The sequence below is a fragment of the Luteimonas vadosa genome (assembly GCF_039543545.1).
Lineage (GTDB): Bacteria > Pseudomonadota > Gammaproteobacteria > Xanthomonadales > Xanthomonadaceae > Luteimonas > Luteimonas vadosa.
On sequence record NZ_BAABJY010000001.1, the window covers coordinates 567,005 to 791,903 of the forward strand.

The window sequence follows — 224,899 nt, forward strand, 5'->3', positions numbered from 1 at the left end:
CCCTCCCCCGGGGTGGGCGCTCCCCCGGGCGCTCCGGCCAGTCGCTGCGGGGCATGCCTGCAGCGACCGTCGCCCCTGGCCGCGGCCCATGCCGCGTTCGTCTACGGCTTTCCGCTCGACCGCCTGTTGCCGCGCCTCAAGTTCCATGGCGACCTGGCCGCCGGGCGCCTGCTGTCGCAGCTGATGGCCGACGCCCTCGTCGACGTGCCGCGACCCGACGCCTTGCTGCCCGTGCCGCTGCATGGCGCGCGCTTGCGTCGTCGCGGCTACGACCAAGCCCTGGAACTGGCGCGGCCGCTGGGCCGCGCGCTCGGCATCCCGGTGATCGACCGCATCCTGCGACGGCAGCGCGCGACCCGCCAGCAGTCGCGGCTGGATGCAGGACAACGGCAGCGAAACCTGCGCGGCGCATTCGCGCTGGCAGACCCGGCGGCCTTGCCGGCACATGTCGCGCTGGTCGACGACGTGATGACCACGGGCGCCACCCTGCACGCCGCCGCCGCCGTCCTGCGCCGTGCCGGCGTGGCACGCGTGGACGCCTGGGTCTGCGCACGGGCGCCATGACGGCAGGCGGCCCCCGTTCCCGGCCCGGCCGTCGACCCGGTCGTGCCCGGGGTCAGCCGGCAAGCGGCGCGGGCATCTCCAGCGCGAGCGCGATCCCCGCGAACACCACCGCGCCGATCCAGTGGTTGTGCCTGAAGGCACGGAAGCAGCCGTCCCCGTCGCGCCGCCGGGCCAACACGAACTCGTAGGCGACGAGTAGCACGGCCAGCCCCAGCGCGGTCCAGTAAGGCAGGCCGAGGCCCGCCTGCCGGCCGACCAGGGCAAGCCCGCCCAGGAACAGCGCATACAGGACGCCCACCGCGACCAGGTCCAGGTCCCCGAACAGGATCGCGGTCGACTTGGCGCCCATGCGGATGTCGTCGTCGCGGTCGACCATGGCGTACCAGGTGTCGTAGGCGGTCGCCCAGAAGATGTTGGCCACGTACAGCACCCACGCCAACGGCGGCACCGTCCCCTGCACCGCGGCGAAGGCCATCGGGATGCCCCATCCGAATGCCAGGCCCAGGTAGGCCTGGGGCAGGTAGGTGTAGCGCTTGAGGTAGGGGTAGCTGGCGGCGAGGAACACGCCGACGACGCTGAGCCAGACCGTCAAACTGTTCAGGGTCAGCACCAGGGCGAACGCCACCAGCATCAGCGCCGCGAACAGCAGCAGCGCCTCGCGTCCCGAGACCGCGCCGGTGGCCAGTGGCCGATCGCGGGTCCGCGCCACCTGCGGGTCCAGCCAGCGGTCGGCGTAGTCGTTGATCACGCAGCCCGCCGAGCGGGTCAGCCACACGCCCGCGGTGAAGACCAGCAGGGTCCATGCCGGGGGCACGCCCCCGGCGCCCAGCCAAAGCCCCCACCAGGTCGGCCACAGCAGCAACAGCCAGCCCACCGGCCGGTCGCCGCGCACCAGCTGCCAGTACAGCGACAGGCGCCGGCGAAAGGCCGACGGCGGCGAATTGACCGGAGATTCGAATCGTTCGTAACTCACCGGCACAGCGTATCAAGGCCCGCGCGCGCGGATGGCGCCGGAACTCGCGCACGGCGCGCGGATGATGGACAATGCGCGGCCACGCGCCTGTAGCTCAGCCGGATAGAGTAGTGGCTTCCGAAGCCATTGGTCGGGGGTTCGAATCCCTCCAGGCGCGCCAGCGTTCGACGTCGGCGCGCGGTCCCGTCGCTTCGGCCGGACGGCCCGCCGTCCTGGCAGGGGGGCGGGGAGCCCGTGTCCTATAATTTCCAGCCCGCGGTCGGCATGCCGCGCGCGCCCTTGCCGTCGCCACTGGCGCAGGCGGGGGTCCCGGAAGCGGCCCCGCCAGCGGGGCGGCGAACATTTCAAGGTGATCCGTGCGCAACTACGATCTCGACTTCCTGAAGAAATTTTCCCTGGTGATCGGCTTGCTGATGCTGGTCACGCTGGGCCTGATCATCGGCGCGGCCTACCTGCACAAGGTCATCCCGCCCGAAATCGACCCGGCGGCGGTGAAGCGGGTCGAGGACCGCATCGCCCCGGCCGGCGCGGTGTACGCCGGGGCCACCGGTGCGGCCGCGCAAGCCGCGGCCACGGCCGCTGCCGCGGCGCAGGCTGCGTCGCAAGTCGCCTACGGCGGCACCCTGGACGGCTCGGTGATCTACCAGAACCTCTGCGCGGGCTGCCACACCTCCGGTGCCGGTGGCGCGCCGAAGCTGGAACAGGCGGCCTGGACCGCGCGCCTGGCCCAGGGCAGCGAGACGCTCAACCGGCATGCCATCGAGGGCTACACCGGCGCGGCCGGCGTGATGCCCGCCAAGGGCGGCAACCCGGCGTTGACCGACGAACAGGTGGTCGCCACCGTCGAGTGGATGGTCGACAACCTCCAGTAAGCTGGCCGCCACGCGCGACCAGGGACGCCGCCCGCGGGCGGCGTCGTCGTTTCCGACTCTCCGGCCTGTCCGCCGCGCGTGCATGCCTCCGGAGCCTGCCGATGACACCGAAGTTGCCGCGCCTCCTGCTTGCCTGCCTGCTGGCCTCGCTGGGACTGGCCGGATGCGGGACCACGCCTGCGCCCGACCATCCCGCCACCGGCGCGCCGGACGCCCCGCTGGCCGTCCTCACCGCGCCACCCCCGGACTGGCGCAGCCTGGATGGCCGCCGGGTCCGCATCGATGCCCCGCTCACGATCACCGGCAACCATCGCCTGGCGCGGCACGGCGAGGTCGTCGCCAGCTTCCATGGCCGGTTGTTCGCGCCGACCGAGCGAGCCCTGCCCGGGCCACCGGCGAATGCCGTGGCGACCCGGAACCAGGCGCGCCAGCTGGTCCTGGCCCTGGAGCGTCCGACGCCGGGCTCCAATGACACGAGCGGGGCGACGTGGCGGAGCGGCACGGTGCTGGAGCGGGTCGAAGGCGTGGTGCGCGCCGATCGCGGCCCTCCGCTGCTGCTCGTGGACGGGCCGGCGCACGTCGTCCATGCGCCCCGCCCGCCGGTGCCACGAATCGGCGGCGACCTCCGGCTGGCCAGCCTCAACCTGCAGAACCTGTTCAATGGCGACGGCCGGGGCGGCGGCTTCCCCGCCGCGCGCGGCGCCCGCACCCACGCCGCCTACCTGCAGCAGCGTGCCCGGCTGGTCGCGACCCTGCGCGCGCTCGACGCCGACATCGTCGCCCTGATGGAGTTGGAAAACGACGGCGAGGGAGCGGACTCGAGCCTGGCACAGCTGGTCGATGCGCTCAATGCCGACGGCCACGGCGCGGCCGGGGATCGCTGGCGTTACGTGCGCAACTGCGCCTTGCCCTGCACCGACCCCAGTGCCGGGTTCGGCGACCAGCCAATCCGCGTCGGCCTGGTGTATCGCGCCGATCGCGTCTCGCCGGTCGGCGCGGCGGCGACCCTGTCGGGCGGTCCGTTCCAGGATCGCAGCCGGATCCCGCTCGCCCAGGCGTTCCGTGCCGGCAACGGTCCCGTGTTCACCGTGGTCGCCGTGCACCTGAAGTCGAAGGGCTGTACCGAAGCCGGCGCGCTCGACCGCGACCAGCAGGACGGCCAAGCCTGCTGGAACGCGACGCGGCTGGACTCCGCACGTCGGCTGGACGCGTGGCTGGAGGCGGATCCGACGCGATCGGGTAGCGATCTCGTCGCCATCGTCGGCGATTTGAACGCTTACGCGATGGAAAACCCTTTGCAATTCCTGCGCGACTCCGGCTGGCACGATGCGCTGCGGCGGGCGGACGGCCTGTACGGCTATGTCTACGACGGCCAGGCCGGGCGGCTCGATCACGTCCTGTTGAGCCCGGCGCTGGACAAGCGCCTGGTCGGCGCGGCGGTCTGGCATGCCAATGCCGACGAACCCGCCGATCCGGACGACGCGTCCGCGGCAGGCGCCGCTGCCCCTTGGCGGAGTTCGGACCACGACCCCCTGCTCGTCGGGCTGCGCCTGCGCGCGCCGTGACGCCCGCCGGCCTATCATCCGAGGCGATGAGCCCCCGAGACACCGCCGCTGCCGCCACGCCCCAGACCCTGCCCGGTCCGGTTGGCGCGCTGGAGTACGCCATCGACGCGCCCGATCCCGAGGTGCCGGCCCGACCGCTGGTGGCGATCGTCTGCCATCCGCTGCCCACCGAAGGCGGCAGCATGCACAACAAGGTGGTGACCATGACGGCGCGCGCATTGCGCGAGCTGGGTGCGACCACCGTGCGCTTCAATTTCCGCGGCACCGGTGCCTCGGAAGGCAGCTTCGACGACGGCAACGGTGAAGTCGACGACCTGAAGGCCGTCGCCGCCTGGACCCGCGATCGGTATCCCGATGCGGCCCTGTGCCTGGCCGGCTTCAGCTTCGGTGCCTACGTGTCGTTGCGCGCGGCCGCATCGCTCAAGCCCGCCATCCTGGTCTCGATCGCACCGCCGGTCGGCCGCTGGGACGGGTTCGACGACATCCCGCTGCCGACCATGCCCTGGCTGGTGGTGCAGGGCGAGTCCGACGACGTGGTCGACCCGCAGGCGGTGTTCGACTGGCTTGCGCGGACCAAGGCACAGGCCGAGCTGGTGCGCATGCCCGACACCGGGCACTTCTTCCATCGCAAGCTCATCGACCTGCGTGGCGCGATCAAGAACGGTGTGCGCCCGTACCTGCCGGCCGCGCATGGCTGAGGTGGACGCGGCGGCGGTGCCGTCCGAGCGCTACCAACAGGGCGTCGAGCGAGGCGACTGGACGCAGGACCCGGCGCAGGCCGAGGCGCTGCGCGAGCTGGACCGCATCCACCGCGTGCTGTCCCGGGGCGCTGCGCGCGCAGGCGTGCTGGACCGGTTGTTCGGGACGTCACGGCCCGATCCGGTCGATGGCCTGTACCTCTGGGGCGGCGTCGGCCGCGGCAAGACCTTCCTGATCGACCTGTTCCACGACGGCCTGCCGGCCGTGGGCAAGCGCCGCACCCATTTCCACCGCTTCATGCGCGAGGTCCACCAGCAACTGCGCGCGCATGCGGGCGAACGCGACCCGCTGGCGGCGATCGCGCGGCAGTGGCGCAAGTCGCTGCGGGTGCTGGTGCTGGACGAGTTCTTCGTCGACGACATCGGCGACGCGATGCTGCTCGGCCGTCTGCTCGAGCGCCTGTTCGCCGAGGGCGTGGTGCTGGTCACCAGCTCCAACGCCGCGCCCGGCGACCTGTACAAGGACGGCTTGCAGCGCGCGCGCTTCCTGCCCGCGATCGCCTTGATCGAGCGCCATTGCCACGTGGTGCACCTCGACAGCCCGACCGACTACCGCTTGCGCGCGCTCACGCGCTCGCCGGTGTACCGGGCACCGCTGGACGAGGGCAGCGACGACTGGCTGGCGTCCCGCTGGCATGAACTCGGTGGCGACGACGCGCACCGCGACCGCAGCATCGAACTGGAAGGCCGCAAGCTGCCGGTGCGCGCGCGCAGCCCGGGCATGGCCTGGTTCGATTTCGACGCGCTGTGCGAAGGCCCGCGCGCCGCGGCCGACTACATCGAGATCGCGCACGAATTCCATACCGTGCTGCTGGGCGGCGTGCCCATGCTCGATGCGGCGCGCGACGACGCCGCGCGCCGGTTCGTCACCCTGGTCGACGAACTCTACGACCGCCACGTCAACCTGGTCTGCACCGCCGATGCCGCGCCGCACGCCCTGTACGCGGGCGAGCGGCTCGCGGGCGCCTTCGAGCGCACCGCCTCGCGACTGGTCGAGATGCAGTCGGCCGATTACCTCGCGCTGGAGCACCGCGGCTGAGGGCTCGCGGGCCGTCCCCGCCCGGAGGGCACGACCCCCGGGGTAGGATGCCGTTTTGACGGGGGAGACCACCGATGCGCGACCTGACCCGAGCGACCCTGCTGCCGGCCTGCGTGTTCGCCATGCTCTTGGCCACGGCCGGACCCGTGCGCGCGCAGCAGGTGGCCGCCCCGCAACGCCCCGAGGTCGCCGCCGCCGCGGACCGGCTGGACGACAAGATCGTGGCCTGGCGCCGCGACATCCACGCCCATCCCGAACTTGGCAACCGCGAGACCCGCACCGCCGCGCTGGTCGCCGACCACCTGCGCAAGCTGGGCCTGGAGGACGTCCGCACCGGCATCGCCACCACCGGCGTCACCGCCGTGCTGCGCGGCGGCAAACCGGGGCCGAAGATCGCGCTGCGCGCCGACATGGACGCGCTGCCGGTGACCGAGCAGACCGGGCTTCCGTTCGCGTCCAAAGTCACGACCACATTCCGCGGCGAAACCACCGGCGTGATGCACGCCTGCGGCCACGACGCGCACGTGTCCACGCTGATGGGCGTGGCCGAGGCCCTGGCCGCGATGAAGGCCCACCTGCCCGGCGAGGTGCTCTTCATCTTCCAGCCGGCGGAGGAAGGCCCGCCCGACGGCGAGGAAGGCGGCGCCGAGGAGATGCTCGCGCAAGGCATCTTCAAGGACTTCAAGCCCGAGGCGGTGTTCGGCCTGCACGTCTTCAGCACGCTCAACGCGGGCCAGCTCGGCTATCGCAGCGGCCCGGCGATGGCGGCCTCCGACCGCTTCAACATCGTGGTCACGGGCCGCCAGACCCATGGCTCGCGGCCTTGGGGCGGCGTGGACCCGATCGTCGCCGCGGCGGACATCATCGGCACCGCGCAGACCGTCGTCAGCCGCCGCCAGAACATCTCCAGGTTGCCGGTGGTCGTGAGCTTCGGCGCGATCAAGGGCGGCATCCGCTACAACATCATCCCCGACTCGGTGGAGCTGGTCGGCACCATCCGCACCTTCGACGAGGGCATGCGCCAGGCCGTGTTCGCCGACCTCAAGAATGTCGCCGAGAAGGTCGCCGAAGCACACGGCGCGACCGCGGTCGCGCAGGTGCCCGACACCAAGGGCAACCCGGTCACCGTCAACGATCCGCAACTCACCGCGCGCATGGTGCCCAGCCTGGAACGCGTGGCCGGCAAGGACAACGTGGTGGCGATGGACCTGACCATGGGGGCCGAGGATTTCTCCTTCTTCGCCCGCGAGGTCCCGGGCTTCTACTTCTTCGTTGGCGCCACGCCCAAGGGCAAGGACCCGATGAAGGCGCCGAGCAACCATTCGCCGGAATTTTTCCTCGACGAATCCGCGCTCGACCTGGGCTTCCGGGCGATGCTGCAGGTGGCGCTGGACTACCTGCACGGGGCCCCGGGCGGGAGTTGACGCGCCGCTAGAATGGGGCGATGACGGACACGACCCGCCACGCCACGCCCCAGGACTCCGCGCTCGGCCGCGAGGTCGCGTATCCGCGTCGCTACGACGCGAGCTTGCTGTTCCCGATCCCGCGCGCACAGGGGCGCGATGCGCTGGGGATCGCCGGAACCGGATTGCCGTTCACCGGCCATGACCGCTGGCACGCCTACGAGCTGGGCTGGCTGGATGCGCGCGGCAAGCCGGTCGTCGCCACCGCCACCCTGGTGGTGCCGGCGGCTTCGCCCAACCTGGTCGAATCCAAGTCGCTCAAGCTCTACCTCAACTCGCTCAACGGCGAACGATTTCCGGATTTCGCCGCGGTGCGCGCACGCCTCGCGGAGGACCTGTCGGTCGCGGCGGGCGCCGCGGTCGGCGTCGAATTCGGCCTGCCGCCCGTCGAACCCGGACCGCAGGCCGAATCGATCGATGCCTGCGAAACGGATATCACGGACTACGCGCCACCCGACCCGGGGCACCTGCTCGCAGACCCGGCGACGCCCGTGGCCGAAAAACTGTGCTCCGACCTGCTGAAGTCCAATTGCCCGGTCACGGGACAACCGGACTGGGCCAGCCTGCGCATCGCCTACCGCGGTCCGCGGATCGACCGCCCCGGCTTGCTGCGCTACCTGGCGTCGTTCCGCGAGCACGCCGAATTCCACGAGCAATGCGTGGAGCGCATCTTCGTCGACGTGCTGGCCCGCTGCCGGCCGGCGTCGCTGTCGGTGGAGGCGCGCTACACCCGCCGCGGCGGACTGGACATCAATCCATGGCGCGCAACGCCTGGCGCGTTGCCGCCGCGCCCCGGTCGCGACCCGCGACAGTGATCCCGGCCGTGCGAACGCGCGCGATATTTCCTTAACGCCGCGCGTGTGAGGCTTGCCGCGTCACCCACGGCAGGAGCCTGGCCGATGAGCCCATCCCGCAAGCCCCCGGCGCCGCTCGATCCCGGCTCGCTTTCGCTGCCGGCCGGCAAGCACGAGTCCGCGGACTTCTCCAAGGTGCGCAGCGGCGTCTCCGGCACCGCGCGGCCTCCGCGCGACCCCGGCTTCGCCAATGTCCGCTCGTCGACGAGTTCGACCGCCGAAACGGTCGGCCACCGCATGCATACCGTCGCCAAGGGCGACACGCTGTCGCACATCGCGCAGGCGCACTACGGCAAGGCCAGCGCCTGGCCGCGCATCTTCGAAGCCAACCGCGACCAGCTCGACGACCCCGATCGCATCTTTCCCGGCCAGGTGCTGCGGATTCCGCGCATCGAACCCTGAGCCGCCCCACGCCATCCGCGCACAACATTCCGCGCACCAGGAGACCCCGTGCCCATGACCCGTATCCCCACCCGACTCGTCGCCGTCGCCCTGGCCGGCGCCTTCGCGCTCGCCGCCTGCAAGAAGGACGCCCCCGCCGAAGCGCCTGTGCCCGAATCGACGCCACCCACGGCATCGTCCGGTGCGGGGGCACCGATGGCGGGCGGTTCCACCGCGCCGGCGCCTGCGGTGGTGGTGACCACCGTCGACCTCGGCAACGCGATGGGCGCCGACAAGCGCGTCGAAGTCCCCATGACCGCGTTCGGCCGCAACGACACCATCTACGCCTCCGTCGGCACCCAGGTCGCCGAAGGCACGCCGCCCACGACGAGCCGGCTCGGCGCGCGCTGGACCTACCAGGACGGCCAGGTGGTCGACGAGCTGAGCCAGGACTACAGCTTCAGCGGAAGCGACAACACCGTGTTCCAGATCAGCAATCCCGACGGCTGGCCCGCCGGCACCTACAAGGTCGAGATCCTGCTCGACGGCAACGTGGTGCAGACCCGCCAGTTCGACGTGCGCTGAGCGTCACGGCACCCGCGCGAGCCGCGTCCCGGTGCCGGCCAGATCCTTTCCCAGACACAGGACTGCATCCATGGCCAAGAAGGAAGTGACCTCCAAGTCTGCTGCGCGAAGCGCGTCGAAGACGCTCAGCAGCCCGGCGACCGCCAAGGCCTCGAAGTCGGCCGCGGCCAGCGCCCTGTCCCAACGCAAGGCGCCGGCCAGGACGACGTCCGCCACCGCCGCCAAGGCGGCGTCGAAGACCTTGCGCGACGGCCGGACGGCGAAGGATTCCAAGTCGGCGGCAGGCAGCGCGCTGGCGCAGAAGTCGAAAACCGCGAAGAAGTAGCGCAGGCCGCGCGGCCGTCGCGAACCCCGGGGGCGTGTCTACGGCGTCGCCGGATCCGCCGTTGCTCGCTTGCGATAGCGCCCCTGGAAGGCTGTCTTCCAGGTGGCGCCGGCATCGTCGGACGTTTCCCAGAGCTGGGTCACGCTGCCGTCGTCGTTGGGCGTCCAGGTGATGCGCTGCGCCTGCTCGCCTTCGCCACCGGGCCCGGGGAGCACGCCCTCGAGCACCATCCGACCCTCCCGCAGCCCGCCTTCGAGCCGCAGCACCATGCCGCCGCCGCCACTCCAGTACTGGCGCCAGACGCCGTAGGCCTTGTCCCATGAGTTGAGGCTGGTGCCGCTGGGGCCGGTGGTGCCGGTCCAGTGTTCCTGCAACCAGCAGCCGTTGTCGCTGCGTTCGATGCGATTGTGGCCAAGTAGCCGGCTGCCGTCGGGACCCCCGAACACCTCCCAGTCGCCGATCCAGAAGTCGAACTGGCGGTAGTCGGCGTCGGTGCAAGCCGGGGGTGGCGAAGGCGCCGGGGTCGCATCCTGCGCCATGAGCGGGACGGACAGGGCCGACAGCAGGCCCATCACCAAGGTGGTCGTGCGCGCTCGCATGGCCGCTGCTCCGCTTCCGGGGACGACCCACACTCTACGCCCTCGACCGGGATCCACCCCGGCCAAAGGTCACGGGCGCTTTGCCGGGACCGGCGCGAACCGCGACAATGCGCGTTCGCTTCGCCCGCCACTGTCGCGACGCAACGCGCCGACGCGCGTTTCCGCCGGGCGGACTCCTTCCCCACCTGCTTCCTCCGAGCACCCCGCCCATGTCCGAACGCCCGACCCTCCTGTACACCCTCACCGACGAAGCTCCGCTGCTGGCGACCGCATCGCTGCTGCCGATCGTGCGCGCCTTCGCCGCCAGCGCGGGCATCGCCGTCGACACGCGCGACATCTCGCTGGCCGGCCGCATCCTGGCGCAGTTCCCGGAAGCGCTCGGCGACGCGCAGAAGATCCCCGACGACCTCGCCGAACTCGGCCGGCTGGTCAAGCGCCCCGAGACCAACATCATCAAGCTGCCCAACATCAGCGCCTCGGTGCCGCAGCTCAAGGCGGCGATCGCCGAACTGCAATCGCAGGGTTTCGCGATCCCGGACTACCCGGAGGAACCCTCCGGCGACGCCGAACGCGAGGCCCGCCGCCGCTACGACGCGGTCAAGGGCAGCGCGGTCAATCCGGTGCTGCGCGAAGGCAACTCCGATCGCCGCGCCCCGGCCTCGGTCAAGCAGTACGCGCGCAAGCACCCGCACCGCATGGGCCGCTGGAGCGCCGATTCCAGGGCGCACGTCGCGCACATGGACGATGGCGACTTCTTCGGCAGCGAGCGCTCGCTGACCGTGGACGCCGCGACCGACGTGCGCATCGAGCTGGCGGGCCACGACGGGACCACCACCGTGCTCAAGGACAAGGTCGCGCTGCAGGCGGGCGAGATCATCGACGCGGCGGTGATGGACACCCGCAAGCTGGCGGATTTCATCGATGCGCAGATCGACGACGCCAAGGCGCTGGGCGTGCTGTTCTCCCTGCACCTGAAGGCGACGATGATGAAGGTCTCCGACCCGGTGATCTTCGGGGTGGCGGTCAACCGCTTCTACGCGCCGGTGCTGGGCGAGTACGACAAGGAGCTGCTGGAGGCCGGATTCGATCCGGAGAACGGCATCGGCGACCTGTACGCACAGCTGCCGGAATTGCCCGACGCGATGCAGCAGGCCATCAAGGCCGACATCGACGCGCTGTACGCGCAACGCCCGTCGCTGGCGATGGTCGACTCCGGAAAGGGCATCACCAACCTGCACGTGCCTTCGGACGTGATCGTCGACGCCTCCATGCCGGCGATGATCCGCGACGGCGGCAAGATGTGGAACCCGGCGGGCGAGCTGCAGGACGCCAAGGCCGTCATCCCGGACCGCTGCTACGCCGGCATCTACCAGGCGGTGATCGACGACTGCAAGGCGCACGGCGCGTTCGATCCGACCACGATGGGCAGCGTGCCCAACGTCGGCCTGATGGCGCAGAAGGCCGAGGAATACGGCTCGCACGACAAGACCTTCCGCGCCCCCGGCGACGGCACCGTGCGCGTGGTCGACGGCGACGGGAAGGTGCTGCTCGAGCACGCGGTGCGCGCCGGCGACCTTTGGCGCATGTGCCAGACCAAGGACGCCCCCGTGCGCGACTGGGTCAGGCTGGCGGTGTCGCGCGCGCGGCTGAGCGGCACGCCGGCGGTGTTCTGGCTCGACAAGCAGCGCGCCCACGACGCACAGGTGGTCGCCAAGGTCGAGCGCGAACTGGCCGCGCTCGACACCAACGGCCTCGACATCCGCATCCTGCCGCCGGTCGAGGCGATGCGCCTGTCGCTGCAACGCATCCGCGACGGCCAGGACACGATCTCGGTGACCGGCAACGTGCTGCGCGACTACCTCACCGACCTGTTCCCGATCCTGGAGCTGGGCACCAGCGCCAAGATGCTCTCGGTCGTGCCGTTGATGGCCGGCGGCGGCCTGTTCGAAACCGGTGCCGGCGGCTCCGCGCCCAAGCACGTGCAGCAGTTCGTCGCCGAGAACCACCTGCGCTGGGATTCGCTGGGCGAGTTCCTCGCGCTCGCCGCATCCTTCGAACACCTCGCCGAGACCACCGGAAACGCCCGCGCGAAAGTGCTGGCCGACGCGCTCGATGCCGCCAATGCTCGTTTCCTCGAGGAGAACAAGTCGCCGTCGCGCAAGGCGGGCGAACTCGACACGCGCGGCAGCCACTACTACCTGGCGATGTACTGGGCGCGGGCGCTTGCCGACCAGGACGACGACGCGGCGCTCAAGGCGGAATTCGCGCCGGTGGCCGACGCCCTGGAGTCGCGGGAGGCCAGCATCGTCGCCGAGCTGGCCGCGGTGCAGGGCGCCCCGGCCGGGATCGGCGGCTACTACCGCCCGGATCCGGCGCGGCTGGCGACGCTGATGCGTCCCAGCGCCACGCTCAACGCCATCCTGGCCCCGCTGGCGGGCTGAGGGGTCCGCCCGGGCCGGCCCGGGGAACAACGCCCCGCAAGCCGGTCCGCGCCGGCGGTGTCATGCCAGGCAGGTCCTGCAGGACGCCGGGGCGGTCTTCGGGCGGGTCGACCCGTACGCCGGGAAACGCCGCCGCCAGGCCCGCTCGTTGCCGTAGGTCGGTTCGAAGGGGCGGTCGCCGACGCCCAGCCCCGGCGTTGCCGCGGGCGCATGGTCCAGCGGCATCAGCGCGTCGAACAGGCGCATCGGGTAGCGCCACGAACGCGGCCGGTAAGAGGGGGCCGTCTCGGTCTCGGTCGCGGCCAGGGGAACCCCCTCGACCGCGCGGTCGCCGGATGCCTTCGACGATGCGGCCTGCGCTTTCCGTGGCGCGGGGGCCGCGGTCTCAAGCGAGTGGGCCAGGTCGATGTCGCCGACATGACCGCCGAGGAACAACAGATCGGAATAGATGCTCATGGCGCTCTCCAATGGTTGAAGTTCATTGAAGATAGACGCATGCTTTTCCACGTAAAAGCGACCGAATTGCAACAACATGTTGAATTTGATTCAAGACGGCCGATGATCTTCGTTCGATGAGCCGCCTGCCCCTGCACGCCCTGCCCGGGTTCATCGCCGCGGCCCGCCACGGCAACCTTTCGCGGGCCGCCGAGTCGCTGCACCTCACCGTGAGCGCGCTCAGCCACCAGATGCGGGCTTTGGAGGAACGCCTCGGCAGGCAGCTCCTGCACCGCAGCCAGCGCGGTGTGTCGCTCACGGCGGAAGGGCAAACCCTGCTGGACCGGATCGCTCCCCACATGGACGCCCTGGCGCAGGCCCTGCAACCGTTCTCAGCCCGGCGCGAGAACGTGCTGGGCGTGAGCGTGACCCCGACCATGGCCTCGGCCTGGCTGGTCCCGCGGCTGGGCGATTTCCTCGCGGCGTACCCGCAGATCGAGATCAACTTGCGCTCGAGCGCCAACCTGGTCGACTTCGCCCGAGACACGGACATCGACGCGGCGCTGCGCATCGGGCGAGGCCTTTGGCCAGGCGTCCACGCCGAGCACCTGTTCGACGAATGGCTGGCACCGGTGGCGAGCCCCGGGCTGGTCGAACGCATGGGCCCGCCCGGAACCCGGCCCCTGGAGGCATGGCCGCTGCTGGGCGATCCCGATCCGGACAACCAGTGGCGCCACTGGTTCCAGCGCCATGGCGGGCGGGAGCCCGCCCGCTACGTGGCGACGTTCGACGATTCGGAAACGCTGCATCGCGCGGCCGTCGAAGGCGTCGGCGTCGCGCTCGGCCGGCTCACACGCCTGCGCCTGCTGCTCGATTCCGGCCAGCTGGTCACGCTCAGCCAGGAGCGGCTCAAGGCCAATTACGCCCATTACCTGGTCTACCCACCCAGGTCGTCGGAGCACGCCGGCGTCCTGGCGTTCCGCGACTGGCTGCGAACGCAGGTCGGGAAGCAGGCGGGCGATGCAGGGCGCGGACCATCCGATGCACCGGCGGAAGGTGGCGTGCAGTAACCGGGTTCCGCGCGGCTGGCAATGCGTGCACGCGTCGCCCAGAATCGGGCTTTCCCCGCAACGGAGTCCGCCATGCAGCGCACCGCCGCACTCGCATCGATCCTCACGCTCGTCCTCGCCGGCTGCGCCGGCTCGCCGCCGGCGTCCAGCGAACCCTCGGCCCCCTTGGTGTCCAACGCGATGGGTGCGGCGCTGGACGAGGCGATCGCCAATCCCGCCCGTTCCCCGGACAACGTCGCGCGCGACGCCTGGCGCCATCCGAAGGAGACCTTGAGCTTCTTCATGGTGCGTCCAGGCCAGACGGTGATCGAGATCACGCCGGGCGGCGGCTGGTATGCCGAGATCCTGGCGCCTTACCTGCGCGACCAGGGCCGCTACGTCGCGGCGGTGCCCGATCCGTCGGCCTTCGAGGCCGGGCGCCAGCGTGACTACTACGCCAACAGCAAGGCCGAACTGGAGGCCAAGTTCGCCGCCGCCCCCGCGCAGTTCGATCGCGCCACCCTGGTCGCGTACGACCCGAAGGCCCCGCGCTTCGGCGCGCCGGGTTCGGCCGACGTCGTGCTGACCTTCCGCAACGTGCACAACTGGCGCATGGCGGGGCAGGCCGCGGGCATGTTCCAGGGTTTCTTCGACGTCCTCAGGCCCGGCGGCGTCCTCGGCGTGGTCGAGCATCGGGCCAATGGCGACGTGCCCGACGACGACAAGTCCGGTTACGTGGGCCAGGCGCAGGTGATCGCGTTGGCCGAGGCGGCCGGCTTCCGCCTCGACGGGCAGAGCGAGGTCAACGCCAATCCCCGCGACACCAAGGACCACCCCAATGGCGTGTGGATGCTGCCGCCGGTCAAGCGGCACGACCCGGAGGATGCGCAGAAATACATGTCGATCGGCGAAAGCGATCGCATGACCCTGCGGTTCGTGAAGCCCGCCCAAGAGTGACCCGCCCAAGAGTGACCTGACGCGCGCCGCGGACGAAGCCGCGCGCGCGGCTGGCGAAACCCCACGCTGCGGGGTTTAACGCGTGGCCGGTTCCCGGTGCAAGACTGGCGCCAGCCAGCGCACCCGCGATGCTCCCGCCTGGAAGCGAGAGAGGCGCCAAACGCAAAAACGCCGACCCGCAAGGGTCGGCGTCTTCGTTTGCAGAGCCACTACGCGGCTAGCGCGCAAGGATCAGGCGACCCGAGGCATCAGTGCTTGGCCTCCATCGCCCACTTGCGGTCGCGCATCAGGTCGTGGTGTTCCTTGACCTTCGGCAGGTAGCTGGTCACCGCGTTCTTGACCGGTGCCGGTACCTCGTTGTCGCCGAGCACGTTGTTCCAGGCGCCCAGCAGGCGATCCTCGGTTTCCTCGAGCTCGCTGACGTAGGCGAACTCCTTGTCGTCGCCGAACTTCGCCCGGGCGTCCCCGTAGATCTGGTGGAGCACGCCGCGGAAGGTGCCGGCTTCGGCCGGGCGGGCGCCGCTTTCCTTGACGTCGCGGGACATCGCGCCGACCAGTCCGTTCTTGGACTCGGCCATGCCGTTGAACAACGAGCGCAGCTGCGGGTTGTCGACCTTAGTGGCGGCGTCGCTGTAGAACTCGGCGCTGTCGCGGGTGATGGCGATCAGTTCGTTGAGGGTCTCGATCTTCTGCTCGCGGATGTTCGTGGTGTTCATCATTACAGTGTTTCTCCTTGACGGGACGGATCCGCGCCGACGGTGTGGGCCGGCGTTCGCTCCCGATTCGAGTGTGATCCTTGTGTTCTCTCGAACGCCGCCATTCTCCCACAAGGCGTGTTATGTCCATGTGCATGTCATTGATTTGTAAGTATTTTATGTTCCACGGTGGCGTGGAACACCGATCCGGGCGCCACGACTTCCGATGCTGATCGCCTTCAACAAGCCCCATGGGGTGCTGTGCCAGTTCACCGACCGCAGCCTGCCGCCGCGACCGACCCTGGCCGGGTTCGGACTGCCCGCCGGCGTGTATCCCGCAGGACGGCTGGACCACGACAGCGAAGGCTTGCTGCTGTTGACCGACGATGGCCCGTTGGCCCATCGCATCACCGACCCGCGCCACAAGCTCCCCAAGACCTACCTGGTCCAGGTCGAAGGGGTCCCGGGCGAGGCACAGCTGGCCGAACTGCGCGATGGACTGGACCTCAAGGAAGGCCGCACCCGCCCCGCGCAAGCGCGGTTGCTAACTGCCCCGCCGCAACTCTGGCCCCGCGAGCCACCGGTGCGATTCCGCAAGACCGTGCCGGACGCATGGCTGGAAATGGGCATTTCAGAGGGCCGCAACCGCCAGGTGCGGCGGATGACGGCGGCCGTCGGGCTGCCGACGCTGCGCCTGGTCCGGGTCGCCATCGGGCCCTGGACGATCGGGGACCTGGCGCCCGGGAAGTGGCGCGAGGTACGCCCCTAGGCGCCTGGCCGGACTGAAGCCTTCAGCTTGGTGCTGTTCGCGGTACGCTGCGCCGATCAACGGCCACGCCCAGGCGTGACGATTCTGTTAACGTGGTCGGCCCGCTGCGTATTCAGATTCGGGTGACGGTCTGTGCCGGCACCCCGGCCAAGGGAAGGACGCCAGACACCGATGAGCGCCAACAGCACGGCCCCGGGACGGATCCTGGTCGTCGACGACCAATCCGCGAACCTGCGCGTGGTCAGCGCCTTGCTGGCGCGCCACGGGCACGACGTCGTCACCGCGACCAGCGGTGAGGAAGCGTTGGCGATGGCGTCGGAAATGCTGCCGGACCTGATGCTGCTCGACATGATGATGCCGGGCATGGATGGATTCGCCTTGCTGGCCGAGATCAAGCAGCGTGCCGAGTTGTTGCGGCTGCCGGTCGTGTTCCTGACCGCCGCGCAGGACCGCGAATTGCTGCTGCGAGCCTTCGATGCCGGCGCGGTGGACTACGTCACCAAGCCCTTCATGCCGGAGGAGCTGCTGGCGCGCGTCAATGCGCACCTCGGCCTCAAGCTGACGCGGGACCGCCTGGAGCGCGTCGCACGCGAACGGCAGGAGCTGGTGAACCTGGTCGCGCACGACCTCAAGAACCCGCTCACCAGCGTGCTGTTCGCCAGCGAGGTCCTGCGCAACGACGGCATCAAGCCCGAGCGCGTGCCCCGCTACCTCCAGGTCATCCATGAAAGCGCGCAGGACGCGCTCGGCTACATCAAGAGCTACCTGGAAGGACAGGCCGCGAAGTCCCGCGAGGCCCTCGGCGACGACGAGCCGCGGCCCAGCACCGCGCTGCGCGACGTGGTGACCTGGATCCTGGGCCGTTACGAGCTCCAGCTGGAGGAGCGCAACCGCCAGCTGCGGGTGACGGGCGCGGACTGCCCAGGCGTCGTGGCGATGGACGGCCAGGTCCTGCGGCAGGTGTCGGAAAACCTCATCACCAACGCACTCAAGTACGCGCCCGGAAGCGACGTGGACCTGACCGCACGCGGCAGTTCCCCCGGCTACTGGCAGCTGGTGGTGGAGGACAACGGCCCGGGCATCCCCGCCAATCGACAGCGGGAACTGTTCAAACCCTTCGTTCGCCTCACCGAGCACGACCCCACAGAAAGCGGGACGTCGAGCGGCCTGGGCCTGTCGCTGGCCAAGCAGATCGTGGTCAACGCCGGCGGCCAGCTGTGGTACGAGGACCGGGAAGGGGGTGGGGCCCGCTTCATCGTGGAGCTGCCCGAAGGCCAGGACGGCGCTGGCTGAGACCTTTGCCTACCGGCCGGCGCGTGGGGCCAGGGCCTGTCGGTCTCGAACAGCAAGACGCCGGCGAATTGCCGGCGTCTTGCGTTTCGTCGGGTGATCAAGTCTGCGCGTGAGCGCGGGATCAGCTGTCGGAGTTGCTGCTCTTGCGCGTGCGCTTGGCGGCGGCCCGTTTCCGCGTGGGCTTGGTCGCGCGCTTGGCCTCGATCCGCGTGGCCTTGCCTTCGATGGCGCCGTTCTGCGCCTTCTTCTGTTGCCGGCGCGCCATGTACCAGAGCAGGCCTGCGCCGGCCGCGGCGGCCACCGCCAACGTCGGGTTGCGGCGCACTAACTTGCCCGCGACCCGGGTTCCGGTCTTGGCCATGCTCAGCGCCGCACCGGTCTGCAGCCACTTGCCGGCACCGGCGGGCACCACGTGCTTCAGGCTGTCGCCGACCTGTCCGGCCAGCTCCATCGCCTTGTCGGAAAACGTATCGAGCCTCGTCATGGAAACATCCTCTTCTGCGGTCGATGCCGCACTGGTTGGAATGAGCGTGTCCGGCGGGCCACGGCCGAGCCGGAAGGGCCCCCAGTCTGTCGGGTGCGGCGTTGTGGCCACGTGATACCACCGTCGTGTTGCCCGCTGTCGGCTGAATGCACGATCATGCCAAGGCCGCCGGAGGAATCCTCGCCATGATCCGCATCCTGTCGAACGTGCTCGACGCCACGCAGTTGCGGGAGATCGACGCGTTGCTGCCCCAGGTGGCGTTCGCCGACGGCCGGATGACCAACCGCGAGTCGACCATCAAGCAGAACCTGCAGGCACCGCAGGACGATCCGGCCAACGAACGGATCGCGATGATCGCCCGCGAGGCGTTGTTCCGGCACCCGGAGTTGCGCACCTTCGCGCAACCGCGTTCGCTGGCCCGCACCACCGTCGCCCGCTACGAACCCGGGATGGCCTACGGCTGGCACGTCGACGAAGCACTGTTCCCGTCGACGCCGCCGTTGCGCAGCGACCTGTCCTGCACCCTCTTCCTCAACCCGCCCGGCGACTACGACGGCGGTGAACTGGTGATGCAGCTCGGCGCCCAGGAGCTGGCCTACAAACTCGAGCCCGGGCAGGCGCTCCTGTATCCGTCGACCACCATCCACCAGGTCGCGCCGGTCACGCGCGGCACCCGGATCGCCGCGATCACCTGGCTGCAGAGCTGGATCGCCGACGCGCACCGGCGCGAACTGCTGGTCCAACTGGAGGAAGCCCGTGCCCGAGCGGGGACGTCGGACCCCCGGTTGACGGTGCTGCTGGCCTCGCTGCGCACCAACCTGTTCCGGATGTGGGCCGATACCTGAGCCCGCGAGTCCCGCGGCCGACGCCCGCCGAACCTAGGGCTTCCGCGCCTTCGCGCGATGCGTGGGGACGGCGTTCCATGGATCCTCGGGCCAGGGGTGCTTGGGATACCGGCCTTTCATCTCCTTCCTGACCTCGGGGTAGGTGCGCTCCCAGAAGCTGCGCAGGTCGGTCGTCACCTGCAGTGGCCGGCCCGCCGGCGACAGCAGGTGCAAGGTAAGCGCCACGCGACCGTCGGCGATGCGCGGCGTCTCGGCCAGTCCGAAGAGCTCTTGCAGCTTGACCGCCAGCACCGGCGGTGCGGGCCCATCGGCCTCGTCGAGGGCATAGGCGACCGGCCTCGCCTGCCCGGAGGGCACCTGGATGCGCGGTGGCGCGAAGCGATCCAGGCTCCGCGCGTCTTCCCAGTCCAGGGCGGATTTCAATGCAGCGGAGAATTCGCCCGTCGACAACGCATCCAGCCGCGTCTTGCCGGCGAAAGCCGGCCGCAGCCAGGCATCCAGCGTCGACAGCAGCGCCGGATCCGAGAGGTCGGGCAGCGCCAGCTCCGGCATCCAGGCCCGCAGCGACTGCACGCGCGCGCGCCACTGCCGCAGCTCCTCCGTCCACGGCAATGCCGACAGCCCGAACTGGCGCACGGCATCGGCGAGCGCGGCCGCGGCGTCCCCGGGGTGGGGCCGCCCCGCCGGGCGCACGTCGAGGACGATGCCGTCGAAACGGCGGATGCGTTCTCGCAGCAGCGCGTGCCGGTCGTCGTCCCAGCGCGTCTCGTCGCGTTCGACGAAGCGATGCGGAAAGGCATTGCGCAATGCGCTTTCGTCGAGCGGAACGCCGGTGACCACGAGTGCATCCCGGGATTCGTGGCGCAGCTCGGGCACGACCAGCCAAGGTTCGCCGACCAGCGTGCTGTCATCCGCGAGCCGCGCCATGCGTCCGTTCGACAACTGATAGCGATGGCGGTCCTGCGCATGGCGATGGGCGATGCGATCCGGGAACGCGTGCTCGAGCAAGTCGCCCAGCGCATGCGCCGGGACGTCCGCGGGCGCCGCGCCCTCGACACGCAACCGGCGTCGCCACTGCCTTGCCGCGGCGTCGATCACGGCGAGCGCGCCACGGCCCGCATCGGCGGGCAGGCGGCCGGACCGCGATGCGGCCAGGGCGCGCCAGCGTTCGGCCAGTGCATCGGAGCGCGAGCGCAATGGATCGCGGGCGTCCAACAGCGCGACCAGGTCGCAGGCCAGCGCCAGCGAACCCGAGGCCCGCGCCGCGCAGAGCATCGCGGCCAGGCGGGGATGCGCGCCCGTGGCCTGCATCTGCCGACCCAATGGCGTGAGCGCGTGTCCCGCGTCGGTGGCGCCGAGCTGGCGCAGCAGGTCCCGTGCCGCGGACAAGGCGCCCGGTGGTGGTGGATCGACGAAGCGCAGGTCGGCGCTTCCCCACGCGGCCAGCTCCAGCGCCAGCCCGGAGAGCTCGACCTGCGCGATCTCGGCACGCCGCTGCGGTTCCAACCGCAACGATTGCGGCCACAACCGGTAGGCCCAACCTTCGGCGACGCGGCCGGCCCGGCCGGCGCGCTGGTCGGCCGACGCCTGCGCCACCCGCACCGTCTCCAGCCGCGGGAATCCGCTGTTGGGATCGAACCGCGGCTCGCGCGCCAGTCCGCTGTCGACGACCACGCGCACGCCGGGCAGGGTCACGCTGGACTCGGCGACGTTGGTCGCCAGCACCACGCGGCGGCGGCCGTCGGCGCCCGGCTGCAGCACCTCGGCCTGGCGTTCGACCGGCAGTTCGCCGTGCAGCGCGAGCACCGCCACGTTCTGCGCGTAAGCCAGGGGGCCCAGCGCACGCTGCGCGCGCGCGATCTCGCGCTGGCCCGGCAGGAACACCAGCACGTCGCCCGGATGCGATTGCAGCGCATGCTCGACGGCGCGCCGTACCTGCGACTCCAGCGCCTCGGCGCGCTGCCCGGGGAAGTGGGCGACGGTGACCGCGTGGCTGCGCCCCGCGCTCGACAGCCGCGGCGCGTCCAGCCACCGCGCCAGCGCCTCGCCGTCGAGGGTGGCCGACATCACCACGATGCGCAGGTCCGGGCGCAGCGCGGCCTGCGCATCCAGTGCCAGCGCCAGGCCGAGGTCGCCGGCCAGGTGGCGCTCGTGGAACTCGTCGAAGAGCAACGCCCCCACGCCTTCGAGGGTCGGGTCGTCCTGCAGCATGCGGGTGACGATGCCCTCGGTGACCACTTCGATCCGCGTCCGCGCGGAGATCTTGTTGTCGAAGCGGATGCGGTAGCCGACGGTGTCGCCGACGCGCTCGCCCAGTTGGCGCGCCATGAATCCGGCCGCTGCGCGCGCCGCCACGCGACGTGGTTCCAGCATCACGATCCGGCGTCCCTGCAACCAGCCTTCGTCCAGCAGCGCCGGTGGTACGCGCGTGGTCTTGCCCGCGCCCGGCGGCGCCTCGAGCACCAGCCGCGGATGCGCCGCGAGACTCTCGCGGATCCCGGGCAGGAGCGTGTCGATGGGGAAGTCCGGGGACCGCATCGGCCAAGCATACGCATCGCTCGCGGGCGCGGCGGCACCACCCGGCGTTGCTAGACTCCTGCCATGCAATTGATCGACATCGGCGCCAACCTCAGCCACGACAGCTTCGACCACGACCGCGACGCGGTGCTGCAGCGCGCGCGCGACGCGGGTGTGGTGCAGATCGTGGTCACCGGCGCCAGCCGCGAGCATTCGCCCAAGGCGCTGGCGTTGGCGCAGGCGCACCCGGGCGAGCTGTTCGCCACCGCGGGCGTGCATCCGCACCACGCGACCGAGTACACCGACGAATGCGACGCCGAGATGCGCGCCCTGCTCGCGCACGACGCGGTGGTGGCGGTGGGCGAATGCGGTCTGGATTACTTCCGCGACTTCTCACCCCGCCCGGCGCAGCGCAAGGCCTTCGAGCGCCAGCTGCAGGTCGCGGTCGACACCGGCAAGCCCTTGTTCCTGCACCAGCGCGATGCGCACTCCGACTTCATGGCGATCATGCGCGAGTTCCAGGGGCGGCTAGGGCCGGCGGTGGTCCACTGCTTCACCGGCTCGCGCGCGGAACTGTTCGACTACCTCGACCAGGACTGGCACGTCGGCATCACCGGCTGGCTGTGCGACGAACGCCGCGGCACCCACCTGCGCGAGCTGGTGCCGTCGATCCCCGCCGATCGGCTGATGATCGAGACCGACGCGCCCTACCTGCTGCCGCGCACGGTCAAGCCCGCGCCATCGCACCGTCGCAACGAGCCGATGTACCTGGCGCACATCGTCGAGGAGTTGGCCCGCGATCGTGGCGAGGAGGTCCAGACGACCGCGGCTGCGACGGTACGGACCACGCGCGATTTCTTCCGCCTGCCGCCCTGGGACGAGGCCTGCCCGCCGCCGGAACGACACGGGGATCGTGGTGGCGGTGCAGCGCACCCCGGATAGCCGGGCGCGCGCGCACCGCCTGCCCCGCCCTGCGTGCGTCAGCAGGACCGCCCTGAGCGCGCCTTCCCGGCTGCGGCAATGGCTGCCTGCGGAGTCCGCCCCGCTCCTGTCGGAAGATCCTGCAACGTCGCCGAGGGACGGCCGAGTCCATTCGTGCGGATGCTCCCGTAATAGAGGAAGTTGTTCGCCCCGGAACCAGCGGCGAACTGGCCAGTGACGGGGTCGCCGGTCACGCCGGTGACCACGTCGAACAGCTTGAAGACGCCCTTGGCGTTGGCGAATGCGCCTGTCCCGCCACCGATGCGGTGGATGCAGCTCCCGCTCAGCTGGAGGGTGTAGTCGAGGGAAGTGCAGAAGCCCTTGGCGTACGCGGCATCGACGGTGTAGTCGGTGGTGAAGCTGCCAGCCTTGCCGCGCCACGTGCCGACGAAGGTCTCGCGGCCGTACTCCCGGTAGTGGTCGAACTCGCCCAGCTCGTTGCAGGTGTAGTCCTGGATGAAGACGCTCAGGCAGCCCGTCAGGTCGCCCGTCATCAGCAGCGCCAGGTCGGCCCCGGCCCCGCCGCAGTCCGAGAACGTGCTGTTGCCGGAGACGGCGATGCTCCTTTCGCCGGCTGCCGACGCGGCGTTGCCTTGCGCCATCATTGCCGTTGCGAGCGCGCACGCGGCCAGAAGCCGCGCACCGCGCCACCCCTCCTTGTAGCTACTTCCCAACTCCATCGCATTCATGGTGGTGCCCTCGTTTGGCCGGTCCATCCCGGCACCGCCAGCGTCCCCCCGTTCCGCAGGCAGGTCATGACGGAACGTCGAAGTTTCTTCGTGGCCGATTCAAGGCTTTTTCAGGGTTTATGAGGGTGTGAGCGGCCCCATCCCCGAGGCGTATGCTATGGCCCATTCTGGGAGTTCAGGCATGCCTGCGCCGGCCCGGCTCGCGTTCGATGACGTGGTGGTCGATTTCACCGGGCAACGCTTGTTGCGCGGCGGTGTCGAACAGGCCCTGGAACCCAAGGCCTTCGCCGTCCTCGCGTTGCTGGCCGGTTCGCCTGGCCGGGTTTTCGGCCGGGACGAACTCCTCGACGCAGTGTGGGGTCACCAGCATGTCAGCCCGGGCGTGCTGAGCCGCAGCATCAACCTGCTGCGGCAGGCACTGGGGGAGGACGCCCACCACCCCCGCCTGCTGCACACCGTGCACGGCGTCGGATACCGGTTCGACCCGCCCCCCCTGGCAATGGCCGGAGCGGAAACGACGACGGTCGATGGCTCCGGGCCGGGCAGGCAACCAGTCGCGTCGCCCGCGGTCTCGACGGACCGGCAGCCAGACCGCGGACGCTGGTTATGGCCTGCCACGGCCGGCGCTGCACTGCTGGTCGCGATCGCCATCGCCTGGCCACGCCAGGGTGAGATTGAAGCCGTGCAGGCGATAACGGCGGCCTCCGTCGAGGCAAGGCCCTCGGTGGCCGTGCTGCCGTTCGCCGACCTGTCCCGCACACGTGACCAGGAGTACCTGGCCGACGGCCTGACCGAGGAAATCATCAACCAGCTCGCCCAGCTGCCCGCGCTGCGCGTCGTCGGGCGGACTTCCAGTTTTTCCTTCAAGGGCGAAAGCGATGACCTGCGGGAGATCGGCCACGCCCTGGGAGTGGCCCACCTGCTGAAAGGCAGCGTGCGCCGCGATGGCGACCAGTTGCGCATCACGGCGCAGCTTGTCCGCGCCGACGATGGCTCGCATGTGTGGTCGAGGACCTACGCGCGTGAGTTGCGCGATGTCTTCGCCATCCAGGACGAGATCGCTAGCGGCGTGGCGACCGCATTGAGCGTGAAGCTGGACGTCGTGGCGTTCAACCGCGGACAGGGCGGTACCACCCACGTCGGTGCCTACGAGCGCCTGCTGCGCTGGCGCAGCACCGTGATGCGCGAGCACTTCGACTTCCAGCACGACCGCGAGCGCCTGCAGCTGGCGCGCGAAATGGTCGCGCTGGACCCGCAGTGCGTGCTGTGCTGGGACGCGCTGGCCAGGTCGCTGGATGCCATGGCTGGCGAAATCGGCGGATCCCAGCAGGCCAAACTGCGCTCCGAGGCAACCCATGCGCGCGAGCACATCGCCCGGATCGCCCCGGACAGCTGGGTCGCCAAGCGTTACCGCTCTCGTGGCTTGTGGCAGAACGGCAAGTGGGCCCAGGCCATGGCGCTGGCGAAACAGACCGCGGATTCGGGCCCGCCGACCATGGAGCGAACCTGGGACTACTCCTACATGATCTTCGCGGTGGGCTACCTGGACGAAAACGTGGCGCTGGTCGAGCGGGTCCGGGCAAGCGAGCCGCTCGCGCTGTACCTGTCGCGCGACCTGCAGTTCGACTACATCGCGGCACGACGCTTCGCGGATGCCGAAGCGGAGTACCTGCGAGGCAGGAGCCTGGAAGGGAGCCAGCTGGTGCCTGACTACATCGCCTTCTACCGGCAGTTGGCGGGCAAGCGACCCGGCGGCCTGTCGGAGCTTCGGGAACTGCACCGGCGCCTGTTGCGGGGGGACGCCCGTTACGACACGCCTGCGTTCCGCGACTTGGGAAAGGTGCTGGATGATCGTCGCGCGATGCTCGATGTCACGCGCAAGGCGCTCGCCGACCACGCCTATCGCCACGGCGACGAAACGGTCGGCATCTGGGCCGCGGCGGCCGACGCCCTGGGCGACGCCGACCTGGCGGCGCTCGGATTGCGCAAGGAACTGGAACACATGCCGGGTTTCCGGGAAGGAACCTTGACCCACTTCGACTACAACGTTTTCTGGATCCTTCCCTATTCCGACGTTCGTTCCCACCCCGAGTTCAAGAGGCTGCTGGTCGAGACCGGCGTCGTCGGTTACTGGCGGGAAACGGGCCAATGGGGCGATGGTTGCGGACCGCTCGGGACCGCCGACTTCCATTGCGAGTAAGCTGGCTCCAAGGGGCCTCCGCCTGCCCAGGCACAGGCGATCACCCGCTTGGCGAGCAGTTCCTCAACCTGGAGCGGCTTGGCCACGCGCAACGTCCCCGGCATGCCGGCCAGCGCACACGCCGACGCCATCCTCCCGGTGCGAACTCCGATCCTCGGTCACGACCACCGGCATATGTATCGCCAAACTGGCAATCCACGGCCGCGCGCGGGCCACTCCCCATGGCGGCTGCTGGCGCTTTGTCCGGTTAGCCGGGAACGCTGTCCGAAACAGGCCAGGGCCGCGAGCGTCAGGCGGGCGGATCCTCGACGGCTTCCAGGTGGGTGCGGATCTTGATCTCCCCGGTGAGGGTGCGATGCACCGGGCAGCGGTCGGCGATCTCAAGCAGCTTGTCGCGCTGCGCGGCGTCCAGGTCGCCGTCCAGCACCAGCGTGCGGCTGACCTGGTCGATTCGGCCCTCGACGGTTTCGCAGTCGGCGCAGTCCTCGGCATGCACGCGGTCGTGCCGCAGGCTCACGCTGGCGCGGCGCAGCGGCCACTGCTTGCGTTCGGCGTACATCCGCAAGGTCATCGTGGTGCACGCGCCCAGTCCGGCGAGCAGCAGGTCGTAGGGGGTCATGCCGGCATCGTCGCCGCCGACGCTGCGCGGCTCGTCCGCGAGTATCGCGTGGCGGCCGGCGCGGATCACCTGGATGAACTTGCCGTCGCCGGTTTCGGCGACCTCGACCAGGCCCGCATCCAGCGCCGCGGCCGGCATTGCCGCCTCCGCCACGGGGCCATCGTCAGCGGTCAACGCCCCACCCTCGAGGTAGCGGCCCGCCCAGGCGGACAACACGGCGGCGACGTAGTCGGCATCTTCGCGATCGGTCAGGAGGTGGTCGGCGTGGTCGAGCGACACGAAGCTCTTGGGGTGCCGGGCGAGCGAGAAGATCCGGCTGGCGCTGTCGATGCCGACGATGGCGTCGAGCGGCGAGTGCATCACCAGCAACGCCCGGTCCAGCCCGGCGATGCAGGCATCGATCTTGCTGTCGCGCACGTCATCCAGGAACTGGCGCCGGACCCGGAACGGGCGCCCGGCCAGCTCGACCGCGACCTCATCCTCCGATCCAAGCGTGTCGGCAACGGCGCCGAATTGACGCGCGACGTGCGCGGGTTCGGACGGTGCACCGATCGTCGCCACCGCCACCGCCTCGGTGATCTCGCGTGCAGCGGCCAGCATCGCGGTACCGCCGAGGCTGTGTCCGACCAGCAACGCCGGCGCGGCGTGCGTGTCCCGCAGGTAGTCCGCCGCGCGCACCAGGTCGGCGACGTTGGAGCTGAAGTTGGTGTTGGCGAATTCGCCCTCGCTCGCGCCCAGGCCGGTGAAGTCGAAGCGCAGCACGGCGATGCCGTGGGCGGTCAACGCGCGGCTGACCCGTGCCGCGGCGAGGTTGTCCTTGCCGCAGGTGAAGCAGTGCGCGAACAGCGCGTAGGCGCGCGGCGTGCCTGCCGGCATGTCCAGCAGCGCGGCCAGCTCGCTGCCGTCGTGGCCGGGGAAGGTCAACTTGCGGTTTGCCATTGCCGGACTCCTCGATTCGCGCGGGCAATCGTGGCCCTGCATGGCGAAACGAAGCGTGAAACGACGCTGTCCTTGCGCGTCCGCGCGCGCGGACGCTGCTCCTCAACTGCGCAAGCCGACGCCCCGGTTCAACAACCACAAGCCCAGCCCGCCAAGCACCACCACGAAGCCCAGCATCAGCACGTAGGCGATCCACAGCGGCACGTCCGATACGCCAAGCAGGCCGTAGCGGAAGGCATTGACCATGTAGAAGATCGGGTTGGCGTGGGTGGCCGCTTCGGCCCACGGAGGCAGCAGCTTGACCGAATAGAACACGCCGCCCAGGTAGGTGAGCGGGGTGAGGATAAAGGTCGGCACGATGGCGATGTCGTCGAACTTGCGCGCGAACACCGCGTTGAGGAAGCCGGCGAGCGAGAAGATCACCGCGCCCAGCAGCACCGTGGACAGCGTCACCAGCGGGTGCGGGATGCGCACCGTGGTGAACAGCATGGCGATGCACAGCACGATGATCCCGACCAGCAGGCCGCGCAGCACGGCGCCGCTGACGTACCCGCCCAGGATCACCCAGCTCGGCATCGGGCTGACCAGCAGCTCCTCGACGTGGCGTCCGAACTTGGCGCCGAAGAAGCTGGAGGAGATGTTGCCGTAGCTGTTCTGGATCACCGCCATCATCACCAGGCCCGGGACGATGAAGTCCATGTAGCGGATGCCGTCCATCTGCCCGACGCGCGAGCCGATCAGGCCGCCGAAGATCAAGAAGTACAGGGTCATGGTGATCGCCGGCGGCACCAGGGTCTGGCCCCAGATCCGCAGGATGCGGACGACCTCGCGGCGGGCGATGGTGCGCAGGGCGATCCAGTTGCGGCGCGCGTCGCTGGTGCCGGCGTCGACGTCCGTGCCTCCGGGTTGCGCGCTCATGCCGCGGCCTCCGTGGTGGCCGTCTCGTTCCCGGCCTGTGGCCCGGTCATGCGGACGAACAGTTCCTCGAGCCGGTTGGTCTTGGGCCGCATCGACCGCACGCGGATGCCGGCGGCGTCGAGCGAGGCGAAGACGCGGTTGAGGTCCATCGCCCTGGGCATGTCGATGGCCACGGTGTGCGCGTCGCGCTTCACCAGCTTCGCGCCCGGGATGTCCGGCAACGCCTCCGGCAGCGTGTCCGCGACGTCGAGCACGAAGCCTTCGACGTCGAGCCTCGCCAGCAGCGCGCGCATCGGGCCCTGCTCCACGATCCTGCCGTGGTCGATGATCGCCAGGTTGCGGCACAGGCTCTCGGCTTCCTCCAGGTAGTGCGTGGTCAGGATGATGGTGGTGCCGGCGGCGTTGATCTCGCGCAGCGTCTCCCACATGCCGCGGCGGATCTCGATGTCGACGCCGGCGGTGGGCTCGTCGAGGATCAGCAGCCGCGGCCGGGTCATCATCGCGCGGGCGATCATCAGCCGCCGCTTCATGCCGCCCGACAGCGTGCGCGACATGGTGCGCGCCTTGCCCCAGAGCTGCGCGCGCTTGAGTTCCTCTTCCGCGCGCACCAGTGCCTCCGCGCGCGGGATGCCGTAGAAGCCGGCGTAGTTGGTCAGGATGTCGAGCGGCTTCTCGAACATGTTGAAGTTGATTTCCTGCGGCACCAGGCCGATCAGGCGCATCGCCGCGTCGCGGTCGGTGGCGATGTCCACGCCGAACAGGCGGACCTGCCCGGACGTCTTGTTGACCAGCGAGGAGACGATGCCGATCAGCGTGCTCTTGCCGGCGCCGTTGGGCCCGAGCAGGGCGTAGAAGTCGCCGGGCCGCACTTCCAGCGACACGCCCTTGAGCGCCTGCACGCCGCCGTCGTAGGTCTTGTGCAGGTCCTGCACGGACAGCGCCGGGACGCGCTCGGCGTCGGGGGAAGCGGGGGTGGCGTGGGCCGCGGGCGTGCCGGCGACCGCGCTCGGCGGTGTGTGGTCGGTCATGGGGCGTCCTCGCCGCGGTCGCTGCGGCGGTAACCGGTATTATAGGTGCCTTGTGGACGCCACCGGCCTCGCCCAGCGGGCGCCGGCGCGACCCACGCCCCGCCGAACCTGCAGACCTCCGTGCCCGTCCATTTTCCCCTCAAACTCGTCGGGCGCCGCATGCTCGCGCCCACCGTCGCCCACCTGAGCTTCGTCCGCGACGACGGCCAGCCGCTGGACTTCGTGCCCGGCCAGTTCGTGCAGGTGCATTTCACCTACGCCGACGGCACCGCGACCCGCCGCAGCTATTCGCTGGCGACCATCCACGACCACGCCATCGGCCCGGGCGAGGCGGTCGAGATCGCGGTGAGCTACGTGCCCGGCGGCGCCGCGACCGCCATGTTCGAAGGCCTGGACCAGGGCGACTGCATCGATGCCAGCGGCCCCTACGGCCGTTTCTGCCTGATGCCGACCGACGCCAACCGCCGCTACCTGCTGATCGGCACGGGCACCGGCGTGACCCCCTATCGTTCGATGCTGCCGTTGCTGGAGAAGGCAATGGCCGAACGGGGGGTCGAGGTGGTGCTGCTATTCGGCGCGCGCACCCCGGAGGAGCTGCTGTACGGGGACGAGTTCCGCGCGTTCGCCGAGGCCCACCCGAATTTCCGCTTCCTGCCCTGCTTCTCGCGGGAAATGCCGGCGCCCGGCTCCGCCCAGGACCACGCGGACGTGCGCCACGGCTACGTGCAGAACTTCCTGGAGGAGTTCGCGCCGTCGGCCGACACCGACATCGCCTACCTCTGCGGCAACCCGAACATGGTCGACGCCTGTTTCGAGGTGCTGAAGGAGCGCGGGCTCCCGGTCCCGCAGATCCGCCGCGAGAAATACGTCAGCAGCAAGTAGCGCAGGCGGCGGATCCCGTCCACGCGCAGGGCGCTTTCGGTGGCGTGAGCCCGCGCACCGCGGCTCCGTTACCAGGTCCAGCCGGAATCCCGCAGCGGCCTGTCGATGCAGGAGGGAACGACCCTGTCAAGCTCGCTTGACAGGTCGATCCGGCGCCGCTATGGTCCTTGTCAAGTTTACTTGACAGAGCCGAGTGATGTCCCCTTCGCCCAAGCTGCTGCTGTCCATCGCAGGCCTGCTGCTCGCGGCCGCGCTCCTGCTGCCCCGCCTGCTGCCGGGCGTGAACGCCATGGTGCCCGGCATCCTGTATGGGCTGGCCTTCGGCGCCTTGTTCGGCGCGGTGCTGCGCGCCTGGCTGCCCGCGCCCTGCGCGACCGGCACGCCGAAGTTGCGCCGGCGCTACCAGCGCGAGCTCCTGCCGGCCTCGGTGGGCTATGTCGCCCTCCTGTTCCTGTCGGTCTGGCTGCTCAAGCGCGTCGACACCGACTGGTTGCGCATCCTGGTGGCGCTGCTGCCGGTGCCGCCGATCGCCCTGATGCTCCGCGCGATCGTGCGCTACATCCGCGACGCCGACGAACTGCAGCAGAAGATCGAGCTGGCCGCCGTGAGCATCGCCACCGCGTCGATCTCGCTGCTGTACATGACCGGCGGCTTCCTGCAGCTGGCCAAGGTGATCGACGTGCCCTCGGGCGTGGCGATGATCTGGGTGTTCCCGCTGGTCTGCTTCGGCTACGGCCTGGCCAAGATGGTCGTGTCGAGGCGCTATTCGTGATGGCGCCCTTCGTCCGCTACTGGCAAGGTCTGAGCCCCGCGCTGCAGCGTTACTACCGCGCGGGAGTGGTTCCGAGCCTGGCCTTCGCAGGCCTGGCCATCGTCCATGAAATCGCGACGCGCCAACCGGGCCTGGGGACGGCATTGCGCACCGGCTTCGCACTGGCGCCGGTGCTGGCGCTGGGGTGGACCTTCATCGTCTACCTGCGCTTCCTGGGCGAATGCGACGAACTCGAACGCCGCATCGAGCTGGGCGCGCTGGCCTGGGCTGCAGGGATCGCCCTGCAGGCGGCGATGGCGGCGCTGTTCCTGCTCGACGCGCGCCTGGTCGACTGGCCCGCGCGGACGGTCGCCGCCGGGATCGGGCTGTTCCTGCTCTCCAGCTATGCCCTGATTCGCGGCTGGCTGCATCGCAGGTACGCATGAACAACCGCCTGCGCGAACTTCGTGACGCCCGGGGCTGGTCGCAGGGCGTGCTCGCCGAACACCTGGACGTCTCGCGGCAGACCGTCAACGCGCTGGAAAACGGCAAGTACGATCCCAGCCTGCCCCTGGCCTTCGCCATCGCCCGCCTGTTCGCCATGCGCATCGAAGACATCTTCCTTCCCGATGCGTGACCACGGCTGCCACCTGCCGCGTGACCCGCGGACTTGCCATTTGCGCCCTTGACGAGAGAGATCCCATGCCGAAACGTTTCCGCCTCCTGTTCCTGTCCTCCGCCCTGCTCGCGCTGTCGGCCTGCGGTGGCGACGGCGATGCCACGGGTCCGCGCGCCACGCCCGACGGCAACCTGCGATACGGCGACATCGCCTTCAAGCCCTGCTCGCTGAGCACGGCCGGCGTCGATGCGGTCGAGGCGCAATGCGCCACGCTGCGAGTCCCGGAAAACCACGACGCGCCGGACGGGCGGCAGATCGACCTGGCCGTCGCGCTGATCCCCGCCGACGGGCAGGCCGAGCCGGATCCGCTGGTGATGATCGCCGGCGGGCCCGGCCAGTCCGCGCTGGAATCCTATCCGCAGCTGCACGACGCCTTCGGCGACGCACGCCGCAACCGCAGCGTGTTGCTGGTCGATGCGCGCGGCACCGGCGGTTCGCATCCGCTGGATTGCGAGACCGAACAGGCGCGCTACGAGGCGATGGCCCCGGCCGACCTGACGCCCGAGGCCGCCGCCGAATACGCCGAGTCGTGCCGCAAGGAGCTCGAGGCCGACGCCGACCTGCGCTTCTACACCACCACCGACCACATCCGCGACCTCGACCTGCTCCGCCGGAAGCTGGGCGTGGAGCGGCTGAACCTGGTCGGCGTCTCCTACGGCACCCGCGTCGCGCAGCAGTTCGCCAGCCGTTATCCCCAGCACACCCGCACCCTGACCCTGGATTCGGTGGTGCCCAATTCGCTGGTGCTGGGGCAGGAGCATGCGCGGAACCTGGAGGCCGCCCTGGAACAGCAATTCGAACGCTGCGCCGCCGACGCCGCCTGCAAAACCCAGCTCGGCGACACCCGGCAGCAACTGGCGCAGGTGCGGGAGACCTTGCGCGCCGGGGGGCTGGCGCCGGTGCGTTACCGCGACCCGGTCTCGGGCCAGTGGCGCGAGGACATCCCCGACTTCGGCCACCTGGCCATGTTGCTGCGCCTGTACGCCTACCAGCCGCAGGCGGCGGCGATGCTCCCGCTGATCGTGCGCGACGCCGCCAACGGCGACTACGAAAGCCTGCTTGCCCAGTCGCGCGCGATCTACGCCCAGATCTCCGGCACGATGTCCGCCGGCATGGGCATGTCGGTGAGCTGCACCGAAGACCCCGAGCTGGCGGTCGCGCCCGAGGACGCCGACACCGTGCTGGGCAGCGAGTTCGTCGACTTCATGCTGGCGCAATGCAAGCATTGGCCGAAGGGCGAGCGTCCCGCCGGCTTCCGCAAGCCGCTCGCCGGCGACGTGCCGGTGCTGGCGATCAGCGGCGAGTTCGATCCGGTCACTCCGCCGCGCTACGGCGACGAGGTCGTCGAACACCTCCCCAACGGCCGCCACCTGGTCCTGCCCGGCCAGGGCCACAGCGTGCTCGGCATCGGCTGCATGCCCAAGCTGTTCGCCCAGTTCATCGAAACCGCGGACGCCAAGGCGCTGGACGCGGAGTGCCTCGAGCGGCTCAAGCCGACGCCGCCGTTCGCCGGCACCTACGGCTGGGAGCCGTGAGCGGGCGCGCCCGGCCGCGCCGCTTCCCGTCTTCGCCTTCTTCCCTTCCCGAAACCCGAATCCCGGAGTTCCAATGATCCTGGTCGACAACCTCCACAAGTCCTTCAAGGCCAAGAGCGGCCCGGTGCACGCGGTGCGCGGCGTGAGCTTCGATGCCCGCGACGGCGAGATCACCGGCCTGCTCGGCCCCAATGGCGCCGGCAAGACCACCACCTTGCGCATGCTGTACACGCTGATGGCGCCCGACCAGGGCCACGTCCAGGTCGACGGCCTCGACATCCAGCGCGACGCCACCGCGGTACGCCAGCGGCTCGGCGTCCTGCCCGACGCGCGCGGCGTGTACAAGCGGCTCACCGCGCGCGAGAACATCGCCTACTTCGGGCGCCTGCACGGACTGGATGAGGCCACCATCGCCTGCCGGATCGACGCGATGGCCGGCACCCTGGGCATGGACTTCCTCGACCGCCGCACCGAAGGCTTCTCGCAGGGGCAGCGCACCAAGACCGCGATCGCGCGCGCGCTGGTGCACGACCCGAAGAACGTGATCCTCGACGAGCCGACCAACGGCCTGGACGTCATGACCACGCGCGGCTTGCGCGGCTTCCTCAAGCAGCTGCGCGACGAGGGCCGCTGCGTGATCTTCTCGTCGCACATCATGCAGGAGGTCGCCGCGCTGTGCGATCGCATCGTGGTGATCGCGCACGGGGAAGTGAAGGCCATCGGCACGCCCGACGAGCTGCGTGCGCTGACCGGGGAGGACGACCTGGAGAACGTGTTCGTCCGCCTGGCCGGCCTCGACATGGAGGACGCGGCATGAAGACGCTGATGATCGTGGCGCGCAAGGAACTCATGGACCTGTTCCGCGACCGCCGCACGGTGATGCTCGGCCTGCTGATGATGCCGCTGCTGTTCCCGGCGCTGATCCTGGGCATGGGCGCGCTGGCCGAGCGCAAGGCCAGGACGCAGATCGAGGGCGAGCTGGAGTTGCCCGTGATCGGCGCCGAGCACGCGCCCAACCTGGTGTCCTACCTCGAGACCCACAACATCCGCATGCTCCCGGCCCCGGACGATCCGGACGCCGAAGTCCGCGCGCAGAACTTCGACGCGGTGCTGCGGATCGCTCCCGATTTCGCCGAGCGCTGGCGCGAAAGCCGCTCGGCCTCGGTGGAACTGATCTACGACAGCTCCCGGCAGGACTCTCGGATCCCGGTCGCGCGCGTGCGCGGCGCGGTCGAGCAGTACAGCCGCACCCTGGGCGTGCTGCGGCTGATCGAACGCGGCGTCAGTCCGGAGGTCACCCAGCCGGTGCGCGTCGCGCAGCGCGATGCGGCCACGCCGGAGGCCAGGCGCGGGATGATCCTCGGGGTGATGCTGCCCTACTTCCTGATCCTGAGCGCCTTCCTGGGCGGCGCCTACCTGGTCATCGACGTCACCGCGGGCGAACGCGAACGGCAGTCGCTGGAACCCTTGCTGTCCACGCCCGCAGCGCGCGCCGGCATCATGAGCGGCAAGATCCTGGCCGCCATCGCGTTCGGCATGCTGAGCCTGCTGCTGATCCTGGTCGCGCTGAAGCTCAGCTTCACCGTCGCGCCGGGCAAGCTGCGCGTGGTCAACGTCTCGCTGCCGGTGATGCTGCAACTGCTCGGGGTGCTGCTGCCGATGGTGCTGGTCGGCACCACCTTGCTGACCCTGATATCGGCGAGCGTGAAATCCGTGAAGGAAGCGCAGAGCTACATGAGCGTGCTGATGCTGCTGCCGATCATCCCGACCATCATGCTGATGGTGAACCCGATCAAGAACCAGCTGTGGCAGTTCGCGGTGCCGTTCCTGGCGCAGAACCAGATGATCCTGAAGCTGGTGCGCAGCGAGGTGATCTCGATGCAGGAATGGGCGGTCTACCTGGGCGCGAGCTTCGGCCTCGGCCTGGTGCTGTGGTTGCTGGCGGCGCGCCTGTACCACCAGGAGAAGCTTGCGATCTCGGCCTGAGCGATCGCCCTCGCGGAAAACGCGAAAACCCGGCGGCGCCGGGTTTTCGTTTGCACCGGCCAACCCCGCCGGTGATCCGCTCGGCGCCCGGTGCGGCCATGCCGCCCCGGGCGTTCGCGTTCACCCGCCCGGGTTGAAGGCGATGCTGCGGCGGGTGGTGACCGGCGCGCCGACGGGCTGGAAGCGCCACTGGCGCACCGCGGACAGCGCGGCACGATCGAACACCCTGGACGGATTGGACCGCACGACGCGGGCATTGCTGACCGAGCCGTCCGGGTTGACGGTGAACTCCACCTCCACTTCACCGGACTGCCGCGAACGGTATGCGTCGGCGGGGTACTCCGGTGCCGGCGTGCTGACGGCGCGCAGTTCGTTGCTCGGCGGCGGCGTCGCGGGCTGCGCGGGGCGTGCCGGGGCCGGTTGCGCGGGCGCGGGCTGGGCGGCGGTCTGCTCGGCGGCGCGTTGCTGGGCCGCCCGCTGCTCGGCGGCGCGTTGTTCCGCCGCGCGCTGTTCGGCGGCCTGCTGCGCGGCGAGCTGTTGCGCGGCTTGCTGCTGCTGCTGCTGCTGCTGGCGCTCGCGCTCCTCGGCGAGTTGCTTCTGCCGTTCGGCTTCCTGTTCGGCGCTCAGCTCCGCCTGCTCGGCGCGCTGGGCCGCCGTCGACTGCGCTTCTGCGATGGTGCGCTTGAGGCGCTCGAGCGACGGGTGCTGGCTGTTGGCCTTGTCGATCAGCACGTAGAGCCGCTGCGCTTCGGCGAAGTCCTCGCGGTCGCGGCTCTGTTCGGTGGCGATCACCACCATCGGCATGAGGTCGGTCAGGGCGCTGGACACGCCCGCGTCGCCCGGCACCTTTTCCCGCAGCGCCAGGTAGTACTCCATGGCGTTGTCGCCGGCCGGCGCGTAGAGCCTGGATTCGGCGTAGGCCGTGCGCGCCTTTTCCCGCAGCTGTTCCGGCGTGAGCGCGGCGAGCGCGGCGGAAGCCTCGTCGACCTGCTGCTCGGCCGTGGCGGCGTCGGCCGGCGCGTCAGCCGCCGGACCCGCGGCCTCGTCCTTCTTGCAGGCCGCCACGCTGCAGGCCACGAATGCGACCAGCGCCAGGCGCAGGATCACCTTCGTCGACGCGGTCTGGTTGGTATTGGAACTGGACATCGAGTACTTCCCCCTGTTGGTGCCATCGAGACGCAAGTGCGTAGGACGCGGCAGTCCGGGCCATTTGTCAACAAGCAGACCGGCCGAATGGGGCCGGGGCGCTACTTGCCGATGCAAAACGTGGAGAAAATGTGACCCAGTAGCGCATCGGGCGCAACTTTGCCGGTGATCTCGCCCAAGGCGTCGTGGCTGCCGCGCAAGGCCTCCGCGGCCAGGTCCAGGGCCTGCCGGCGCAGCGCCTCGTCGGCGGCTTCGAGCTCGGCCGCCGCGCGGTCCAGTGCCTGGACATGCCGCGCGCGGGCCGTGAACGCGCCCTCGGACCCCTCTCCTGCCGCGCCGAATGCCTGCTCGCGCAGGGCGGCATGCAGTCCCGCCAGGCCATCGCCCCGGCGCGCCGAGATGCGCAGCACGCCCGCGGCGGCCGGCGGAGCGTCGTCCGGCAACAGGTCCGCCTTGTTGTGCACCCACAACGTGGCCGTGGCCTGGGCGGCCGCGGCCGCGGCTTCCTCGCGCCCGGCCGCCGGGTCACGCGCATCGAGCACCACGATCGCCAGTTCCGCGCGCTCGAGTTCCATGCGCGCCCGGCGCATCCCCTCGCGCTCGATGCTGTCGCCCCCGGCGTGCAGTCCGGCGGTGTCGACCAGGGTCAGCTCCAGGCCGTCCACGCGCACCGTTTCGCGCAACAGGTCTCGCGTGGTGCCGGCGACATCGGTGACGATCGCGCGCTCGCTGCCCGCCAGCGCGTTCAACAGCGAGCTCTTGCCGGCATTGGGCGGGCCGACGATCACGGCGTGCATGCCGTCGCGCAGTTTGCAGCCACCGTGCGCCGCGTCGCGCAATGCGGCCAGCGCGTCGCGCATCCGCGCCAGTCGTGCCTGCACGGCGTCCATGCCGAGCGTTTCGAGGGGTTCGTCGGCGAAGTCGATCATCGCCTCGACATGCACCCGCAGGGCCAGCAGCTCGTCGGCGATGGCGTCGACGCGCTGCGAGAACACGCCGTCGAGCGCGCGACGGGCTGCGCGGGCAGCGACGAGGTCGCCGGCGGCGATCAGGTCGGCGACGGCCTCGGCCTGCGCAAGATCGAGCTTGCCGTTGACGAAGGCGCGCTCGCTGTATTCGCCGGGCCGCGCCATGCGCGCGCCGAGCGTGCAGCAGCGGGCCACGAGTGCCTGCAGCACGGCGGGGCTGCCGTGGGCCTGGAATTCGGCCACGTCCTCGCCGGTGAAGCTGGCCGGCGCGGCGAAACGCAGCACGATGCCGTCGTCGATGGTCTCGCCGGCGGCATCCACAAAGCGCGCATGGCGCACCCGGCGCACGGGCGGCACGAAGCCGCAAAGCGCGCCGGCGATCGCGGCCGAACCGGGGCCGGAGACGCGCACGATGCCGACGCCGCCGGCGCCCGGCGGCGTGGCGATGGCGACGATGGTGTCCGCGCTGTGGTCGGCGGGGGCGGGCATGCGGCTATGGTCGCAGAACGCGGGCCGGGCAGCGGCCCCCCGGCTCCGCGCCGCGCAGTCGCGCGCGGCCTGGGGTCAGGCCTTGGCCGGGGTGTCGTCGCTGTACTTGCGGATCAGCGTCCACTGCTGCAGCAGGCCGAGCGCGCCGTTGGTGACCCAGTACAGCACCAGGCCGGCGGGGAAGAAGATCATGATTGCGCCGAACACGATCGGCATGAACTGCATCATCTTCTGCTGCATCGGGTCCATGCCGGTCATTGGCGAGAGCTTCTGCGTCGCCCACATCACCGCGATGTTGAGCACCGGCAGGATGAACCAGGGATCGGGCGCGGTCAGGTCCTGGATCCACAGCATCCACGGCGCGTGGCGCAGCTCCACCGACTCGAGCAACACCCAGTACAGCGCGAGGAAGATCGGCATCTGCAGCAGGATCGGCAGGCAACCGCCGACCGGGTTGATCTTCTCCTTCTTGTACAGCTCCATCATCGCGGTCTGGAACTTCTGGCGGTCGTCGCCGTAACGCTCCTTGAGCTGGGCGATGCGCGGCTGGAACTTGCGCATCTTCGCCATCGACTTGTATTGCGCCTTCGACAAGGGGTACAGCGCCAGCTTGACCAAAACCACCAGGCCGACGATGGCCCAGCCCCAGTTGCCGAACAGCGCGTGCAGGTGGTTGAGGACCCAGAACAGGCCTTCCCCGAGCACGGCGAAGAGCGAGAAGCGGCTGTAATCCACCGCGCGATCGAGCCCGGGCACGGCCTGGGCCTTGATCTGGTCGACCAGCTTCGGGCCGACCCAGAGTCGCGCTTGCGTGGCCGCCTGCGCGCCCGGCGCGACGCTGAGCCCAGGCCCGACCTCGCGGATGAGGTTGTGCTGCGCACCGCTGCTGCGGTCGACGTCCAGCGACAGCGTCGCGTCGTCTCCCGCTGCGGGGATCCAGGCGCTGAAGAAGTGGTGCTCCAGCATGGCGATCCAGCCGCCGCGCGCCGGCTGCTCGACACGACCATCGTCGAGGAAATCGTCGTAGGCCCGGCGGTCGTAGCCGTCCTGGGCACTGAACCAGGTGGCGCCGTTGAAGCTGAAGGACTCGGGGTTGGTCATGCCGCGGTCGAGCTGCGGCGGCACCCGGTTGAGCTGGCGGTACACGTAGCCTTGCCACGGCTGCGCGCCGCGGTTGACGACGGTGTCCTCCACCTCGAGGGCATAGCTGCCCCGGGTGACGGTATAGGTGCGCCGGATGGTCACGCCGTCCGGCCCGCGCCAGACGAACGGAACCACCAGCGTATCGGCACCATCGGCGAGGGTGTAGGCGGTTTGCGGCGTCTCGGGGACGAAGCCCTGGGCGTGGGTCGGCGCCGGATTGGCCTGGCTGACCCAACCGCTCTGGGCGGTGTAATAGCTGCCGGGTTCGGTGCTGAACAGGCGCACCGGGGGACTGCCAGCCTCGCGGGTGCGCGGGAAGCGCAGCAGGTCGGCCTGGCGCACGGTCCCGCCGTCGATTTCAAGCCGCAGCACGTCGGTGGTCACGGTCACGACGGTGCCGTCGGCGGTGGACGGGCCGGCAGGCGCGGCCCCGGGGTCACCGACGGCCGCCGGGGCGCTTGGCACCGCGGGACCGGTGCCCGGATCCGGCGTCGCGACCGGCGCTGCCGGGAGCGCACCGTCGGTCGCCCGACCGCTTGCCGCCTGGCTGCTCTGCGCAGCGGCCGCATCCGGCGCGGCCTGCTCCTTGTTCCACTCCATCCACAGCAACACCGCCACCATCAGCCAGGCGAAGATCAGGAAGGTGCGGGTCTGGTTCATCAGGCAGGCAAGCTCATTCGCCGGACGGGTCCGGGTGGGAAGGGTGTGGCGGGGGATCGCCCGGCATTGTGCCGTCCGCGCCGGTCGCCGGCAATGCGCCGGCGCGGCGCAAGAGCGCGACGAGGTCCGCCGCCAGCGCGTGGTTTTCCTGTTGCGCCGCCGCCGGACGCGCCACGACGACGTACGCGCCGTCGCGCAATTGCCCCCGCAACATGCGGAACGAGGCGCGCAGCACGCGCTTGATGCGGTTGCGCCCGACCGCGCGCTTGTCGACCTTGCGCGACACCGCCAGGCCCAATCGCGGTGGCGGGACGTCGCGCTGCCAGTGCAGCGCCAGCCAGGGCGAGGCGGTGCGGTGGCCTTGCGCGAACACGCGGTCGAATTCGGCGCGCGCGCGAACGCGGGCTTGGCGTGGCAAGCCGCGTGCGGAGTCGGTCATCGGAACAGCGGAGGGCGGCGGCGCGACAGGCGGCGGCCCGCCGGCCTCGACGGCGGCGGCCTCAGGCCGTCAGGCGCTTGCGACCCTTGGCGCGGCGGCGCGCGAGGATCTTGCGGCCGTCGGCGGTCTTCATCCGGGCACGGAAGCCGTGGTCGCGCTTACGCTTGAGGTTGCTGGGCTGGTAGGTGCGCTTGGTCGCCATGGCGGTTGCTCGGGTGCTGGTGTAACGGAGTGAACCGGCGATTTTAGGTGGCTGGACGGGATTCGGTCAAGCCGACTGGCCGGGCACCGTGGAATCGGGGCGGCTGCGGCGTCCCCTGCGGGACAGGAGGCCGTGCCGTGTCGATGCGCATGGCCGGGGTCGGGACGCAGTGGTAGTCTGCCTTCCCCCCTCCCCCGGTGGCCGCGTGGCCCGTGTCGTCCGCGCGACCCGGCCGAAGGCGGAACCGCTTCCTGCCCCGAAGTCGTACCCCTATGGACGCCTGGCCCCGCTGCCTCGAACGTTTGGAAGCCGAGTTCCCGGCCGAGGACGTCCACGCCTGGCTCAAACCTCTGCAGGCCACCCGCCGCGACGACACCACCGTGCTGTATGCGCCCAACGCCTTCGTCCGCGACGAGGTCCGGGACCGGTACCTGGAGCGGATCCGCGAGCTGCTGGGCCACTTCGCCGGCAGCCCGGAGGTGGCGCTGGAGATCGGATCGCTGCCCCGCCCCGCCGCGATCGCGCCCGCACCGGCGCCCGGGGCGGCGCGCGCGTTCGGGGGCGTCGAGTTCCAGGGCAACCTCGACGGCCACTACAGTTTCGACAACTTCGTGGAGGGGCGCAGCAACCAGCTCGGGCGTGCCGCCGCGTGGCACGCCGCGCAGAAACCCGGGGACCGGGCCCACAACCCGCTGCTGCTCTACGGCGGCACGGGGCTGGGCAAGACCCACCTGATGTTCGCGGCCGGCAACGCCATGCGCGCCAGCAACCCGGGGATGCGCGTCCTGTACGTGCGCAGCGAACAGTTCTTCAGCGCGATGATGAAGGCGCTGCAGGAAAAGGCGATGGACGGCTTCAAGCGCCAGTTCCAGCAGGTCGATGCGCTGCTGATCGACGACATCCAGTTCTTCGCCGGCAAGGACCGCACGCAGGAGGAGTTCTTCCACACCTTCAACGCGCTGTTCGACGGCCGCCAGCAGATCATCATGACCTGCGACCGCTTCCCGCGAGAGGTCGACGGCCTGGAGCCGCGGCTCAAGTCGCGCCTGGCATCGGGGCTTTCCGTACCGATCGATCCGCCGGATTTCGAGACGCGGGCACAGATCGTGATGTCCAAGGCCGCCGAGCGCGGCACCGAGATCCCCGAGGACGTCGCCTTCCTGCTGGCCAAGAAGATGCGCTCCAACGTCCGGGACCTCGAAGGCGCGTTGAATACCCTGGCCGCCCGCGCCAACTTCACCGGCCGCCCGATCACCGAGGAGTTCGCCCAGGAAACCCTGCGCGACCTGCTGCGCGCCCAGCAGCAGTCCATCGGCATCGCCAACATCCAGAAGACCGTGGCAGACTACTACGGCCTGCAGATCAAGGATTTGCTGTCCAAGCGGCGGACACGTTCGCTGGCACGGCCGCGGCAGGTCGCGATGGCCTTGGCCAAGGAACTGACCGAACACAGCCTGCCGGAAATCGGCGACGCGTTCGCCGGCCGCGACCACACCACGGTGCTGCACGCCTGTCGCCAGATCCGGACCCTGCAGGAGACCGACGGCAAGCTTCGGGAGGACTGGAACAAGCTGATCCGCAAGCTGAGCGAATAGCCGGGTGCCTCGCCCGGCAAGGCCCTCCGGGAAGCTGTGGACAACTCGTGGATGGATCGGCCCGCGTCAAGTTGTCCACAGGATGCCAACCCGTCACTGTCGCGGTTATCCTGCCTTTTTCAAGACCATAAAAACGTTACAAATCAACAAGTTAACACGGTTACCAACCAGTATTCCCGACACCAGCACCACCAGCTTTTGATTCTTATCCATCCTTGATACCGCACCAAAGGGGAAGACACCGGCATGCGTTTCAGTCTGCAGCGGGAAGCGTTCCTGAAGCCTCTGGCCCAGGTCGTGAATGTGGTCGAACGGCGGCAGACCCTGCCGGTGCTGGCCAACCTCCTGGTCGTGGTCGACGGTGACCAGCTGTCGCTGACCGGAACCGACCTGGAGGTCGAGATGGTGGCGCGTTGCGCGGTCGACCAGGCCGAGGACGGCGAGACCACGATCCCCGCCCGCAAGCTGTTCGACATCGTCCGCGCCCTGCCCGACGGCAGCAAGGTGACCGTGTCGCAGCAGGCGGACGGGCAGCAGGGCGACAAGATCACGGTGCAGGCCGGTCGCAGCCGGTTCACGCTGGCAAGCCTGCCGGCCAACGACTTCCCGTCCATCGACGAGGTCGAGGCCAATGAACGGGTCAACGTGCCCGAGGCCGCCCTCAAGGAGCTGATCGAGCGTACCGCGTTCGCAATGGCCCAGCAGGACGTGCGCTACTACCTCAACGGCTTGCTGTTCGACCTCGGGGAAGCCCGCCTGCGCTGCGTCGCCACCGACGGGCACCGACTGGCCCTGTGCGAGACGGCGCTCGAGGACGATGTGCAGACCAAGCGCCAGATCATCGTGCCGCGCAAGGGCGTGACCGAGCTGCAGCGCCTGCTCGAGGGCGGCGAGCGCACCCTGGAGCTGGAGATGGGCCGCAACCATATCCGGGTCAAGCGGGACGACGTGACGTTCACCAGCAAGCTCATCGATGGCCGGTTCCCGGATTACGAGGCCGTGATCCCGATTGGCGCCGATCGCGAGGTCCGCGTCGACCGCGAAAGCCTGCGCGCGGCCTTGCAGCGCGCCGCGATCCTGTCGAACGAGAAGTACCGTGGGGTCCGCCTGGAAGTGTCGCCGGGCCTGGTGAAGATCAATGCGCACAATCCGGAGCAGGAGGAGGCGCAGGAAGAGGTCGAGGCCGACACCAAGGTCGACGGACTGGCGGTGGGATTCAACGTCAACTACTTGCAGGATGCACTGACCGCCTTGCGCGACGAGACCATCGTGATCGCCCTGCGCGACGCGAATTCGTCGGCCCTGGTCCGTGAATCGAGCAGCGAAAAATCCCGCCACGTGGTCATGCCGCTGCGGCTGTGACTCCCTCGCAAGGCACGCCAGGGACCCGCGGACGCGGTGTTCCACGTGAAACCAAGACGCCCGGGCCCCCCCGGGCGTTCTTGCCTGCGAGCCCCGGCCGGGCGCGGAGCGACCTCGGATGAAGGCGCAACGGCTCGAAATCCGGAACCTGCGCAGCCTGCGCCAGGCGTGGCTGGACCCCGACCCGCGCTTGAACCTGCTGGTGGGCGACAACGGCGCCGGCAAGACCAGCGTGCTCGAAGCCCTGCACGTGATGGCCTATGGGCGCAGCTTCCGTGGCCGCATCGGCGACGGGCTGGTCCGGACGTCCGCAGACGCGCTGGAGATCTTCGTGCAATGGCAGGAGGACGGGCAGGACAGGATCCGCAAGGCGGGATTGCGCCATGGCGGGCAAGACTGGGAGGGGCGCCTCGATGGGCTGAAGGTCGCGCAACTCGGCGAACTATGCGCCGCGCTGATGGTGGTGACGATCGAGCCCGGCTGCCATGCACTGGTATCCGGAGGTGGCGAGCCAAGGCGGCGCTTCATGGACTGGGGGTTGTTCCACGTGGAACAGGGCTTCCTGGCGGACTGGCGGCGCTATGCCCGGAGCCTCAAGCAGCGCAATGCTCTGCTGAAAGCGCGAACGCCCGCGTCGCAACTGTTGCCCTGGGAGCTTGAACTGGCCACAGCCGGCGAACGACTGACCCGGGCCCGCCGCCTCTACCTGGAACGCCTCGAGGCCTCCGTGGCCTGGGCCATGGACGCCCTGGCGCCCGGCCTGGGCGCGCCACGCCTGGAATTCCACCCTGGCTGGCGCCAGGACGAGGTCTCCCTGGCCGATGCCCTGGTCAATGCCCAGGAACGTGACCGCAGCTTGGGGTATACCAGCATCGGGCCGCACCGCGGCGACTGGCGCCTGCGCCTGGAGGGGCTGCCCAACGATGAACCCCTGTCGCGAGGGCAGGCGAAGATCGCCGCCATCAGCTGCCTGCTGGGCCAGGCCAGGGATTGCGCGACGCAGCGCGGCGATTGGCCGATCGTCTCGGTGGACGACCTGGCTTCCGAGCTGGACCGGTCTCACCAGCGCCGCCTCGTGGAAACCCTCGTGTCCACGGGCGCACAGGTCTTCATGACCGGTACCGAGGAGCCTCAGGCGGTTGCCGGCCACGCGGGACGGGTGTTCCACGTGGAACATGGCGTGGTGGCGGCCTCCCCTGCGACCTGACCGGCGTAAGGCCCGCCGGGATGGTATAATTCTGGTTTCGTGCCCCTATAATTAATGTGTCGTCGACGAGTGCGTCCCGGACGTGCTCGCCGACCGGCGCCTGTGCCCGTCCCGGACAGCCCGCCGCCGAGGAACCCGGCCCCCGAATCCAGCACCTCGCGGTGCCCACCACCAGACCCCGACGAATGACTGACGATGCGATCCGCGGCGCCGAAGGCGCCAATACCTACGACTCGAGCAAGATCACCGTGCTGCGCGGCCTGGAGGCGGTACGCAAGCGTCCGGGCATGTACATCGGCGATGTCCATGACGGCACCGGCCTGCACCACATGGTGTTCGAGGTGGTCGACAACGCCATCGACGAGGCGCTGGCCGGACACGCCGACGACATCGTGACAACGGTGCACGAGGACGGCTCGGTCTCGGTGTCCGACAACGGACGCGGCATCCCGGTCGACACCCACAAGGAAGAGGGCGTTTCCGCCGCCGAGGTCATCATGACCGTGCTGCACGCCGGCGGTAAGTTCGACGACAACAGCTACAAGGTGTCCGGCGGACTGCACGGCGTCGGCGTGTCGGTGGTGAACGCCTTGTCGGAGAAACTTACCCTCGACATCTGGCGCGAGGGCCAGCACCACCAGCAGACCTACGTCATGGGCGAGCCCGTGGCGCCGCTGCAGGCCACCGGCCCGTCGGAACGCCGTGGCACCTTGCTGCGCTTCTGGCCTGCGTCGAGCATCTTCACCGACACGCAGTTCCACTACGACATCCTGGCCAAGCGCCTGCGCGAACTGTCGTTCCTCAATTCCGGCGTCAAGATCACCTTGATCGACGAGCGCGGCGAGGGGCGTCGCGACGTGTTCCAGTACGAGGGCGGCATCCGCTCCTTCGTCGAGCACCTGGCGCAGCTCAAGACCCCGCTGCATCCGAACGTCATCTCCGTCACCGGCGAGCAGAACGGCATCACCGTCGACGTCGCCCTGCAGTGGACCGACAGTTACCAGGAAACGATGTTCTGCTTCACCAACAACATCCCGCAGAAGGACGGCGGCACCCACCTGATCGGATTCCGCGCGGCGCTGACGCGCACGCTGTCGAACTACATCGAGCAGAACGGGATCGCCAAGCAGGCGAAGGTCAACCTGTCGGGCGACGACATGCGCGAGGGCATGATCGCGGTGCTCTCGGTCAAGGTGCCGGACCCGAGCTTCTCCTCGCAGACCAAGGAGAAGCTGGTCAGCTCCGACGTGCGTCCGGTGGTCGAGCAGACCTTCGGCGCCAAGCTCGAGGAATTCCTGCAGGAGCATCCGAACGAAGCACGCGCGATCGCCGGCAAGATCGTCGATGCCGCGCGTGCGCGCGAGGCCGCGCGCAAGGCCCGCGACCTCACCCGCCGCAAGGGCGCGCTGGACATCGCCGGCCTGCCGGGCAAGCTCGCCGACTGCCAGGAGAAGGATCCGGCGCTGTCCGAGCTGTTCATCGTCGAGGGCGACTCGGCCGGCGGTTCGGCCAAGCAGGGCCGCAACCGCAAGACCCAGGCGATCCTCCCGCTCAAGGGCAAGATCCTCAACATCGAGCGCGCGCGCTTCGACCGCATGCTCGCCAGCGCCGAGGTCGGCACGCTGATCACCGCGCTGGGCACCGGCATCGGCAAGGACGAGTACAACCCGGACAAGCTGCGCTACCACCGCATCATCCTGATGACCGACGCCGACGTCGACGGCAGCCACATCCGCACCCTGCTGCTGACCTTCTTCTACCGGCAGATGCCGGAGCTGATCGAGCGCGGCCACATCTACATCGGCCTGCCCCCGCTGTTCAAGGTCAAGCAGGGCAAGACCGAGCTGTACCTCAAGGACCAGGCGGCGCTCGATGCCTACCTGGCCGCCAACGCGGTCGAGGGAGCTTCGCTGGTCCCCGCCGAGGGCGAACCGCCGATCGAAGGCGCGGCGCTGGAGCAGCTGCTGCTGGCCTTCGCCGGCGCGCGCGACGCGATCGCCCGCAACGCACACCGGTACGACCCCGCGGTGCTGGAGGCGTTGATCGACTTCACGCCGCTGGATGCCGACAGCTTCGCGCGCAATACCGACGAGCGCCACGAACTCGATGCGCTGGAGAAGCGCATCAACCGCAGCGGCCAGGGCAAGCCGCGCTACACGCTGGAACTTCAGCCCGGCGACGACACGCGCGCCGCGGCCCTGCTGGTCAATCGCCAGCACATGGGCGTGGAGACGATCCAGCCGATCGCGCTGTCGACCTTCCAGAGCGGCGAGCTGCGCGCACTGCGCGACGTCGCCCTGCTGCTGCATGGCCTGGTCCGCGAGGGCGCCCGGATCATGCGCGGCAATCGCAGCCAGCCCGTGGAGAGCTTCGCCGAGGCGCAGGCCTGGTTGCTGGACGAAGCCAAGAAGGGCCGGCAGATCCAGCGCTTCAAGGGCCTGGGCGAGATGAACCCCGAACAGCTGTGGGAAACGACGGTCAATCCTGAAACGCGGCGCCTGCTGCAGGTCCGCATCGAGGACGCGGTCGCCGCGGACCGGATCTTCAGCACCCTGATGGGCGACGTGGTCGAGCCGCGCCGCGAGTTCATCGAGGAAAACGCGCTGAAGGTCGCGAACCTGGACGTCTAGCGCCGTCGCCCTCGCGCTGGCGGGGCGTGTTCCTCGTGCAAACAGGGAGGTGCCGTATGCCGGCGCCACCGGCGCCCGGGCGTCTTCCACGAACGCCGGCCGGGGTGCGCCGATGCGGCCGGAATCGGGCTCCCGCGCGGTCGCCCTCCAGGCTGAGCAAGGCAGTCAGCGATTGACGCCCCCTTCAAGTGGCATCGCCTACAACGGGCGGACCTTTCACGGAGTCCGGCCAATGAAACGCATGATCCTGGGTGTCGCCATCGCGGTCGCGGTCGGCGGCTGCGCGACCACCACCTCACCCACCGGGCGCACCCAATACGTCGGTGCCGTGCCGCAAGCCCAGCTCAACCAGCTCGGGGCGCAAGCGTTCGCCCAGATGAAGGCGCAGAAGCCGCAGACCAGCGACTCCCGGCAACGGGCCTACGTGCAATGCGTGGTCGACGCCGTGGTGCGGGAACTGCCGGCGAACTGGCGGGGCGGCTGGGAATCGGCGGTGTTCGCCGACAAGGACGCCAACGCCTTCGCGCTTCCCGGCGGCAAGGTCGGCGTCTACACCGGCATCTTCACCGTCGCGCGCAACCAGGACCAGCTGGCGGGCGTGATCGCGCACGAGATCGGCCACGTCGTGTCGCGCCACCACGATGAGCGCATCACCCGCCAGGCCGGCGCGGCAGGCGCCCTGCAGGTGGTGAGCGGATTGCTGGGCTCCCGCTACGGACAGGGCGCGGCCCAGGCCGCGGCGCAGGGTGGCGGCATCCTCGCGCAGACCGGCTTCCTGCTGCCCGGGTCGCGTGCCCAGGAGACCGAAGCCGACGTCGTCGGCCAGCAGTTGATGGCCAAGGCCGGGTTCGACCCTCGAGCGGCGGTGACGTTGTGGCAGAACATGATCGCCGCCGGTGGGGCGCGCCCGCCGGAATGGGTCTCGACCCACCCCGATCCGCGCGCGCGCATCGGTGAGCTGCAGGCCCGCGCCCAGGGGCTGATCCCGACGTACGAACAAGCCAGGGCCACGGGTCGCCGCCCGAACTGTGGCTGACGCGGTTGCGGTCGATTAACATCCGGGGCCCTATCCTGCCGGTATCGCGGCTTCGGACCCGACCCGACCGAACCCGCTGCCAGCGTTGACCTCTCCACTCGGCCAGCTCGGCCACCCGCGCCGACCAGGCGATGGGCCCCACCGAGGAATCCCAATGTCCAAGCACCGCCTCCCCCCCCGACTCCTGCTGAGCGCCGCCGTGATGGCGTCGCTCCTGGTGGTCTCGAGCGCCCCCGTCTTCGCGCAGGGCTCCGCCCAGGAGCGCGCGGAAGCGCGCCGCGCCAAGCACGCCGCGGCGAAGGCCGAAACGGAGCAGGTCGCCGCCACGACGGCCGAACCCACCTATCCGTCCGCGACGCGGCAGGAGCCCAATGGCAAGGCGTCGGCCAAGCTCACGCCCAGGCTGCAGAAGTTGTTCGAGGCCTACGACGAAAGCGATCTCGCCGCGGCGCAGGCGATCGCGGACGAGGTCCTGGCCAACCCCGACGCCAATGCCTACGAGAAAGCCATCGCCGCCCGGATCATCGGTTCGATGCACTTGGGCCAGGACGATGCGCGGGCCCAGGCCTACCTGCAGCAGGCCGTCGACTTCAACGGCCTGGGCAACAACGAGCATTACGAGTCGATGCTGATCGTGGCGCAGCTGCAGATGCAGGATGAGAAGTACGACCAGAGCCTGGCAACCCTCGAGAAGTTCCTCGCGGAAACGCGGTCGACCAAGCCCGAGCACCTGGTGCTCAAGGGCAATGCGCTGTACCGGCTGGAACGCTATCCGGAGGCGATCGCCGTGCTCAAGCCGGCCATCGACGCCACGCCGGAGCCGCGCGCCGACTGGACCCAGCTGCTCATGGGCGCGTATGCCGCGTCCGACCAGCCCGAGGAAGCCGCCAGGCTGGCGGAGAAGATCGCCGCCGGCACGCCCAGCGACAAGCGTGCGCAGATCAACCTCGCCGCGACCTACCTGCAAAGCGACCAGTACGACAAGGCCGCGGAAATCTACGAGAAGCTGCGCGCCGCCGGGCAGCTGACCGAGGAACGCGACTACCGCAACCTGTACGCGCTTTACTTCAACGCGCAGGGCAAGGAGGCGCAAGTGGTCACCGTCATCAACGACGGACTCCAAAAGGGCATCCTCAAGCCCGACCACGCGACCTACCAGGCCTTGGCCCAGGCCTACTTCTTCTCCGGCCAGGCGGGCAAGGCGATCGAGGCCTACCAGAAGGCCGCGCCGCTGGCTTCCGACGGACAGACCTACCTCGACCTGGCCAAGATCCTGGCCAACGAAGGCCGGACGGCCGAGTCGAAGCAGGCGGCACAAATGGCACTGGACAAGGGCGTCAAGGACCCCGAGGCTGCTCGCAAGCTGCTGTCGCGCTAGGCCAGGGACGACGATTTTCCCGCCTGTGGTTGGTACACGCAGGCGGGAGTTGGTATAAGCTTGCAGGTTCCCGCGCCCGAAACGGCCCGGTTCCTGACCCCATCGGGGCGCTCGACGCCCAGCCAGACTTGAGTTCCCCCGCATGACGCAACCCTTGACGACGACCGAGCGGCACGATCAGGACGAGGGCCTGAATTGGGCGCGCATCACCGGTTTCACCATGGTGGTGGCCTTCCACGTTGCCGCCGTCCTGCTGCTGATGGCGCCGGTCACGCCGCCTGGTGCCACGGAGGAAGCGGAAGAAGTCACCCAGGTGGTGATCATCGAGCCGCCGCCCCCGCCGCCGCCGCCGCCGCCGCCGCCGCCCGAGCCGCCGAAGCCGCAGGAGATCAAGCAGCTCGCGCCGCCGCAGCCGACCCCGATCCCGCCGCCGCCGGAAGACCCGCCGGTGATCTTCGACACGCCGTCGCCCGTGGATACCCCGGCGCCGCCGCCCGCACCGCCTGCGCCGCCCGCGCCGCAGCCGGACATCGGTGCCAGCGTCGACATCTCTTCCAAGAACATGAATCCCCCCAAGTACCCGCCGGCGGCTTACCGCCAGGGCGTGGAGGGGACGGTGGTCCTGATCGTCGACGTCGACGCCAACGGCAACGTGACCAACGTGTCGATCGAGAAGTCCAGCCGCAACCGCGACCTCGACCGCGCCGCGATGGATGCCGCGCGCAAGTGGCGCTTCAACCCGTCCCGCGTGAACGGCAAGCCCGCCGCGGGCAGGGTCCGCGTCCCCGTCGACTTCACCCTGTCCTGACCCTGGCGCCCCTGGCGCCGGGCCGGGAGCCCGGACATCCGAATCGCTTCAGGCAATACCCGCTCCACGTTCCATCCGTATACCCAAACCACAACATCTAGAAGGTAAGCGTCATGCTGCAGGAAACCACTACCATCGCCCCCGCTGGAAGCAGCAATGCCGAAGGCCTCCAGCAGATGGGCTTCGCAGACATGCTCCAGCACATGGACATCGTCGGCTATGTCGTTCTGGCCACGCTGCTCATCATGTCCGCCATGTCGATCTACTGGATCATCTTCAACTTCATCCGGAACATGCGGCTGCGCGGGTCCTCTGACCGCGTGATCAACACGTTCTGGGAAACCTCCAACGCCCAGGACGCCATCCGCTTCATGGAAGAGCAGCGCAACAGCGAGCCCTTTTCGAAGGTCGCGCTCGATGCCGCCCAGGCCGCCGCGCACCACCAGCGCCATGAAGGCTCGCGTCTGGTCGAGTCGCTCAATCGCTCCGAGTTCGTCGACCGGGCCCTGCGCCAGGCGGTGACCCGCGAGTCGATGAAGCTCGAAGGCGGCCTGACGGTGCTGGCGACGGTCGGTTCGACCGCCCCGTTCGTCGGCCTGCTCGGCACCGTGTGGGGCATCTACCGCGCGCTGCTGCGCATCGGCGCCAGCGGCCAGGCGGACATCGGCGCGGTGGCCGGTCCGGTGGGCGAGGCGCTGATCATGACCGCGATCGGCCTCGGCGTCGCGATCCCGGCGGTGCTGGGCTACAACTTCTTCGTGCGCATGAACCGCGTCACGAACAACAAGCTCGACACCTTCGCGCACGACCTGCACGACTTCTTCGCCACCGGCTCGCGGGTCGGCGAAGTCACGGTCAAGTCCTGATCGACGGCGACTGACGGAGTCCGGATATGGCGTTCAGTACCGATCAAGGCGGCGGCAAGCCGATGGCGACCATCAACGTCGTCCCACTCGTGGACGTGATGCTGGTGCTGCTGATCATCTTCATGGTCACGGCACCGCTGATGGCGCACAAGGTGAAGGTGGAACTGCCGGAGGCCAACCTGGACGAACGTCCCGAGAGCGCCCCCCCGGCCCCGCCGATCACCATCGCGGTCACCGAGAACGGCCAGATCTTCATGAACGACCAGCCGGTCACCACCGCGTTGCTGGAAAGCGCGTTGGCGGTGGAAGCGCAGAAGACGCCGCAACCGCCGGTCAACGTGCGTGGCGACAAGACCACGAAGTACCGCGTGGTCAGCCAGGTGGTCAACATTGCGCAGGCCCAAGGCATGCGCAAGGTTGGCTTCGTCGCCACCCGCGAATCCCAATAACCCGGAGCCCGTTCCATGGCTTTCTCATCCAATGCCGGCGAAGGCCCGATGGCCGACATCAACATCATCCCGCTCGCGGACGTGATGCTGGTGCTGCTCATCATCTTCATGGTCACCGCGCCGCAGCTGTCGTACCCGATCGACATCGACCTGCCGCAGCGGTCGCTGAACCCGCCACCGACCACCGTCGACCCCCCGGAGCCGATCCGCTTGCGCATCGATTCGGCGGGCCAGGTGTTCTGGAACGACAGCCCGACCCCCGTGTCGGCACTGCGCAACATGATGGAGGCCGAGGTCCAGCGTGACGTCAACAACCAGCCGACGCTGGAGATCGACGTCAACGCCGAGGCCGACTACGGCGTGCTGGCCAAGGTGCTGGCGTCCGCCAAGAACGCGCAGATGGTGAAGATCGGCTTCGTCAAGAACTGAACACCCGGGGGGCGTCGCCTGCAGCGCGCCGCCCGGTAGACACCACGCTTACCCGTGATTCGACGCCGCCCATCGGGCGGCGTTTTTTTGTGCTTGCGCGAAAAGGCCGGCCGGGCGTAGCGTCGAGGCATGTGAACCGCCGACAGGAGACGCGCCATGACGTACTCGACAGGTTCCGCCCACGGCCAGGTCGCCGAGATCAACATCATTGCGTTCGGAATGGTCGGAACAATTGCATCGTGCAATTGTTCCGACGTCGCCAGGCCGGGCCAAGCCCGTCTTGGCTCCCGCCGGATCAAACACTTGCGTGTTTGATCCGCGAGCGCGCCATCCATGGCGCGCGGAGCCTCTGAATCCATCAGAGGCTCCGAGTCCGACGTGATGCTGGTGCTGCTGATCATCTTCATGGTCGCGAGCCCGGCCCTGACCCGGCAGATCGACCTCACCTTGCCGAGGACGGATCGGGAGCGGCAGGCGCGCGTCGAGCCACCACCGATCCGCCTGCGCATCGACGGCGCCGGGCAGGTGTACTGGAACGACAGCGCCACGCCGCTGTCCGCCCTGCAGGCCATGATGTCCAGCGAAGTCGCGCGCGACGCCGGCGCGATGCCGCGCCTGGAGGTCGACGCCAACGGCGACAGCGACTACCAGGTCGTGGCCAGCGTGCTGGCCGCTGCGCAAAACGCCGGGATGGCGCGGGTGGCGTTCGCCAGGAAGTAGCCCGCTGCGACCAGATCGCCGGCGCCGATCGCGGCGCCGGCATCGATCACGCCGACGCCGCGTCGACGATCGCGCGATAGCGCCGTACCGTGGGTGCGAGGCCGTCGTACAGCGCTTCGCCGATCAGGGCGTGGCCGATCGAGACCTCGAGGACCCCCGGGACGCCCGCCAGGAAATCGCCAAGGTTGCCCTGGCTGAGGTCATGGCCGGCATTGACCCCCAGGCCCGCTGCCTGCGCCTGCAGCGCGCTGGCGCGGCAGGCCGCCAGCGCCGCCGCCGCGTTGCCCGATGCGTGGGCATCGGCATAGGGACCGGTGTAAAGCTCGATCCGGTCCGCGCCCACGCGGGCGGCCGTCGCCACGTCGCTCCCGGCGTCGGCGAACAGGCTGACCCGGCACCCCATCGCCCGCAGCGCCGCGACCACCGGCACGAGGCGGTCGGCATCGCGCGCGAAGTCGAAGCCATGGTCGGACGTGAGCTGGCCATCGCCGTCCGGCACCAGGGTGGCCTGGTGCGGGCGGTGCTGCTCGCACAGCGCCAGGAAACCGGGATAACCGCTGCGTGGCGCCGCGAACGGATTGCCCTCGAGGTTGAATTCGACATCCCGCGCGCGGCACAGCCCGGCCAGGGCCTGCACATCCTCGGCGCGCGCGTGGCGCGCGTCCGGGCGCGGATGCACGGTCAGGCCATGCGCCCCCGCGTCCAGGCACGCCTGCGCGGCGCGCGACAGGTCGGGTTCGCCGCCGCCGCGGGCGTTCCGCAGCAACGCGATCTTGTTCAGGTTGACGCTCAGCCGTGTCATGCGGGCCGGTTGGGTTCCTAGGCGTGCAATGGGTCGGCCGGTCGCGGCCGGGAGGGCGGCGCTTGGGGATCGGTCAGGCGCCCGGCGGGTCGCCGGCGGAGTCCGCGCCCTGGCGGCGCGCCTCGGCCTGCTCGCGCAGGCGCCGCATCTCCTGCGGGTCGAGCATCTGGCTGTCGTCGCGCGACTGGCTGCCGACGCGCTCGGCGAGCAGGCCCATGACCCAGGCCAGCAGCAGGCCCAGCGCGGCCAGCAGGCAGAACACCGCAAGGAGCATGGACGTGGTCTTGAAGGCGACGGCGAATGCGGCAAGCGCGAGCAGCAGGTACAACCAGGGCATGGCGACGGCCTCCATCCGGCGTGCGGGATCGGTCCACAGTCTAACCCGCGGACCACCGGGGATCGGCCGACGGCACCCCCGCAGGCGCCGCCGGTCGCGCGGCTCAGAGCATCGGCGAGAACAGCCGCGCCAGGGCCTCCGGCAGGCGATGGCGCCAGAAGGAACGGCGGCCGTCTTGCACGCGCACCGAATTGGCGATCTCGTGCTCGATCAGCTGGGCGAGTTCCCGGGCGGTCGCCTTGTCGTCGATCAGCACCGCGACCTCGAAATTGAGCCGGAAGCTGCGGTGGTCGAAGTTGGCGCTGCCCAGGATGCAGGTGGAATCGTCGACCAGCAGCGCCTTGGTGTGCAGCATGCGCGGGCCGTACTCGTAGACCTTGATGCCCGCTTCCATGAGTTCGTCGAAATACGAGCGGGCCGCCTGGGTGACCATCCGCGAGTCGCTCTTCTTGGGGATCAGCAGGCGGACGTCCAGGCCGGCCAGGGCCGCCGACGTCAGGGCCATCATCGCCGCCTCGCCGGGCACGAAGTAGGGCGTGACCAGCCACACGCGCTCGCTGGCCGCGTAGATCGTTGCGACCTGCAGCCGGTGGATGGCCTCCCAGTTCGAATCCGGCCCGGAGGCCAGCACTTGCGCCGGGATGTCGCCCTCGGGCCCGTCGGGGAAAAGCTCCGGGCCGGTGGGCGCCGGATCGCCGGTGGCATAGGCCCAGTCCTCGAGGAACACCAGTTGCAGGGAGTCAACGACGTCGCCCTCGATGCGCATGTGCAGGTCGCGGAACGCTTCGTCCGAGACTTCCTCGTTCTCGTCGTCGGTGATGTTGATGCCGCCGGCGAACCCGATCTTGCCGTCCATGACCGCGATCTTGCGGTGGCTGCGCAGGTTGATCCAGGGCCGGCTGATGGTCCAGGGCTTGGTCGGGTGGAACCAGCAGAACTCGCCGCCCGCGTCGAGCAGGGGCTTGAGGTAGGCCTTGGTGACCTTGATCGAACCCATGGCATCCAGCAGCAGGCGCACCTTGACCCCCGCCCTGGCGCGTTCGGCCAGCGCTTCCAGCACGCGGTCGCCGGTCTGGTCGGGGGCATAGATGTAGTACTCCATGTGCACGTGGTGGCGCGCCTGGCCGATGGCCTCCACCAGCCGGTCGTACTTCTTCGCGCCATCGACGAGCAGCTCGACACGGGTGGCGCGGCTGGTCGGCAGCTTGCAGACGGCCTGTCCCAGGCGGCCCAGCTCGATCACTTCCTGGTTGCTGCGGTCGCGCTCCGGGGCCATCAGGCTTTCCTTGGCCTTCTGCCGCCGGAGCTGCTTGCGCTGGATGCGCTGCGGGCCGAAGAAGAAATAGATCAGGAAGCCCACGTACGGAAGCGCGGCCAGACCGAGGAGCCAGCTGATCGTGGCGACGGGTTCGCGCTTCTGCAGGATGATCCAGCCGCCGAGGCCGACCAGGTAGGCCAGCCAGCCCATCGCCAACCAGGCGCCGAGGTTGTCGATCGCGGTGAACGACGACCACGCGTGTTGCAGCCAATCGGGCATGACGCCGCTCCCTGTCGTCGCGGGGAGTGCGACGGCTCCGGCGTAGGCTAAGCGGCATGGCGCTCCACCGCAAAGCCGTGAACCCGGAGGCCAGGCCGATCAAGGGCCGCGGCGCGGCGTCGTACGCGAAGGGCCGGTTCGACAAGACCCATGCCGAGGCCGAAGACGACGGCTGGGATTGCCTGGTCGAGGCCACGCTCGACGTCGACGGCGCACCGTGCCCGCCGCGACCCGACACCCGGGTACGCGAGGAGCGCGCGCGCCGCATCATCAGCCGCAACGACTCGCCGGACGTCGGCTTCAGCCAGTCGGTGAACCCGTACCGCGGCTGCGAACATGGCTGCGTGTACTGCTTCGCGCGGCCGTCGCACGCCTACCTGGACCTGTCGCCGGGGCTGGATTTCGAGACCCGGCTGTCGGCGAAGACCAATGCCGCGGAATGCCTGCGCGCCGAACTGGCCAAGCCGTCGTATCGATGCGCGCCGGTCGCGCTGGGCATCAACACCGATGCCTACCAGCCAGTCGAGCGCAGCCTCCGGATCACGCGCTCGCTGCTCGAGGTGTTCGCCGAGTGCCGCCATCCGGTGAGCGTGGTCACCAAGGGCGCGCTGGTCACCCGCGACCTGGACCTGCTGGCGCCGATGGCCTCGCAGGGGCTGGCGACCGTGTACTTCTCGATCACCACGCTGGACAACCGCTTGGCGGCGCGGATGGAGCCGCGCGCGACCGCGCCACGCGGCAAGCTGCGCGCGATGCGGGCGCTGGCCGACGCCGGCGTGCCGGTCGGAGTGATGGTGGCGCCGGTGATCCCGGCGATCAGCGACTGCGAACTCGAGGCGATCCTCGAGGCCGCCCATGCACACGGCGCCCGCGCGGCGGGATACGTGCTGCTGCGCCTGCCGCACGAGCTCAAGGACCTCTGGGCCGAGTGGCTGCGATTGCACTACCCGGAGCGCGCCGCGCACGTCACCAGCCTGTTGCGGCAGATGCGCGGCGGCAAGGATTACGACAGCGCGTTCGGCAAGCGCATGCGCGGCGAGGGCCCCTTCGCGGACCTCATCGCCGCCCGGTTCGCGAGGGCGCACCGTCGGCTGGGGTACGGCCGGCTGCCGGCGCTGGACTGCACGCGCTTCGTGGCGCCGCGACAAGCTTCCCCGCAAGGAAATCTGTTCTGAGCAGCCGGGGGTGGCGCGACCCCTGCCTGCCCAGGATGGCCTGCAAACGGAGGGCCTGCCGTCCGGCAGGCGTCCGCCGCGACCCCGCCGCTACCAGGGCAGCATCGGCCCGTCCAGCCAGAGCCAGCGCGCCATCCACGCGCTGACCACCGCGAGCAGCACCGTGAGCGGCGCGCCGACGCGGATGAAGTCGCCGAACCGGTATTGCCCCGGGCCGAGGATCAGCAGGTTGCCGTGGTGGCCGATCGGCGTCAGGAACGCCACCACCGCGCCCAGCGCCGTGCAGACCACGAACGGCGTCGGCGGCATGCCCAGCGATTGCGCCATGGCCACCGCGATCGGCCCCAGCAGCACCGTGGTCGCGGCGTCCGACAGGATTTGGGTCAGCAACGCCGCGCCGGTGAAGCACACCAGCAACACCGGCAGCGCCGGCCACTCGCGCACCAGGGGAAGCAAATGGTCGGCCAGCAGGCGCGCCGTTCCGGTCTGCTCCATCGCGATGCCCAGCGGGATCACGCCCGCGATCATGACGAACACGCGCACGTCGATCTCGCGATAAGCCTGGCCGATGTCGACGCAGCGGAAGACCACCATCGCCACCGCCCCCATCAGGAAGGCGACCGGCACCGGCAGCCATTCGGACACCGCGATCCCGACGGTGGCGGCGAGGATGGCCAGTGCGACGGGCGCGCGGACGCGGCGCTTGCCCTCGCCGGCGAACGGGACGAGCATCAGGAAGCCATGGTGCGCGGCCAGGTCGGCGAACCCCTCCGATTGCCCCCACAGCACCAGCACGTCGCCGGCGCGCAGCCGTGCATCGGCCAGCCGCGGCGGCACCGAGCCGTCGCGTCGCCACAGCCCGGCCACCACGGCCTTGAACTGGCGCGAGAAATCCAGCGATCGGATGCTGCGGCCGATGAACTCGGAGCCCGGTGCGACCACCGCCTGCACCAGTTCGGCGCTGCCATCGACCGCGGGCGCCGCGTCGTCGAGCCGGCCATAGGCGGAGAAGGCGTTGAATGCCAGCCCGTCGTCGTCGCGCAGCGACGCCAGCGCGTCCGCGGAAATCTCGACCAGCAGCACGTCGCCGGTCAGCAGCGGGTGCCGGCTGCCCAGGTCGCCGCGCAGCACGCCGTCGCGCAGCCAGCCCAGGACGCGGAACTTGTGGCCCAGCGCCTTTTCCAGCTCCGCGAGCGGGCGCGTGCTCCAGCGGGATTCCTTCACCACGACCAGTTCCGCGCGGTAGCGGTCCAGGCGCAGGTATTCATCGTCGCCCGAGCGGCCGCTGCGCTTGGGCAGCAACCAGCGGGCGACCAGCATGTAGACGATGCCGATGAAGACCAGGGCCACGCCGATCGGGGTGATCGAGAAGATGCCCAGCCCGGGACCGCCGCTGCGCTCCAGCAGGTTGTCGGCGAGCAGGAAGGCCGGCGCGCTGACCAGCGTCAGCGTCGTTCCCAGCGAGGCGGCGAAGGACATCGGCATCAGCAGACGAGACTCCGACAGCCCGGTGGCGCGCGCGAACCGGCCCAGGATCGGCAGCATCATCGCGGTCACCATGACGTGGTGGCTGAAGGACGCCATCGCCGCCACCGCCGGCATGGTCACGGCGATCGCCCGCGCCTCGCGGCGGCCCGAGGCCCGGCCGATCCACTGGCCGATGTGCTCGGTGATGCCGGTCGCGGCCAGGCCGCCGGAGACCACGAACACCGCCGCGACGATGATCGCCGGTTCGCTGGCGAAGCCGGACAGGGCCTGCGACGGATCCAGCACGCCGGTGACCACCAGGGCGAGCAGGACCAGCATGGCGCTCACGTCGATGCGCACGCGCTCGCTGACGAACAGGTACAGGCCGCCGGCGAGGATGAGCAGGAACAGGATCTGGTCGAGGGTCATGGACATCGCCGGAGGTCGAGGCGCATTGTGCACCTGCGGTATTCACGAAACCTACACCTTGGCCGGCCGGGCGCTTGCTAACTTGCGCCGTCCGAAAGGGAACGTCGTCGCCTTGCCATGCTGAACCCGAACGAGCGCCCGAGAGTCGCGCCAGACAGTCAATTCCACCTGGCCATGGCGTGCTCGGGGATCGGCATGGCCCTGGTCGACGTGGACGCCCGCTGGCTGCAGGTCAATCCCGCGCTGGAGCGCATGCTCGGCAAGGGCGCCGACACCCTGGCCGGCCGCCCCGTGGCGGATGCCGTCCACCCGGACGACGCGGGCGAGCTGCGCCGGCAATGGCAGGCGCTGGCCGACGGCGGCCAGGAGACGCTCGCGGCAAGCCTGCGTTGCCTGCGCCCTGGCGGCGACGTCGTCCACGTGGCACTCCATGCGGGCGTGATGCGGGGCGATGGCGGCGAGCCGCTGTATTTCATCGCCCAGCTGCGCGACGACAGCGCACGGCACGCGGCCGAGGCAGCGCTTCGGGAGATGGACGCCAGCCTGGAGCGGCGCGTCACCGAGCGCACCGCGACGCTCGAGCACGCCGCGCGCCAGCAGGAGCTGTTCGCCCACGGCGTTTCCCACGACCTGCGCGCACCGCTGCGCGCGATCGAAGGCTTCGCGCGCCTGCTGGCGACCCGCTACGGCGACGCTCTGGACGAGGCCGGCCGCGGTTACCTCGATCGCATCAGCGGCGCCGTCGAGCGGATGGGAGGCCTGATCGACTCGCTCCTGGAACTGTCGCGCGCCACGCGCACGGAGCTGAAGGCCGAGGTCGTCGACCTGAGCCTCATCGCCGAATGGACCTACGCCGAACTGCAGGAGAAGGACCCCGGCCGCGACGCGGACCTGCAGGTCCAGCAGGACCTCGTGGTCCGCGGCGACGAGCGCCACCTGAAGCTGCTGTTCGACCACCTGCTGCAGAACGCCTGGAAGTTCTCGCGCGACCGCGAACAGGTGCGGATCCGGGTCAGTGGCGAGCGCCTCGGCGACCGGCTCGTCGTCTCGGTCCGCGACGAAGGCGCGGGTTTCGACATGCGCTATGCTGACAAGGTGTTCGAGCCCTTCCAGCGCCTGCATCCGCCGGAGCAGGGTGGCGGCCATGGACTCGGCCTGGCCATCGCGCAGCGCATCGCCGAGCGCCATGGCGGCCGGATCAGCGCGGAGTCCGCGCCGGGCGAGGGAGCGGTGTTCCGGATCGAACTCCCGGTCCACGACGACAGCGAAGAGATCCAGGCATGACCGACAAACCCATCCTGCTGGTCGAGGACAACCCGGACGACGTCGAGCTCACCCGCATCGCGTTCGCCGAATCCAAGATCGCCAATCCCCTGGTGGTGGTCAGCGACGGCGCCGAAGCCCTGGATTTCCTGTTCGCGCGCGGCCCGCACGCCGACCGCAAGGACCAGCCGCTGCCGTCGATCGTCCTGCTCGACCTCAACCTGCCCAAGGTCGACGGGCGCGAGGTGCTGCAGGCGATCCGCGCGGACGAGCGGACCCGCAACCTGCCGGTGGTGGTGCTGACCACCAGCGCCGAGCCCTTCGACGTCGAGGCCAGCTACGCCCTGGGGGTCAACAGCTACATCCAGAAGCCCGTGGACTTCGAGCGTTTCGTCTGGGCGGTCAAGCAGGTCGGCCTGTACTGGCTGGTGCTCAACCAGCCCACCGAGCGCTGACTCAGCGCGCGCCGAACAGCGCCTCGGCGCGCTGGAACAGGATCCAGCTGGTGGCGATGAACTTGTCGCCACGCTGCGGGCGGTTGCCGCGGTGGGTGTGGGTGAAGGCGGTGGGCGCGAACAGCAGCGATCCCGTGTGCGGCGCCACCTTGCGCTGCTGGAACAGGAACTCGGTCTCGCCCTCGTCGAAGTCGTCGTTGAGGTAGATCGTCCACAACAGGTGGCGATGCAGGGTCTCGGCGCTGCCGTCCTTGGGGTAGAGCTCGCAATGCCAGTACGGGTAGCCGCCTTCGCCGGCGCGGTACCACTGCAGGTTGATCGCGCCGGGGCGCAGGCAGGTGCGGGCCAGTTCGCCGAGCCGCTCGTCGGGCATGCCGGGGAAGTCCTCCGCCGCGAGCCGCCTTGGCTTCCCGTCCTCGCCGGCCTGCTGCAGCATCAGCGGCGCGATCAGGGCCTGCGGATAGCGGCGCAGGTAGGCGAGCAGCCCGGCGTACACCGCGGTGTTGAGCTGTTGCTCGACGTCGGCCCACGCCGCGTCGCCGGTGATGTGCTGGTCGCGGCTGTGCTTGAGTTCCGGGAACACGCCGCCGCCAATGCGCCCGGGCTGCAGGCTGTCGCTGGCGCGCATGCGCGCCACGATCGCGGCGCAGGCCTGCGCATCCAGCGCGCCGTCGGTGACCTCGATGAAGTCCGCGCCGCTCATGCCGCGGAGCCGGCCAGGCCGGCGGCGGGCGCGCGCGCGTCGTGCTCGCGATGGTAGCGCGTCGCCTCCGCGACCTCGTCGCGCGAACCCAGGAACACCGGCACGCGCTGGTGCAGCTCGCCCGGTGCGATGTCGAGGATGCGGTCGCGGCCGTTGGTGGCCGCGCCGCCGGCCTGTTCGACCAGCAGCGCCATCGGGTTGGCCTCGTACATCAAGCGCAGCTTGCCGGCCTTGCCCGGGTCCTTCCGGTCCCTGGGATAGATGAAGACGCCGCCGCGCGTCAGGATGCGATGCACGTCGGCGACCATCGAGGCGATCCAGCGCATGTTGAAGTCCTTGCCCCGCGGGCCCTCCCTGCCGGCCAGCAGATCGCGCACGTAGGCCTGCATCGGCGCTTCCCAGTGGCGCTGGTTGGACATGTTGATCGCGAATTCCTTCGTCTGCTCCGGGACCTGCATGTGCTTGCGCGTGAGCAGGAACGCGCCTTGCTCGCGGTCCAGCGTGAAGGCATGGGTGCCGTGGCCGATGGTCAGCACCAGCATCGTGCTCGGTCCGTAGATGCAATAGCCGGCGGCCACCTGCGCGGTGCCCGGCTGCAGGAAGTGCTCGTCGCACGGCGTGCCCACATCGTCCGGGCAGCGCAGCACCGAGAAGATGGTGCCGACGCTGACGTTGACGTCGATGTTGCTGCTGCCGTCCAGCGGATCGAACAGCAGCAGGTAGTTGCCGCGAGGGTAGGCGTCGGGGATCGGCTGGCAGTGCTCCATCTCCTCCGACGCGCAGGCAGCCAGGTGCCCGCCCCAGGCATTGGCTTCCAGCAGGATCTCATTGGACAGCACGTCCAGCTTCTTCTGCGCCTCGCCCTGCACGTTGACGCTGGTGCCGCCGGCGGCCGCCTCGGCCTCGCCGAGCACGCCGCCGAGCGCGCCCTTGCCGACGGCCACCGAGATGCTCTTGCAGGCGCGCGCCGCGACTTCCAGCAGCAGCCTCAGGTCGGCGCAGATGTGCCCGCGGCGCTCCTCCTCGATGAGGTGGCGGGTCAGGGAGACGGGCGAAGCGTTGGCAGGGGTCATGGCGGCCGGGCGGGGAGGGGGGCGGCCATTGTCGCCGCTGGCGCCGCCGATTTCGAACCGGCGGCGGGACGCCGCGCCCGTGCGCCCCGGCGGCTATTCGCTCGCGGTGGTCGCCAGCTGCACGACCACGCTGCGACCGGCGGCGATGCCGGCTTCGCGGATCTGCTCGCGGGTCTGCTCGGCATCGGCGACGGTGGTCGCCGCGACGGGGGCGCCCCGTGCCCGCAGCGCGGCGGCCACCGCGTCGGTGCGCGACCGCGCGAGGCCGGGGTCCCCGCCTGCATGCCCGACCACGTCCAGCGCGCCGGCCTGCCAGCGGCGCAGGGCCCACGCGATGGCGTCGATGCGCGCGAGCTGCCGCGGCGTGAGCTCGGCGCTGTCGTCGGCGAAGCCGATCCGCGGCAGCGGCTGCAGTGCCGGCAGGACGCGCACCTGCAGCGGCCTGGCGGCGTCACGTCCCGCCGCGGCACTGGCCGTGGCCGCCGGGACGGCGTTGAGATCGCGTTCCAGCGCGTGCGCGGCGACCAGGTCCAGGCCCGCATCCGGCGCAAGCTGCCAACGCGCGGCGCGTCCGCCGTCGAGGACTTCCAGGGTGCCGAAATGGCCCAGCGCGCGCTGGCGCATGGCGATCAGCGCGGCGTCGTGCGCCTCCCGGCTGGCCGCGTCGCGGGTGGCGGCCGTCTGCAGTTCGGCGACGCTGTTGCGCAGCTCGGACAGGGTGGATTGCTCGCGCTGCAGGCGCGCCATGTCGGCGGTGTGGACTTCCTGCAGCTGCACGGTGACGGGCCGGCCGAGCCGGTCCTCCAGGGTGCGCTCCAGCCGCGGCGCCAGGTCCGGCCGGCCCTCCGGCGTCAGCAGCACCGCGTCCACCTGGATGGTCTTGCCACCCGCGTCGACCCGCAGCGTGGTGATGCGGCCGCCGCCCTCGCGCGCGGCCGCCTCGAGCGTGCTGCGTACCGTGGACTGGGCCAGGGTGCGCGCGGCGATGTCGCGCAGGGCCAGGCCCAGCGGGATCGACAGCAACAGGAAGGCGCCGATGATCAGGCCGGCCTGAAACGCCGACTGCTTGGGCGTGTCGCCGGCGCCGAAGCCGTACCAGCGCGCCATGATCGTCACCGACAGCGCGATGGCCAGCAGGTTGGTCATGAACAGGAACGAGGCGCCCCCCGCGACCTGCCAGTTGCCGACCGCCAGGCCGTAACCCACCACCGCCAGCGGCGGCATCAATGCGGTGGCGATGGCGACGCCGACGATGGTCTCGCCCTTGCGGGTGATCGTTGCGTACGCACCGGCCAGTCCGGAGAAGATCGCCACCAGCAGGTCGAACAGCGTCGGTTCCGTGCGCGCGATGATCTCCGCGGTCGGTTCCTGCAGGGGGGACATCCAGACGATGGCGAAGCAGATCCCCACCGCGAGCACGACACCCACCGCCATGGTCCGCAGCGCCGAGCGCAAGGTGCGCAGCTCGAACGTGGCCAGCGCCATGCCCATCTCGACGATCGGCCCCATCAGCGGCGAGATCAGCATCGCGCCGATGATCACCGCGCCCGAGCCCTGCAGCAGGCCGAGCATCGCGATGCCCGCCGACATCAGGGTCATGAAGGCGTAGCGCGGCCCGAGCTCCCCGGCCTCGTCGACGTGCGCCAGCACCTCGGTGCGGTCGACGTTGGCGAACAGGTGCTCGCGTCGCCACTTGCGGGACCAGCGCCACCAGGCTTCCGTACGAGTCATCCGGTCCGCCCGGGAGAAGATGGCTGGAAGCTTACCGGTTGTCGTGCACGGGAGTCAGCGTCCATCCCCCAACCGCGGGGGACGTGGCTCCCGTGGGGCCTGCAGCACGTGGCCTTCCGCCGCGACGTTGCGCGGCACCCGGGGACCGACTGGACCCGGGCTGGCGTCGACGCGCCCCCGCGTCGCGTGCGGGTGTCAGGTGTCGGCGTCGGTCGCCCACCCCTCGCCCGTGCCGCGGTGGTAGACCTTGTCGCCATCGAGCACGGTGCCGGCGGGAATCGATTCCTGCTCGGCCAGCCGCGCGTAGATCGGGGTGAAGTCGGGGCGGGTCGCTTCGATCAGCTGCTCGAAGCTGTCGATCACGAAGTAGGTCTTCTGGTAGGTGTCGATGCGGTAGCGCGTGCGCATGATGCGTTCGAGGTCGAAGCCGATGCGGTTGGGCGCGTCGGAGTCCAGGCAATGGATCGACTCGCCCTTGCTCGAGACGATGCCGCTGCCGTAGATGCGCAGCGCGCCGTGCTCGCGGATCAGCCCGAACTCCACCGTGTACCAGTACAGGCGGGTCAGGTTCTGCAGCGCGTCGGCGCCGATGCCGTGCGCCTTGACCCCGCCCTGGCCGTAGGCCTGCATGTAGTCGCCGAAGACCGGGTTCATCAGCAGCGGCACGTGGCCGAACAGGTCGTGGAACAGGTCGGGTTCCTCGATATAGTCGATCTGGTCCGGCCGCCGGATCCACCAGGTCACCGGGAAGCGGCGGTTGGCGAGGTGGTCGAAGAAGTCCAGTTCCGGCAGCAACCCTTCCACGCCCATCAGCGTCCAGCCCGTGGCCGCTTCGAGCACTTCGTTGAGGTCGGAGAATTTCGGGATGCGATCCGGCGTCATGCCCATCGCGTCCTGCGCCTGCAGGAAGGCATCGCTGGCGCGCCCGTGCAGGATCTCGCGCTGCCGCGCGTACAGCGTGGTCCAGGTGGCGTGGTCGTCGTCGCTGTAGTCGTCCCAGGGTTGCTCGACGATGCCGGTGGCGTAGACCGGGACCTTGCCCTTGTCGGTCTGCAGGTTCTCGACGCGGCGCGGCGTGGTGGACATGGCAGGGCTCCTGGACGTGGGTGGACGGTCGGGATCGACCACCGCTTGCGGATTGCGACGTGCGGATTGCGAAGCCTCCACCGCCCCGGGGCGGGTGCAAGGCCGCTTTCAGGGTATCGTCCCTTGCCTGCAAATGGGTTGCAAAGTTGCGGCGATGGTGGGAATTCGCGCAATATCGAAGCGTCATCCGGCAGGAGCGCACAACATATGACCACAGCACCCGAGCTGGACCGCATCGACCTGCACATCCTTGCCGAACTGCAGCGCGCCGGCCGGCAAAGCAACGCCGATCTCGCCGAGCGGGTGCACCTGTCGCCGTCGGCCTGCCTGCGCCGGGTGCAGCGGCTGGAACGCGAAGGCGTGATCGCCGGCTACCGCGCCGAGGTCGATGCCGAACGCGTCGGCCTGGGCTTGCAGGCCTTCGTGCGCGTGCAGCTCAACCACCACGACGCCGCCTCGGTCGCCGCCTTCGCCGAATTCGTCGGGCACTGGGACGAGGTCGTCGCCTGCCACGCCCTGACCGGCGACATGGACTACCTGCTGCAGGTCGCCGTGCGCGACCTGGACCACTTTTCCCGCTTCCTGCTCGACCGCCTGCTCACGCAGGCGGGGGTGGCCGACGTCAATTCAAGCTTCGTGCTGCGCACGGTCAAGGCATTCCGCGGGTTGCCGGTGGCGCAGTAAGGCGTGCCGCCGGCGCCAACTCATCCCCGCCCCGGACGGGCGCAGTCGAGACCTCGGGGCAAGGACAGGCTATAAAGCGCGACCTGCGACGCAAGGACGAACGCCTGGATGACGCTGCTCGCGCCCCCCAAACGCCACCTCTGGGTCTGGTTCCTCTGGCTGGCGGGCTTCTATTCGACCTGGGCTTGGCTGGTGTTCGGGCAAGGGCATTGGGACGAGGCGAAGGCGCACTGGCCGATCGCGCTGGCGATGGCCTTCGGCAGCTACATCGCCGGCTCCACGCCGATGGGCGGGGGCACGGTGGGCTTCCCGATCCTGGTGCTGGCCTTCGACATGCCGGCCACGCTCGGGCGCGACTTCAGCTTCGCGGTGCAATCCATCGGCATGGTCAGCGCCAGCATCTTCATCCTTGCGCGCCGGCAACCCTTGGCGTGGTCGATGCTCAAGGGCGCGTTGTGGGGCAGCGCGATCGGCACGCCGCTGGGCATCCTGTTCATCGCGCCGTTGATCCCCGAGCTGTGGATCAAGCTGGTGTTCGCGGTGGTCTGGGCGAGCTTCGGCGTGCTGCACCTGTACCGCATCGACGAGATCGCCGGACACACCGGCATGACCGAGTTCGACGAACGCTGGGATTTCCGCGTCGGGCTGGCGATCGGCGTCGGCGCCGGCGCGACGGTCGCCGCCGTGACCGGCGTCGGTATCGACATGGTGCTGTACGCGGCCTTGGTGCTGCTGTGCCGCGCGGACCTGAAGATCGCCATCCCCACGTCGGTGGTGATCATGGCGGCCACCTCGCTGATGGGGATCGCGCTCAAGCTCGGGCTGACCGGCGTGCAGCCGGGCGTGTTCGGCAACTGGCTGGCGGCGGCGCCGGTGGTGGCGCTGGGCGCGCCGCTGGGCGTGCTGGTGGTGGCGCTGGTCGGGCGGCGGCCGACGCTGCTGTTCGTGGCGGTGCTGTGCGTCGGCCAGTTCGCCTGGACGTGCTTCGTCGAATGGGACGTGCTGGGCTACGCCGGCCTGGCGCTGGCGATCGCCGCGGTGGCGGCGTGCCTGTATGCCCTGGAGCGGCTGCGCCGGTGGGGCGGGGTGCTGGTGGCCGAAGCGCAGCGCAAGCGGAACGGCGGCGCGCCCGGGCGCTGAGCGACCGGTCTATTCGGGCGCGGCTGCGGTTGGCGGGTTCGGCCCGGCCGCGGGCGCGCGCCCGAACCGCTCTCCGAAGAAGTCGCCCTTGTTCCACGTCGGGCGCTGGTCTGCGTCGCCGACCAGCTGCCCGATGCGGGCATTGAGCCGGGCCAGGCGCGCGGCGTCGCCGTAATGGATGGGCTGGTCGGCGTCGTCGCAGGGCTGGTGGTAGCAGTTGCGCAGGAAGTAGGTCAGCGCGACCTTGGGCTTGCGCTGCTTGTCGGCCGGGACCACGCCGCCGTCCAGGTACACCGCCGGGATGCCGGCGCGCACGAAGGAATACTGGTCGCTGCGCACGAACACGACTTCCTCCGGGAACGGATCCGGCGACAACGCCACGCCGACCTCCTTGGCCGCCGCCTCGACCACGCCCTGCAGCGAGGAATGCTCGATGCCGATCGGCACCACGTCGGTGCTCGGCGCGGTCATCACCGGCATGTCCATGTTGATGTTGGCGACCAGCGAGTCCTTGGGCACGGTCGGCCGCTGCGCGAACCAGGTCGATCCCAGCAACCCCTTTTCCTCGGCGGTCAGGGCCACGAACAGCATCGAGCGCCGCGGCTTGGCCGCCGCCTGCTGCAGCTGGTGCGCCGCCTCGAGCATGATCGCCACGCCCAGCGCGTTGTCGAACGCGCCGTTGTAGATGCGGTCGTCCTGCCCGCGGTCGTCCTTCACCGGCTTGCCGATGCCCAGGTGGTCCAGGTGCGCGGTGTAGACGACGTGCTCGGCGCGCAGGTCGGGATCGCTGCCGGGGATGCGGCCGACCACGTTGCGCGACTCGATCTGTTCGAGTTTCGACTTGCCGGAGATGAGTACGGTGCCGGGCAGGTCGAAGCCCTTGAGCTTGCCGGCCGCCGCGGCGTCGAACAGTTGCGCGGACGACTGGTCGCCGCCGACGAACAGCGCGTCGGCCGCCGCGGCGCTGACCCGTGCGGCGCCGCGTAGCTGCGGGAAGCTGTCGATCGCGGTGCCGTCGTCGTCGCGCAGGCGCATGGTGGGCCGCGCCCAGTTCGCCGCACCGCGCGCCCAGGGCGAGCGTGCCTCTTCCTCGGCGGTGTTGACGAAGACCACGCCGATCGCGCCGCGCTCCACCAGGTTGCGCAGCTTCTCGCGGCTGGAGGAATGGAACGCGCGCCGGTCGTTGTCGAAGCGCTCCGGCGCGCCGCCGAAGACCACCGCGATCTTGCCCGCCAGGTCGAGCCCGGCGAAATCGTCGTGGTCCAGTTCCGGCGCGTGCACGGCCTGGCCGACGAACACCGCCGGCGCCTCGACCAGGAACTCCGGCGTGTTGAAGTTGGACGACGGCAGGAACTCCTTCTCGAACGCCAGCGGGATCACCCTGCCACCGCGCTTGACCACGAACTGCGCGCCATCGGCGAGCAGGGTCGCCTTGAGCAGGGGCACGTGCTGGAAATACGTTTCCGAGTCGCCGGCCGGCTGCAGCCCGAGTTCGTCGTAACGGCGGGCGAGGTAGCCCGAGGCGAGTTCGTAGCCCGGGGTGCCGGTTTCCCGGCCTTCCATGCGGTCGTCGGCGAGGTAGCGCAGGTCCGCCTCGATGCGCCGCGCGGCGGGGTCGTCCGCCCATGGCTTGGCGTCGGCGCCATCCCCGGAACCGGGCGCCGTGGCGGGGGTCGCTTCCTGCTGGCAGGCGGCCGACAACAACAGGACCAGGGCGGTGGCGATCAGTCGCATGGACGGGGTTCCAGGGGCAGGGGGAGGGCACGATGGCAAGGCATCGGCCGAGGCTGTCGACGCTAGCACCTCGGCCCGCATCCGCCAAACCGCCCGTCGTATGCTGCGGCCCCCGGGCGCGCGACGCCGGCAGGAGGCAGGAAGGCATGCACGCACCCACCGCTCCGTCCATCGCGGGCCCCCCGTCTCGAGTGGAAAGGCTGTTCCTGCCGACGGTCGTGGTCCTGGCGCTGCTCGCCTCGTGGTTCATCGCCCGGGACCGCCTGACCTGGCTGCTGGAAACGGTGTGCGTGATCGCCGCCCTGCCGATGATCGCCGCGACCTGGCCGCGGTTCCCGCTGACCCGGCTGCTGTGCTGGCTGCTGGCGGCGCATGCGCTGGTCCTGGTGTACGGCGGCGCCTACACCTATGCCGAGACCCCGCTCGGGTTCTGGCTGCGCGACGCGCTGGGTTTCGAGCGCAATCCTTGGGATCGCGTCGGCCACTTCATGCAGGGGTTCTCGCCGGCAATCCTGGCGCGCGAGCTGCTGCTGCGGCTGACCCCGCTGCGCCGCGGCGGCTGGCTGGCCTACCTGGTGCTCGCCGCTTGCCTGAGCTTCAGCGCACTGTTCGAACTGATCGAATGGTGGAGCGCGCTGGCCTTCGGCGCCGATGCCGACGCCTTCCTCGCCACACAGGGCGACGTGTGGGACACGCAGTGGGACATGTTCCTGTGCCTGGTGGGCGCGATCGCGTCGCTGCTGCTGTGGTCGCGGTTGCACGACCGGCAGCTGGGCCTGGCGCGCTGACGCCGATCGCGGCGAACGGCCGCGTCAGTCGTCGTCGCGGCGCTCGCGCGTGAACCGCAGCACCACGCCCTGGTCGCGATCCCCCGGGCGCTGCCACAACACGGGAACGTCGTCCGGGCGCGGCGGCTCGAACTGCGCGCGCTCCGCGGCCGCCGCCTCGGCCTCGGCTTCCTCCTCCAGCTCCCAGCTGTATTTCCGGCGCGGCGCCTGCGGGTCGCTGCGCCGGAACACGAACGCCGACACCACGCCGGCAACCGCACCCCCCAGGTGGGACTGCCAGGACACGCCCGGTTCCTGCGGCAGCACGGTCAACAACATGCCGCCGTAGAGGAAGAAGGCGATCATGCCCGCCGCGATCGCGGGGCGGTCGCGGCGCAGCAGGCCCAGGCTGAAGACCAGGAACATCAAGCCGTGGGTCAGGCCGCTGGCGCCGAGGTGGTGGCTGCCCGACTCGCCGAGCAGCCAGGCACCCAGTCCGGAACCGATCCACAGCAGGGGCACCGAGCGCAGCGTTGCGCGCGGGTAGACGCCGCCGGCCAGCGTGCCCAACAACAACACGGAGGCGCCGTTGGCGACCAGGTGCGCCGGCGAGCCGTGCAGCAAGGGTGCGGTCAGCACGCCCACCAGGCCGCGCGCGGCGCCGGGGGCCACCGCGAAGGGACGCCAGTCGAAGGCGCCCTGCGCCAGGAACATCACCAGCAGCAGCGCGCCGAAGGCGAGGCTGGCGGCCAGGGCCGTGCGCAGCCGGCGCAGGTCGGCCTTGCGCTGCGCTTCCGGGTCGAGCGGGGATTCGGTGTGGGGCAGGTCCATCGCTCCTACATGGCGCCCGCGGCGCGTGTTGCAAGGCAGGCCGGCGCCCGCGCGTCCAGGCCGCCAGCACGGCCGCGGTTGCCCGCCCGGAACGCCGGTGGCGCGACGATAGAATGCGCGCATGGACCAACCCCCCCAGATCGTGCGCCTCAAGCATCCCTGGCGATCGAGCCATCCGTGGATCTTCCAGCGCCTGGTCGAGAAGCCCGATGACCGGCCCCGGCCCGGCAGCGTGGTCGAGGTGCGGGGCGAGGACGATGCCTGGATCGGCCGCGGCTTCTACAACGGCCATGCGCGCGTCGCGCTGCGCCTGCTGGAGACCGACCCGGAGGTCGCCGTCGACGCGGCCTGGTTCGCGCGCAAGATCGCCGACGCGGTGCGCCTGCGCCGCGACATCCTGCGCCTCGACGAGGCCACCGACGCCTGGCGGGTGGTGCACAGCGAGGGCGACGGGCTCAGCGGCCTGGTGGTCGACCGTTACGCAGACCTGCTGGTGGTGGAGTTCTTCAGCGCCGGCATGCACCGGCACCGCGAGTGGATCTTCGACGCCCTGCGCGCGCAGTTCCCCGGCTGCCGCTTCCACGCCTTCGCCGACCGGCACGTGCAGAAGCAGGAGAGCTTCGATTGCCGGCCGTTCAACAGCGAGGGCGTCGAACCCGTCGCGCCGGTGGTCATCCACGAGCACGGCGTGCGCTTCCGCGCCGACCCGGCCGCGGCGCACAAGACCGGGTTCTTCACCGACCAGCGCGACAACCGCGAGTGGCTGTCGCGGCTGTGCGCCGGGCAGCGGGTGCTCGACCTGTGCTGCAACACCGGCGGGTTCGGCATCCATGCGGCGGCGCGCGGCGCGAAGTCGGTCCTGGGCGTGGACATCGATGCCGACGTGCTCGGGATCGCGCGCGCCAACGCCGAGCTCAACGACGTCGACGTGGCCTTCGAACAGGCCGAGGTCCACGCCTGGCTGCGCGATGCCGCGGCGCGCGGGGAGACCTACGACGTGGTCGTGCTCGACCCGGCCAAGATGACCCGGGCGCGCGAGAAGGTCGTGCCGGCCTTGAAGAAATACCTGGAGCTCAACCGCCTCGCGCTGGCGATGGTGGCGCCGGGCGGCCTGTTCGCGACGTTCTCCTGCACCGGGCTGGTGACCGAGGAGCAGTTCCTCGACACGCTGCGGCGCGCGGCCTACCAGGCCAATCGCACGCTGCAGGTCATCCGCGTCGCCGGTGCCGGGCCGGACCATCCCTTCCACGCCCACGTGCACGAGCCGCGCTACCTCAAGGCGGTGTTCTGCCGGGTGCTGGACTGAGTCCCGGCGGGCGCAAGCAGCGCGCGCCTCATTCCGTCGGCCGGACGGCGCGCCTGGCGTCCCGGTAACGCTGCAGCGCCTCGGCGGTCCATTCCTGCCTCGGGTCGTAGAACGCGTCGAAGGCGCGCGCGCCTTCCGGCAGCGCCACCCACGGTTGCCTGGAACCCACGTGGATATGGATGTCCGGCGGCAGCGCGTCCGGATCGTCGAGCGTGCCGACGCGGACGAAGGCGATCTCCGGGCCGCCGCCGGGATAATGGCTCCACAGCGCGATGCGACAGTCGGGGCAGCGCGCGATGCGCTGGCCCTTGCCGCTTTCAGAGGGCACTGGCACGGTCTCGACCTCGCCCTGCAGCCGTTCGACGCGGCCGGTTTCGATCATGGCGTTGATCGCGAACGCGCTGCCGGTCTCGCGCTGGCACCAGCGGCAGTGGCAGCAGTGGACGACCAGCGGTGCCGACCGGAGCCGGTAGCGCACGGCGCGGCAGGTGCAGCCGCCATCGAGCGGCGGGAAAGTTCCGGCTTGCATGGTCGCCTCCCATGGGTCCTCGCCAGGCCTCGATCATAGCCGCGTGCGTCTCACGACCTGGGATCGCGGCCGCTACACTGGCGCCATGCCCGATCCTTCGCTCCTCCTGCTGTTGCTGCTGGTCGCGGTCGGCGTCGCCATCGTATTGCTGGTGGTGCTGCTGCTGCGCAAGCCGGAACGCGCGCTGGAGGCTGCGCTGCGCGCCGAGCAGCGCGATGGGCGCGCCGAACTGCGGCAGCAGCTCGATAGTTTGTCGGCGGCGCAGGAACAGCGCATCGAGGGATTCGGCGCACGGCTCAACGACTTCAGCAGCCGCACCGACCAGCGGCTCGACGTGCTGCGCCAGGCGCTCACCGAAGACGCGCGCAAGGCGCGCAGCGAAGGCGCCGACCAGCAGCAACGCCTGGCCGAGGCGCTGGGCCAGCGGCTGAACGAACTGACCCAACGCAACGAGCAGCGCATCGGCGAGATGCGCGCCACGCTGGAGCAGCAGCTGCAGAAGCTGCAGGCCGACAACGCGCAGAAGCTCGAGCAGATGCGCGCGACGGTCGACGAGAAACTGCACGCGACGCTGGAAACCCGCCTGGGCCAGTCGTTCAAGCTGGTGTCGGAGCGGCTGGAGGCGGTGCAGCGCGGGCTGGGCGAGATGCAGCAGCTGGCCACCGGCGTCGGCGACCTCAAGCGCGTGCTGACCAACGTCAAGACCCGGGGCACCTTCGGAGAGGTGCAGCTGGGCGCGCTGCTCGAGCAGGTGCTGGTCGCCGAGCAGTACGCCGCCGACGTGGCCACCGTGCCGGGGTCGGCGGCGCGGGTCGAGTTCGCGATCCGCCTGCCCGGCGGCGCCGATGGCGGCCAGGTCTGGCTGCCGATCGACGCCAAGTTCCCGCGCGAGGACTACGAGCGGCTGCTCGATGCGCAGGAGCGCGCCGACGTGGCGGCGGCGGGCGCGGCGGCGACCGCGCTGGAGCGGCGCATCCGCGAGGAGGCCAAGGTGATCCACGCCAAGTACGTGTCGCCTCCGCACACCACCGACTTCGCGATCCTGTTCCTTCCCACCGAAGGCCTGTATGCCGAACTGATCCGCCGGCCGGGGCTGTTCGAGCTGCTGCAGCGCGAGTCCCGGGTCACCCTGGCCGGGCCGACCACGCTCAATGCCCTGCTCAACAGCCTGCAGATGGGCTTCCGCACGCTGGCGATCGAGAAGCGGTCCAGCGACGTCTGGCAATTGCTGGGCGCGGTCAAGAACGAGTTCGGCAAGTTCGCCGGCATCCTGGAAAAGGCCGAGAAGCAGATCAGCACCGTCGGCCGCAGCATCGGCGAGGCCAGCCGCAAGACGCGCACGATCGAGCGGCGCCTGCGCAAGGTGGAGTCGCTGGATGGGCCGGCGGCGCCGGTGCTGGCCGACGACAGCGGCACCGGCCTGCTGGCGGACGAGGCAAACGGCGAAGCCGAACAGGATTGAAGCCACCGCCGGGGCGGTCGCGCCCAGGGGGTTCGCGGTCAGCCGCCGCCCGGCACGATCGGCATCACGTCCACCGGCACCGTGGTGTCGGACTGGTCCTCGCGCAGGTAGTCCGGCAACGACTCGTCGCCTTCGCGCATGCGGTCGCCGAAGATCTGGTACTGGCGCCGCTGCATCCACGAGTCGCGGAACAGGGCGTACTCGTCGGTCGCGCCCTCGCGCATGCTGTCGATGGCGAACAGCTGCGTACGCAGGTCGACCAGCTGCAGGCCCTGCAGGAAGAACCGCGCCTCGGCGTTGTCGACCTGCTGCACCGGCGACAGCGGCGCGTCGCCGACCAGGCCGAACACGTCGCGCACGGTGCGCGGCCCGAACAGCGGCAGTTCGACGTAGCGCGAGGTTTCCCACCCCCACACGCCGAGCGTCTGGCCGAAGTCCTCGCTGCGGTTGGGGATGTTCATGCGCGTGGCAGGATCGAACACGCCGGCGACGCCGACCGTGGCATTGACCAGGAAGCGCGCCAGCGATGCGCTGGCCTGCACCGGCTTGCCCTGCAGCAGTGCGTTGATCGCGCTGACCGGCTGCCCCAGGTTGTTGAAGAAGTTGCTGACCCCCAGCCGCACGGGCCGCGGCACCGCGGCCACGTAGGCGCGTGCCAGCGGGGTGGCGATGCGGCGGTCGATCGCGTTGTTGAACGCATGCACGCGGCGGTTGAGCGGCTCCCAGGGATCGTAGGTCGACGGCAGGACCGCGGCCTGGGGCAGGGTGGGGTCGGCCACCGGGTCGTAGGTCGCGCCGTAGATGGCGGCGAAATCACGTTCGGCCTGGGTGCGGGGGTCGTCGGACGGGGCCTCGTCGCCTACGGCTTGGGACTCAGCCGGCCATCCTTCGGCGTCGGCGACACCGGCCGGGGCCGCGTCCTCGGCGGAGGACGTCGCGTCCAGGCCGGTGGCAGGCCCGCGGGCATCGACGTCGGCATCCGCGGCCAGCGCGCCACCGTCGACCAAGGCGGGCTGCGTGGCCGCGTCGCGTGGCGTCTGGCCGGCGCAACCGGCGAGCAGCAGCGCGCACAGCAACAGCGACATGCAGGAGCGAATGGGGGTTGGGAAGCGACGCATGTTCGGCAGTCTAGGGCCCTCGTGCCGCCGACACTAGCGTCAGCGTCACTGGTCCCGCGCGGCGAAACCCAGTCCCGGCGCCAACCGGTACGCATTGCGCAGGTCGGACAGCCCGGCCGGGCTGCCCTGCAGCACGGCGCCACCGGCGCGTTCGGACAACTCGGCCAGCAAGGCCAGCCCCGCGCTGTCGACGAGGTCGACGGCGGACAGGTCCAGCCGCCGCGCGCCATCGAGCGCCGCGACGGCCGGCTTCCACAGCGACGCCACCGCGTCGCGGGTCAGCGTGCCCGAGAACACCAGCGCGTCGCCATCGCGACGCACGGTGGCGGCATCACTTTTTCGCATCGGCCTGCAGCTGGCCGCTGCGCAGGTCGGACGCGACCTGGCGGATCGACTTGCGCTGCAGCTCGTTGTCGAACTGCTGGCGGAAGGTCTGCACGAAGGACACGCCCTCGACCATGACGTCGAACACCTTCCAGCTGCTCCCGCTGCGGCGCATCAGGTAGTCGACCGGGATCGGCTCGCCGCCGCTGCGCAGCAGTTCGCTCGACACCTTGACGCCCAGGCCGCGGGGCAGCGTGGTCTCGGACTTGATGCGCACGCGCAGCTCGGTGTTGAAGTCGATCAGCGACGAGCCGTAGCGCTGCATCAGGTTGTTGGCCAGCGCGTCGGCGAACAGGGCCACGTCGGCATCCGAGGCGCCGCGACCGTGGCGGCCCAACACCTGGCGCGCGGCGTAGTCGCGGTCGAACATGGTGTTGAACTCGCTGTCGATGAACTTGCGCAGCGCCATCCGGTCGCGGGTGAATTCGGCGCGGCGCTTCTCGATGGTCGCCAGCACGCGCCGGCTGTTGTCGAGCACCATCTGGCTGGGCGCGCTCTTGGCGGCGGTGGTCGCGGCGGGCTTCTGCTGCGCGAGCGCCAGGCCGGGGGTGGCCGCGGCGAGGGCCGAGGCGATGACGATGGCGAGGACGTTGTGCTTCATGGCGTGGACTCTTCTTCGATGGGGGGTGTTTCGCTGGCGGGAGCTTCGGCAGCCGCGTCGTCCGCGGCCGGCGCGCCGCCGCCGAACATGTACTTGCCGACCATCTGGATCAGGTCGACCGCCGGCGTGGTGAATGCGATCTCCTCGCCGGGCCTGAAAACTTCCATGTCGCCGCCGGGTTGCAGGCCGACGTAGCTCTCGCCCAGCAGGCCGCCGGTGAGGATGCCGGCGGAGGTGTCGATCGGGATCTCGTCGTAGCGCTTGTCGATCGCCAGGGTGACGATGGAGTCGAACTTGACAGGATCAAGCTGAATGTCGGCCACCTGTCCGATGGTGACGCCGCCCACCTTCACCGGCGCATTGGGCCGCAACTGGCCCAGGTTGGTGAATCGCGCCGTCAGCTCGTAGGTGTTCCGCGAGAAGCCGAACTTGCCGTTGGTGGACGCGATCGCCAGCACCAGCATCGATGCCAGCGCCAGGAGCAGGAAGGCGCCGACCGCGAATTCGAGACGTGGACCATGTGTCGCCATGAGTGTCACCTGGTTGCGCCGCCCGGGCATGCGCCCGGCGCGGCAGGGGGCTTGCTTAACGGAACAGCAATGCGGAAAGGATGAAGTTGAACATCAGCACCAGCAGCGAGGCATTCACCACCGCCTTGGTGGTGGCCACCGAGGTGCCCTCGATGGTCGGTTCGGCGTGGTAGCCGACGTAGGACGCGACCAGCGCCGCGGTGCCGCCAAACACCGCCGCCTTCTGGAAGGCGACCAGGAAGTCGTCGCGGAAATCAACCGCGTCGCGCAGCACCTGCCAGAACGTGCCGGACTCGATGCCGATCACGTGCACCGCCTCGAAGTAGCTGGCGGTGATGCCCAGGCTGCAGAAGAACCCGGTCAGCAGCGGCACCGTGATCACCGCCGCCCAGAACCGCGGCGCGACCGCCTTGGCGATCGGATCGATCGCCATCAGCCCCAGCGCGGTGATCTGGTCGGTGGCGCGCATCAGGCCCAGCTCGGCGGCGATCGAGCTTCCCGCGCGGCCCACGAACAGCAGCGCGGTCAGCACCGGCGCCAGTTCGCGGTACAGGCCCAGCCCCACCAGCGCGCTGATCTGGTTGGACGCGCCGTAGGTTTCCAGCGCGCGGTAGCCCAGCAAGGTCACCGACAGGCCGACGAAGGCACCGCCGACGGCGATGATCGGCAGCGAGCGCGCGCCGATCTTGTAGATCTCGCGGACGAGCTCGGCGAAGAAGTCCGCGGTCGGCTTCGATGCGCGCAGCACGGCCAGCGAGAACAGGCCGGCGCGGCCGAGCGAACGGGTGGCGGCGACGAAGGGCATCAGGCGGCCTCGCTGCGCACGGCAGTATCGAAGGCGATCGGCCCGTCCGGCTCGCCGCGCAGGAACTGCAGCACCAGCGGGTCGTCGGTGGCCTCGAGTTCGGCCGGCGTGCCGCTGAACACGATGCGGCCGTTGGCGATGACGATGGCGCGGTCGCACACCGGCAGCGTTTCGTGCACGTGGTGGGTGACGATGATGCTGGTCAGGTGCAGGGTCGCGTTGAGCCGCGCGATCAGGCTCATGATCACGCCGCTGGCGATGGGGTCCAGGCCGGTCAGCGGCTCGTCGTAGACCATCAGCGGCGGGTCCAGCGCCAGCGCGCGCGCCAGCGCCACGCGCCGCGCCATGCCGCCGGACAGCTCGCGCGGATACAGCGTGCCGGCGGTGCGCAGGCCGACGGCGTGCAGCTTCATCGCCACCAGCCGGTCGACCACCGCGCGCGGCAGGTCGGTGTGGGTGCGCAGGGGCAGGGCGATGTTCTCGGCCGCGGTCAGGTCGGTGAGCAGGCCATTGCCCTGCAGCAGCACGCCGATGCCCTTGCGCAGCTCCAGCAGGTCGCGCTGGCGGTGCGGCACGCGCTGGCCGAGCACCTCCACCGTGCCGGCGGCGGGCGCCAGTTCACCGGTCAGCGCCGCCAGCAGGGTCGACTTGCCGCTGCCCGAGGGGCCGAGCACCGCGGTGATGCTGCCGCGCGGGACCTCGAGGTCGATCCCGGACAGCACGGTGTGCGCGCCGCGGTCGAGGCGGACGTCGGTGAGGCGCACGGCGATGTCGATAGCGTCGGCTGCAGTCATGGGGTCGGAAGGCAAGGGGCGCGGGCCGCGCCGCCGGGGGACGAAACCCGCGCAGCATGCCTGCCGGGGGCTGAATCGGGGCTCATGCGGAGCAGGGTACCGGTTTTGGGCGCGATCACCGGCTGCGTCCGCAGCTCCGCCCGCGGCAAATCAGTTCTCGGCGGGTGCGACCGCCCTCCGGCATCATGGCCGGCATGCACGGACGCCCGGCCGACTTCCGCCTCTACCATTCCAACGCGCTGGAGGTCCTGGCCGGGCTGCTCGCCGAGGAACTGCGCACCCCGGCGCCGGGCCAGCCCCTGCTCGCGCCGGACACCATCCTCATCCCGCAGGCGGCGATGCGGCGCTGGCTGCAGGCGACGCTGGCGCAGCGCCACGGAATTGCGGCCAACCTGGCCTTCCTGACCCCGGGCGAGTTCGTGGCCCGTGCCCTGGACGCCAACCTCGGGCCGGCCGACGACGACCTGGACGCGTCCTCCCTGCAGTGGCGGCTGTACGCGGCGCTTTCGGACCCGGCGTTGATGGCGAAGCCGGCGATGGCGTCGCTGGCCGGCTACCTCGCCGGCCGCGCGGCGCGCCCGCCCGACCCGGTGAGACCGTGGGCCCTGGCGGGCGAGCTGGCCGCGACGTTCGAGAAGTACATGGCCTGGCGCCGCGACTGGCTGCTGCGCTGGGAAGGCGGCGCTGATCCCGACGACCCGCAGGCCATCCTGTGGCGCGCCATCGCCACGGGCCGCAGGCATCGCGCGCGCCGCCTGCAGGACTACCTCGCGCGCTTCGTCGACGGCGACGCGGCACCGACCGGATTGCCCGCGCGCCTGTTCGCCTTCGCCATCCTCAACGTCTCGCCGGACGTGCTGCGCGTCGTCGCCTCGCAGGCCCGCGTGGGCACGCTGCATTTCTACCTGCCGACGCCGAGCAAGGCGTACTGGGGCGACCTGCAGTCGCTGGGCGCGCGCCTGCGTGCGGGCGCGGCCGATCCCTTCGGCGACGAGGCGCTCGAGAACCCGCTGCTGCGCGACTGGGGCGCCGCCGGCCGGGACTTCATGGCCGTGCTCGGCGGATACGAGATCGTGCATCCCTCCGGCGAGATCGCGGCCTACGCCGATCCCGCCGACGCCGGCGGCCGTCCGATGGCCGAGGGCGGCCTGCGCGACAGCCTGCTGCACCGCATGCAGGCCGACCTGTTCCATCGCCGCGCCACGCCCTCGGGTCCCTTGCGCGAGGGCGTCGCGCCCGACGATCCGAGCCTGCAGGCGCACGCCTGCCACACCCGCCTGCGCGAGCTGCAGGTGCTGCACGACCGCCTGCGCGGGCTGCTGGAGGACGCGCGCTTCGACCCGCCGCTGCAGCCGCGCGAGATCGCGGTGCTGGCGCCGGACATCGATCCCTACGTGCCCTACCTGGACGCGGTGTTCGGCGACCACGGCGCGGGCGACGCCGCGTCCGCGGGCCGCATCCCCTACGCCGTCGCCGATGCCAGCCCGCTCGCCGACGAGCCGCTGGCGGCGGTGTTCCTGCGCCTGCTGGCCTTGCCGGTGTCGCGCTTCGGCCTGGACGAGATGCTCGACCTGCTCGCCAGCCCGCCGCTGGCCGAAGCCGCCGGGCTCGACGCCGCCGCGTTCGAGCGCCTGCGCGGCTGGCTGCACGGCGCCGGCGCGCGCTGGGGGCTGGACGCCGCGCACCGCGCGCGCCAGGGCGCGCCGGACGACGACGCCTACACCTGGCAGTTCGCGCTCGACCGCCTGCTGCTCGGCCACGCCATCGGCGACGACGTCGACATCGCGACCGCCGGCGGACAGCAGGTCGCGCCCTGGCCCGAGCTCGAGGGCGGCGCACTCGGTGCGCTCGACGCCCTGCTGCGCCTGCTGCGCGTGCTCGCCCGCCACGAACGCATCCTCCGCGATGCGATGACGCCCACCCAGTGGCGCGAGCGCCTGCTGGCCCTGCTCGACGCCCTGCTGCCGAAGCCGCCGGCGACGCCCGCCGGCCAGCGCGCGCTCGACCGGCTGCGCGCACTCGTCGACGACTTCGCGCGCGACGCCGACCGCGCCGGCTTCGATGCACCGCTGCCGGCCGACGTGGTGCGTGCGCATTTCAATGCGGTGCTGTCGGCGGCCGACACGCGCGCGCCCCTGCTCACCGGCGGCGTCAGCTTCGCGCGCATGGTGCCCATGCGCCTGCTGCCCTTCCGCGTCGTCTGCCTGCTCGGCATGAACGATGGCGACTTCCCGCGCCGCGATCCCGCCGCCGGGCTCAACCGCCTCACCGCCGAACTCGGCACCGATGCGCGCCGCCGTGGCGACCGCTCCACCCGCGACGACGACCGCTACCTGTTCCTGCAACTGTTCTCCGCCGCGCAGGACGTGTTCCATGTCAGCTGGCTCGGCGCCGACCCGCGCGACGGCAGCGTGCGCGAGCCCTCGGCGCTGGTGACCGAGCTGCTCGCGGCCGCCGCCGCGTACCACGCCGATTCGGCCGCCGCCGCGCGCGAGCTCGTCCTGCACCATCCGCTGCAGCCGTTCTCGCCCGCGGCCTTTGGCGCCGGCGACGCGCGGCGCTTCAGCTACCGCGGCCAGTGGCATCCGGCGGCCGGCCAGCTGTCCGGTCCGCGCCGCGCGCTGGGGCCGTGGATGGATGCCGCCATCGCGCTCGCGCCGCCCGTGGAAGCGGACAGCGAACTGTCGATCGATGCACTGCGGCGCTTCCTGCTCGATCCGGCCGGCGAGTTCCTGCGCCAGCGCCTGGGGCTGCGCCTGCCGGAGGTCGAGGACGCCGTCGAGGACATCGAGCCACTGCAGGCGCCGGGCCGCGGACTGGAGCGGCATTGGCTGCAGCTCGCGGTGTTCGACGGCCTCCTGGCCGGCCACGAGGCCGACGCCCTGCAGGCGCTGTTGCGCGCCCGCGGCCTGCTGCCGTCCGGCCCCTCGGGGCGGCGCGCGTTGGCCGAGCTCACCCGGGAGATCGCGCCCTACGCCGATGCCTTCGCCCGGTGGCGAGGCGACGCCGTTTCGAAACCGCTGCCGCTGGAGGTGGACATCGACGGCGTGCGCCTGCAGGGCCGCCTCGGCGATGCCTGGTCGCAGGGCATCGCACGCGTCCGCTTCGGCACGCCCAACGGCCCGTCGACGATCCGCAATGGCCTGGACTGGCTGCTGCTCGCCGCCACCGGCAGCGAAGTGCCCTTCGTCGAATTCCACGAACACGAAGAAGACGGTGTCGGCGCCTACCCGCGCCGCGTGCTGCCGCGCGAGGCCGCAATCGAATCACTGCGCCAGTTGCTGGCGCTGCGCAGCGAAGGCCTGCGCCGGCCGCTGCCGTTCGCGCCTTACAGCGCCTGGGAGTTGCATCGGGCCGCGACGACGGAGCGTGGCCTGGAGGCGGCCGCGAAGAAGTGGCGCGGCAGCGGCTACGGGAAGGGTTGGGCCGAAGGCGATGCCGACGCCTTGCGCCTGGCGCTGCGCGGGCGCGATCCGTTCGCCGACGCCGACACCCAGCGCGAGTTCGCGCGCTTGACGGGCATCGTGTTCGGCGCCACCACCCTCGGCTCGCCCAGCCCGATCCACCTCGATCGCACGACCGTGTCCGAGCGCGACGACGCCGAGGACGCCGCATGAGCGCGCCCGTCGCCCGCGATCCCTGGCTCGACCTGCCGCTGTCCGGTACGCAGCTCATCGAGGCCAGCGCCGGCACCGGCAAGACCTTCACCCTCGCCACGCTGGTGACGCGGTTGGTGGTCGAACGCGACCTGCGCATCGGCCAGGTGCTCGCCGTCACCTACACCGAGGCCGCCACACAGGAATTGCGCAAGCGCATCCGCGAACGCCTGCAGCTGGCGCACGACCTCGTCGGCACGCCGGCGGCCGATGGCGAACCCCCGGCGGCGACGCTGACCCGGCAGCTGCTGCAGGCGCATCGCGACCGCCGCGGCGAAAGCGACGACGCCCTGCGCCGCCGCCTGCGCCAGGCGCTGCTGGACATCGACCTCGCCGCGATCTTCACCATCCACGGCTTCTGCGCGCGGGTGCTGCGCGAGCACGCGCTGGAAAGCGGGCAGGGCTTCGATCCGCCCGAGCTGCTCGCCAACGACCGCGACCTGCGCGAAGCCCTCGCCGCCGATCTCTGGCGCAGCCACGCCATCGACGACGCGGCGGTCGACGACCTCGCCGCGCTGTGGCCGGGCGGCCACGCCGCGCTCGCCGCCGACCTGCGCGACCTGTTGCGCGAGCCGGTGCTGCTGCCGCCGGACGTGCCGCTGCCACCGGAACCCGTTGCGCAGGTGCGCGCCGCTGCCGAGGCACTGGCGCAGGCCTTCCGCGCGCACGGCGACGACTTCCGCGCCGCCCTGCTGGCGGCGCTCGACGCCAAGGTCCTCAACGCGGGCAGCTACCGGGCCGAGTGGATCGAGCCGCTGTTCGCCGAGGCCGCGGCCTGGTGCGCGGGCACCCTCGACACCCCGTTCGAGCACGCCAAGCTGCCCAACCTGCGGCGCGAGACGCTGCTCGACAAGACCAATGCCAAGGGCGCGGGGCTGACGCCGGATTCCCCGCTCTGCGACGCGCTCGCGGGCTACCTCGATGCGCTCGCGGCGCTGTCGGCCTGGAAGCACGCGCGCCGCGCCGCCCTGCTGCACCGCATCCGTGACGAGGCGCACGCGCGCCTCGCCCTGCTCAAGCAGCAGCGCCGCGTGCAGACCTACGACGACATGATCGACGGCGTCGCCGATGCCCTCGACGGCGACCACGGCGACGCGCTCGCCGAGCGCCTGCGCGTGCAGTACCGCGTCGCCCTGGTCGACGAGTTCCAGGACACCGACGCGCGGCAGTGGCGGATCTTCGCGCGCGTGTTCGGCGCAGACGTGCGTGGCGAAGCGGATGCCGCAGAGGCCGCGGACGGCGTGCACGCCATCGGCGCGCTGGCAAAGGCGCACGCCGATGACACCGACACCCGCTTCCTCGCCCTCATCGGCGACCCCAAGCAGGCGATCTACGGCTTCCGCGGCGGCGACGTGCACGCCTACCTCGCGGCCGGCGACAGGGCGGGCAAGGCGCCGCCGCTGGCGCACAACTTCCGCTCGCGGCCGTCGGTGCTTGCCGCCATCGACGCGCTCTACGTCAGGGCGCAGGCCGCCTTCGAGGACGAAGGCAACAAGCAGGTCGATGCGCCGCCCTTCGTCGATCCGCGCATCCGTTTCCATCCGGTCGAGGCGGGCGGCAAGCGCGGCGACGACGACTTCCTGCGCGACGGAGAGCCCGCGCCGGCGCTCACCGTCTGGCGCGCGCCTCCGACCGGCGAGTTCGACAAGAAGGGCGACCCCAAGAACTGGAGTGCACCGGAATCGCGCGCGCTCGCCACCCGCGCCTGCGTCGCCGCGATCCACGGCGTGCTGTCGGATGCGCGCGCGGGCCGCGCGACGCTGAAGGACGGCGACGCGCTGCGACCCGTCCAGCCGGGCGACATCGCGGTGCTCGTGCGCAGCCACCACGAAGCGACCCTGGTGCAGCGCGCGCTCGCCCTGGCCGGCATCCCCGCCGTCGCCGCCGGCAAGCTCAGCCTGTTCGCCACCGAAGAGGCCCGCGAACTGCACGCGCTGCTGCTCGCCCTGCTGCACGCCGGCGACGACGGCCGCCTGCGCGCGGCGCTGTCCACCGTGCTGGTCGGCGTCGACGCGGCCGGCATCGAAGCGCTCGAGCATCCGGCCGAAGGCGCCTCGGTCGACGCGCACCGCCACTGGCAAGCGCAGGCGCTGGCCTGGCGCGAGCGCCTGCTGCGCGGCGGTCCGCTCGCCCTGGCCGGCGACCTGTGCGCAGCCGGATCGGAGCGCCTGCTCGGCCTGCTCGACGGCGAGCGCCGGGTCAGCAACTACCTGCAGCTGGCCGAACTGCTGCAGGAAGCGCAGGCGGGCGCGCTCGGCCTGCACGGCCTGGTCGACTGGCTGGGCCACCGCATCGCCACCGCCGACGCGGACGACGAGACCCAGCAGCTGCGGCTGGAGTCCGACGCCCGCCGCGTGCAGATCGTCACCCTGCACAAGGCCAAGGGCCTCGAATACCCGCTCGTGTTCCTGCCCTTCGTCGGCATCGGCCGCCAGGACAAGTCGCCGGCGGGCTATTGCATCGCGCACGACGCCGCGCACGGCCGCCGCCTGCACTGGAAGCTCGACCTGCCCGAAGCCGAATGGGACGCGGCGAAGGAGGCGTGGAAGACCGAACAGCGCGCCGAGGACGCGCGCCTGCTCTACGTCGGCCTGACCCGCGCCGAGCACGCGCTGTGGATCGCCAGCGGCGACTTCTACCTGCACGGCAACACGCCCCTGGCGGGGATGCTGCAGGACCCTCGCACGCTCGCCGCCACGCCGGGCCTCGTGTTCGACGACGCCCTGCCGCCCGAGGTGCTGCCACGCCTGCCGCCCGAGTCCGACGCCGCCATCCCGCCCGCGCGCACCGCCACCCGCCGCCTGTCGCACGACTGGTGGGTGCACAGCTTCAGCCAGCTCGCCCGCGCCGACGCCGGCGACGCGACCGCGGCGTCGACCTTGCCCGCACCTGGGGGCCACGACGAACCCGATGCCGCCGAGGATGCGCCGGTTGAGGCCGACTTCGATCCGCGCTTCGCCGGGAACCGCTACGGCGTTGCGCTGCACGGCGCGCTGGAACACATGGCACTGCAAGACGTTGCATCGGGGCGCGACAAACACGTGCAGCCCGGCTTCGCCGCCTGGCGCGACTGGCAACCCGGCAACGCCGCACCCGCCGGCCACGACCTCGTCATCGCCGAGGCCCTGCGCGCCGAAGGCTACGGCGCCGACGTGGTCGACGACGGCGTCGCGCTGACCACGCAGTTCATCGGCCAGACGCTCACGGTGCCGCTGCCCGAAGGCACGCGCCTGTGCGACCTGCCGTTCGAAGAGCGTCGCCCGGAAATCGAATTCCAGTTCGCCCTGCAACCCCTGCAGGTCGATGCCCTGCTGCAACTGCTGCACGCCCACGGCGTGGTCCGCGACCGCCACGGCTTCGGCCTGCGCCAGCGGCTGGAAGGCCTGATGACCGGCCTCATCGACCTCACCTACCGGCATGACGGCCGCTGGTACGTGCTCGACTACAAGTCCAACCGCCTGCCCGGCTACGACACCGCCGCACTGCAGCGCGCGATGGCGCACAGCGAGTACGACCTGCAGGCGCTGATCTACACCCTGGCCCTGCACCGCTGGCTGCGCTTCCGCCTCGGCGACAGTTACGACTACGCCCGCGACTTCGGCGGCATCCGCTACGTCTTCTGCCGCGGCCTCGACGCCACACGCGACGACTCGCCCGGCATCCACGCCCAGCGCTTCAGTCCTGAACTGGTGCACGCACTGGATGCCTTGTTCGGCGCAACCGATCCCGGCCGCGTGCCCGCACGCGCACACGAATCACTCCCTCCCCCGCTTGCGGGGGAGGGCGGGGGTGGGGGCGCTCCATGACCCTCCTACGCGCCCTCCAACAAGCCGGCGTCCTGCGCGTCCTCGACGACGCGCTGGCGCAGAGCCTGCGCCGCCTCGACCCCGACACCCCCGACGCCGTACTCGCCGCCGCCGCACTCGCATCGCTCGCTGTGTCGCAAGGCCACGCCGGCTTCGATCCCGCGCGCCCACGCCAGCTCACCGACGCGGACCTGCCATGGCCCGACGCCGACGACTGGCGGCAACAACTCGCGGACTCCCCCTGGGTCGCCACGCCCGCAACCACGGACGAACAAGCCGCCGCCGCACCGCTCGCCCTCGAGCACGGCCTCCTCTACCTACGCCGCTACCGCGAATACGAGCGCCGCCTTGCCCTGCAACTCAGGCGCATCGCCGCGCAGCCCATGCCCGAGGCCGACGTCACCGCCATCGCGCCGCTGTTCGCAACCCTGTTCCCCGCGGCCCCCATCCCAACCCTTCCCCCGCAAGCGGGGGAAGGGCTAACGCCCCGCGCTGCGGCAGCCACCTCGCCCGTCCCAGACACCGCTCCTGTCCCCGACACCCAGCCGGCCCCCATCACCTCTCCCGTTCACGGGAGAGGTCGCGCCGAAGGCGCGGGTGAGGGCGCTCTTCGTTCAGCAGCCCCGCACCCCAACCCCGTCCCGCAAGCGGGAGAGGGGGCGACCGCAGACCCCCACCAGGCCCGCGCCGCCGCCCTCGCCCTGCGCCGCGCCCTGCTGCTGGTCACCGGCGGCCCCGGCACCGGCAAGACCACCACCATCGCCCGCCTGCTGGTGCTGCGCATCGCGCAGGCCGCGCACGCCGGACAGAAATCGCCGCGCATCGCCCTGGCCGCCCCCACCGGCCGCGCCGCCGAACGCATGGCCGAAAGCCTGCGCCGCGCATCGCAGCAGATGACCGACCTCGGCGTCGACACCACCCTGCTCGAAGCACTCCCCACCGACGCGAGCACCCTCCACCGCCTGCTCGGCACCATCCCCGACTCGCCGCGCTTCCGCCACCGCGCCGACCACCCGCTGCCCTTCGACATCGTCGTCGTCGACGAGGCCTCGATGGTCGACCTGCCGCTGATGTGCAAGCTGGCCGAGGCGGTGGGCGAGGGCGCGCAGCTCATTCTGCTCGGCGACCCCGACCAGCTGCCCTCGGTCGAAGCCGGCGACGTCCTCGCCGCCATCCTCGCCGCGGCCGGCCCGGGCGACGCGCTGTCCGCCGACGATGCCGACGCGCTCCAGCCCCTGCTCGGCTCTCCTCCCTCCCTTGCGCGCGAAGCGCACAGGCGAGGGCCGGTTGGCTCTTCTCCCTCCCTTGCGTGCGAAGCGCGCGGGGGAGGGCCGGGGAGGGGGGCTCTTGATCCTGCTTCCGCAACCACCACCCCCCTCCACGGCCACCGCGTCCACCTCCGCCGCGGCTGGCGCCAGGACGCCGCACTCGACCTCGCCCCCCTGGCCGAAGCCGTCCGCGACGGCGACGCCCGCACCGTGCTCGCCCTGTTGCGCGGCGACACCCTGTCCAACGTCTACTTCCATGAAGGCGTCGACGACCCGCTGCAGGCCCGCCCCGACCTGCTCGCCCACTGGCGCACGCTCGCCACGGAAACCGATCCCGCCCAGGCCCTGCGCCAGGCCAACCGCCTGCGCCTGCTCACCGCGCTGCGCGAAGGCCCGCAGGGCGCGCGCGGCCTCAACGCCCGCATCGAGTCGCAGCTCGCCGGCCGCCGCATCGGCGCGCCGCCGGCCTGGTTCCCCGGCCGCCTGCTGCTGGTCACCGAAAACAGCTACCGCCACCAGCTGTTCAACGGCGACGTCGGCCTCTGCCTGCCCGGCGACGACGGCACCCCGCTGGCCTGGTTCCCCGGCAACGGCGGCGCCGGCGCCAACGAAGTCCGCGCCTTCCATCCCGCCGCGCTGCCCGCGCACGAGTCCGCCTTCGCCACCACCGTGCACAAGGCCCAGGGCAGCGAGTTCGACGAGGTCTGGTTGCAGCTGCCGCGCATGGACGCCCGCGTGCTCAGCCGGGAACTGCTCTACACCGGCCTGACCCGCGCCCGTTCCGCGTTACATATCGCGGGGAGCGCCGAGGTGATCGAGACCGCGCTGTCGCGGCATGCGAGCCGGGTGTCGGGGTTGGGGTGGAGGTTGCACTAACGGGGATCGTAGCCGTACACCTAAGCCGGGGCCTAGATGAAAACTTACGACTTCAGCGGAGTGTTCTCGCCCCGCAGGGAGTAATCAATTAATCAACTTGCTCCCCCTGGGGATATAATTTCTATTTGATTTCATCCCTACAGGGAGTTAAACTGTATCACACTCTCGCCTTAGAGGGCGACAAGAATGGGCGCGAATAGTACATCCCAAAGTATGAAACGACTCGCTCGACGCAAGTTGGATGACGTAGGAAATCAATGGCGCCAGTTGCCTCAGCGACTGCACTTGGTGCCCAAGGGAGGGTGGATCAGCGCCATCCGTGAAGCCATGGGAATGTCACAAGCCGATTTAGGTCGGAACATGAGCGTTCGCAGCAGTACGGCAGCGAAACTAGAAGAGAGCGAACGCAGTCGTACGATCCGGCTAGACACGTTACAACGTGCCGCTGACGCTTTGGGGTGCGACCTGGTCTATGCACTTGTGCCGCGCAAGTCACTGCAAACCATGGTGGACGAGCAGCGCTTGCGAGTTTTTTCGGATGTGGTGACGCGAACCAATCACCACATGGACCTCGAAGGCCAGAGCGCGACCGATCCCGACTGGCGGAACAACCTTCTCCGACAGGCCGAGGAGGTCATACCGGATAGTCAACTGTGGCGTGTCAGGCAACGCATTACGTCCAAATGAACGACCCTCGTCCGCTTGAAGGGGAATTGGACGATGGCCAAACACCCCTCGATGCCGACGAGGCCCATGGTCTGATTCCTCGGTGGATTAGCACGCGCGACGATTTGAACGAGGCGGAAGCGCATAACATCCGTCAATCTTCCCGTTGGGCAAATAGACAACTAGATGCCGGCGTGCAGGTAGCATCGGCAGAGTTTCTACGCGGACTTCATCGGGCGATGTTCGAAGACGTTTGGACTTGGGCGGGAATATATCGGCAGACCGAGCGCAACATAGGCGTGGCGCCACATCAAATTGCCACTGAACTTCAGAATCTGTTTGATGATGCCGCCGCGTGGCGGGAATTCGACAGCTATTGTCTGGATGAACAAGCCGCGCGCCTGCATCACCGCCTGACCTGGATCCACCCCTTCCCAAACGGTAATGGGCGCGTCTCACGGTATGCGGCGGATTACTATCTTCAGCAGCAAGGCGCTGCGGTCTTTACGTGGGGCGCATCACTGTCCTCAATTAATGCACGAAAGTATTACTTAGCCGCCATCCGTCTGGCAGACAGAGCAGACTACGCGGCGCTCTTGGCTTTCGTGCGCTCTTGACGTTCGATCCGCCGCCACCTTCCTACCCGGGCCCACGTAATCACGCGCTACCAACGCCCACCGGGCGCAGGTTAACGAGTTCGACGAAATGGGGTTCCAGCTACGGCGTGCCCAGCGCGCGATCTGAGGCGCGAATCGCGCTACACCGGCCTGCCCGCGCTGCTATGGAGGGGAGCGGGGAGGTGCTCAAGGCGACGCTGTCACGGCATGCGAGCCGGTCTCGGGGTTGCGTGGAGGTTGGGCTACTTCAGAAGGGAACCTGACCCCGCTTGGTCGACACCGCTTGGTCCCCGCGACGTTCATTCACCGGCCTAGCCAACATCTATGCACATTCTGTCCAGCGAAAACCGATGCGAATTCTTGGCTTGTCCCCAGCTGGTCAAGCTTGACTACGCTTTGGGCGAAGGTGGGTTCGAAGCTACTCTGCTCATAAAGGCCAGCACCCTCGTACTGAAAAGCATTCTACTGGGATCCAGTCTAACTTTCGTTCTAAAGCGCATTGACGACCGCTTGCTGTACGGACTTCTGATTCACGACGACCCGATCCATCCGGCGGCTCTATGGTCAGTAGTCGAAACGCAGGAACAATTGATGGCACTCGACGCAATTTGTAGGACGGGGAAGTGTGGGGAAAAGGTGTCAGGGACAATTTCTCCCACCGCCTGGGCGGGACTAGGAAGTAGGTGTCAGGGACAATTTTCATTGGAAGCCATGATGCATAAGACCAGTGCGGCACAACACCAGGCTGCGGAGTACCACGGTTCACAACAGACGACGCAATCCTGCTTGGACGCTTTAGTTCGCCTACTTGCTACTTCACTACAGATCCGCCACGCCTTGCTACTCACCCATGATGGCCGGCATGGCTTTTATCTGGATGCAGATTCTCCAGAACCAATCTTCATTCGTTGTGGATTCACTTCCGGATACAGCGGTGAGGGACCAGCCGGACTCGCGATCGCACTGCATCTGCTTGAGCGCTTCTCAGTCGAGACGGACGAGGTTGAGGTGCCTGAGAGAGTCCTCAATCGCCTAGATGCCTGCGACCTCCGTCCCAACGACCTAGAAGCGATTGAAAAGGCTCGCGTTGTAAGACCGCTGCGTCTTCATGACTATAAGCGTGATGGCCTGCTCGGACGGACGCCGCCCCCAGAGGCAATGCGAAACCAGTTCTCTGGGTCGATTCCATGGCGCGTCCTAGATGAAAGATTGGTCGATCTCGCCCTGCTGATCGGGCAGGATCCAGATCGAGCGATCTTCAACGCCTTCCGAAGATTGGAGGTAACGGTCAAGTCACGTTGTGGCCTACCAGGTGAGATTCACGGCGTGCAAGTCTTCAGAAGGGCTTTCCGGGGAGCGGGAGCGATCCTTTCGTGGCCCGGGCTTGCGGCCTCTGAAGTGGAAGGGCGGGCGCAACTTTTCGAAGCGGCATTCTTGGCCTATCGGAACCCCAGGGCTCACCGAGAAGTTGAGGGCGGGGTAGAACTCGCATACCGGGAGTTCTACATAGTGAACGAACTCTTCTCGCTAGAGAGAGAAGCTGAAGCAAAATCCGACCGATAGAAAAATGTGTCAGAGACAATCTCTGGGTCAATTTCTTGACCCTCGCACATCGCCGTGCTGCAGGGTTTCGTCGCGTCCATCCTTGTTTCGTCGCAATTCCCTTGGCGGCCAGGGAGCAACCCTGCCACCGTGGCCGTTCCGCCCGCACGGCGTTTCGCAGCCGCGAAGAGCCCGGGCCATGAGAGGGGACATTCCATGATGCTTCGCCCGTCGCTGCCGCTGCTCGGCACGGCCATAATCAGCCTGGCCATGTCGCCGGTCTTCGCACAGTCCGCCAAACAGGAGTCACGGGCTGCGGACACGCTCCACGCCACCGTGGCGGCGCTGGACGAAGCGCTGTTCGATGCCTTCAACCATTGCAGCGACCCGGCGCAGCTGCAGCGCCATGCCGACTACTTCGATGAGGACATCGAGTTCTACCACGACCTCGGCGGCGTGACCCTGACGCGCGGCGAGATGATCGCGAACACCGCGAAGAACGCCTGCGGCAAGTACCGGCGCGAACTGGTGGCCGGGACGCTGGAGGCATTCCCGATCAAGGGATACGGCGCACTCGCTCGCGGAACGCACCGCTTCTGCAAGCACGACACCGACACCTGCGAGGGGCGGGCGGACTTCGTCCTGCTGTGGCGCGAGCAGGCCGGCCGCTGGCAGGTCACGCGGGCATTCAGCTTCGCGCACGGCCCCGACGACTGAGGGAAAAACAACAAGAGGGGACGGAGGCAATCAATCCGCGAAGACGCCTCCCTCTGGTCAATCCAAGGGGCTGCTATCCTCGATGCAGCAAAGGCACCAGCGCCCGGCAGGGGAGAGCCCGGCGCTTCGGATGTCCTCGACACTCCACGCCTTTCGCGCACCCACTACTTCTTTCTTCGGAGTCGCATATGACCGTGTCGATCCGCATCCTGCTGGCCCTCGCATGTGCCCTGCCAACCTGTGCGATCGCGGCCGACTCGGCACATGAAGCCGCACTGGAGGCCCGCATCAGCGCGATGGGGAACATCGGCAGGGCAGGCGATCCGAAATACTCGCCGGACGGCAGCGAGATCGCCTTCATCACCACGCTCAGCGGCACGCCGCAGGCATGGCGGATGCCGGCCGGCGGTGGCTATCCGCAGCCCATCACCGCCTACGCGGATTCGGTGCTGGGCCTGCGCTGGGCGCCCGATGGCAAGCGCGTGGCGTATGCGGTGGCGCCGGGCGGTGGCTACAACGCCCAACTGTTCCTCGCCACGCCCGATGGCGTGGACGTGGTGCGCATGAACGAAGGCGAGCACAACACCTTCACTGGCGATTTCGCCGAGGACGGCCGCTACTACTTCTCGTCCAATGCGCGCAGTGGCGCCAGCATGGACACCTGGATCTGGGATCCCGCCACCGGCAAGGCCAGCCTGGCCATCGAGATGGAGGGCCTCGGCGGCATCAGCGACCTGTCGGGCAACCAGGCCCTGGTCGGGCGGCTGGTCACGCGAGGCAATTCGAACCTCTGGCTGGACGACCTGGACAGCGAGACGTCGATCCTGCTGACCCCGCACGAGGGCGCCGCGGAAGTGTTCGGGAAGTTCGGCGCCGATCCGTCGGTCGTGCTGCTCGGGCACAACCTGGGGCGGGATCGCATGGCGTTCGGCCGCATCGACATCGGCGCCGACGGCACGCCCTCGGCGCCGCGCACGCTCGCCGAACGCGACGACGCGGAGCTCGAGGACTTCGAACTCAGCGCCGACAAGGCCACCGCGCTGCTGGTCTGGAACGTGGCGGGCCGCAACGAACTCGAGCTCATCGACATCGCGACGGGCAAGCGCCGCGCGCTGCCTGCGGCCCCGTCCGAGCTGGTGTACGGCGCGGACTTCGCGCCCGATGGCCGCAAGATCGCGCTGACGCTGGCCGGCTCCACGGCGCCCCCCGACCTGTGGCAACTGGATCTTGCCAGCGGCAAGTACACGCGCCTGACCTGGAGCCCCCACACGGGCGTCGACCTGGACGCACTGGTGCGGCCCGAGCTGCGCACCTACACCGCGCATGACGGCCTGGAGCTGTCCGGCTGGTTGTACCTGCCTCCCGGCTTCAAGGCGCCCGGTCCGGTGGTCCTGAGCTTCCACGGCGGCCCAGAAGGCCAGGAACAGCCCGCGTTCCGCGCCGACTACCAGGCGCTGCTGGCCAGTGGCATCGCGGTGTTCGCGCCCAACATCCGCGGCTCGTCGGGCTTCGGCAAGGCGTTCATGGCGCTGGACAACCAGGCCCTGCGCTTCGACGCCAACCGCGACATCAAGTCCACCGCGGATTTCCTGGTCGATGCCGGCATCGGCGCCAAGGACAGGCTCGGCATCACGGGCGGTTCCTACGGCGGTTACGTGGTGCTGGTGGGCGTGACCGAGTACCCCGACACCTTCGCCGCCGGCGCGGACCTGTTCGGCATGGTCAATTTCGAAACCTTCTTCTCGCAATCCACGCCGTGGATGGGCGCGATCTCGACCGGCGAATACGGCGACCCCAAGACACAGCTCAAACTTCTGCAGGACCTGTCGCCGATCCACAAGCTCGACCGCGTGGTGACGCCGCTGCTGGTGATGCATGGCGCCAACGACACCAACGTGCCGGTGGTGGAAGCCGAACAGGTGGTCGACAACCTCAAGCAGCGCGGCGTCGAGGTGCAGTACATCCTGTTCCCGGACGAGGGCCACGGCTGGAGGAAGCAGCCCAACCGCGTGCGCTCGACGCTCGAGTTGACGCGGTTTTTCCGCAAGCACCTCGTGGGCGGGGCAGCCAGCGGTTCGAAATAAGCACCAGGGAGTTCGAGCTCCGGCTGTACTTGTGCAGCTGGACCAAGGCAATTGGCAACGACCCCGGTCCCCCCACTTGGCGCTCAAGTGCGCCTGCGTCGGTGGCGCGAGCACCTTGCCGCTGACCAGAACCTGATGATGATCGGCATGGCGGTGTGGATGGGGCTGGCCGAGTTAGGGGCGCTGGGGACGGCCGCGCACGGCATTTAGCGAACCGGGCACCCGATTGGCGGCGAGAACAGGGGACGGAGGCAATAACTAATTACCACCGTCCACTTTCTGTTCGCCTTTGTGTCCTGGCCTGTGGCATTCGCCGTACCGGCGCATGACTTCCGGGCCATGCCCCGGGTAGTCGCCAGGCATAGATTTCCGCCCTTGCGCCTATCGGAATCGCGCCCATGTTGCGCCGGCTCCTGCCCTCAAGCCTGTTCGTCCTCGCCACCACCGCCTACGCCGTCGATGTGCCGCCGGCGGCACCGCCACCCGACACCGCCGCGCCGATCGAGGCGGTGGTACTGCATCCGCTGTTCGACGTCGATTTCATGTGCAGCGAGCACTACCAAGGCCAGGTGCCGTACCTGGGCGATGCCCTGGGCAGCGACTGCATGGTCGTGGGCGGGATCGAGGGCGGCGGCGAGAGCGGCTACACCAGGCCGTTCCGCACCGACGGCAAGTCGAACGAGGACTGGTACGGCTGGCGCACGCCGGTGTTGTCGCCGTTGGCCGGCACCGTGGACCGCGTCAACGTCAACGCCGTGGTGAATGTGCCCGGGCAGTTGGGCAAGCCGCCGGCGAGCTTCATCCTGCTTTCCGCGGCGGACGGAACCCGGGTGATGGTGGCGCACGTCGACGACATCCTCGTCGAGGCCGGCGACACGGTGCAGGCGGGCCAGCCACTGGGCGTGGTCGGCAACAACGGTTTCGCCCGCGCCCCGCACATCCACGTCGGTGCCTGGCGCGGCGAAACGCCGCTGCAGGTGCGCTTCGACCTGCGCGCGATGGGAGCGCTGCGCAAGAAGGGCGACGCAGGCGAGTGAGTCGGCCCGGTTCCCTGTCGGCCAGGCAGGCGGGGTCCAGGTAAGATTTCCGCCGTGGGCAAGTCCGCCGATCCCATCCGCTTCAAGGCACGGCTCTCGCGACCGGCAACCCCGAAGGGCGCGACCTGGTCCTTCGTCGTGCTGCCGAAAAGCGCGAGCAAGCAGCTGCCGACGCGGAGCATGGTGACCGTCGAGGGCACGCTCGACGACGCACCCTTCCAGGCCACGCTCGAACCCGACGGCGAAGGCAGCCACTGGCTGAAGGTGTCGAAGGCCTTGCGCGAGGCCGCGGACGTCGCGGTGGGCGACACGGTCGCACTTGCCATCGCACCCGTGGCGAAGGAACCCGAACCCCGCGTGCCCGCCGACCTGCGCAAGGCACTTGCGGCCAACGCGGCCGCGAAAGCGACCTGGGGCGACATCACGCCCGTTGCGCGGCGCGACTGGATCCACTGGATCACCTCGGGCAAGAAGGCCGAGACGCGCGTCAAGCGCATCGCGGTCGCCGTCGACAAGCTCGCCTCCGGCAGCCGCCGCGCCTGCTGCTTCGATCGCTCGGGCATGTACAGCAAGGGCAGCATGGGCGCGCCGGAAGAGGCGGATTAGCGAAGAACAACGACGGGGCCAGGAACCGGGTCAGCGTTCCGATCCGCCAGTCGGCGCGCGGAAGGCACCGCGCCGCCGCGCCATGTGGAGCAGCAGCAACGTCGCCAGCGTGTTCGTCGCGATCACCAGCCACGAGCTTTCCGGGCCGAACAGGCCGCCGGTCAGCCAGTCGGGTCCGGCATAGCGGCTTGCCAGCGGCGCCAGCGCGCGCCAGTCGTCGATGCCGGACAACGGCACGCCGCTGAGCAGGATGGTGAAGTTCCAGGCCGCGTGGTGGGCGACGCCCACCCACAGGTTGCGGGTCAGTACGAACAGCCCGGTCCAGAACAGGCCCAGCACGGTCACCGACACGAGCATTGTCGCGACATCGCCTGGGCCGCCGTGCGTGACGTTCTCCACGTGCATCAGGGCGAATAGCAGCGCCTGGACCGCGAGTGCCGGCCCGGTGCCCCAGGCGCGCTCGAGGACCCGGAACAGCAGCACGCGATAGACCAGCTCTTCCAGCATGGCCGCAAGGCCGATGAGGGCCGCCACGCCCCACAACGCCGACGCAGCGCCGCGGAACTGCACGAGTTCGTAAGCGCCCAGCGCGAACAGCGCGGCGATCGGCAACCCGACCATGAGTGCGCCACCCGCGCCGCCCAGCATCAAGCGCCAAGGTTGCAGCCGCAGCTCGGTGGCGGGACGCCGCTCGTACCAGCGCACGTAGGCCCAGTATCCTGCCAGCGCGCCCACGAAGATGCCGATGCGCCGGCAGGCGCTCAGCCACGCCGGCCCGGGATGGAACAGCGCATCGACCAGCGGCACGAGGCCCTGCCGGACGAGCATCACCATGCCCAGGATCGACGCGCCGCCCAGTAGCAGCGCAAGCAGCATCGCCAAGGTGCGGCGCAGGCGCGCGGACAGGAGCCGACCGGGTTCCGCGGAAAGCATTGCGTCCGCTTGTGAGGGGTCGGGCGTCATGGTCGTGGGTTGGCATCACGTCGATTCGGGGTGCCGGAACTCTACGACCGGGGCGCACGCCGTCGCGCGGCTTTGCGACGGACACGCGATTCGGGGGAATGAAGGCGTCAGGATCGGGAGCGATTCCGGGGGACTACGCCGATTGCAGGGTTCGGCGCGCACCGTTGCGCTGGGGTCGAACGAAGGGCAAAAAGAGAAGGAAGGGGACGGAGGCAATTGAGCCGGATCCTTTCCAGCGCAACGACTCCCCCGCCTCACCCATCGAACGACGCCAGGATCGGACACGGCCCCTCGGCCTCGCGACTGCACTCGCGTGCGAGGGTGCGCAGGTAGTCCCGGGCCTGCTGCATGTCGGCGATCTGCCGGTCGAGCTTTTCGAGCCGGGACTGGGCGAGTTCCCGCGCGCGGCGGCGGTCGTGGCCGGCGTCCAGCGCCAGCAGTTCACGGATCTCGTCCAGGGTGAAGCCGGCGCGCTGCGCCATGCGGATGAAGCGCAGGCGGCGCACGTCGTCGTCGCCATAGCGGCGGATGCCGTCACCCGCGTCCGGGGTGCCCAGCAGGCCCTTGCGCTGGTAGAAGCGCACGGTCTCCACGCCGACGCCGCCGGCCTGGGCGAACCGGCCGATGGGCAGGCGGGGGGCTTGACTCCGTACCATGGTACGGAATGTAGGCTGCGCCCCTACCTCCCGCAAGCCTCTACGGACAGGACCCCGCCATGGCCACAGACGCCACCTCCAAGCCCCGCACCGCCACCCTCCATCGCATGGTCATGGACGAGCATGTCTGCCCGTACGGGCTCAAGGCCCGCGACCTGCTGCGCCGGCAGGGCTACGCCGTCGACGACCGCTGGCTGACCACGCGCGAGCAGGTCGAGGCCTTCAAGGCAGAACACGGGGTCAAGACCACGCCGCAGGTCTTCATCGACGGCCAGCGGATCGGCGGATACGAGGACTTGCGCGCGCATTTCGGCAAGCCGGTGCCGGACCCCGACGCCACCAGCTACACGCCCGTGGCCGCGCTGTTCGGAATGACCCTGCTGATGGCGCTGGCCGCGAGCACGGCGGCCTTCGGCACGCCGTTCACCGGGCAGGCGCTGGCATGGTTCATCGCCTTCAGCATGGCGGTGCTGGCCTTGCTGAAACTGCAGAACGTCGAACGCTTCGCGACCATGTTCCTCAATTACGACCTGCTGGCGCGGCGCTGGGTGCCGTATTCCTACGTCTATCCGTTCGCCGAAGGCCTGGCGGGCATCCTGATGATCGCGGGCGTCGCCACTTGGCTATCGGTGCCGCTGGCGCTGTTCATCGGCACGGTGGGCGCGGTGTCGGTGTTCAAGGCCGTGTACATCGACAAGCGCACCCTCAAGTGCGCCTGCGTCGGCGGCGCGAGCAAGGTGCCGCTGGGCTTCGTGTCGCTGACCGAGAACCTGATGATGATCGGCATGGCGGTGTGGATGGGCCTGGCCGAATTCGGTTTGCTGGGGACGGGCGCGCACGGCATGTAGCGCGCCGGCTGCGCGGCAGGCCGGCGGCGACGCCCTCCCTCCGCCGGCCGCGTCCAGAAGGATTCCAGTTGCGGAAGCACGGATCCATGCCGGCCCAAGGACAACCACGGCGGTGTCGAAAAGGGAGTCGAAGCCGGGGATGACGATTCCGTTTCGGCGGGCAAGGCAGCATGGTGCGGAACGATGAACGCGTCGAGCATCTTCTGCGGCTTGCACGAGGGGGCTCAGGAGAGAATCCAGCGACTCTGTTTCCTTTCGAGCAAAAACTCTCTCCTCCCTCCTGGCACCAATTGCACCGCCACGCACGTTCAACTCGGCGTGTGACCACTGCGTGCAGCGTCCTGGCCGTCGCTGAATACGCCGGAATGCGACTCGGCTCCGCGCGCGGGATCGACCGCGCACGGCGCGCCTCATGCGCGCGTATTCATGTCGATCGAAATGAACCAACGCGAAAAGGACGCTGCCGTTTCACGTGCATGCGACTTGCGCGGGTCTAGGGTCGGGGCCTCTTCTCCCCCCAGAGAGGCACGCCGCCCGGGGCTCGATCCCCGGAAGCGGCTGCAGGATGCACCATGAAGACCACCACGCAGACATCGGGTGGGTATCGCGATACGACACCGGCCCGACCGAACAGGCGCCGAACCGACCGCGCCGCGAATGCCGACCCAGACAGTCCATTCCGCGCCCTCTTTCGGGACGCGTCTTACTATTCCACTGGGCGCAACTGGAACGACTATGCGCCGGCGTACCGCTATGGCGAGCAGGCCTTCGCGTGCCATCGCGGCCGGCGCTTCGACGAGGTGGAACACGAACTCTCGCGAGACTGGATCGACGCCAGGCAGGGTTCGCGCCTGAGCTGGGTCGAAGCGCGGGGCGCCGTCCACGACGCCTGGAGGCGGGCAAGGGACCGCGCGTTTTTTCGTGCGCATACCGAGACGCGAGCGGAAGCCGGCACGATCGGGACCATCGGTGACAGCGGGTCGTAGCCGGGTGCCGCTTCCTGCACGACGCTCGTACCTCACGCCTTCGCAAAGCACCCCTGCCGCGTAGTCGCGACACGGCCATGACATGCGTGAACGGATTCAGCCGCCGGTGTGCGACTTCACGTTTCGCTGATCGCGACGCGCCTAACGTCGACCCGCACGCCAACGATGGCGTGACATCCCCCAACGTGGCATGCCACGTGGCACGCATAGACAGGAGCAAGACATGAGCGACATCAAGAAAGACCACAACATCGGTGCAGGTACGGGTGCGGTTGCAGGTGCAGTGACGGGTGCCGCCGTCGGCGCGGCCGGTGGGCCGGTGGGTGCCGCCGTCGGTGCGGTGGCCGGTGGCGTGCTGGGCGCGAAGGCCGGCGACTCGATCGCCGAAGCCGTCAACCCGACCGAGTACACCACGCACTTCAAGAGCAAGTACCAGTCGGCGCCGTACTACCGCGACGACCGCGCGTGGAGCGACTACGAGCCGGCCTACAAGTACGGCTACGACACCTATGGCCGTTACCGTGGCCAGAACTTCGACAGCGTCGAGAGCGAACTCGAGCGCGAGTGGTCGGAGACCCGGGCCGATTCGCGCCTGGCGTGGAACGAAGCACGCGACGCCGTGCGTGACGGCTGGCACCACATCGAGCGCGCCATGCCGGGCGACGCCGATGGCGACGGCCGCTGATCCACGGCGACTGTCACCAGTCACATCCAAGTGAGTCGACGGGCCGCCTTCGGGCGGCCCGTTTCGTTTGCCTGCCGGTCCGGCCGGGCGGCCGGACGCGCTAACATGGCAGCCCTCGAAAGCAGCGGAAGACGCCCATGACCGGCCCCCGGGACGACGACGCAATGCCCAGCCGCGACCAGGCCGAAGCGGCCGTGCGGACCCTGCTGCGCTGGGCCGGCGACGACCCTGCGCGCGAAGGCCTGCTGGACACGCCGCGGCGCGTGGCCGAGGCCTATCGCGACTGGTTCAGCGGCTATGCGCTGGATCCGGACGACTACATGCAGCGGACCTTCGAGGAGGTCGGCGGCTACGACGAGATGATCGTGCTGCGCGACATCGAGTTCGAAAGCCACTGCGAGCACCACATGGCGCCGATCATCGGCCGCGCGCACGTCGGCTACCTGCCCGACGGCAAGGTGGTGGGGATCAGCAAGCTGGCGCGCGTGGTCGAGGCCTATGCGCGCAGGCTGCAGGTGCAGGAGAAGATGACCTCGCAGATCGCCGACTGCATCGAACGGGCGTTGGCGCCGCGCGGCGTCGGCGTGGTGATCGAAGCCGCGCACGAGTGCATGACCACCCGCGGCATCCACAAGCGCGGCGTGAGCATGGTGACCTCGAAAATGCTCGGCACCTTCCGCGAGGACGCGCGCACGCGATCGGAGTTCCTCGAATTCATCCAGGTCGGCAACCGCGGCTGATGCGTTCGCGGGCCTTCGCGCCGCGCGCAACGGCACCCGTCGCGTAGCAATCGAACGCTACGCGGCCCGGGCCATCAGGTCGGCGACCCGGACCATGTCGCGGGCCTCGACATGCAGGTGCGGGGCGATCCGCACGAGGCCATGGCGCACCGTCACGATGACGCCCGCTTCCTCCAGCACGCCGGCGACCGCAGCCAGGCGATCGCCAGGGGGACGGACGCCGCACAGGTGGGGGGCGTGTCCGTCCGCCAGCCAGTCGCCCAGGCCGCGATTGTCGAGGGCGGTGCGCAAGGCGGCGGTGCGCTTGCCCAGGGCCTCCGACAGCGGCAGCGCCTGCCACGACAGGACCTGCGCGAGCGCCGCCTCGGCCATCGCCAGCCGCAGCGGATCGGCGACGCCGCCGGCATCGTAGCGGCGGGCACCGTCGAGATAGGGCGGGGGCGCATCGGGCGGGAACCGCCAGTCATCGCGGCCCGTGCGCGCGATCCAGTTCTGTTCCAGCGGTTCGCCCTCGGCGCGCCATTGCGGTGCCGCCCACAGGTACGCGAGGCCGCTGCCTCCCAGCAGCCACTTGTGCCCGACGGCGACCGCGAACTCCGGCTGCCAGCGCGCCACGTCGGCCGGCAGCACGCCGAGGCTCTGGCTGAGGTCGAGCACGAGGGAGGCGCCGCGCTCGCGCGCGGCCTCCGAGATCCGGTCCAGGTCGAGCAGCGCGCCGTCGTGCCAGTAGGCATGCGGCAGGGCCAGGATGCGGATGTCCTTGTTCCGGTGCAGGGTCGCCAGCACCGCTTCGGTCCAGTCGATGCCGGGGATGCGCGGGACCGCCACCAGTTGCGCGCCCACTTCGCGGCAACGCCGTTGCCATGGCAACAGGTTCGAGGGGAACTGCCCTTCGAGCACCAGCACCGCCTGGCCGGGCCAGAGCGGCACGTTGCGCGCGGCCGTGCTCAGGCCGTAGCCGGCCGACGGGACCAGCGCGACGCCGCCGGCATCGCCATCGAACAATCGCGACGCCAGCGTGCGGACGCGCTCGATCCGCGCCGTCCAGCCCGCCATGTCCAGCCGCCAGGGCATCGTCGAATGGTTGATCGCGTCGCGCGCCGCCTGGAGCACGGCATGCAGGCGCGGGCCGTCGGAAGCGGTGTTGAGGTACAGCGCACCCGGTGGCAGCGAGAACAGGCTGCGATGATCTTCCGTTGGATCGCGACTGGCGTGCATGGCCGAACTGTAGGGCAGTGGCGTTGCCACCACCAACATGTCCGTCACGGTTCGGGCGGGTATCCTGTCGCGACGTCGCAGGCCCTGGATCCACCCACCGCATGCAGACCATCCGCCAGGCCGGTGCAGCCGCGCCAGCCACCTTCTCCGGAGCCGATGCGCTGGCCGCGCATTACCGCTCGGTGCGCGCGCGCAGCCGTACGCTGGCGGCGCCGTTGTCGGCGGAAGACGCGATTGTGCAGAGCATGCCCGACGCCAGCCCGAGCAAATGGCACCTGGCCCACACCACCTGGTTCTTCGAGCAGTTCGTGCTCGGCGCGCGCCCGGGTTACGCGCCCTTCGACCCCGACTGGCACTACCTGTTCAACAGCTACTACAACAGCGTCGGCCCGATGCACGCGCGCCCGAAGCGCGGGCTGCTGTCGCGACCGGCGCTGGCGCAGGTGCTGGCCTACCGCGACGCGGTGGACGCGCGCATGGCGGAGGCGTTCGAGCGCGGCGACTTCGACGACGCGATGCGCCAGCGCATCACCCTCGGCCTGCACCACGAGCAACAGCACCAGGAGCTGTTGCTGACCGACATCAAGCATGCGCTGTGGAGCAATCCGCTGAAGCCCGCGTACCGCGACGACCTGTCGATGCCGAGGCAGGCGAGCCCCGAGCGCCTGGAATGGATCGCAGGCAGCGAGGGCGAGGTCGAGATCGGCGCCGCGCCCTGGCCCGGCAGCGGGCAGTTCGCCTTCGACAGCGAATCGCCGCGCCATCGCACCCTGCTGTCGCCGCATGCGCTGGCCAGCAGGCCGGTGAGCAACTCCGAGTTCCACGACTTCATCGCCGACGGCGGCTACCGGACGGCGACGCTGTGGCTGAGCGCCGGCTGGGCGCAGGTGCAGGCCGAAGGCTGGCGCGGTCCGCTGTACTGGGACGAGGACGGTGCGCGCGAATTCACGCTCGGCGGCATGCGCCAGCTCGATCCGCACGCGCCGGTCGTGCACCTGAGTTACTACGAGGCCGACGCGTTCGCGCGCTGGGCCGGTGCGCGCCTGCCGACCGAGGCGGAGTGGGAACACGCCGCGGCCGGCCAGCCCGTGCGCGGGAACTTCGTCGAGGACGATTACCTGCATCCCGTTGCGCCGGCCGAGGGCGCGGCCAAGGGCGCGCCGCACCAGCTGTACGGCGACGTCTGGGAATGGACGTCGAGCACGTACACCGCGTACCCGGGCTTCCGCGAACTGCCCGGCGCGCTGGGCGAATACAACGGAAAGTTCATGTGCGGCCAGTTCGTGCTGCGCGGCGGCAGCTGCGCCACGCCGCGCGACCACGTGCGCGCCAGCTACCGCAATTTCTTCACGCCCCCGGACCGCTGGCAGTTCTCCGGCCTGCGCCTGGCCAAGGACGCCGCGTGAACGCCGTGGCCCAGCTGACCGACCTGCACCCCACGCCGGACGACATCATCGGCGACGTGCTCGCCGGCCTGTCGTGCACGCCCAAGCGCCTGCCCTCGAAGTATTTCTACGACCAGCGCGGTTCCGAGCTGTTCGAGCAGATCACCCGCCAGCCCGAGTACTACCTGACCCGCGTCGAGTTGGTCCTGCTCGAGGACAAGGGCGGCGAGATCGCCGAAGCCGTCGGGCCGCGCGCGCACGTCGTGGAGTACGGCAGCGGCAGCGGCCGCAAGACGCGCATCCTGCTCGACGCGCTGGAAGACCCGGTGGCGTACACGCCGATCGAGATCTCGCGCAGCGCGCTGCTGGCCAGCGTCGAACGGCTCGACCGCGAATTCGGCGACGTCGAGGTGCTCCCCGTGCTCGCCGACTTCACCGAGCCGGTGCCATTGCCCCGGCCACGGCGCGAGGCCGACCATGCGCTGGTCTTCTTCCCCGGGTCCACCCTGGGCAACTTCACCGACGCCGAGGCGCGCAAGTTGCTGCGCGCGATGCACCAGACCATGGGCGAGCGCGGCGGCGCGCTGGTCGGCATCGACCTGCAGAAGTCCCCGGAGATCCTCGAAGCGGCCTACAACGACGCCGCCGGCGTCACCGCCGCCTTCACCCTCAACCTGCTGGCGCGCCTGAACCGCGACATCGGCAGCGACTTCGACCTGGCGGGCTTCGAGCATCGCGCGACGTACTCCATCGAGCGCGGCTGCATCGAGACCTTCCTGGTCAGCCGCCGGCCGCAGGTGGTGCATGTCGAAGGCCACGCGTTCGAGTTCGCGCAGGGCGAGGCGATGCAGGTCGAGTACAGCCACAAGTACGACGACCAGGGTTTCGCGGCGCTCGCCGCCGACGCCGGCCTGAAGGTGGTGCGGGCCTGGAACGACCCGAAGGACTGGTTCGGACTGCGATTGCTGCAACGCGCTTGATAGCCCCTCTCCCGCATGCGGGAGAGGGGTTGCGGTGAGGGCCCGGCGTTTGCCCGGACCGTCCCTCCCGTCGGATGCACCCTTGTCCGGCGCAACGTGCCACGTGGCAACTAGTCCGGCGCAGGCCCTTCTCCCATGCGCTGGCGACGCGACCAACGACGAAGCAGGGGAGACCTCGAACCCCGGGAACACGAGACCATGACGACCAAGGATCCCAAGCCGCCCGCGACCTACGACGACCTGCGCGCGCTGTTCATCAATTGCACGCTCAAGCGCAGCGGCGGCGAGCCGTCGCATACCCAGCGCCTGATCCACGTGGCCGCCGAAGTGATGCGGGCCAACAAGGTGGAGGTCGACATCGTCCGCGCCGTCGACCTGGAGCTCGCGCCCGGCGTGCAGCCGGACATGACCGAACACGGGTTCGAACGCGACGATTGGCCCGGGTTGCGCGAAAAGGTCCTGTCGGCCGACATCCTGGTGCTGTGCACGCCGATTTGGCTCGGCGAGGAGAGCTCGGTGTGCCGGCGGGTGATCGAGCGCCTGTACGCCGAGTCGGGCAAGCTCAACGACCAGGGCCAGTACCTCTACTACGGCCGCGTCGGCGGTTGCCTGGTGACCGGGAACGAGGACGGGATCAAGCACTGCGCGATGACCCTGCAGTACGCGATGCAGCACCTGGGGTACGCGATCCCGCCGCAGGCCGACGCCGGCTGGATCGGCGAGGCAGGACCCGGCAAGTCCTACGGCGACGACGGCGCCGGATACGACAACGACTTCACCCAGCGCAACACCACCTTCATGGCCTGGAACCTGATGCACCTGGCGCGCCTGCTCAAGGACGCCGGCGGCTTCCCGGCGCATGGCAACCAGCGCGACAAGTGGGACGCCGGTTGCCGCTTCGACCACCCCGATCCGGCGTCGGCATGAGTCGAACCGGCTCGACCAGGCCAACGGAGGCCGCATGACCGAAGAAGATCCCATCCTCGACGCGCTGGTGATCGGCGCCGGCCCGGCCGGACTCACCGCCGCCACCTACCTGTCGCGGTTCAAGCGCCGGATCGCCGTGGTCGATGCCGGCAACAGCCGCGCGCGCTGGATCCCGACCAGCCACAACTGCCCCGGGTTCCCGTCCGGGGTGACCGGCGACGCCTTGCTCGACAAGTTGCGGGAACAGGCCCGGGCCTACGGCACCGAGATCGTGGGTGACCGGGTGTCGGGCCTCGAGCGCGATGGCGATGCCTTCCACGCCGTGGGCGAGCAGGGCGGCCGCTGGGCGGCCCGGTACGTGCTGCTGGCGACCGGCATCGTCGATTGCGTGCCGAAGATGGCGCGCCTCGAGCAAGCCATCGAGAACGGGGCGATCCGGTTGTGCGCGGTCTGCGACGGGTACGAGGCCTGCGACGAGCGCATCGCCGTGTACGCGCCGGTCGACGAGGCGATCCGCCATGCCCTGTTCCTGCGTACCTTCTCGCGCGAGGTGCTGGCGGTACGGTCGGAAGCCGGCGAGCCATCGGCCGAGTGCGCGCGGCTGGCGCACGATGCGCGCGTCGCGGTGCTGCCCGTGCCGGAGTCGATCGACTACCTGGCCGGCGAGGGGTGCCGGATGCGCTTCGCCGACGGCGACGAGCGCACCTTCGACACGGTCTACCCCGTGCTCGGGGGAAACGCGCAGTCCGGCCTCGCCATCGGCCTGGGCGCCGAAGTCGACGACAACGAGGAACTGGTCGTCGACGAGCACCTGCAGACCAGCGTCGACGGCCTCTACGCCATCGGCGACATCGTCAGCGCGCTGAACCAGATCAGCGTGGCCGTGGGCCATGCCGCGGTCGCGGCCACGGCCGTGCACAACCGGCTGCCCCGCAACTTCCGCGAGGACAAGGCGAGCCAACCCGAGGACGCATGACCGGTGGCGACCGGGGCTCACGCGGCGATGGCCCATGGTGCTGGAACGGGCGCGCGACCGCGCTAGACTGCGCGCCCTCCCGCCGCCGGCCGCCGACGTGACGCCAGCCTCCCCGCCCGCGCGCCGCGCCGCGCTCGCCTTCATCTTCGTGGTGGTGCTGGTCGACGTGCTGGCGTTCGGGTTGATCATTCCCGTGCTGCCGCACCTGATCAAGGGTTTCGTCGGCGGCGACACCGCGGACGCGGCGTTCTGGGTATTCGTGTTCGGCACCACCTTCGCCGCCATCCAGTTCGTCAGCGCCCCCATCCAGGGCACCTTGTCCGACCGCTTCGGGCGGCGGCCGGTGATCCTGCTGTCGTGCCTCGGGCTGGGCGTGGACTTCATGCTGATGGCGCTGGCGCAGAGCTTGCCCTGGCTGCTGGTCGGACGGATCGTCTCGGGCGTCGCCTCGGCCAGCTTCACCACGGCCAATGCCTACGTCGCCGACGTGGTGCCGCCGGGGGAGCGCGCGAAGAGCTACGGCATGCTGGGCGCGGCCTTCGGCATCGGCTTCATCGCCGGGCCGTTGGCGGGCGGTTGGCTGGGCGCCATCGACCTCCGCCTGCCGTTCTGGTTCGCGGCCGGCCTGGCCCTGGCCAACTTCTGCTACGGCTGGTTCGTGCTGCCCGAGTCGTTGCCGCCGGAACGGCGATCGACGCGCTTCGACTGGTCGCATGCCAATCCGTTCGGTGCGCTGCTGCTGCTCAAGCGCTATCCGCAGGTGTTCGGCCTGGCGGCGGTGGTGTTCATCGCCAACCTCGCGCACTACGTGTACCCGAGCGTGTTCGTGCTGTTCGCGGACTACCAGTACGCGTGGGGTCCGCGCGAAGTGAGCTGGGTGCTCGCCGCGGTGGGCGTGCTGAGCGTGGTGGTGAACGCGGGACTGGTGGGCCGTCTCGTCGCGCGGCTGGGCGAGCGCCGCACGCTGCTGCTCGGACTGGGATGCGGCGCGATGGGGTTCATGGTGTACGGCCTGGCTGATGTCGGTTGGGTGTTCCTGCTGGGCTTGCCGGTCAGCGCGCTGTGGGCGTTGGCGGCACCAGCGACGCAGGCGCTGATCACCCGCGCGGTGGGGCCGGACGTGCAGGGCCGCATCCAGGGCGCCTTGATGAGCCTGGTCAGCCTCGCCGGCATCCTGGGGCCGGCCGTGTTCGCCGGCAGCTTCGCCCACTTCATCGGGGACGATGCCGGGGTGCACCTGCCGGGCGCGCCGTGGTACATCGCCGCCGCGTTGCTGGGCGTCGGACTGTTGCTGGCGTGGCGCCATGCGCGGGACGACATCGAAGCGCCTGCCGACATCGCGAAGGCCGTGTCGAAGTCCTGATCGCCATGCAGGCTGAATCGTTCACGCAGCGCGTCACGAATTGCGGCAATTGCGCGTGGAATTGACCCACGGCTCACGCCGCGCGCGATAGCTTGCGGCGGCAAGGACGATCGCGCCGCTGGATTGGCGCAGTGCGCAGGCGCAAAGCGCATCCACAGGGAGGTGTCGGCACGCGGCATGGCGGGCAGGAAGCCCGCCTTGCCGCTGTCGATCTCGACTTGCCCCATTCCGTCGACGTTCGCCGCCAGGCGCGCGTTCCGCGTGCCCGACCACGGAGCCCCGCCGATGCCGAAGCCGTCCGCCGATGTCGATGCCGATGCCGCGCGGCGGACGGCGAAGAGCGCTGGCCTGCGTTACGTCAGCGACACCCTGCCCGGCATCACGCGACGCCGGCGCGGCAAGGGTTTCAGTTACCGCGCGCCGGACGGGACGCCGATACGCGACCGCGACGAGCTGGCGCGCATCCGCTCGCTGGCGATTCCGCCGGCGTACCAGGACGTGTGGGTCTGCCGCGATCCTCGTGGCCACCTCCAGGCGACCGGGCGCGATGCGCGTGGGCGGAAGCAGTATCGCTACCATCCCCAGTGGGCGACGGTGCGCGGCGACGGCAAGTTCGACCGCGTGGTCGCGTTCGGCGAGGCGCTGCCGAAACTGCGGCGGCGATTGCGTACGGACCTGGCACTCAAGGGCCATCCACGCGACAAGGTGCTGGCGATCGTCGTGGCGATCATGGCCGAGACCCTGGTGCGCGTCGGCAACGGGGACTACGCCCGCAGCAACAAGTCGTACGGGCTCACGACGCTGCGCGACCGCCATGCCAGGTTCGCGTCGGGGGGCCGGGTGCGCCTGGCGTTCCGTGGCAAGGGCGGACAGGACCACGACATCGCGATCGACGACAAGCGCCTGGCGCGGCTTGTGCGGGGCTGCCAGCAACTGCCTGGACAGACGCTGTTCCAGTACCGCGACGACGACGGCACGCTGCAGCCGGTCGATTCAGGCATGGTCAACGACTACCTGCGCGGCGTCATGGGCGAGGACTTCACCGCGAAGGATTTCCGCACCTGGGGCGGCACCCTGCACGCCATCCGCTGCTTCGGCCGGACGCCGTTGCCGGACGGGAAGCCAGGGGAGGAACCCTCGGCGCGCGCGTTCGCGGCGGTGGAGAACGAAGTGGTCCGGCAGGTGGCCTCGGAGTTGGGCAACACGGCCTCGGTCTGCCGCAAGGCCTACATCGACCCGGTCGTCTTCGAAGGATGGCGCGACGGCTCCCTGGCGCGCTGCGCGCGCGATGCCCGCGGCCAGCGGCAATGGGAACAGGCCGCGCTGCGCTTCCTCAAGCGTGCCCGGCGTGCCGGGTCGACTGCTCGGAAGCGCGCGCGGCGTTAGTCGGGAGCCAGGAAAAAATACTCCCGCGAAACCGGGAAGGCGCGCGGGAGTCGGGAATCGACTTCAGCTCTGGAGAGAGAGATCAGAAAGTCGGCAACGGGACCGGGTCCGTCGGGTGTTCCGGCGGCTCCTCGGGTGATCGTGGGGGTTGCTGCGTCGGGTCCTCCGGCGGGGCGACCGGATCCGGGGGAAGCGCCGGATTGTCGGGCAGCGTCGCATCGACCGGCGGCGGTTCCAGCTCTGGCTCGGGAATGGGGGGTGGCGGCATTTCGGACTGCTCGCGCTGCGCCTCCGTTTGCTCGACGGGTGCATAGGCGTCTTCGGCCTTGCTGCAGGCCGCCAGGGCGATGGCCAGCACGGCGATGGTGACCGGGACCGAACCGATGGTGCGCTGCATGTCGTTCCTCCTTGCGCTCGCCAGCTGCCGGGCGAGTATCCCGGCCTGGATGTAGCTTTCGCGTCGTTTTTTCGCTAACGGGGGTTCACGCGCGGATCCGTTCAGCCGCAACGCACGTTGACCACCACGTTGTCATCGTCGACATCGATGTTGAGCCGGCTGGGGTGGTACTCCATGGTCACCACCTGCCCGGGCTTGAGGGTGCGGGCGACCCGGGCGCCGGCGGCGCGGCGGGCCTGTTCGACGACATCCTCGCTGGCGGTGCGGCCGATCACCACGCGGGCGGCATCGGCATTGCAGCTGGTCATGGGCGGGTCCTCGGTGGGCGGGGCGATCGGCGCGCAGGCGCCCAGGGCGAACAGCAGCATCGCACCGAACCAGGGCGATGCCCGGTGATGGCGCGGGGAACGGTCGAGCATGGTGGCGGCCTCCTGGGGTATCGCCGCAGCCTGCCGTCGCCGATGTCGACGCCGTGTCAGGACCGGGACGGGCCTGCGGGGCCGGCGGGCCGGCGAGGTAGGATCGTCGCAAGCCGTCAACCGATCCGGGTGCGCGATGACCGATTCCGAGCCTGCTGCCGCCACGCCCACCCTGCGGCGCGCGGTGTCGCGCTGGCAGATCGTGGGTCTGTCGATCAACGACGTCGTCGGCAGCGGCATCTACCTCTTGCCGGCGGCGGTGGCGGCCCTGCTCGGCGGCGGCGGCGTCTGGGCGATCCTGCTCGCCGGCGCGGCGGTCGGCCTGCTGGTGCTGTGCTACGCGCAGGCGGCGAGCTATTTCGACCAACCCGGGGGCAGCTACCTGTACGCGCGCGAGGCGTTCGGTCCGTTCGTGGGTTTCGAGATCGGCTGGATGACCTGGCTGACCCGGGTGACGGTGGCGGCCTCGCTGAGCAAGGGGCTCGCACAGGCGGTGGCCTACCTGTGGCCGCCGGCGGCCGAAGGCTGGGGCAACCACCTGGTGGTGGTCGGTTCGCTGGCGCTGCTGACCTGGATCAACCTCATCGGCGTGCGGGCCGCGGCGCGCACCGCGGTGGTGCTGGTGGTCGCGAAGCTGTTGCCGCTGCTGTTCTTCGTGGTGGTGGGCGTGTTCTTCGTCGACTGGTCGCGCGGCCTGGCGGTGGAAGCGCCGCCGATGGACAACCTCGGCGAGGGCGCCTTGCTGCTGCTGTTCGCCTACGCCGGGTTCGAGAACACGCCGGCGGCGGCGGGCGAGTACCGCAATCCGAGACGCGACGTGCCGTTCGCGCTGGTCACCATGATCGTACTGGTGTCGCTGACCTATGCGGCGGTGCAGGTGGTCGCGCAGGGCACCTTGCCGGGGCTGGCGCAATCGGCTTCGCCACTGGCGGAGGCCGCCGGCGCCTTCGCCGGGCCGGCGGCGGCGCTGCTGCTCACGGTGGGCGCGGTGGTGTCGATCCTGGGCACCAACAGCAACACCATGCTGTTCGGGCCGCGCTACCTGTATGCGCTTTCGGTGGACGGCTTCGGGCCGCAGCTGTTCGCGCGGGTGCATCCGCGCTGGAGGACGCCCGCGGCGGCGGTGCTGGTGCAGGGCGGGATCGCGGTGGCGCTGGCGCTGTCGGGCTCGTTCGTGCAGCTGGCCTTGCTGTCGGTGGTCGCGCGCCTGTTCTCCTACATGGGCACCGCGTCGGCGGTGCTGGTGTTCGCGCGGCGCCATCGCGACCAGGCGACCGCGTTCCGGCTACCGGGCGGGCCGCTGATCCCCTTGCTGGCGCTGGCGATGTCGCTGGGACTGCTGGCGTCGGCGACGTGGCAGAACCTCGTCGCCGCGGCCATCGCGCTGCTGGTCGGCGCGGTGCTCTACCGGTTCCGTCGCCCGCCGCAGGCGCCATCGACGTTGCCGGCGGACGCGTTGCCGCCGACGGCATGAGCCGGCATCGACCATGACCGAGAAACCCTTCGCCCCCGCCTGCGAACGCAATCGCGAGCCGATCCTGGCCGTGCTGCGCGAGCACTTCGCCAATCGTCGCCAGGTGCTGGAGATCGGCAGCGGCACCGGCCAGCATGCCGTGTACTTCGCAGCGGCGATGCCGTGGCTGGCGTGGCAGTGCACCGATGTCGCCGCGCAGCTGCCGGGGATCGCGACGTGGCTCGACGACGCGGGCCTGGCGAACACGCCGGCACCGGTGGCGCTGGACCTGTCGCGGAACGACTGGCCCGCGAACGCCTCGACGCCCGCCGGGAACCCTCCATTGCTGGCGGGTGCAACCCCCGGCGAGGGCTTCGATGCGGGTTTCAGCGCGAACACCTTGCACATCGTCGCCTGGCCGCTGGTGGAAGCCTTCTTCGCTGCGCTCGATGCGCTGCTCGCCGCCGATGCGACGGTGGTGGTCTATGGTCCGTTCAACTATGGCGGCGCGCACACCAGCCAGAGCAACCGCGACTTCGATGCCTGGTTGCGTGCACGCGACCCGTCATCGGGCATTCGCGACTTCGAGGCCGTCGACGCGCTCGCGCAGGGCGTCGGGCTTCGCCTGGTCGACGACGTGGCGATGCCTGCCAACAACCGGTGCCTGGTGTGGCGGAGGGGCTAGGCCGGACCGGCACGGGCTTGCCCGCCGCTCGCCGTACCCACCGGTCATGCTTGCCCCGGGCCGCTGTCGCGGTCAGTCGCGGGTATCGAGCTTGCGTTCCAGCCGCCGCAGCACCGCGAGCACCGTGACGCCCAGCAGGGAGGCGCCGAAGGCCAGCAGGTAGTTTCCAAGCCCTGCGGCAATGCCGATCGCGGCGGCCATCAGCAGGGAACTGGCGGTGGTGAGGCCACGGACGCGGTCGCGTCCGCCCGCACGCAGGATCGCGCCGGCACCGACGAAGCCCACCGCCGCGACCACGGCCTCGATCAGGCGCAGGGGATCCACGCGCAGCAGCTCGCGGTAGGGTTCGCGAGCGAAGTCCTGGGCCACGATGTCGCCCAGGCTGACGATCAGCGCGGCGGCGCCGGCGATCATCATGTGGGTGCGCAGGCCCGCGGTATGGCGGCCGAGTTCGCGCTCGAAGCCGACCACCCCGCCGAACAGCATCGCCGCGGCGACGCGCAGCAGGATGCCCAGGTCCTGGGTGAGCACATCCATCGCCGCGGCCTCAGGCAGTGGACCGTGCCCGGTCCAGGAACCACAGCGCGATGGCTGCGAGCAGCATCAGGACTTCCAGGCCGGCGATGACCTTCGTCAGCGACTCCACCGGCCCGAAGCGCACCAGGCTGATCGTGCGATGGAGCACGATCGGCGCGTACAGGGCGATCGCCACCAGCACGCCGGTGCGATGCAGCTCCGGCTTGAACGCAAGCCATGCGAAGACCAGCGCCAGGCCCCACTGCAGACCACCATAAACCGTGAGGTATTCCGAGCGGCCGCTGTTCGACAGCATCGTATAACCCAGGTTCTGCGCCGTCGGCTCCAGGCGCAGCGCGCACCACACGCCGAACACGGCGTACATCAAGGCGTTGATCCAGAGGTAGAGCGCGGTCATCGCGGTGTCCCGTCATGCATGCCGGGCCAGCGTGCCGTCGCCGGCGTGAACGCGATGCAGTCGCGGCCGTGACTCACGATTCCGGTGGCGCGGCTGGCGCGGGCCGGGTCGAGGCCTCTTCGACCAGCGGCAACAGCGCCTCGGTGAAGCGTTCGGCTTCGCTCGCCGAGAGGTGGGACCATTCCGGCAGCTCGTAACCCTGCAGCTGCGGGTGGTCCTCGAAGTGGATGCCCGGCGCACCGGTGGCGGCCAACAGGCGTTCCCAGGTCGCGGCGCGCGGGAACGCCTTGCGTTCCATCTCGAGCCACTGGCCAGCGCTGGGTGCGCGCACGAACACCACCGGCACGCCGCGCGCGCGCAGCTTGCCGACGGCGGCCACGGCCCGCGCGATCTGCTTGTCGCGAAGCGCGTGGGCGGCGGCGGGCGGGGGCGGCGGGCGCTGCAGCAGGCGGGACCAGATGTCGCGCGCCAGTGCGCGGTAGGCCGGATCGCGTTCGACCTTGTCCCACATGCGCGTGGCGCGATCGGCATCGGCCACCGAGAGCCTGCGGACGGCGACCTCGTTCGGCACGCCCGGGCGCGCCGGCCATGGCTGGCGTTCCAGGACGGTGAACAGGGCGAAATCCGGGTCGTAGTACGCCAGCCAGGGTTCCAGCAGCCACATCGACAGGCGCTGCCCCGCGCGCTGCGCCGGGCTCTCGTTGCGGTAGTAGGGCAGCACGGCGTGGCGCCGGGAGAAATCCGCGAAGAACAACAGGGGCGTCACGCCGACCACCAGTCGCCCGGTGAAATCTGTGTCGTCGGCCAGGTCCTCGAGCAGGAACAGCGGCGAGGTGCCTTCGAGCGCCAGCTGGATCGGGCGCTCGCCGTCGAGTCGTTCCCAGACCGGGAGCTGGATGTCGAACAGCACGCGCGAGGATCCGATGATCACCGTCGCGTCGCCCTCGCCCTGGTCGATGCGGCGCCGTTGGATCGCCCACGCGCCGTCGCTGTTGCGATACGAGGGCGCGACACCGTAGTCGCGCCAGTACAGCTCCCATCCCGACAGCGCGACGGCGAAGAGCAGCAGCGCGACGAGCCAGGGCCAGCCCAGCGCGCGCGACGGCAAGGCGCGCACCGGCGGATCGTCCAGGGGCACCTCGTAGGCCGGTAGTTCGCCCGCGTTCGAGGGCCGCTCAGAACTGGAAGTAGATGAAGGCATCGCTCCCTCCCTGCGTGATCGCGATGGCGAACAGCATCAGTCCCCACAACGTGCCCGTGGCGGCGACCGGCCAACGAGAGACCTCCGCGTGCAGCGCACGGTGGCGCATGTGCCAGTGCACGGCGAGGATGGTCGCGACCGCGGCGCTCGCACTGGCCAGCGCATAGGTGCCGAGGATCGGGGCGCCTCCGGTGTCCAGCAGCAGCATCCCGCGCAACATCCGCCACGCGGTGGGGAAATCGGTGGCGCGGAAGAACACCCAGGTGATATTGACGAGGAAATAGGTCAGCAGCGCCAGCAGGAGCTTCCCGGGCAAGGTTCGCCACAGCGCCAGATGGCCCACGCGCGGCTTGAGCCAGCGCTCGGCGGCCAGGTAGGCGCCGTGCAGCCCACCCCAGGCGACGAAGGTCCACGCGGCGCCGTGCCACAACCCGCCTAGCAGCATGGTCAGCATCAGGTTGGCGTAGGTGCGCGCGGCGCCTTGACGGTTGCCGCCCAGCGGCACGTACAGGTAGTCGCGCAGCCAGGTCGACAGCGAGATGTGCCAGCGCCGCCAGAAGTCGGAGAAGCCGATCGCCGCGTACGGGTAGCGGAAGTTGTCCGGCAGCGAGAAGCCCAGCATCAATGCGATGCCGATGGCGCAGGTGCTGTAGCCGGCGAAGTCGCAGAAGATCTGGCCGGAGAACGCCAGGGTCCCTAGCCAGGCGTCGCCAGGATGCAGGAGTTCCCTGGCCCCGAAGGCGGCATCGGAGACCGGGGCGAGGATGCCGTCCGCGACCACGATCTTCTCGAACAGCCCCAGCACCAACAGCATCGCGCCCCAGCCGAACTGCCGCGCCGTCGCCATGCGCGGCGTCGCGAACTGGGGGACGAGGTCGCGCGGGCGAACGATCGGCCCGGCGACCAGCTGCGGGAAGAAGGTCACGAACAGCGCGAAGTCGAGGAAGGAGCGGGCTGGCGGCGCCCGCCGCAGGTAGACGTCGAGCGTGTAGGCCATGGTCTGGAACGTGTAGAACGAGATGCCGACCGGCAACACGATGTCCCAGGCCGGCGCCTGCCAGGGCACGCCCATCGCGGCCATCGCCTCGGCGAAATTGCGCGTCAGGAAGCCGCCGTACTTGAAGTAGCCCAGCAGGCCGAGGTTGGTCGCCAGCGAGACGAGCAGCAAGGCGCGGCGGCGCGCGGGCGCCTCGGTGCGGGCGATGCGACCGGCGGCCCACCAGTCGACCAGGGTCGAGATCCACAGCAGGATCACGAAGGGCGGGTTCCAGGCCGCGTAGAACAGGTAGCTGGCGATCAACAGGCTGGATTTCTTCGCCGACCATGGCAGCGGCGAGACGTGCACCGCCAGCACGATCCCGAGGAAGGCGATGAAGGTCAGCGAGTTGAACAGCACGGGCAGTCCCTGGGACGCGCAGGCGCGTATTCGCCCTCCAACGCCGTAATCGCGCTCCGGCGGCCAAGGAGCCCCGCGCATGTTTTCGAGCCACCGGTCTGGCGACGGCCACCTGGCGCGGTGCGCGCGCTCACGCGACCTGGCCGCCGCCCGTGGCAGCGTGGGCCGAGGAAGGGCGCGGGAACCGGGCCGACAACAAGAAGGAGTGAGCGACGATGGAAGATCCAAGGGCCTTCAAGCGGCGGGCTGGCCGGGGCGGCGGGTTGCCGCTGGCCGTGGCCGTGTTGGCCGGCGTGGCGTGCACCGCCGCGGTCGCATCGACCGCGCCCGTCGCGGTCGCGTCGCTGGCGCAACAGGCCGCGCTGCCGGCAACTCCCGATGCCTCGCCGCCCGAAGGGGCGACGGAGTCGTTCCGGCGTTGCCGCGACGGCCTGCGAGGCCAGGCCGTCCAGGCCGGCGTCAGCCCACCGACCTTCGACAGTCTCCTCGCGACGATCGAACCGGACCTGTCGGTCTTGCCCCTGCTCGACGCCCAGCCCGAGTTCACCACGCCGATCTGGGACTACCTCGCGGCCCTGGTCGACCAGGAACGCATCGATGACGGAAAGGCCATGCTGCGTGAGCACGCGGAGGTCCTGGAAAGGATCGGAAACGAATACGGCGTCGACCCGGAAACGGTCGTTGCGGTCTGGGGCGTGGAAAGCGATTACGGCAAGACCTTCGGCAAGCGACCGCTGCTGCAGTCGCTGGCGACCCTGTCCTGTTTCGGGCGCCGGCAGGATTTCTTTCGCGGCGAACTGTTCGCCACCCTGGGCCTGCTGCAGTCCGGCGACCTGCGCGACGCCGGCCTGACCGGTTCGTGGGCGGGCGCGTTCGGCCACACCCAGTTCATGCCCAGCACCTACAAGCGCATCGCGGTGGACTTCGACGGCGACGGACGCCGCGATCTGGTCGGCAGCATCCCCGACGCGCTCGCCTCGACCGCCAACTACCTCAAGCGGGCGGGCTGGCGTAGCGGCGAGCCCTGGGGGTTCGAGGCGAAGTTGCCGGCGGGCTTCGACGCCTCGCTCGCCGGGCGCAAGAGCAAGCGTGCGCTTTCCGACTGGATTGCCCGGGGCGTGACCCGTGTCGATGGCAATGCGCTTGCGGGGAGCGGCGCATCGGAGACGGCCAAGGCCGGCGTGCTGCTGCCAGCCGGCGCGGCCGGTCCGGCGTTCGTGGTGTTCCGCAACTTCGACGCCATCTATTCGTACAACGCCGCGGAAAGCTATGCGCTGGCGATCGCGCACCTGTCGGACCGGCTGCGTGGCGAAGGTCCGTTCGCGACCCCGTGGCCGACCGACGACCCCGGCCTGGACCGCAGGCAGCGCCGCGAGTTGCAGACGCTGCTGCTGGCCCGCGGCCACGACATCGGCGAAGCCGACGGCCTGATCGGCAGCCTGACCCGGCGGGCCATCGCCGCGGAGCAGCAGCGGCTGGGCATGACGCCGGCGGATGGACGCGCCGGGAACAAGGTCCTCGAGGCATTGCGATCGGAAGCGTCGTCGCCGCCCAGGCGGTAGGCCGGGAAGGGGCGATGCCGGGGTCGGTGCGGCTTGCCACCGCGGGCATCCCGCCGACGTTCCTCGAAAGCCCGACACGAATCGTCGCCGCCGATTCGCGCGACTTGAAGCGGGTGCGGCGGCCCGGGCCGCCTGCGCGCGGCGATATGTAGCGACGGTAGCGACCCGTCCCTGCGGCAAGCCGGACGGGACCGTTTCCGGCTCAGGCCGCCTGCACGATCCGCAACGGGTTGTTCCATTGGGCCAGCAGTTCGGCTTCGCGCGCCTTCGCCTTGTGCAAGTGGGCTTCCTTGACGTGTCCGTAGCCGCGGATGTGTTCCGGGATGGCGGCGATCTCGGCGGCGAGGTCGACGTTACCGCCGTCGAGGCCGTCCAGCAGTCCGCCGACGGTGCGCTGGTACTCGTCAATCAATCGGCGCTCGGATCTGCGCTCCTCGGTGTAACCGAACACGTCGAGCACGCCACCGCGCAGGAAGCGCAGCTTCGCCAGCACGCGGAACACGGTGAACACCCACGGCCCGAATTCCTGCTTGACCAGGCGACCTTCGGCGTCCTTCCTGGCCAGCAGTGGGGGCGCGAGGTGGAAGTGGACCTTGTAGTCACCGTCGAACTGCTGCTGCAGGCGGCGCTTGAACTCGCCGCTGGTGTACAGCCGCGCGACCTCGTACTCGTCCTTGTAGGCCATCAGCTTGAAGAAGTAGCGCGAAACGGCCTCGGCCAGGTCGGTGGAGCCGGGCGCGCGCGCCTGTTCGGCGGCGCGCACGGTCGCGACGAAGTCCGAATATCGCCTCGCGTAGGCGGCATCCTGGTAGTCGGTGAGGAAGGCGACGCGGCGCGCGATGAGTTCGTCCAGCGATCGCGACAGGCGGGCATCGTCCAGCGGCAGGAAGGCCACGCCGTCGCCGCCATGCTCGGGCACGTGGCGCAGCTCGTCCTCGTTGCGCGTCGGGTTCGGCGCCGACGGCCCGGCGATCTCATGGCCTTCCCACTCGCCCGGGGGCAGGGCATCGAGGGGCTGCGGTGCCGATTCGGCGGCCGTGCGCGGGTTGCGCACCAGCCCCGCGGCGGCATGCACCGCATCGGGGTCGATGGCGGCCAGGCGGCCCCAGGCGAAGGCGGTCTTGTTCATCTCGACGGCCGCGCCATTCAATTCCACCGCCTGCATCAGGGCATCGAAGCTCAGCGGCACCAGGCCCTGCTGCCAGGCGAAGCCGAGCATCATCAGGTTGGCCGCGATGGCGTTGCCCATGAGCGCGTTGGCGAGCTCGGTGGCCTCGAACTGCATGGGCGCCGCGCCGCCCAGCGCCTGCGACACCGCGCTGACGATGCCCGACGCGGGGAACTGCATGTCCGGACGCGTGGTGAACGTGCCAGGCATCGCCTCGTAGGTGTTGAGCACCACCTGCGAACGCCCGGCCCGCAGCTTCGACAGCGCCCAGTAGTCGTTGACCACCACCATGTCGCAGCCCAGCACCAGGTCCGCCTCGCCGGCGGCGATGCGCACGGCATGGATGTCCTCCGGCGTGCGCGCGATGCGCACATGGGTGGTGACCGCGCCGCCCTTCTGCGCCAGGCCGGTCTGGTCGAGCACGGTCGAACCGCGGCTCTCCAGGTGGCCGGCCATGCCCAGCAGGGCACCGATGGTGACCACGCCCGTGCCGCCGACGCCGGTGATCAGGATGTTCCAGGGTCGCGACAGGTCGCTGGCGAAGGTCGGCATCGGCAGGTCGGCGAGACGCTCCTCCGCGGACACCTTCTTGCCCTTGCGCGGCGCGCCGCCGTGCACGGTGACGAAGCTGGGGCAGAAGCCGTCGACGCAGGAGTAATCCTTGTTGCAGTTGCTCTGGTCGATCTCGCGCTTGCGGCCGAATTCGGTTTCCTTCGGCAGCACCGAGACGCAGAAGCTCTTGACCCCGCAGTCGCCGCAGCCCTCGCACACCAAGGTGTTGACGAAGACGCGCTTGGCCGGGTCGGCGATCTTGCCGCGCTTGCGGCGACGGCGCTTCTCCGTCGCGCAGACCTGGTCGTAGATCAGGACCGAGACCCCCTCGACCTCGCGCAATCGCTTCTGAGCGGTGTCGAGTTCGCGGCGGTCGAGGAACTCGACGCCCTCGGGGAAGATCGACGTGTCCGACCACTTTCCGATGTCGTCGCTCATCACCACGATCGTGCGCACGCCCTCGCTGCGCACCTGGTGGGCGATCTGCGGCACCGACAGCTGGCCGTCGACCGGCTGGCCGCCGGTCATCGCGACCGCGTCGTTGTAGAGGATCTTGTAGGTGATGTTGACGCCGGCGGCGACCGACTGCCGGATCGCCAGCGAGCCGGAGTGGAAGTAGGTGCCGTCGCCCAGGTTCTGGAAGACGTGCCTGGTGTCGGTGAACGCCGCCTGCCCGGCCCAGGTCACGCCTTCGCCGCCCATGTGGGTGAAGGTGTCGGTGTCGCGGTCCATCCACGTGACCATGTAGTGGCAGCCGATGCCTGCCAGCGCGCGGGAGCCCTCCGGCACCTTGGTCGAGGTGTTGTGCGGGCAGCCGCTGCAGTAGTGCGGCACGCGCGGGAAGTTGGCGCGCGGCAGCGCCAGTTCGGCTTCCTTCGCGGCGAGGAACCCGAGCTGCCGGTCGATGTGCTCGCTGCGGTGGAAGCGACCCAGCCGCGCGGCGATGGCGCGCGCGATGCGTGCCGGCGTGAGTTCGCCGGTCGAGGGCAGGATCCAGTCGCCGGATTCGTCGTGCTTGCCGTTGATGGACGGCCGCTCGCCCGGGAAGTTGTAGAACGCCTCCTTCATCTGGCTCTCGATGAAGGCGTGCTTCTCCTCCACCACCAGGATGTCCTGCAGGCCCGAGGCAAACGCGCGCAGCCCGACCGGCTCCAGCGGCCAGGTCATGCCGATCTTGTAGACGCGGATGCCGAGGCCGGCGCAGGCATCCGCGTCGAGGCCCAGGTATTCCAGCGCCTGCAGCACATCGAGGTAGGACTTGCCGGTGGTGGCGATGCCCAGGCGGGCATTGGGGGAATCGAGCACGATGCGGTCGATACCGTTGGCGCGCGCGAACGCCTGCGCGGCGGCGACCGCGTAACGGTGCAGGCGCATCTCCTGTTCCAGCGGCGGGTCCGGCCAGCGGATGTTGAGGCCGCCCGGCGGCATCTCGAAGTCCTCCGGCGTGGCGATGTGCAACGCGAACGGATCGACCTGCACCGAAGCGGACGACTCGACGGTTTCGGCGATGGTCTTGAAGCCGACCCAGCGCCCGGTGTAGCGCGACATCGCCCAGCCCAGCAGGCCCATGTCGAGGATGTCCTGCACGCCGGCCGGGTTGAGCACCGGCATCATCGCGCTGACGAACTCGTGCTCGCTGCCGTGCGGCAAGGTCGAGCTGCGGCAGTTGTGGTCGTCCGCGGCCAGCGCCAGCACGCCGCCGTGCTTCGACGTGCCGGCGGCATTGGCGTGCTTGAACACGTCGCCGCAACGGTCCACGCCCGGACCCTTGCCGTACCACATGCCGAACACGCCATCGACCGTCGCGCCGGGGAACAGGTTGGTCTGCTGCGTGCCCCAGACCATGGTCGCGCCGAGGTCTTCGTTGAGGCCCGGCGTGAACTTCACGCCGGCCTCGGCCAGGTGCTGCTTCGCCCGCCAGAGCTCCAGGTCGAATCCACCCAGCGGCGAGCCGCGGTAGCCGGAGACGAAGCCGCCGGTGTTCAACCCTGCACGCGCGTCGCGCAGCCGCTGCATCAGCGGCAACCGCACCAGTGCCTGCACGCCGGACAGGTAGATCCGCCCCTGCGTCCGCCGGTACTTGTCGTCGAGGGTGTAGTCGCGGTCGAGGACGCCCTGGGTCAGCCCGCGCTTGGCGGAGGCGGGCGAGGACAGTTCGGCGGTACTGGTCATGGGCGGCTCGACGCGAAAAGGCGCGCCAATGGGCACGCCGGAACGATGGGGGGATCGCCGGCATTGTAAACGACGCCCCTGCTAGAATGGGTCCTTGGCTGGTCATGGGCAGGGTGCGCGCCAGCCGCCGCAGGGGAGAGCTCCATGCCTTCCGCATTGGCATCCCAGGTCGATCGCCCGGACGCCGGCGAGGCCGCCCGACATGCCGCCGCGCTCCGTGTATTGACGCGCACCGTGTGGCATCCCGATTGCACCTTCGACACCGCGCTGGCGGAAATCTCCCGGACTGCGGCGGAGACGCTCGAGGTGGGGCGCGTGAACGTGTGGCGCCTGGAACGCGACGCCTGCCGGCTGGCCTGCATCCATGCCTACGACCTTCGCAAGGACGAACACGCCTGCAGGGAGGAACTGGAAACGCTGCCCCTGGACGCGGCCTATGCCAGCCAGCTGGATTCGGTGCGCGTGATCACCTACGACGACGTGGGCGCGGGCGTGGCGAGTACGCCGACAAGCCGTGAATGGAAGGCCTACTTCCAGCGGCACGGGATCCAGTCGCTGCTCGATGCCCCGGTGCTGGTCGAGGGAGAACTGCAGGGCGTGATCTGCCACGAGCACCTCGACGAACCACGCAACTGGTCGCCGGGCCAGAAGGCGTTCGCCGGCAGCATGGGCGACTTCGTGGCCATGGCGCTGGAGATCGTCCGCCGCCGCAACGCGGAGGAGGAGGTCAGCCACCTCAAGCTCCACGACGGCACGACCAACCTGCCGAACCGGGACTTCCTGCTGGAGGCGCTGTCCCAGCGCATGCACGTGCCCCAGTCCGTCGACCAGTTGCCGGCCGTCGTGCACGTCAAGGTGGGCCTGGCGCAAGGCGCGCCGCTGCCGGGGCAGTCGGACACGATGGAGGACGTGCATGCGCAGGTCGCCAGCCGATTGCGCGCGCTGGTCGACGACGGCGTGCAGCTGTCGCGCGTGCGCCCCGACGGCTTCGCGTTCGTGCCCGGCGCGACCTGGTCGCAGCGCGACGTCGTGCACCTGGCAGAACGCTGCGTCGAGGCGGCGCAGAACCCGCTGGACGCCGCGTCGATGACGCGCATCCAGGCCTCGGTGGGCGTTGCGTTCGCCGAGCCCGGGGACAGCGATGCCCGCAAGCTGCTGCGGCAGGCCGAACAGGCCAGCGAGCAGGCCCTGTCCGACGGGGGGCAGCGGTTCCAGGTGTTCGATGCCGGGCACCACCAGCGATTGGTGCAACGCCTGGAACTGGAGGGCACCTTGTGGCGTGCCTTCAACGAACGTCGGTTCGAGGTGCATTTCCAGCCCGAGGTGTGCCTGGACAGTGGACGGTGGCTGGGTGCCGAGGCACTGATGCGCTGGCGGCGCGACGGCGAGGTGGTCGTCGCGGGCGAGTTCATCGATGCCGCTGAATCCTGCGGGCTGGTCGTGCCGCTGGGCGAGTGGGTGCTAGAGCAGGCGTGCCAGTCAGCGGCCGCATGGCCGGCGGGCCCGGAAGGACGCCTGCCTGGCCTGCGCGTCAACCTGTCCACCCGGCAGTTCGAGTCCTGCGGGCTTGCCGACATGGTGGCGGGCTGCCTCGAGCGCGCGGGCCTGGCCGCCGACCGGCTGTGCCTGGAGATCACCGAGACCACGCTGATGCGCGACCTGGAGGCAGCCAGGGCCCTGATCGTATCCCTGCGCCGACTTGGCGTGTCGATCGCCATCGACGACTTCGGCACCGGGTACTCGTCGTTCGCGCACCTGAAGCAGTTTCCCATCGACGTGCTCAAGCTCGACCGGAGTTTCGTCGCCGGCGTCCCCGGCAACCAGGTGGACCAGGCGATCGTCAGCGCCGTTCGTGCGCTGGCGACCGGCATGGGCGTCGTGGTGGTCGTGGAAGGCGTGGAAACCCGCGGGCAGGCTGATTGGCTCCGCGACCAAGGGTTCCGCCTGGCGCAAGGTTTCCTGTTCGCATCGGCCCTCCCCGACACGGAGTTGCTGGCGAGATTCGCCTGAGCTGCAACGCCTTCGGAGTTTCCTGCCCGCCGGTGCGCGGATGAACCGTGCCACCACGCGGCACCACGGCCGCTGCGTTATCGTTGGACCTCCGTTTCCCCGGGTACCGCCATGGTCCGCGACGCCGATCCTCGATCCCGCTTCCCCGAACGCCCGGCTGCGCTTCGCGCACTCGCGGTCCTGGCGCTGGCGTTGTTCTCGCCGGCGATGGCCGCCCTGGCCGCCGACCGGGTCACCGGCGAAGCCTTCGCCACCCGCAGCGAGGTCTATGCGCCGCAGGCGATGGCGGCGACCTCGCATCCGCTGGCCACGCAGGTCGCGCTGGACGTGATGCAGGCGGGCGGCAGCGCGGTCGATGCCGCCATCGCCGCCAATGCCGCGCTCGGCCTCATGGAACCCACCGGCAACGGCATCGGTGGCGACCTGTTCGCCATCGTCTGGGATCCGAAGACGCGCAAGCTCCACGGCTACAACGGTTCCGGGCGATCGCCGAAGGCGCTGACGCTGGCGGAGTTCCAGCGCCGGGGGCTGTCCGATATCCCGCCGCACGGCCCCTTGCCGGTGACCGTGCCCGGCGCGGTCGATGGCTGGTTCGCGCTGCACGGCCGCTTCGGCAAGCGCACCATGGCGCAGAACCTGGCGCCCGCGATCCGGTATGCGCGGCAGGGCCACCCGGTGCACGAGGTGATCGCGTACTACTGGAACCGCAGCGTGCCGGTGCTGTCGAAATGGCCCGGTTTCCGCGAGCAGTTCACCATCGACGGCCGCGCGCCCAGGCGCGGCGAGACCTGGCGCAACCCCAACCTCGCGAACACCCTGGAAGCCATCGGTCGCGGGGGGCGCGACGCGTTCTACAAGGGCGACATCGCGCGCACCATCGACGCGTATTTCAAGGCCAATGACGGCTTCCTGCGCTACGAGGACCTGGCCGCGCACGCCGGCGAGTGGGTCGAGCCGGTCGGCACCGACTACCGCGGCCATACGCTGTGGGAGCTGCCGCCCAACGGGCAGGGCATCGCCGCGCTGCAGATCCTCAACCTGCTCGAACCCTACGACCTGGCGAAGTACGGTTTCGGCAGCCCGGAGCACGTGCACCTGTTCGTCGAGGCCAAGAAACTCGCCTTCGCCGACCGCGCGGCGTCGTACGCCGACCCGGACTTCTTCAAGACACCGGTCGAACGGCTGGTCTCCAAGGCGTATGCACGCGAACGCGGCAAGGCGATCTCGATGGACCGCGCGGCGCGCGCCGTCGAGCCCGGGATCATCCCCGAGATCAACGAAGGCGACACGATCTACCTGGCGACCGCCGACGCCGACGGGATGATGGTGTCCCTGATCCAGTCCAACTACCGAGGCATGGGCAGCGGCATGGCACCGCCGGGGCTGGGTTTCATCCTGCAGGACCGTGGCGAGCAGTTCGTGCTCAAGCCCGGGCATCCCAATGCCTTCGCCCCCGGCAAGCGGCCTTTCCACACCATCATCCCGGCGTTCGTCACCAAGGATGGCAAGCCCTGGCTATCGTTCGGCCTCATGGGCGGCGCGATGCAGCCGCAGGGGCATGCGCAGATCCTGATCAACCTGGTGGACTTCGGCATGAACCTGCAGGAGGCCGGCGACGCGCCGCGCATCCAGCACGACGGCTCGACCGAACCGGCCGGCCAGAACGTGGCGATGGACGACGGCGGCGAAGTCGACCTGGAGACCGGCTACGGTTACGGCACCGTCCGCGCCCTGATGCGCAAGGGGCATTCGGTGCGCTTCGCCGACGGTCCCTACGGCGGCTACCAGGCGATCATGGTGAACCCGGAAGGCGGGTACGTCGGCGCCAGCGAGTCGCGCAAGGACGGGCAGGCGGCGGGCTACTGATGTTCAACGCGGCGATCGACCCGGCCGAAGTGCGCGCGCGCCTGGCGCGCGACGGACGCGTGCAGGTCGCGGACTACCTGCAGCCCGACGCCGCCGACACGCTGCGCAAGTGCCTGGCCGAGGACGTGCCGTGGACGCTCGCGCTGCGCGATGGCGACCAGCCCCGCACCATCGACAACCGCACGTATGCCGCGATGGCTCCCGAGGCGTTGGCGGCCTTGCTGCGCGGCGTCGCCGACAGCGCCCGCGGCGGCGAATACCGCTTCGCCTACGACAGCTACATGATGGTCCCGGCCTACAAGGAGGGGCGCGATCCCGGCCTGCTGCTGCACCGCGTGCTCGAGGTGTTCAACTCGCCGGAGTACATCGCCTTCCTGCACGCGTTGACCGGCGACGCCGCCATCCGCCGCGTCAACGCCCAGGCCACGCGCTACCGGCGCGGCCACTTCCTGCGCTACCACACCGACATCGACAGCACCGAAGGGCGGCGGTTCGCCTACGTGCTGAACCTGACCCGGGAGTGGCGGGCCGACTGGGGCGGGTTGCTGCAGTTCATCGACGGCGACGGGCGCGTGGTCGAGACCTACCTGCCGCGTTACAACAGCCTGTCGCTGTTCAAGGTGCCGGCCGGGCATGCGGTGTCGCTGGTAGCGCCGTGGGCCGACCAGGATCGGCTGGCGATCACGGGGTGGGCCCTGTCGTGAGCGCACCGCCGCGCGAGCTGGTCGCGCAGGTGCAGCGCGCCATCCAGGCCTTGCAGGGCGGCCACGCCGCGGCGGCCGAGGCGGCATGCACGCAACTGCTGGCGCGGTTCCCGGATTCGATCGACGGCTGGCGGCTGCTCGGCCATGCCCGCCTGGCGCAGGACGATGCCGCCACCGCGGCCGAGGCACTGGCGCGCGCCGAGGCGCTATCGCCGGGTGATCCACGGACGGTGTTCGCGCTCGGGACCGCGCTGCTGCAATCCGGCGAGGCCGGGCGCGCGTTCGAACCCTTGCAGCAGGCCATGCGCGCCATGCCCGACGAGCCGCTGGCGGCGTTCCGCTACGGCACCTGCGCCTACGCGCTGCAGCGCTTCGAAGCCGCCAAGGCGGGATTCGAAGCCGCGACCCGGTTGCAGCCGGCATGGCCGGAGGCGTGGAACAACCTCGCCGCGACCCTGGGACGGCTGGAGGACCATGACGCCGCCATCGCCGCCGCCCGCCGCGCGCTGCAGCTGCGACCGGATGCCAATGCCCTCGAAGCGCTGGCGGTGTTGCTGGTCAACCGCTTCGACGCGCCTTCGCTGCAGGAAGGCCTGCAGTTGATCGCGCATGCGTTGCGGCTGGCGCCAAGAATGGCCAAGGCACATCTCACCGCCGCACTGTTGCTGCGCAAGACCGGCGACCTTCGCCAGGCCGAACACCATGCGCGGCAGGCCCGCGAACTCGCGCCGGCGGACGTCGAGACCGCCGAGATCCTTGGCGAACTGCAGTTGTTGCAGGGCAAGGCCGATGCCGCCATCCAGACCTACGAGCAGGCTTCCGCCGAGGGCGTTGAGTCGCCGATCCTCGCGCGCCAGCTCGGCATCGCCCTGCTGCAGGACGGGCAGCCGGAGGCGGCGGTGGCGCAGCTGGATGCCGACCTGCGCAAGCGGCCCGGCGACCAGCGCACCATCGCGCACCTGGGCGCGGCGCTGGAGGTGCTCGGCCGCCACGACGAGGCAGAACGCCTGCTCGGCATGCACCGCCACGTCCGCTCGGTGCGGATCCTGCCGCCGGAGGGGTTCGACGATGACGCCGCGTTCCGCGCCGCGCTCGCCGACGACATCCGTCGCCACAGCCGGCAACGCTGGGAGCCGGCCGGACTGGCGGCGCGCAATGCATACCTCAGCGGCGACCTGCTCGCCGACCGCACGCCGGCCATCGTCGGGTTCGAGCAGCGCCTGCGGGAAGCCATCGATGCCTACATCGCCGCCTGCGAACCCGACGCCGACGATGCCATGCTGTCCGCGATCCCGCGCCGCTACCGGCTGCATGTCTGGGCGACCCAGGCCGACGCGCGCGGTTTCATCGACACGCACATCCACGAAGAATCCTGGCTGTCCGGCGCGTACTACGTGGAGTTGCCCGCCTCGATCCGCGACGACGATCCGGCACATGCCGGGTGGATCGAGTTCGGTCGACCGCCCTTGGCCCTGTCGCCGGTGCCGGACACGGCGCTACGCCTGACGTGCCCGACGCCGGGCACCCTGCTGCTATTCCCTTCGTACCTGTTCCATCGCACCTTGCCGTTCCCCGGGGACGGCGAGCGCATCAGCATCTCCTTCGACCTGGCCGCGATTTGACCTTGGCGCCCGGCAGGGGTATCAACGGACGCAGGCCAGGATTCGCAAAGGACGGGCCGAGATGAAGACCTTGCTGCCGTGTTTGCTGGCGGCCTTGCTCGCTTCCGGCGCCCGCGCGCAGCCGGGCGCGACGCCCGCCACCCTCATCCCGCAACTCGAGGCGCTGCCGCTGCTGCAGATCGACCGGGCCGAGGCCATGGCCAGCCCCGGGCATCCCAACGAGATGTGGCGCTACCGGGCCTTGCGGGCGTTGAAGCTGCACCAGGCGGAGGCCGCGCGGCGCTACTTCCGCTTCGCGTCCCGCTACGGCGACAAGTTCTCGCAGCATGCCCTGTCGTTGATGATGTGGAACGGCGTCGGCGGCCCGGTGGATCGCGCGCAGGCCTATGCGTGGAGCGACCTGGCCGCCGAGCGCGGGTACCGCGACCTGCTGCTGGTCCGCGAGAAGATGTGGATGCAGCTCGATGCCGCGCAGAAGGCGCGCGCGATGCTGGCCGGCCAGGCCCTGTACGCGGAGTACGCGGATGCAGTGGCCCGGCCCCGGCAGGCGTGGGCGATGCGACGCGCGTTCGCCGCCGCCACCGGCAGCCGCGTGGGTGCCACCAGCGATCGCTTGCGGTTCGAGCAGGGCGACGTGTCGGCGGAATACTTCTTCGTCGACAAGCGCTGGAACGACGAGTACTGGCGCGAGCAGGACCGGCAGTGGAAGGCGCGCGTGATCGTGGCACCGCCGCAACCACTGCGCGATGCCGAGCCGGACCGCCCCTGAGCCAGCGCCCGTTGGTGCACGGTCCCCGGGAAAGGACGCGGGTGGGGCGATGACGCGGATCGTTCGTCGCGGATGGCTGGTCATGCCCCTGCGGCTGTTGCGGGCGAGCGCCTTCGCGCGACACGCGGAGGACGGGTCCGCCCCATCCGATCGGGCAGTGGCCACGTGCATGGCGCTGCCGGAGGCGCGCCGGCCAGCATGCGTCGAATCGTCGTTCTGACGATTCTTTCAAGTCGAATCCGTGGCCGCTCGCTCGGAGGAGCGGCTGCTCACGTGAAACGGTCCGTCAGTCCGCCGGCACCGTGCGTGCGCTGGCCCAGCGGCGAAGCGCGTCGACCTGCTCGGCCATCAGCACCGACAGCGGCCGCGCCTGGCGGAGTTCGGCCCGCAGCGTCGCCTCGGACAGCGGCGCGTCCTCCGCATGCGCCGCGTACAGCCCGGCGACGATCGCCTGTTCGATCTCGGCACCCGAGAAGCCTTCGCTGTCGTGGGCCAAGGTGTCGAGGTCGAACCTCGCCGGATGCAGGTCGCGCTTGCGGAGGTGCAGGTCGAACACCTCGCGACGCGTCGCGGCATCGGGCAGGTCGACGAAGAAGATCTCGTCGAAGCGACCCTTGCGCAGCAGTTCCGGCGGCAGTTCGTGGACCTGGTTGGCGGTGGCGACCAGGAACACCTTCGACTTGCGTTCGGACATCCAGGTCAGCAGGTAACCCAGCACCCGGCGCGAGACGCCGCCGTCGGTGTCGGTGCCGCCGCTGGCCAGGCCCTTCTCGATCTCGTCGATCCACAGCACGCAGGGCGCGATCTGCTCGGTCGAGGCCAGCGCAGCGCGCAGGTTCTTCTCGGTTTCGCCGTGGTACTTGGCGTACAGGGTGCCGAAGTCCAGCCGCACCAGCGGCACGCCGAAGCCGCCGGCGATCGACTTGGCGAGCAGCGACTTGCCGCAGCCCTGCACGCCCAGCAGCAACACGCCCTTGGGCGGGTCGAGGCCGGGCGGGGCGTCGCCTTCGACGAACACCCGCCGGCGCTGTTCGATCCAGCGCTTCAGCCGCGCCGCGCCGGCGACGTCGGCGAAGCGCGCGGTGTCGTATTCGTAGTGCAGGTGGCCGCTGCGGTTGAGCAGTTCGAACTTGAGCCGGGCCAGTTCGGGCAGGTCGTCGGCGTCGAGCACGCCGTCGCTGAAGATCAGGTGGCGGGCGATGCGGCGGGCGTCGGTCAGGCTCATGCCCTGCAGGTTGCGCACGATCTGCGCGACCGCCGTGTCGTCGGCCTCGACGCGCTTGCCGCCGTGTTCGGTGGCATAGGCGCGTGCTTCGTCCCGCACCAGTTTCAGCAGCGCCTGCGCGTCGGGCAACCGCGGCGTGAAGCGCACGCACAGCGCCTCGAGGTCGGCGGGTAGTTCGATGCCGTGGCCCACCAGCACCAGGGTGTGTGGCTGGCAATCGCGGCGCTGGATGAGGTCGCGCAGCTGGCGCTGGGTGCTGGCGTAGCCCAGGTAGGGGTGGAAGTCGAGCAACAGGTACACGCCGCGCTGGTCGGCGTCGCGGATCTCGGCCAGGGTGGTGCTGGCGTCGGGTGCGACCTCCGAGGGATCCTCGCGGTCCAGGTCGATGCGGCGCAGGCCTTCCGTGATCGACCAGCGGTACAGCGCCCGCCAGACGTGCAGCAGCGACTGGCGGAACAACTCGACGATGCGCGCCTCGTCGGGCGTCTCGATCACGATCAGCGGCGTATCGGCGCGGATCAGCGCGGCCAGGTCCTGCAGTTCGCTCATGGGATGGTGCGGTGCCCGTGGCCGGCGAACATAGCAGACCGCCACGCCCGACCGCCGTTGTCGCAGCCTCCACCGGCCCGGTGTACCCTCCGGGATCGTCGTGGCGAAGACCGGAGGATGTCGATGAAGACCGTGCTGGTGGCCAGTTCCAAGGGCGGCGTGGGCAAGACCACGATCGCCACCCACCTGGCGGCGCAATCCGCGCTGTCTGGCCAGGGCACGGTGCTGATCGACGCCGACCCGCAAGGCTCCTCGACCCGCTGGTGCGAGCGCCGCGCGTCCCTGGACAGCGCGGTCCTGCCCATCGACGGCAGCAGCCGCCACAAGACCGCCTGGAAATCGGTGCCCGACGGCGCCGACCGCATCGTCATCGACGCGCCCGCGGGGGCGATGGGCGACTCGCTGGCCACCTGGCTCGAACATGCCGACGCCCTGGTGGTGCCGATCCTGCCGTCGGCGCTGGACATCGAGGCCACCGTGCCGTTCCTGAACTCGCTGTCCAGGCACCCGCGCATCCGCCGCGGCGACCTCCGGGTCGGCCTGGTCGGCAACAAGCTCAAGCCGTGGACCAACGCCTCCAGGCAGGCGCTGGACCTGCTCGGGCAATGGCCCTACCCGGTGGTGGCGCAATTGCGCGACAGCCAGGCCTACGTGATGCTCGTGGGCCTCGGGAAGAGCCTGTTCGACTACCACTCCGCCCAGGTCCGCGAGCACCAGGACGACTGGAAGCCACTGCTGCGCTGGCTGAAGAAAGCCTGATGCGCGACCTCATCCTGCTCCGCCACGCCCACGCCGGCCAGGCCGCCGGGACCGCCGACGTCGACCGCTCGCTGTCCGATGAAGGCCGCAAGGAAGCCGAGGCCGCCGGCCGCTGGCTGAAGGAAAAGGGGCTGGTCCCCGACCGCGCCCTTTGCTCGCCGGCGCGGCGGACGCGGGAGACCCTGGACGCGGTGCTGGCGGTGATCGGCGAGGTCGAACGCAAGGAGGAAGCCGCCATCTACGAAGCGTCGGCGGGCACGCTGGCCGGTCTCGTGGACCAGCACCGCGACGCCGAACGCCTGTTGCTGGTCGGCCACAACCCGGGCCTGGAGCGGCTGGCGGCGCTGATGCACAGCGGCCAGTCCGGCGACTACCGCGGCATGCCGCCGGGCGGGGTCGCGGTCCTGCGCTTGCCGGCCGATGCCGTGATCGAGCCCGGCGTGGCCACCCTGTCCGAATTCTGGTGGCCGTGAACCGGCTAGCGGCGTTCGCCCTGGCGGGAATCTGTGCGGTGGCGGTGGGCGCGCAAGCCGCGTCGGGCGCCGTGCGCGCCGCCGCGATCGACCCCGGGCAGTCGCGGGTGGGGTTCGAGCTCAAGACGCGCTGGGGCCAGGCCCTGGAAGGGCGGTTCGCGGTGCGTGGCGGCGCCATCGCCGTGTTGCCCGATGGGCGGCGACAGGTGAGCCTCGTGCTTTCGGTCCGCGACATGGAGATCGTCGGCTTCCCGACCTATTCGCGCATCGCGCGCGGCGAGGGCTTCTTCGATGCCGCGCGGCACCCCGAGCTCAGTTTCGTCTCCCAACCCTATGCCGAGTCCCTGGTTCGCGCCGGCGGCCCGCTGGCGGGCCAGCTGCGGATCCGCGGCGTGGAGCGGCGCGAAACCTTCACCGTCGAACCGGCCGGCTGCGCGCGCCCCGGCGTCGACTGCGACGCCGTCGCGCACGGCACGGTGCGCCGCAGCGACTACGGGATGGACCGCTGGAGCTTCGCGATCGCCGACCGCATCCGCTTCTCGCTGCGATTGCGCACGCATGAGCCCGTCGAGGGCCTCGCGGAGTGAACGCAGTGCTGCGTGCGGGCATCGTTGTCCTTGCACTGGCCGGCAGCGCCTGCGCCACCCTGTCCGACGCGCAGCGCGAACAGGCGGCGCGCATCGCCGCCGACGCGCGCGCCACGGTGGTGTCCTGCGAGGCCGCGTTCGCCTGCGCCCAGCCCTCGTCGCTGCGTTCGCTCGGTTCCCGCGCGCTGGCCGAGAGCGAGGCGCAGGCACCGCGGCACTACGCGCTGCTGCTCGATTACGGCCAGGACGCGCTGCTCGCCCGACTCAACCTGATCCGCAGCGCCACGCGCAGCATCGACGTGCAGACCTACATCTTCGACGAGGACGATGCCGGCCACCTGTTCATGGACGAACTGCTGGCGGCGGCCGGGCGCGGGGTCCAGGTGCGCGTGCTGGTGGACCAGTTGTCGGCGCTCAAGCGCGTCGACACCCTGGCTTCGCTTGCGGGCGCGCACGTCAATTTCCAGATGCGCATCTACAACCCGGTGTTGGGCCGCGCGCGGATCAGTTACCCGCAATACGTGCTGGCGGCCGCGTGCTGCTGGCGAAAGCTCAACCAGCGCATGCACAACAAGTTGCTGCTGGTCGATGGGGTGGTCGGGGTCACCGGCGGCCGCAACTACCAGAACGGGTACTACGACTGGGACCCGGAGTACAACTTCCGCGACCGGGACCTGCTGGTCGCCGGACCCGAGGTCGCGGCGATGGACGCGAGTTTCGAGGAGTACTGGAACGCGCGGCTCGCCCGTCCGGTCGAGCAGCTCACCGACGTCGGCCGCCGGCTCCTGCGCGACGGCGTGCCCACCGTGGAGCACGGCAATTTCGAACATCCCGAGCGGGTCGCCCGGATCTCGCGCGACGCCGACGATGCCGCGCTGGTCGACGAGCGCCTGACCGCGCGCGCACTGCCGGTGGGCGCGGTCGACTTCATCGCCGACCCGCCGGAGAAGCACCGCCGCAGCTACGAGGGCGTGGCCCCTTCGACGCACGGGCTGCGCGAGCTGATCGAGTCGGCGAGGCGGGAGGTCCTCCTGCAGACCCCGTACCTGGTGCTCTCGCCCGCCGCGCAGGACCTGTTCCGCGAGCTGCAGCAGCGCGAGGATTCCCCGCGCATCATCGTCTCCACCAACAGCCTGGCGGCGACCGATGCCTTCATCACCTACGCCGTGGCCTACAAGTACAAGCGCCGCTACCTGCGCGACTTCGGGTTCGAGATCCACGAGTTCAAGCCGTTCCCGCAGGACGCCCCGATCGACGTCGACGCCACCGGCACCGTGGACGTCGCCCGCCCGGGCGAGGCGGTGCCCGCGGCTGGCGCGGACGTCGTGCGTCCGCTGGGACGCGAGTATTCGGCGTTGCGCTGGTCGGTCGCCGGGTCGAACGACCCGGTGCCGTTGGCGCGCGGCGGCGTGCGCTTCGGCCTGCATGCCAAGTCGCTGGTGGTCGACGAGCGCGTGGGCGTGGTCGGCACCCACAACTTCGATCCGCGCGGCGACAACTACAACACCGAATCGGCGGTGGTGATCGAGGACGAACGGTTCGCGCGGGAACTGGCCGGCAGCATCCGCCGCGACATCCAGCCCGACAACGCCTGGACCATCGCGCGCCGGGACAAGCCGCCGGTGTTCTCGGGCCTGGAATACTCGCTGGCCAAGATCTCCGAGCACCTGCCGATCTTCGACCTGTGGCCAGTGCGCTACGCCACCAGCTACGAATTCCGGCCCGGTCCCGAGTGCCCGGTGCCGCTGTCCCCCCGCGATCCCGGGTTCCGGGCCTGCTACGAGCCGGTGGGCGACTTCCCCGAGGTCAACCTCAGCCTGAAGGCGCTGTTGACCCGCATTTTTACGGGGTTCGGCGGCGGCCTGGCGCCGATCCTGTAGCCGGGGATCCGGTCTGGCTGCGGAAAATCCGCCAGGAAATCAGCACGTTGCATGCGTGACCTCAGTGGGGTGACTTCCGGCCCATGCGCTTTTGTGGTGGTGTTGTAGTCTACCAGCACACCAAGTCACAAACCCACCGCAGGAGTCCACCATGTATGCCATCCCCAGCATCCAGACCACCGTCCGCAGCGATCGCAAAAGCCCCAGCTCGCAGGTCCTGGCCCCGGCCCGCCCCGAGCCGCGCGTCCGCGATTTCGGCATCGGCTACGGCAACAGCAGCGGCTACGTCAGCAACCGCCGCTACGCCAGCAACTGGAATACGTCCCGCTTCCAGTGCGGTTGAACCACCCATGCGGTGGTCGTCCGTCAACCCTGGTTCTCTCCTCCTGGCCGCATGGCCCCGCCATGCGGCCCTTTCTTTTCCGGCCCGCGTGACGCGTGTCGCGTCGCCACGGCGATTCGACTCGCCTGACCCGCCCCTCTCGCCCTAAGCTGGCGCCTTTCCCAAGGCAGGCCGTGATGGCGCAGACCCCGACTTCGACACCCCCGGAATCCTGCATCTCGCCCGAGGCGCTCAACGCGCTGTCGCGCGGCACCGCGATCGAATCGCTGGGGATTGAATTCACCCGGATCGGCGCCGACTTCCTGTGCGCGACCATGCCGGTGGATGCCCGCACGCGCCAGCCCTACGGCCTCCTGCACGGCGGCGCGTCCGTGCTGCTGGCCGAAACCCTCGGCAGTACCGGCGGCAACCTCCGCGTGCAACCGGGCGAGCGTTGCGTCGGCATCGAGATCAACGCCAACCACGTCCGCGGCGTCCGCGACGGGGTGGTCACCGGCACGGCGCGTGCCTTGCATGTCGGTCGCAGCACCCAGGTCTGGGAAATCCGGATCGAGGACGACGCGGGGGCGCTGGTGTGCGTCTCGCGGCTCACGCTGGCCGTGGTCCCGACCCGGGGCGGGGACCGGTCGGCGCAATCCTGACCCAACCTTGGGGCGCGGGCCGGCCATTTCGCGGACTGGCCCTAGAATGTCCGCTCGATCCGTCCGGCGCAGGCCGGCGCGAGATGCCGACGAACCGATGACCACGCCTCCCCCCGCCAATCAAGGCGCCGAACCGCCGGCCTCCCCCGGCTGGCTGCGCGCCTGGCGCTACGCCTACCGGGTGCCGATGCTGCTCTGGCACCTGCTGGTCCACCTGCCCCTGGCCATGCTCGCGATCACGCCGTTGACGGCTTCGCTGGTGGTCGGCGGCGAACGCGTGGACCATCGCGTCATCCGCGCCTGGTCGGCCGGCCTGATGCATGTGTTCGGGTTCCGGCTTCGTCGCATCGGCTCGCCGATGCCCGGCGCGACCATGTTCGTGGCCAACCACGTCAGCTGGGTCGACATCGTGCTGCTGCACAGCCAGCGGATGATGGGCTTCGTCGCCAAGCGCGAGATCGCCGGCTGGCCGGTGGTCGGCTGGATGGCCGCGCGCGGCGAAACCATCTTCCACCAGCGCGGCAGCCAGGAATCCCTGGGCGGCGTGTTGCACGAGATGATGGCCCGGCTCCGCGCCGGGCGCTCGGTGGGCGTGTTCCCGGAGGGGCGCACGCGCGACGGCCACGCCGTCGGACCCTTCCACGCGCGGATCTTCCTGGCGGCGGTGGAGGCCGGCGCCCCGGTGCAGCCGGTCGCGCTGCGCTACGGGGAAGGCGGCTCCGCGCAGGCGGTGGTGGCGTTCACCGCGAAGGAGAACTTCCTGCAGAACTTCCTGCGCCTGCTCGGCGAGCCGGGCCGGGTGGCGGAAGTGGTCTTCCTGGATCCGATCGCGCCGGGCGATTCGAGCGGGCGCCGCCGCATCGCGGAAACCGCCCGCGACCGCATCGTCCGCGCCATGTCCGCCACGTGAGCCGGCGCGGCAGTCCCTACGCGCCGCCGCGCTGGCTGCGCAATCCCCACGTGCAATCGGTGCTGGGCAGCAGCCCCATGCGCCGGCGTCGCGGCGCGCGCCTGCTGGCGGCCAGCGCGGCGGAAACCACCGGGCACGTGGTCGACGGCGGCGACGGCATCCGCCTGCACGGCTTGCACAGCCACCTGCCGGGCCGCGAGGCGGGCGGCCTGGCGCTGCTGCTGCATGGGTGGGAAGGCAGCGCCGAATCCAGCTACATGCGCCTGACCGCGACGCGGCTGTTGCAGCGCGGGTTCGACGTGTTCCGCCTCAACTTCCGCGACCACGGCGACAGCCACCACCTCAACGAGGACCTGTTCCACTCCAACCGCATCGAGGAGGTGGTGCATGCCGCGCTCGACGTCCGCCGCCGCTTCCTGCCCGGCGGCGACGACGGCAACCTGCCGATGGTCGCCGCCGGGTATTCGCTGGGCGGCAACTTCGCGCTGCGCCTGGCCCTGCGCGCGCCGGCCGCCGGGTTGCCATTGGCGCGCGTGGCGGCGGTATGCCCGGTGCTCGACCCGGCCCGCACCATGCTGCAGATGGAGCGGGGGTTCCCGCTGTACATGCACTACTTCGAGCGCAAGTGGCGCGACTCCCTGCTGCGCAAGCGCAAGCTGTTCCCGCAACAGCACGATTTCGACGACGCCACGCTCAAGCTGCGCATGCGCGAACTGACCGACTGGCTGGTGCAGCGCCACACCGACTTCGGCAGCCTCGACCAGTACTTCGACGGCTACACCATCGCGCGCGAGCGGCTGGCGACGCTCGACGTGCCGGCGGACCTGCTGATGAGCGAGGACGATCCGGTCATCCCGGTCTCCGATTTCCTCGCCCTGGAACTGCCGCCGGCCGCGCACCTCGAGATCGCACGCTGGGGCGGGCATTGCGCCTTCCTGCAAAACGCCCGCCTGGAGAGCTACGCCGAGGCCTGGGTCGCCGACCGCTTGGCCGCGGTGCTGCCCGGCGCCGCGCCGGCGCGGGGAGCGGCTGCCTGACGAGCGGATAGAATGGTCGGTTCCGGGTTCCGCCCGCCCGCAGCCTCCGCACCATGCAGCAGCCCCAACAAGACCTGATCCTCGACGCGCTGCGTCGCGGCGCCGCCGACGAGGCGCTCGCCGCCGCCACCGACGCCGTGGCCGCCGAGCCGGGCGACGCCCAGGCCCACCGCCTGCTGGCCATGGCCCAGCGCGCCGCCCACCAGCCCGAAGCGGCCCGCGCCAGCATGGAGCAGGCGATCACCCTGGCGCCCGACGATGCCGACCTGCACTTCGCCCGCGCCGGCCTGCTGCTGGACGCGCGTGACTTGGACGCCGCGCAGGCCGCGCTGGCGCAGTCGGTCGAACTCGACCCCAACCAGTTCGGCGCCTACATCCTGCAGGCGCAGCTGGCGCTCGGGCGCGGCGACCTCGGCGAAGCCGAGCGCGTGGCCCGGCTGGCCGCGCGCATCGCGCCCGACCATCCGTGGCTGGCGGCCGTCGAAGGCACGATCGCGCTGCGCCGCGGCGATGCCGATGCCGCGCTGGCGATCCTGGCCAAGGCCTCGGAGCAGGCGCCCGACGATGCGCAGGTGCGCTACGCCCTGGGCTTCGCCTACCTGGCCAAGCAGCACTTCGCCTTCGCCGAGCAGGCCTTCCGCGGCGTGCTCGAAACCACGCCGGACGCCACCAACCTGCACGGCCTCATCGCCGACCTGCTGCGCCGGCAGGGGCGTTATGCCGAAGCGGCGGACGAACTCGCGCCGCTGCTGGCCGACGAGCGCCAGGCCACGCCAGGCCTGCGCCGCTTCGCCGGCGAGCTCGAGCTGATGGCGGGCCGCCACGAGAACGCACTGCCCCTGCTGCGCGAATCGCTGGCCGCGCAGCCGCGCGACCCGCGCACGATCCAGGCCCTGGTCGAGGCCTGGCGCCGCAACGGCGACGACGAGCAGGCCCGCAACACGCTCGACGCGGCGCTCGCGACCACGCCTGAGGTCGACCCCCTGTGGCGCGCACGGCTCGCGTTCGAGACCATCGGCAGCGACGAGGCCGAGGACCTGCTGGCGCGCTGGGCGGCGGCATCGCCCGACTCGACCGCCTTGCTCGAAGCGCAGATGGCGCAGCACGTCGCCCGTGGCCGCGACGATGACGCCGATGCCACGGCAGCGCGCCTGGTCGAACGCGATCCCGGCCACGGCATGGCCGAGTCCCGCCTGGTCGAATCGAAGCTGCGCCGCGATCCGGCCGCCGCGGTGGCGCACATCCAGGACCTGATCGACCGCAGCCAGAACGAGGACGGCAAGCAACTGCTGCGCACCTGGCTGGCCCTGGCCCACGACCGCGCCGGCAACGTCGCCGAAGCCACCGCGCTGTGGGCGGCGATCAACGCCGAGCAGGCCGCATCGCGCCTTGAACTCCCGGAAGCGATCGCTCCGCGCGAGGAATGGCCGGAACCGGGACCGGTGCCGGGCGATGCCCGCCCGGTGGCGTTCCTGGTCGGGGCTCCCGGTTCCATGGTCGAGCGCGTGGCGGCGGTGCTGGCCGGCGGCGTCACTTCGTTCCGCGGCGACCGCTTCGGCCAGGCGGCGCCGGACGATGCCTTCCAGAACTTCAATACGCCGAGCCGTCTGGCCAGCGGCGAGATCGATCCCGCGAGCGTCGTCGACGGCTGGCGTGCGCAACTGCCCTCGCGCGGCGTGGACGATGGCGAGGTCATCGACTGGTTGCCGTTCTGGGACAACGCGCTGCTGGTAGCGCTGCGCGACCAACTGCCGCACGCCCTGCTGATGGTCGCATTGCGGGATCCGCGCGACATGCTGCTGGAATGGCTGGCCTACGGCGCGCCGATGTCCTACCGCATCGAGTCGCCCGTCGTCGCCGCGCAGTGGCTGCTGGTCCAGCTCAGCCACATCGCGCTGCTGCACGAGCAGGACCTGATCCGCCACCGGCTGCTGCGCATCGACGAGCAGGCGGACGATCCGCCGGCGCTCGCGCGGCTGCTCGGCGAAGCCTTGAATACGACCCTGCCGGAACCGCCCGCGGGCGCCTTCGGCGCACAGCATTTCGCGCCCGGCCGCTGGCGCGCCTATGCCGAACCGCTGGCCGAGGCGTTCGCGATCCTGACGCCGGTTGCACGCCGGTTGGGCTATCCCGAGGACTGACCACGCAACAAGGAGTCACGCGATGCGCATCCACAGCAGCAGTTTCGAGCATGGCAAGCCGATCCCGCCCGAGTTCGCCATGGGCACGCCGGACGGCTTCGGCGGCAACCGCAACCCGCAACTGTCGTGGGAAGGCGTGCCGGACGACACGAAGTCCTTCGCGCTGCTGTGCATCGACACCGACGTGCCCACCGACGGCGCGATGGTGAACAAGGCGGGCGTCGAGATCCCCGTCGCCCAGCCGCGCACGCACTTCACCCACTGGGCGATGGTGGACATTCCCCGCGACGTGACCGACATCGCCGCCGGCAGCTGCAGCGACGGCATCAGCAAGGGCGGCAAGCAGGCACCGAAGGGCCCGGACGGCGCGCGCCAGGGCCTCAACGACTACACGCAATGGTTCGACGGCGACGCCGACATGGGCGGCGACTACTTCGGCTACGACGGCCCGTACCCGCCGGCAAACGACCTGCGCATCCACCGCTACTTCTTCCGCGTGTTCGCGCTGGATGTCGGCACCCTCGAGCTCCCGGAGAAATTCACCGGCGCCGACGTGCTCCAGGCCATCCAGGGCCACGTACTGGCCGAGGCCGCGACGCACGGCACGTACTCCCTGCATCCGGATCCGAAAACGCATCCCTGAGCGGCGGCAACCACTCTCCTCGCGTGCCATGAGCCTGCCGGCGCGCCTGCGCGACCGCGCCCGCGCGCTCAAGCGGCAGGCCTTGCTGGTGTGGTTCGCCGCGCGCGATCCCGGCATGCCCTGGGGCGTGCGCCTGCTCGCGCTGGCCGTGGCCGCCTACGCCTTCAGTCCCGTCGACCTCATCCCCGACTTCATTCCCGTGCTCGGCCTGCTCGACGACCTCGTGCTGGTGCCGCTGGGCGTGATGCTGGTGGTCCGGCTGACACCGGCCTCCGTCGTCGCGCGCGCCCAGGCGCAGGCGGACACGGCGGCCGACAAACCCGCCAGCCGGACGGCAGCGGCCGTCGTGGTGGTGGTGTGGCTGGGCGCGATCGCGTGGTTCGCATGGGCGGCGCGCGGATGGTGGCAAGCGACCTAGGCCTGTGTCGAGGCCGCCCGCGCCGGGCGTGCAAGGCACCCGGGAAGACGCTGGCGGGGCAGGGATGCCTGCCCAGTGCATCGATCCGGCCGCACCGCTTCAGGCCGCGACGCGCCGCCGCCCGGTCCGTTGCCGTGACAGTTCCTCGGCCAGTTCCACCAGCGACAGCCGCGCACGCGCAGGCGCCTCGCGGAATGCCTGGACCAGGCGCAGCTCCAACGGCTCGTCCACCAGTGTGCAAGCCGCCGTGGCGACGGTATCGAGCAGCACCGCCTTGCCCACGCGCATCTCGCCCCGCCCCGTCGCCAGCCATTCGAAGTTGACCTGCGTCGCCACCGCGATCGCCTGCAGCCGCCCCAGCGACGGCTGCACGCCCTTCAGCGATTCCCAATGGCTGACCGCGCTGCGGTTGACCAGCACTTTCCTGGCCAGCTCGGCCTGCGAAAAACCCGCGTTGCGGCGGGCCAGCCGGATGCGTTCCGAGAACTTCATGGTTTCCCCAAACCAAATCCCCGCAGGAAGGTTAGCGGACTTGTCCGGGCCAACGATACTGGCGCGCGCTCGTCTAATCCCGCTAACGCGCGACTGCAGTCACATTTCCGGACAATGACTTGCGGCCGCAGCGCGTTGCAGCGGTGACTTGCATTCATCCCTCGGCGGCCAACGGCGGGTTCCATCGGGCGTGCAGCAGCAGGATGATGCGCCCGTCATCCGGACAGGGAGGTCCGGGCTTAATTCGATCCGTCGGATCACACCAGGGAAGGGGAAAATGGAACAAGGACGTTCAGGCGCCCGGGCCAAGCCGTGGGCCCGGAAATGGCGGGTCACGCCGAAGTCGACATCCGCCCAAGTTGGAACCGCGGCTGACAGAGGCAAGTCCATCGGTAGCGGGAGCGTTGCCGTGCCAGCGGTTTCGGGGAGGAACCGGCTGCACGCCTTCTTGAATTGCGTAGTCGCACCCTCGTGCGGCAAGTCGAAACGGAAAAGGTCATTCGGTCGACTGCCATGCACCGGTGACGAGCTCGCTGGCACCCCCGCATTGCCCGGCTTCAACAAACCGCGCCTGGAAATTATCCCAAGCGTCCTGCTTGCCCTCCTCTGGCTGCCCACCGCCGCCCCGGCACAAGCGCCCCTCATGCCGTACCAGGAATACGGGAAGCGGCTCCAGAAGTCGGAGATGGTGGCGCCCCTTTCCGACGATATGTTCGGCGAGTCGATCAGCCTCTACAACGGTTCGACCGAGTTTTCGGTCGTCGACATCGACTTGCCGGGCAACAGTTCGCTGCCGGTTCGCCTGGCGCGGCGCTTCAAGGTCCAGTCGCAAAAGGGCCGCGATGGGTTGGGCGGTCTGGGCGACTGGGACATCGAGGTGCCCTACCTGACAGCCTACAACTGGCACGACAATCGCAAGAACCTGGCGAATCGCTGTAGTCAGCGATGGCGCCCCTACGTACCAACGGGATTCCAGGAAGAGGAAATCTGGCAAGGGGTGCAAATGCACCTGCCGGGGCAAGGCGACCAGCCGTTGTTGTGGATCGGCAGCGATGCCGAATACCCCAAGCCATCGACGGGTGGACCGCATTACTGGGGGACGCGCGCGCACCACAGGTTCAGCTGCATTCCGACGACGAATGGATATGCAGGCCAGGGGTTCCTCGCAAGCGACACCAAAGGCAACCGGTACTACTTCGACATTGGTTGGGACGTCCAGTCGGAAACACTTTACAAGCGGGTCTTTGTCACTTTCAGCCAACTGACCCCGCATGCCAGGTACAAGTCCTACCTCGTCCTCCGGCGCGTGGAGGATCGCTTCGGAAACTGGGTCCGCTACGACTGGAGCAACAGGCGTCTCGACCGGATCGAGGCAAACGACGGGCGATCCATTGCCTTGTCGTACCAGGGATCCCAAGTCGTCGCCACCACCGATACGGGCCTTGCGTGGACGTATTCCTTCGATCAGAACGGATTGAGCCGCGTGGTTCGCCCCGACCATTCGCAATGGCAATACGAGAGCACCGGTGCCCTGCAGCCCAACTACACGGACACCGATGTCAATACGTCCGGGCCGAACTGCCTCGAGCCATTCGAGGCACCAGACGCATTCACCCTGAGGGCCACGCATCCCAGCGGGGCCGTCGGGACGTTCGAGTTCAATCACATCCGCCACAGGCGTAGCGGTCTGCCCGGGGATCTCTGCCAATGGGTCTATCGCGACCTGACCACCGGTCAGGACCACTACGCAACGGCGCTGCCGGAATTCTTCGACGTGTACTCGATCGTGAGCAAGGGGATATCGGGCGCCGGCCTGCCGGGAAGCTCGTGGCAGTACGACTACGAAATCGTGGGTAACGGGCGCACCGGTTACGGCGAGGGCCCCGTGAGCAAGACTGTCACCGTCCATCAGCCCGATGGCACGCGCGTGGACCATAGCTTCGGGATCCAGTATGGGATCAACGATGGTCGGCTGCTGGCGACCTACCACCGCGACAGGCAGGCCCGCATCGTGCGTTCGGAAAGCAGCCGCTACATGACGCGGGCACAGGCGGCAACGATGCCGTTTCCGGAATTCAACGGCGGCATCTCCCTGGTCGGCGACGATCCCGCCGTGGAATTGAACCTGCCCGTGGTCGCGACAGTGATCCGGCAGGATGGCTACATCGCGGATCCGACGGTTCCGGATCCAACTCCACCGCCGCCGCCTCCGCCGCCGCCGTGCCCACCGGAAGAGTGCGAGCCGCCACCCTGTCCGCCGGAATGCCAGTCTCCCCCGCCATGCGAAATCAACCCGGCAACCGGCCAATGCGACGACCCGATGGTCATCAAGGATCCGGACCGGGTTGCGGAGGGGGCCCAGGGGACGAATGCCTCTCCCAGCACGACGGAGAGCGGCGCTGTGGTACCGGCAACGGAATTCACGCGCGAAATCACGGCTTTCGATGCCTGGGCGAGACCGCTGACGATCGTCAAGTCCAGCTCCATGGGCAGCGTGAAAACGGAGTCCCTGACGTACCACGACAACCTGGCAAGTTGGGTGGTCGGTCAAGTCTCGACCGAGGCCACTGACGGGATCGAGTCGGCACGCACGGAGTACACGCAGGATTCGGCGCTGCCGAGGCACTCATGGAGCTTCGGCAAGCTGCTGCAGAGCCTCACCTATCATCCGGATGGAACGCTGTCGACGGTTGCCGACGGCAACAACAACGTCGTGGCGCTCAGCGGATGGAAGCGCGGCATCCCGCAGCTGATCCGCCATCCGGGCACGGCGGACCAGCCCGCGGGCACGGTGCAAACTGCGGAAGTCGACGGCAATGGTTGGATCCTGTCCGTGACCAACGAGGTCGGCGCGAAGCACTGCTACGGCTATGACGCGATGGGTCGAATCAGCCAGGTGCTCTATCCATCCGAAACTCAGGCGGGTGCCTGCGACGAGTCGGCTTGGAACGGGCAGCAGGCAACATTCCTTCAATTGACGGACAGCCATTGGTTGCCTCCGGGGGTGCTCCCAGGCTTTTGGCGCCAGACGGTCACGAAAGGAAATTACCTCAAGGCGGTGTACCTCGACGCGATGTGGCGCCCCGTCATGGAGCTGGAATACGATGCCAGCGACGTCTCGGGCAGCATGCGAAGCAGTCGGACCACCTATGACGCCGCCGGTCGGGTGGGCATGCGCACTTATCCCATCGCCGGCGCAGAGCAGGCAACGTCTGGAACGCGCACGCTGTACGACGCACTGGGCCGGGTCGTGAGGCTGGAACAGGACTCGGAACTGGGCGTGCTGACGACGACGACCACGTACGAGGCGGGCCACGTCGTGACCGTCACCAACCCGCGTGGACAGGCCACCCGCACCACGCACCGTGCCTTCGACCAGCCGACCTACGACGAGCCGCTACGCATCAGCGAGCTGGGTGGGGATCGCCACACGGAGATACGACGGGACATCTTCGGCAAGCCGCTCCATCTTCGCCGGCACGATGGTGACTACAGCAAGGATGTTTGGCGTCATTACGTGTACGACGTACACCAGCGACTCTGCAAGAGCATCGAGCCGGAAACGGGCGCCACGGTCATGGCTTACGACCAGGCGGGAAACCTGGCATGGTCCGCCAGCGGTCACCAGGAACTATCGAGCACCGCTTCCTGCAATTCCAGCGAGGGATATACGTGGGGACGACGCGTGGATCGAACATACGATGCACGCAATCGCCTCAAGACCCTCCGTTTCCCGGACGGCAACGGCGACCAGTCCTGGTCCTACACGCCCGACGGGCTGCCCGAGAAGATCGTCACCAGCAACGATGCCGGTGCCGCCCCCGTGCACAACGAATATAGTTATGACCTTCGTCGCCACCTCATCGGCGAACGACTCGTTCAACCCGGGTGGTACGCCTGGGGGCTGGACTACACCTACGACAGGAATGCGAACCTGGCCGGGCAGAGCTACCCGACCGGCCTGTACATCGACTACGCGCCCAATGCCCTGGGCCAGGCCACGCGCGCTGGCAGCTATGCAACCGGGGTGAGCTATCACCCCAACGGCGCCATCAAGCAGTTCACCTATGGGAATGGCATCGTCCACACCATGCAGCAGAACCTGCGGCAGCTTCCCGCGCGCAGCAGCGATAGCCATGGGGTTCTCGACCAACAGTACGTCTACGATCCCAACGCCAACGTGCAATACATCTATGACTGGCGTAGTCCCGGGGACCACCGATACCTCTATTACGATGGCCTGGATCGACTGATCGCGGCCGGTTCCCAAATGTTCCAGGGCGACCATTGGCACCGGTTCTCATACGATGCCCTGGACAACCTCACGTCGTGGAAACTGGGCGGCATCAAGGACTACGCCTTCTACGACTACGATGCCCGCAATCGACTGACCAACATCCGCAATTCCGCCGGTGCAACGGTGGTCGGAATTGGTTACGACGTGCAAGGAAACCTCGCCAACAAGAATGGTCAGGCGCACGTCTTCGACTTCGGCAACCGCCTGCGCGCAGTGCCGGGCAAGGAAGCGTATCGCTACGACGCCCTGGGCCGACGGGTGCAGGTCACCCGTAACGATGGCAAGACCGCCGTCTGGCAATACAGCCAGGCTGGACAACCCCTGTTCTGGAGCGACTGGAACGGGCCCAACTACCAGGACCACCAGACCCACGAGCAGGTCTACCTGGCCGGCAGCCTCGTCGCCATCATCGACCGCGCCTGGCCCAGCAACGCCATCCTGGCCACGAAGTACCAGCACACAGATGCCCTCGGTAGCCCGGTTGCAGTGACCAATGAGGCCGGCCGGGTGCTGGAACGCACCGTCTGGGAACCCTACGGAGCGGCGGTCGGCAAACCGACTTACAGTGGCGTCGGGTACACCGGGCATGTGATGGATGGTGGGACGGGACTGACCTATATGCAGCAGCGCTATTACGACCCCCAAATCGGAAGATTCTTGAGCGTGGATCCGGTCGCTGCGAATGGAAACTCTGGAATCAACTTCAACAGATACAAGTATGCGGCGAACAATCCCTATCGATTTCTAGATCCTGATGGACGTCAGGAACGACTCCGCCGCGACCGGTCGTCCATGAGCTCTCACACGAGCAACTTGTTTATTAAGACAATCGGACCCATCGACGGTGGGCCGGCATATGGTCCAAAGAAACCGAATGGAATCGAAATTCGCCCCGTCGAAGGGGCAATAAACAAGCGCAAACCACCTACTGCCGATGGTGGATTCGATCCTGAAGGCTCTAAGAAGCTTCGAAGCGGTGGCGCGCGCGTTCATCACGGGGTAGATGTCGCCGCAGAGCCTGGCACTCCAGTTCAAGCCGCAGGAGCAGGGAGAGTAAGAAATTTGAATGAGCCTAGGGGATACGGCATCTATGTAGTAATCAATCATGGTGATGGGCTTTCGACCCGTTATGCGCACCTTTCAAGAACAACACGTGAAAATGGAGAGCTTGTCAGCGTAGGCGATGTGATCGGTTACACGGGGATTTCTGGAAATCTCCCGCCTGGCGCGACTCCTCATCTACATTTTGAGGTGCGATTGAATGGAACTCCTCTGGACCCTACCAATTATGTTTACTATGACTATGAAGAATAATAGAAAAGGCTTTGAAGTTAAATCACATTTCCTCGCTGTAATTCTCCTAGCTACCGCCTTCAGTCAGGCGTGCGAAAGAGAGAGCCCGAGTAAAGGAGGTGGGCTTTCATTAGGAGGTCTGTATCCAGGTGAGAGCATTCAAAGTGTCGGTCGAAAGTATGGTCAACCACTTAGAACATTCAAGTCGATTGGCTTCATTACGGTAACTCACGAGTTTGGTGATGTGATAGTTGGGTTTGACGAAACTGGCGCCGTTGCTCGAGTTTTTGCAAAAACGAAGAGGGCATGTGATAAAAATGGTGTTTGCGTTGGCTCGCAATGGAGCGTGCTTGCGTCAAGAGGTTCTGGTAGCTATGTAAAAACGTCGTCCACTGGAATTGCCGACATCGGAGACTCATGCTGGGTCGAATTTACCCGTGATGGATCGCTTGTTAGGAGTATCGAACTACTTTGTCAGCCTTGATCTCTATTAGTTCTGTTTGGCGTTTCTATGAGGAAGATAGGAAGGTGCAAATGCCTCAAAGCGGCGAGTGAAATGAAATGAGATGGTTAGAGTTGACGGCGCTCGATTCAGAAGAATGAGTTCGCATTGGCAGAGAACGGGGCCTCGAAAGGGGTCAGGTTCAGTTGGCCGCGTCGGCGTTCATCCCAGTTACGAGCGGCTAGGCCGGGCAATGAACCTGACAGCTTCAACTCAGCGTGGCGGCCAGCCCGAGGGACGCCACCACCGGTCCCAGCGTCACGGCAAGGCTTGTGCGACGCGGATGCCCAGCAGGGCGCCGGTTCGCAGAAAAACGGTGCTAGGGACAATTAATCTGGGCGACAATTGGCACAGGTTCAGCTACGACGCGCTGGACAATGTGAAGTCGTGGACCTTGGGCGGGGTGAAGGATTCCGGGAAAAAGGTGTCAGGGACAATTAACCTGCGCCCGTGACGCACAAGGCCCGCACCGCGGGTCTTATTGTTTCTGAAAGTGCCACTTTTTGCGCCCGCTTTTTACCCCGCCGGCAACCACGGGAAAAAGGTGTCAGGGACAATTAACCTGGGATCGCAGATGTTTCAGGGCGACAATTGGCACCGGTTCTAGGGCTAACGACCTGTTGCTAGCCAAACCAAAAGCCCGACCCCCAACACCACCCGATACACCGCAAACGCGGTGAACCGGTGCGTCTGGATGTAGCGCAGCAGCCACTTGACCGCGATGAAGGCGGTGATCGCGGAGACGACGAAGGCGATGGCGAGGATTGTCCAGTCCTCGTGCGCGGCCTGGCCGCTGGCGACGACGTCGATGAGTTCATAGCCGGTCGCGGCGAACATGGTGGGGATGCCGACGAGGAAGGCGAATTCGGTGGCGGCGACGCGGTTGGTGGTGCCGAACAGCAGGGCGACGAAGATCGTGGCCGCGGAGCGCGAGGTGCCGGGGAAGACGCCGGCTACCACCTGCGCGACGCCGACCAGCACCGCGACCAGCCAGGTGATCTCGCTGCGCTCGCCGAGCGTGCGGGCGCGGCGCGCGGCGAGGTGCTCGGCGGCGACCATCCAGAAGCCGCCCAGAACCAGCGCCCAGGCGATCGGGGCGATGGCGTTGTCCAGTTCCCAGCCCAGGCGCTTGACCAGCAGGCCCAGGACGGCGGTCACGCCGAACGCGGCCGCCAGCTTGAAGCCGTAGTCGCGCGCCATGGCGGGATCATCGGTGTGGCCGCCGTCGGCACCCGGCATCTGCACGCGTCGGCCCAGGAAGCCGGCCGCCAGCGCCCACAGCCGCTGCCGGTAGATCAGGACCACGGCGAGGATGGCGCCGGCCTGGATGGCGATGTTGAACAGGTCGCTGCGGTGCCCCAGCCAGTGCTCGGCGATCAGCAAGTGGCCGGTGCTGGAGATCGGCAGGAATTCGGTGATGCCCTCGATGATGCCGAGCAGGACGGCGGCAAGGATTTCGTCGAGGGAGGCGACGCCGGCAAGGGGTGGCATGCAGGTCCGGAGCGTGGGCGAAACCGGAAGGATAGGCCTTCGAAGGGGTCGGGTTCATTCCCCCGGGGCGGGGATTGAACACAAAGCCCTCGGAAGGCGGAATGGCACCGCGGTGGTGCAAACGATGACCCGGTAGCACCAGCGAGGTGCGCCCCAGGCGACCGTGGCCCGGATTCGCCATAAAGATCAGTCGGTTACAAGTTGGCACGCGGCTTGCAATACCAACGGATATCCCACCCAGCCCAGGAGCTCCACCGTGTCCATCGACCACGTCGAAAAACTCATCAAGGACCACAAGGTCGAATTCGTCGACCTGCGCTTCACCGACGTGAGGGGCGTGCAGCACCACGTCACCTACCCGGCGTCGATCGTCGACGACAGCCTGTTCGAGGACGGCAAGATGTTCGACGGCAGCTCCATCAGCGGCTGGAAGGGCATCAACGAGTCGGACATGGTGCTGCTGCCCGACGCGGACACCGCGATCATCGATCCGTTCACCGCCGATCCCACCCTGATCCTGGTCTGCGACGTGCTCGACCCGGCGACGATGCAGGCCTACTCGCGCGATCCGCGCGGCGTCGCCAAGCGTGCCGAGGCGTTCCTGAAATCCAGCGGCATCGCCGACCAGGCGTTCTTCGGCCCGGAGCCGGAGTTCTTCATCTTCGACTCGGTGCGCTACAGCAACGAGATGGGGCACACCTTCTATCACATCGATTCGGAGGAGGCGCACTGGAACTCGGGCCGCGAATACGAGGGCGGCAACACCGGCTACCGGCCCGGCATCAAGGGCGGCTACTTCCCGGTCGCGCCACTGGATTCGCTGCACGACATCCGCGCCGAGATGTGCAAGACGCTCGAGGCCGCGGGCATCGAGGTCGAGGTGCACCACCACGAGGTGTCCAACGCCGGCCAGTGCGAGATCGGCACCAAGTTCAACTCGCTGGTCAAGAAGGCCGACGAGCTGCTGACGATGAAGTACATCATCAAGAACGTGGCCTTCCGCAACGGGAAGACCGCGACGTTCATGCCCAAGCCGATCGTCGGCGACAACGGCAGCGGCATGCACGTGCACCAGTCGCTGGCCAAGGGGGGCACCAACCTGTTCACCGGTGACGGCTACGGCGGCCTGAGCCAGATGGCGCTGTGGTACATCGGCGGCATCTTCAAGCACGCGCGCGCGATCAACGCCTTCGCCAACTCGACCACCAACTCCTACAAGCGCCTGGTGCCCGGTTACGAGGCGCCGGTGATGCTGGCGTACTCGGCGCGCAACCGCTCGGCGTCGTGCCGGATCCCGTACGTGTCCAATCCCAAGGCGCGGCGCATCGAGGTGCGCTTCCCCGACCCGATGCAGTCCGGCTACCTGACCTTCGCCGCGCTGATGATGGCGGGCCTGGACGGCATCAAGAACCAGATCGACCCGGGCGGCCCCAGCGACAAGGACCTGTACGACCTGCCGCCGGAGGAAGAGAAGAACATCCCGCAGGTGTGCGCGTCGCTCGACCAGGCCCTGCAGGCGCTCGACGAGGACCGCGAGTTCCTCAAGGCCGGCGGCGTGTTCACCGACGACCTCATCGACAGCTACATCGCGCTGAAGATGAAGGAAGTCACCGCCTTCCGCGCGGCGACGCATCCGCTCGAGTACCAGATGTACTACACGATCTGAGGTTCCAGGCGTCGACGAGTCATGACGCAGCACACCGACAGCCCGGCACGCGCCGGGCTGTCGTCGTTTGTGGTCCGCCGTCGGCCGTCCGGTTTGACGGCAGTCAACGGCTACCGCATCCGGTCGGCGACGACCTGTTCCAGCGTGGTGCTGAAGCCGTCGGCAAAGGCCTTGCCGTCGAGCAGTCCGGCGGCGCTCATTCGTTCGCGCATCCCGCTGCGCAAAGGGGTGAGCCGGTCGAGGTCCCGTGCGAGCTCCGATCCGATGCGGATGAACGCGTCCGCGTCGCCTGCAACGAGCGCGTCGAGCCCAAGCGCCTGCATCACTGACGCTCCCATGCGCGCGGCCATGCGCTCGCCGGGCAAGGTCAGCACCGGCGCGCCCTGCCACAGCGCCTGCAGGCTGGTCATGCCGCCGTTGAACGGCAGCGGATCGAGGGCGACGTCGACGTCGGCGTAGCGGGCGAGGAACTTGCCAGTATCGAGTTCCGGCGGCAGCAGCACGATGCGCGCGGGGTCGATGCCCTCGGCCTTGAAGCGCATCCACACCGCGTTGCGCACGCCTTCGTCGCCCAGCCCCATCGCGCTCATTCGCAGGCTGGCGTCCGGCGCTTCCTGCAGCAGCCGCGCCCACAGCCGCACGGTGGCGGGCGACAGCTTGGCAAGGTGGTTGAAGCTGCCGAAGCGGATGGGGCCGTCGCCACGCGGCAAGACGAACGGGGCCTCCTGGTCTGGCTGGAAGCAGAACAGGTGGCCCGGCAGCCGCAGCGCGGCCTCGTGCGCGGGCAGCTGCGCGTCATCGGGCAGGGTCACGGCGTCGCCGATCAGTCCGTCCATCGTCGGCAGGCCTGTGGGATGCAGGTAGCCCAGGTAGCCCAGCTGCAGCGGCGCGCAACGCGTGGCGAACAGGCCGGGCCGCCCGCCGCTGGAGTAGCCGGCCAGGTCGATGGCGACGTCGATCGCGTCGCGCTGCATGGCATCGAACAGCATGGCGTCGGGCCAGCCCTTGCTGTCGCGCCACTCCGCGAATGACTGCCGCAGGCTGTCGCCGTGCGCGTCGCGGCCGGCATCGCTGTAGGCGATGGCGTGGATGCGCTGGCGGTCGAGGTGCCGGACCAGGGGCGCCATCAGCAGGCCGACGGGATGGCGGCGCAGGTCGGGCGAGACGAAGCCCACGCGCAGCGGCCGGCTGCCCCGCGCATAGGGGCTGCGCGCGGACATGCGCTTGCCGGTCAGCGCCTGGATCCGGCTGGCGACGGCGCGATGCCGGTCGAGCGTCCGGCGGGCGGGTTCGTCGAGGTAGAGCGCATCCATCGCGGCGTTCTGCAGCACCGGCAAGGAGCCGGGCATCGCCGCCAGCGTGGCCTCGACGTCCTCCAGCGCGCGTTGCGCTTCGCCCGCCGACATCCAGGCCAAGCTGCGCGCCTGCCGCACGCCCCATGCCGTCGGCTTGCGTTGCAGGCAGGCCTGCGCGACCTGCAGCGCGGGCGTGATCGCGAAGCGATCGGCCAGGTGTTCGACCAGGATGCTGGCGGCGATCTCCTCGCCAGGATCGAGTGCGACCGCGCGTTGCGCCATCCGGCCCGCGCGTTCCGCATCGCCGGATGCCTGCGCCACCGCCGCCCCGAGTGCGTGCACGCGCGCCGCGTCGGGGCGTATCGCCAGCGCCTCGTCGATGGCCTGCAACGCGCGCGCGCCCTGGCCCAGCTGGATCGCCACCAGGGCCAGCAGCTGCAGCGCTTCGTCGTCGCCCTGCAGGGTCGGCGCGTCGACGAGGATCTGCAGCGCCTGCGCATGGCGGCCGGCGGCGTATTGCTGCTTGGCCTGGTTGGCGAGCGCGCTGGACATCGCGACATCTAATCACAGCGCGGTGCACGCCGGCACGCCCCACCGAGTGCGCGCGAGTGCCCGCGAGGCACGGGTCGCCCGCGTTACCATCCGGGCCATGGCACGGCACGTCGCAATGCGGATCACGCTGTTCGCCGCGCTGCTGTGGCTGCTCGCCGGCTGCGCGCACGGGCCCGCGCGCAACCCCATGGCGCAGTGGGTGCCGTCGCCCAACCACGAACCGCGCAAGCCGCAGCTGGTGGTGGTGCATTACACCGAGCAGGATTCGGTGGAGCGCAGCCTGGACACCTTGCGCACGCGCAACCGCTTCGGCCGCGTCAGCGCCCACTACCTGGTCGGCCGCGACGGCGCGCTGTACCAGCTCGTCGCCGACGAGGACCGCGCGTGGCACGCCGGTGCCGGCCGCTGGGGCACGATCACCGACGTGAATTCGGCCTCGATCGGCATCGAGCTCGACAACGACGGCGCATCACCGTTCCCGAAAGCGCAGATCGACACGCTGCTGCGCCTGCTCGACGACCTGTGCACGCGGCATCGCATCCCGCGCCACCAGGTCATCGGCCACGCCGACTTGGCGCCGGCGCGCAAGCGCGATCCCGGGCCGCTGTTCCCATGGCGGCGGCTGGCCGAGGCAGGCTTCGGCACCTGGCCCGATGCCGATGCCACCACTGAAGCGGTGCCCGAAGGCTTCGATCCGTTGCTCGCGCTACGACTGCTGGGGTATTCGATGCGCGAACCCGATGCCGCGATCCGCGCCTACCGGATGCGTTACCGGGGCGACGAGGCCGACACGCTGGACGACAGCGATGTGCGCATCCTGCATGCGCTGGTTCGGCAGTACCGGTGATCGTCCGCGCCTTGCGTGGCGCATTTTGCGTGCTGGCCGTCGCCTCGGCGGCCTGTGCGCCCGAGCCACGGGTGGACGAGGATCCGCGCCTGCGCCGCTACCTGGAGCAAACCGTCGCGGCATGGGTCCAGGGCGGGCGCTGCGCCTCCGAGGGCTTGGGTCGGGCGGGATCGACGGTTTACGTCTGGGCGCTCTGCCGCTCGCCGGCGAACGGGCAGGGCATGTCGCTGCCGGTCGCGATTGCGCTCGACCCGTCCGGCCGTCCGGTCGCCCATCGCATGCCGCGCGACGGCAATCGGCACGCCACCGACTTGGACGCGTTCTTCCCCGCCCCGGTCCGCGCCGCGATGCGTAACGGGCAAGCCGAGCGACTGCGCAGGCTCGAACGGCGCCTCCGGGCCGACGAACAGGACTAACAATGCGGCGGGCAGGGGGCGGTGCACTCGCCTGCGCCTGCGCCGCCCCCTGAGGGGTCCCACGCCGGGCAGCGATGCACTACATTGGTGCAATGCCGCTCGACCCCGCCTACGACCAGCTCAGCACCCCATTGGCGCGCGTCGACGCCGCCGGACGCGTGGCGGCCGTGAACCTGGCGTTCGCGCAGTGGCTGGGGGTCAGCGCCCGCCGCCTGCCGGGCCTGCCCCTGTCGGCGCTGGAGTTCGAGGGCGATGCGCTGGGGCGGGCGTCCGGCATGACGCACGGGCCACGGTCGAGCCTCCGCCTGCAGCGCTTGTCGATGGCGTTCCCCGGGGCGGCGCCGCGCTTCGCCGATGTCTGGCTGAGCCCGGTCGACGAGGACGCGGGCTGGCTCCTGGAGGCGCACCCGGTCGAGGAATTCCCGGGCGGCGACCCGGTGGCGGCATTGCCGATGGCGTTGTCGGCAGCGCTCAAGGGCCTGGCCCATGAATTGCGTAACCCGCTGGCCGGACTCAAGGGCGCGGCCCAGCTGCTGGCTCGGCGTGTCGATGGCGGCGAGGCGGGCGAGCTGGTCGAGCTGATCGGCTCGGAGGTCGATCGGCTCGCGCAGCTGCTCGACCGCATGCTGGAACCCGCGCCGCCGCAGCCGCATGCCGAGGTCAACATCCACGCCGTGCTCGAACGCGTGCTGCGGCTGGCCGAAAGCGACGCCGGCTGGGCGGTGAAGCTGGTGCGCGACTACGACCCCAGCCTGCCCGAGCTGCTCGGGGACGCCGACCGCATGATGCAGGCCGTCTGGAACCTGGTGCGCAACGCCATCGAGGCCGGCGCCGGCGAGGTGGTGCTGCGCACCCGCGCCGAACACGGCGCGCGCATCGGCGACGCGCTGCATGCGATGGCGCTGCGGCTGGAGGTCGTGGACGACGGGCGCGGCGTGCCCGAATCGCTGGCGGAGCAGGTCTTCCTGCCGCTGGTGTCCGGACGCGCCGAAGGCACCGGGCTCGGCCTGGCGTTGTCGCAGCAGGTCGCGCGCGAGCACCGGGGCACGCTGGCCTATCGCTCGCGCCCGGGGCACACGGTGTTCACCCTCGTGCTGCCGTACCCGGCCGGCGTCCGGGCGGGCGACGAAGACACCGTCAACGGTGCCGCGGCCACGGGCACGGACACCGACACCGACACCGGCACCGACGCGTCCGGCGCTGGCGTGGCCCCGCAGGAGGCGACGGACGATGGACGCTGAGGCGGCAACGGTCTGGGTGGTCGACGACGATCGCGCGGTGCGCTTCGTGCTGGCCACGGCGCTCCGGGAGGCCGGCCATGCGGTCACCGCGTTCGATTCCGCGCAGGCGGTCCAGGCCGCGCTGGACGCGGGCACCCGCGCGCCCGACCTGCTGTTCACCGACGTGCGCATGCCCGGCGACGACGGCCTGGTCCTGCTCGAACGCCTCAAGCGCGCGCACCCGCGGCTGCCGGTGGTGGTGATGTCCGCCTACACCGACATCAGCAGCACCGCCGGCGCGTTCCGCGGCGGCGCCGCGGAGTTCCTGTCCAAGCCCTTCGACATCGACGAGGCGGTCGCGCTGGCCGGACGCGCGCTGGCGCAGCGCGAGCAGTCCCCCGACACGGCCGTCGCGCCCGAACCCGCCGAGGACGACCGGCTGATCGGCGAAACCCCGGCGATGCAGCAACTGTTCCGCGCCATCGGGCGGTTGGCGCAAGCGCCGCTGTCGGTGCTGGTCACCGGCGAGACCGGGACCGGCAAGGAACTGGTAGCGCGCGCGCTGCACCGCGAGTCGCCGCGCGCGCGCAAGCCCTTCGTCGCGCTCAATACCGCGGCGATCCCGGCCGAGCTGCTGGAGAACGAGCTGTTCGGGCACGAGGCGGGCGCGTTCACCGGGGCGCAGAAGAAGCACGTCGGCCGATTCGAGCAGGCCGACGGCGGGACGCTGTTCCTGGACGAGATCGGCGACATGCCGGCCTCGCTGCAGACGCGGCTGCTGCGGGTGCTGGCCGAGGGCGAGTTCTTCCGCGTCGGTGGCCGCGAACTGATCCACGTCGACGTGCGCGTGGTGGCGGCCACCCACCAGGACCTGGACGCGCTGGCGGCTGAGGGCCGCTTTCGCGCCGACCTGCTGCATCGGCTCGACGTCGTGCGGCTGCACCTGCCGCCCTTGCGTGAGCGTCGCGACGACGTGCCGCGGCTGGCGGCGCGTTTCCTGCGCGCGGCCGCGACGCGGTTCGACACCGCGCCCAAACGCTTCGGCAAGCCCGCGCTGGAACGGCTGCGCGCGTACGACTGGCCGGGCAACGTGCGCGAGCTGGAGAACCTGTGCTGGCGCCTTTCGGCGCTCGCGCCCGGCGACGTCATCACGCCGGCGGACCTGGGCGACGCGCTCGACGGCGGCCGTCGCCGCGAGCCCGGCGATTGGGACGCTGCACTCAAGGCATGGGCGCGGGATCGTTTGGCCGCTGGCGACGACGGCCTGCATGCCGAGGCCCGGGAACGTCTTGACCGCGTGCTGCTCGACGCCGCGCTCGAACACACCGGCGGTCGTCGCACCGAAGCCGCCGCACGGCTGGGCCTGGGCCGCAACACGCTGACGCGCAAGCTCGGTGCGCGCGGCAAGCGCACGCGGCGCCAAGGGAAGGACGGATCGTCGTCGCCGACCTGACGCACGGGCGCGAGCGGCGGCAGCGTGTCGCCGGTGGATCGATGGCCACGCCCGGGTAGGGCGACATGCAGCACCGGTTTCACCGCGCATGCAGCTTGCGATGGGTAGCGTACGGGCCCCGACCGCCATTTGCCTGCCCATGCGCCTTGCGTGCCTTGCCTTCGCCCTTGCCCTGACCGCGGGCTGCGCCAGTACGAACCGACCTTCCGCGGTGCACCGATCCGCGGCACCGCCAGCGCCGCTGGCCACCGTCGGTACCGCGAACCTCGCGATCGCCAACCTGTCCGCCGCGTCCGGCACGCTGGTCAGCGGGCGGCTCTTCCTGCGGCCCGCGGAGGGCGGCGTGCGCATCACCGGCACCCTCGGCGGGCTCCCGCGCAAGAGCGGCCACGGCTTGCAGGTGCATGAGCGCGGGGATTGCAGCGCGGTGGATGCGCGCAGCGCCGGTGCCCCGTTCGAGCCCCTGGCCCCGGGGCAAGCGGTGGGTGGACGCATCCTGTCGGACGCGAAGGGCGTGGCCGAAATCGACCTGCTCCTGCCCGGCGTGGTCCTCGGCGGCGGTGCACGCAACGACATCGCCGGCCGTGCGCTGGTGGTGCTGGGTCCCGAACCCGGCCCGGCCCCGGCGCGCAGGGCCTGCGGCGTCATTCGCGTGCAGCCCTGATCCCTGGCGGTACGCGCGCGGCGAGGTTGCATTCACGGCATCCGAACCCGCCCCGCGCAATCCTCGGCCTCCGTCCCGCCATTCCGCGTCCGGAGGTCAACTGATGCGATCCATCCCCGCCCCGAGGACATCGAGGACACCGCTGTTGCTCGCATCACTGTGCATGGCGCTGGGCCTGGGCGCCTGCGATCGCCAAAGCGCGCCGGAGCCTGCGGTCGTCGATGACGCCGCGCCGGCCCCCGCCGCCGCGCCCGCCGAGCCCGGTGCGACCGCGATCCTGGCCGCCACGCAAGGCAATGCGGTCAACGGATCGCTGCGATTCGAAGCCGTCGACGGCGGCGTGCACGTCACCGGGCAGGTGGTCGGCCTTGCGCCCGACAGCAGCCACGGCTTCCACGTGCATGAAACCGGTGACTGCAGCGCGCCCGACGGCAGCAGCGCAGGCGGGCACTTCAATCCGGCGGGCAGCCGTCATGGCCGGGTTGGCTCGCCGCCGCACCATGCCGGCGACAGTGACAACCTCCAGGCCAATGCCGATGGCGTGGCGGCCGTCGACAACCACCTCGGAGGCGCCACGCTGGGCGACGGTTCGGCCACGGACATCGTCGGCAAGGGCGTCATCGTGCATGCCGGTCCGGACGACTACAGCACCCAGCCCACCGGCGATGCCGGTGCGCGCCTGTCCTGCGGCGTGATCGAGGCGGCGCGCTGACCGCGGGCGCCTCCCCCGTCGAACCGGGTCCGTGCGTCCGCGAGGCGGAGGTCGGCGACCTGTACTGGCTCGCCGAAGGCGCCATCGCCTTGGCCTGGGAGACAGAGAAGAAGCGGCTCGATCCCGTGACCGTGCGCCAGGGCATCGCCGCCGGCCTGGCCGATCCGGGCAAGGCGCGCTATTTCGTCGCCGAATCCGCGGGCGAGCCGCTGGGCACCCTGATGCTGACGCGCGAATGGAGCGATTGGCGCAACGGCGCGTGGTGGTGGATCCAGAGCGTGTACGTGGGCGAGGCCTACCGTCGCCGCGGCGTGTTCGCGGCGCTCTACCGGCACGTGGAGTCGCGGGCACGCGCCGCGCCCGGGGTGATCGGCTTGCGCCTGTACGTGGAGCACGGGAACGAAGCCGCGATGCGCACCTACCAGTCGCTGGGCATGCGCGACGCCGGATACCGCATCTACGAGTCCGAGGCCCCGCAGTAGCGCCGGCTGCAGCGGGCGCGTCGCACGGGGCCTGCGGTCCACGCTGACGCGCATCGAACCCGGGCGCACGCAAGCACTCGCCGAGCCGCCAAGGATTCCGAGCCGCTAAAGGTCCTGGGACGCATCCCCGCTGCAGTGGGCGAACGTCACCGGCACCGCGTGCGCCTGCAACACGCTGGCGAACTGGCGTTGCCGCGCCTCGAACCGCGCGTGGCTGCGCTCCAGCGTCGCCGCGTCTCCGTCCGAATCGCCGGCATAGCGACGACGCCAGCGGTCGACCGGGAACAACGCGATGCGCGCTTCGCCATCGACATAGCGCAACAAGGGTTCCGGCGGCGCGTCCAGCCAGGCCTCGCGCCCCGGCGCGAGCAACGCGGTCTCCAGGATCGGCCACAACGGTGCGAGCCCGGCGTGTTCGTATTGCAGCGCCGTCATCGCGCACAGGTCGTGCAGTGTGAGGTAGCGCGCGTGTTCGATGCGCAGGCCGAACGCTTCCTGCATGGCCAGCGCGGTGTCGGCCGCCGCCATGCCCCGTTCCATCAATGCCGATTCGAACGCGGTGGCGACGCGCGCGACTGTCGCCGCATCGCCATCGAGCACGAACGGCACCAGCCGCAGCGGGCCGCCCGCGAACTCGGGCGCCGGCGAAAGCGTGCCCGGCATCCGACCCTCGTGCGTGCCGAACGCGACGATGCGGCCGTCGTCGCCCTGCCTGCCGCCGGGTGCGCGGGCTGCGAGTTGCCGCAATGCCTCGTGCAGCGGCCAGCCCGGGCGCAGCAACTCGACCGGATCGTAGTGCGCGGCCACGGTGGCCAGCTGCAGGCGCGCCGCGTCGGCATCGTGCGTGGCGAGGTCGCGCGCGACCAGGGCCGCGAGCGCGCCGGCTTCGCGCTGCGACAAGGCGTCGCGCGCAACCTCGCTGCCGGGCGTCAGTTCAAGCGCCAACGCGCCCAGGACACGGGTCTTGGCGGTGGCCGCGGGTTCGCTCGTCGTCATTTGCCGTGCGCATCCCCGGCGCTAAACTGCGCGCATTATGCCCGCCGCGGATCGCGGGCGGTCACGAGGAGTCCCGATGCAGCATGGTCGTCCCGTCGCCGTCCTCGGCGGCGTCCGCATCCCCTTCTGCCGGCAGAACACCGCGTATGCCGACGTCGGCAACCTCGGCATGTCGGTACGCACCCTGGGTGCCCTGGTCGAGAAGTTCGGCCTCCACGGCCAGCAGCTGGGCGAAGTGGCGATGGGCGCGGTGATCAAGCACAGCAGCGACTGGAACCTCGGCCGCGAGGCGACCTTGTCCTCGGGGCTGTCGCCGCTCACGCCAGGCATCACCCTGCAGCGCGCCTGCGGCACCTCGCTGGATTCGATCATCGCTGTCGGCAACAGGATCGCCACGGGGCAGATCGAATCGGGCATCGGCGGCGGCAGCGACTCGACCTCCGACGTGCCCATCGTCTACGGCAAGTCATTGCGCCGGCGCCTGCTCGCCGCCGCGGCGGCCAAGACCTTCGGCGACAAGCTGCGGACCTTCAAGGGCTTCTCGCCGCGCGAACTCAAGCCCGACTTCCCGGGCGTCGCCGAGCCGCGCACCGGCAAGTCCATGGGCGAGCACTGCGAGGACATGGCCCGCCAGTGGAGCATCAGCCGCGATTCGCAGGACGAATGGGCGGCCGGTTCGCACCACAAGCTGGCCGCCGCCTACGAGCGCGGCTTCTTCGACGACCTGGTGGTCAGCTTCCGCGGCGTCTCGCGCGACAACGTGCTGCGCCCGGACACCTCGATCGAGAAGCTGGCGACGCTCAAGCCGGCGTTCGACCGCACTTCGGGCAACGGCACGCTCACCGCGGGCAATTCAACGCCATTGACCGACGGGGCCGCCGCCTGCCTGTTGTCGACCGACGAGTGGGCGGCGCGACACGGCCACGAGGTGCTGTGCCACCTGCGCGATGCGCAGGTCGCGGCGGTCGACTTCGTCCATGGCGAGGGCCTGCTGATGGCGCCGACCGTCGCCGTGCCGGAGATGCTGGCGCGCAATGGTTTGTCGCTGCAGGACTTCGACGTGTACGAGATCCACGAAGCCTTCGCCGCGCAGGTGTTGTGCACGCTACGGGCCTGGGAGAGCGAGGACTACTGCAGGAACCGCCTCGGACTCGCGCAGCCGCTGGGCCGCATCGACCCGGCGAAGATCAATCCCAACGGCTCCTCGCTGGCCACCGGACATCCCTTCGCCGCCACCGGCGCGCGCATCGTCGCCACCGCGGCGAAGGCGTTGCAGGCGCGCGGCGGCGGACGCTGCCTGGTCTCGATCTGCACCGCCGGTGGCATGGGCGTGGTGGCGATCCTGGAGCGCTAGTCGGCCGCTCTCGTGCAGCGGCTGCACGAAGACTGTCACCAGGCGCGAGCCGCGCGCCAGGCATGAGCTCCGGGCGGTGCGGTGACGGTGCTACGGAAGGGAGCAAGGCGTGCGTTGTCCTGTCCGCCCCATGGCATCCGTTGGAGAGGAGCGGACACCAACGAAGGAGGCGCCCGTGCGCATCCACGCTGCCCACCCCGTCGTCATTGCCGCCTGCATGCTGCTGGCTTGCCTGCCAGCGGGCTCGGTGGGCGCCCACGATCCCGATGCCGACGCGTTGCTGGCGCTCAACCGCCAGATGATGGAAGACCTGGTCCTCCGGCAGGATCCGTCGACCCTCCTCGCGCACGCGCACCCCGACTACCGGATCATCGCGCCCGGGGGCCGCGTGGAGACCAAGGAGGAAACCAAGGCCGGCGCCACATCGATCGTCGCCCGGGGGATGGACATCACCCAGGAGCAGGTCCACGTCGTCGACGACACGGCCGTGGTCATTGGCAAGATCGACATCGACGGCGTCATGCATCCCGTCGGCGCGTTGCGCCCTGCCAAGTTCATGTCCGTCTTCGTGCGGCAGGACGGCACGTGGAAGATCCTTTCGCGCGCGCTGACGCCCTGCATCCCGATGGCGATCGAACGCGGCTTCTGCTGAGGGCGTCGTGGGCAGCTTCCTGCAACGCGTCCTGCTGGCGATCGCCGCCCTGCTGGCCTTGCCGGCGGCGGCCAGTGGCGCCGGGTCGCCGCCGTCCGCGGATGGCGCCGCGCCCCACGTGGAGCAGCGCGCCTTCCGGAGCGAGGCCATGGGCCGGGACATCCCGTTCCACCTGTACTTGCCTGAGGCGTACAAGTCAGATCCTGCGCGGCGCTTTCCCGTCGTCTACTGGCTCCATGGCTCGGGGGGCTTCCCCCCGGGCGTCATCCGGATGCTCGCGGGGCGCTTCGACGCGGCCATCGCCGAAGGCCGCATCCCGCCGCTGCTGGTCGTCTTCCCCGATGGCCTGGGCGAAAGCATGTGGGTCGATTCGAAGGACGGCCGCCTGCCGATGGAGCGGATCTTCGTCCGCGAACTCGTTCCCCATGTCGATGCGACGCTCCGCACCGTGGCTACGGCGCGGGGACGGCTCCTGGAAGGCGGCAGCATGGGCGGCTACGGCGCTGCGCGCCTGGGGCTGAAGTATCCGGAGCTGTTCGGTGCCGTGTCGATGATCAACGCCGGTCCCATGCAGGAAGTGCTCGAACCCCGGAACGCGCCGAGCGCCGGCGAAGCCAGGGCCCGTGCCACGCTGGACCGGGTGTACGGCGGCGATCCGGACTATTTCCGCGCCAACAGCCCGTGGGTGCTGGCGGAGGGGACCGAAGAAGCGGCCAGGAAGCGGCTGCGCTTCCGGCAGATCGTCGGCGGCGAGGACCCCGTCCTGGACGCGAACCGGCGTTTCTCGAGGCATCTGTCTGCCCTCGGAATACCGCACGACTACCGGGTCCTGCCGGGGGTCGGGCATTCACCGGCGGCGGTCTTCCCGGCCCTGGGCGAATGGTACTGGTCGTTCTTCGCGGAGGCGTTCCAGCAGCCGACGCCGGCGGATCCGTCGGCCTCGCGCCCGTAGCGGCGGGCGGAAATCCAATCGAACGACGGCAGTCGTCGCCGAGGGTGCCAGGGCCAGACGACAGGCCTGGCCGGCTTGGCCGCTCGGTCAGAAAACGCCCGCCGGCTTGGCAGGCGTTGGCCTGGCCCGGGCCGGGAACGACGCTGGCCGTTCGCACTACTCCCGCAACCGGGGCATCCCGTGTTCGTCGCGCTCCTCGACCACGGCGCGGTCGCCGATCGTCTGCCGCAGGTCGCGGTCGGTGAACGGTTCGATCGCGTCGCCGCGGCTCGCGCGCAAGGCATTGGCATAGCACAGCCGCGCGTGCGCGTCGTCGCCTGCCGCCGCATAGCCGTGCCCGAACTCCTCCCACGCCTCGGCACCCGCGCCCTGCGCGAGCGCCCGGTGCAGGTAGTCCTCGGCCTGCGGCCAATGGCCCTGGGCGCGTTCGAGGCGGGCGAGGGTCAGCAACAGCGCCGGGCTCGCCGGGTGCGCCTTGAGCCAGCGCTGCGCGGCATCGCGGCGCTGGTCGATCCGGCCGATGGGCAGGCGCCCGTACTGCTCGGCCAGGTCCTCGTCCCAGCGGGTGTCGAGCGCATCCTCGATGCTCTTGGCCGCCGCCTCCTCCCAGCGCAGGGCGGCGGCGCGGTCGGCGTAGGCCCCGACGATGGCGGGGTCGGACTTGAGCTGCTTGGGCAAGGCTTCCCAGCGATCGGCCAGGACGTTGGCGTCCCGGGCTTCGCGCAGGGCCGCGGCGGACCACCGGCCTTGGTTGTCCGCCCACTGGGCCTCGGTCAGTGCGTTCTGCTGCTTGAGCGCGCCCAGCATTTCGTAGGCCTGCGCGGACTGTCCGGAATTCGCGAGCGCTTCCGCGCGCAGGGCGAGGCCGCGCGGCGGCAGCGGCTGCGCGGCGGGCGCGTCGAGCGCGACCAGTGCGTCGGTGGGGCGGCCATCGAGCAGGGCGAGTTCCGCGGTGGCGATGGCCCGCGAGGTGGCGGCACGCTCGCCCAACGCCGCCAGGTGCTGGCGCGCGTCCTCGGCACGACCCCGTGCCATCGCCGCCTGCGAGGCGCCGATGCGGGCCACGGCCGTGTCGTCGTCCTCGGCGGCCTGAGCCAGCAGCTTCTCGGCGCGCGCGTAGTGCCCGTGGTGCAGCGCCTCGAGCCCACCGCCCAGGCGCGCCCGAGCCTGGTGTTCCTTGCGGCCGCGCCACGCCCGGAACGGCAGGGTCAGCGCGGTCCACAGCAGCCACAGGGCCAGCAGGCCGGCGACGATCCCCACGGCCGCCCACAACACGGTGGTCGTGTAATCGGTGCCGCGGTAGCGCACCAGCACGTAGCCCGGATCCTGCGCCAGCAGGTGCCAGGCGAGCGCGCCGATGATCGCCAGCAGGATCCAGATCAACAAGTTGCGGAAAAGATTCATGGGCGGTTCTCCGGAAGCTGCGGCCACCCTAGCGTGGCGGGTGTCGCCGGGTTGTCGATGGGCAGAATTGACAGGCACCGATGGCCCAACGCTGGCCGCACGGCCCTGGAGAGAGTCGCGTCAATCCGGATCGCGCAGGCGCTGGAGTTGTTCGATGGTGCTGCCGAGGGTAGGCACGTCGAGGGCAAGCGGGAGTTCGCGCAGGGCGCGCAGTCGCTGGCGCTGGCCTTGCACCACCGGCGCGGGCCATAGGCGTTGCAGCCAGGCATCGGCGCGGTCGATCGCAGCGCGATACCCGGCAGCGTCGCGACGCTCCGCACTGGCGCGGGCCAGGCTGAGTTCCAGCTGCAAGGCGGCCAGGGCGGCGACACGGTCGGCGGGGTCGGAGGCGACCGACGCCTCGGACCGGCGCACGGCGACGATCCGGTCCGCGATCCTGCGCCACCAGGGCCGGGCGGCCGCCTGCGGGTCGCCTTCCGGCTGCAGCGTCAGGGGCGGCAGCTGCGCGGCGAACGCGTCGATCCGCTGCGCGGCCAGCGCCTTGGGGTCCGCGTCCATCGCTCCGAGCGCCGCGCGCTCCTGCTCCAGGGTCTGCCGCAGGTCGAGGAAACCGGGACCGGCGACGCCGTCCAGGCGCCGTGCCGCCATTGCGTAGGCGCGGCGGGCTCCGGCCAGGTCACCGGCCAGTTCCAGCCGCTGCCGTCCCTGGTCCAGCAGCCATTCCACCTCGTCCAGGCGCAGGGCCTGCGGGCCGGCATTCCGGGGATCGGACAACCTGTCCAGGCTGTCCTCGAGCAGCGCTGCGCGCTGGGCGATACCGAGCAGTTCGTCGCGCAGCACGCGATTGGTGTCGGTCGCCTGCCGCAGCCGCGCTGCCTGTGCACGTTGGTCGCGACGCAGTGCGTCGAGCCGACGCTCCAGCGATTGCAGCAGGAGCTGCTGCTCGCCCGCGGTGGCCACGCGTTCGGCCTGCACGGCCTGCCACTGCCGCCAACCCAGGCCGGTGGCAAGGACCACGGCGCCAAGGGCCAACAGCCAGAACAGCGCGGACGACCGTCGCGGCGGGGACGCGGGGGAGGGGGAATCGGGGGTCACGGGGGAGAGGGCAGCCGGGGGGCGGCGATAGAGTAAGCGCAATCGATGGTTCGCAGGCGGGACGACGGCGGATTCACGCGTCCCCGGGCGCCTTCGCGTGGCGCACGGCGGCGGCAACCAGTGCGGCGGGGGTGGCGTCCTCCGCACGCACGATCCGCTTGAACCCCTGTTCGCTGGCGAACTGGCGCAGGCGGTCGCTGGCCGCGACCACCCGGGCCGCCCGCAACACGCCCGCGGCGTCGGCGGGCAGCACGGACAGGATGCGCGCGAGCGCTTCCGCGCTGCTGAGCATGAGCCACGCCGGCGCGTCGAGCCGCCGCAGCCGCGCCACCACCCGCGGCGACGGCCGCACCGGGAGCCGTGCATAGACATCGGCACGCCGGACCTCCGCGCCCCTGTCCCGCAACCCGTCGGCGATGGCGCCCCGCCCGCCGGGCGCGGTGACCAGGCCCACCTCTCGCCCGCGCACGGCCTCGAGCTGCGGCATCGCCAGCAGCCCCTCGCTGTCCATCCGGGCAGGCGACGCGGCGTTCCGGATCCCCTGGCCGCGAAGGGCCCGCGCGGTACTGCCGCCGACGGCCAGCCAGGCCTGGCCCGGGCTTGCCTGCAGCGGCTGCAGCGCCGCAGCCGCCCGCACGGCGGCGGGACTGGTGAACACCACGTGCGCCGCCGCCAGCGCCGCGCGCAACGCATCGCGCGTGGCGGGGTCGTCGCGGAAGCCGATGCGCCACGGCGACAGCGCCAGCAACCGGGCGCCTCGGGACCCCGCCGCGCGCCGCAAAGCCCCGTGCCCGCCGACGGGACGCAGGGAGATGACGTAGCATCCCCGCAGCGGCGACGAGCTGTCGGTGGGTCGATCGGAGCGATGCGGCATCCCGCCAGCTTGTGCGCAGGTCACGTGCGCTGCAAGTTCGCCGTCGGCCTGCGGTCGCGCACGCCCCCTCCCCGATCGAGAGCCTGGCCCCGATGAGCCCGTCCGGCATTGCCCGCTACATCAACGGCTACCTGCAGGCGATGCCGCCGGTCGCCGCCATGGACCTGCGCTTCGGCGGGTACGAAGACGGCGTGCTGACCCTGGAGGCGCCACTGGCCACGCACGTCAACGACAAGGGCTGCGCCTTCGGCGGCAGCCTGGTGTCGATGATGACCCTGGCCGGTTGGGGCGTGGTGATGTTGCGCCTGCAGGAGGCCGGGATCGCCGCGGACGTATTCGTCGCCGACAGCGAGGTGAAGTACCTGGCGCCGTTGTTCGACGATCTCGTGGCCGATGCCCGCGTCGCCGACGACGCGGACTGGGACGGTTTCGTGTCCAGGCTCCGCGAGCGGGGCCGCGCCAGCCTGCCGCTGCTCGCAGGCGTGCGGCTGCCGGCCGGTGGCGTCGCCGCGGAATGCCGCTCGCGCTACGTCGCCGTCGCGAAGGGTTAGCATGGCCCGACGCACACCCCGAGGATTGGACGCCATGCGCAGCGAGCACGCCCCGCACCCCCGCCGTTGGCTGGCCCTGTGGCTGGCCGCCTGCCTGCCGCTGCTGCTCGCCGGTTGCGCCACCAGCGGCCAGATGGATGCCTTGGAGAAGGCGCAATACGCGTATTCCGCGGCGATCCGCTGGGGTGATTTCGAAGGGGCCTGGACGCTGGTGGACCCGGAGTACCGGGAGGAAAACCCGATGACCCACCTGGAGTTCGAGCGCTACAACCAGGTCCAGGTGTCGGGCTACCGCGACATGGCCAGCCAGGTCGGGGAGATGGTCGCCGCCCGCGAGATCGAGATCGGCCTGGTCAACCGCCACAACATGACCACCCGCTCGATGCGCTACACCGAACGCTGGCGCTACGACCCGGCCGCCAAGACCTGGTGGCTGACCAGCGGCTTGCCGGATTTCTGGGCGGGCGAGTAAAGCCGCTGGCGCGCTGGCGCGGTCGCGCCCGCCAGGGCGGGCAGGCGCCGCCCGGCGTCCACCTGGTCCAGCGGTCGTCATCGGCGCCGCGGGCAAGGCTCGCAAGGACTCGTCGAACGACAGCCTGATCCTGGCCTCGGTCATCCTGCGCTGGCCACTCCCCAAATCCTCGGCGGACCGGACGCATCTGGAGACGAACGGAGTGGCCCGGCGCGCGGTTCGGCGACGTCGACCTTCTGCCCCCTGCCTGTACGTCGACTCCACCTCCGACCGGGGATCCACCTGCCGCTGGCGGCCGGGGCGGCCAACCCCCGCCGCGCATTCGGTGACCCGTTTCGCCATGCCGCACCAGGGTCAACCGCCGTTCGCGCATGAAGTGCGGGGGCGAGCGGCCGGACGCGCGCCCGGCCCGTCTTTGCGCCGCCGCGGTCGAAAGGCGACAATCGCCGCCCGCCGTCGCCGCACTGGAACCCCGTGGATTTCGAGACCCTGCAGGCCTTCGCCGGCCGCCACCCCCTGTTGTCGCTGGCCCTGCTGGGGCTGACGGCGGCGATCCTGTACAACGAGTTCGCGGCGCTGTTCCGCGGCTTCAAGGGCTTGCGTCCGGCCGAGCTGACCGCGCTGATGAACCGCGACAATGCGCTGGTGGTGGACCTGCGGCCGATCGCCGACTACCAGAAGGGCCACATCCCGGGTTCGAAGAACGTGCAGGTCAGCCAGTTCGACCCCGAGAACAAGCAGCTGGCGGCCGCCAGGTCGCTTCCCGTGGTGGTGGTCTGCAAGGCCGGCCAATCGTCCACCGCGGCGGCCAAGCGGCTGAAGAAGGCGGGTTTCGAGCGGGTTTACGTGCTCGAGGGCGGCATCGGCGCCTGGCATCAGGCCGACTTGCCGCTCGCCAAGGGCAAGTCCTGATCGCCACAGTGCGATAATCGACCGCTTTCCACACGCATCCGCTGGAGTCCTCCCCATGTCCGACCAAGCCCTCAATGGCGGCGCCGCGCCTGCCGAAGCCAACACCGGCCCGCAGTTCAGCGTCGAGAAGATCTACGTCAAGGACGTCTCGTACGAGGCCCCGAATTCGCCGCAGGCGTTCAACGAACAGGAACAGCCGCAGCTGCAGATGAACCTCAACCAGCGCGTGCAGCGGCTGAACGAGAACGCGTATGAAGTCGTGCTCGGCATCACCCTGACCTGCAAGATCGGCGAGGACAAGACGATCTACGTGGTCGAGGTGCAGCAGGCCGGCGTGTTCGGCCTGGCGGGCTTCGACGAGCAGACGCTCGACGCCATGCTCGGCACCCATTGCCCGACCGTGCTGTATCCCTACGCGCGCCAGACCATCGGCGACCTGATCTCCGCCGGCGGCTTCCCGCCCTTCCTGCTGCAGCCGATCAACTTCGAGGCGCTGTACGCCGAAGGCCTGCGCCAGCGTGCCGCGCAGCCGCAGCCCGGTACCGATCCGGCAGACGGCGAGGCCGCCGGCAACGCCTGAGGTCGGCCCGATGACGGCTCGCCAATGCGCGCGCGAGCGGGACGGCCTGCGCGCCGTCCCGCAACCGTGCGCCGCAGGCCCGGTCCCATGCCGTTAGGCCACGACGAAGGAGCGGGTGACCGCATGTCCGTCGCGGTGCTGGGCGCCGGCTCCTGGGGCACGGCGCTCGCGGCGCTGATTGCGCGCCACGGGCACGACACCGTGCTGTGGGGTCGCGACCAGGCGGCGGTGGCGGCCATCGATGCCGCGCACGAGAACAGCCATTACCTCCCCGGGGTGGTGTTGCCATCGTCGCTGCGCGCCACGGCCGACCTCGGCGCTGCGCTGCGCGATGCCGGCATGGTGCTGGTGGCGGTGCCGTCGCATGCCTTCACCGAGACCCTGCACGCCCTGGCGCCGCACCGCCCGGGTCCGGCAGGCGTGGCCTGGGCCACCAAGGGGTTCGAGCCGGGCAGCGGGCGCTTCCTCCATGAGGTCGCGTCGGACGTGCTTGGCGACGGGGTGCCGCTTGCGGTGGTCACCGGGCCGTCGTTCGCCAAGGAGGTCGCGCTCGGCCTGCCGACGGCGCTGACCGTCCACGGCGACGACGAGGCCTTCGCGCAGGCCGTGGCCGACGTGCTCCACGGGCCGGCGTTCCGCGCCTACACCGGCGACGACATGCGCGGCGCCGAACTCGGCGGCGCGATGAAGAACGTGCTCGCGGTGGCCACCGGCGTCGCCGACGGCATGAACCTGGGCCTGAACGCGCGCGCCGGGCTGATCACGCGTGGACTCAACGAAATGCTGCGCCTGAACATCGCCATCGGCGGGCGCCCGGAAACGCTGATGGGCCTGGCGGGCCTCGGCGACCTGGTGCTGACCTGCACCGGCGACCTGTCGCGCAACCGCCGCCTGGGCCTGGCGCTGGGACGCGGGCAGACGCTGGAGGCCGCGGTCCGCGAGATCGGGCAGGTGGTGGAGTCGGTGCAGACCGCCGACGAAGTCATGCGCCTGGCGCAGCGCCACGGCGTCGAACTGCCGATCGCGGAGAACGTGCGCGACGTCCTCCACGGCGAGATCACCCCGGGCGAGGGACTGGCGCGCCTGCTCGCTCGCGAACAGAAGGCGGAATATCCGGGCAAGCTGTTCGACTGAGCCTCGCCCGCGTTCCGCAAAAAAAACCCCGGCCGTTCCGGGCCGGGGCGGGTCGCGACGAGGGGGAGAGAGAGACAGTCGCGAGGGTGGGGCAGGGTCCTGCGGGCAACGGTTACCAACTCAGGCGCGGGCCGACGAACCATTGGGTATCGTCGCCGGCAAACTTCACGTCGCCGTTGATCGACCAGCTCTGGTTGAACTTCACGTTGGCGCCCAGGCGACCGTAGAAGTCGCCGTCCACGTCGCTGCCGTAGTCCTCGAACCCGGCCAGCGCATAGCCCTCCAGGTGCTGGGCCAGCGCGCCGCGCACGCCGACCTCGGCGCTGTAGCCGTCGGCCTCGATGCGGTCGCCGAACAGGTCGCGGCCGGCATCGAACTTCTCGTAGGCCACGCGGGCGAGCAGGTCGGCCTTGGGCGAAATCTGGTGGTTGTAGCCCACGCCGGCGCGCCACTGGTCGAAGTCGAAATCGGTACCGTCGATTTCCTGGTTCGAGTAACCGCCGAAGACATGGAAGTTCGGGTGCACGGCGAACGAGCCGTCGACGCCGAAGCCGTCGGCATCGGCGCCATCGCCATTGGTCGCGACATAACCGCCCTGGACATAGTTGTAGGAGACGCCTTCCGCGGCGGTGGCCGCCAACGGCGCCGTGGCCACGAGGGCCATTGCGAGCAACAGCGGGGAACGGGATAGCTTCATGGGGGAACCTCTGCTTTCTTGTTTATGGGCCGGCCCGCGGGTGGCGGAAAGGGGGAGGAAACGCCGTCGGGCGGCCCGCCACCCGGGTCGGTGCGCGCCATTGTCCGTGGACCGATTCAACCGCGACTGAGCGGGGATCGCGGGGTCAGGAACTTTCCGGAAAGCCCCGGGTCACGCGCCGCCTTCGAAGCCGCACTGGCGCCAGGCCTCGTAGGCCACGACCGCGACGGCATTGGACAGGTTGAGGCTGCGGTTTCCGGGACGCATCGGCAGGCGCAGGCGCTGCCCGTCGGGCACCGCGGCCAGCACCGCCTCGGGCAGGCCCCGGGTTTCCGGTCCGAACAGGAACGCATCCCCGGCCGCGTACCGGACCTGGTCGTAACGCGTGCTGTTGCGCGTGCTCAATGCAAACAGGCGGCGCGGCGCGATGGTCGCGAGCGCGGTGTCGAGGTCGTCGTGGACGCGGACGTCAGCGTACTCGTGGTAGTCCAGACCCGCGCGGCGCAGCTGCCGGTCGTCCAGCTCGAATCCCAGCGGCGCCACCAGGTGCAGGCGTGCGCCGGTGTTGGCGCACAGTCGGATGACGTTGCCGGTGTTGGGCGGGATCTCGGGCTGGTAGAGCAGGATGTCGAACATCGGATCCCCGGGGGCGCGTGCGCGCCGGATTATCCGTCATCGCTCCGCCGGCGCGCGACGCCGCCTGCCTGCATCGATGCGTTGCTTCGCGTGGCGAGCGGTGGTCGCTTGCCTTCAGGCGCCGAGCTTGCAGCGGGTCAAGGGTTCGGCATGAGCCGAGTGCCATCGGGTCTCGTCGGCGGGCTGCGCCGGGGTGGCGAAGTCGATGCGTGCCGTCAGCGGCTTGCCGGCGTCGCTGCGGATGTTGGTGACGCCGGTGTAGCGACGCAGTTCGCGAGTACGCGCGTCGTAGGCAACGTCGATCCTCGGCGAGACCAGGGACAGCAGGCCGCCCAGTTGGAGGCGGAAGGCCTGGACCGGCGCGCCGTCGATGCTGGCCGCCCCCAGGCTGTGCACCTTGAACGCCACGTCGCGGGTGTAGGCCGGGACTGCGAACCGGAGGGTCACCGCCCGGCGGGCCAGCAGGTCGTCCCAGTGGTGGCGCAGGAACACGTCGAAGCCGGCGTCGGCCACCAGCCGGCCGTCCGGGCCGCCGGCGTCGAGCCGGGCGCGCTTGTCGCCGCTATACACGGACACGGTGGTGCCGCTGCGGCGCAGGCCTTCGCGATGACCGTCGCGGGCATCGACCAGGCCGAACGCAGGTGCCATCGCCGAGCCGCGGTAATCCACCTCCTTGCGCGCGAACGCGGTCCCGTCGGGGCAGCGGTACGTGACCAGTCGCCGCTGGGGCGCGCCGCCGGCTTCGCGCAACAGGTGCTCTTCGCGATACAGCAGGCGCTCGCTGGCGGGATCGCGCGCATCGCCCCGAACCGACAGGAGGGCTGCAGACGCATGACCGCAGCACACGACCAGGACGAGGGTGGCCAACACCCTGGGACCGGGAACGCGATGTCCGCCAGCAAGCGCCATGCACGACCTACGCAGCGCGTGGAAGGCCGGATGCAGCCCTACCAGGGCAGGCGTTCGCCCTTCCAGTCGAGGAACGCGCCCGGCTCGTGGCGGTGGGCGTCTTCCAGCGTCGCGAGCAGCCCCTCGACCGCGCGTCGCGGTTCCAGCGTCGCGTCCTCGCCGCCCATGTCGGTCTGCACCCAGCCCGGGTGCAGGGCCAGCACCGCGATGCCGCGCTCGGCCAGGGCAAGGGCGAGCAGGCGCGTGGCCATGTTCTGGGCGGCCTTGCTGATGTTGTAGCTCGGCGTGCCGAAGCGCGTGCAGTTGGCAATCGAGCCCAGTTGCGACGAGATGTTGGCGACGGTCGCGCCGTCGGACAGCATCGGCGCCAGGGTTTGCGTCAGCAGGAACGGTGCGATCGCGTTGACCTGGAGGCTGTCGGCGAGTGCAGAGGCCGCGACGGCGCCGAAGCGCTCGCCCGCATGCAGCACGCCGGCGTTGTTGACCAGCAGGTCCAGGCGGCCGTCCTCGCCCAGGACCAGGGGCAATTCGGCGACCAGGGCCGAATGCGACTTCGGATCGGCCACGTCCAGCGGCAGCACGTGCAGCCGGCCGGGATGTTCGCCGGCCAATGCGTTCAACGCCGCCGCCTTGCCCGGAGCGCGGGCGGTGGCGACCACGTGGTCGCCGCGGCGCAGCAGCTGGCGGACGAATTCGAGGCCGATGCCCCGGTTCGCACCGGTCACCAGGACGTTCCGACGGACGCTGCCTGAAGGGTTCATGCCGCCAGCATGGCCCAGCGCATGTTCAGGCGACGTCGCGCGCGGGCAGGACTTCCGGCCCGGGTCCGCCATCGGTGCACCCGCTAAGATGCCCGATCGACCAAGTCCGCCAGCCCTGGAGCCCCTGCATGCCGTCCACGCACCGCACCGTCCCCGCCCGGCCCCGCGCCGCGCTGTTCGCACTGGCCCTGGCCGCCACGCTGGGCGCCGGCTTCCTGCCGGAGGTCGCGCACGCGCAGGCCGGCAAGGCCGCGGCCGTCGACATCGCGTACCAGGAATTCACCCTGCCCAACGGCTTGCGGGTGATCGTGCACGAGGACCACAAGGCGCCGATCGTGGCGGTCAACATCTGGTACCACGTCGGCAGCAAGGACGAGCCGGCGGGCCGCAGCGGCTTCGCCCACCTGTTCGAGCACCTGATGTTCCAGGCCAGCGAAAACCACAAGGGCGAGTACTTCGACCCGTACAAGAAGGTCGGCGTCACCGACCAGAACGGCACCACCAACAACGACCGCACCAACTATTTCCAGAACGTGCCGACCACGGCGCTGGACATGGCCCTGTGGATGGAGTCCGACCGCATGGGCCACTTCCTCGGTGCGGTCGACCAGGCCGCGCTCGACGAGCAGCGGGGCGTGGTGCAGAACGAGAAGCGCCAGGGCGAGAACCAGCCCTACGGCCAGGTCTGGCAGAAGCTGGGCGAGGCGATGTACCCGAAGGGCCATCCCTACCACCACAGCGTGATCGGCTCGATGAACGACCTCAACGCCGCGTCGCTGGAGGACGTCAAGACCTGGTTCCGGACCTGGTACGGCCCCAACAACGCCGTGCTGGTGCTGGCCGGCGACATCGACCTGGAGACCGCCAAGCGCAAGGTCACGCGCTACTTCGGCGACATCCCGGCCGGACCGACCATGGCGCAGCCCAAGGTCGACGTGCCGCGCCGTCCACGGGCGACCCGCGAGACGATGGAGGACAAGGTCCCGCAGGCGCGCATCTACCGCAGCTGGAACATCGCCCAGACCGGCACCGTGGATTTCGATCGCCTGCAGCTGTTCGCCCAGGTGCTGGGCGGCAGCAAGTCGTCGCGGCTGGACAAGCGCCTGCTGCACGAGGACAAGCTGGTCGACAGCATCAGCGCCTTCGCCTTCGACGGCCAGCTGTCGTCGAACCTGATGATCATCGCCAGCGTCAAGAACGGTGTGGAGCCGGCGACGGTCGAAGCGATCATCGAGGAGGAAGTGCGCAAGCTGGTCAAGGACGGCCCCACCGCCGAAGAGCTCGAGCAGGCCAAGACCGTGGTCCGCGCCGGCTTCATCCGCGGCATCGAACGCATCGGCGGCTTCGGCGGCAAGGCCGACGTGCTCGCCGCCTGCGCCGTGTACGAGGCCGACCCAGGCTGTTTCCGGGGGTCGCTGGCCAACATCCGCAACGCCCGCGCCGGCGACGTGAAGGCGGCCGCGGCCAACTGGCTGCAGACCGGCAGCCATACCATCGTCGTGGTGCCCGGCGAGCGGACGCCGCTGGTGGAGGAGCCGGCGCAGACGCCCGAGCCATTCGATCCGCCGAAGCCGGATCCGAAGTACACCACGGTGGAAACCGACGTCGACCGCTCGAAGGGCGTGCCGCTGCCGCAGTCCTTCCCCGACCTGAAATTCCCGCCGCTGCAGCGCGCAAAACTGAGCAACGGCACGCAACTCATCATTGCCGAGCGACACGACGTGCCGGTGGTGCAGATGAGCTACGAATTCGGGGGCGGCTATGCCGCCGACCACGGTCGGAAGCCGGGCACCTCGAGTTTCGCGATGGGCATGCTCGACGAGGGCGCCGGCGAGCTCGGCTCGCTGGCCTTCGCCAACCGCGCCGAAGCGCTGGGGGCCAGCCTGGGCGCGAGCGCCTCGCTCGACGGCAGTGATGCCTATTTGTCGGCGCTGAAGGAAAACCTCGACCCGTCGCTGGCCCTGTTCGCCGACATGCTGCGCCGGCCGCGCTTCGACCAGGCCGAGATCGACCGCATCAAGGCCAGCTGGATCGCCGGCATCGCGCAGGAAAAGGCGCAGCCGAGCGTCGTCGCGCTGCGCGTGCTGCCGCCGCTGCTCTACGGCAAGGACCATCCCTACGCCATGCCGGCGACCGGCAGCGGCACCGAACCGTCGATCGCGTCGTTGACGCGCGCCGACCTGGTCGACTTCCACCGCGACTGGGTGCGGCCCGAGGGCGCGACCCTGATCGTGGTCGGCGACACCACGCTTGCGGAGATCACGCCGCTGCTGGAGAAGCACTTCGGCGACTGGTCCGCCTCCGATCCTGCCGAATCGGCCGAGGCGCGCGCGAGCGTCGCGGTCATCCCGGAGGCGCCTTTGCCGGCCAAGCCGCGCGTGTTCCTGATCGACCAGCCCGGTGCGGTGCAGGCCAACATCTTCGCCGCGCAGCTGGTGCCCTCGACCAAGGATCCCGGCGCCACGGTGTTCGACATCGCCAACAGCGTGCTCGGCGGCGACTTCACCGCGCGGCTGAACATGAACCTGCGCGAGGACAAGCACTGGTCCTACGGTGCGCGCAGCGGCGCCAGCGGCGCGCTGGGCCAGCGGCCGTGGTCGGCGCGCGCCCCGGTGCAGATCGACAAGACCGCCGAGGCGATGGCGGAGATGCGCCGGGAGATCGCCGAGTACGCCTCCGGCAAGGTGCCGCCGGCGGAGGCCGAAGTGGCCCGGATGAAGGCGATCAACACCCTCAGCCTGCCGGGTGCGTACGAAACCGCGTCCGCGGTGATGGGCACCATCGGCGGCATCGTCCGCTACGGCCGGCCCGACGACTACGTGTTCCGCCGCAAGGCCGAGATCGAGTCGATGACGGTGGAGCAGGTGGCCGAGGCGGCCAAGGCCATCGACCCGGATGCCCTGACCTGGGTGGTGGTCGGCGACCTCAAGCAGATCGAGGCGCCGGTGCGTGCGCTGGGATTCGGCGAAGTGACGGTGCTCGATGCCGACGGCAAGCCGGTTCGCGACTGAGGCCGGCAACCGGGTGACATGCGCCACGCGCACGGAACGGGGGTGAACGAAGCGCCCTACGCCGGCGCCGCCCGTGTTGTCGCCCCGAGGGGTGCCCGTCATGATGGCGGGCACCTTCCACCCCGCAACGAGGACACCCGATGCGACTGTTCCTGACCGCGATACTGCTGCCCCTCCTGTCGGCCTGCACCTGGGTGCACATGGCTCCCGGCGCCAGCAGCGTGCGGGTGGTGTCCGGCCCGCCGGCCGGCTGCGAGAAGCGCGGCGAGGTCGAGGTCGCGGTCAAGCACGGGGTCGCATTCATCGAGCGCAACCCGCTTCGCGTGAGGGAAGAGCTCGAGACCCTGGCGCGCAACGAGGCGCCGGGCCTCGGCGCCGACACCATCCACCCCCTCTCCGAGCCGGTGCGCGGCAGCCAGTCCTGGGTCGCCTGGCGCTGCGGGCGCTAGGACCTCCGGGAAGCCGTCACACCCGCCGCATCGGTCGGCAGGGCCCATCGCCCAGGCCAGGGAGCCCGATCCCGCGGCACCCCCGCTCTAAAGCCGCGCTTCATGCGGGCACCAGCCGAAGCCGCTAACCTATGCGGCCTTTCGCCCGATCCGGCGGTTTCCCATGCTGTTCAAGAACGTCGCCATCGCCGGCCTCGCCCACATCGACGCCCCGCGCCGGTTGTCGACCGAGGAGATCAACGCGCGCCTCAAGCCGACGCTCGATCGCCTTGGCATCAAGACCAACGTGCTGCAGGACATCGCCGGCATCGATGCGCGCCGCCTGTGGGACGACAACGTGCTGGCCTCGGACGCGGCGACGCTGGCCGGCGTCAAGGCGCTGGCCGATGCCGGCATCGACCCGGACAAGGTCGGCCTGCTGGTCAACACCTCGGTCAGCCGCGACTTCCTCGAACCGTCCACCGCGAGCATCGTCAGCGGCAACCTGGGCCTGTCCGAGCACTGCCAGAACTTCGACGTCGCCAACGCCTGCCTGGCCTTCCTCAACGGCATGGACATCGCCAGCCGCATGATCGAGCGCGGCGAGATCGACTACGCGCTAGTGGTCGACGGCGAGACCGCGAACCTGGCCTACGACAAGACCATGGAGCGCCTGCTGCTGCCGGACGTGACCGAGGAGCAGTTCCGCAACGAACTGGCGACGCTCACGCTCGGATGCGGCGCCGCCGGCATGGTGCTGGCCCGCGCCGAACTCGCGCCCGGCGCGCCGCGCTACCGCGGCGGCGTCACCCGCGCGGCCACGCAGTGGAACGGTTTGTGCCGCGGCAACCTCGACCGCATGGTGACCGACACCCGCCAGCTGCTGGTCGAAGGCCTGAAGCTCGCGCAGAAGACCTTCGTCGCGGCCCGGGTCGCGCTGGGCTGGGTCGTGGAGGAACTCGACGAATTCGTCATCCACCAGGTCAGCAAGGTCCACACCCAGGCCTTCATCGACGCCTTCGGCATCGATCCCAAGAAGGTCATGACCATCTTCGGCGAGCACGGCAACATCGGCCCGGCCTCGGTGCCGATCGTGCTGTCCAAGCTGCGCGAGATGGGCCGCCTGAAGAAGGGCGACCGCGTGGCTCTGCTGGGCATCGGCTCGGGGTTGAACTGCTCCATGGCCGAGGTGGTCTGGTAGCGTCGCCCCGGGGATCGACGACAGGGCCGGTGCATCCGGCCCTTTCCGTTCGCGAAGGCCGATGATGGAATTCCCAGACTATCCGTTTGCCCCAAAGCGATTCGCCGTGCGCCCCGGCATCGCCATGTCCTACCTGGACGACGGCCCGCGCGACGGCGAGGTCGTGGTGATGCTGCACGGCAATCCGTCGTGGAGCTATTACTGGCGGCACCTGGTGACGGGTCTGCGCGACCGGTACCGCTGCATCGTGCCCGACCACGTCGGCATGGGGCTGAGCGACCGGCCCGACGATGGCGGCGGCATCCGGCCGCCGCAAACGGCCGCGAACGGCGCGCCGGCCTACGACTACACGCTGCAGTCGCGCATCGACGACCTGGAGGCGCTGCTGCGCCACGCCGGCATCGACGAGGCCACGCCGGTCACGCTGGCGGTACACGACTGGGGCGGGATGGTCGGCTTCGGCTGGGCGCTCTCGCACATGGCGCAGGTGAAACGACTGGTGATCCTCAACACCGCGGCCTTCCCCTTGCCCGAGGCCAAGCGGATGCCGTGGCGACTGTCGCTGGGACGCGATTCGCGCCTCGGTGGCTGGGCGATCCGGCGCTTCAACCTGTTCGCGCGCGGCGCGGCGTGGATCGGCACGCGGCGGCGCTTGCCGGCGAACGTGCGCCAGGCCTACAGCGGCGTCTACGACGGCTGGGACAACGCCATCGCCACGTTGCGCTTCATGCAGGACATCCCCTTGCGCGCCGGCGACCGGGCGTGGCCGCTGGTCGAGGAAGCGGGTCGACGCCTGCCCGGGTTCGCCGACCGGCCGGCGTTCCTCGGTTGGGGCTTGCGCGACTTCGTGTTCGACCGGCATTTCCTCGAGAGTTTCCGGCGCGCGTTGCCGGGCGCGCAGGTCGAGGCCTACCGCGACGCCGGGCACTACGTGCTGGAAGACAAGCACGAGGTGCTGGTGCCAAGGATCCGGGAATTCCTCGACGCCCATCCCGTTTGACCGCATCCGGCCTTCCAGCCCCTGCGCGCGTGGGCGAGGGCGCGGGGCAAGGTGGCACGCCGGGTCCGCCACGGCGCCGCGCTCCTACAATGCGGGCATGACCGAGTCCTGCAACATCGCCGCGGCGCTGCCGCGCCTGGCCGCCGAGCGTCCCGACCAGGTCGCGATGCGCTGCCCGGGCCGGGGCGGCCGCTACGACATCGCGCTGAGCTATGCGCAGCTCGATGCGCGCACCGATGCGATCGCGGCCGGCCTGGCCAAACGCGGCGTCGCGCGCGGCGTGCGCACCGTGGTCATGGTGCGGCCGACGCCGGAGTTCTTCCTGCTGATGTTCGCCTTGTTCAAGGCCGGCGCGGTGCCGGTCCTGGTCGACCCGGGCATCGACAAGCGCGCGTTGAAGCGCTGCCTGGACGAAGTGGAGCCGCAGGCATTCATCGGCATCCCGCTGGCGCATGCCGCGCGCGTGCTGCTGCGCTGGGCGCGGCACGCCGGCATCCACATCACCACCGGTCGCCATGCCTGGCTGGCCGATGCGACCCTGGCCGAGATCGAGGACGAGGGCCTGGGCGCGGGACCGCAACTGCAGGACACCGCCGGCGACGACATCGCCGCGATCCTGTTCACCAGCGGCTCGACCGGCGTGCCCAAGGGCGTCGTCTACCGGCATCGCCACTTCGTGGCGCAGGTCGACATGCTGCGCGCGGCGTTCGGCATCGACCCCGGCGGCATCGACCTGCCGACCTTCCCGCCGTTCGCGCTCTTCGATCCGGCCCTCGGCCTGACCTCGATCATCCCCGACATGGATCCCACGCGCCCGGCGCGCGCGAATCCCCGGAAACTGTTGCGCGCGATCGAGCGCTTCGGCGTCACCCAGCTGTTCGGTTCACCGGCGTTGATGCGGGTCCTGGCCGACCACGGCGAACGGTTGCCAACGCTCGAGCGCGTGACCTCGGCCGGCGCGCCGGTGCCGGCGGACGTGGTCGAGCGGATGCGCGCGCTGCTGCCCGGGGACGCGCAGTTCTGGACGCCGTACGGCGCCACCGAGTGCCTGCCGGTGGCGGTGATCGAGGGCGGTGAACTGGTCGGCCTGCGCGAGCGCACCGAAACCGGCGCCGGCACCTGCGTCGGGCGACCGGTGCCGCCCAACGAGGTACGCATCATCGGCATCAGCGACGAGGCCATCGACACCTGGTCGGACGCATTGCTGGTGAAAGGCGGGCAGGTCGGCGAGATCACCGTCGCCGGGCCGAGCACGACCGACAGCTATTTCAACCGCGACGAGCAGACGCGGCTGGCGAAGATCCGCGAGTTGCGTTCGGCCACCGCGTCCACTGCGCAAGACGCCACCCGGGAATGCCCGGATACGCAGGCGGACGAAGGGGCACCGACGGAACCCCTCTCCCCCCTGCGGGAGAGGGGCAGGGGTGAGGAAGCGAACGCAGCGAGCGCGACCTCCGCCGAACGCATCGTCCACCGCATGGGCGACCTGGGCTACTTCGATCGCGAAGGTCGCCTCTGGTTCTGCGGCCGCAAGTCGCAACGCGTCGCCACCGCCAACGGCACGCTGTGCACGGAACAGGTGGAGCCGGTCTACAACCAGCACCCCGACGTGCTGCGGACCGCCCTGGTCGGCGTCGGCACGCGCGGCACGGAAACGGCGGTGCTCTGCGTCGAATTGCGCCAGGGTATCGACAAGGCGCAGTGGCCCCGGGTCGAATCCGAGCTGCGGCACCTGGGCGAAGGTCACGTGCACACCGCCAAGGTCGAGCACTTTCTGCACTACCCCGAGCCCTTCCCGGTGGACATCCGCCACAACGCCAAGATCCGACGCGAGCAGCTCGGGCGGTGGGCGAAGAAACGACTCCGCAAACAGGGCGCGGCCTGGTCATGAACATCCTTGTCACCGGTGGCGGCGGGTTCCTGGGCCAGGCGCTGTGTCGTGGGCTGGTCGAGCGCGGACACGACGTGACGAGTTTCAACCGGGGCCATTACCCGGCGCTGGACGCGATCGGCGTGCGCCAGTTCCGGGGCGACCTTGCCGACCGCGACGCGGTCGCGGCGGCCGCGTCGGGCGCGGACGCGGTATTCCACAACGCCGCCAAGGCCGGTGCCTGGGGGAGTCATGACAGCTACCACCGTGCCAACGTCGTCGGCACCGACAACGTCATCGCGGCGTGCCGTGCCCATGGCATCGGCAAGCTGGTCTACACGTCCACGCCGAGCGTGACCCATCGCGCCACGAGGCCGGTCGAGGGCGGCAACGCGGACAGCGTGCCCTACGGGGAACACTTCAAGGCCCCCTACGCGGCTACCAAGGCCCTCGCCGAGCGCGCGGTGCTGGCAGCCAACGACGGCATGCTCGCCACGGTCGCCCTTCGCCCGCGGCTGATCTGGGGTCCGGGCGACAACCAGCTGTTGCCGAGGCTGGTCGAGCGCGCGCGGTCCGGGAGGCTGCGCTTCGTCGGCGGTGGTCGCAACCTGATCGACACCACCTACATCGACAATGCCGCAGACGCGCACTTCGCGGCGTTCGAGCATCTCGAGCCGGGCGCGGCATGTGCCGGTCGCGCCTACTTCATCAGCAACGGCGAGCCCCGGCCGGCGCGGGAGATCATCAACGGCCTGTTGCGCGCGGCGGGGGAACAGCCCGTCGACAAGGGGATCCCGTTCACGGTCGCCTACGCAGCGGGCGCGGCGTGCGAGGCGCTGTGGCCGCTGCTGCGGCTCCAAGGCGAGCCGCCGATGACACGCTTCCTTGCCGAGCAGCTGGCGACGACGCATTGGTATGACATGACGCCGGCCCGGCAGGATTTCGGTTACGTCCCCCGGGTCACGATCGACGAAGGACTGGAGCGCCTGGCTGCGGCTTGCGCGAGGGGTTGAACGCCAACAGCCCCCGGCCGGGCTTGCCTGGCGCGTGGCGACGCGGTGGAGTACACCGCAAGCCTATCCGCAACTTGGCGCGACATGACGCCGGCCCGGCGGGATTTCGGTTACGTCCCCCGGGTCACGATCGACGAAGGACTGGAGCGCCTGGCTGCGGCTTGCGCGAGGGCTTGAACGCCAACAGCCCGCGGACGGGACTGCCGGGCGCGTGGCGACGCGGTGGCGTGCACCGCAGGCCAGCCCTCAGCGCGTCGCGGTTTGACCTGACGCCCGCCCGGCATGGTGTCCGGAGGCGGCGCGAGGCGCGCCGCTACAATGCGGCATGCCCGAGGCCACCGCCCATCCGTTCGACGACCTGAAGCCCGCCGCCGGCCGCGCGCTCGAGGCCGCGCTCAACCGTGCGCTCGCGCTGGACACGGACACCCGCGCGCAGCTCGCTCGCCTGGAGGGGCGCCGGATCGCATTGCACCTGGCGTCGCCACCGCTGGCGCTGCAGCTGACGGTCGACGATGGGCGATTGCGCGTGGGGCCGGTGCCAGGATCCGAGGCGGCCCCCGATTTGGCCGTGCGCAGCACGCTCGGGGGATTGCTGTCGCAGGTCTCGAGCCTGCTGGGCGGACGCGGCCCGCGCGCCGGCGCGCCGCCAGCCGGTCGCCTCCGGATCGAGGGCGACGCCGAGCTCGCGCAGCAATTGCAACGCCTCGCCACGGGTTTCGACCCCGACTGGCAGCAGCCCTTCGCCGCGGTGTTCGGCGACGTGATCGGCGTGCAGGTCGCCAACGGCGTGGCGTCGGCGCTGCGCCAGGCCCGGGTCGCGGGTGCCGAGTTGGCCGGTACGGCTGCCGAATACGTGGTCGAGGAGTCGCGGGACGTCGTCGGCCGGGACGAATTGAACGCCTTCCACGACGACGTCGACGCCGTGCGCGACGACGTCGACCGCCTGGCCGCGCGCGTGGCCCGCCTGCAGCGGGCCGGCGGGGAGGACGCCCGGTGACCGGAATCGCGCGCGCGCTGCGCATCGGCCGCGTCCTGCTGCGCTACCGCCTCGACGACCTGCTCGACGGCACGCCCGCCGAACGCTGGCTGCGGTTGATGCGGCCGTTCGTGCCGAGTGCGTCGGCCGAGATCGCCGCGCAGTCGCGCGGCGCGCGCCTGCGGCTGGCACTGCAGGAACTGGGCCCGATCTTCGTCAAGTTCGGGCAGATCCTGTCGACCCGGCGCGACCTGGTGCCGCGGGACGTGGCCGACGAACTGTCGTTGCTGCAGGACAGCGTGGCGCCGTTCGACGGGGGCAAGGCCAGGGCGATCGTCGAGGAACAGCTCGGCCGCCCGGTCTCGGAGGCGTTCGCGCATTTCGACGTCGAGCCGCTGGCTTCGGCGTCGATCGCCCAGGTGCACCCGGCCACCCTGGCCGACGGGCGCGAGGTGGTGGTCAAGGTCCTGCGGCCGGGTGTCGAGGCGCAGGTCGCCGAGGACGTGTCCCTGCTGTCCAGCATCGCGGCGCTGGTCGACCGCACCCATCCGGCTGCCGACAAGATCCGTCCGCGCGAGATCGTCAAGGAAGTCCGGGCCACGCTCGCCGCGGAACTCGACCTGCAGCGCGAAGGGGCGAACGCGTCGGTCATCCGCCGCTTCTGGCTCGATTCCCCGGACCTGTACGTCCCCGAGGTGATCTGGAGCCACACCGCCGAACGCGTGCTCACGCTCGAACGCGTGCACGGCATCCCCAGCGACGACATCGATGCGCTCGATGCCGCAGGGATCGACCGCAAGGCGCTGGCGGCCAAGGGCGTTCGCGTGTTCTACACGCAGGTGTTCCGCGATAACTTCTTCCACGCCGATGCCCATGCCGGGAACATCTGGGTCGACGCCACGCGCAAGGACAACCCGCGCTTCATCGCCATCGACTTCGGCATCGTCGGCCAGCTCTCCAGCGAGGACCAGTACTACCTCGCCGAGAACTTCATGGCGATCTTCAACCGCGACTACCGTCGCATCGCCGAGTTGCACGTGCAGGCCGGCTGGATGCCCGCGCACATCCGCATCGACGAACTGGAGGCCGCGGCGCGCGCGGTCTGCGAGCCGTACTTCACCCGTCCGTTGTCGGAGATCTCGCTGGCCGAGGTGCTGGTCAAGCTGTTCCGCACGGCGCAGCGCTACGAGCTCACGCTGCAGCCGCAACTGATCCTGCTGCAGAAGACCCTGCTCAACATCGAGGGCGTCGGCCGGCTGCTCGATCCCAAGCTGGATATCTGGGCGGTCGCCAAGCCGGTGCTCGAGAAGATTCTGGTCGAGCGCTACAGCCCGCAGCGCCTGGCCAACGAGTTCCGCAAGCGGCTCCCGGAAATGGTCACGCACGCCCCGGAAATGCCGCGCCTGTTGCACGCGTGGCTGACCCAGCAGGTCGAAGGCCGCCACGAAATGCGGATGCGCTCTCGCGACCTGGCGGAGCTGGCGCGGGTGGCCAGGGACGGACAACGCCGCACCGTCGCGGCCATCCTCGGGACGGGCCTGCTGGTCGTGGCCGCCGTGCTTTATGGGCTCGATGCCGGCGGGCCCCGCGTGGGCGATGTCCCGGCAGCGGCCTGGATCGCCGGCCTGGGCGGCCTCTGGGCGCTGCTGGCCGCCTGGCCGCGTGCGCGCTGAGGCACGCATCGCGATGTCACGGCCCCGCGGGCAATCGCGGCGCGGCGGGCGCGTAACATGTCGGCGCCTGCACACCGGGCACGCCTCGCCATGAACGCCGCGCAGATGCCAGCCCGTACCCGCCTGGTGCCGATCCTCGTCGGAGGGTTGATCGCACTGGCCATGTCGGCACTCACGGGAATCCTCCTGTACTACGTCGACGCGAAGGCCGAGCTGGAGGCATCGAGCCGGGCCTACGCCGTGCTGGCGGAAGTCCGCGACCAGATCGACCGCCGGCTGGAAACCGCCCTGGCGGTGCCCGAGACGCTGGCCGCGGTGATCGCGGCCGAGGAGCGGATCGACGACAAGGCCTTCAATGCCATCGCCGCGCGGCTGATCCGCGCCAATCCATCCATTCGCAACGTGGCGCTTGCGCCGGGCGGCGTCATCTCCGCGATCCACCCGGTCCGCGGCAACGAAGCGGCGCTGGGCCTGCGCTACGCGGACGTGCCGGCGCAGAACGCCGCGGTCCTGCGCGCGATCCGGACGCGACGCACCGTGATCGCCGGACCGCTGGAGCTGGTGCAGGGCGGCACCGGGTTGTTGAGCCGGACGCCGGTGTTCCTGCGCGACAGCGAAGGCGAGGACACGCGCTATTGGGGCATCGTCGCCCTGGCAGTGGATACCGACCAGCTGTTCGAGGACATCCGCCAGATCGCCGATCGCACCGGCTTCTCGATCGGCGTCAGGCGCGCCCCCCGTGCCGGCAGCCCCGGGATGCCCGTGGCCGGCAGCCCGGAGGTGTTTTCAGGCCCCCCCGTCACCATGCTGTATTCGCTGCCCGGCGGCGACCGTTGGGAACTGGGCGCCATGCCGCAAGGCGGATGGCAGTCCGTGGAGGGGATCCCGGGCATCCTGCGCGCGTTGCTGTACCTGCTGCCGCTGGTGCTTGGCTGGATCGCCTACCGGGTGGTGGCCAGCCGCTACCGGAACCAGGAGCTGGCGCGCCGCGATCCGCTTACCGGCCTCGCCAACCGGAAGTCCTTCGACTACCAGTTGCGCGGCCTGCTGCAAGGCAAGCCTCGAAGCTGCGCGCTGGTGCTGATCGACCTGGACGGTTTCAAGCCGGTCAACGACACGCACGGACACTCCGCCGGCGACACGGCGCTGCGGGAAGTGGCCGAACGACTGCGCAACCTGATCCGTGGCACCGATGTCGTGTACCGGCTGGGCGGCGACGAATTCGCGATCCTGTTGCAGGACGTCAAGTCCGACCAGCACATGGTCAACCTCGCCAAGCGGGCGATCGCGCGGATCAAGCAACCGATCGCGCTGGACGGCGGCCGAGAAACGACCGTCGGCGCCAGCGCCGGTGTCGCGGTGTTCCCCCTTGGCGGCCACCCCGAGCGCGCTTCGGATGTATTCGACCGGGCCGATCGCGCGCTTTACAGGAGCAAGGCGCAAGGCGGGAATCGCGCGGTGGCGGAGCCTGCGGTCGGATCGACACCCGGCCTGCCATGAACGGCACCGCCGGACCCGTTGCCCTGGAACGCTTGCCCGTGTGCCACGAGGACCCCGACTTCGCGGTCGTGGCGAAGCCCGCCGGCCTGATGGTGCACGACAGCGCGCTGGCGCGTGGCGAGACCGATTTCGCGGCCGACCGGCTGCGCACGCAGTTCGGTCGGCCGGTCTTCCTGGTCCACCGGCTGGATCGTGCGACCAGTGGCTGCCTGCTGCTCGCCTTCAACCGCGAAACCGCCTCCGCACTCGGCAAGACCTTGATGGCCGGCGGAGTCGACAAGCGATACCTCGCCGTGTGCCGGGGGTGGCCTGCCGACGATCGTTTCAGCATCGACCATCCCCTCGACGGCGGCCCCGGGAAACCGGAACGAAAGCCGGCATTGACGCACTTCGAGTGCCTCGCGCGGACCGAGCTGGCGGTGCCGTCGGCGCAGTTCCCGAGTTCGCGCTACGCGCTGCTGCGGGCGAGTCCCGCGACCGGACGGTTCCGCCAGATCCGCCGCCACCTCAAGCACGCCTCGCACCACCTGGTCGGCGACACCAGCCACGGCGATGGTCGCCACAACCGCACCTTCCGCGCGCTGGGCATCCATCGCATGCTGCTGCATGCCGAACGCCTGCGCTTCCCGCATCCGCATGGCGGCGAGCCGGTCGATGCAGTCGCGCCGATGGACGGGGGTTTCGCACGTGCGATGGCGCTGTTCCGCGCGTCGTCGACGGCGAACACCGCCGACGCGCTACCCGGTTGACAACGCGCTGACGGTCGGCGGGCCATCGCCGCAATTCCCGCCGCGCGGTCCTGCACGCTGCTGATGCGGAGCGGGGCGCGCTAACGACAGTTGGCATGGGCGGGCACGCTCGACACCGGCCCGGAGCCGGCACCGCAATCCGCGTGGCGTGCGCGCGAAATCCGGGCGACAGGCACTCCCCTACAATCAGGGCATGCTCCGGATCGCGGACAACTGCAGCATTCCCGACGACGAACTGGTCGAGCGCTTCGTGCGTGCGTCCGGCCCGGGCGGGCAGAACGTCAACAAGGTGGCGACCGCCGTGGAGTTGCGCTTCGACGTCGCCGGCTCGCCGTCGCTGGACGAGGCCGTGCGCAGTCGCCTGCTCGCTCGGCGCGATCGCAGGCTGACCGACGAGGGGGTCTTCGTGGTCAATGCGCAGCGCTTCCGCACCCAGGAACGCAACCGGGAGGACGCACGGGAGCGCCTGGCGGCCTTCATCGCGGCCGGGTTGCGCGTGCCCAAGCGCAGGATCGCCACGCGCCCCGGGCGCGCCGCCAAGCAGCGACGCCTCGACGAGAAGCGCGTGCGTAGTACGATCAAGCGCGGCCGCGGCCGCCCCGAATGGGATTGACGAGGGCGAGGCCGGCGCGCGCGCATGAGCGAACGACACGATGATCCCGTGCTACCCCTCCCGCCCCGGGCGCCACGGGTGCGGCGCAATCGCCTGGTGCGCTGGCTCGGCCGTACCGTGTTGCGACTCGGGGGCTGGCGCATGGTCGGTGCATTCCCGGATGTCCCGAGGCTGGTGCTGATCGGCGCCCCGCATTCGTCCAACTGGGACGGCATCTGGGGATTCGCCGCGAAGATGGCGCTGGGCCTGGACATCAAGATCCTCGGCAAGCGCGAGTTGTTCTGGTGGCCGCTCGGGGCGTTGCTGCGGCGGCTGGGCGTCATCGAGGTGGACCGCGGCGTATCCAGCGGCGTCGTGGGCCAGATTGCGGCGCTCATGGTCGCAAGTGACAAATTTTGGCTGGGATTGGCCCCCGAGGGCACCCGGAAGCCGGTTGCCCGCTGGAAGCCGGGCTTCTGGCGGATCGCGCGGGAAGCCAACGTTCCCATCCTGCCGGTGTACTTCCATTACCCGGAGCGGACCATCGGCGTTGGGGACCTGTTCTGGCCCGGCGAGAGCCTGGACGCCGATCTGGCCAGGCTCAGGGCGTGGTACCAGCCCTGGCAGGGGAAGCATCACGGCGCGACCTGATGGCGGCCATGCCGACCTGCCGCGCGTCGTTGACGCTCATGGCACAGGATTTGCGTGCGAATCATGACCTGCGTCACAGTAGCGCGGCAATCAGCGAACAAGGGTACCGAACGGATGCATATTCTGATCACGGGGGGCGCGGGTTTCATCGGCTCGCACTTGGTCGACCTGCACATGGCGCGGGGCGACCAGGTGCATGTGGTCGACGATCTTTCCACGGGCGTGCGCGCCAACCTCGCCGCGCACGAGGACCAGCCGAACTTCCGCTTCGACGAGGCGGACGTCCTGACCTGGGACCAGCTCGACCGAGTGGTCGGCTGGGCCGACCGCATCTACCACCTGGCCGCCGTGGTGGGCGTGTACCGCGTCATCGCCGAGCCGACCAAGGTGCTGGCAACGAACATCGCGGGTTGCGAGCGCCTGTTGCGCGCGGCGCGCGACGGCGGCTGGAAGCCGCAGGTGGTGCTGGCCTCGAGTTCGGAAGTCTACGGGCACAACGACGAGCACATCCTCCACGAGGACCAGGAGCTGACGGTGAGCACGCGCGCGGGCACGCGCTGGGGCTATTCGGTGAGCAAGATCGCCGACGAGGCGCTGGGCCTGTCGTACTCGCAGCGCTTCGGCATACCGGCGGTGATCTCGCGCTTCTTCAATACCGTCGGACCCCGGCAGATCGGCCGCTACGGCATGGTCGTGCCGCGGTTCGTCGCCCAGGCGGTGCGCAACGAACCGATCACGGTCTTCGGAGGCGGCGCGCAGACGCGTTCGTTCTGCGACGTACGCGACACGGTGGTCGCGCTCGATGCCATGGCGACCAGCTCGGGACGCGAAACGCACATCGTTAACGTCGGCAACGATCGCGAGATCAGCATCCGCGACCTGGCGGACCTGGTGATCCAGCGCGCCGGCAGCAGCTCCACGATCAAGGACGTCGCGCTGCGCGAGGCATACGGGGAGGACTTCGAGGACATCCGGCGCCGCCGCCCGGACTTGTCAAAGCTGCGCGGGATGACCGGCTTCGAGCATCGTTTTACGTTGGAACAGACGATCGACGACCTGATCGACGTCGAACGCAGGAAACTCGAAGGGGGAAACGATGGCCACTGCACCTTGGTTCGTAATCAGTCCGAACGCGCTGCTTAGCGCAATCGGCCTGCTGCGCGGGCCAGACAAGACCGTACCCACGCCCGCCGAGGACTGGCGGACCGCGGTCGTGGACGTGGTGATCCCTGCCTACAAGGAAGAGGACAACATCATCCATTGCCTCGCCTCGCTGGCGCGGCAGACCTTGCGCCCGCGCCACGTGATCCTGGTCGAGGACGGCGCCAAGGACCAGACCGTCCCGCGCGCACGCGAGTACGCCGCTGCCGTGGGCATGGACCTGACGGTGATCGAACGCGCCAGTTCCATCGGCAAGACGCCGACCATCAAGCGCCAGGCGCGGGAGTTCGACTCCGACGTCGAGTTCATCCTCGACGGCGACACGTTCCTGGAGTCGCCGGACTACCTGGCGCGTTGCGTCGAGGAGCTCTACCAGGGCGTCGGCATCGCCAGCGCCTGCGGCACCATCCTGCCGATGACCCCCAAAAGCAGGCACGCGCTGTGCGAAACCGAGGAATTCCAGCGCTGGCACGGCGCCGAAACCTACGACGATCCGCACAAGCGGCGCGGCATGCTGCATTCGGTGTGGTGGTGGATCACCAATACCTATCGGGAATGCCTGTACCTGTTCCTGCAGCGATTCGTCTACAAGGGGCAGATGGTGTTTTTCGGCAGCATCACCAACCCGGTGGGTTGCGCGGTGGCTTACCGCCGGCGCTACATCGCCGACCTGTTCGACCGCTACGAACCCCTGTTCGGCGACGACCTGACCAACTCCGAGGACATCTTCATCGGATTCGCCCTCAACAACGAGGGTTACCGGAACATCCAGCTGCAGGACGTGATGGCGCGCTCCGAGGAACCCGAGGTGCAGCGGCTGCCGCGCCAGGTCTACCTGTGGTCGTCCTCCTTCCTGCAGAGTTGCTACTACTTCGACGCGCTGCTGAGGACGCCGTTCCGCACCGTGCGCAGGTGGCGCAAGCGCCGCCGGGACGAAGCCAGCGGCGAGGCCGAGCGCGTCGAGGAGATGCGCAAGATCAAGGAGCAATACAGGCAGCCCTTCGGCGACAAGCACACCAGGGAGTACGGGCGGCCGATCGGCTGGTCGATGTTCCTGTCCGCGGTCGAGAAGATCGGTTTCCCGACGGCGCTGATCATCATGCTGATCCTGCAGCTGTGGGAGCCGCTGGCAGTGACCCTGATCGCCGAGCTGGTGATCTCGCTCCTGGTGCTCTTCATCGTGTCGAAGGGCGCGCGGATCACCACGGTCCTCAAGGGGATCCTGGTGACACCGCTCCGCTATTTCCTGATGGTGGCGGATGTATTCACGATCGGGCGCTTCGCGACCGACCTCTGGCTGACGGGGAACCGCAAATGGCGCAAGTGACGACATTGCGAGAAAGGCGGTGGCTGGCGCTGGCCGTCGCCGCGGCGCTCGCCGGCGGGATGCCGCTGTTCACCACCCATGCCCAGGACATGGGGCTGGATCGCCAGGCGCGCGAGGCGGCGTGGTCGGGTCGGGTGTCGGAGGGTCTGGCGCTGATCGACCGGCACCTGGCGACCCATCCCGATGATCGCGAGGCCCGGATGGATCGCGCGCGCTTCCTTGCCTGGAGCGGCGACTACGACCAGGCGATCCGTGCGCTGGATGCATTGGGCGGCGACGACGACGCGATGCGGACCTTGCGTGCGCGCATCTACGCCTGGGCCGGCTGGCGCGACACCGCGCTGGCGATCAACACGCCGGTCTACGAAGCGGACCCGACCGACTACGATGCGGCCTTTACGCAGGCTCTGGCGGCCCGCCACGGCGAATGGCCGCAGGAGTCGCTAAAGGCCTTGGCCAACGTCCTCGCCGCCAAGCCCGAGGGCAAGGACACCGAGGACCTCGTCCGTGCCGTGCGCCTGCCGCTGTTCTCCAGCGTCGGCGTGCCGGTGTCGGTGTACGACGATTCCGACGACATCCGCATCCGCAGCGTCGGCGTCGATGCCAACCTCCGTCTCAGCGACCAGTGGCGCCTGCTCGGATACGCGGTGGAACGCGAGCATTCGGCGCCGGCGACCGGCCCGTTCGCGCCGGTCACCGGGGGCGACAGCGTCGACGAGACGCGCATCGGCATCGGTGCCCGTTACGCGGTGTCCCCGCATGCCGCCCTGGAGTTCTCCGTCGGGCGTTCGTCGCTGGATCCGGGCGACTCGGACACGATCGGACATGCCGCATGGACGCAGCGCACGAGCGACCAGTTCCAGTACACCTTGCGCGCCGAGCGCGACCGGATGAACGCATCGCCGCGCGCCGTGTCGCTGGGAGTGATGCGCAATCGCGGCATGCTGTCCACGGAATGGCGCCCGACGCTCGACAACCTGCTGCGCACGAGCGTCGCCCTCGACGACCTCAACGACGGCAACCGGCGCATCGGCGCGACGGCCGACTACCGGCATGCCGTGCACCGCAGCGAGCGGATCAACGTCGACGTCGGTGGGCAGGTGGAGTGGTTCGCCTACTCGGAGGACCCGGGGAACGGTTACTACAGCCCCGACCATTACACGCGCGTCGCGCCCCTGGTCTCCACCTACATCAAGTTCAACGACGACGTCGGGCTCTACCTGCAGGGCGCGGTCGGCCTGCAACGCGACGAGACGTTCGACGGCTGGAAGCGTGCGGTCGACGTCGGCGGCGAACTGACCGTGGGCATCTTCACCCACTGGCAGCTGGCCGCGCGCGCCGGCTATAGCGAACGCCTGAACGAGTTCGGCGCGTACGAGGGCACCAGCGTCGGGCTGGAGTTGCGCTACCGCTTCTGCGAGTTCCGCGCCGACCGTTGCCCGCCCTGATCCGGGATGCGGCGCCGGCGCCCCGGGGCCGGCCGCCTACAGGTTCCGCCGGACCCAGGCCGACAGCGACGCGTACCGGTCGCTGAGCCACGCGGCGACCTGCTGGACCTCCGCGTCGAATCGACCGCTCCAGGCGAGCCAGACCAGCCCGGCGAAGACCGCGAACACCAGCAAGACGAGCAAACGCTGTCCCGCGCCCGCGAATCGCGCGTGGCCCCCGGTCGGATTCTCGTTCTTCATCGGCGATGGCTCCCGCTCGTCAAAGGCCGGCATGGCGCTCGCGGCCGCGCGCGAGGAAGGCGCGGCCCGCGCTGTGGCCAGGCAGTATGCGGCCCGGCACGCAGCCCGCACCAGCCTCCGCCGTTTGCCTCGGCCGGCGCGCGTGGTAACGGCCGCTGTCCTGGTAGGCGACCCACCAACCGTCGCCCGCTGGCACGAACGCGAACGCGTCCTCCGCCGGTGACATTGGACGTCGCGTTCCGGTCCTGACCAGCGCCTGCCCCGTCCCCTTGCCGCCGCCATGGGGCCGGCCCAGCCATAGCCATGCCTGTCCCCGGCAGGGTTCGCGCACCGTATCGACGAGGAACCATCCGGCCCGGCGGCGGGTGTCGTCGTAACCACCCTCGGCCAGCGCGTGCAGCGACGGCTGGCTGAGTTCGGTGCGGATCGCCCAACCCGGCGCGGTTTCCGTGGCGAGGCTGGCGGCGAATGCCAGCGCCGCCACGACCAGGGGCACCGCGTCCCTGCGCGCGCCGGCCCGGGGGCGCAACAGGACCCGTGCCACTTCCGCCAGCCACCACGCCAGCAGCGCGAAACCCAGGTAGAACAGCGTGTCGTACAGCCACAGCCGTGGCGCGGGATCCGGCGCCCACGGCGTCAGCGAGGAGCGCGCCCAGAGCCAGGACACGATGGCAACCAGCATTGCCCAGGTGCGCCACTGGCGGCCGGGCAAGGCGCTGGTGCTGTCGGCGATCTTCTCCATCGGCGAGGATGATGACACCGCCGCGCCGGTCAGCGCTCGGAGTGTCCGCTGGCGTGGTACTCGCCGCGGGAGAACAGGTCCGGCTTGATGAGGTCGGTGAACGCCCGCGCCTGCGGCGAGAGGTACTTGCCCTTGCGCATCACCACCCCATAGCTGCGCGAGGGGAAGTAGTCGGCCAGCGATCGCGCGGCCAGCCGCGTGCGATCGGCCTCGGTCAGGCAGATCGACGTGACGATGCTGATGCCCAGCCCCATGGCCACGTACTGCTTGATCACCTCCCAGCCGCCGACTTCCAGCGCGACGGTGTAGGGCACGCGCGCCTGCTGGAACACGAGGTCGACCAGGCGATAGGTCGTCAGGCGCCTGGGGGGCAGGATCAGGCCGTGGGGCGACAGGTCCTCGAGCGAGACCGAGGCCTTGCGTGCGAGCGGGTGGTCGAGCGGGGTGATCAGCATTGGCGCGAACCCGTACACCGGCGCGTAGTCCAGGTCGGCGGGCACGTCGAGCATGGAACCCACGGCGAGGTCGACCTCGTCGGAGCGCAGCAGGTCGAGCCCGCCGGCACCGGTCACGTTGTGCAGGATCAGGCGGACCTCGGGCTGCGCGGCGCGAAACGCTTCGACGATCCGGGGCAGCAGGTACAGGATGGTGGAACTGCCCGCGGCCACGTGCAGTTCGCCCGCGTCCATGCCCTGCACCTGGGCGCGAAAACTGTCGGCGAGGCCGTCGATCCCCTCGACCAATGGCCGCGCCAGCTCGTACAGGGCCTCGCCCTCCCGGGTGGGGATGAGCCGCCGTCCGCTGCGCTCGAACAGCGCGACCCCCATCTCCCGCTCCAGAGCCTGCAATTGCAGGGTGACTGCCGGCTGGCTGAGGTAGAGGGCCTCGGCCGCACGCGTCACCGAGCCCAGCCGGGCGGTCTGGCAGAAGGCCCGCAGCGGCTTGAGGCGATCGCCCTTGTAGGCGAATCGGGGCGTGGAGCCTGCCTTCCGGGGCATTAGGCGCCTTGAATATAAGCAGAACTAATCAATTACATAGATAAAACTGTATTGTCAAATACAATACGCAGGTGGATGGTGAGGCCCCAGACCGAACCAGGAGCCGCCGATGTCCGCAGTCCTCGACCAGCCGCCGGTCCAGCCGCCGGTAAAGGACCTGCAGGCGGCGGAACCGCCTCTCGCGCAAGCGCCCCTGGCCGTGGAGGTCACGGCACCCGTCCAGGAGGGACAGGACGCATTGCTGTCCGGGCCGGCGAGCGCCTTCCTCGCGGCCCTGCATGCGCGGTTCGAGGCCCGCAGGCAGGCAGTGCTGGCCGCCCGCACGGCCCGCCAAGCGCGCTTCGACTCCGGCGACCTGCCCGACTTCCGCGAGGACACCCGTGCGATCCGCGAGGGCGATTGGCGCGTCGCGGACATCCCGGCCGCCTTGCGCGATCGGCGCGTGGAGATCACCGGCCCGGTCGACCCGAAGATGGTCATCAACGCGCTCAATTCCGGCGCGCAGTGCTACATGGCCGACTTTGAGGATTCCACCTCGCCGACCTGGGCCAACCTCGTCGCCGGCCAGCGTGCGCTGCGCGACGCCGTCGCCGGGACCCTCGCCTTCACCAGCGACACCGGCAAGGCATACGTCCTGAAACCCTTCCCCGAGCAGGCCGTGCTGATCGTCCGTCCGCGCGGCTGGCACCTGGACGAGAATCACGTGCTGGTCGGCGGCGAGCGGATGTCGGCGAGCCTGTTCGACCTGGGCCTGTTCGCCTTCCACAACGCGCGGACGCTGATGCAACGCGATCGCGGCCCCTACTTCTACCTGCCCAAGCTGCAGTCGATGGAGGAAGCCATCCTCTGGGAAGAGGTGCTGTCCTGGATCGAGGACGCGCTGGGCCTGCCGTGCGGTCAGGCGAAGGCAACCGTGCTGATCGAGACGTTGCCCGCGGCGTTCGAGATGGACGAGATCCTGCATGCGCTGCGCGGGCGCATCGCCGGCCTCAATTGCGGGCGCTGGGACTACATCTTTTCCTACATCAAGACGCTGCGGGCGCACCGGGAATATGTCCTGCCAGAACGCTCGCAGGTCGGCATGGCGCAACCGTTCCTCAAGGCGTATTCGGAGTCCCTCGTGCGCACCTGCCATCGGCGCGGCGCGCACGCGATGGGGGGCATGGCCGCACAGATCCCGATCGCGGGCGACGCCGACGCCAATGCCGCGGCGATGGCACGCGTGCGCGACGACAAGCTGCGCGAGGTCCGCGCCGGCCACGACGGGACCTGGGTGGCGCATCCGGCCCTCATCCCCCTGGCACGCGAGGTGTTCGACGCGCACATGCCGGGCAGCCACCAGCAGCATGTCGCCAGGGACGACGTCGAGGTCTCCCGCGACGACCTGCTGGCGCCGCCGCGTGGAACCGTGACGCACAAGGGCTTCAGCGGCAACGTCGAGGTGTGCGTGCGCTACCTCGCTGCCTGGCTGGACGGCAACGGCTGCGTACCGATCCACTGGCTGATGGAGGACGCGGCCACCGCCGAGATCGCGCGCGCCCAGTTGTGGCAGTGGCTGCACCACGGGGACGTCCAGCTCGACGACGGCACCACGATCGACGCCACCCTGTTGCAGGCGTCGCTGCTTGGCCTCTCGGCACGCCTGGCCGCCGAAGACGTCCCGGGCCGCGGCCGCATCGACGAGGCCATCGCGATGCTCGAAACCCTGGCCTGCGCCGGATCCCTCGCCGACTTCCTGACCCTGCCGGCCTACGAACGCCTCGACTGACCGTACGCACCCGTGGCCGCGATTCGCGTCTTTGCCCCGCCACGGATTTTCCGTCGCCCCGAAACCCGAAACCCACCGCCAAGGATCCCGCCATGAAGACCAGCCCCCTGCCCACTGCCGAACAGCTGCAGCTCGATTGGAACAACCACCCGCGCTGGTCCGGCATCACCCGCAACTACGGCGCCGATGAGGTCGTGCGCCTGCGCGGCACGATCCAGGTCGAGCATTCCCTGGCGCGCATCGGCGCCGAGAAGCTGTGGGCGTCGCTGCACCGGGAGGAATTCGTCAACGCCCTCGGCGCGCTGACCGGAAACCAGGCGATGCAGCAGGTCAAGGCCGGGCTGAAGGCGATCTACCTGTCGGGCTGGCAGGTGGCCGCCGATGCGAACCTGGCCGGCGAGATGTACCCCGACCAGTCGCTGTACCCCGCCAACTCCGTGCCGCAGGTGGTCAAGCGCATCAACAACACCCTGCTCCGCGCCGACCAGTTGCACCACGCCGAGGGCGACGACAGCATCGACTTCCTGCAGCCGATCGTGGCCGATGCCGAGGCCGGCTTCGGCGGCGTGCTCAACGCCTTCGAGCTGATGAAGGCGATGATCGAGGCCGGCGCGGCCGGCGTGCATTTCGAGGACCAGCTGGCCAGCGTCAAGAAGTGCGGGCACATGGGCGGCAAGGTGCTGGTGCCCACGCGCGAGGCCGTCGACAAGCTCAACGCGGCGCGGCTGGCGGCCGATGTCATGGGCGTGCCCACGCTCGTCGTCGCCCGCACCGATGCCGAGGCTGCCGACCTGCTGACCTCCGACATCGACGACAACGACAAGCCCTTCGTCACCGGCGAGCGCACTGCCGAGGGCTTCTTCAAGACACGCAAGGGACTCGACCAGGCGATCAGCCGCGGGCTGGCCTACGCGCCCTACGCAGACCTGGTGTGGTGCGAAACCGGCAAGCCGGACCTCGCCTTCGCGCGCAGGTTCGCAGAGGCCATCCATGCGAAGTACCCGGGCAAGCTGCTCGCCTACAACTGCTCGCCCAGCTTCAACTGGAAGGCCAACCTCGACGACGCCACCATCGCGAAGTTCCAGCGCGAACTGGCAGCGATGGGCTACAAGTTCCAGTTCATCACCCTGGCCGGTTTCCACGCGCTGAACTACGGCATGTTCCACCTCGCCCACGGTTACGCCCGCCGCCAGATGAGCGCCTTCGTCGAGCTGCAGGAGGCCGAGTTCGCCGCCGCCGAGCGCGGTTTCACCGCGGTCAAGCACCAACGCGAAGTCGGTACCGGCTATTTCGACGCGGTCACCCAGGCGATCCAGGGGGCGCATTCCTCGACGGTGGCGCTGAAGGGGTCGACGGAGGAGGAACAGTTCGCCGTGCAGGCTGCTTGAGCGAGATTGCATCCGTTCAAAAGGTCGGGACTCGGCCGGATTGACCTCTGCCCGGAGAAGGAGTAAACGCCTCTCCTCATAGGGGCCATGTCCGTCCGGGAGAGGAAAACATGAAGGTCCACGGGATTTTGATGTTGGTGTCGTTCATTGCCGCCTCGCTACCGGGCTCACTCCGCGCAGAGGGTCCGAATCCGATCGATCTTGCGGTCGTGCGGGAAAAGCAGGCGCTCGTTCGGGAGGACGTTGAAGCAGGTACAGGTGTTTTCGCGAAGCTCGACTCGGCGAGCATCTCCAGGCTGCTGCAGCACCAGGACCGGGTGGAGGCCATCATCGAAGGGGTAGACGATTTCGACGCACTCAGCGGCGCGAAGCAGGCTGAGCTAATCAACGAGCTGGAGGCGATCCAGGCCATTGCGAACCGGACCCCGGACGAGCGCGTGGTCTGCGAAAGGTACAAGCCCACGGGCAGCAAGCGGCCGATCACCACCTGCAGGACCGCCGCACAACGTGCTGCGGAACGCGAGGCAGGTCAAGGCGACATCAATCGTCCTGGGCTGACATGCGGCGAAATGGCGCAAGGCCATGGTGGATGCAGGATGGGCAACTAACCGGCGGTCATGGATGCTTCCGTGACGGGAGTGCTGGGGACGACCGGCTTCGCGGCGCCAGCCCGCGCCGCGGGTATGGAGGAAATGGGAGGGATAGAAATGAGGCAGGTACTTTTTTCCTTGATTGCGCTGTTCGCGTTGCTGGCGCCGGTCTCGTCCCTGGGGTCGGAGCAGAGCGACAAGCTCGCGGCGATCCTGGAGCAGCAGCGCCAGATCCAGACCGGACTGGCAGCCGGCGAGACCTACGGCCTGACGCCGCGCCAGCTGGGCGTGGTGCGCAAGGCGCAGGCGGAGGTCTTCCGCCTGGTCGAAGGCAAGATCTCGATGGACGAACTCGACATCGAACAGAAGGTGCGGCTCGAAAATGCCCTGGAGCGGATCAACACCCAGGTAAAGGGCGGCGACCTCGATCACGCGGCCAGTGGCGAGCAGGAAATCTGCAAGCGCGTGCGGCGGAGTGGTGCAACCCTCAAGACCACCGTCTGCGCGACCCGTGCCGAGTGGGACCGCGTGCGCCAGGATAGCCGCGACTCGCTCGAGAAACGCCGGGTCTGCGAAGACTGCAGCGGGTGAGGTTTGCGGTCATTCCGCGTGGGTCGGGATGGCGTGCAGGTCGCCGCCGGACAGGTGTGTCCCCCGGCGCGTAGCCGCGGCCTTGGGGCTTTCGCCACGCAGCGCGTGAAGAAGGCCCTGGGTCGCCGCATTCACGCAATCGCGTTCATGCTGGTGAACGCCTGGTCGGGTCGAAAGTCATATGGACAGGGGTCAACCCGTCGGGTAGGTTGCAGGGCTTGTCCGAAGAAGGTGCACACGATGCGCAAGTCCATCCTGGCGGCGGTCGCCGTCCTCATCATCCCCCTGGCGGCGATGGCCGGCCAGAAGTCGCTGGAAGTCAAAGCCGTCCTGGCCCAGCAGGAGCAGATCAAGGCCGACGTCCTCGCGGGACAGGGCCGCTACGCGTCCATTTCCGCGAAGGACCGCGAAACGCTCTTGCACCGGCAGCAGGAGCTGGTGCACTTGCTCGAAGGCAAGGAGTCGACCGACGAGTTGACCGAAGCGCAGCGCGTGGAGGCATTCAACACGCTGGAGTGGATCGAGGCGACGATCAACAACGAGCCCGACGAGCGGATGGTCTGCGTTCGCGAGAAGACCATCGGCAGCAATCGGATGACCCGTATTTGCCGTACGGAAAGCCAGTGGGCGGAAGCGCGCGAGCGTGCGCGCGAACAGCTCATGCGCGGTGGTGCCTGTACCGACCTGGGTGGCGCGGGCTGCACCGGCGGCTGATCGTCCGGTTCACGCGTCAACCTGGCCCGCGCAGGGCTGTCCAAGCAGCCGGCCGCTTCAAAGCGGCCGGCTGTTTTCATTTGAGCGGCATGACCGCGTCGCTCTTCCTCATTGGCCCAGGCCGGGACCTGGCCTATGTCGGCAGGCGGGGATTGCGTTGCCCGTGCTGCGTGAGTCCTGGCGCGCGCAGGGACCTCGACAGCGGTGAACGGGGGGCGCCCGCCTGCGTTTGCGCGGTTGGGGCGCCAGGAGTATTTTCCAAGGGACACTGACCCCGGAGAGGAACATGAAAAGGGTAATGGTCTCTTTGGTAATGCTCGGCATGGCCTCGGCTGCGATGGCGAGTTTCGGAACCTCGCAGGACGCCCGCCAGATCCTTCGCGAACAGCGCCAGATCCAGGAACAAGTCGAGGATCCGCTCGGGAAGTACTCGCGCTTCAGCCCCGAGGCGACGGCCAGGCTGAATGCGGTCCAGGCAAGGATATTCAACCTGCTCGGCGGCGCCAGCACGGTCGACCACCTGGACAAGAACCAGAAGGTCGCCTTGTTCAATGCGCTGCAGGAAGTGCAGGCCATCCTTGCCGACAACGAGGACGACAGGCTGGTCTGCACGCGCGGCCACAAGCTCGGGAGCACGATCAAGGAAACACGCTGCGCCACGGTCGCGCAGCGCCGGGAACTGCGCGACGGCGCCCGCTTGTACATGGAGAAGCCAGGGGCCTGCCAGCTGGGCGACGGAAGCGATTACTGCGGCGGTTCGGTGATCGAGCAGCCGGGAGGCCGCTGGACGCCCTGACCGGGGCCGCTAGGCGGCCACCGCTTCCTGGCGGCGATCGGCGCGGCGGTAGCCAAGCGCCTCGGTCAGGTGCGGCGTCCCGATATCGGCCTGTCCCTCTAGGTCGGCGATGGTCCGGGCCACGCGCAGGATCCGGTGCATGGCGCGGGCCGACAGTTGCAGGGCATCGATCGCGCGTTCCAGCAACGCCTGGTCGCGATGCTCCAGCCGGCAATGCGCCATCGTCGCGGCCTGGTCCAGTCCTGCATTGAGGCATCCTGCGCGCGCGAGTTGCTTCCCTCGGGCGTCGGCCACCCGCGTCCGCACGGTCGCGCTCGACTCACCCTCCGGCGCATCCGGGCGCAGGTCCGCCGGCGGCAGGCGGGGCACGTCCACGTGCAGGTCCAGGCGATCGAGCAGCGGACCCGACACCCGCCCGCGGTAGCGGCGAACCGCTTCCACGCCACACCGGCAGCGTCCGGAAGCATCGCCCGCCCAGCCGCAGGGACACGGATTCATCGCCGCCACGAGTTGGAAGCGCGCCGGGAATTCGCATTGACGGGCCGCGCGCGAGATGGTGACGACGCCCGATTCCAGCGGCTGGCGCAGGACTTCTAGCGCGCGCCGGTCCCACTCGGGCAGCTCATCGAGGAAAAGCACCCCGTGGTGCGACAGCGAGATCTCGCCAGGACGCGGCTGCGCGCCGCCGCCCGCCAGGGCCACCGCGCTGGCCGTGTGGTGCGGGGCACGGAACGGCCGCTCGCGCCAGCGGGCAGGATCCAGGCCGCGTCCGCTGATCGACGCGATGGCGGCGGTCTCCAGGGCTTCGTCCTCGCTGGCCTCCGGCAGCAGCCCCGGCAGCCGGGAAGCGAGCAGGGTCTTGCCGCAGCCGGGTGGGCCAACGAGGAGCAGGTGGTGTCCGCCGGCGGCGGCGATCTCCAGTGCGCGCCGGGCATGCGCCTGGCCACGAACGTCGCGTAGGTCGGGACCGGCGACGGCGGCCGACGGCGGCGGCACCGCGATCGGCAGCGCCTGGTCGCCGTGCAACAGGCCGCAGACTTCCAGCAGGGTGCGCGCGGTGCGGACCTCGACGTTCGAGGCCAGGGCGGCTTCCTCGCCATTGCCAACGGGGACGACCAGCTTGCGGCCCGCGGCGGCCGCGGCCAGGGCCGCAGGCAGGACGCCGTCCACGGCCCGGAGTTCGCCGGTCAGCCCCAGCTCCCCGAGGAACTCGTACCCTTCCAGCGCTTCCCGCGGGACCTGGCCACTGGCGGCGAGGATGCCGAGCGCGATCGGCAGGTCGAAGCGGCCGCCATCCTTGGGCAGGTCCGCCGGCGCCAGGTTGACGGTGATCACGCGCGCCGGGAATTCGTACTGCGCGCACTGGATGGCGGCGCGGACGCGGTCCTTGGATTCCCGGACGGCGGCCTCGGGCAGGCCGACGATGGACATGCGGGGCAAGCCCCCCGCGAGGTAGACCTCGACCTTGACCGCCGGCGCGCGAATCCCGGCGCGGGCGCGTCCATGCACCAATGCCAGGCCCATCGCGGCAGCGTCAGTAGGAGGATCCGGGTACGGATCCGGGCGCGTCGGGGGTCCCGGGCGAGCGGGCTTCGAGTTGCGCCATGAGTGCTTCCAGGGCGTCGAGCTTCTCGCGCGTGCGCAACAGCACCGCCCGCTGGACATCGAATTCCTCGCGGGTGACCAGGTCGAGCCGCGACAGGCCCGCCTGGAGCACCGACTTGAAGTTCTCCTGCATTTCCTCCCGACTGTCGCGCAGGTTCGGGGGCACCAGTCCGCTCAGGCGGCGGGCGAGGTCGTCGATGTGGTTGAGGTCGATCATGGCGGTGTCCTCCGTTGGTGCGCCCAGCATGATATCCACCGCGCGGCCCGGCCATCGGTGCGCGGCGCGCCGTGTCGTCGGGAAACTCCGAATGCCCGGTATCGCGCCGGCGTGCCCGCCGCGGCAGCTTGCGCCGACCGGGCCGCGCTATGCTGGCCGCAAAACGAGGGGAGACTTCGCGATGAAGATGGTCATGGCCATCATCAAGCCATTCAAGCTCGACGACGTGCGGGAGGCGCTTGCCGAGGCTGGGGTCGCCGGCATCACCGTCACCGAGGTCAAGGGCTTCGGACGCCAGAAAGGCCACACCGAGTTGTATCGGGGCGCCGAGTACGTGGTCGACTTCCTGCCGAAGATCAAGCTCGAGGTCGCGGTCACCGACGATCGCGCGGACGCGGTGGTGGAGGCCGTCATGCACGCCGCCGGCACCGGCAAGATCGGCGACGGCAAGCTCTTCGTCTGGGACCTGGAAAAGGTGGTGCGGATCAGGACCGGCGAACTGGACGGCGACGCGCTTTAAGACACCCCCCCGTCCTGGCAGGCGACGCGATTGCGCCCGGCCTCCTTGGCGCGATACAGGGCGGTGTCGGCGCGTTCGATGAGGTCGCCGAGGGAGTCGGGATCCTGGCTCTGGGCGACGCCGACGCTGATCGTGACCGGCATGCCCGGGCACAGGTCGTCGAAGGACCGCTGCTGGACCGCGGCGCGCAGGCCGTCGGCGATCAGCATGGCCGCCTTGGCGCGCGTACCGGGGCAGACCACCAGGAACTCTTCGCCGCCGATCCGTCCGATCAGGTCGCCCAGGCCGAGCGACGACTGGCAGACGTGCGCCACGCGCCGCAGCACCTGGTCGCCGACCGGATGGCCGAAGCGATCGTTGATCCGCTTGAAGTAGTCGATGTCCAGCATCAGGATCGACATCGGGACGTGATCGAGCAGGGCCTGCTGGATCGCCTTGCCCGCGCGCTCCTGGATGTGCAGGCGGCTCGACACCCGGGTGAGCAAGTCGGTTTCGACGAGCTCGCGGAGCTTGCCGGAGCGCCGGCGTTGCTGGTACGCCATCACGGACCAGCTGGCCAGCAGCAATCCCCCCAGGACGAAGGTCCCGACCTGCCAGTGGCGCAGGCGCTGCCCCGCGACGCGGTCCTGGCGTCCTGCGCCGGTGGCGACGCCGGCCTGCGCGGACTCGACGCGATGCGCGGGTCCCGCGTCGCGCGCGTGATCCCGCGGCGTTGGCGCCTGCACCCGGTCCACCTGCCGCGCAGGCAGGTCCGCGCACAAGGCCAGTGCCAGCATCCCCCCCAGCAGCACGCTGGCGGCAGTCGGTCTCATGTCCGGTGGCCGGCTCCTCGGCGTAGCATCCGTGCGGCCCAGCTTACTGCCCACCCGGGGAAGTGCGCGGGACGCATCGATGGGTGCGACAGGCAACCTGGCTCACGATCGCGCGCTAGCGCTCGAGGCGCTCCGCCACGAATGGCGGCAGCACGCGCGCGGCGCCATGGACGCCGGCGCTGTAGTAGCGCGTTTCGAAGGATTTGTCCGCGGCGTCCTGCTCGCGGAACCCAAACCCCCCCGACTTCCTTGCCAGCGTGCAGCTCCACCACCCCGTGGGGTAGCACGGCTGGGGGAAGGGCAGCGTCTGGAAGGCATTGAAGCCGGCCTTGCGCATTTCCCCGCGCATTTCCAGGATCAGGTCCAGCAGCACCAGCGGCGACTCGGATTGCTGCACCAGGATCCCGTCGTCCCTGAGTGCGCGGAAACAGCTCTCGTAGAACGCCTTGTTGAACAGGCCTTCGGCGGGCCCGACCGGATCGGTGGAGTCGACGATGACGATGTCCAGGCTGCCCGGCGCGCAAGCGGCCATGTACGCGATGCCGTCGTCGAACAACAGCTCGGCACGCGGATCGCCGTTGGATTCGCACAATTCGGGGAAATGCTTCTCCGCCATGCGCGTGACCTGCTCGTCGATGTCGCACTGCACGGCGCGCGCGACGCCCGGATGCTTCAGCACTTCGCGCAACGTCCCGCAGTCGCCGCCGCCGATGATCACGACCTGCTTCGGATCCGGGTGCGTGAACAATGCCGGGTGCGACATCATCTCGTGGTACAGGAAGTTGTCGCGCGTGGTCAGCATCATCGCGCCATCGATGAGCATCAGGTTGCCCCAGTCCGTGCTCTCGTAGATCTCGATCTTCTGGAAGGGCGACTGCACCTCGTCGAGCTTGCGCACGATCCGGTAGCCAATGGCGGAACCCGCGGGTTCGAAGTTTTCGTATTTCCAGCTGGGATCGGTCATCGTGGGGCCTGGTCGAGGGTGAGTACCACCGCGTTGCGCGGCCGACTGCCGCCGCAGCCAGCCGGGCGTTCGCCGGGGCGGGGCCGCGGATTGTATCCAACGGGCCCGGAGGCGGGCGTTAGAATGCCCGTCCGTACTCGCCGGATAGCGCCCATGACCACCTGGTCGCCCGACCAAGCCCGCAAGACGTACTCGATCCCGCATTGGGCCGAAGGGTACTTCGACGTCGATGCCGCCGGCCGCATCATCGTCCAGCCCGATGGCCCCGACGGGCCGACGATCCCGTTGCCCGACGTGGTCGACACGGCACTGTCGCAGGGCGCGCACCTGCCGCTGCTGGTGCGCTTCCCGGACATGCTCGGCGATCGCCTGCGCAAGCTGCAGTCGGCCTTCGCGCAGGCGCAGGCCGACTGGGAATACACCGGCGGCTACACCGCGGTCTATCCGATCAAGGTCAACCAGCACCAGGGCGTGGCCGGCACGCTGGCGACGCATGCGGGGGAGGGCTTCGGGCTCGAGGCCGGCAGCAAGCCGGAGCTGATGGCCGTGCTGGCGTTGAGCCGGCCCGGCGGCCTGGTGGTGTGCAATGGCTACAAGGACCGCGAATACATCCGGCTGGCGCTGATCGGGCGCAAGCTCGGGGTGCAGACCTACATCGTGATCGAGAAGCCGTCCGAACTCGCCCTGGTCATGGCCGAGGCGCGGGCGCTGGACGTCAAGCCCGCGCTGGGCGTGCGCATGCGGCTGGCCTCGCTGGGCGCGGGCAAGTGGCAGAACAGCGGCGGCGACAAGGCCAAGTTCGGCTTGTCCCCGCGGCAGTTGCTGGATCTGTGGAAGTCGCTGCGCGACAGCGGCATGGGCGACTGCCTGGGCCTGCTGCATTTCCACATGGGCTCGCAGATCTCCAACGTGCGCGACATCGCCAACGGCATGCGCGAGGCGACGCGCTACTTCGTCGAGCTGTCCAAGCTGGGCGCGAACATCACGCACGTCGACGTCGGCGGCGGCCTGGGCATCGATTACGAGGGCACGCGCTCGCGCAGCTTCTGCTCGATCAACTACGGCATCCAGCAGTACGCCGGCACCATCGTGCAGCCGCTGGCCGATGCCTGCCAGGCCAATGGCCTGCCGCCGCCGCGCATCGTGACCGAATGCGGCCGCGCGATGACCGCGCACCACGCGGTGCTGGTGGCCAACGTGTCCGAGGTTGAGGCCGCGCCCGAAGGGCGCGTGCCCGACGTCCACGACGACGAGCCGACGGTGATCCGCCACCTGCGCGAGATCCACGCGGAACTCGATGCGCGCCCGGCGGTCGAGCTGTTCCAAGAGGCGCAGCATTTCCACGCCGAGGGCCTGGCATCCTATGCCCTCGGCCAGATCGACCTGATCCACCGGGCGCGGATCGACGACCTGTTCTACGCCATCGCGCACGCCGTGCGCTCGAGGCTGGCCTACGGCGAGAAGAGCCATCGGCCGGTGCTCGACGAGCTCAACGAACGCCTGGTCGACAAGTACTTCGTGAATTTCAGCGTGTTCGAGTCGATGCCGGACGTATGGGCCATCGACCAGGTGTTCCCGATCGCGCCGATCGAGCGCCTCGACGAGAAGCCGGGCCGACGCGGGATCATCGCCGACCTGACCTGCGACTCCGACGGCAAGATCGACACCTACGTCGAGAACGAGGACCTGGACACCTCGATGCCGTTGCACGCCCTGCGGCCCGGCGAGAGCTACCGGCTGGGTTTCTTCCTGGTCGGCGCGTACCAGGAGATCCTCGGCGACATCCACAACCTGTTCGGCGACACCGACGCGGTCGAGGTGCGGATCAAGGACGGCGCGATCGGCATCACCCAGCAACGGCGCGGCGACACCACCGACGTCATGCTCGACTACGTCGGATACAAGGTCGACGACCTGCGGCGCCGCTACCGCGCGCTGGTCGGCTCCGCGGACATCGGCAAGTCCGAAGCGGCCAAGCTCAACGAGATGCTGGAGGCAGGCCTGACCGGCTACACCTACCTCAACGCCGATCCCGGCGCGTAGCCGGGTCGGCGGGACCGGCCGCGGGGAGCGGCTGCCGGTGCTCCGCGCCGGCTCGGATACCGTCCCGTCCTGTTTCGCGGCCGCGTGAGCAGGGGCCGCGAGGGCTGGCCGCGCTCAGGATTCGCGGTGGATCCGGAAGCCCGCGAACGACTGGCTGACCGGCATGAGTTCCAGCCGGTTGATGTTGAGGTGCGGCGGCAGGTTCGCGACCCACCAGAGGGTCTCGGCGATGTCGGCGGCGGTGATCGGCGACGCGCCCGCGTAAAGCTCGTCCGAGGCGGACTGGTCGCCCCCGGTGCGCACCAGCGTGAATTCGGTTTCCGCCAGGCCCGGTTCGATCGAGGTCACGCGCACGCCGGTGCCGTGCAGGTCCGCGCGCAGCCCGAGCGAGAACTGGGTGACGAAGGCCTTGGTCGCGCCGTAGACGTTGCCGCCGGCGTAGGGATAGGTCGCCGCGATCGAACTGATGTTGAGGATGGCGCCGCGCCGCGGCACGAGGGTCGGTAGCAAGGCATGGGTCAGCGTCGCCAGCGCGGTGACGTTGCTGTCGATCATCTGCCGCCACTGGCCGAGGTCGGCATGCTGCGCAGGCGCGGTGCCGAGCGCCAGGCCGGCGTTGTTGACCAGGACGTCGATGTCGCGGAAGCCGGTGGGCAGGGCCTCGATCGCCGCCTGCATGGCCTCGGTGTCGCGGATGTCGAAGCTCGCGGCGTGGATGCATCCCGGTGGGAAGCGTTGCGCGAGTTCCTGCAGCCGTTGCGCGCGCCGGCCGCAGGCGATCACGCGCCATCCGGCACCGGCGAAGCGTTCGACGGCAGCGGCGCCGAAGCCTGAGGTCGCGCCGGTGATGAGGATGGTGCGGGGCATGCGCCGATTCTAGTCGACGCGATCCGCTGCAGAGGTGCCGGCTCCGATCGCGGATGGCGCGCTCACCCCGCTTGGCTGGCCGGCTCGCCGCAATCCCCGCGGCCAGCCGTTGCCCATCGTGCATGCACCGTGCCCGCGCGGCCCGGGTCGGTGGAGGCGCTCAGCGGGGCGTCTTCTTCGTGGCCGGTTTTGCGGCCTTTTTCTTCGCAGGCTGGTTCGTTTTTTTCCCGGCGAGGCTGGACTTGGCGGTCTTCGAAGCCGTCTTGGGTGCTGTCTTGGGGGTGGCGGTTCCGGAGGCCTGCCCCGAAGGCTTGCGCTTGCGCCCGGTGGCCGACTTGCCGCGCGTGCGCGCGCGGCTGGCCCGGGTCTTCTTCAGCATGTCCTCGGCCAGCACCACGTCCTCGGACAGGATCCCGGCCGCCTTGGCGATGGCGATGCGCGCCTCGGCCTTGTTTTCGTCCGGATTGGCGAGCAGCAGTTCGCGGATCGCCTCGCGCAGCGCCGCGGCGGCATCGCGCTTGAGGCGCAGGTCGCTGCTCTGCCTGAACAGCAGCAGCAGGGCATCGACGACGGGTTTGATCAGGGCGGCTTCTACAGGCATGGCGAATCCCGGTGAGCAGGGCAGCATGCGGTTCGCAGGTCTCACCGACCGCGACGGGGGCGGACGGGCAGCGGCCGGCTGCCGTCCCTACTTCGACTTGATCGCCAGCGCCGGCAGGCCGCCGTTGCCGAGCTTCTGCTTGGCCTCCGCGAGCTCCGACGCCGTGGCGTAGGGCCCCATGCGCACCCGGTGCACGGTCTTGCCGCCCACCTCGGCCGTTTCGACGCGCGCCCCGAGGCCGAGCAGGGCGATGCGTGCCTTCAGCGCCTCGGCGTCGTCGGACGCGCTGAAGGCGCCGGCCTGGAGGATGTAGCGGGCATCGTCGCCGCCGGCCGCGGCGGAAGCCGCGGGGCGTGGCGGCGTGGCGGCGGTGTCCGGAAGGGCGGTCGATGGCGTTTGCGCCAGGTCGGCGGCATCCGGGTCGGCCTGCTCGCGCTGGCGGGCCTCCTCGGCACGCGCGCTGGCGGCGATCTGGGCGTCGGTCAGCGCGACTTCGTCGGCCGGCAGCATGGTGTAGAAGTCGTACTGCGTTTCCGGGGGCGATCCGGCTTCGGGCGCGGGCGCGATCTCGTCGGGGACGACGGGATCGTCACCCTCGTCGCTGGAAGTCGCGGCCGGACGGGCATCCGGATTGGGGCGTGGGCGGAAAAAGCCTTCCTCGCCATCGGACTTGAGCAGCCGGGGCGCGGCGAGGACCACGACCACCGTCAGCACGATGCCCAGGATCATCCATGCCCAGCCGGGGAGTCCCGCCCGGTGGCTGCTACTGCGTCGTGCCTGGGACCTGCCGCGTTTGACTGCCACTGCCGTGTTGCCCTCGTGATCCGGGTCGCGCCGCGTGCCGCTTGCACGCTTGCGCGGATATCCGTGAGTTTATGCCAATCGGCGGACGGTCCCCAGCGTTCGGGACGCGGCACGCGATGGCGACGCTACATCGCCTCCGGCGCGGACACGCCGAGCAGGTCCAGCCCGTTCGCCAGCACTTGGCGCACCGCCAGCGCCAGCGCCACGCGCGCGTTGCGGGTGGCGTCGTCGTCGACCAGGAACTGGTGGTCGTTGTAGTAGCTCTGGAAGGCCTGCGCCAGTTCCAGCAGGTACGTCGCCAGCAGGTGGGGCTCCAGTTGCTGGCCGGCGACCGCGACGATCTCCGGCCACCGCGACAGGTCGATCAGCAGGTTGCGCGTGGCGCGGCTGGCGGAGGAGTCGCCGTCGAGTTCCAGTGGCTGCGTGAGCCCGGCCTCCAGGTCGAAGGACAAGCCGCGTTCGCCGAGCTGGCGCAGCAGTCCGCAGATGCGTGCGTGCGAGAGCTGCACGTAGTAGACGGGATTGTCCAGCGACTGCGAGCGCGCCAGGTCGATGTCGAACACCAGCTGCGACTCCGGCTTGCGCGCGACCAGGAACCAGCGCGTGGCGTCGCTTCCGGCCTCGTCGATCAATTCGCGCAGCGTCAGGTAGCTGCCGGCGCGCTTGGACAGCTTCACTTCCTCGCCGCCGCGCATCACGGTGACCATCTGGTGCAGCACGTACTCCGGGTAACCCTCGGGGATGCCGGCGTCCAGCGCCTGCAAGCCCGCGCGGACGCGCGCCAGCGAACCGTGGTGGTCGGCGCCCAGCTCGGTGATCGCGCGCTGGTAGCCGCGCTGCCACTTGCTGCGGTGGTAGGCGACGTCCGGCACGAAATAGGTATAGGTGCCGTCGGACTTGCGCATCACGCGGTCCTTGTCGTCGCCGTAATCGGTGGTGCGCAGCCACAGCGCGCCGCCATCCTCGTAGGTATGGCCGTGGGCGACCAGCTCGCGCACGGTCTCCTCGACCCGGCCCTCGTCGTACAGCGAGCTTTCCAGAAAGTACACGTCGAAGGCGACGCCGAACGCGGCCAGGTCCGCGTTCTGCTCCCGGCGCAGCCACGCCACGGAGAAGCGGCGGATCGCATCGAGGTCGTCGATGTCGCCGCTGCCGGTCACGGTCCGGCAGTCGCTCTCCACCGAGGCGCCGTCGAGGTAGGCACGGGCGACATCGGCGATGTAGTCGCCCCGATAGCCGTCCTCCGGCCAGCCGGAGTCTTGCGGCGACAGCCCCTTGGCACGGGCCTGCACGGAAAGCGCCAAGTTCTCGATCTGCACCCCGGCGTCGTTGTAGTAGAACTCGCGGCGCACGTCCCAGCCATTGGCGGCCAGCACGCGGGCGATGCAGTCGCCGATGACCGCGGCGCGGCCATGGCCGACATGCAGCGGTCCGGTGGGATTGGCCGACACGTATTCGACGCCGGCCATACGGCCGCCGCCATCCTCGTTGCGGCCGTAGCGACCGCCTTGCGCGTGGACCTCGCGCAAGGCGCGCTGCCATGCCGCGGGCGACAGGCGGAAGTTGAGGAAGCCGGGCCCTGCGATCTCGACCTGGGCGATGTCGTCGCTGGCGGGCAATGCCTGGACCAGGGCCTGGGCGATGGCGCGCGGGTTGGTGCGCGCCGCCTTGGCCAGCAGCATGGCCGCGTTGCTGGAAAAGTCGCCGTGGCTGCGATCCTTCGGTCGTTCGACCACGAAGTCCGCCAGGGTGGCATCGGCGGGCAGGGTGCCCGCGGCGCGCAGGCCGGCGATGCCCTGGCTGACCAGCGTTCGGACCACGTCGCGCGGCGGGGCGCTGGGAGGGGGATTCACGGAGAAGTCTGCGACGTCTTGAGCGGCCGCCATTGTACGCGAGCGCCGTCCGCGCAGACCCGCGTCGTGGCGCAGGACGCACGCCGTGCCGTGGACTCGGCGCGGGCAAGGCGCCGTCGCGGACACATCTTTCCTTGCACTTCAGACGCGGTCGGTCGTGCTTGCAGCAGCGTTCAGACCCAACCCCGGGCCGCCAGCGACATCGGGGCGCCGTCACCGACGACGAAGTGGTCGAGCAGGCGGACGTCGACCAGCGCCAGGGCCTGTTTCAGGCGCGCGGTGACTGCGCGGTCGGCGGCGCTGGGCTCGGCATTGCCGCTGGGGTGGTTGTGGCCGACGATCACCGCCGCGGCGTTGTAGGCCAGGGCGCGGCGGACCACCTCGCGCGGGTGGACCTCGGCGCCATCGACCGTGCCGCGGAACAGCTCCTCGAACGCCAGGGCGCGATGGCGGGAGTCGAGGAACAGTGCCGCGAAGACTTCGTTGGGATGGCCGCGCAGGCGTTGCGTGAAATAGCGTCCCGCGGACTGCGGATCGGTCAGCGCCTCGCCGCGTTCGAGCCCGGCGGCCAGGTATCGATTGCAGAGCTCCAGCGCGGCGGACAACTGGCAGGCGCGGGCAGGGCCGAGGCCGGGCAGATCGGCCAGCTCGGCCGGGGGGCGTTCCAGCAGGCAGCGCAGTGGGCCGTGCAGGGCCAGCAGGTTGCGGGCGGTCGCCACCGCGTCCAGGCCGCGCAGCCCCGAGCCCAGGAAGATCGCCAGCAGCTCGGCGTCGGACAGGACCGGCGCGCCGCGGGCCAGCAGCTTTTCGCGGGGACGTTCGGCGGCGGGCCAATCGCGGATGTGGCTGGGGGCACGACCAGCGCCGGGGTGGGCCGGGCAGGCGGCGTGCGGGTCCGGGGTCTGGTCCGCGTGAGGCCGGGGGGCAGCGGGCAAGGGGATCGGGGCAATGTCCATGCTCGCCAGCTTGGTCCCCGATCGTGACCTGCGCCCTCAGTCTGCATGACGCCTTCGGGTAAGCTGTTTCCCCGATTTGCCGTAGGAATTTTCCGACCCGTGAGCGACGCGGCGCACAAGCTGCACGGCCAGCGCATCCTGCTGTGCGTCTGTGGCGGGATCGCCGCCTACAAGGCGGTCGACCTGGTGCGCAGGCTGCGCGAGGCGGGCGCCGAGGTGCGCGTGGCGATGACCGACAACGCCCAGCGTTTCGTCGGTGCCGCCAGCTTCCAGGCCGTGTCCGGCGAGCCGGTGCGAAGCTCGCTCTGGGACGCCGCCGCCGAGGCGGCGATGGGGCACATCGAGCTCGCCCGCTGGGCCGATCGCATCGTGGTCGCCCCGGCGACGGCCGATACGCTCGCGCGGCTGGCGCACGGCCTGGCGGACGACCTGGTCAGCACCCTGTGCCTGGCCACGACCGCGCCGATCACGGTGGCGCCGGCGATGAACCACCGCATGTGGCTGCATCCCGCGACGCAAGCCAACATCGCCTTGCTGCAGTCGCGCGGCGTGCAGGTCGTCGGCCCCGCGGACGGACCGTTGGCCGAAGGCGAATCCGGCCCGGGACGCCTCAGCGAGCCGCTGGAGATCGTCGCCGCGCTGGCGGGGACGGTCGCACCGGGCGATTTCGCCGGCCTGCGCATCGTGGTCAGTGCCGGACCGACCTACGAGGACCTGGACCCGGTGCGCTACCTGGGCAACCGCAGCAGCGGCAAGATGGGCTTCGCGATCGCGCGGGCCGCGGCCCGGCGTGGCGCGGAGGTGGTCCTGGTGGCCGGGCCTGTGGCCTTGCCGACGCCGCAGGGCGTGACCCGGGTCGACGTGCGCTCTGCGGCGCAGCTGCATGCCGCCGTGCTCGCTGCCCTGCCGGCCGATGCCTACGTCGGCGCCGCCGCCGTGGCGGACTTCACCCCGCGCACGGTCGCTGCCGGCAAGATCAAGAAATCCCCCGAAGATGCCGAAAGTCGCGTGCTGGACCTGGTCCGCACCGACGACGTGCTCGCCACGGTGGCGCGGCATGCGCTGCGTCCGCGGCTGGTGGTCGGGTTCGCGGCGGAGACCGACGACGTGGTGGGCAACGCGCGCCGCAAGCTGGAGGCCAAGGGCATCGACCTGATCGCTGCCAACCGCGTCGGCGCGGCGGGGGCGGGGTTCGAGGGGGACGACAACGAGTTGGCGGTGCTCTGGGCCGGCGGCGAGCGCCGCATCGGGCCCGCGCCGAAGGCGATGGTGGCCGAGGCGCTGCTGGACGTCGTGCGCGAGCGGATGACGGCATGAACCGCACGCTCGAGGTCAAGGTACTGGACGTGCGCTTCGGCGAGGTGTGGCCACTTCCCGCCTACGCCACCGCGGCGAGCGCCGGGCTGGACCTGCGCGCCGCGGTCGATGCACCTGTCGCGCTCGCGCCCGGCGACGCCGCGCTGGTGCCCACGGGGCTGGCGATCCACCTCGCCGACCCGACGCTTTGCGCGGTGGTGCTGCCGCGTTCGGGGCTGGGGCACAAGCATGGCATCGTGCTGGGCAACGGCACCGGCCTGATCGATGCCGATTACCAGGGGCCGTTGATGATCAGCGCCTGGAACCGCGGCAAGGCGACCTACACGATCGAACCCGGGGACCGCATCGCGCAACTGGTGGTGTTGCCGATCGTGCGCGCCACCCTGCAAGTAGTGGATACTTTCGCCGACAGCGCCCGAGGGGAAGGCGGGTTCGGCCATACCGGCATGCGCTGACAGGGGAACACGGCAATGACCGAGCAAGATACGAGCAACCCGCGCCAGTGGATGGCGCAAATCCGTCCCGCGCTGCCGATCCTGGCCGTGGTGGCTGCGCTGCTGTCCGTATGGATGGCCTGGAGCGGCTGGAGCCAGATGCAGGGCGAAGCCCGGCGCAGTTCGCTGGAGCAGAATCGCGACTCGATCGCCGCGATGACCAGCAAGACGCTCCAGAAGGAGCTTGATCACCTTGAGCGCGAGCTGGCCTCGGCTCCGGTGCAATCGGCACTGGCGGCCGGCAACCTGGCAGCGGCCAGTGCCGCGCTGGGCCGCGGCTGGCGGCAGGCCGAGGAGGTCGTGGTGCTGCCAACGGATCTCGCCGCCGCCTATGCGGGCCTGCCCGCGGCAGGGTTCGGGCGGATCGCGGTCGCCGAATCGGCGCTGGCCTCCCGTTCGGCCGTTTCCTGGGTGATCCGCGATGCAGGCGCGCCCAAGCTCGCCATCGCAGCACCGGCGCGCGCGGGCGGCGAAATCGTCGGCGTCGCCCTGGCGCGCCTCCCGATCGCTCGCGCCACCGCGGGGATCGACGCGGTCTCGCTGGACGAACGGACGTTCCTGGCCCTTCGCCAAGGCGGCTTCACCATTGCCGAGCGCGGCAACGCGGCATTGGCCGAGGTCGCGGAGCGTCGGGCCATTCCCGTGCCGGGAACCGGCCTGCGGGTGGCCGCGGCGATGCCCACGCCAGTCGCGGCCCCGTTCTCGCTGGACGCGATCCCGTTGTTCGGCATCTCCGCCCTCCTGCTGGTGCTGGCATTCCTGCTGTGGCGGGCGCCGCGCACGGCCAGGGCGCCGGCAGAGGGCGTCGGGGAGACCGCGGCGTCACCGACCCTGCAGCAGTCCGTCATCGAGACGCCACCGGAAGCAGCACCAGTCGCGCACAAGGTGGTGGTGCCGCAAGCGCCTGCGCCCGCGCCCGTGCGCATCGACCGCGGCATCTTCCGCGCCTACGACATCCGCGGCATCGTCGGCCAGACGCTCGACCGGGGCGTTGCCGAACTGGTCGGGCACGCGATCGGATCGCTGATGGCCGACAAGGGCCTCAACGACATCGTCGTGGGGCGCGATGGGCGCCTGTCGGGCCCGGAGATGGCCGCCGGCCTGATCCAGGGCCTGCGCAAGGCAGGCCGCAACGTCGTGGACATCGGCATGGCGCCGACGCCGCTGGTCTATTTTGGTGCCTACTTCCTGCGCGCGGGCTGCTGCGTCTCGGTGACCGGCAGCCACAATCCGCCCGACTACAACGGCTTCAAGGTCGTGGTCGGGGGCGAGACGCTTTCGGGGGATGCGATCGTCGACCTGCATGCCCGCATCGCCGAGGACCGCCTGCACACCGCCGACGAGCCTGGGTCGCTGTCGGTGCGCGACATCGCCGACGACTACGTCGAGCGCATCGCCTCGGACGTGCAGATCGACCGTCGCCTCAAGGTGGTCGTGGATGCAGGCAACGGCGCCGCGGGCGAGATCGCGCCGCGTGTCCTGGCGGCGATCGGCGCCGATGTCGAGCCGCTGTACTGCGAGGTGGACGGGACGTTCCCGAACCACCATCCCGACCCCAGCGATCCCGCCAACCTGCAGGACCTGATCAACATGGTCACGCGTTTCGACGCCGACCTGGGGATCGCCTTCGACGGCGACGGCGATCGCCTCGGGGTGGTGACGCGCACCGGCGAGAACATCTTCGCCGACCGCCTGCTGATGCTGTTCGCGGCCGACGTGCTGGAGCGCAACCCGGGCGCGGTCATCCTCTACGACGTGAAGTGCACGGGCCGGCTCCCGGGGCACATCCTGCGCCATGGCGGCAGCCCGCTGATGTGGAAGACCGGGCATTCGCTGATCAAGGCAAAGATGCGCGAGACCGGCGCCGAGCTGGCTGGCGAGATGAGCGGCCATTTCTTCTTCGGCGAGCGCTGGTACGGCTTCGACGACGGCATCTACGCCGCCGCTCGCCTGCTGGAGATCCTCGCCGGGCGCCCCGAGTCGCCGGGCGAAGTGCTCGAGGCGCTGCCCAATGGCGTGTCGACGCCGGAGCTCAAGGTCGAAGCGCCCAATGGCGATCCGCACGCCTTCGTCAAGCGCTTCGTCGAGCGCGCCAGGTTCGAGGACGGCGCGCGGCCATCCACGATCGACGGCATGCGCGTGGACTGGAGCGACGGCTGGGGGCTGGTGCGGGCGTCGAACACCACGCCCGTGCTGGTGATGCGCTTCGACGCCGACAGCGAGGAGGCGTTGGCGCGCATCCAGGACGAGTTCCGCGGCCAGATGCTGGCGCTCGATCCGGGCCTGAAGCTGCCGTTCTGACGGCAGCCGTCGCGGCGTCGCTGGTCGCCCGCGTCGAGCGGGCGTGCCGCGTTTCCGTTTGGACGGGCGGCGAGTGCGGCGCCGGGTGGGCCCCGCGTTGCGGGGCGCCTCGCGCTCAACCTTGGCTGGGCGTCTTCATCTCGCGGTAGCGCTGCAGCGCCTGGTCAAGATCGTTGCCGAGTTCGGCGCGATCCTGCAGCTGCTTGCGCAGCATCGCCTGCAGGCGCACGAGTTCGGTGTGCTGGCCCACGATCCTGTCGGCCAGCGGCTTGCGCACCGGCTGGGCCTGCAGTTCGGTTTCCGCGGCCTGGCGCAGCAAGGACAGCAGGCTCTGGCGCAGGTTGTCGATGCCCATGCGCAGCGTCTTGACCGATTCATCGTTGAGGACGATGCGTTCGTTGTAGGCGCGGCGCAGGTCGGCCTCGGTGGCATAGGATTCGATCATCGCCAGGTCGCGGCGCCGCCGCGCGGCCTCGGCATCGGCGGCCAGCCGGGCCTCCTCGGCGGCCTGTGCGGCTGCCGCGCGCTCCTCGCCCGTCAGCGCGCGATCCACTGACCCGGTCCGAAGCCCGCTGGTTGAATTGATCTCGGTCCGCGCACGGTCGACCGCGGAAGGCGGCAGCGTGTCGCCGCAGACCTGGACGCCATTCTCGGCCCAGCAATACAACTTCTTGCCGGCGGGCTTGTTCTGCGCCTCGGCCGCGGTCGGCAGCATCGCCAGCAGCGCGCAGGCGACCAGGATCACGCTACGGTTGTTCATGGCACCCGCCCCCCGGCCGGTCGTTGCGTCTCGATGCCGCGTGCGAGCTTGGCGCGGTCACGGTGACCCCGAGTCTACGCCGTAACGGCGGCGGTAGGCGAGAAGCCGGTCACGCTCCGCGGCCAGCGCGGCGCTGCCGCCGGCGAGCGCGAGCAGGTCGTCCAGCGACGCGATGGCGACGACCGGGATCGCGTGCTCCGCGGCCACGGCCTGCGCCGCCGAACGGCGCGCCGTGCCGGGACCGCCCTCGCCGAGCATCTCCTGGCGATCGAGGGCGATCGCGATGCCCGCGGGCGTGCCTCCGCCGCCGTCGATCAGCGCAAGGGCCTCGCGGATCGCCGTGCCCGCGGTGATGACGTCGTCCACGACCAGCACGCGCCGGCCGGCCAGGTCGGCGCCGATCAGCGAGCCGCCTTCGCCGTGGGACTTGGCTTCCTTGCGGTTGAAGGCCACCGGGAGGTCGCGGCCGCGGCGCGCGAACTCGCAGGCCAGCGCGGTGGCCAGCGGGATGCCCTTGTAGGCAGGTCCGAACAACAGGTCGAAGTCGACGCCGGCCGCTTCGATGGCGTCGGCATAGCACGCGGCCAGCGTCGCCAGCGCCGCGCCGCGGTCGAAGCGGCCGGCATTGAAGAAGTAGGGGCTGGTGCGGCCGGACTTGAGGGTGAATTCGCCGAAGCACAACGCGTCGGCCTGCAGGGCGAGCTCGAGGAACCGCTGGCGATGATCCGACATGCGGAGGATTCTGCCATGCGCGCCGCGCCGATTCCGCCGGCCGGATGGATCAGGCGCCGACGGCGCGCAGCAGCAGCCGCTGCGGACCCGCCCGACCCCCGGCGTGCAATTCGCCGCTATCCACGAAGCCGGCGCCGCGGTAGGCACGCGCGGCGGCCGTGTTGCGGCAATCGACGTTGAGTGCCAGCAACCGGCACGCAGGATGGCGCCGGGCCAGATCGTTGCAGCAGGACAAGAGCACCTGCCGCGCCAGCCCACGGCCCTGCCAGTCCTGGTCGATCACCAGGGCCCGCAGCACCGCGCAGCGACCGTCGAGCCGGCGGCGGCTGACGGCGGTAGGCCGGTGGTCGAGGCGGTAGAAGCCGACCACGACCCCGTCGGCGAGGATCGCCATGGCCTCGCTGTCCGGATCGGATTCGGCGCTGTCGAGGTTGAGGCCGATGTCGCCGACGTAGTCGGCCTGGCCGGGCGCCAACCGCAGCGCGCGGATGGCCCCGCGCTGGGACGGCGCGACGGGCACGACCCGCAGGTCCAGGACGCTGGTCATCCGCCGAGCATAGCCGGGGCGGACAGCGCCTGCCGGGGAGGCGCCCTGCGCGCGGAATCCGTTAGTCTGCACCCTCCCGGCACGCACGATTCCCCTCCCACATGCGCATCATCAGCTTCAATGCCAACGGCATCCGGTCCGCCGCGAGCAAGGGCTTCTTCGATTGGTTCGCTGGCCAGGATGCCGACGTCCTGTGCGTGCAGGAGACCAAGGCCCAGAAGCACCAGCTGGCGGGCGAGGCCTTCCGTCCGCCCGGTTACCAGGTCCGTTTCCGCGACGCCACCACCCGCAAGGGCTACAGCGGCGTGGCGATCTACAGCCGGCGCGAGCCGGACGAGGTTCGCACCGCGCTGGGGCGCGACACGTTCGACGAGGAGGGCCGTTACATCGAGGCCCGGTTCGGCGACCTCAGCGTGGTGTCCTTCTACATTCCGTCGGGCAGCTCGGGCGACCTGCGCCAGGGCTACAAGTTCGAGGTGATGGAATGGCTCAAGCCGCAGCTGGACCAGTGGCTGGCCAGCGGCCGTCATTACGTGCTGTGCGGGGACTGGAACATCGTGCGTAGCGAACTCGACATCCGCAACTGGAAATCCAACCAGAAGAACTCCGGCTGCCTGCCGCCCGAACGCGGTTGGCTCAACGGGCTGATCGGCGAGGACGGCGGCAGCGACGGCACCGCGGCGTGCGCAGGCGGCTGGGTCGATGCCTATCGCGCGCTCCACCCGGCAGGCCGGGACTACACCTGGTGGAGCAACCGCGGCGCGGCGCGCGCCAAAAACGTCGGGTGGCGGATCGATTACCAGCTGGTCACGCCGTCGCTGCGCGACAAGCTACGCGGCTGCGCGATCCACCGCGAGCCCCGGTTTTCCGACCACGCCCCCTTCGCCGTGGACTACGCCCTGTGAGCGCGGCGCAGGATCCGGTCGCCGACGACGCCGTCCCGCGCCACGGCTGGCGCTATGTGCTGGCCAACCTGCGGCAGCGCAAGGTGCTGGCGATGCTGTTGCTGGGCTTCAGCTCGGGCATCCCGATCTACCTGGTCGGCAACACGCTCGGGTTCTGGATGCGCGAGAACGACATCGAGCTGTCGACCATCGGCTTCCTGTCCTGGGTCGGCCTGGCGTATTCGCTGAAGTTCCTGTGGGCACCGCTGGTCGACAAGGTCGATGCGCCGGTACTGGGCCGCTGGCTGGGCCGGCGACGCGGCTGGATGCTGCTGTCACAGGCCGTGGTGGCGGCGGCGCTGTTGGGCATGGCGCTGGTCGAGCCCAGGGAGGATCTGGTGAGCGTCGGTGGCATCGCGCTCGACCGGCTGCTGGTCTTTGGCGGTCTGGCCCTGGTCGTCGCCTTCGCCTCGGCCACCCAGGACATCGTCATCGATGCCTGGCGCATCGAGTCGGCGAGCAACGACGAGCAACAGGGGTTGCTCACTTCCACGGCCACGCTCGGCTACAGGGGCGCGTTGCTGGTGACCGATTCGCTGATCCTCATCGCCGCCGCCTACATCGGCTGGGCGGTGTCGTACGGGTGGATGGCGGTGCTCATGGGCGTCGGCATGGTCGCGGTCGCCATGGCCCGGGAGCCGGCGGCCAGCCTGGCGGCGGCACAGCAGCAGACGGGGCTGTGGACCGCGCGGGGCCTGTACGACGCGGTGCTCGGCCCGTTCGTGCGGTTCTTCCAGAGCCATGGCCGCTTCGCGCTGGTGATGCTGCTGGCGATCAGCCTCTACCGCCTGCCGGATTTTCTTTTGGGGCCGATGGCCAATCCCTTCTATGCCGACCTCGGGATCGACAAGGAGACCGTGGGTGCGGTGCGCGGCTCGATCGGCCTGGTGGCCACGATCCTGGGCATCGCCGCCGCGGGGATTTCCGCGGTGCGGTTCGGCTTCATGCCCACGCTGCTGGCGGGCGCGGTGCTGGGGCCGGGTTCCAACCTGGCCTTCGCCTACCTGGCGCTGCACGGCTCGGACACCGGCGTCTTCAGCGCCGCCATGGTGATCGACAACTTCTGCAGCGGCTACGCCGGGGTGGCCCTGATTGGCTACATGTCCAGCCTCACCAGCGCCGGGTATACCGCGACGCAATACGCCTTGCTCAGTTCGTTCTATGCCCTGGCGGGCAAGGTCCTGAAGGGGTTCTCCGGCGTGTGGGTCGAGCAACTGGCCCTGGGACGGACCCTGCTGGAGGGTTACGCGCTGTTCTTCACCGCGACGGCCCTGGTCGGGATACCGGCCGTGCTGCTGTGCATCTGGTTGTGGCGCCGGGCCCCGGTGCCGCGGAAGATCACTCCAGCCGGCCCTGCACCGGGCTAGACTGCGTCGCATCGTGTCAGTGCAGGGAGGTCCGGCTTGACCGACATCGTGCTCAAGGACATCGACGGCGTCCTGGCCGAACGCATCAAGCGGGTCGCGGAGAAGCGCGGCTGGACGGTCCCCAAGACCTTGCTCCACCTGCTCGAGCAGGGGCTGTACGCCTACGAGGATGGCGGTGCGCTCAGTTTCGATGCGTCCGAGGAGGATGCGCTCAAGGCGGCGATCTCGGCCATGGAGCAGGTCGAGGACGACGAAGGCTACGCCTTGATCGGCAGGGTGGGTCGCGAGGGCGGCGACCCGTAGGCGTTCCGCATGGCGTGGCGGGCCAGCGCTCGGCGGAATGGCTTCGCCCCGCGCGCGCGCCCGCTCAGGCGGGATAGAGCCCGCCCAGCACGCGCGGCCCGGCGGCGCCGGTGACGTCGGGCAGGTTGCCGGGCAGCCCATGCACGTGGGCATGCGCGAGCCACGCGAATCCCATCGACTCGACATGGTCCGGGTCCAGCCCGTGCGCGGCGCTGGAGTCGAGCACGCAGCCGGCGAGCGACGCGGACAACGCATCGCCCAGCGCTTCCATCAATGCCGGATTGTGCACGCCGCCGCCGCAGGCGATCACCCGGCGGGTCGAGGCCTGGGTCGCGCCCAGCGCCGCGGTGACGGTGCGCACGGTGAGCGCCAGCAGGGTGGCCTGCACGTCGCACGGCGCGAGGTCGCCGGCCAGGTGGTCCCTGACCCATTCCACGTGGAACTGGTCGCGGCCGGTGGACTTGGGGGGCGGCAGGTCGAACCAGGGCTCGTCGAGCAGGCGCGCGAGCAGGTCGTCATCGGCCCGGCCGCTGCGGGCGAAGGCGCCGTCGCGGTCGAACGCTTCGCCGGTGTGGGCCAGGCACCACGCGTCCATCAGTCCGTTGGCGGGGCCGGTGTCGAATCCGCGGACCGCCCCGCGCGCCGGCAGCAGGGTGAGGTTGGCGATGCCGCCGAGGTTGAGCACCGCGCGATCCTCGCCGGCGTCGTGCAGCAGCGCCGCATGCAGGGCGGGCAACAGCGGCGCACCGTGTCCGCCCGCGGCGACGTCGCGGCGGCGGAAGTCGGCGACCGTGGCGATGCCGGTGCGCTCGGCGATGGTGCCGGGGTCGCCGATCTGCAGGGTGAACGGCAGTTCGCCATCGCCACGCCGGCCCCTCGGGCGATGGCGCAGGGTCTGCCCGTGCGAGCCGATGGCGGCCACCGCGCCGGTGGCGATGCCGGCATCGGCCAGCGCATGCAACGCGGCGTCGGCGAAGGCGCGGCCGACGGCCACGTCGAGTTCACCGAAGTCGTCCAGGCCCAGGCGGGCGTCCTCCTGCCCCAGCGCGACCAGCCGCGCGCGCAGGGCCGGGTCCCAGCCGTAGGTGCCGCCGAAGACCAGGGCGGGGCGGTGCGCGTCGTCGAATCGCACGATGGCGGCGTCGATGCCGTCGGCGCTGGTGCCCGAGATCAGGCCAAGGTAGAGGTCGGCGTCGGCCATGGCGGCATTGTAGGGGCGGCAAAAAGAGGACGGCGGCAATCAGGGCCTGCTGATGCCGCCGCTCCGTTTTGTCCGTGTGCCGAGTCAGCCCTTGGCGGACGACTTGCCGTCCTTGCCGGAGACCGCGACACGGCTGTCCGTCGGCTCGGCCGGAACCTCGGCGAAGACTACGTCCTCGACCGTGCGGATCCGCGCCAGCGCCGGCTCGGTCTGGGCGCGGAACGCCGCCAGCTGGGCGCCGCTGAGCGGCTCGGGCGGCGGCATGGTGTGCGCCAGCGGGTTGCGATGCACGCCGTTGATGCGGAATTCGTAATGCAGGTGCGGGCCGGTGGCCAGGCCGGTGCTGCCGACGCGGCCGATGACCGTGCCCTGGCTGATGCGCTGGCCCTGCTTGATCTTGCCGAAGGCGGACATGTGCGCGTACAGGGTGGTGTAGCCGCGGCCGTGCTCCAGGATCACCGCGCGGCCGTACCCGCCCTTCCAGCCCATGAAGGCCACCCGCGCGTCACCGGCCGCCATGATCGGGGTGCCGGTCCCCGCGGCGTAGTCCACGCCCTTGTGCATGCGCAGCTTGCCCAGCACCGGATGGCGGCGCGCGCCGAAGCGCGAGCTCAGGCGGGCGTACGGGATCGGCATGCGGATGAAGCTCTTCTTCAGCGGGCGGCCTTCGCCGTTGAAGTATTCGGCCTTGCCGTTGCGCTCGAACCGGAAGCCGCTGTACGGCTTGCCCTTGGCGGTGAAGGTGGCGGCGAGCACCGGGCCGCTCTTGATCAGCTCGCCTTCGCGGAAGGTCTGCTCGACGACGACGCTGAAGCGGTCGGTCGCGGCCACGTCGGAATTGAAGTCGATGTCGTACTTGAAGATCTCGTCGGTCAGCGCGTTGATGTTGCTGCCGGACAGGCCGAGCTTGCGCGCCGAGTGGAACAGCGACTTGCCGACCTTGCCGCTGATCACGGCGGTGCGGACCTCGACCGGGCGCTGGATGACTTCCTCGGTGATCGTGTCGCCCGCCAGCTGCAGCACGACGCGTTCGGTGTCGCCGCGGTCGTAGCGCAGGGCCCGCAGCGCGCCGGGCTTGCCGCGGGCGTCCAGCGGCAGGTCGAAGGCGATCTGCATGCCGGGGCTGAGCCGGGTCAGCGCGGCCTTCGCGCCGGGATGCTCCAGCAGCCGGTGCATGGTGGCGGCGGGGATGTCCAGGCCGGCGAAGATCGCGCCGAGGGTCTGGCCCTTCTCGACGGTCACGACCTGCCAGCTGTCGACGGTATCGGCGTGCCTGGCGGCCTTCGGCAGCGGCGGAAGCGCCAGCGACATCGTGGTCAGCGGGATCCGGGCCTCGGCCTGCATGGCGGTGGAGAAGCCCGGTGCGAGCGTCATCAGCAGTGCACCGAGGGTCGCGAACAGGCTCGCATGCGCCCACTGGCGCCGGGTCCAGCGGCCGCTGCTTGCGTCGCGCTGGAAGGATGCGGGAAGGTGCTGGGGCAGCATCGCCGCCTGGCGCGCGACTTCGCGCAGGTTGTGCAGGCGGACGCGTTGGGTGCGGGGGAGTTCGGACGCCGGCGATGCGGGTGATGTCATGATGTGCGGGGCCCCCTCATGGCGTGACGATCGCGTCAAGGGCACACCATAAGCACATGAAATGGATGCGTCAAACCCCTGTCGGGCCTCGGGTTTTTCGGCCCCGACTTGTTTAACCGCCGTTTAACAACGTAGGGCGACCCGATCACGGAACCAGGTCGACCATCGCCACATTCCCGGGATTTCCAACGTGCCAGATCACAATTCGCAACCGACATCCGCCACCGCTGGGGTCCTCGAAGGCCTCGCGCGCGGCGCCGACGAGATCCTCAAGGTCGAGGAGCTGGCGGCCCGCCTGGCTTCGGGCCGGCCGCTGCGGGTGAAGGCCGGCTTCGACCCGACCGCGCCCGACCTGCACATCGGGCATACGGTGCTGCTCAACAAGATGCGGCAGTTCCAGGACCTCGGCCACACGGTGATCTTCCTGATCGGGGACTTCACCGGGATGATCGGCGATCCCTCGGGCAAGAACGCCACGCGCAAGCCGCTCACCCGGGACGAAGTGCAGGCCAATGCGCGTACCTATGCCGACCAGGTGTTCAAGGTGCTCGACCGGGACCGCACCGAACTGCGCTTCAACAGCGAGTGGTTCGACAAGATGACCGCGGCGGACATGGTCCGCCTCGCCGGGCAGCACACCGTGGCCCGGATGCTGGAGCGCGACGACTTCGCCAAGCGCCACGCGACGCAGCAGCCAATCGCGATCCACGAGTTCCTGTATCCGCTGGTGCAGGGCTACGACTCGGTGGCCTTGCGGGCCGACGTCGAACTCGGGGGCACCGACCAGAAGTTCAACCTGCTGATGGGGCGGGGCCTGCAGGAGCACCACGGGCAGAAGCCGCAAGTGGTGCTGACGATGCCGCTGCTGGAGGGGCTGGACGGCGTCAACAAGATGTCCAAGTCCCTGGGCAACTACATCGGCATCGACGAACCGGCGATCGACATCGTCAACAAGACGATGAAGATCGGCGACGACCTGATGTGGCGCTGGATCGAGCTGCTGAGTTTCGAGATCGGCCTCGACGAGGCCGACCGGCTGCGGGCCGACGTCAGCGGCGGCACGCTCAATCCGCGCGACGTGAAACTGCGCCTGGCGCGGGAACTCGCCGCGCGCTTCCACGATGCCGCCGCCGCCGAAACCGCGGTGGCCGGCTGGCATGCCGCGGTGCGCGGCGAGGGCGATACGTCGCTGCTGCCGCTGCAGGAGGTGGCGATTCCCGGTGAAGGCCTGCGCGTGGCCGCGTTGCTGACCGCCGCCGGCCTGACCCCCAGCAATTCCGAAGCTAACCGCAAGCTCAGGGAGCGCGCGGTGCGCGTCGACGGCACGGTGGTCGAGGATGGCCAGCAGCTGTTCGAGCCCGGGTTCGAGGGCGTGCTGCAGGTCGGCAAGCGCAACTTCGCGCGGGTGCGGCTGGTGGCGGACGGATGACGGGTATCACCGGGCCGCGCGGCGCATGGCCGCGCGCGTGGGACCGAAGCTCGACGCCGCCGGCGGTAAAACCCGGGGTTTGCGACGCTCTCGCGCCGGCTCAGCCGGCGACCGTCATCGCCGCCTGCACCATCAACGCCACCACGCACAACAGCGCCCCGCTCCAGACCAGGCTGCGCATGAGGTGGATGTTGGCGATGTAGAACACACCGTGGAGCACGCGCAGACCGACGAAGGCCATCGCCAGCAGGTCGATGCGCGCGGCGTCGACCCCGGCCAGCTGTGCCATCAGCACGCCCGCCGCGAAAGGCGCGAAGGCCTCGAAGGCATTGAGGTGGGCGTTATTGGCGCGTTGGCTGCGGGGGTTCTCCTGGCGCGCCAGCCACGCGCGCGGATTCCGGTTGTCGTAGCGCGGGCCAGCCTTGGCGTACGCGACCCACGCGTAGGGCAACAGGGCGGCGATCAGGACGCACCAGTAGGCGGTGGACATGGCGATGCTCCGGACGATGTTGCGGGCAGCTTGCGGCAGGTCGGGCGCCCGGTAAAGCCGCGGCGTCGGCGCTGCGCTCGGCCGCGCCTCCTCTGGCGGCAACGGTGGCAGCCGCCCGGTCCTACGGCATGGCGCGTCCGCCAGGGCGATCGCGGAAGGCGCGAGCCGCGGCGGCATGGACGAGATCGGCGCCACGGACGAAAACGGCGCCACCCGGGCGCCGTCTTCGATCGATCGATGTCCTATTGAATCATTGCGTCGCGGCGGCTCCGGCCTGCGCGGCCGCGGGCTTGGCCGCCATCATCTCCTCGCGCGCCGCCCGGAACGGATTGCCCTCGTACCAGTTCGGCCAGCGGTCGGCATCGTCGGCCAGGGTGCGGCCCACACCGTACAGGGCCTGCAGGTCCTGCACCACGCCGTCGAGGTTCCAGTTCGGATCGAACTCGTCGGCGGGCTTGTGGTAGCGCGACTCGGTGTAGGCCTTGCCCGCGGCCTCGCCGGCGGCGCGGCCGCCCTCGACCAGGTCGTCGCCGCCCTTGGCATACAGCGCGGGCACGCCGGCCTTGGCGTAGTTGAAGTGGTCGGAGCGGAAGTAGTAACCCGCCGCGGTGTTGGTCTCCGAGACATGCGTGCGCTGCTGCTCGTCGGTGTAGGTCTTGAGGATGTCCTCCAGCTCGGAGCTGCCCTTGCCGACCACGACCATGTCGCGCGCCGCACCATTGACGTTCATCGCGTCGAGGTTGACCACGGCGACGGTCTTGTCCAGCGGGAAGGTCGGGTGGGCGACGTGGTACTTGGAGCCGAGCAGGCCGGATTCCTCCAGCGTCACCGCCAGGAACACCAGGGAACGCGCCGGCTTGGGCTCGCTGCCGGCAAACTTCGCGGCGATCTCGATGATGCCGGCCACGCCGGTGGCGTTGTCGACCGCGCCGTTGTAGATCTGGTCGTCGCCGTCGGCCGCCTCGCCCTCGTGGGCATGGTTGCCGAGGTGGTCCCAGTGCGCCATGTAGACGATGGCCTCGTCGGGCTTGCTACTGCCGCGCAGCACGCCCACCACGTTGCGCGACGACTTCTCGGCCACCGTGCTCTTGAGGTCGAACGAGACCTTCGCATCCATCGGCACGGCCTTGAAGCCGCGCTGGTTGGCCGCCTTGTACATCTGCGCCAGGTCCATGCCGGCGTCGGCGAACAGTTGCTTGGCGACCTCCTGGGAGATCCAGCCCTGCGCCGGCAGGCGCGGCTCCGGGTCGTCCGCGGCGCGCAGGTCGAACTGGGCGCCCGACCAGGAGTTCTTCACCACGTCCCAGCCGTAGGACGCGCCCTCGGTGTCGTGGATGATGATTGCTGCCTGCGCGCCCTGGCGCGCGGCCTCGTCGTACTTGTAGGTCCAGCGCCCGTAATAGGTCATGCGCTTGCCTTCGAACAGCGACTCGTCACCGGCGTGGAACCCCGGGTCGTTGACCAGCATGACCACGGTCTTGCCCTTGACGTCGACGCCGGCGTAATCGTTCCAGCCCTGTTCCGGCGCGTTGACGCCGTAGCCGACGAACACCAGTTCGCTGCCGTCGACCTTGACCTCGGTCTGGCCGCTGCGCGTACCGATCACCATGTCGGGGCCGAACTTGAGCGCGTGCGACTTGCCCTTGACCTCCAGGTTGAGCACGGTCGATTCGTCGGCCGTGGTCTCGACCATCGGCACCGTCTGGTACCAGCTGCCGTTCTCGCCGCCGGGCTCCAGGCCGATGCGCTCGTACTGGGCGCGGATGTACTCGACGGTCCTGTCCTCGCCCGGGGAGCCGGGCCCGCGGCCGCCGAATTCGTCGGACGACAGCGTCTTGACCATCTCGGCGAAATCGCCGGCGGTGATCTCCGGGGAGAAGGCATGCGCGGCGCCCGGCGCCGCGGCCTGGCCGGCCGGGGGCGCGTCGGCGGCCGGTTGTTCGCGGTTGCAGGCCGCCAGCGTGGCGGCGGCGAGCAGGCAGAGCAGGAGGTGTCTTGGCATGGGGGAGCCTCGCGGGTGCGGTGGAATCGCCGAGTCTAGCGCGTCGACGGTTCCCGCCACCTCAGTCCCGGGGCGAGGTCGGGGTGTCGTAGGGGATCGGCGTGGCGCCGGTCACCGCGCCGATCCGGGCGGTCTTGTGGACGTACAGTACGACCTCGCGTTCGAACACCAGGTCGCCCTCGACCACGGCGTTGGGGCCGATCACGATGCGGGGGGTGCGCTGGTTGAAGCTCACCGGCAGCCAGCTCCGGCTCGGCTTGGATACCCGGAGCCCGCCGCGCACGTGCGAACCGACGCCCACGGTGACGTCGCCGGTGACGGTTTCGAGGTTGCCGCCCACTTCGGTGGCCACCAGGCCGATGCCGCCGTTGACGGTCTCGACGTCGCCGCCGATGCGGCTGCCCCGGTCGATGAAGATGCTGCCGTTGACGGTTTCAACGTGGCCGGAGACGTTGGCGCGGTGCCCGAGCCGGATGCTGCCGTTGACCGTTTCCAGGCTGCCCGCCTGCAGATCGTCGCCGCCGCGGATGCTGCCGTTGACGGTGTCGGCGTTCCCCGTCCGGGAACCGTCCCGCAGGCGGATGCTGCCGTTGACGGTGCTCAGCTCGCCGTACGACTGGCCGGCCTCGGCGGTGATGCTGCCGTTGATCTTGTCGATGTCCTGGCCTGACGCAAGCGCACAGGCGGAGGCGAGGCCGAGCGACAGGGCGAGCGGCAAGGCATGGAAGCGGCGGATGCGGGACATGGCGGGACCTCGTTCGTGAAGATGGCGGGAACACGGCGGCCGCGGCGAGGGCGCCGCGGGCTTGCAGCGACGACTAGCCCGCCCGGGAGCACGCGGTGCCGTGGACGGTGTTGCAAACCAGTGTGCCGGCGACTCGCTACAATCGCATCTGTCTCAAGTCACTGGTCCTCTCGTCGTGCCTGAAGCCCCCCAGCGTGCCGCAAGCCCGCGCCCGAAGCCGGTGGTGCTGCTGATCCTCGATGGCTGGGGCCACCGCGAGCAGGGACAGGACAACGCCATCGCGATGGCCGACGTCCCCCATTGGCGGCGGCTGCTGGCGGACCATCCCCACACCCTGGTCCACACCGAAGGCCGCCACGTCGGCCTGCCGGACGGCCAGATGGGGAATTCCGAGGTTGGCCACATGAACATCGGCGCCGGCCGGGTCGTGTACCAGGACCTGACCCGGATCGACAGTGCGATCGAGGACGGCAGCTTCTTCGACAATGGCGAGCTCCGCGCCGCCTGCGACGCGGCGATCGCGAACGACGGCACCCTCCACCTGATGGGCCTGCTTTCGCCCGGCGGCGTGCACAGCCATGAGTCGCACCTGTTCGCGATGCTGGAGCTGGCCGCAGGCGCGGGCGTGCCGCGGGTGGCCGTGCATGCCTTCCTCGACGGCCGCGACATGCCGCCGCGTTCGGCCGAACCCAGCCTGCGCACGCTGCAGGCAAAGTGCGAGGCGGTCGGCAATGCCCGCATCCACAGCGTCTCCGGCCGTTACTACGCGATGGACCGCGACCACCGCTGGGAGCGCGTGCGCCAGGCCTGGGATGCGATCGTCGAGGCGCGTTCTGAGCGCGTCGCGCCCGACGCGCTGGCGGCGTTGTCGGAGGCCTACGCGCGCGACGAGAACGACGAATTCGTACGGCCCACGGTGATCGAGGGTGCCACGCCGATGCGCGACGGCGACGCGGTGGTGTTCATGAACTTCCGCGCCGACCGCGCGCGCCAGCTCAGCGCCGCCTTCGTGTCGCCGGGTTTCGACGGCTTCGACGCGCGCCGCCCGGACCTGTCGCGCTACGTCTGCCTGACGGAATACGACGCCCGCCTGCCCGCGCCGGTCGCATTCGCGCCCGACAACCTGCGCAACACGCTCGGCGAGGTGCTGGGCGCGCAGGGGCTGACCCAGCTGCGCATCGCCGAGACCGAGAAATACGCCCACGTCACCTTCTTCCTCAGCGGCGGGCGCGAGGAGGTCTATCCCGGCGAGGAGCGCATCCTGGTGCCGAGCCCGAAGGTGGCCACCTACGATTTGCAGCCGGAGATGAGCTGTCCCGAGGTCACGGAAAGGCTGGTGGCGGCGATCGAATCCGGCCGGTTCGACGTGGTGATCTGCAACCTCGCCAATCCCGACATGGTCGGCCACACCGGTGACCTGAAGGCGGCGATCCTGGCCGTGGAGGCCGTGGACAAGGCCGTCGGCGCGATCGATGCCGCGGTGCGCGCGCAGGGCGGCGTGCTGCTGGTGACCGCGGACCACGGCAACGTCGAGATGATGCGCGACCCGGACACCGGGGCGCCGCATACCTCGCACACCGTCGGTCCGGTGCCGCTGGTGAGCGTCGGCACCGGTGATCGCACGCTGCGCGGCGGCGGTGCGCTGCGCGACCTGGCGCCGACCATCCTCGACCTGCTTGGCGTCGAGAAGCCCGGCGAGATGAGCGGCAGCAGCCTGTTCGCGGAAGCCTGATGCCGCACGCCCCCGTCCGCTGCCTGCTGGTGGTCGCGATCGCGGTCCTGCTGGCCGGCCCGGCCGGGGCGCAGGGCAGCCGGGACACCGAACGCAAGCTCGACCGCGTCAAGCGCGAATTGCGCGATGTCGCCGCGGAGCGCCGCAAGCTCGAGGGCCAGCGCGGCGACGCCAGCCGCCAGCTGCGTGCCGCCGACGAACAGGTCGGCAAGACCGTCCGGGAACTGAAGGCCACCGAGGCCGAACTGGCCCGCAAGCGCGACGCGCTGGCGGCATTGCGCACGCGGCGCGACGGCCTGCACGCCACGCTCGCCGGCCAGCGTCTCGAGCTGGCCGCCCTGCTGCGCGCCGCGTACACCGTCGGCGACGATGCGCCGCTCAAACTCCTGCTGGCGCAGGACCGCGTCGCGGAAGCGAACCGGACCCTTGCCTACCATGGCTACCTGCAGCGCGCGCGCAGCCGGCGCATCGCCGAGCTCACCGCGG

The 224,899-nt window shown here is 69.9% G+C and carries 206 protein-coding genes, 1 tRNA gene and 1 pseudogene (2 of these 208 cut by a window edge); 134 read left to right on the forward strand and 74 right to left on the reverse strand.

All coding sequences use genetic code 11. The features are described 5' to 3' along the window. Positions 1-564, forward strand: the 3' portion of a protein-coding gene (locus ABD970_RS02600) for a double zinc ribbon domain-containing protein (protein ID WP_345293933.1). 186 nt of this gene lie to the left of the window's left edge; only the last 564 of its 750 coding nucleotides appear in the window; its start codon lies beyond the left edge, outside the window; the stop codon is at positions 562-564. A gap of 52 nt (positions 565-616) precedes the next feature. Here the strand turns inward: ABD970_RS02600 and ubiA are convergent, their stop codons facing one another. Further along, positions 617-1,537, reverse strand: coding sequence for a 4-hydroxybenzoate octaprenyltransferase (gene ubiA, locus ABD970_RS02605; RefSeq protein WP_345293934.1), 921 nt, complete (start codon positions 1,535-1,537; stop codon positions 617-619). Positions 1,538-1,620: 83 nt separating this feature from the next. Here ubiA and ABD970_RS02610 point away from each other — a divergent pair. From ABD970_RS02610 to ABD970_RS02655, 10 genes are all read left to right on the forward strand, one after another. After that, positions 1,621-1,697, forward strand: a tRNA-Arg gene (locus tag ABD970_RS02610). Between the two features lie 196 nt (positions 1,698-1,893). Next, on the forward strand, positions 1,894-2,409 hold the full coding sequence (locus tag ABD970_RS02615) for a c-type cytochrome (protein WP_345293935.1): 516 nt from the start codon (positions 1,894-1,896) through the stop codon (positions 2,407-2,409). Positions 2,410-2,510: 101 nt separating this feature from the next. Then, entirely contained in the window at positions 2,511-3,974 is a 1,464-nt protein-coding gene (locus tag ABD970_RS02620; RefSeq protein ID WP_345293936.1) for an ExeM/NucH family extracellular endonuclease, read from the forward strand. A gap of 26 nt (positions 3,975-4,000) precedes the next feature. Further along, positions 4,001-4,672: an alpha/beta hydrolase gene (locus tag ABD970_RS02625; protein WP_345293937.1), complete on the forward strand. Its 672-nt coding sequence runs from the start codon at positions 4,001-4,003 to the stop codon at positions 4,670-4,672. Further along, positions 4,665-5,771, forward strand: a complete 1,107-nt coding sequence (zapE, locus tag ABD970_RS02630) for a cell division protein ZapE (RefSeq protein WP_345293938.1) — start codon at positions 4,665-4,667, stop codon at positions 5,769-5,771. Before ABD970_RS02625 ends, zapE begins: the two co-directional genes overlap by 8 nt. 74 nt (positions 5,772-5,845) lie before the next feature. After that, positions 5,846-7,195, forward strand: a complete 1,350-nt coding sequence (locus ABD970_RS02635; protein ID WP_425563029.1) for an amidohydrolase — start codon at positions 5,846-5,848, stop codon at positions 7,193-7,195. A gap of 20 nt (positions 7,196-7,215) precedes the next feature. Further along, positions 7,216-8,049, forward strand: coding sequence for an NADPH-dependent 7-cyano-7-deazaguanine reductase QueF (gene queF / locus ABD970_RS02640; protein ID WP_345293939.1), 834 nt, complete (start codon positions 7,216-7,218; stop codon positions 8,047-8,049). Between the two features lie 84 nt (positions 8,050-8,133). Beyond that, a complete protein-coding gene (locus tag ABD970_RS02645; RefSeq protein ID WP_345293940.1) occupies positions 8,134-8,490 on the forward strand; it encodes a LysM peptidoglycan-binding domain-containing protein in 357 nt (118 codons plus the stop codon). 54 nt (positions 8,491-8,544) lie between these two features. Next, a complete protein-coding gene (locus ABD970_RS02650; protein WP_345293941.1) occupies positions 8,545-9,054 on the forward strand; it encodes a hypothetical protein in 510 nt (169 codons plus the stop codon). A gap of 70 nt (positions 9,055-9,124) precedes the next feature. Then, positions 9,125-9,379, forward strand: coding sequence for a hypothetical protein (locus tag ABD970_RS02655; RefSeq protein WP_345293942.1), 255 nt, complete (start codon positions 9,125-9,127; stop codon positions 9,377-9,379). A 38-nt stretch (positions 9,380-9,417) separates the two neighbouring features. Here ABD970_RS02655 and ABD970_RS02660 read toward each other — a convergent pair whose 3' ends face one another. Next, on the reverse strand, positions 9,418-9,978 hold the full coding sequence (locus ABD970_RS02660) for a hypothetical protein (protein WP_345293943.1): 561 nt from the start codon (positions 9,976-9,978) through the stop codon (positions 9,418-9,420). A gap of 209 nt (positions 9,979-10,187) precedes the next feature. Between ABD970_RS02660 and ABD970_RS02665 the strand changes: the two genes are divergently transcribed. Beyond that, positions 10,188-12,419: an NADP-dependent isocitrate dehydrogenase gene (locus ABD970_RS02665; protein ID WP_345293944.1), complete on the forward strand. Its 2,232-nt coding sequence runs from the start codon at positions 10,188-10,190 to the stop codon at positions 12,417-12,419. 60 nt (positions 12,420-12,479) lie between these two features. On the opposite strand, the gene ABD970_RS02670 is transcribed toward ABD970_RS02665, so the two are convergent. After that, on the reverse strand, positions 12,480-12,875 hold the full coding sequence (locus ABD970_RS02670) for a hypothetical protein (RefSeq protein ID WP_345293945.1): 396 nt from the start codon (positions 12,873-12,875) through the stop codon (positions 12,480-12,482). A 116-nt stretch (positions 12,876-12,991) separates the two neighbouring features. On the opposite strand from ABD970_RS02670, the gene ABD970_RS02675 reads away from it, so the two are divergent. Both ABD970_RS02675 and ABD970_RS02680 read left to right on the forward strand, forming a co-directional pair. Continuing rightward, the gene (locus tag ABD970_RS02675; RefSeq protein ID WP_345293946.1) at positions 12,992-13,924 is read left to right on the forward strand and encodes a LysR substrate-binding domain-containing protein; all 933 of its coding nucleotides are present in this window, start codon (positions 12,992-12,994) and stop codon (positions 13,922-13,924) included. A 72-nt stretch (positions 13,925-13,996) separates the two neighbouring features. Next, positions 13,997-14,860 carry a class I SAM-dependent methyltransferase gene (locus tag ABD970_RS02680; protein ID WP_345293947.1) on the forward strand — a complete coding sequence of 288 codons (864 nt, stop codon included), beginning with the start codon at positions 13,997-13,999 and terminating at the stop codon, positions 14,858-14,860. Positions 14,861-15,108: 248 nt separating this feature from the next. Here the strand turns inward: ABD970_RS02680 and ABD970_RS02685 are convergent, their stop codons facing one another. Next, positions 15,109-15,579: a PA2169 family four-helix-bundle protein gene (locus tag ABD970_RS02685; protein ID WP_345293948.1), complete on the reverse strand. Its 471-nt coding sequence runs from the start codon at positions 15,577-15,579 to the stop codon at positions 15,109-15,111. 202 nt (positions 15,580-15,781) lie between these two features. Here ABD970_RS02685 and ABD970_RS02690 point away from each other — a divergent pair, with 202 nt between their 5' ends. After that, the gene (locus ABD970_RS02690) at positions 15,782-16,324 is read left to right on the forward strand and encodes a pseudouridine synthase (protein WP_345293949.1); all 543 of its coding nucleotides are present in this window, start codon (positions 15,782-15,784) and stop codon (positions 16,322-16,324) included. A 171-nt stretch (positions 16,325-16,495) separates the two neighbouring features. Next, the gene (locus ABD970_RS02695) at positions 16,496-17,617 is read left to right on the forward strand and encodes a hybrid sensor histidine kinase/response regulator (protein ID WP_345293950.1); all 1,122 of its coding nucleotides are present in this window, start codon (positions 16,496-16,498) and stop codon (positions 17,615-17,617) included. A 121-nt stretch (positions 17,618-17,738) separates the two neighbouring features. Here the strand turns inward: ABD970_RS02695 and ABD970_RS02700 are convergent, their stop codons facing one another. Next, positions 17,739-18,101 (reverse strand): hypothetical protein, encoded by a 363-nt coding sequence (locus tag ABD970_RS02700; RefSeq protein WP_345293951.1) that lies wholly within the window; start codon positions 18,099-18,101, stop codon positions 17,739-17,741. 185 nt (positions 18,102-18,286) lie between these two features. On the opposite strand from ABD970_RS02700, the gene ABD970_RS02705 reads away from it, so the two are divergent. After that, on the forward strand, positions 18,287-18,946 hold the full coding sequence (locus tag ABD970_RS02705) for a Fe2+-dependent dioxygenase (RefSeq protein WP_345293952.1): 660 nt from the start codon (positions 18,287-18,289) through the stop codon (positions 18,944-18,946). Positions 18,947-18,979: 33 nt separating this feature from the next. On the opposite strand, the gene hrpB is transcribed toward ABD970_RS02705, so the two are convergent. Continuing rightward, positions 18,980-21,484: an ATP-dependent helicase HrpB gene (hrpB, locus tag ABD970_RS02710; RefSeq protein WP_345293953.1), complete on the reverse strand. Its 2,505-nt coding sequence runs from the start codon at positions 21,482-21,484 to the stop codon at positions 18,980-18,982. Between the two features lie 63 nt (positions 21,485-21,547). Between hrpB and ABD970_RS02715 the strand changes: the two genes are divergently transcribed. Then, positions 21,548-22,405 (forward strand): TatD family hydrolase, encoded by an 858-nt coding sequence (locus tag ABD970_RS02715; RefSeq protein ID WP_345293954.1) that lies wholly within the window; start codon positions 21,548-21,550, stop codon positions 22,403-22,405. A 38-nt stretch (positions 22,406-22,443) separates the two neighbouring features. Here ABD970_RS02715 and ABD970_RS02720 read toward each other — a convergent pair whose 3' ends face one another. Continuing rightward, the gene (locus ABD970_RS02720) at positions 22,444-23,133 is read right to left on the reverse strand and encodes a hypothetical protein (RefSeq protein WP_345293955.1); all 690 of its coding nucleotides are present in this window, start codon (positions 23,131-23,133) and stop codon (positions 22,444-22,446) included. Between the two features lie 181 nt (positions 23,134-23,314). Between ABD970_RS02720 and ABD970_RS02725 the strand changes: the two genes are divergently transcribed. Further along, positions 23,315-25,333: a winged helix-turn-helix domain-containing protein gene (locus ABD970_RS02725; protein ID WP_345293956.1), complete on the forward strand. Its 2,019-nt coding sequence runs from the start codon at positions 23,315-23,317 to the stop codon at positions 25,331-25,333. A gap of 289 nt (positions 25,334-25,622) precedes the next feature. Here ABD970_RS02725 and ABD970_RS02730 read toward each other — a convergent pair whose 3' ends face one another. The 3 genes from ABD970_RS02730 to ABD970_RS02740 all read right to left on the reverse strand — a co-directional run bounded on the left by ABD970_RS02730 (position 25,623) and on the right by ABD970_RS02740 (position 28,837). After that, positions 25,623-26,891 carry a bifunctional alpha/beta hydrolase/OsmC family protein gene (locus ABD970_RS02730; protein ID WP_345293957.1) on the reverse strand — a complete coding sequence of 423 codons (1,269 nt, stop codon included), beginning with the start codon at positions 26,889-26,891 and terminating at the stop codon, positions 25,623-25,625. 102 nt (positions 26,892-26,993) lie between these two features. Beyond that, positions 26,994-27,809 (reverse strand): ABC transporter permease, encoded by an 816-nt coding sequence (locus ABD970_RS02735; protein WP_345293958.1) that lies wholly within the window; start codon positions 27,807-27,809, stop codon positions 26,994-26,996. Beyond that, positions 27,806-28,837: an ABC transporter ATP-binding protein gene (locus ABD970_RS02740; RefSeq protein WP_345293959.1), complete on the reverse strand. Its 1,032-nt coding sequence runs from the start codon at positions 28,835-28,837 to the stop codon at positions 27,806-27,808. Before ABD970_RS02740 ends, ABD970_RS02735 begins: the two co-directional genes overlap by 4 nt. A gap of 108 nt (positions 28,838-28,945) precedes the next feature. On the opposite strand from ABD970_RS02740, the gene ABD970_RS02745 reads away from it, so the two are divergent. From ABD970_RS02745 to ABD970_RS02775, 7 genes are all read left to right on the forward strand, one after another. Beyond that, complete coding sequence (locus ABD970_RS02745) at positions 28,946-29,719, forward strand: ferredoxin--NADP reductase (protein WP_345294548.1); 774 nt, start codon at positions 28,946-28,948, stop codon at positions 29,717-29,719. A 196-nt stretch (positions 29,720-29,915) separates the two neighbouring features. Then, positions 29,916-30,491 (forward strand): hypothetical protein, encoded by a 576-nt coding sequence (locus ABD970_RS02750; RefSeq protein WP_345293960.1) that lies wholly within the window; start codon positions 29,916-29,918, stop codon positions 30,489-30,491. Next, entirely contained in the window at positions 30,491-30,916 is a 426-nt protein-coding gene (locus tag ABD970_RS02755) for a hypothetical protein (RefSeq protein ID WP_345293961.1), read from the forward strand. Before ABD970_RS02750 ends, ABD970_RS02755 begins: the two co-directional genes overlap by 1 nt. Continuing rightward, the gene (locus ABD970_RS02760; protein ID WP_345293962.1) at positions 30,913-31,107 is read left to right on the forward strand and encodes a helix-turn-helix transcriptional regulator; all 195 of its coding nucleotides are present in this window, start codon (positions 30,913-30,915) and stop codon (positions 31,105-31,107) included. The genes ABD970_RS02755 and ABD970_RS02760 overlap by 4 nt, the downstream gene beginning before the upstream one ends. Positions 31,108-31,172: 65 nt before the next feature. After that, positions 31,173-32,684: an alpha/beta hydrolase gene (locus tag ABD970_RS02765; protein WP_345293963.1), complete on the forward strand. Its 1,512-nt coding sequence runs from the start codon at positions 31,173-31,175 to the stop codon at positions 32,682-32,684. A 73-nt stretch (positions 32,685-32,757) separates the two neighbouring features. Further along, positions 32,758-33,501, forward strand: coding sequence for an ABC transporter ATP-binding protein (locus ABD970_RS02770; RefSeq protein WP_345293964.1), 744 nt, complete (start codon positions 32,758-32,760; stop codon positions 33,499-33,501). After that, positions 33,498-34,670: an ABC transporter permease gene (locus tag ABD970_RS02775; RefSeq protein WP_345293965.1), complete on the forward strand. Its 1,173-nt coding sequence runs from the start codon at positions 33,498-33,500 to the stop codon at positions 34,668-34,670. Before ABD970_RS02770 ends, ABD970_RS02775 begins: the two co-directional genes overlap by 4 nt. A gap of 120 nt (positions 34,671-34,790) precedes the next feature. Here the strand turns inward: ABD970_RS02775 and ABD970_RS02780 are convergent, their stop codons facing one another. The 5 genes from ABD970_RS02780 to rpmH form a co-directional block, all read right to left on the reverse strand. Continuing rightward, the gene (locus tag ABD970_RS02780; protein WP_345293966.1) at positions 34,791-35,816 is read right to left on the reverse strand and encodes an energy transducer TonB; all 1,026 of its coding nucleotides are present in this window, start codon (positions 35,814-35,816) and stop codon (positions 34,791-34,793) included. A gap of 101 nt (positions 35,817-35,917) precedes the next feature. Beyond that, positions 35,918-37,273, reverse strand: coding sequence for a tRNA uridine-5-carboxymethylaminomethyl(34) synthesis GTPase MnmE (gene mnmE / locus ABD970_RS02785; RefSeq protein WP_345293967.1), 1,356 nt, complete (start codon positions 37,271-37,273; stop codon positions 35,918-35,920). Positions 37,274-37,348: 75 nt separating this feature from the next. After that, on the reverse strand, positions 37,349-39,076 hold the full coding sequence (gene yidC / locus ABD970_RS02790; protein ID WP_345293968.1) for a membrane protein insertase YidC: 1,728 nt from the start codon (positions 39,074-39,076) through the stop codon (positions 37,349-37,351). 13 nt (positions 39,077-39,089) lie between these two features. Then, complete coding sequence (gene rnpA / locus ABD970_RS02795) at positions 39,090-39,515, reverse strand: ribonuclease P protein component (protein ID WP_345293969.1); 426 nt, start codon at positions 39,513-39,515, stop codon at positions 39,090-39,092. 61 nt (positions 39,516-39,576) lie between these two features. Then, complete coding sequence (gene rpmH, locus ABD970_RS02800) at positions 39,577-39,717, reverse strand: 50S ribosomal protein L34 (protein ID WP_013536759.1); 141 nt, start codon at positions 39,715-39,717, stop codon at positions 39,577-39,579. Between the two features lie 272 nt (positions 39,718-39,989). On the opposite strand from rpmH, the gene dnaA reads away from it, so the two are divergent. The 11 genes from dnaA to ABD970_RS02855 all read left to right on the forward strand — a co-directional run bounded on the left by dnaA (position 39,990) and on the right by ABD970_RS02855 (position 52,197). Continuing rightward, a complete protein-coding gene (dnaA, locus tag ABD970_RS02805; RefSeq protein ID WP_345293970.1) occupies positions 39,990-41,312 on the forward strand; it encodes a chromosomal replication initiator protein DnaA in 1,323 nt (440 codons plus the stop codon). 246 nt (positions 41,313-41,558) lie between these two features. Beyond that, a complete protein-coding gene (gene dnaN / locus ABD970_RS02810) occupies positions 41,559-42,674 on the forward strand; it encodes a DNA polymerase III subunit beta (protein ID WP_345293971.1) in 1,116 nt (371 codons plus the stop codon). 118 nt (positions 42,675-42,792) lie between these two features. Beyond that, positions 42,793-43,881, forward strand: a complete 1,089-nt coding sequence (gene recF / locus ABD970_RS02815; protein WP_345293972.1) for a DNA replication/repair protein RecF — start codon at positions 42,793-42,795, stop codon at positions 43,879-43,881. A gap of 185 nt (positions 43,882-44,066) precedes the next feature. Continuing rightward, positions 44,067-46,511 (forward strand): DNA topoisomerase (ATP-hydrolyzing) subunit B, encoded by a 2,445-nt coding sequence (gene gyrB / locus ABD970_RS02820; protein WP_345293973.1) that lies wholly within the window; start codon positions 44,067-44,069, stop codon positions 46,509-46,511. Between the two features lie 232 nt (positions 46,512-46,743). Continuing rightward, on the forward strand, positions 46,744-47,547 hold the full coding sequence (locus ABD970_RS02825; RefSeq protein WP_345293974.1) for a M48 family metallopeptidase: 804 nt from the start codon (positions 46,744-46,746) through the stop codon (positions 47,545-47,547). A gap of 154 nt (positions 47,548-47,701) precedes the next feature. Next, positions 47,702-48,925 carry a tetratricopeptide repeat protein gene (locus ABD970_RS02830; RefSeq protein WP_345293975.1) on the forward strand — a complete coding sequence of 408 codons (1,224 nt, stop codon included), beginning with the start codon at positions 47,702-47,704 and terminating at the stop codon, positions 48,923-48,925. 142 nt (positions 48,926-49,067) lie between these two features. Further along, on the forward strand, positions 49,068-49,733 hold the full coding sequence (locus ABD970_RS02835; RefSeq protein WP_345293976.1) for an energy transducer TonB: 666 nt from the start codon (positions 49,068-49,070) through the stop codon (positions 49,731-49,733). Positions 49,734-49,846: 113 nt separating this feature from the next. Next, positions 49,847-50,599, forward strand: a complete 753-nt coding sequence (locus tag ABD970_RS02840; protein WP_345293977.1) for a MotA/TolQ/ExbB proton channel family protein — start codon at positions 49,847-49,849, stop codon at positions 50,597-50,599. A 26-nt stretch (positions 50,600-50,625) separates the two neighbouring features. Then, positions 50,626-51,048: an ExbD/TolR family protein gene (locus ABD970_RS02845; RefSeq protein ID WP_345293978.1), complete on the forward strand. Its 423-nt coding sequence runs from the start codon at positions 50,626-50,628 to the stop codon at positions 51,046-51,048. 15 nt (positions 51,049-51,063) lie between these two features. Next, positions 51,064-51,477: an ExbD/TolR family protein gene (locus ABD970_RS02850; protein WP_345293979.1), complete on the forward strand. Its 414-nt coding sequence runs from the start codon at positions 51,064-51,066 to the stop codon at positions 51,475-51,477. A gap of 381 nt (positions 51,478-51,858) precedes the next feature. Continuing rightward, entirely contained in the window at positions 51,859-52,197 is a 339-nt protein-coding gene (locus ABD970_RS02855; protein WP_345294549.1) for an ExbD/TolR family protein, read from the forward strand. A 46-nt stretch (positions 52,198-52,243) separates the two neighbouring features. On the opposite strand, the gene ABD970_RS02860 is transcribed toward ABD970_RS02855, so the two are convergent. The 3 genes from ABD970_RS02860 to cls form a co-directional block, all read right to left on the reverse strand. Continuing rightward, positions 52,244-52,999, reverse strand: coding sequence for a pyridoxine 5'-phosphate synthase (locus ABD970_RS02860; RefSeq protein WP_345293980.1), 756 nt, complete (start codon positions 52,997-52,999; stop codon positions 52,244-52,246). A gap of 73 nt (positions 53,000-53,072) precedes the next feature. Continuing rightward, the gene (locus ABD970_RS02865) at positions 53,073-53,336 is read right to left on the reverse strand and encodes a hypothetical protein (RefSeq protein WP_345293981.1); all 264 of its coding nucleotides are present in this window, start codon (positions 53,334-53,336) and stop codon (positions 53,073-53,075) included. A gap of 103 nt (positions 53,337-53,439) precedes the next feature. After that, the gene (gene cls / locus ABD970_RS02870) at positions 53,440-54,873 is read right to left on the reverse strand and encodes a cardiolipin synthase (RefSeq protein ID WP_345293982.1); all 1,434 of its coding nucleotides are present in this window, start codon (positions 54,871-54,873) and stop codon (positions 53,440-53,442) included. A 56-nt stretch (positions 54,874-54,929) separates the two neighbouring features. Between cls and ABD970_RS02875 the strand changes: the two genes are divergently transcribed. Then, the gene (locus tag ABD970_RS02875) at positions 54,930-56,048 is read left to right on the forward strand and encodes a PA0069 family radical SAM protein (protein WP_345293983.1); all 1,119 of its coding nucleotides are present in this window, start codon (positions 54,930-54,932) and stop codon (positions 56,046-56,048) included. A gap of 90 nt (positions 56,049-56,138) precedes the next feature. Here ABD970_RS02875 and ABD970_RS02880 read toward each other — a convergent pair whose 3' ends face one another. After that, positions 56,139-57,950 (reverse strand): SLC13 family permease, encoded by a 1,812-nt coding sequence (locus tag ABD970_RS02880; protein ID WP_345293984.1) that lies wholly within the window; start codon positions 57,948-57,950, stop codon positions 56,139-56,141. Positions 57,951-58,118: 168 nt separating this feature from the next. Here ABD970_RS02880 and ABD970_RS02885 point away from each other — a divergent pair, with 168 nt between their 5' ends. Together ABD970_RS02885 and ABD970_RS02890 are read left to right on the forward strand one after the other, a co-directional pair. After that, positions 58,119-59,228 (forward strand): sensor histidine kinase, encoded by a 1,110-nt coding sequence (locus tag ABD970_RS02885; protein WP_345294550.1) that lies wholly within the window; start codon positions 58,119-58,121, stop codon positions 59,226-59,228. Next, the gene (locus tag ABD970_RS02890) at positions 59,225-59,662 is read left to right on the forward strand and encodes a response regulator (protein ID WP_345293985.1); all 438 of its coding nucleotides are present in this window, start codon (positions 59,225-59,227) and stop codon (positions 59,660-59,662) included. Before ABD970_RS02885 ends, ABD970_RS02890 begins: the two co-directional genes overlap by 4 nt. Before the next feature lies 1 nt (position 59,663). Here the strand turns inward: ABD970_RS02890 and ABD970_RS02895 are convergent, their stop codons facing one another. The 4 genes from ABD970_RS02895 to phhA form a co-directional block, all read right to left on the reverse strand. After that, positions 59,664-60,365: a 2OG-Fe(II) oxygenase gene (locus ABD970_RS02895; RefSeq protein WP_345293986.1), complete on the reverse strand. Its 702-nt coding sequence runs from the start codon at positions 60,363-60,365 to the stop codon at positions 59,664-59,666. Next, the gene (locus ABD970_RS02900) at positions 60,362-61,438 is read right to left on the reverse strand and encodes a class 1 fructose-bisphosphatase (RefSeq protein ID WP_345293987.1); all 1,077 of its coding nucleotides are present in this window, start codon (positions 61,436-61,438) and stop codon (positions 60,362-60,364) included. Before ABD970_RS02900 ends, ABD970_RS02895 begins: the two co-directional genes overlap by 4 nt. Positions 61,439-61,531: 93 nt before the next feature. Next, positions 61,532-63,169 (reverse strand): DUF389 domain-containing protein, encoded by a 1,638-nt coding sequence (locus tag ABD970_RS02905; RefSeq protein ID WP_345293988.1) that lies wholly within the window; start codon positions 63,167-63,169, stop codon positions 61,532-61,534. A gap of 195 nt (positions 63,170-63,364) precedes the next feature. Continuing rightward, complete coding sequence (gene phhA, locus ABD970_RS02910) at positions 63,365-64,255, reverse strand: phenylalanine 4-monooxygenase (RefSeq protein ID WP_345293989.1); 891 nt, start codon at positions 64,253-64,255, stop codon at positions 63,365-63,367. 207 nt (positions 64,256-64,462) lie between these two features. Here phhA and ABD970_RS02915 point away from each other — a divergent pair, with 207 nt between their 5' ends. Together ABD970_RS02915 and ABD970_RS02920 are read left to right on the forward strand one after the other, a co-directional pair. Further along, the gene (locus ABD970_RS02915) at positions 64,463-64,939 is read left to right on the forward strand and encodes an Lrp/AsnC family transcriptional regulator (protein WP_345293990.1); all 477 of its coding nucleotides are present in this window, start codon (positions 64,463-64,465) and stop codon (positions 64,937-64,939) included. Between the two features lie 108 nt (positions 64,940-65,047). Then, entirely contained in the window at positions 65,048-66,079 is a 1,032-nt protein-coding gene (locus ABD970_RS02920) for a sulfite exporter TauE/SafE family protein (protein ID WP_345293991.1), read from the forward strand. Positions 66,080-66,088: 9 nt separating this feature from the next. Here ABD970_RS02920 and ABD970_RS02925 read toward each other — a convergent pair whose 3' ends face one another. Continuing rightward, on the reverse strand, positions 66,089-67,813 hold the full coding sequence (locus tag ABD970_RS02925) for a M28 family metallopeptidase (RefSeq protein ID WP_345293992.1): 1,725 nt from the start codon (positions 67,811-67,813) through the stop codon (positions 66,089-66,091). 146 nt (positions 67,814-67,959) lie between these two features. Here ABD970_RS02925 and ABD970_RS02930 point away from each other — a divergent pair, with 146 nt between their 5' ends. Then, on the forward strand, positions 67,960-68,601 hold the full coding sequence (locus ABD970_RS02930) for a DUF2238 domain-containing protein (protein ID WP_345293993.1): 642 nt from the start codon (positions 67,960-67,962) through the stop codon (positions 68,599-68,601). Positions 68,602-68,625: 24 nt separating this feature from the next. Here the strand turns inward: ABD970_RS02930 and ABD970_RS02935 are convergent, their stop codons facing one another. After that, positions 68,626-69,411, reverse strand: coding sequence for a rhomboid family intramembrane serine protease (locus ABD970_RS02935; RefSeq protein WP_345293994.1), 786 nt, complete (start codon positions 69,409-69,411; stop codon positions 68,626-68,628). A 121-nt stretch (positions 69,412-69,532) separates the two neighbouring features. Here ABD970_RS02935 and ABD970_RS02940 point away from each other — a divergent pair, with 121 nt between their 5' ends. Beyond that, positions 69,533-70,717, forward strand: a complete 1,185-nt coding sequence (locus ABD970_RS02940; RefSeq protein WP_345293995.1) for a class I SAM-dependent rRNA methyltransferase — start codon at positions 69,533-69,535, stop codon at positions 70,715-70,717. Between the two features lie 28 nt (positions 70,718-70,745). Here the strand turns inward: ABD970_RS02940 and ABD970_RS02945 are convergent, their stop codons facing one another. After that, positions 70,746-71,246: a GFA family protein gene (locus ABD970_RS02945; protein ID WP_345293996.1), complete on the reverse strand. Its 501-nt coding sequence runs from the start codon at positions 71,244-71,246 to the stop codon at positions 70,746-70,748. 85 nt (positions 71,247-71,331) lie between these two features. Here ABD970_RS02945 and ABD970_RS02950 point away from each other — a divergent pair, with 85 nt between their 5' ends. Then, positions 71,332-72,708 carry a DNA recombination protein RmuC gene (locus ABD970_RS02950; RefSeq protein ID WP_345293997.1) on the forward strand — a complete coding sequence of 459 codons (1,377 nt, stop codon included), beginning with the start codon at positions 71,332-71,334 and terminating at the stop codon, positions 72,706-72,708. Between the two features lie 38 nt (positions 72,709-72,746). Here ABD970_RS02950 and ABD970_RS02955 read toward each other — a convergent pair whose 3' ends face one another. Genes ABD970_RS02955 through ABD970_RS02980 form a run of 6 tightly spaced genes read right to left on the reverse strand, consistent with a single transcriptional unit; the run spans position 72,747 to position 76,940 of the window. After that, positions 72,747-73,826 carry an MlaA family lipoprotein gene (locus ABD970_RS02955; protein WP_345293998.1) on the reverse strand — a complete coding sequence of 360 codons (1,080 nt, stop codon included), beginning with the start codon at positions 73,824-73,826 and terminating at the stop codon, positions 72,747-72,749. A gap of 45 nt (positions 73,827-73,871) precedes the next feature. Continuing rightward, the gene (locus tag ABD970_RS02960) at positions 73,872-74,171 is read right to left on the reverse strand and encodes an STAS domain-containing protein (protein ID WP_345293999.1); all 300 of its coding nucleotides are present in this window, start codon (positions 74,169-74,171) and stop codon (positions 73,872-73,874) included. Beyond that, positions 74,158-74,811, reverse strand: a complete 654-nt coding sequence (locus tag ABD970_RS02965) for an MlaC/ttg2D family ABC transporter substrate-binding protein (RefSeq protein WP_345294000.1) — start codon at positions 74,809-74,811, stop codon at positions 74,158-74,160. Before ABD970_RS02965 ends, ABD970_RS02960 begins: the two co-directional genes overlap by 14 nt. Next, positions 74,808-75,341, reverse strand: a complete 534-nt coding sequence (mlaD, locus tag ABD970_RS02970; protein ID WP_345294001.1) for an outer membrane lipid asymmetry maintenance protein MlaD — start codon at positions 75,339-75,341, stop codon at positions 74,808-74,810. The genes ABD970_RS02965 and mlaD overlap by 4 nt, the downstream gene beginning before the upstream one ends. A 55-nt stretch (positions 75,342-75,396) precedes the next feature. Then, positions 75,397-76,146, reverse strand: coding sequence for an MlaE family lipid ABC transporter permease subunit (locus ABD970_RS02975; protein ID WP_345294002.1), 750 nt, complete (start codon positions 76,144-76,146; stop codon positions 75,397-75,399). Continuing rightward, positions 76,146-76,940 carry an ABC transporter ATP-binding protein gene (locus ABD970_RS02980; protein WP_345294003.1) on the reverse strand — a complete coding sequence of 265 codons (795 nt, stop codon included), beginning with the start codon at positions 76,938-76,940 and terminating at the stop codon, positions 76,146-76,148. Before ABD970_RS02980 ends, ABD970_RS02975 begins: the two co-directional genes overlap by 1 nt. 194 nt (positions 76,941-77,134) lie before the next feature. Between ABD970_RS02980 and recC the strand changes: the two genes are divergently transcribed. From recC to ABD970_RS03030, 10 genes are all read left to right on the forward strand, one after another. Next, a complete protein-coding gene (gene recC / locus ABD970_RS02985; RefSeq protein WP_345294004.1) occupies positions 77,135-80,557 on the forward strand; it encodes an exodeoxyribonuclease V subunit gamma in 3,423 nt (1,140 codons plus the stop codon). Further along, positions 80,554-84,402 carry a UvrD-helicase domain-containing protein gene (locus ABD970_RS02990; protein ID WP_345294005.1) on the forward strand — a complete coding sequence of 1,283 codons (3,849 nt, stop codon included), beginning with the start codon at positions 80,554-80,556 and terminating at the stop codon, positions 84,400-84,402. Before recC ends, ABD970_RS02990 begins: the two co-directional genes overlap by 4 nt. Continuing rightward, positions 84,399-86,546, forward strand: a complete 2,148-nt coding sequence (gene recD, locus ABD970_RS02995; RefSeq protein WP_345294006.1) for an exodeoxyribonuclease V subunit alpha — start codon at positions 84,399-84,401, stop codon at positions 86,544-86,546. Before ABD970_RS02990 ends, recD begins: the two co-directional genes overlap by 4 nt. Before the next feature lie 213 nt (positions 86,547-86,759). Beyond that, the gene (locus tag ABD970_RS03000; protein ID WP_345294007.1) at positions 86,760-87,233 is read left to right on the forward strand and encodes a helix-turn-helix domain-containing protein; all 474 of its coding nucleotides are present in this window, start codon (positions 86,760-86,762) and stop codon (positions 87,231-87,233) included. Then, on the forward strand, positions 87,230-87,829 hold the full coding sequence (locus ABD970_RS03005) for a mobile mystery protein B (protein WP_345294008.1): 600 nt from the start codon (positions 87,230-87,232) through the stop codon (positions 87,827-87,829). The genes ABD970_RS03000 and ABD970_RS03005 overlap by 4 nt, the downstream gene beginning before the upstream one ends. 711 nt (positions 87,830-88,540) lie before the next feature. Continuing rightward, entirely contained in the window at positions 88,541-89,392 is an 852-nt protein-coding gene (locus tag ABD970_RS03010) for a TIGR02391 family protein (RefSeq protein ID WP_345294009.1), read from the forward strand. 195 nt (positions 89,393-89,587) lie between these two features. After that, positions 89,588-90,088 (forward strand): nuclear transport factor 2 family protein, encoded by a 501-nt coding sequence (locus tag ABD970_RS03015; protein ID WP_345294010.1) that lies wholly within the window; start codon positions 89,588-89,590, stop codon positions 90,086-90,088. Positions 90,089-90,276: 188 nt separating this feature from the next. Then, positions 90,277-92,172, forward strand: a complete 1,896-nt coding sequence (locus ABD970_RS03020) for a S9 family peptidase (protein ID WP_345294011.1) — start codon at positions 90,277-90,279, stop codon at positions 92,170-92,172. A gap of 398 nt (positions 92,173-92,570) precedes the next feature. Further along, on the forward strand, positions 92,571-93,209 hold the full coding sequence (locus tag ABD970_RS03025; RefSeq protein WP_345294012.1) for a M23 family metallopeptidase: 639 nt from the start codon (positions 92,571-92,573) through the stop codon (positions 93,207-93,209). Positions 93,210-93,263: 54 nt separating this feature from the next. After that, positions 93,264-93,815, forward strand: a complete 552-nt coding sequence (locus ABD970_RS03030) for a YdeI/OmpD-associated family protein (RefSeq protein WP_345294013.1) — start codon at positions 93,264-93,266, stop codon at positions 93,813-93,815. A 30-nt stretch (positions 93,816-93,845) separates the two neighbouring features. Here the strand turns inward: ABD970_RS03030 and ABD970_RS03035 are convergent, their stop codons facing one another. Then, positions 93,846-94,748: a CPBP family intramembrane glutamic endopeptidase gene (locus ABD970_RS03035; protein WP_345294014.1), complete on the reverse strand. Its 903-nt coding sequence runs from the start codon at positions 94,746-94,748 to the stop codon at positions 93,846-93,848. Positions 94,749-95,032: 284 nt separating this feature from the next. Next, entirely contained in the window at positions 95,033-95,434 is a 402-nt protein-coding gene (locus ABD970_RS03040) for a MerR family transcriptional regulator (protein WP_345294015.1), read from the reverse strand. A gap of 59 nt (positions 95,435-95,493) precedes the next feature. Between ABD970_RS03040 and ABD970_RS03045 the strand changes: the two genes are divergently transcribed. From ABD970_RS03045 to folE, 4 genes are all read left to right on the forward strand, one after another. Beyond that, on the forward strand, positions 95,494-96,282 hold the full coding sequence (locus ABD970_RS03045; RefSeq protein WP_345294016.1) for a MauE/DoxX family redox-associated membrane protein: 789 nt from the start codon (positions 95,494-95,496) through the stop codon (positions 96,280-96,282). 572 nt (positions 96,283-96,854) lie between these two features. After that, a complete protein-coding gene (locus ABD970_RS03050; RefSeq protein ID WP_345294017.1) occupies positions 96,855-97,268 on the forward strand; it encodes a hypothetical protein in 414 nt (137 codons plus the stop codon). 190 nt (positions 97,269-97,458) lie between these two features. Then, a complete protein-coding gene (locus ABD970_RS03055; RefSeq protein ID WP_486346769.1) occupies positions 97,459-97,953 on the forward strand; it encodes a hypothetical protein in 495 nt (164 codons plus the stop codon). A gap of 137 nt (positions 97,954-98,090) precedes the next feature. Next, a complete protein-coding gene (gene folE, locus ABD970_RS03060) occupies positions 98,091-98,693 on the forward strand; it encodes a GTP cyclohydrolase I FolE (RefSeq protein ID WP_345294019.1) in 603 nt (200 codons plus the stop codon). A gap of 57 nt (positions 98,694-98,750) precedes the next feature. On the opposite strand, the gene ABD970_RS03065 is transcribed toward folE, so the two are convergent. After that, a complete protein-coding gene (locus ABD970_RS03065) occupies positions 98,751-99,911 on the reverse strand; it encodes an aminotransferase class V-fold PLP-dependent enzyme (RefSeq protein WP_345294020.1) in 1,161 nt (386 codons plus the stop codon). Between the two features lie 101 nt (positions 99,912-100,012). Between ABD970_RS03065 and egtB the strand changes: the two genes are divergently transcribed. From egtB to ABD970_RS03095, 6 genes are all read left to right on the forward strand, one after another. Next, positions 100,013-101,317, forward strand: a complete 1,305-nt coding sequence (gene egtB, locus ABD970_RS03070; RefSeq protein ID WP_345294021.1) for an ergothioneine biosynthesis protein EgtB — start codon at positions 100,013-100,015, stop codon at positions 101,315-101,317. Then, the gene (gene egtD / locus ABD970_RS03075) at positions 101,314-102,276 is read left to right on the forward strand and encodes an L-histidine N(alpha)-methyltransferase (RefSeq protein WP_345294022.1); all 963 of its coding nucleotides are present in this window, start codon (positions 101,314-101,316) and stop codon (positions 102,274-102,276) included. The genes egtB and egtD overlap by 4 nt, the downstream gene beginning before the upstream one ends. Before the next feature lie 198 nt (positions 102,277-102,474). Further along, positions 102,475-103,203 carry a flavodoxin family protein gene (locus ABD970_RS03080; RefSeq protein ID WP_345294023.1) on the forward strand — a complete coding sequence of 243 codons (729 nt, stop codon included), beginning with the start codon at positions 102,475-102,477 and terminating at the stop codon, positions 103,201-103,203. Positions 103,204-103,237: 34 nt separating this feature from the next. Continuing rightward, positions 103,238-104,179 (forward strand): NAD(P)/FAD-dependent oxidoreductase, encoded by a 942-nt coding sequence (locus ABD970_RS03085; RefSeq protein ID WP_345294024.1) that lies wholly within the window; start codon positions 103,238-103,240, stop codon positions 104,177-104,179. Between the two features lie 34 nt (positions 104,180-104,213). Then, positions 104,214-105,542 carry a TCR/Tet family MFS transporter gene (locus ABD970_RS03090; protein ID WP_345294025.1) on the forward strand — a complete coding sequence of 443 codons (1,329 nt, stop codon included), beginning with the start codon at positions 104,214-104,216 and terminating at the stop codon, positions 105,540-105,542. 285 nt (positions 105,543-105,827) lie between these two features. Beyond that, the gene (locus tag ABD970_RS03095) at positions 105,828-106,928 is read left to right on the forward strand and encodes a DNA topoisomerase IB (RefSeq protein WP_345294026.1); all 1,101 of its coding nucleotides are present in this window, start codon (positions 105,828-105,830) and stop codon (positions 106,926-106,928) included. An 82-nt stretch (positions 106,929-107,010) separates the two neighbouring features. Here ABD970_RS03095 and ABD970_RS03100 read toward each other — a convergent pair whose 3' ends face one another. Continuing rightward, a complete protein-coding gene (locus ABD970_RS03100) occupies positions 107,011-107,325 on the reverse strand; it encodes a hypothetical protein (RefSeq protein ID WP_345294027.1) in 315 nt (104 codons plus the stop codon). A 101-nt stretch (positions 107,326-107,426) separates the two neighbouring features. Continuing rightward, entirely contained in the window at positions 107,427-107,744 is a 318-nt protein-coding gene (locus ABD970_RS03105; RefSeq protein WP_345294028.1) for an I78 family peptidase inhibitor, read from the reverse strand. Between the two features lie 136 nt (positions 107,745-107,880). Between ABD970_RS03105 and ABD970_RS03110 the strand changes: the two genes are divergently transcribed. Next, entirely contained in the window at positions 107,881-109,218 is a 1,338-nt protein-coding gene (locus tag ABD970_RS03110) for an APC family permease (RefSeq protein ID WP_345294029.1), read from the forward strand. Positions 109,219-109,231: 13 nt separating this feature from the next. After that, entirely contained in the window at positions 109,232-109,882 is a 651-nt protein-coding gene (locus tag ABD970_RS03115; RefSeq protein WP_345294030.1) for a DUF938 domain-containing protein, read from the forward strand. A 72-nt stretch (positions 109,883-109,954) separates the two neighbouring features. Here ABD970_RS03115 and ABD970_RS03120 read toward each other — a convergent pair whose 3' ends face one another. The 4 genes from ABD970_RS03120 to ABD970_RS03135 all read right to left on the reverse strand — a co-directional run bounded on the left by ABD970_RS03120 (position 109,955) and on the right by ABD970_RS03135 (position 113,494). Then, positions 109,955-110,419, reverse strand: coding sequence for an MgtC/SapB family protein (locus tag ABD970_RS03120; RefSeq protein WP_345294031.1), 465 nt, complete (start codon positions 110,417-110,419; stop codon positions 109,955-109,957). Positions 110,420-110,429: 10 nt separating this feature from the next. After that, positions 110,430-110,816, reverse strand: coding sequence for a DUF4345 family protein (locus ABD970_RS03125; RefSeq protein WP_345294032.1), 387 nt, complete (start codon positions 110,814-110,816; stop codon positions 110,430-110,432). Between the two features lie 73 nt (positions 110,817-110,889). After that, positions 110,890-112,017 carry a hypothetical protein gene (locus ABD970_RS03130; protein ID WP_345294033.1) on the reverse strand — a complete coding sequence of 376 codons (1,128 nt, stop codon included), beginning with the start codon at positions 112,015-112,017 and terminating at the stop codon, positions 110,890-110,892. Further along, entirely contained in the window at positions 111,992-113,494 is a 1,503-nt protein-coding gene (locus ABD970_RS03135) for an MBOAT family O-acyltransferase (protein WP_345294034.1), read from the reverse strand. The genes ABD970_RS03130 and ABD970_RS03135 overlap by 26 nt, the downstream gene beginning before the upstream one ends. 134 nt (positions 113,495-113,628) lie before the next feature. Here ABD970_RS03135 and ABD970_RS03140 point away from each other — a divergent pair, with 134 nt between their 5' ends. After that, a complete protein-coding gene (locus ABD970_RS03140) occupies positions 113,629-114,975 on the forward strand; it encodes a lytic murein transglycosylase (RefSeq protein ID WP_345294035.1) in 1,347 nt (448 codons plus the stop codon). 202 nt (positions 114,976-115,177) lie between these two features. On the opposite strand, the gene ABD970_RS03145 is transcribed toward ABD970_RS03140, so the two are convergent. Then, positions 115,178-118,867, reverse strand: coding sequence for an indolepyruvate ferredoxin oxidoreductase family protein (locus tag ABD970_RS03145; protein ID WP_345294036.1), 3,690 nt, complete (start codon positions 118,865-118,867; stop codon positions 115,178-115,180). Between the two features lie 144 nt (positions 118,868-119,011). On the opposite strand from ABD970_RS03145, the gene ABD970_RS03150 reads away from it, so the two are divergent. From ABD970_RS03150 to ABD970_RS03170, 5 genes are all read left to right on the forward strand, one after another. Further along, the gene (locus ABD970_RS03150) at positions 119,012-120,877 is read left to right on the forward strand and encodes a putative bifunctional diguanylate cyclase/phosphodiesterase (protein ID WP_345294037.1); all 1,866 of its coding nucleotides are present in this window, start codon (positions 119,012-119,014) and stop codon (positions 120,875-120,877) included. Positions 120,878-120,988: 111 nt separating this feature from the next. Further along, positions 120,989-122,743, forward strand: coding sequence for a gamma-glutamyltransferase (ggt, locus tag ABD970_RS03155; RefSeq protein ID WP_345294038.1), 1,755 nt, complete (start codon positions 120,989-120,991; stop codon positions 122,741-122,743). After that, positions 122,743-123,447, forward strand: coding sequence for a 2OG-Fe(II) oxygenase (locus ABD970_RS03160; RefSeq protein WP_345294039.1), 705 nt, complete (start codon positions 122,743-122,745; stop codon positions 123,445-123,447). Before ggt ends, ABD970_RS03160 begins: the two co-directional genes overlap by 1 nt. Continuing rightward, positions 123,444-125,069, forward strand: coding sequence for a putative 2OG-Fe(II) oxygenase (locus tag ABD970_RS03165; protein ID WP_345294040.1), 1,626 nt, complete (start codon positions 123,444-123,446; stop codon positions 125,067-125,069). Before ABD970_RS03160 ends, ABD970_RS03165 begins: the two co-directional genes overlap by 4 nt. A 61-nt stretch (positions 125,070-125,130) precedes the next feature. Then, positions 125,131-125,838, forward strand: coding sequence for an SEL1-like repeat protein (locus ABD970_RS03170; protein ID WP_345294041.1), 708 nt, complete (start codon positions 125,131-125,133; stop codon positions 125,836-125,838). A gap of 286 nt (positions 125,839-126,124) precedes the next feature. Here ABD970_RS03170 and ABD970_RS03175 read toward each other — a convergent pair whose 3' ends face one another. Next, the gene (locus tag ABD970_RS03175) at positions 126,125-127,612 is read right to left on the reverse strand and encodes an AAA family ATPase (protein ID WP_345294042.1); all 1,488 of its coding nucleotides are present in this window, start codon (positions 127,610-127,612) and stop codon (positions 126,125-126,127) included. A 123-nt stretch (positions 127,613-127,735) separates the two neighbouring features. On the opposite strand from ABD970_RS03175, the gene ABD970_RS03180 reads away from it, so the two are divergent. The 11 genes from ABD970_RS03180 to ABD970_RS03230 all read left to right on the forward strand — a co-directional run bounded on the left by ABD970_RS03180 (position 127,736) and on the right by ABD970_RS03230 (position 137,444). After that, entirely contained in the window at positions 127,736-128,371 is a 636-nt protein-coding gene (locus ABD970_RS03180) for a nucleotide-binding protein (protein ID WP_345294043.1), read from the forward strand. Continuing rightward, positions 128,371-128,844 carry a SixA phosphatase family protein gene (locus tag ABD970_RS03185; protein WP_345294044.1) on the forward strand — a complete coding sequence of 158 codons (474 nt, stop codon included), beginning with the start codon at positions 128,371-128,373 and terminating at the stop codon, positions 128,842-128,844. Before ABD970_RS03180 ends, ABD970_RS03185 begins: the two co-directional genes overlap by 1 nt. Then, complete coding sequence (locus tag ABD970_RS03190; protein ID WP_345294045.1) at positions 128,841-129,431, forward strand: YceI family protein; 591 nt, start codon at positions 128,841-128,843, stop codon at positions 129,429-129,431. The genes ABD970_RS03185 and ABD970_RS03190 overlap by 4 nt, the downstream gene beginning before the upstream one ends. Further along, positions 129,428-131,311 (forward strand): phospholipase D family protein, encoded by a 1,884-nt coding sequence (locus ABD970_RS03195; RefSeq protein ID WP_345294046.1) that lies wholly within the window; start codon positions 129,428-129,430, stop codon positions 131,309-131,311. Before ABD970_RS03190 ends, ABD970_RS03195 begins: the two co-directional genes overlap by 4 nt. Positions 131,312-131,462: 151 nt before the next feature. Continuing rightward, the gene (locus ABD970_RS03200) at positions 131,463-131,654 is read left to right on the forward strand and encodes a hypothetical protein (RefSeq protein WP_345294047.1); all 192 of its coding nucleotides are present in this window, start codon (positions 131,463-131,465) and stop codon (positions 131,652-131,654) included. A gap of 176 nt (positions 131,655-131,830) precedes the next feature. Next, positions 131,831-132,295, forward strand: coding sequence for a hotdog fold thioesterase (locus ABD970_RS03205; RefSeq protein WP_345294048.1), 465 nt, complete (start codon positions 131,831-131,833; stop codon positions 132,293-132,295). A 97-nt stretch (positions 132,296-132,392) separates the two neighbouring features. Beyond that, entirely contained in the window at positions 132,393-133,205 is an 813-nt protein-coding gene (locus ABD970_RS03210) for a lysophospholipid acyltransferase family protein (RefSeq protein WP_345294049.1), read from the forward strand. Then, on the forward strand, positions 133,202-134,242 hold the full coding sequence (locus ABD970_RS03215) for a YheT family hydrolase (RefSeq protein WP_345294050.1): 1,041 nt from the start codon (positions 133,202-133,204) through the stop codon (positions 134,240-134,242). The genes ABD970_RS03210 and ABD970_RS03215 overlap by 4 nt, the downstream gene beginning before the upstream one ends. Positions 134,243-134,295: 53 nt before the next feature. Continuing rightward, entirely contained in the window at positions 134,296-136,383 is a 2,088-nt protein-coding gene (locus tag ABD970_RS03220; protein ID WP_345294051.1) for a tetratricopeptide repeat protein, read from the forward strand. Positions 136,384-136,405: 22 nt separating this feature from the next. Further along, positions 136,406-137,026 (forward strand): YbhB/YbcL family Raf kinase inhibitor-like protein, encoded by a 621-nt coding sequence (locus ABD970_RS03225; protein ID WP_345294052.1) that lies wholly within the window; start codon positions 136,406-136,408, stop codon positions 137,024-137,026. 28 nt (positions 137,027-137,054) lie between these two features. Continuing rightward, a complete protein-coding gene (locus ABD970_RS03230; protein WP_345294053.1) occupies positions 137,055-137,444 on the forward strand; it encodes a DUF1232 domain-containing protein in 390 nt (129 codons plus the stop codon). Between the two features lie 99 nt (positions 137,445-137,543). Here the strand turns inward: ABD970_RS03230 and ABD970_RS03235 are convergent, their stop codons facing one another. Then, on the reverse strand, positions 137,544-137,936 hold the full coding sequence (locus ABD970_RS03235; RefSeq protein WP_345294054.1) for a helix-turn-helix domain-containing protein: 393 nt from the start codon (positions 137,934-137,936) through the stop codon (positions 137,544-137,546). A gap of 547 nt (positions 137,937-138,483) precedes the next feature. Between ABD970_RS03235 and ABD970_RS12495 the strand changes: the two genes are divergently transcribed. Both ABD970_RS12495 and ABD970_RS03245 read left to right on the forward strand, forming a co-directional pair. Beyond that, positions 138,484-143,547: a peptidoglycan DD-metalloendopeptidase family protein gene (locus tag ABD970_RS12495; protein WP_345294055.1), complete on the forward strand. Its 5,064-nt coding sequence runs from the start codon at positions 138,484-138,486 to the stop codon at positions 143,545-143,547. Further along, a complete protein-coding gene (locus tag ABD970_RS03245) occupies positions 143,537-144,010 on the forward strand; it encodes a hypothetical protein (RefSeq protein WP_345294056.1) in 474 nt (157 codons plus the stop codon). Before ABD970_RS12495 ends, ABD970_RS03245 begins: the two co-directional genes overlap by 11 nt. Before the next feature lie 627 nt (positions 144,011-144,637). Here ABD970_RS03245 and ABD970_RS03250 read toward each other — a convergent pair. Continuing rightward, positions 144,638-145,519, reverse strand: a complete 882-nt coding sequence (locus tag ABD970_RS03250) for an undecaprenyl-diphosphate phosphatase (protein ID WP_345294057.1) — start codon at positions 145,517-145,519, stop codon at positions 144,638-144,640. Positions 145,520-145,775: 256 nt separating this feature from the next. On the opposite strand from ABD970_RS03250, the gene glnA reads away from it, so the two are divergent. Then, positions 145,776-147,185 (forward strand): type I glutamate--ammonia ligase, encoded by a 1,410-nt coding sequence (glnA, locus tag ABD970_RS03255; protein WP_345294058.1) that lies wholly within the window; start codon positions 145,776-145,778, stop codon positions 147,183-147,185. Between the two features lie 110 nt (positions 147,186-147,295). On the opposite strand, the gene ABD970_RS03260 is transcribed toward glnA, so the two are convergent. Further along, positions 147,296-149,032, reverse strand: coding sequence for an O-linked N-acetylglucosamine transferase, SPINDLY family protein (locus ABD970_RS03260; RefSeq protein WP_345294059.1), 1,737 nt, complete (start codon positions 149,030-149,032; stop codon positions 147,296-147,298). Between the two features lie 97 nt (positions 149,033-149,129). On the opposite strand from ABD970_RS03260, the gene ABD970_RS03265 reads away from it, so the two are divergent. The 7 genes and pseudogenes from ABD970_RS03265 (at position 149,130) to ABD970_RS03295 (ending at position 154,826) form a co-directional block, all read left to right on the forward strand. Next, positions 149,130-149,879, forward strand: a complete 750-nt coding sequence (locus ABD970_RS03265) for an N-acetylmuramoyl-L-alanine amidase (protein ID WP_425563030.1) — start codon at positions 149,130-149,132, stop codon at positions 149,877-149,879. Next, positions 149,876-150,295 (forward strand): hypothetical protein, encoded by a 420-nt coding sequence (locus ABD970_RS03270; RefSeq protein WP_345294060.1) that lies wholly within the window; start codon positions 149,876-149,878, stop codon positions 150,293-150,295. The genes ABD970_RS03265 and ABD970_RS03270 overlap by 4 nt, the downstream gene beginning before the upstream one ends. 92 nt (positions 150,296-150,387) lie before the next feature. Next, positions 150,388-151,407 (forward strand): annotated as a pseudogene (locus tag ABD970_RS03275) (two-component system sensor histidine kinase NtrB); the annotation flags it as partial. 118 nt (positions 151,408-151,525) lie between these two features. Next, positions 151,526-152,968, forward strand: coding sequence for a nitrogen regulation protein NR(I) (gene ntrC, locus ABD970_RS03280; RefSeq protein WP_345294061.1), 1,443 nt, complete (start codon positions 151,526-151,528; stop codon positions 152,966-152,968). Positions 152,969-153,107: 139 nt separating this feature from the next. Next, entirely contained in the window at positions 153,108-153,632 is a 525-nt protein-coding gene (locus tag ABD970_RS03285; protein ID WP_425563031.1) for a superoxide dismutase family protein, read from the forward strand. Positions 153,633-153,735: 103 nt separating this feature from the next. After that, a complete protein-coding gene (locus ABD970_RS03290; protein WP_345294063.1) occupies positions 153,736-154,344 on the forward strand; it encodes a superoxide dismutase family protein in 609 nt (202 codons plus the stop codon). 89 nt (positions 154,345-154,433) lie between these two features. Continuing rightward, entirely contained in the window at positions 154,434-154,826 is a 393-nt protein-coding gene (locus ABD970_RS03295; protein WP_345294064.1) for a GNAT family N-acetyltransferase, read from the forward strand. Positions 154,827-154,931: 105 nt separating this feature from the next. Here the strand turns inward: ABD970_RS03295 and ABD970_RS03300 are convergent, their stop codons facing one another. Beyond that, a complete protein-coding gene (locus ABD970_RS03300; protein ID WP_345294065.1) occupies positions 154,932-155,822 on the reverse strand; it encodes a hypothetical protein in 891 nt (296 codons plus the stop codon). 76 nt (positions 155,823-155,898) lie between these two features. Between ABD970_RS03300 and ABD970_RS03305 the strand changes: the two genes are divergently transcribed. The 3 genes from ABD970_RS03305 to ABD970_RS03315 all read left to right on the forward strand — a co-directional run bounded on the left by ABD970_RS03305 (position 155,899) and on the right by ABD970_RS03315 (position 158,780). Next, positions 155,899-157,176 carry an acetyl-CoA C-acetyltransferase gene (locus tag ABD970_RS03305; RefSeq protein ID WP_345294066.1) on the forward strand — a complete coding sequence of 426 codons (1,278 nt, stop codon included), beginning with the start codon at positions 155,899-155,901 and terminating at the stop codon, positions 157,174-157,176. Between the two features lie 175 nt (positions 157,177-157,351). Continuing rightward, positions 157,352-157,828 (forward strand): nuclear transport factor 2 family protein, encoded by a 477-nt coding sequence (locus tag ABD970_RS03310; protein ID WP_345294067.1) that lies wholly within the window; start codon positions 157,352-157,354, stop codon positions 157,826-157,828. Between the two features lie 7 nt (positions 157,829-157,835). Then, entirely contained in the window at positions 157,836-158,780 is a 945-nt protein-coding gene (locus ABD970_RS03315; protein WP_345294068.1) for an alpha/beta hydrolase, read from the forward strand. A gap of 156 nt (positions 158,781-158,936) precedes the next feature. Here the strand turns inward: ABD970_RS03315 and ABD970_RS03320 are convergent, their stop codons facing one another. The 3 genes from ABD970_RS03320 to ABD970_RS03330 form a co-directional block, all read right to left on the reverse strand. Then, positions 158,937-160,184 (reverse strand): heme biosynthesis HemY N-terminal domain-containing protein, encoded by a 1,248-nt coding sequence (locus ABD970_RS03320; RefSeq protein ID WP_345294069.1) that lies wholly within the window; start codon positions 160,182-160,184, stop codon positions 158,937-158,939. 120 nt (positions 160,185-160,304) lie between these two features. Continuing rightward, entirely contained in the window at positions 160,305-161,279 is a 975-nt protein-coding gene (locus ABD970_RS03325) for a uroporphyrinogen-III C-methyltransferase (protein ID WP_345294070.1), read from the reverse strand. 73 nt (positions 161,280-161,352) lie between these two features. Then, positions 161,353-162,153, reverse strand: a complete 801-nt coding sequence (locus tag ABD970_RS03330; RefSeq protein ID WP_345294071.1) for a uroporphyrinogen-III synthase — start codon at positions 162,151-162,153, stop codon at positions 161,353-161,355. 92 nt (positions 162,154-162,245) lie between these two features. On the opposite strand from ABD970_RS03330, the gene ABD970_RS03335 reads away from it, so the two are divergent. The 5 genes from ABD970_RS03335 to ABD970_RS03355 all read left to right on the forward strand — a co-directional run bounded on the left by ABD970_RS03335 (position 162,246) and on the right by ABD970_RS03355 (position 165,802). Then, positions 162,246-162,704: a YiiD C-terminal domain-containing protein gene (locus ABD970_RS03335; RefSeq protein WP_345294072.1), complete on the forward strand. Its 459-nt coding sequence runs from the start codon at positions 162,246-162,248 to the stop codon at positions 162,702-162,704. 34 nt (positions 162,705-162,738) lie between these two features. Beyond that, a complete protein-coding gene (locus ABD970_RS03340; RefSeq protein WP_345294073.1) occupies positions 162,739-163,176 on the forward strand; it encodes a hypothetical protein in 438 nt (145 codons plus the stop codon). 474 nt (positions 163,177-163,650) lie between these two features. Then, on the forward strand, positions 163,651-164,088 hold the full coding sequence (locus tag ABD970_RS03345) for a rhodanese-like domain-containing protein (RefSeq protein ID WP_345294074.1): 438 nt from the start codon (positions 163,651-163,653) through the stop codon (positions 164,086-164,088). 55 nt (positions 164,089-164,143) lie between these two features. Next, positions 164,144-164,668: a protein-export chaperone SecB gene (gene secB / locus ABD970_RS03350; protein WP_345294075.1), complete on the forward strand. Its 525-nt coding sequence runs from the start codon at positions 164,144-164,146 to the stop codon at positions 164,666-164,668. A 123-nt stretch (positions 164,669-164,791) separates the two neighbouring features. Next, the gene (locus ABD970_RS03355; protein ID WP_345294076.1) at positions 164,792-165,802 is read left to right on the forward strand and encodes an NAD(P)H-dependent glycerol-3-phosphate dehydrogenase; all 1,011 of its coding nucleotides are present in this window, start codon (positions 164,792-164,794) and stop codon (positions 165,800-165,802) included. Between the two features lie 112 nt (positions 165,803-165,914). Here the strand turns inward: ABD970_RS03355 and ABD970_RS03360 are convergent, their stop codons facing one another. The 4 genes from ABD970_RS03360 to ABD970_RS03375 form a co-directional block, all read right to left on the reverse strand. Then, positions 165,915-166,499 (reverse strand): OmpO family porin, encoded by a 585-nt coding sequence (locus ABD970_RS03360; RefSeq protein WP_345294077.1) that lies wholly within the window; start codon positions 166,497-166,499, stop codon positions 165,915-165,917. Positions 166,500-166,670: 171 nt separating this feature from the next. Next, complete coding sequence (locus tag ABD970_RS03365; protein WP_345294078.1) at positions 166,671-167,135, reverse strand: tRNA (cytidine(34)-2'-O)-methyltransferase; 465 nt, start codon at positions 167,133-167,135, stop codon at positions 166,671-166,673. Between the two features lie 114 nt (positions 167,136-167,249). Continuing rightward, positions 167,250-168,005, reverse strand: a complete 756-nt coding sequence (locus tag ABD970_RS03370) for a hypothetical protein (protein WP_345294079.1) — start codon at positions 168,003-168,005, stop codon at positions 167,250-167,252. Between the two features lie 77 nt (positions 168,006-168,082). Next, a complete protein-coding gene (locus ABD970_RS03375) occupies positions 168,083-168,805 on the reverse strand; it encodes an SDR family oxidoreductase (RefSeq protein ID WP_345294080.1) in 723 nt (240 codons plus the stop codon). A gap of 128 nt (positions 168,806-168,933) precedes the next feature. Between ABD970_RS03375 and ABD970_RS03380 the strand changes: the two genes are divergently transcribed. The 15 genes from ABD970_RS03380 to ABD970_RS03450 all read left to right on the forward strand — a co-directional run bounded on the left by ABD970_RS03380 (position 168,934) and on the right by ABD970_RS03450 (position 187,405). Beyond that, positions 168,934-171,816 carry a M16 family metallopeptidase gene (locus ABD970_RS03380; RefSeq protein ID WP_345294081.1) on the forward strand — a complete coding sequence of 961 codons (2,883 nt, stop codon included), beginning with the start codon at positions 168,934-168,936 and terminating at the stop codon, positions 171,814-171,816. A gap of 140 nt (positions 171,817-171,956) precedes the next feature. Then, the gene (locus ABD970_RS03385) at positions 171,957-172,265 is read left to right on the forward strand and encodes a DUF4156 domain-containing protein (RefSeq protein ID WP_345294082.1); all 309 of its coding nucleotides are present in this window, start codon (positions 171,957-171,959) and stop codon (positions 172,263-172,265) included. Positions 172,266-172,428: 163 nt separating this feature from the next. Further along, on the forward strand, positions 172,429-173,445 hold the full coding sequence (locus ABD970_RS03390) for a 3-oxoacyl-ACP synthase III (RefSeq protein WP_345294083.1): 1,017 nt from the start codon (positions 172,429-172,431) through the stop codon (positions 173,443-173,445). Positions 173,446-173,509: 64 nt separating this feature from the next. Next, positions 173,510-174,445: an alpha/beta fold hydrolase gene (locus tag ABD970_RS03395; RefSeq protein WP_345294084.1), complete on the forward strand. Its 936-nt coding sequence runs from the start codon at positions 173,510-173,512 to the stop codon at positions 174,443-174,445. 97 nt (positions 174,446-174,542) lie between these two features. After that, the gene (locus ABD970_RS03400; RefSeq protein WP_345294085.1) at positions 174,543-176,336 is read left to right on the forward strand and encodes a fatty acid CoA ligase family protein; all 1,794 of its coding nucleotides are present in this window, start codon (positions 174,543-174,545) and stop codon (positions 176,334-176,336) included. Then, a complete protein-coding gene (gene oleD / locus ABD970_RS03405) occupies positions 176,333-177,328 on the forward strand; it encodes a 2-alkyl-3-oxoalkanoate reductase (RefSeq protein WP_345294086.1) in 996 nt (331 codons plus the stop codon). The genes ABD970_RS03400 and oleD overlap by 4 nt, the downstream gene beginning before the upstream one ends. Before the next feature lie 325 nt (positions 177,329-177,653). Continuing rightward, positions 177,654-178,325: a ubiquinone biosynthesis accessory factor UbiJ gene (locus tag ABD970_RS03410; protein WP_345294087.1), complete on the forward strand. Its 672-nt coding sequence runs from the start codon at positions 177,654-177,656 to the stop codon at positions 178,323-178,325. Then, positions 178,322-179,977 (forward strand): ubiquinone biosynthesis regulatory protein kinase UbiB, encoded by a 1,656-nt coding sequence (gene ubiB, locus ABD970_RS03415; RefSeq protein WP_345294088.1) that lies wholly within the window; start codon positions 178,322-178,324, stop codon positions 179,975-179,977. Before ABD970_RS03410 ends, ubiB begins: the two co-directional genes overlap by 4 nt. A 105-nt stretch (positions 179,978-180,082) precedes the next feature. Beyond that, positions 180,083-181,477 carry a diguanylate cyclase domain-containing protein gene (locus tag ABD970_RS03420; protein ID WP_345294089.1) on the forward strand — a complete coding sequence of 465 codons (1,395 nt, stop codon included), beginning with the start codon at positions 180,083-180,085 and terminating at the stop codon, positions 181,475-181,477. Continuing rightward, positions 181,474-182,226 (forward strand): pseudouridine synthase, encoded by a 753-nt coding sequence (locus ABD970_RS03425; protein WP_345294090.1) that lies wholly within the window; start codon positions 181,474-181,476, stop codon positions 182,224-182,226. Before ABD970_RS03420 ends, ABD970_RS03425 begins: the two co-directional genes overlap by 4 nt. 193 nt (positions 182,227-182,419) lie before the next feature. Then, a complete protein-coding gene (gene arfB, locus ABD970_RS03430) occupies positions 182,420-182,839 on the forward strand; it encodes an alternative ribosome rescue aminoacyl-tRNA hydrolase ArfB (RefSeq protein ID WP_345294091.1) in 420 nt (139 codons plus the stop codon). A 24-nt stretch (positions 182,840-182,863) separates the two neighbouring features. Continuing rightward, positions 182,864-183,469, forward strand: coding sequence for a lysophospholipid acyltransferase family protein (locus ABD970_RS03435; protein ID WP_345294092.1), 606 nt, complete (start codon positions 182,864-182,866; stop codon positions 183,467-183,469). A gap of 114 nt (positions 183,470-183,583) precedes the next feature. Then, complete coding sequence (locus ABD970_RS03440) at positions 183,584-184,612, forward strand: NAD-dependent epimerase/dehydratase family protein (protein ID WP_345294093.1); 1,029 nt, start codon at positions 183,584-183,586, stop codon at positions 184,610-184,612. Next, positions 184,566-185,957 carry a glycosyltransferase gene (locus tag ABD970_RS03445; RefSeq protein ID WP_345294094.1) on the forward strand — a complete coding sequence of 464 codons (1,392 nt, stop codon included), beginning with the start codon at positions 184,566-184,568 and terminating at the stop codon, positions 185,955-185,957. Before ABD970_RS03440 ends, ABD970_RS03445 begins: the two co-directional genes overlap by 47 nt. Beyond that, positions 185,945-187,405 (forward strand): tetratricopeptide repeat protein, encoded by a 1,461-nt coding sequence (locus ABD970_RS03450; protein ID WP_345294095.1) that lies wholly within the window; start codon positions 185,945-185,947, stop codon positions 187,403-187,405. The genes ABD970_RS03445 and ABD970_RS03450 overlap by 13 nt, the downstream gene beginning before the upstream one ends. Before the next feature lie 36 nt (positions 187,406-187,441). Here the strand turns inward: ABD970_RS03450 and ABD970_RS03455 are convergent, their stop codons facing one another. Genes ABD970_RS03455 through ABD970_RS03465 form a run of 3 tightly spaced genes read right to left on the reverse strand, consistent with a single transcriptional unit; the run spans position 187,442 to position 189,385 of the window. Beyond that, positions 187,442-187,645 (reverse strand): hypothetical protein, encoded by a 204-nt coding sequence (locus ABD970_RS03455; protein WP_345294096.1) that lies wholly within the window; start codon positions 187,643-187,645, stop codon positions 187,442-187,444. 19 nt (positions 187,646-187,664) lie between these two features. Beyond that, positions 187,665-188,387 (reverse strand): hypothetical protein, encoded by a 723-nt coding sequence (locus tag ABD970_RS03460; protein WP_345294097.1) that lies wholly within the window; start codon positions 188,385-188,387, stop codon positions 187,665-187,667. Positions 188,388-188,416: 29 nt separating this feature from the next. Further along, entirely contained in the window at positions 188,417-189,385 is a 969-nt protein-coding gene (locus ABD970_RS03465) for a LysR family transcriptional regulator (RefSeq protein WP_345294098.1), read from the reverse strand. Between the two features lie 109 nt (positions 189,386-189,494). On the opposite strand from ABD970_RS03465, the gene aceB reads away from it, so the two are divergent. The 6 genes from aceB to ABD970_RS03495 all read left to right on the forward strand — a co-directional run bounded on the left by aceB (position 189,495) and on the right by ABD970_RS03495 (position 195,232). Next, positions 189,495-191,153 carry a malate synthase A gene (gene aceB, locus ABD970_RS03470; protein WP_345294099.1) on the forward strand — a complete coding sequence of 553 codons (1,659 nt, stop codon included), beginning with the start codon at positions 189,495-189,497 and terminating at the stop codon, positions 191,151-191,153. Between the two features lie 92 nt (positions 191,154-191,245). Beyond that, positions 191,246-192,541 carry an isocitrate lyase gene (gene aceA, locus ABD970_RS03475; protein WP_345294100.1) on the forward strand — a complete coding sequence of 432 codons (1,296 nt, stop codon included), beginning with the start codon at positions 191,246-191,248 and terminating at the stop codon, positions 192,539-192,541. 110 nt (positions 192,542-192,651) lie between these two features. Beyond that, positions 192,652-193,149 (forward strand): hypothetical protein, encoded by a 498-nt coding sequence (locus ABD970_RS03480; protein WP_345294101.1) that lies wholly within the window; start codon positions 192,652-192,654, stop codon positions 193,147-193,149. Between the two features lie 99 nt (positions 193,150-193,248). Beyond that, entirely contained in the window at positions 193,249-193,722 is a 474-nt protein-coding gene (locus ABD970_RS03485; RefSeq protein WP_345294102.1) for a hypothetical protein, read from the forward strand. A 240-nt stretch (positions 193,723-193,962) separates the two neighbouring features. Next, positions 193,963-194,436, forward strand: a complete 474-nt coding sequence (locus ABD970_RS03490; protein WP_345294103.1) for a hypothetical protein — start codon at positions 193,963-193,965, stop codon at positions 194,434-194,436. A gap of 286 nt (positions 194,437-194,722) precedes the next feature. Beyond that, a complete protein-coding gene (locus tag ABD970_RS03495) occupies positions 194,723-195,232 on the forward strand; it encodes a hypothetical protein (protein ID WP_345294104.1) in 510 nt (169 codons plus the stop codon). Between the two features lie 9 nt (positions 195,233-195,241). On the opposite strand, the gene ABD970_RS03500 is transcribed toward ABD970_RS03495, so the two are convergent. Both ABD970_RS03500 and ubiK read right to left on the reverse strand, forming a co-directional pair. Further along, entirely contained in the window at positions 195,242-196,756 is a 1,515-nt protein-coding gene (locus tag ABD970_RS03500; RefSeq protein ID WP_345294105.1) for a YifB family Mg chelatase-like AAA ATPase, read from the reverse strand. A gap of 10 nt (positions 196,757-196,766) precedes the next feature. Then, positions 196,767-197,054 (reverse strand): ubiquinone biosynthesis accessory factor UbiK, encoded by a 288-nt coding sequence (gene ubiK, locus ABD970_RS03505; RefSeq protein WP_345294106.1) that lies wholly within the window; start codon positions 197,052-197,054, stop codon positions 196,767-196,769. 181 nt (positions 197,055-197,235) lie between these two features. Between ubiK and ABD970_RS03510 the strand changes: the two genes are divergently transcribed. Then, entirely contained in the window at positions 197,236-197,574 is a 339-nt protein-coding gene (locus ABD970_RS03510) for a P-II family nitrogen regulator (protein ID WP_345294107.1), read from the forward strand. On the opposite strand, the gene ABD970_RS03515 is transcribed toward ABD970_RS03510, so the two are convergent. After that, complete coding sequence (locus ABD970_RS03515; RefSeq protein ID WP_345294108.1) at positions 197,571-198,386, reverse strand: GGDEF domain-containing protein; 816 nt, start codon at positions 198,384-198,386, stop codon at positions 197,571-197,573. The two genes, ABD970_RS03510 and ABD970_RS03515, sit on opposite strands and share 4 nt — an antisense overlap. 115 nt (positions 198,387-198,501) lie before the next feature. Then, a complete protein-coding gene (gene speE, locus ABD970_RS03520; protein WP_345294109.1) occupies positions 198,502-199,350 on the reverse strand; it encodes a polyamine aminopropyltransferase in 849 nt (282 codons plus the stop codon). A gap of 153 nt (positions 199,351-199,503) precedes the next feature. Between speE and speA the strand changes: the two genes are divergently transcribed. Next, entirely contained in the window at positions 199,504-201,393 is a 1,890-nt protein-coding gene (speA, locus tag ABD970_RS03525) for an arginine decarboxylase (RefSeq protein ID WP_345294110.1), read from the forward strand. Between the two features lie 114 nt (positions 201,394-201,507). Here speA and ABD970_RS03530 read toward each other — a convergent pair whose 3' ends face one another. The 5 genes from ABD970_RS03530 to radC form a co-directional block, all read right to left on the reverse strand. Continuing rightward, on the reverse strand, positions 201,508-202,260 hold the full coding sequence (locus ABD970_RS03530) for an SDR family NAD(P)-dependent oxidoreductase (RefSeq protein ID WP_345294111.1): 753 nt from the start codon (positions 202,258-202,260) through the stop codon (positions 201,508-201,510). Between the two features lie 160 nt (positions 202,261-202,420). Beyond that, positions 202,421-202,861, reverse strand: a complete 441-nt coding sequence (locus ABD970_RS03535; RefSeq protein ID WP_345294112.1) for a hypothetical protein — start codon at positions 202,859-202,861, stop codon at positions 202,421-202,423. 87 nt (positions 202,862-202,948) lie between these two features. Next, positions 202,949-203,665, reverse strand: a complete 717-nt coding sequence (locus ABD970_RS03540; protein WP_345294113.1) for an SPOR domain-containing protein — start codon at positions 203,663-203,665, stop codon at positions 202,949-202,951. A gap of 125 nt (positions 203,666-203,790) precedes the next feature. After that, positions 203,791-205,551 carry an arginine--tRNA ligase gene (gene argS, locus ABD970_RS03545; RefSeq protein WP_425563032.1) on the reverse strand — a complete coding sequence of 587 codons (1,761 nt, stop codon included), beginning with the start codon at positions 205,549-205,551 and terminating at the stop codon, positions 203,791-203,793. Positions 205,552-205,691: 140 nt separating this feature from the next. After that, on the reverse strand, positions 205,692-206,474 hold the full coding sequence (gene radC / locus ABD970_RS03550) for a RadC family protein (RefSeq protein WP_345294115.1): 783 nt from the start codon (positions 206,472-206,474) through the stop codon (positions 205,692-205,694). Between the two features lie 45 nt (positions 206,475-206,519). Between radC and coaBC the strand changes: the two genes are divergently transcribed. From coaBC to ABD970_RS03565, 3 genes are read left to right on the forward strand one after another with little or no spacing between them, the layout of a single operon-like run. Further along, complete coding sequence (gene coaBC / locus ABD970_RS03555) at positions 206,520-207,791, forward strand: bifunctional phosphopantothenoylcysteine decarboxylase/phosphopantothenate--cysteine ligase CoaBC (protein ID WP_425563033.1); 1,272 nt, start codon at positions 206,520-206,522, stop codon at positions 207,789-207,791. After that, positions 207,788-208,246, forward strand: coding sequence for a dUTP diphosphatase (gene dut / locus ABD970_RS03560; RefSeq protein ID WP_345294117.1), 459 nt, complete (start codon positions 207,788-207,790; stop codon positions 208,244-208,246). Before coaBC ends, dut begins: the two co-directional genes overlap by 4 nt. A 15-nt stretch (positions 208,247-208,261) precedes the next feature. After that, a complete protein-coding gene (locus tag ABD970_RS03565; protein WP_345294118.1) occupies positions 208,262-210,586 on the forward strand; it encodes a phosphomannomutase/phosphoglucomutase in 2,325 nt (774 codons plus the stop codon). 115 nt (positions 210,587-210,701) lie between these two features. Here the strand turns inward: ABD970_RS03565 and ABD970_RS03570 are convergent, their stop codons facing one another. Genes ABD970_RS03570 through ABD970_RS03580 form a run of 3 tightly spaced genes read right to left on the reverse strand, consistent with a single transcriptional unit; the run spans position 210,702 to position 212,625 of the window. Next, positions 210,702-211,346 (reverse strand): hypothetical protein, encoded by a 645-nt coding sequence (locus tag ABD970_RS03570; RefSeq protein ID WP_345294119.1) that lies wholly within the window; start codon positions 211,344-211,346, stop codon positions 210,702-210,704. A gap of 57 nt (positions 211,347-211,403) precedes the next feature. After that, the gene (pyrE, locus tag ABD970_RS03575) at positions 211,404-212,078 is read right to left on the reverse strand and encodes an orotate phosphoribosyltransferase (RefSeq protein WP_345294120.1); all 675 of its coding nucleotides are present in this window, start codon (positions 212,076-212,078) and stop codon (positions 211,404-211,406) included. Positions 212,079-212,127: 49 nt separating this feature from the next. Continuing rightward, positions 212,128-212,625 carry a GNAT family N-acetyltransferase gene (locus ABD970_RS03580; RefSeq protein WP_345294121.1) on the reverse strand — a complete coding sequence of 166 codons (498 nt, stop codon included), beginning with the start codon at positions 212,623-212,625 and terminating at the stop codon, positions 212,128-212,130. A 101-nt stretch (positions 212,626-212,726) separates the two neighbouring features. On the opposite strand from ABD970_RS03580, the gene ABD970_RS03585 reads away from it, so the two are divergent. Genes ABD970_RS03585 through ABD970_RS03595 form a run of 3 tightly spaced genes read left to right on the forward strand, consistent with a single transcriptional unit; the run spans position 212,727 to position 215,239 of the window. Further along, positions 212,727-213,530 (forward strand): exodeoxyribonuclease III, encoded by an 804-nt coding sequence (locus ABD970_RS03585; RefSeq protein ID WP_345294122.1) that lies wholly within the window; start codon positions 212,727-212,729, stop codon positions 213,528-213,530. After that, the gene (locus ABD970_RS03590; RefSeq protein WP_345294123.1) at positions 213,527-214,936 is read left to right on the forward strand and encodes an AmpG family muropeptide MFS transporter; all 1,410 of its coding nucleotides are present in this window, start codon (positions 213,527-213,529) and stop codon (positions 214,934-214,936) included. The genes ABD970_RS03585 and ABD970_RS03590 overlap by 4 nt, the downstream gene beginning before the upstream one ends. Positions 214,937-214,972: 36 nt before the next feature. After that, a complete protein-coding gene (locus ABD970_RS03595) occupies positions 214,973-215,239 on the forward strand; it encodes a hypothetical protein (protein ID WP_345294124.1) in 267 nt (88 codons plus the stop codon). A gap of 64 nt (positions 215,240-215,303) precedes the next feature. Here the strand turns inward: ABD970_RS03595 and ABD970_RS03600 are convergent, their stop codons facing one another. Continuing rightward, positions 215,304-216,440, reverse strand: coding sequence for an anhydro-N-acetylmuramic acid kinase (locus tag ABD970_RS03600; protein ID WP_345294125.1), 1,137 nt, complete (start codon positions 216,438-216,440; stop codon positions 215,304-215,306). Positions 216,441-216,524: 84 nt separating this feature from the next. After that, positions 216,525-218,015, reverse strand: a complete 1,491-nt coding sequence (locus ABD970_RS03605) for a peptidoglycan DD-metalloendopeptidase family protein (RefSeq protein WP_425563034.1) — start codon at positions 218,013-218,015, stop codon at positions 216,525-216,527. Between the two features lie 190 nt (positions 218,016-218,205). Here ABD970_RS03605 and tyrS point away from each other — a divergent pair, with 190 nt between their 5' ends. Continuing rightward, a complete protein-coding gene (gene tyrS, locus ABD970_RS03610; protein WP_345294126.1) occupies positions 218,206-219,444 on the forward strand; it encodes a tyrosine--tRNA ligase in 1,239 nt (412 codons plus the stop codon). 100 nt (positions 219,445-219,544) lie between these two features. On the opposite strand, the gene ABD970_RS03615 is transcribed toward tyrS, so the two are convergent. From ABD970_RS03615 to ABD970_RS03625, 3 genes are all read right to left on the reverse strand, one after another. After that, positions 219,545-219,934, reverse strand: coding sequence for an MAPEG family protein (locus ABD970_RS03615; RefSeq protein ID WP_345294127.1), 390 nt, complete (start codon positions 219,932-219,934; stop codon positions 219,545-219,547). Positions 219,935-220,184: 250 nt separating this feature from the next. Beyond that, positions 220,185-221,936, reverse strand: coding sequence for a M28 family metallopeptidase (locus ABD970_RS03620; protein WP_345294128.1), 1,752 nt, complete (start codon positions 221,934-221,936; stop codon positions 220,185-220,187). Between the two features lie 61 nt (positions 221,937-221,997). Beyond that, the gene (locus ABD970_RS03625; RefSeq protein WP_345294129.1) at positions 221,998-222,681 is read right to left on the reverse strand and encodes a DUF4097 family beta strand repeat-containing protein; all 684 of its coding nucleotides are present in this window, start codon (positions 222,679-222,681) and stop codon (positions 221,998-222,000) included. Positions 222,682-222,856: 175 nt separating this feature from the next. Between ABD970_RS03625 and gpmI the strand changes: the two genes are divergently transcribed. Further along, on the forward strand, positions 222,857-224,413 hold the full coding sequence (gene gpmI / locus ABD970_RS03630) for a 2,3-bisphosphoglycerate-independent phosphoglycerate mutase (protein WP_345294130.1): 1,557 nt from the start codon (positions 222,857-222,859) through the stop codon (positions 224,411-224,413). Next, on the forward strand, positions 224,413-224,899 hold the 5' portion of the coding sequence (locus ABD970_RS03635) for a murein hydrolase activator EnvC family protein (RefSeq protein WP_345294131.1). 734 nt of this gene lie beyond the right edge of the window; the window shows 487 of its 1,221 coding nt (coding positions 1-487); its start codon is at positions 224,413-224,415; its stop codon lies beyond the right edge, outside the window. The genes gpmI and ABD970_RS03635 overlap by 1 nt, the downstream gene beginning before the upstream one ends.

What these genes read in the sequence shown, in the direction of transcription:
- ABD970_RS02620 (WP_345293936.1), top strand. Translation starts at nt 2,511, where the DNA reads ATGACACCGAAGTTGCCGCGCCTCCTGCTTGCCTGCCTGCTGGCCTCG.
- ABD970_RS02625 (WP_345293937.1), top strand. Translation starts at nt 4,001, where the DNA reads ATGAGCCCCCGAGACACCGCCGCTGCCGCCACGCCCCAGACCCTGCCC.
- zapE (WP_345293938.1), top strand. Translation starts at nt 4,665, where the DNA reads ATGGCTGAGGTGGACGCGGCGGCGGTGCCGTCCGAGCGCTACCAACAG.
- ABD970_RS02635 (WP_425563029.1), top strand. Translation starts at nt 5,846, where the DNA reads ATGCGCGACCTGACCCGAGCGACCCTGCTGCCGGCCTGCGTGTTCGCC.
- queF (WP_345293939.1), top strand. Translation starts at nt 7,216, where the DNA reads ATGACGGACACGACCCGCCACGCCACGCCCCAGGACTCCGCGCTCGGC.
- ABD970_RS02645 (WP_345293940.1), top strand. Translation starts at nt 8,134, where the DNA reads ATGAGCCCATCCCGCAAGCCCCCGGCGCCGCTCGATCCCGGCTCGCTT.
- ABD970_RS02650 (WP_345293941.1), top strand. Translation starts at nt 8,545, where the DNA reads ATGACCCGTATCCCCACCCGACTCGTCGCCGTCGCCCTGGCCGGCGCC.
- ABD970_RS02655 (WP_345293942.1), top strand. Translation starts at nt 9,125, where the DNA reads ATGGCCAAGAAGGAAGTGACCTCCAAGTCTGCTGCGCGAAGCGCGTCG.
- ABD970_RS02660 (WP_345293943.1), bottom strand. Translation starts at nt 9,978, where the DNA reads ATGCGAGCGCGCACGACCACCTTGGTGATGGGCCTGCTGTCGGCCCTG.
- ABD970_RS02665 (WP_345293944.1), top strand. Translation starts at nt 10,188, where the DNA reads ATGTCCGAACGCCCGACCCTCCTGTACACCCTCACCGACGAAGCTCCG.
- ABD970_RS02670 (WP_345293945.1), bottom strand. Translation starts at nt 12,875, where the DNA reads ATGAGCATCTATTCCGATCTGTTGTTCCTCGGCGGTCATGTCGGCGAC.
- ABD970_RS02675 (WP_345293946.1), top strand. Translation starts at nt 12,992, where the DNA reads ATGAGCCGCCTGCCCCTGCACGCCCTGCCCGGGTTCATCGCCGCGGCC.
- ABD970_RS02680 (WP_345293947.1), top strand. Translation starts at nt 13,997, where the DNA reads ATGCAGCGCACCGCCGCACTCGCATCGATCCTCACGCTCGTCCTCGCC.
- ABD970_RS02685 (WP_345293948.1), bottom strand. Translation starts at nt 15,579, where the DNA reads ATGATGAACACCACGAACATCCGCGAGCAGAAGATCGAGACCCTCAAC.
- ABD970_RS02690 (WP_345293949.1), top strand. Translation starts at nt 15,782, where the DNA reads ATGCTGATCGCCTTCAACAAGCCCCATGGGGTGCTGTGCCAGTTCACC.
- ABD970_RS02695 (WP_345293950.1), top strand. Translation starts at nt 16,496, where the DNA reads ATGAGCGCCAACAGCACGGCCCCGGGACGGATCCTGGTCGTCGACGAC.
- ABD970_RS02700 (WP_345293951.1), bottom strand. Translation starts at nt 18,101, where the DNA reads ATGACGAGGCTCGATACGTTTTCCGACAAGGCGATGGAGCTGGCCGGA.
- ABD970_RS02705 (WP_345293952.1), top strand. Translation starts at nt 18,287, where the DNA reads ATGATCCGCATCCTGTCGAACGTGCTCGACGCCACGCAGTTGCGGGAG.
- hrpB (WP_345293953.1), bottom strand. Translation starts at nt 21,484, where the DNA reads ATGCGGTCCCCGGACTTCCCCATCGACACGCTCCTGCCCGGGATCCGC.
- ABD970_RS02715 (WP_345293954.1), top strand. Translation starts at nt 21,548, where the DNA reads ATGCAATTGATCGACATCGGCGCCAACCTCAGCCACGACAGCTTCGAC.
- ABD970_RS02720 (WP_345293955.1), bottom strand. Translation starts at nt 23,133, where the DNA reads ATGAATGCGATGGAGTTGGGAAGTAGCTACAAGGAGGGGTGGCGCGGT.
- ABD970_RS02725 (WP_345293956.1), top strand. Translation starts at nt 23,315, where the DNA reads ATGCCTGCGCCGGCCCGGCTCGCGTTCGATGACGTGGTGGTCGATTTC.
- ABD970_RS02730 (WP_345293957.1), bottom strand. Translation starts at nt 26,891, where the DNA reads ATGGCAAACCGCAAGTTGACCTTCCCCGGCCACGACGGCAGCGAGCTG.
- ABD970_RS02735 (WP_345293958.1), bottom strand. Translation starts at nt 27,809, where the DNA reads ATGAGCGCGCAACCCGGAGGCACGGACGTCGACGCCGGCACCAGCGAC.
- ABD970_RS02740 (WP_345293959.1), bottom strand. Translation starts at nt 28,837, where the DNA reads ATGACCGACCACACACCGCCGAGCGCGGTCGCCGGCACGCCCGCGGCC.
- ABD970_RS02750 (WP_345293960.1), top strand. Translation starts at nt 29,916, where the DNA reads ATGTCCCCTTCGCCCAAGCTGCTGCTGTCCATCGCAGGCCTGCTGCTC.
- ABD970_RS02755 (WP_345293961.1), top strand. Translation starts at nt 30,491, where the DNA reads ATGGCGCCCTTCGTCCGCTACTGGCAAGGTCTGAGCCCCGCGCTGCAG.
- ABD970_RS02760 (WP_345293962.1), top strand. Translation starts at nt 30,913, where the DNA reads ATGAACAACCGCCTGCGCGAACTTCGTGACGCCCGGGGCTGGTCGCAG.
- ABD970_RS02765 (WP_345293963.1), top strand. Translation starts at nt 31,173, where the DNA reads ATGCCGAAACGTTTCCGCCTCCTGTTCCTGTCCTCCGCCCTGCTCGCG.
- ABD970_RS02770 (WP_345293964.1), top strand. Translation starts at nt 32,758, where the DNA reads ATGATCCTGGTCGACAACCTCCACAAGTCCTTCAAGGCCAAGAGCGGC.
- ABD970_RS02775 (WP_345293965.1), top strand. Translation starts at nt 33,498, where the DNA reads ATGAAGACGCTGATGATCGTGGCGCGCAAGGAACTCATGGACCTGTTC.
- ABD970_RS02780 (WP_345293966.1), bottom strand. Translation starts at nt 35,816, where the DNA reads ATGTCCAGTTCCAATACCAACCAGACCGCGTCGACGAAGGTGATCCTG.
- mnmE (WP_345293967.1), bottom strand. Translation starts at nt 37,273, where the DNA reads ATGCCCGCCCCCGCCGACCACAGCGCGGACACCATCGTCGCCATCGCC.
- yidC (WP_345293968.1), bottom strand. Translation starts at nt 39,076, where the DNA reads ATGAACCAGACCCGCACCTTCCTGATCTTCGCCTGGCTGATGGTGGCG.
- rnpA (WP_345293969.1), bottom strand. Translation starts at nt 39,515, where the DNA reads ATGACCGACTCCGCACGCGGCTTGCCACGCCAAGCCCGCGTTCGCGCG.
- rpmH (WP_013536759.1), bottom strand. Translation starts at nt 39,717, where the DNA reads ATGGCGACCAAGCGCACCTACCAGCCCAGCAACCTCAAGCGTAAGCGC.
- dnaA (WP_345293970.1), top strand. Translation starts at nt 39,990, where the DNA reads ATGGACGCCTGGCCCCGCTGCCTCGAACGTTTGGAAGCCGAGTTCCCG.
- dnaN (WP_345293971.1), top strand. Translation starts at nt 41,559, where the DNA reads ATGCGTTTCAGTCTGCAGCGGGAAGCGTTCCTGAAGCCTCTGGCCCAG.
- recF (WP_345293972.1), top strand. Translation starts at nt 42,793, where the DNA reads ATGAAGGCGCAACGGCTCGAAATCCGGAACCTGCGCAGCCTGCGCCAG.
- gyrB (WP_345293973.1), top strand. Translation starts at nt 44,067, where the DNA reads ATGACTGACGATGCGATCCGCGGCGCCGAAGGCGCCAATACCTACGAC.
- ABD970_RS02825 (WP_345293974.1), top strand. Translation starts at nt 46,744, where the DNA reads ATGAAACGCATGATCCTGGGTGTCGCCATCGCGGTCGCGGTCGGCGGC.
- ABD970_RS02830 (WP_345293975.1), top strand. Translation starts at nt 47,702, where the DNA reads ATGTCCAAGCACCGCCTCCCCCCCCGACTCCTGCTGAGCGCCGCCGTG.
- ABD970_RS02835 (WP_345293976.1), top strand. Translation starts at nt 49,068, where the DNA reads ATGACGCAACCCTTGACGACGACCGAGCGGCACGATCAGGACGAGGGC.
- ABD970_RS02840 (WP_345293977.1), top strand. Translation starts at nt 49,847, where the DNA reads ATGCTGCAGGAAACCACTACCATCGCCCCCGCTGGAAGCAGCAATGCC.
- ABD970_RS02845 (WP_345293978.1), top strand. Translation starts at nt 50,626, where the DNA reads ATGGCGTTCAGTACCGATCAAGGCGGCGGCAAGCCGATGGCGACCATC.
- ABD970_RS02850 (WP_345293979.1), top strand. Translation starts at nt 51,064, where the DNA reads ATGGCTTTCTCATCCAATGCCGGCGAAGGCCCGATGGCCGACATCAAC.
- ABD970_RS02855 (WP_345294549.1), top strand. Translation starts at nt 51,859, where the DNA reads ATGCTGGTGCTGCTGATCATCTTCATGGTCGCGAGCCCGGCCCTGACC.
- ABD970_RS02860 (WP_345293980.1), bottom strand. Translation starts at nt 52,999, where the DNA reads ATGACACGGCTGAGCGTCAACCTGAACAAGATCGCGTTGCTGCGGAAC.
- ABD970_RS02865 (WP_345293981.1), bottom strand. Translation starts at nt 53,336, where the DNA reads ATGCCCTGGTTGTACCTGCTGCTCGCGCTTGCCGCATTCGCCGTCGCC.
- cls (WP_345293982.1), bottom strand. Translation starts at nt 54,873, where the DNA reads ATGCCCGATTGGCTGCAACACGCGTGGTCGTCGTTCACCGCGATCGAC.
- ABD970_RS02875 (WP_345293983.1), top strand. Translation starts at nt 54,930, where the DNA reads ATGGCGCTCCACCGCAAAGCCGTGAACCCGGAGGCCAGGCCGATCAAG.
- ABD970_RS02880 (WP_345293984.1), bottom strand. Translation starts at nt 57,950, where the DNA reads ATGTCCATGACCCTCGACCAGATCCTGTTCCTGCTCATCCTCGCCGGC.
- ABD970_RS02885 (WP_345294550.1), top strand. Translation starts at nt 58,119, where the DNA reads ATGGCGTGCTCGGGGATCGGCATGGCCCTGGTCGACGTGGACGCCCGC.
- ABD970_RS02890 (WP_345293985.1), top strand. Translation starts at nt 59,225, where the DNA reads ATGACCGACAAACCCATCCTGCTGGTCGAGGACAACCCGGACGACGTC.
- ABD970_RS02895 (WP_345293986.1), bottom strand. Translation starts at nt 60,365, where the DNA reads ATGAGCGGCGCGGACTTCATCGAGGTCACCGACGGCGCGCTGGATGCG.
- ABD970_RS02900 (WP_345293987.1), bottom strand. Translation starts at nt 61,438, where the DNA reads ATGACCCCTGCCAACGCTTCGCCCGTCTCCCTGACCCGCCACCTCATC.
- ABD970_RS02905 (WP_345293988.1), bottom strand. Translation starts at nt 63,169, where the DNA reads ATGACTCGTACGGAAGCCTGGTGGCGCTGGTCCCGCAAGTGGCGACGC.
- phhA (WP_345293989.1), bottom strand. Translation starts at nt 64,255, where the DNA reads ATGTCCACCACGCCGCGCCGCGTCGAGAACCTGCAGACCGACAAGGGC.
- ABD970_RS02915 (WP_345293990.1), top strand. Translation starts at nt 64,463, where the DNA reads ATGACCACAGCACCCGAGCTGGACCGCATCGACCTGCACATCCTTGCC.
- ABD970_RS02920 (WP_345293991.1), top strand. Translation starts at nt 65,048, where the DNA reads ATGACGCTGCTCGCGCCCCCCAAACGCCACCTCTGGGTCTGGTTCCTC.
- ABD970_RS02925 (WP_345293992.1), bottom strand. Translation starts at nt 67,813, where the DNA reads ATGCGACTGATCGCCACCGCCCTGGTCCTGTTGTTGTCGGCCGCCTGC.
- ABD970_RS02930 (WP_345293993.1), top strand. Translation starts at nt 67,960, where the DNA reads ATGCACGCACCCACCGCTCCGTCCATCGCGGGCCCCCCGTCTCGAGTG.
- ABD970_RS02935 (WP_345293994.1), bottom strand. Translation starts at nt 69,411, where the DNA reads ATGGACCTGCCCCACACCGAATCCCCGCTCGACCCGGAAGCGCAGCGC.
- ABD970_RS02940 (WP_345293995.1), top strand. Translation starts at nt 69,533, where the DNA reads ATGGACCAACCCCCCCAGATCGTGCGCCTCAAGCATCCCTGGCGATCG.
- ABD970_RS02945 (WP_345293996.1), bottom strand. Translation starts at nt 71,246, where the DNA reads ATGCAAGCCGGAACTTTCCCGCCGCTCGATGGCGGCTGCACCTGCCGC.
- ABD970_RS02950 (WP_345293997.1), top strand. Translation starts at nt 71,332, where the DNA reads ATGCCCGATCCTTCGCTCCTCCTGCTGTTGCTGCTGGTCGCGGTCGGC.
- ABD970_RS02955 (WP_345293998.1), bottom strand. Translation starts at nt 73,826, where the DNA reads ATGCGTCGCTTCCCAACCCCCATTCGCTCCTGCATGTCGCTGTTGCTG.
- ABD970_RS02960 (WP_345293999.1), bottom strand. Translation starts at nt 74,171, where the DNA reads ATGCGAAAAAGTGATGCCGCCACCGTGCGTCGCGATGGCGACGCGCTG.
- ABD970_RS02965 (WP_345294000.1), bottom strand. Translation starts at nt 74,811, where the DNA reads ATGAAGCACAACGTCCTCGCCATCGTCATCGCCTCGGCCCTCGCCGCG.
- mlaD (WP_345294001.1), bottom strand. Translation starts at nt 75,341, where the DNA reads ATGGCGACACATGGTCCACGTCTCGAATTCGCGGTCGGCGCCTTCCTG.
- ABD970_RS02975 (WP_345294002.1), bottom strand. Translation starts at nt 76,146, where the DNA reads ATGCCCTTCGTCGCCGCCACCCGTTCGCTCGGCCGCGCCGGCCTGTTC.
- ABD970_RS02980 (WP_345294003.1), bottom strand. Translation starts at nt 76,940, where the DNA reads ATGACTGCAGCCGACGCTATCGACATCGCCGTGCGCCTCACCGACGTC.
- recC (WP_345294004.1), top strand. Translation starts at nt 77,135, where the DNA reads ATGCACGGACGCCCGGCCGACTTCCGCCTCTACCATTCCAACGCGCTG.
- ABD970_RS02990 (WP_345294005.1), top strand. Translation starts at nt 80,554, where the DNA reads ATGAGCGCGCCCGTCGCCCGCGATCCCTGGCTCGACCTGCCGCTGTCC.
- recD (WP_345294006.1), top strand. Translation starts at nt 84,399, where the DNA reads ATGACCCTCCTACGCGCCCTCCAACAAGCCGGCGTCCTGCGCGTCCTC.
- ABD970_RS03000 (WP_345294007.1), top strand. Translation starts at nt 86,760, where the DNA reads ATGAAACGACTCGCTCGACGCAAGTTGGATGACGTAGGAAATCAATGG.
- ABD970_RS03005 (WP_345294008.1), top strand. Translation starts at nt 87,230, where the DNA reads ATGAACGACCCTCGTCCGCTTGAAGGGGAATTGGACGATGGCCAAACA.
- ABD970_RS03010 (WP_345294009.1), top strand. Translation starts at nt 88,541, where the DNA reads ATGATGCATAAGACCAGTGCGGCACAACACCAGGCTGCGGAGTACCAC.
- ABD970_RS03015 (WP_345294010.1), top strand. Translation starts at nt 89,588, where the DNA reads ATGATGCTTCGCCCGTCGCTGCCGCTGCTCGGCACGGCCATAATCAGC.
- ABD970_RS03020 (WP_345294011.1), top strand. Translation starts at nt 90,277, where the DNA reads ATGACCGTGTCGATCCGCATCCTGCTGGCCCTCGCATGTGCCCTGCCA.
- ABD970_RS03025 (WP_345294012.1), top strand. Translation starts at nt 92,571, where the DNA reads ATGTTGCGCCGGCTCCTGCCCTCAAGCCTGTTCGTCCTCGCCACCACC.
- ABD970_RS03035 (WP_345294014.1), bottom strand. Translation starts at nt 94,748, where the DNA reads ATGCTTTCCGCGGAACCCGGTCGGCTCCTGTCCGCGCGCCTGCGCCGC.
- ABD970_RS03040 (WP_345294015.1), bottom strand. Translation starts at nt 95,434, where the DNA reads ATGGTACGGAGTCAAGCCCCCCGCCTGCCCATCGGCCGGTTCGCCCAG.
- ABD970_RS03045 (WP_345294016.1), top strand. Translation starts at nt 95,494, where the DNA reads ATGGCCACAGACGCCACCTCCAAGCCCCGCACCGCCACCCTCCATCGC.
- ABD970_RS03050 (WP_345294017.1), top strand. Translation starts at nt 96,855, where the DNA reads ATGAAGACCACCACGCAGACATCGGGTGGGTATCGCGATACGACACCG.
- ABD970_RS03055 (WP_486346769.1), top strand. Translation starts at nt 97,459, where the DNA reads ATGCCACGTGGCACGCATAGACAGGAGCAAGACATGAGCGACATCAAG.
- folE (WP_345294019.1), top strand. Translation starts at nt 98,091, where the DNA reads ATGACCGGCCCCCGGGACGACGACGCAATGCCCAGCCGCGACCAGGCC.
- ABD970_RS03065 (WP_345294020.1), bottom strand. Translation starts at nt 99,911, where the DNA reads ATGCACGCCAGTCGCGATCCAACGGAAGATCATCGCAGCCTGTTCTCG.
- egtB (WP_345294021.1), top strand. Translation starts at nt 100,013, where the DNA reads ATGCAGACCATCCGCCAGGCCGGTGCAGCCGCGCCAGCCACCTTCTCC.
- ABD970_RS03080 (WP_345294023.1), top strand. Translation starts at nt 102,475, where the DNA reads ATGACGACCAAGGATCCCAAGCCGCCCGCGACCTACGACGACCTGCGC.
- ABD970_RS03085 (WP_345294024.1), top strand. Translation starts at nt 103,238, where the DNA reads ATGACCGAAGAAGATCCCATCCTCGACGCGCTGGTGATCGGCGCCGGC.
- ABD970_RS03090 (WP_345294025.1), top strand. Translation starts at nt 104,214, where the DNA reads ATGGTGCTGGAACGGGCGCGCGACCGCGCTAGACTGCGCGCCCTCCCG.
- ABD970_RS03095 (WP_345294026.1), top strand. Translation starts at nt 105,828, where the DNA reads ATGCCGAAGCCGTCCGCCGATGTCGATGCCGATGCCGCGCGGCGGACG.
- ABD970_RS03100 (WP_345294027.1), bottom strand. Translation starts at nt 107,325, where the DNA reads ATGCAGCGCACCATCGGTTCGGTCCCGGTCACCATCGCCGTGCTGGCC.
- ABD970_RS03105 (WP_345294028.1), bottom strand. Translation starts at nt 107,744, where the DNA reads ATGCTCGACCGTTCCCCGCGCCATCACCGGGCATCGCCCTGGTTCGGT.
- ABD970_RS03110 (WP_345294029.1), top strand. Translation starts at nt 107,881, where the DNA reads ATGACCGATTCCGAGCCTGCTGCCGCCACGCCCACCCTGCGGCGCGCG.
- ABD970_RS03115 (WP_345294030.1), top strand. Translation starts at nt 109,232, where the DNA reads ATGACCGAGAAACCCTTCGCCCCCGCCTGCGAACGCAATCGCGAGCCG.
- ABD970_RS03120 (WP_345294031.1), bottom strand. Translation starts at nt 110,419, where the DNA reads ATGGATGTGCTCACCCAGGACCTGGGCATCCTGCTGCGCGTCGCCGCG.
- ABD970_RS03125 (WP_345294032.1), bottom strand. Translation starts at nt 110,816, where the DNA reads ATGACCGCGCTCTACCTCTGGATCAACGCCTTGATGTACGCCGTGTTC.
- ABD970_RS03130 (WP_345294033.1), bottom strand. Translation starts at nt 112,017, where the DNA reads ATGCCTTCATCTACTTCCAGTTCTGAGCGGCCCTCGAACGCGGGCGAA.
- ABD970_RS03135 (WP_345294034.1), bottom strand. Translation starts at nt 113,494, where the DNA reads ATGCGCGGGGCTCCTTGGCCGCCGGAGCGCGATTACGGCGTTGGAGGG.
- ABD970_RS03140 (WP_345294035.1), top strand. Translation starts at nt 113,629, where the DNA reads ATGGAAGATCCAAGGGCCTTCAAGCGGCGGGCTGGCCGGGGCGGCGGG.
- ABD970_RS03145 (WP_345294036.1), bottom strand. Translation starts at nt 118,867, where the DNA reads ATGACCAGTACCGCCGAACTGTCCTCGCCCGCCTCCGCCAAGCGCGGG.
- ABD970_RS03150 (WP_345294037.1), top strand. Translation starts at nt 119,012, where the DNA reads ATGCCTTCCGCATTGGCATCCCAGGTCGATCGCCCGGACGCCGGCGAG.
- ggt (WP_345294038.1), top strand. Translation starts at nt 120,989, where the DNA reads ATGGTCCGCGACGCCGATCCTCGATCCCGCTTCCCCGAACGCCCGGCT.
- ABD970_RS03160 (WP_345294039.1), top strand. Translation starts at nt 122,743, where the DNA reads ATGTTCAACGCGGCGATCGACCCGGCCGAAGTGCGCGCGCGCCTGGCG.
- ABD970_RS03170 (WP_345294041.1), top strand. Translation starts at nt 125,131, where the DNA reads ATGAAGACCTTGCTGCCGTGTTTGCTGGCGGCCTTGCTCGCTTCCGGC.
- ABD970_RS03175 (WP_345294042.1), bottom strand. Translation starts at nt 127,612, where the DNA reads ATGAGCGAACTGCAGGACCTGGCCGCGCTGATCCGCGCCGATACGCCG.
- ABD970_RS03180 (WP_345294043.1), top strand. Translation starts at nt 127,736, where the DNA reads ATGAAGACCGTGCTGGTGGCCAGTTCCAAGGGCGGCGTGGGCAAGACC.
- ABD970_RS03185 (WP_345294044.1), top strand. Translation starts at nt 128,371, where the DNA reads ATGCGCGACCTCATCCTGCTCCGCCACGCCCACGCCGGCCAGGCCGCC.
- ABD970_RS03200 (WP_345294047.1), top strand. Translation starts at nt 131,463, where the DNA reads ATGTATGCCATCCCCAGCATCCAGACCACCGTCCGCAGCGATCGCAAA.
- ABD970_RS03205 (WP_345294048.1), top strand. Translation starts at nt 131,831, where the DNA reads ATGGCGCAGACCCCGACTTCGACACCCCCGGAATCCTGCATCTCGCCC.
- ABD970_RS03210 (WP_345294049.1), top strand. Translation starts at nt 132,393, where the DNA reads ATGACCACGCCTCCCCCCGCCAATCAAGGCGCCGAACCGCCGGCCTCC.
- ABD970_RS03220 (WP_345294051.1), top strand. Translation starts at nt 134,296, where the DNA reads ATGCAGCAGCCCCAACAAGACCTGATCCTCGACGCGCTGCGTCGCGGC.
- ABD970_RS03225 (WP_345294052.1), top strand. Translation starts at nt 136,406, where the DNA reads ATGCGCATCCACAGCAGCAGTTTCGAGCATGGCAAGCCGATCCCGCCC.
- ABD970_RS03230 (WP_345294053.1), top strand. Translation starts at nt 137,055, where the DNA reads ATGAGCCTGCCGGCGCGCCTGCGCGACCGCGCCCGCGCGCTCAAGCGG.
- ABD970_RS03235 (WP_345294054.1), bottom strand. Translation starts at nt 137,936, where the DNA reads ATGAAGTTCTCGGAACGCATCCGGCTGGCCCGCCGCAACGCGGGTTTT.
- ABD970_RS03245 (WP_345294056.1), top strand. Translation starts at nt 143,537, where the DNA reads ATGAAGAATAATAGAAAAGGCTTTGAAGTTAAATCACATTTCCTCGCT.
- ABD970_RS03250 (WP_345294057.1), bottom strand. Translation starts at nt 145,519, where the DNA reads ATGCCACCCCTTGCCGGCGTCGCCTCCCTCGACGAAATCCTTGCCGCC.
- ABD970_RS03260 (WP_345294059.1), bottom strand. Translation starts at nt 149,032, where the DNA reads ATGTCCAGCGCGCTCGCCAACCAGGCCAAGCAGCAATACGCCGCCGGC.
- ABD970_RS03265 (WP_425563030.1), top strand. Translation starts at nt 149,130, where the DNA reads ATGGCACGGCACGTCGCAATGCGGATCACGCTGTTCGCCGCGCTGCTG.
- ntrC (WP_345294061.1), top strand. Translation starts at nt 151,526, where the DNA reads ATGGACGCTGAGGCGGCAACGGTCTGGGTGGTCGACGACGATCGCGCG.
- ABD970_RS03285 (WP_425563031.1), top strand. Translation starts at nt 153,108, where the DNA reads ATGCGCCTTGCGTGCCTTGCCTTCGCCCTTGCCCTGACCGCGGGCTGC.
- ABD970_RS03290 (WP_345294063.1), top strand. Translation starts at nt 153,736, where the DNA reads ATGCGATCCATCCCCGCCCCGAGGACATCGAGGACACCGCTGTTGCTC.
- ABD970_RS03300 (WP_345294065.1), bottom strand. Translation starts at nt 155,822, where the DNA reads ATGACGACGAGCGAACCCGCGGCCACCGCCAAGACCCGTGTCCTGGGC.
- ABD970_RS03305 (WP_345294066.1), top strand. Translation starts at nt 155,899, where the DNA reads ATGCAGCATGGTCGTCCCGTCGCCGTCCTCGGCGGCGTCCGCATCCCC.
- ABD970_RS03320 (WP_345294069.1), bottom strand. Translation starts at nt 160,184, where the DNA reads ATGAATCTTTTCCGCAACTTGTTGATCTGGATCCTGCTGGCGATCATC.
- ABD970_RS03330 (WP_345294071.1), bottom strand. Translation starts at nt 162,153, where the DNA reads ATGCCGCATCGCTCCGATCGACCCACCGACAGCTCGTCGCCGCTGCGG.
- ABD970_RS03335 (WP_345294072.1), top strand. Translation starts at nt 162,246, where the DNA reads ATGAGCCCGTCCGGCATTGCCCGCTACATCAACGGCTACCTGCAGGCG.
- ABD970_RS03340 (WP_345294073.1), top strand. Translation starts at nt 162,739, where the DNA reads ATGCGCAGCGAGCACGCCCCGCACCCCCGCCGTTGGCTGGCCCTGTGG.
- secB (WP_345294075.1), top strand. Translation starts at nt 164,144, where the DNA reads ATGTCCGACCAAGCCCTCAATGGCGGCGCCGCGCCTGCCGAAGCCAAC.
- ABD970_RS03355 (WP_345294076.1), top strand. Translation starts at nt 164,792, where the DNA reads ATGTCCGTCGCGGTGCTGGGCGCCGGCTCCTGGGGCACGGCGCTCGCG.
- ABD970_RS03360 (WP_345294077.1), bottom strand. Translation starts at nt 166,499, where the DNA reads ATGAAGCTATCCCGTTCCCCGCTGTTGCTCGCAATGGCCCTCGTGGCC.
- ABD970_RS03365 (WP_345294078.1), bottom strand. Translation starts at nt 167,135, where the DNA reads ATGTTCGACATCCTGCTCTACCAGCCCGAGATCCCGCCCAACACCGGC.
- ABD970_RS03375 (WP_345294080.1), bottom strand. Translation starts at nt 168,805, where the DNA reads ATGAACCCTTCAGGCAGCGTCCGTCGGAACGTCCTGGTGACCGGTGCG.
- ABD970_RS03380 (WP_345294081.1), top strand. Translation starts at nt 168,934, where the DNA reads ATGCCGTCCACGCACCGCACCGTCCCCGCCCGGCCCCGCGCCGCGCTG.
- ABD970_RS03385 (WP_345294082.1), top strand. Translation starts at nt 171,957, where the DNA reads ATGCGACTGTTCCTGACCGCGATACTGCTGCCCCTCCTGTCGGCCTGC.
- ABD970_RS03390 (WP_345294083.1), top strand. Translation starts at nt 172,429, where the DNA reads ATGCTGTTCAAGAACGTCGCCATCGCCGGCCTCGCCCACATCGACGCC.
- ABD970_RS03395 (WP_345294084.1), top strand. Translation starts at nt 173,510, where the DNA reads ATGGAATTCCCAGACTATCCGTTTGCCCCAAAGCGATTCGCCGTGCGC.
- ABD970_RS03400 (WP_345294085.1), top strand. Translation starts at nt 174,543, where the DNA reads ATGACCGAGTCCTGCAACATCGCCGCGGCGCTGCCGCGCCTGGCCGCC.
- oleD (WP_345294086.1), top strand. Translation starts at nt 176,333, where the DNA reads ATGAACATCCTTGTCACCGGTGGCGGCGGGTTCCTGGGCCAGGCGCTG.
- ABD970_RS03410 (WP_345294087.1), top strand. Translation starts at nt 177,654, where the DNA reads ATGCCCGAGGCCACCGCCCATCCGTTCGACGACCTGAAGCCCGCCGCC.
- ABD970_RS03420 (WP_345294089.1), top strand. Translation starts at nt 180,083, where the DNA reads ATGCCAGCCCGTACCCGCCTGGTGCCGATCCTCGTCGGAGGGTTGATC.
- ABD970_RS03425 (WP_345294090.1), top strand. Translation starts at nt 181,474, where the DNA reads ATGAACGGCACCGCCGGACCCGTTGCCCTGGAACGCTTGCCCGTGTGC.
- arfB (WP_345294091.1), top strand. Translation starts at nt 182,420, where the DNA reads ATGCTCCGGATCGCGGACAACTGCAGCATTCCCGACGACGAACTGGTC.
- ABD970_RS03435 (WP_345294092.1), top strand. Translation starts at nt 182,864, where the DNA reads ATGAGCGAACGACACGATGATCCCGTGCTACCCCTCCCGCCCCGGGCG.
- ABD970_RS03440 (WP_345294093.1), top strand. Translation starts at nt 183,584, where the DNA reads ATGCATATTCTGATCACGGGGGGCGCGGGTTTCATCGGCTCGCACTTG.
- ABD970_RS03445 (WP_345294094.1), top strand. Translation starts at nt 184,566, where the DNA reads ATGGCCACTGCACCTTGGTTCGTAATCAGTCCGAACGCGCTGCTTAGC.
- ABD970_RS03450 (WP_345294095.1), top strand. Translation starts at nt 185,945, where the DNA reads ATGGCGCAAGTGACGACATTGCGAGAAAGGCGGTGGCTGGCGCTGGCC.
- ABD970_RS03455 (WP_345294096.1), bottom strand. Translation starts at nt 187,645, where the DNA reads ATGAAGAACGAGAATCCGACCGGGGGCCACGCGCGATTCGCGGGCGCG.
- ABD970_RS03460 (WP_345294097.1), bottom strand. Translation starts at nt 188,387, where the DNA reads ATGGAGAAGATCGCCGACAGCACCAGCGCCTTGCCCGGCCGCCAGTGG.
- ABD970_RS03465 (WP_345294098.1), bottom strand. Translation starts at nt 189,385, where the DNA reads ATGCCCCGGAAGGCAGGCTCCACGCCCCGATTCGCCTACAAGGGCGAT.
- aceB (WP_345294099.1), top strand. Translation starts at nt 189,495, where the DNA reads ATGTCCGCAGTCCTCGACCAGCCGCCGGTCCAGCCGCCGGTAAAGGAC.
- aceA (WP_345294100.1), top strand. Translation starts at nt 191,246, where the DNA reads ATGAAGACCAGCCCCCTGCCCACTGCCGAACAGCTGCAGCTCGATTGG.
- ABD970_RS03480 (WP_345294101.1), top strand. Translation starts at nt 192,652, where the DNA reads ATGAAGGTCCACGGGATTTTGATGTTGGTGTCGTTCATTGCCGCCTCG.
- ABD970_RS03485 (WP_345294102.1), top strand. Translation starts at nt 193,249, where the DNA reads ATGAGGCAGGTACTTTTTTCCTTGATTGCGCTGTTCGCGTTGCTGGCG.
- ABD970_RS03490 (WP_345294103.1), top strand. Translation starts at nt 193,963, where the DNA reads ATGCGCAAGTCCATCCTGGCGGCGGTCGCCGTCCTCATCATCCCCCTG.
- ABD970_RS03495 (WP_345294104.1), top strand. Translation starts at nt 194,723, where the DNA reads ATGAAAAGGGTAATGGTCTCTTTGGTAATGCTCGGCATGGCCTCGGCT.
- ABD970_RS03500 (WP_345294105.1), bottom strand. Translation starts at nt 196,756, where the DNA reads ATGGGCCTGGCATTGGTGCATGGACGCGCCCGCGCCGGGATTCGCGCG.
- ubiK (WP_345294106.1), bottom strand. Translation starts at nt 197,054, where the DNA reads ATGATCGACCTCAACCACATCGACGACCTCGCCCGCCGCCTGAGCGGA.
- ABD970_RS03510 (WP_345294107.1), top strand. Translation starts at nt 197,236, where the DNA reads ATGAAGATGGTCATGGCCATCATCAAGCCATTCAAGCTCGACGACGTG.
- ABD970_RS03515 (WP_345294108.1), bottom strand. Translation starts at nt 198,386, where the DNA reads ATGAGACCGACTGCCGCCAGCGTGCTGCTGGGGGGGATGCTGGCACTG.
- speE (WP_345294109.1), bottom strand. Translation starts at nt 199,350, where the DNA reads ATGACCGATCCCAGCTGGAAATACGAAAACTTCGAACCCGCGGGTTCC.
- speA (WP_345294110.1), top strand. Translation starts at nt 199,504, where the DNA reads ATGACCACCTGGTCGCCCGACCAAGCCCGCAAGACGTACTCGATCCCG.
- ABD970_RS03530 (WP_345294111.1), bottom strand. Translation starts at nt 202,260, where the DNA reads ATGCCCCGCACCATCCTCATCACCGGCGCGACCTCAGGCTTCGGCGCC.
- ABD970_RS03535 (WP_345294112.1), bottom strand. Translation starts at nt 202,861, where the DNA reads ATGCCTGTAGAAGCCGCCCTGATCAAACCCGTCGTCGATGCCCTGCTG.
- argS (WP_425563032.1), bottom strand. Translation starts at nt 205,551, where the DNA reads ATGGCGGCCGCTCAAGACGTCGCAGACTTCTCCGTGAATCCCCCTCCC.
- radC (WP_345294115.1), bottom strand. Translation starts at nt 206,474, where the DNA reads ATGGACATTGCCCCGATCCCCTTGCCCGCTGCCCCCCGGCCTCACGCG.
- coaBC (WP_425563033.1), top strand. Translation starts at nt 206,520, where the DNA reads ATGACGCCTTCGGGTAAGCTGTTTCCCCGATTTGCCGTAGGAATTTTC.
- dut (WP_345294117.1), top strand. Translation starts at nt 207,788, where the DNA reads ATGAACCGCACGCTCGAGGTCAAGGTACTGGACGTGCGCTTCGGCGAG.
- ABD970_RS03565 (WP_345294118.1), top strand. Translation starts at nt 208,262, where the DNA reads ATGACCGAGCAAGATACGAGCAACCCGCGCCAGTGGATGGCGCAAATC.
- ABD970_RS03570 (WP_345294119.1), bottom strand. Translation starts at nt 211,346, where the DNA reads ATGAACAACCGTAGCGTGATCCTGGTCGCCTGCGCGCTGCTGGCGATG.
- pyrE (WP_345294120.1), bottom strand. Translation starts at nt 212,078, where the DNA reads ATGTCGGATCATCGCCAGCGGTTCCTCGAGCTCGCCCTGCAGGCCGAC.
- ABD970_RS03580 (WP_345294121.1), bottom strand. Translation starts at nt 212,625, where the DNA reads ATGACCAGCGTCCTGGACCTGCGGGTCGTGCCCGTCGCGCCGTCCCAG.
- ABD970_RS03585 (WP_345294122.1), top strand. Translation starts at nt 212,727, where the DNA reads ATGCGCATCATCAGCTTCAATGCCAACGGCATCCGGTCCGCCGCGAGC.
- ABD970_RS03600 (WP_345294125.1), bottom strand. Translation starts at nt 216,440, where the DNA reads ATGGCCGACGCCGACCTCTACCTTGGCCTGATCTCGGGCACCAGCGCC.
- ABD970_RS03605 (WP_425563034.1), bottom strand. Translation starts at nt 218,015, where the DNA reads ATGACATCACCCGCATCGCCGGCGTCCGAACTCCCCCGCACCCAACGC.
- ABD970_RS03615 (WP_345294127.1), bottom strand. Translation starts at nt 219,934, where the DNA reads ATGTCCACCGCCTACTGGTGCGTCCTGATCGCCGCCCTGTTGCCCTAC.
- ABD970_RS03620 (WP_345294128.1), bottom strand. Translation starts at nt 221,936, where the DNA reads ATGCCAAGACACCTCCTGCTCTGCCTGCTCGCCGCCGCCACGCTGGCG.
- ABD970_RS03625 (WP_345294129.1), bottom strand. Translation starts at nt 222,681, where the DNA reads ATGTCCCGCATCCGCCGCTTCCATGCCTTGCCGCTCGCCCTGTCGCTC.